Raw genomic sequence first — 214,125 nt, forward strand, 5'->3', positions numbered from 1 at the left:
GTGCTCGACAACATCAGCCTGGAGGTGGCGGAGGGGGAATTCATCTGTGTGATCGGCCATTCCGGTTGCGGCAAATCCACCCTGCTCGATCTGGTGTCCGGCTTCGGCCAGCCCACCCGCGGAGAGGTGAGGCTGGAGTCGGTGCCGATCCGCGAACCCGGTCCCGACCGGATGGTGGTGTTTCAGAACTATTCGCTGCTGCCCTGGATGTCGGCAGCGGAGAACGTCGCCCTGGCCGTGAACAACGTGTTCCCACATCTCAAGCGCAACGGCGGTGCCCGCACCATCGTCGACAGCCACCTGGCCATGGTGGGGCTCAGTGAGGCGGCCGATAAGAAACCGGGCAGTCTGTCGGGGGGAATGAAGCAACGGGTCTCGATCGCCCGGGCCCTGGCCCTGCAGCCCAAGGTGCTGATCCTCGATGAGCCCTTCGGGGCCCTTGATCCGATCACCAAGGAGGAGCTGCAGGAAGAGCTGCTCAAGATCTGGCAGGAGCACAAGGTGACCGTGCTGATGATCACCCACTCGATCGATGAGGCCCTGTTCCTTGCTGACCGGGTCGTGATGATGACCAACGGCCCGGCGGCGACGATCGGCGAGATCCTCGAGCTGCCCTTCCCCCGGCCCCGGCAGCGGTCCCAGCTGATGGAGATGCCGGAGTACTACGACTACCGCAACCGCGCCCTGGACTTCCTTTACCGCCGTTTCGCCCATGATGACCAGTGAGGCTGGAACGCCATGACGGGCTGACCATCGCCGAAGGCCACACCCTGCTGCTGGAACCTGCCCATCAGGATGGGGCCCGTTGTTTCCTGATCGAGCAAGGGCTGCTGAAGGTGTCGTTATCCGCGACCGACGGCCAGCCCATCACCCTGGGATTCCTCCAGGCCGGTGATCAGCTGCCCCTGGAGTTTCAGCGGAGAGCCACCATGCACCTGGAAGCCATCACCTCCGTTCTGCTGAGCGATTGCGGCGCGGAAGCCCCCCAGCCAGGGCAGCACAGCCTCAACGACTGGGCCGTGGATCTGCTGCTGATCCGCCGTCTGACCACGGCAGAGCAACGACTCACGGCCCTGCTGCGATTGCTGGCCGAACGCATCGGCCGTCGGCAGAAGGACTGGTATGTGCTGCCCATCCAGCTCACCCACGCCCAGATCGCCGATCTGATCGGACACACAAGAGTGACGGTCACACAGCAGTTTTCAAATCTCCGCCGTGCCCGGTTGATCGAAACCTGCCGTGGCCCCACCGGTGACCTGCGGTTGGCGCCGGGACTGGTGGAGCCGATAGCCACCGACTTAGTGGCTGGGCTGGGGCCGATCGGCTGAGGGGTCACTGGCGGCCGACGGCTGCGCCATTGAAGACGCCGCCACCGTCGAAGACCCCACGATCGGCTTCAGCGTCACGGCGGCGGCCTTGAGTTCCGGTTGCTGGGAGATCGGGCAGCCCAGTTCATGCATCAGTCGGTTGGCCTCACAGGCCTGTTCCTGGGCCGCTCCCCAGTGCATCGGCAGAAACACCGTGCCCTGCCGGATGCGGTCGGTGATTCGCACTTTTGCCGTCACGGCCCCCCGGCGGGAGCGCACCTCCGCCCTGCCGCCATCGACCAATCCATGCCGCCGGGCGTCAGCGGGGTTCACCTCCAGCAGCGGCTCGGGATGGGGCCGCAGCAACCGCTCGACGTGGGCGGTGCGGGTCATGGTGTGCCACTGCTCCAGGTAGCGGCCGACGGTGAGCACCAGGGGGTAGTCGCCATCGGGGGGTTCGCCCAGGCCCATGGGCTGCTCGCTGATCAACCGGGCCCGACCGGAGGCTGTGGGGAAACGGCCGGAGGTGTGCAGGCGCGGGGCACCCCCACCCGGGCAGGTGCCAGTGGAGAACGGCCATTGCTGGGGGCCGTGCTCCTGAAGCAGGCCATGGCTCAGCCCACTCAGATCGCACACCCGGTCCCTGGTGATGGCGACGAACTCGGCAAACACGTCCGCCGAGGAGCCATAGCTGAACTGGTCCTGGAAGCCCAGGCGCCGGCCCAGCTCGGCGAAGATCGCCCAGTCGGGTCGGGCCTCCCCAGGGGGCGCACGAAAGGCCGGGCAGTACGTGACGCGGCGCTCGGAATTGGTCATCACCCCGGCCTTCTCACTCCACTGCGCCGCCGGCAACACCAGGTGGGCGATGGCGGCCGTCTCGGTGCCGGCGTAGGCCTCGTTGAGCACCACCATCGGGCAGCGGGCCACGGCGGCCCGCACCCGATCGAGCCAGGGCAGGCTCACCAGCGGATTGGTGGCCGCCACCCACCAGAGCCCCAGGGCATCCCGCTCCATCGCCTCGATCTGCTCCCACACGGTGAGCCCCGATTCCGGTGCAATGGCCCCGGGGGCCAGGCCCCAGTGCTGTTCCAGCTCGGCGCGGTGCCCGGCATCGGTGACATAGCGGTAGCCCGGCAGCAGCCGGGCCAGGCCACCGGCTTCCCGGCCCCCCATGGCATTGGGCTGGCCGGTGAGCGAAAAGGGCCCCGCACCGGGCCGGCCGATCTGGCCGCTGACCAGATGCAGGTTGATGATCCCGGCCACGGTGGCGGTGCCCTCCACGCTCTGGTTCACCCCCATCGACCAGAGACTGAGGACCGCACGGCTCTCGGCCCAGCGGGCCGCGAGTTGGCGCAGCTGCTGCTCTTCGATGCCACAGAACCGGCTCACCCGCTCGGGCGTCCAGCCCGCCCAGAGCTCCTGCAGCGCCTCGAAACCCTCGGTGGACGCCTGCACATAGGTCCGGTCCACCCCGCCCCGCTCCAGCAGCAGGTGGCCGAGGCCGTGCAGCAGGGCCAGATCGGTGCCGGGACGGATCGCCAGATGCAGGTCGGCCGCGTCGCTGGTGGCCGTGGCGCGCGGATCCACCACCACGATCTGCAGGGCCTGCTTCTGCTTGCGCTTGCGCTTCAGCAGGCGCTGGAACAGCACCGGATGGCACTCGGCCGTGTTGGTGCCGATCAACAGCACCGTGTCGGCCTGATCCAGATCGTCGTAGCAACAGGGGGGGCCATCGGAGCCGAAACTGCGCACATAGCCCGACACGGCCGAACTCATGCACAGGCGCGAGTTGGCATCGAAGTTGTTGCTGCCGAGCGCCCCCTTGATCAGTTTGTTGGCGACGTAATAGTCCTCGGTCAGGAACTGCCCGGAGCCATACATCGCGAGTCCGGAGGGGCCCTTCTCGGCCAGGGTGCGGCGCACCTGGGCCTCCAGCAGCTCAAAGGCCCGATCCCAGCTGATCGGCGCGAAGGACTGGTCGGTGCGCTGCCGATAGAGGGGGGTGGTGAGCCGGTTGCGGTGCAGGGTCTCGCCCACGGTGGCCCCCTTGACGCAGACCTGCCCCAGGGAGGAGGGGTGGTGGCGGTCGCCCCGGGCCGTCCAGGTCGCCCCACCTCCCGCCGCCGCCGGGGGCTTCATCTCCAGACCGCAGCCCACACCGCAGTAGGGGCACTGGGCCCGGGCCGGGCCGTCGGAGGGGGAGGGAGACGTGGCGGGTTGGCTCAAGACGGCGTTCGGGCGTCAGCGGCGGCCGCCACCATCACCACCCTGGCTGGAATGACGAGCTTAAGTGAGCGTCACGACGTCTTCCCGTGAGAGCCCTGCCGTGACAACGCTTCAGAACGGCCCCACCGCCATCCCCACCGGCACCGCCGAGGTGGTGCTGATTCGCCACGGCGAAACGGCATGGAGCCTCTCGGGCCAGCACACCGGCAGCACCGACATCCCCCTCACCGCGCGGGGGGAGGCGGCCGCCCGCGGGCTGGCGCCGCTCCTGGCGGTGAGCCCCTTCTCCCTGGTGCTGTCCAGCCCTCTGCAACGGGCCCGCCGCACCTGCGAGCTGGCGGGCCTGGCCGGACAGGCCTGCCTGGAGCCCGATCTGGTCGAATGGAACTACGGGGCCTACGAAGGTCTGACGAACAGGGAGATTCAGCGGGATCGGCCGGGCTGGATGGTGTTCCGTGATGGCTGTCCCGACGGGGAGAGTCCCGCCCAGGTGGGGGAACGGGTCGACAGGGTGATCCGGCGCCTGCAGCAGAGCGGCGGCCGGGTGGCCCTGTTCGCCCACGGGCATCTGCTGCGGGTGTTCGTGGCCCGCTGGATCGGGCTGCCGCCCGGCCACGGCGCCCACTTCCTGCTCGACACCGCCACGCTCACGGTCCTCTCCGACTACCGCGGCCTGCCGGCCGTGAAGTGCTGGAACGCCCCCACATCCGGGCCGTGGATGTCGGATTCCTGACCCCCCCGGAGCAGAGCCGTTGATTTACCAACTTTTTAACGAGGGCAGGCGAAAGTTGAACTCACAGCCCCCTGCATGTGACGGCCATGACCATCTCGACGATGGCCCCCTTTGAGGCCCTGGCCATGACGCCGGAACTGGAGCAGGAGCTGTCCCTGATCGATGCCTGGTGGCGCGCCGCCAACTATCTGGCCGTTGGAATGATCTATCTGCGGGACAACCCGTTGCTCGCCCAGCCGCTGCGCCATGAGCACGTCAAGGCACGGCTGCTGGGGCACTGGGGCTCCTCCCCCGGCCAGGCCTTCCTCTGGGCCCATGCCAACCGGGTGATCCGCCGCCACGACCTCGACATGATCTACCTGTCGGGACCGGGGCACGGCGCCCCGGGGGTGCTTGGCCCCACCTATCTCGATGGCAGCTACAGCGAGGTGTATCCGGACAAAAGCCAGGACGCTGAAGGGATGCGGCGCTTCTTCAAGCAGTTTTCCTTCCCCGGCCACATCGGCAGCCACTGCACCCCGGAAACCCCCGGTTCGATCCACGAAGGCGGCGAACTCGGCTACGTGCTCTCGCACGCCTGCGGGGCGGTGTTCGACAACCCCAACCTGATCGCCCTGGCCTGCGTGGGTGATGGCGAAGCCGAGACCGGCCCCCTGGCCACCTCCTGGCACATCAACAAGTTCCTCAATCCGATCGGCGACGGGGCGGTGCTGCCGGTGTTGCACCTGAACGGCTACAAGATCGCCAACCCCACCCTGCTGGCCCGCATTCCCCACGAGGAACTGGCCAGCCTGATGCGCGGTTACGGCTGGGAGCCGATCTTCGTCGAGGGGCACGAGCCGATGGCCATGCACCGGGCCATGGCCGCCGCCATGGACCAGGCGACCGGGCGCATCCTGCAGATCCGCGCCGAGGCCCGCGCCAGCGGCGAGGCGGTCCGCCCTGCCTGGCCGATGATCGTGCTGCGCTCGCCCAAGGGCTGGACCGGACCGGCCTCCCTGCACGGCAAGAAGCTGGAGGGGTTCTGGCGCTCCCACCAGGTACCCCTGGCCGTGCCGAACACCGATCCGGAACAGCTGCAGCTGCTGGAGGAGTGGCTCAGGAGCTACCGGCCAGAGGAGCTGTTCGACGCGCACGGCACCCTGCGGCCTGACCTGCAGGCGCTCTCTCCGCAGGGGAACCGGCGGATGGGCTCCAACCCCCACGCCAACGGCGGCCTGCTCCGCCGCAAGCTGCAGTTCCCACCCCTGGAGGACTACGCGGTGCAGGTGGTGGCCCCCGGCGCCACGGAGGAGGAGAACACCTACCCCCTCGGCGAACTGCTGCGCGACATCATCCGCGCCAATCCCACCTCCATGCGGGTGTTCGGCCCCGACGAAACCGCCTCCAACCGTCTGCAGGCCATCTACGAGGTCAGCAAGAAGGTGTGGATGGAGGAGTTCCTCCCTGAAGACCTCAACGGCAGCGAACTGGCCCGCAGCGGACGGGTGGTGGAGATGCTCAGCGAGCACACCCTGGTGGGAATGATGGAGGGCTACCTGCTCACGGGGCGCTACGGCTTCTTCCACACCTACGAGGCCTTCGCCCATGTGATCGCCTCGATGTTCAACCAGCACGCCAAATGGTTGGAATCCTGCCTGCTGCATGCCACCTGGCGGGCCCCGATCGGCCCCTGGAACTGCCTGATCTCCTCCACGGTGTGGCGGCAGGACCACAACGGTTTCACCCACCAGGACCCCGGCTTCATCGACCTGGCCGGCAACAAGAGCGGTGACGTGGTGCGGGTGTACCTGCCGGCCGATGCCAACTGCCTGCTGGCGGTGGCGGAGGAGGCCCTGCAGGAAACCAATGTCTGCAACATCATCGTCTCCGACAAGCAGAAGCACCTGCAGTACTTCACCCTGGAGCAGGCCCGGCGCCATGTGGCCAAGGGGGTCAGCATCGTCGGCTGGGCCAGCAACGACGACTGCGGCGCCACTCCGGATGAGCCGGATGTGGTGATGGCCTGCGCCGGCGACATCCCCACCAAGGAGACGCTGGCGGCGGTGGAGATCCTGCACCGGGAGATCCCCAGCCTGCGGATCCGGGTGATCAACGTGGTCAAGCTGTTCGCCCTCACCGAGCCGAACGAACATCCCCACGGCCTCAGCGACCGGGACTTCGACACCCTGTTCACCACCGACCGGCCGGTGATCTTCAACTTCCACGGCTACCCCTGGCTGATCCACCGTCTCACCTACCGCCGCACCAACCACGCCAACATCCATGTGCGCGGGTACAAGGAGAAGGGCAACATCAACACGCCCCTGGAACTGGCGATGAACAACCAGATCGACCGCTTCAATCTGGTCATCGACGTCGTCAACCGGGTGCCCTTCCTGCGCTCCCGCGCCGCCCACGTCAAGGAACGGATGCAGGACGCGATCCTGTCCCACCGGGCCTACGCCCACACCCACGGCACCGATGCCCCGGAAGTGACCGACTGGCGCTGGAACCCGCCCGCCGCCACGCACTGATGGCGCCCCCCCCCTCCGCGGACTCGCCGGCGGCGGGGGAGGTGCTGGTGCTGAACGCCGGCAGCTCCAGCCTCAAAGTGTCGGTGCACGGGCGCGGCGGGGATCGCCTCTGGAGCGACCAGCGCAGCTGGAGCGTCGCCGCCGCCGAAGACACTGAGGCGGTGCTGGACGCCTGGCTGCCAGAAGCCCTGGCCGCGTGGGGGGATGGGCTGATCCGCGCCGGCCACCGGGTGGTCCATGGTGGCGAGCGCTTCACCGCCCCCATCCGGCTGGATGCGGCGGTGCTGGAGGTGCTGGAGGGACTGGTGCCCCTGGCTCCCTTGCACAACGGTCCGGCCCTGCGGGTGATGCGCTGGCTGAGCGGCTGGAAGCCCGCGATCGAGCAGTGGGCCTGCTTCGACACGGCCTTCCACAGCACCCTGCCGCCGGAGGCCCGCACCTACGCGATCCCGGCCCGCTGGCGCAGCGAGGGCCTGCGCCGCTTCGGTTTCCACGGCCTCAACCATCAGCACGTGGCCGAAACCGTGGCCCGCCGCGCTCAAGCCGAGGGCCGCCCCGATGCCCCCGGCGGCGAAGCCCTGCGGCTGATCAGCTGCCACCTCGGCGCCGGCTGCTCCCTCTGCGCCATCCGGGGCGGGCGCAGCATCGCCACCACGATGGGCTACACCCCAATGGAGGGCCTGGTGATGGCCACCCGCAGCGGTTCGGTGGATCCGGGGCTGTTGCTGCACCGGCTGCGCCGGGGGGCCACGGTGGAGGGGCTCGCCCAGGACCTGCAGCAGGAGAGCGGCCTGCTGGGCCTCTCGGAGCTGAGTCCGAGCATGAAGGACCTGCGCCTGGCCGCCGCCGACGGTCATGGCGGGGCCCAGCTCGCCATCGCGGTGTTCCGCCACCAGCTGCTGCAGGGGATCGGGGCCATGGCCGCCAGCCTGGGGGGGGTCGACGTGGTGGCCCTCACCGGCGGCATCGGTCAACACGATGGCGCGCTGAAGCAGGAGCTGGAGCAGGCGCTCACCTGGCTGGGGCCCTTCGAGCTGGTGCAGGTCGCGGCCGATGAGGAGGGTGTGATCGCCCGCCACTGCGCTGCGGCGGACGCCTGACGCTTCAGTTCCGCCGCCAGGATTCGCGGTGCATCCAGCTGATCCAGACAGCGGAGATCTGCTTGGGGCAGGTGGCTTCGCATTCCAGGTGGCTGCTGCAGCTGCCGAAGCCTTCGCTGACCATCTGCGCCTGCATCACCCGGGCCCGGTGCTGCCGCTCCGGCTGGCCCTGGGGCAACTGGCCCAGGTGCGCCAGCTTGGCCGCGACGAACAGGCTGGCGGAGGCGTTGCGGCAGCTGGCCACGCAGGCACCGCAGCCGATACAGGCCGCCGTGTCAAAGGCCTGGGCCGCCTGCTCGCGCCCGATCAACAGGGCGTTCGCTTCCGGCGCACTGCCGGTGTTGATCGAGCAATACCCACCGGCGGCGATGATCCGGTCCAAGGCGGAGCGGTCGACGGCCAGATCCTGCAGGATGGGAAAGGCACGGGCGCGGAAGGGTTCCAGGGTCAGCACCTCGCCGTCACGGAACTGGCGCAGATAGAGCTGGCAGACGCTGGTGGCCCGCTGGGGCCCCTGGGCCTGGCCATTGACAAGGAACCCACAGGAGCCGCAGATGCCTTCACGGCAGTCGTGCTCAAACCCCACGGGACGCACTCCGGCGGCAATCAGCCGTTCGTTGAGCAGGTCAAGGGCCTCCAGCAGGGAGAGGTCTGTGGAGACCGCGTCCAGGCGATGGACCTCAAAAGCCCCGCTGTCCTGGGAACCTGCCTGACGCCAGATCCTCAGGGTGAGCGAAACGGCGGTCATCGGTACAGCTTTGGCATGGGTGTCACCGTTGACAGGAACCGGAAGTCGCCAGGCTCGATTCGGATTCTGCCGGTCCTGAGGCGGGGATGTTGTCGTTCCGCGTCATGCACGCGCGATCACGAAGGAAAAGATGCAAGACTCAGAAAATTTTCAGTATTGCTTAGTCAACCCCATGCCCCTCCGGGTCCCTGCCGCCGCGTGAACGACCAACGCAAGCTGGTGGTGGAGCTGCGCCGGTCGATGGGGCGGCTGGAGGCAGCGCTGGGCACCATCAGCGATGCCCTCGTGATCACCTGCTCCGAGGGGCGGGTGCTCTGGTGCAACGCCAGTTACGCGCAGCTGGTGGAACGGACTCCCCCGGCGCTCCTGGGGGAATCGATCTACGACCAACTCCCCCGCGACTGCGACGGCGCCCCCCTGCTGAACCCGGAGCAGGTGCTGGCCGGCGGCGACCAGGGGGGGCAATTCACCAAGGTGCTGCATCACAACGAGCTGCGCGCCATCGAAGTTGAATGGAAGCCCATCCACAGTGAGCGGCGGCGGCCCCTGATCTTCTGCTTACGGGACGTCAGTGCCCGGTTCTCCTATGAGCAGCTGCGGGTGGAGGTCGACCGGATCGAGCGGCGGCGCCAGCAGACTGAGAATCTGAACCGGGCCCTGGAGCTGGAACGCCTGGCCCTGGCCACCAAGGTGATGGAGTGCCCGGTCACGGGCCTGCCCAACCGCCGCGGCCTCCACGTCAGCATCCGTGCCGCCCTCAAGACCCAGCGGGAGAATGGCGGCCGGATCAGCATTCTGTTCTGCGATCTCAACTCCTTCAAAGAGATCAATGACCTTCATGGACATCAGATCGGCGACGACCTGCTGATTGAGATTGGCCGGCGTCTGCAGCGATCCTTGCGATTCGGAGATATTCTGTCACGCCTCGGTGGCGACGAATTTGTGGTGCTCACAATGGGCATTTTCGATGAGGGCGATGCCCTCCAGTTAGCCATGCGCCTCAATGACGCCGTAAGCCAGACATGGTCGGTCGAAGATCATACGATCCGCCCATCCATGAGCATCGGCATCACGATCTCAGACGACCCAGAAATCTCCGTCAATGAGCTGATCCGGCGGGCAGATCTTGCCATGTACGAGGCCAAGACCAACGGCGATCAGCACATCTCTTTCTATCATTCGTCCATCGACAAGAAGGTAAGGAGGAACATCCATCTGCGACATCAACTCGAAGGCGCTCTCCAGCACAAGTCGATGTTTCTGGCTTATCAGCCGATTGTTGAGCTGGGAAATCGGATGGTCGTGGGCATGGAAGCCTTACTGCGCCTTGGGGCCATCGCAGCGCCGATTGCTACCCCGTCGGAATTCATCCCCCTTGCCGAACGCACCGCCCTGATTCTGCCGATCGGCCGCTGGGTGATCAGCCAGGCTCTCGAGCGGCTTCGTCAACTTCGCTCCGAGGGTTCGGACGTCACCATGGCGATCAATGTGAGTCCCTTGCAATTGAAGGAAACAGGCCTCAGCGACTTCTTCCTCAGCCAGGCGGAACGCTCCGGTGTGGATCCCTCCTGGACGGTGATCGAGGTGACCGAAAGTATCCTGATTGAACATCCCGACCTGGCCACATCCGAGCTGAGCCGATTACGGGAGGCCGGCGTCAAGGTGCATCTCGATGACTTCGGCACGGGGTACTCCAGCATGTCCTGGTTGGCACGATTGCCCATTGACACGATCAAAGTGGACCGAAGTTTCATCTCTGATTTTCTCCACGATCACCGCAAGGCCGTGGTCTTGGAAGCGATGATTCGCCTCTCCCGCGACCTCGGTCTGGGCCTGATCGCCGAAGGCATCGAAACCGTCGAGCAACATGCCGGCCTGCTCGCCATGGGTTGCGTCCGGGGTCAGGGCTATCTCTTCGGCCGTCCCGAACCCCTCAGCCGTAGCTGCGCGGTCCCGGCGTGATGGATCGAAAGACAAGCGGCTCGCTATGGCGGACGGGAGTGGCTCCGGGCCGGTGCTCCCAGGCCGCAATGTGGGCGAAGCGTTCGTCATCCCGCTGGGCTTCCCCAGCCGGGGTCTGATGGTCCTCGCGGAAATGGGCGCCGCAGGATTCCTCCCGTGCCAGGGCATCCCGCAGCATCAGATCCGCCAGTCCGAAGAAATCCTCCAGCCGCAGAGCCTTGGTGAGCTCAGCATCGAGAAGGCCATCCTCCTGGGGAATGCAGACCTCTCGCAGGAATTCCAGCCGTAGCGCCTCCAGTTCACCCAGCGACGATGTGAGGCGATCCGGCCGGCGGCTGATGCCGCAGGCGTCGATCATCAGGTGGCCGAGGCTCCTGTGGAAGACATCGACGGGTTGGGAGCCGCCCGTGCGGCGCAGGGCTTCGAGGCGTGCCTCCACCGACGCCAGCGCCTCGCGGCAGGCTGGGTGGTCGGCCGGCAACGCTCCAGCAGCCTGGCCCGCCAGCCAGCCCGTCACCGTCGCCGGGGCGATGAAGTAACCATCCGCCAGCGCCTGCATCAGGGCACTGGCCCCCAGCCGGTTGGCGCCATGCTCAGAGAAGTTGGCCTCCCCGAGCACGAACAGCCCCGGCACAGTGCTCATCAGGTGGTAGTCGACCCACAGCCCGCCCATCGTGTAATGCGGTGCGGGATAGATCCGCATCGGCGTTGTTCTGGGGTCGTCACCGGTGATTCGCTCGTACATCTGCAGCAGGTTTCCGTAGCGCGCCTCGATCGCTTCGGCACCGTCCCGGGTGATGGCCTCGGCCAGGTCGAGATACACCGAACGCCCCCCGGGCCCGACGCCCCGGCCCTCCAGGCACAGCTGCCGGGCCCGCCGAGAAGCAAGATCCCGCGGCACCAGGTTGCCGTAGCTGGGGTATTGCCGCTCCAGGAAGTAGTCCCGCTCCGCTTCCGGAATCGCCGCCGGCGGCCGGTCGTCGCCCGTCCGCAGCGGCAGCCAGATCCGCCCGTCGTTGCGCAGGCTTTCGCTCATCAAGGTGAGCTTGCTCTGGTGGACATCGCCGCTGGGGATGCAGGTGGGGTGGATCTGGGTGAAGCAGGGGTTGGCGAAACAGGCACCGCGCCGATGGGCCTGCCAGATCGCCGTGGCATTCGACTTCAGGGCATTGGTGGAGAGAAAGAAGACGTTCGAATAGCCGCCGGTGGCCAGCAGCACAGCATCGGCAGTGAGCACCTCCAGGGCGCCGCTGATCTGGTGCCGGCAGACCACCCCCCTGGCCACACCTTCGTGGACGATCAGATCGAGCATGTCGCGGCGGCAGAGCAGCTCGACTCGCCCAGCCGCAACCTGCCGCAGCATCGCCTGGTAGGCGCCATAGAGCAGCTGCTGGCCCGTCTGGCCCCGGGCGTAGAAGGTGCGGCTCACCAGGGCCCCGCCGAAGCTGCGGTTGGCCAGGGTGCCGCCGTACTCCCGCGCGAAGGGCACCCCCTGGGCCACGCACTGGTCGATGATCGCGCCGCTGATTTCGGCCAGCCGATGGCAGCCGGCTTCCCGGGCGCGGAAATCACCGCCCTTCACCGTGTCGCGGAACAGGCGCTCAATGCTGTCGCCGTCGTTGGCGTAATTGCGGGCCGCGTTGATGCCCCCCTGGGCCGCCACCGAGTGGGCCCGGCGCGGGCTGTCGTGGTAGGTCAGCACCTGAACCCGGTAGCCCTGTTCGGCCAGGCTGGCGGCCGCCGAGGCCCCCGCCAGGCCGCTGCCCACCACCAGGATCCGCAGCCCCTGCTTGCGGTTGGGGCTGATCAGCGGCAGGATCTCCCGGCAACGCTGCCAGGCCGTGGCCACGGGGCCCTCGGGCAGGCGGGGATCGAGCAGGTGGGGCGTAGGGCTCATCGGGCTGCCAGCAGCGGGAGCGAGGGTCGCAGCACCAGGGCGAGCGGGAGCAGTGCGAAGCCCGCCCCCAGGAGCAGGGCCAGCCCCCGCCCCCCCAGGCGCAGGGCTGCCGCATTGGCGGGCTCCAGCAACCCCAGCCGGCGCACGGCGCTTTCGGCGCCATGCAGCAGGTGCAGACCCGCCGCGGCCCCGGCGACCGCATAGAGGGCCAGGCACCAGGGCGCCTGCAACACGGCCAGGACCGCAGCGAGTTCAGCGCCGGCTGGCGGCCGGTGCCAGCGCAGCTGCGCCAGGTGGACGACAAGGAACAGCAGCAACAGTGATCCACTCCAGGGGATCAGCCGAGCCGCCAGGGCCGCCAGGGGCTCCCATGGGCCCTGGCGACGGCTGCGCAGGGGGCCGGAGGCCGGTCCCCGGGCCTGGCGATTGGCGTGGGCCCGCTGCAGCGACAGCAGGGGGTGGCCCAGGCCGGCCGCCAGCAGGGCAACCTCAAGCCAGGGCAGCCAGGCCTGCTGGTGCAGGGCTGTGGCGAAGCGTTCGAAGCCCATCGGATCGAGCAGAGCCATCCCCACGCCACCCAGGTGGACGGCCAGGAACAGCACCAGCCCAAGCCCCGTGACGGCGATCCAGAATCCGATGATCATTCAGCTGAAGGTGAACTCCCCTGGAGGCAAGGTGGCAGGAGGCAACAGGAGGATCGGGCGATGGCGACTGGATGGACGGCATCCATGAAGGAGTCCAGCCAGTCCCCTCTCGTCAGCATCATCGTACCCAACTACAACCATGCCGCCTTTCTCAGCGAACGTCTGCGATCCATTCTCAGCCAGACATTTCAGAATTTCGAGCTGATCGTCCTGGATGACGCCTCCACGGATGATTCCCTGGCGGTGATCCGGGAGCAACTGCAGGACCACCCTCACCAGGTGTTCTGTAACGCGACCAACTCAGGCCAGCCCTGCTCGCAATGGCTGAGTGGAATCAAGAAGGCTTCAGGGCGCTACATCTGGATCGCGGAGTCGGATGACAGCTGTTCGCCGAAGTTTCTCGAGCGAATGGTGTCCCATCTGGAACAAGGCAACGTACTGGCCTACTGCCGCACCACTTCCATCGACGCCGCAGGCGCACCACTCGCCGACCAAAGCTTCTGGCCAGATGCCGTTGACCCCGACCGTTGGCAGCACTCCTTCAGGATCCAGGCTGAGGACCTATGCCGTGACTTCATGGATCGGGGCAACGTCATCGCCAATGCCAGTGGCGTGGTCTTTCGCAAACCTGATGAGGCGATTCTTCAAGCACTGGGACCGCTGACAGCCCGCCGGCGCTGCACCGGTGACTGGCTCTTCTGGACACACTATCTGATGCGAATGGGTGGATCGGTGAGCTTCGACTCTGAAGCGCTGTCCTGTTTTCGTTGCCACGACCAGAGCACCCGCAGCATCGACAGTCGCCGCCGGGAAAGGCTCCGCTTCGGCGAGTACTCCTCCGCCATCGCCTCGGTTCTGAAGATCACAAGGCCATGGCCCCGCTGCCATTGGCATGCCGTGGCCACCAGTGGTGGCTGGGACTGGATTCTGTATGAATACCTCTGGCGCTACAACCCATCACGAGCCGAAAAGCTCTGCCTTTCAATCATCCATGGCCCCCTGCGCCTGGGGATCTACGCACGGCTGCTGCAGTCCCAGATTCTGCGGCGGCGTTACTGGAGCTGGCCCACCAGCTGAACCGAGCACGGTGGTGCCGGGATAGGGGCCCGATGCCGTTGGTATCGTTAGATTTGGAACAGTTGGACAGTCGTTGAGAGTCGCCTTTGCCCATTACAGCCAGGAAGGTGACATCAGCGGCGTCACCACCTGGGTTCTCGGCCTCGCCAGACGATTGTCAGCCGATGGTGTGACTGTCGCCATCCATTTCGTGGTCACGCCTGCGGAACCACGCCCTGATCCGTGTATTGAGCCACAGCTGTTTGAGGACTTACGCCGTCAGGGCATCGACGTGTTCTCCACGCCGCGCCGCGCCAGCCTCAAAGAGGATGTCCAGGACACCCTGTCCTTTCTCAACGACTGGCAACCAACGGTGTTCCTGCCCCAATGCAAACCGGCCCACTACGCGGCGGCCGCCCAGGCCGGCAAGCGGGGGCTGCCCTGGGCGCTCACCCTGCATTCGGATGATCCGGATTATTGGGCGACGGTCAGGGCCTTCGGTGGATCCCGTCAGGGAAGCTCCCTGGTCTGCGTATCCCGCCACATCCGCGACGAACTCAACCGCAGGCGCATCGATCGACCCGCCAGCGTCATTCCCTACGGGGTCTCCGTTCCGCTGACGCCGGCGGAGTTCTGCACGGAACCCTTTCGTGTGGTGTTCAGCGGCCGGATCTGGGAGCACCAGAAACGCGCCTCATTGGTGATTCAGACACTGATCAGAGCCTGCCGATCCAGCGGCTCCATTCGCGCCACCCTGATCGGCGACGGCTACGCCCGGGCCGCCTGTGAACAGCAGGTGGCCGAGGCTGGCCTTGGCGGGGCGATCAGCTTCACCGGGCCCCTGCCGCCCAGCCAGGTGCAGGCCAGGTTGCTCGAGGCCCAGGCCATCCTGTTGATGTCCGACTTTGAGGGGTTGCCGATCGCCCTGCTGGAGGCGATGGCGGCCGGGGTGGTGCCAGTGGTGCGTCGCATTCCCAGCGGCATTCCCGAGCTTGTGGATCATGAGCGCACGGGATTGCTGGTGTCGGAGGATCCGGCCGAAGCGGCCGGGGCCCTGCAGCGGCTGGCCGATGATCCCGAACTCTGGCGGCGTTGCTCAACGGCGGCCAGGGATCTCGTCGCCCAGCACTACAGCGCCGACAGCAGTTACCGGCAGTGGCGCCAGTTGCTGGGAGACCTGGATCGTCGGTTCAGCGAGGCCCCGTCCAATCCCTATCCGCTCGACAGCCACCGGATCGACAGCCTGCAGCGGATCGCACCTTCCTTTTCACAGGAGTACAAGCAACCGATGGCCGGGACCACCACGCTGCGTCAGGCCCTGCGCACCGCCATCGCCCGGGCCAAGCATCGGATCAAGCGCCTGCTGAGCAGCCACCCCTGAGCCGAGCCCCCGCCATGGGAGGGTGCCAGGGACCCCCGGCTCACCGCCGTGCGCCTGTCGCGCCCCTCCACCCTCTTCTGCGCCTTCCTGACGCTGCTCAACGACCGGCTGGGTGAGAGCATCGTGTTCCCGCTGCTGCCGTTCCTGCTGGCGGACTTCACGGCGGACGGCCGCACCCTCGGTCTGCTGGCCGGCAGCTACGCCATCGCCCAGTTCGCCTTCACCCCCCTGATCGGCGCCCTCAGTGACCGCTACGGACGCCGGCCCGTGATCACGGCCTGCGTGGCCGGTTCGGTGCTGGGCCTGGGCCTGTTCGCCTTCACCGTGATCCTGCCCTGGGGCCGCCTCTGGCCGGCGGCCGCCGCCAGCGGCCTGCCCCTGGCCCTGCTGTTCGCCGCCCGGCTGATCGACGGAGTCAGCGGCGGCACCGCCGCCACGGCGGCCGCCGTGCTGGCGGACATCTCGACACCGGAGCGGCGGGCCCGGGCCTTCGGCCTGATCGGCGTGGCCTTCGGGCTGGGGTTCATCCTCGGCCCGGCCCTCGGCGGCCTGCTGGGCCGCATCAACGTGAGCCTGCCGCTGCTGCTGGCCGTGGGCTTCGCGCTGCTGAACCTGGTGGTGGTGGTGACCCTGCTGCCGGAAACCCATCCGCCCGAGGCCCGTCTGCCCCTGCCCAGGCACTGGGAGCTGCAGCCCTTCGGCCAGTTGCAGCGGGTGTTCGCCAATCCCCGGGTGCGGCGCCTCTGCGCCGCCTTCTTCCTTTTCTTCCTGGGGTTCAGCGGTTTCACCGCCCTGCTGGTGCTCTATTTCAAGCAGGTGTTCGGCTGGGGTCCGGGCCTCTCGGCTGGCGCCTTCCTGGTGGTCGGCGTGGTGGCCACGGTGGTGCAGGGCGGACTGATCGGTCCGCTGGTGCAGCGGCTGGGGGAGTGGCGTCTCACCCAGATCGGCCTGGGCTGCGTCATGGCGGGCTTCCTGCTGGTGCCCCTGGCGGAGCGGCAGAACGCGGTACCCGTGGTGTTCACCGCCGTGGCGATCCTGGCCCTGGGCACCGGTCTGGTGACCCCCAGCCTGCGCAGCCTGGTATCGCGGCGCCTGGCCGACAGCGGCCAGGGTGCCGCCCTGGGCAGCCTGCAGGGATTGCAGAGCCTGGCCAGCTTCCTGGGGCCACCCCTGGCGGGACTGGCCTACGAGACCATCGGCCGCCGCAGCCCCTTCTGGCTGGGGATTCTGCTGATGGCTGTCGTGGTATGGCTTGTGGCGGCTGGATCCCAGCGTCAAGTGGAGGCGACACCCTGACGGCGGGATCGCCATTGCTACGTTGCCTTTTCTCAAGCTCGCGGAGCCCCGCCGTATGTCGTCGCAGCCGGTCGTCGCTCCCGATCTCTACATCAACCGCGAGCTGAGCTGGATCGACTTCAACCATCGGGTGCTCTCGTCGGCTCTCGACGAGCACACACCGCTGCTGGAACAGGCCAAATTCAGCGCCATTTTCAGCAACAACCTCGATGAGTTCTTCATGGTGCGGGTGGCTTCGCTGAAGTCCCAGCTGGAGGCTGGTGTCACCAGCCGCAGCGACGACGGCCTGACACCCCAGGAGCAGCTGGAAGCGATCCACACCAAGCTTCGTCCCCTGCTGGAGATGCAGCAGCAGCACTACCGCCACTCCCTCAAGACCCACCTGGCCGAGTACGGCGTCCAGCTGCTCGACTACCTGAGGCTCAACGAGGCCCAGAAAACCTGGGCCGACGACTACTTCCGCAAGGCGATCTTTCCGGTGCTGACGCCCCTGGCCGTCGATCCAGCCCACCCGTTCCCGTTCCTGAGCAACCTGAGCCTCAACGTGGCAGCCCTGATCCGCGACCCGGACACCGGCCGGCAGCAGTTCGCCCGGGTGAAGGTGCCCCAGAAGATCCTGCCCCGGTTCGTGCCGATTCCCACGGAGCTGAGTGGCATCGTGCCCACGCCCGGCTTCACGGCGGTGCCCCTGGAGCAGCTGGTGGCCTTCAACCTGCGCTGGCTGTTCCCCGGCATGACCATCGAGGGGCACTACTTCTTCCGGATCACCCGCGACGCTGACCTGGAGCTGCGGGACCTGGAGGCCGACGACCTGATGGAGGCCCTTCAGGAGGGCCTGCGCAAGCGCCGGGTCGGCGGCGAGGTGGTGCGGGTGGAGGTGGCCGACGAGATGCCCGAGGAGGTGGTGCAGCTGCTGATGGAGGGCACTGACGTCGAACCGCAGGACGTCTATCGCACCAACGGCCCCCTCGGCCTTGACGATCTGATGAGCCTGATGGCGATCCCCCTCAGCCAGCTGCGGGACGCGCCCCACAAGGGACGCACGGCGCCGGCCCTGGTGCGGGCCCAGCGCAGCCAGCTGGAGGACGGCTCGATCAAGCAGGAGGAGTTCGAGAGCATCTTCTCGGTGCTGCGCCGCGGCGATGTGCTGCTGCACCATCCCTTCGACCTCTTCTCCACCTCGGTGGAGGAGTTCCTCAGCCAGGCTGCCGCTGATGCCTCAGTTCTGGCCATCAAGATGACCCTCTACCGCACGTCGAAGGACTCGCCGGTGGTGGCCTCCCTGATCCGGGCTGCCGAGAACGGCAAGCAGGTGATGGCCCTGGTGGAGCTCAAGGCCCGCTTCGACGAGGACAACAACATCCAGTGGGCCCGGCAGCTGGAGCGCTCCGGGGTGCACGTGGTGTACGGGGTGCTGGGGCTCAAGACCCACACCAAAGTGCTGCTGGTGGTGCGGCGCGAGAAGGGAGCCCTGCGCAGCTATGTGCACATCGGCACCGGCAACTACAACTCCAAGACCTCTTCGCTCTATACCGACGTCGGCCTGCTCACGGCCCGGGAAGATTTCGGCCAGGACCTGGTGGAGCTGTTCAACTACCTCACGGGGTTCTCCAAGCAACAGAGTTTCCGCAAGTTGCTGGTGGCCCCCGTCACCCTGCGCAAGGGGATGGAGGGGTTGATCCGCCGGGAGATCGACCATGCCAGAGAAGGTCGCGGAGGACACATCCGGGCCAAGATGAATGCCCTCGTCGACCCGGCGATCATTGCCCTGCTGTACGAAGCCTCCACGGCCGGCGTGCGGATCGAGCTGATCATCCGCGGCATGTGCTGCCTGCGCCCGGGGGTCGAAGGGGTCAGCGAAGGCATCAGCGTGGTGAGCGTGATCGGTCGCTTCCTGGAGCATTCGCGGCTGTTCTGGTTCGGCAACGGTGGCCGGCCCGAGATGTTCTTCGGCAGCGCCGACTGGATGCCCCGCAACCTGGACCGACGTGTCGAGGCGGTGGCGCCGATCGAGGATCCACGCCTGCAGAAACAGATCGAGGCTTTGCTTGACCTTTACCTGGCCGATACGGGCGCCTGGCACATGCACAGCGATGGACACTTCTCGCAGCGTCAGCACTCCGGCGAGGCAAAACTGACGCAAATGATGCTCATGGAGCGCTGGCGCGGCGGCCTCACGACCGAAGCCAAAGCGTAGCCATCACGACATAAGCAACATTTTTCAGACAACCTACATACAATCTTCCGGCTGATACTGGTTTCATCCTTCCTGCGGTGCTACATTCCGGCCAAATTCATTCGGGAGCCTGGGGTGATGGGGACACCTCTGCATTCCGCCCTCTCTCTGCTGAAAAGCAGTGCAGACGGGGCTTCGTCCAGCAGGACGAAGTCCAGCGGCGGTTCAGTCAGTTCCAAGACAACAGCCCGCCAGGGAGGGCGCCTGAGCGCCGATTCCATTGGTTGGTATCTCAGCACAATTGGCCGTGTGCCGCTTCTCACACCGGCTGAAGAAATCGAGCTCGCCCACCATGTCCAGGCCGGCAAGAAGCTGCTGGCCCTCGTCGATGGGGAGCTCACGGCCCGTCAGAAGCGACAGCTGCGCATGGGCCAGCGGGCCCGCGACCGCATGATGGCCGCCAACCTCAGGTTGGTGGTGAGTGTGGCCAAGAAGTATCAGAACCAGGGCCTGGAATTGCTCGACCTGGTTCAGGAAGGGGCGATCGGCCTTGAGCGGGCCGTCGACAAATTCGACCCTGCCATGGGCTACAAGTTCTCCACCTACGCCTACTGGTGGATTCGCCAGGGCATGACCCGGGCCATCGATAACAGCGCCCGCACCATCCGTCTGCCGATTCACATCAGCGAGAAGCTCTCGAAGATGCGGCGCATCACCCGCGAACTATCCCATCGGTTGGGGCGCCAGCCCAACCGCCTCGAGTTGGCCCACGCCATGGGCATGCAGCCCGAAGAACTCGAGGAACTGATGACCCAGAGCGCCCCCTGCGCCTCCCTTGATGCCCATGCCCGGGGCGAGGAAGATCGCAGCACCCTGGGGGAACTGATTGCCGACCCGGCCAGCAACGAGCACTTCGATTCGATGGATCGCCATCTTCAGAAGGAGCACCTCGGTGCCTGGCTCTCCCAGCTCAACGAGCGGGAACAGAAGATCCTCAGGCTGCGCTTCGGCCTGGAGGGCGCCGAACCCCTCACCCTCGCGGAGATCGGCCGTCAGATCAACGTCTCCCGTGAACGGGTGCGGCAGCTGGAAGCCAAGGCGATCATGAAGCTGCGCTTGATGAGCAATCTCCACCAGGCCGCCTGACCCCACCTTCCCCGCTGGCGTTGGTCCTTCCGCCACAACAGGGCGGGGTTGCCCAGCTCATCGGCGTGCTGGTGGTGGCTGGCTGGCTGGCCCTGCTCAGCGGTGCTGCCCTGCTGCTGCGCCGCCGCTGGCCCGAGCAACGGGAATGGAGCCGCAAGCTGGTGCACATCGGTGCCGGGCCGGTCGTGCTGATCGCCTGGGCTTTCGGCGTGGACAAGCTGATCGCGGTGCCTGCCGCCGGCGCCATCACCCTGTTGGCGGCCCTCAATCACCGGGTGCGGGTGCTGCCGGCGATCGAGGACGTGGAACGGCGCAGCTACGGCACGATCGCCTACGGCGCCTCCATCACCCTGCTGCTGTGGCTCTGGTGGCCCGCCCATCCCGCCACGGTGGCAGCCGGCGTTCTGGTGATGGCGTTCGGTGACGGCCTGGCCGGTCTGCTGGGGCCGTTGATTGCTTCGCCCTCCTGGAACGTGTTCGGGGAGCGGCGGTCCCTGGCGGGCACCGGCGCGATGGCCCTGGCCAGCCTCACCGTGCTGCTGGCCCTGGGGCAGCTGGGCAGCGACCCCTCGCCCGCAGTGGCGGAGATTGCCCTGATCGCTCTGGTGGCCACGGGGCTGGAGCAATGGGCCCTGCTGGGGATTGATAACTTCAGCGTGCCGATGGCGGTGGCCGGCCTGTGGCAGGTGCTGAGCTGATGGGACCGATCGAGCGGATCCTCATCGGCCTGGCCCTGGTGGCGGTCCTGCTGGGCCTGCGGCTGGCCACCCGTCGCTTCCGCCTGCCGGCGCCACCCCTGCTCCTGCCCCTGGTGGCGGTGCTGCTCTGGTGCGTCCTCGGCAACATCACCCGACCGGCCGGGGTGCAATGGCTCGGCGCCGTGGACGAACTGGCCACCGCCTACGCCCTGATCGCCCTTCTTGCCTGGCTGGCCCTGGAGTGCCCGGAAGCCCTGGGCTGGTGGCGGCCCACCGCCAAGATCCTGCGCGACCTGCTCAGCCTGGGTCTGTCGGCGCTGGCCACGGTGCTGGTGCTGCAGCGCCTGGCCAACCTCAATCTGGTGGGACTGGTGACCACCTCGGCGGTGCTTACCGCCGTCATCGGCCTGGCGGCGCAGGAATCGCTCAAGGATCTGTTCGCCGGCATCGAACTGCAGCTGGACCCGCCCTTCCGGGAGGGGGACTGGATCAGCGTCGGCGAGGAGAACGGCGTGGTGGAGTCGCTGCATCTGATGAGCACCCGCCTGCGCCGCAAGGATGGCTCCACCGTGAACCTGCCCAACAACACGGTGGCGGACAACCCGATGCGGCGGTTCAGCCAACACGAACCGGTGGGGAACCGCTTCGCGATCGCCCTGGGCTATGAAATCCCCCCGGCCCGGGCCCGCCAGCTGCTGCTGCGGGTGATGGCCGACAACCCCCTGGTGCTGGTCGATCCGGCACCGGAGGTGCTGATCATCTCCTATGAGGACTCCCTCATCCGCTACGAACTGCAGGCCTCCCAGCAGGGCCCCTCGGAGGGCGATCGGATGCGGCTGCGCAGCGAACTGCTGGAGCAGATCTGGTACGCCCTGGAGCGGCAGGGCTGGGAGCTGCCCTATCCGGTGCGGGAGCTCAAGCGCCGCCAGAGCCAGCGGGATCCGGCCCACCCCACCGGCGTGGATGCTTCCCTGACGGCGGAACTGCTGCGGCGCAGCTGGCTGTTCGCCCAACTGGATCCCGAGCAGGTGCATCGGCTCGCCCCGGAGGTGCGCTGCCTGCGCTTCGGCTCAGGCGAAACGATCGTGGGAGAGGGGGAAGAGGGTGAGGCCCTGTTCCAGGTGGTGGACGGTGAGGTGGAGGTGTTCAAGGCCGATGGCTCCCCGCTGGGGCGGTCGGTGGCGGTGCTGGGCCGTGATCAGATCTTCGGGGAGATGACCGTGTGCACGGGCGAACCCCGCACGGCCACGGTGCGGGCTCGCGGCGAATGCGTGCTGTTGGAGGTGGAGCGGGACGACTTCATGCCCCTGGTGGAGGACGACGCCGGCGTGCTGGATGCCCTGGCGGCGATCGTGGGCCAACGGCGCTCGGAACTGGAGAAGCTCTCCTCGCCGGATGCGGCCCGACGCCAGACCTCAATCCTGGAGCGCATGCGGGACCTGTTCGGCATTCAGGTCGACTGAGCCGGCCGCAGGCCCTGGAGAGCTGCGGCTCAGGCCCGCAGGAGCTGTTCGCAGCGAAATTCCCAGTCGCGCTGGGTGCCGATCCCCGCCACCAGCATCCGCCCGGCCGGCTCCTCCCGCAGGCGCAGCTGCCACTGGCGGATCACATCGGCCCGCTCCATCCAGACGTCGAGCACCAGCCGCTGGATGGCCTCGCCGTCCCAGCTGCGGCCCCGGGCGGTGTCGAGGGCCCAGCCCAGCAGATCATCCAGCTGGAACGGGCGGAAGCCGCCATAGATCGGGCCGGAGACAGTGCTGCCAGAGGTGGGGCTTTCGCAGACGGGGCCGGCGGAATTCTGTTCGAGGTAAAACAACTGCAAGGGATCCGACAACCCGCAGAACTGCAGGAGATAGGACATCAGCGAACCTCGTTGATCTTGCCGATCCAAACGTACCCAGGGTGCACCAGTCAGCTGTTCATCAAGAACAGTCTGTTGCAGACGATCGAATCAGCACTCACAGCATTGGAGTGCTGATTTGCCCCTCAGGCCAGGGCAAGGGTTCGGGCCTGGGCCTGCTGGACGGCCTCGGCGAGTTCAACCAGCAGGCCCAGGGTGGTGTCCAGATCGATGCAGGCATCGGTGATGCTCTGGCCATAGGTGAGGGAGGAAAGATCGGCCGAGATCTTCTGGTTTCCTTCCACCAGATGGCTCTCCACCATCACCCCCATCACATGGACAGAACCCTGGCGCACCTGGTCTGCCACCTGCCGCAGGACCTCCCCCTGGCGGCGGTAGTCCTTGTTGGAGTTGCCGTGGCTGCAATCCACCATCAGCCGGGCCGGCAGACCGTCCTTGGCCAGCAGGGCCGCCGCGGCCTCGACCGCCTCAGCGTGGTAATTCGTACCGCTCTTGCCCCCCCGCAGCACCAGGTGGCCATCCGGGTTGCCGGTGGTGGAGACGATCGCGGCCTGGCCCTCCTTGTTGATGCCCAGGAAATGGTGCGGCCGGGCGGCCGCCTCCATGGCATTGATGGCGGTGGCGGCGCTGCCGTCGGTGCCGTTCTTGAAGCCGATCGGCATCGACAGTCCCGAGGCCATCTCACGGTGGGTCTGGCTTTCGGTGGTGCGGGCGCCGATGGCGGTCCAGCTGATCAGATCGGCGAGGTACTGGGGCACCACCGGATCGAGCACCTCGGTGGCCGCCGGCAGACCCATCTCCGCCAGGTGCAGCAGCAGTGAGCGGGCACGGCGCAGGCCCGTGTTGATGTCGTAGCTGCCGTCGAGGTGGGGATCATTGATCATTCCCTTCCAGCCCACGGTGGTGCGGGGCTTCTCGAAGTAGACCCGCATCACGATCTCCAGCTCGCTCCGGTGCCGGCGCTGGGCCTGGGCGATGGCCTCGGCGTACTCACGGGCGGCGGCCACGTCGTGGACCGAACAGGGGCCGACAATCACCAGCACCCGCTGGTCACCGGCATGCAGGATGGCCTTGATGCGTTCGCGCGCCTGCTGCACGGTGCGAGCGGCCTGCTCGGACAGGGGCAACTCCGCATGCAGCACCGCCGGCGGCACCAGCGGCCGGGTTTCCACCACGTGGAGATCGGAGGTGGGGATCATGCGCGGCGGACGGCGGGGATTGGTCAGACCCACCAGCCTACGAACTGACGTTCCAGACATCCTCCGCAACCCTGGCGCCAACGTTGCAGCGCCGACTTCTGCAGCCGTCGTCACCAGTGGGCGGCCCCGCGGGGAAGAAGAATGGGGGTCATGCCCATGCCATCCGGGGGTACGACCCGGACCCACGCCCCCATGTCCCTCTCGCCCGCCGACCTGCTGCCCACCTACCGCGAGGCCGCCGCCGCCCGCGAAGCCCTCGGCGTGCCGCCCCTGCCGCTCACCGCCCCCCAGGCCCAGGCCCTCACCCAGCTGCTGGAGCAGCCGCCCGCCGGCGAGGAGGCCTTCCTGCTGCACCTGCTGAGCGAACGCATCCCGCCTGGGGTGGATGAGGCTGCCTACGTGAAGGCCGGCTGGCTCAGCGCCGTGGCCCAGGGCAGCACAACCAGCCCCCTGGTGAGCCCCCTGGAGGCCACCCGGCTGCTGGCCACGATGATCGGCGGCTACAACGTTGGCGCCCTGATCGCGCTGCTCTCCTGCCCGGAGGCCGCCATCGCCGCCCAGGCCGCCCGGGGGCTGAGCCGCACCCTGCTGGTGTACGACGCCTTCCACGACGTGCTGGAGCTGGCCGAGACCAACCCCCTGGCCCGCCAGGTGGTGGACAGCTGGGCGGCGGCGGAATGGTTCCACGCCCGGCCGCCCCTGCCGGAGGCGATCACCGTCACGGTGTTCAAGGTGACGGGCGAGACCAACACCGACGACCTCTCGCCGGCGACCCACGCCACCACCCGCCCCGACATCCCCCTGCACGCCCAGGCGATGCTGGAGACGCGGATGCCCGAAGGACTGGCCCTGATCGCCGAACTGAAGGCCAAGGGCCACCCGCTCGCCTACGTGGGCGATGTGGTGGGCACGGGCAGTTCCCGCAAATCGGCGATCAACTCGGTGCTCTGGCACATCGGCACCGACATCCCCCACGTGCCCAACAAGCGCAGCGGCGGGGTGGTGCTGGGCAGCAAGATCGCACCGATCTTCTTCAACACCGCCGAGGATTCCGGCGCCCTGCCGATCGAGTGCGACGTGAGCGCCCTCAGCAGCGGCGACGTGATCACGATCCGGCCCCACGCTGGCACGATCGAGCGGGCCGCCGGCGAGCCGGGCGTCGGGGAGGTGCTGGCCCGCTTCGAGCTCAAGCCCAGCACCATCGCCGACGAGGTGCGGGCCGGGGGCCGCATCCCCCTGCTGATCGGCCGCTCGCTCACCGACAAGGTGCGGCTGCAGCTGGGCCTGCCCCCGTCGGAGGCCTTCATCAGGCCGGTAGCCCCCAGCGACACCGGCAAGGGCTTCACCCTGGCCCAGAAGATGGTGGGCAAGGCCTGCGGCCTGGCGGGTGTGCGCCCCGGCACGAGCTGCGAACCGCTGATGACCAGCGTCGGCAGCCAGGACACCACCGGGCCGATGACCCGCGACGAGATGAAGGAGCTGGCCTGCCTGGGCTTCTCCGCCGATCTGGTGATGCAGAGCTTCTGCCACACCGCCGCCTACCCAAAGCCGGTCGACCTCAAGACCCACGCCGAGCTGCCCGACTTCATCAGCTCCCGGGGCGGCGTCGCCCTGCGGCCCGGCGACGGCATCATCCACAGCTGGCTCAACCGCATGCTGCTGCCGGACACGGTTGGCACCGGCGGTGACAGCCACACCCGCTTCCCGCTCGGCATCTCCTTCCCGGCCGGCTCCGGCCTGGTGGCCTTCGCGGCCGCCATCGGCGCCATGCCGCTCGACATGCCCGAGTCGGTGCTGGTGCGCTTCTCCGGCTCGCTGCAGCCCGGCGTCACCCTGCGGGACGTGGTCAACGCCATTCCCTACGTGGCCATCCAGCAGGGCCTGCTGACGGTGGAGAAGGCCGGCAAGAAGAACATCTTCAGCGGCCGGATCATGGAAATCGAGGGGCTGCCGGATCTGAAGCTGGAGCAGGCGTTTGAGTTGACGGATGCGACCGCCGAGCGCTCCTGTGCCGGCAGCACGATCAAGCTCAGCGTCGAGACGGTGAGCGAATACCTGCGCAGCAATGTGGCGCTGCTCAAGAACATGATCGCCCGGGGCTACAGCGATGCCCGCACCATGGCGCGACGGATCCGGGCCATGGAGGCCTGGCTGGCCGATCCGGTGCTGATGGAGGCCGATGCCGACGCCGAGTACGCGGCGGTGATCGACATCAACCTGGACGAGCTGAGCGAACCGATCCTGGCCTGCCCCAACGACCCGGACAACGTCAAGCTGCTGAGTGAGGTGGCTGGCGACCGGATCGATGAGGTGTTCATCGGCTCCTGCATGACCAACATCGGCCACTACCGCGCCGCCGCCACGGTGATGGACGGGGCCGGGACCAGCGCCGCCCGGCTGTGGGTGTGTCCACCCACCCGCATGGACGACGAGGTGCTGCGGGCCGAGGGCTACACCGCCAAGTTCGAAACCGCCGGCGCCCGCATGGAGCTGCCCGGCTGCTCGCTGTGCATGGGCAACCAGGCCCGGGTGGAGGACAACACCACCGTGTTCTCCACCAGCACCCGCAACTTCAACAACCGACTCGGCAACGGCGCCCAGGTGTACCTGGGCAGCGCCGAACTGGCAGCGGTGTGCGCCCTGCTGGGGCGCATTCCCAGCCCGGCCGAATACCTGGAGATCGCGGCGGCCAAGATCGATCCCCTCTCCGACCAGCTCTACCGGTACCTCAACTTCGACCAGATCGATGGCTTCGAGGATTCCGGGCGGGTGGTGAGCGTGGAGGAGGAGCAGAAGGTGCTGGCGGAGGTGTAGGGGGCGACAGGGTCAGGGCTGCCTCGATCGGGGTCCCAGCGATGGCCTCCAGAGCCCAAGTTGCATGGCGCGGGCTCTCAACTCCGCCTCTCTGTAGATCTCCTGGTTGCACGGGCTCGCGGCCAGGGGATCCAGCGCCGCCAAGCCGACTTGCACCAGGCTCAGGTTGATCGGCACCGTCGAACCAACGGGAATGATCTCCGCCAGCTCGACACCGTCAGCGGCCTTGCTGCGCGTCGACAGCGTCACCCAGGCGCCGGGTTGGAGTAGGGCCTCCAGGGCTGCCTTGGCGGCGAGGGCAGAACTGCCCTGCTGGAGTTCCGGGGCCCGGATGCAGGCCAGCCGCACCTTGAACGGGTCGCCGTAGGGGGTGACGACGATCGTGTGGCCATCCAGCACCTTCACCACCCGGACGTCGTCAGCGGGGGGCGGGGGAATGGCGAGAACCGGAGCCCCTGTCATCGTAAGGAGCAGGGCGGACAGACCAACCAACGGGTGATTCACGGTGCCATCCCTCCCCACAGCCTGCGACCTCAGCCTCCCACCACCAGGGCGTCGACAATCTCGTAGCGCTCGACGTTCTCCCGAAGCAGCAGCACCGACACATCTCCGCGCCGCTGCACCGAGAGCTTCTCGGGCTGGTTGGACGCGACGGCCTTGCCCTTCACGAACAGGAACTGGCGTTTCTGGCCCTCGGGGTTCATCACCAACACCGTGGCGCTGTTGCCGGACCCACAGGGCACATCCGCGGAGGCGTGGTACGGCGTGCCTGGGATCAGCGCGTCGCGGGACGCGGGCACGGGGGCCAGGGGAGCACCACTGATACCCACTTTCAAGCTGAAGGTGCTCGTTTCGGTGCGGCGCGTCGCCGGACGCATCAGATACACCCTCACCCTGACGTCCCCATCGCTTGGCAAGGGCCCACGGAAGCGGTTTCCTGAGCTGCTGCCGATGAACAGGGCGGTGTCGGTCCCGGCCGCCATCACATTGAAGTAGCTCTGCGCGTTGGAACACTTGAGTTCCACGGTCAGGGCCTGACCGGCGCCGGCCCGCAGCTTGTAGTCGACGGTCAGGTCGCCCTTGAGCAGGGTGGAATCAGCTCCAGCTCGAAACGTGACCCTTTGACTCTCGATCGCGGTCGCCATTCCAACCCCAGCTGGGAGGCTGATGGCCAGAAGGCCAACGACTGCTAAGGCGAGTGGCGTACGCATCGGTCCTTTGCTCGGGGCCAAAGCAAACACTACCGCGCTTGCCCTGGCGAGCGTATCTGATTATCTATGGAAACACGGGATGGGCTAATTCAAAATTGTAAAGAATAGTCGATTGGGCTCTCGAGGTAACCCTGCTATTCACCTCCCGTAGAGACTCGACAATATGCAGGCAACATCTTTTCGATCGGCTGCCTGGGCATGCCGTGAGGATGGCAGTTACCCGACCAAGGTATGCCATCTAGACGTGTAAGCCCTACAAGTCCGCATTAGCATCTCTTGATACTGAGAGTCGATGTTAATTCCAAACACATTTTCTCGCTCGACTCGCGGAGGGTTGATGTTGTCAACAAAGACTGGCTCGATAAGAAGATAGTCGAATCCTAGTTCGTGTGTAAAGCCTTTCTCCTTAACTGGAAGAGACCTCATCATTTCTATTGTTTTGAATGCAGCGTCTTCGGAATTTGGTTTTGCTCCAAACTCGGACCAGAGCTTCTGATCACCAGAGGAAAGGCGTGGCAACACATCACGTTCAAAGTCTACCCCCAGAATCTGGCACTTGCGCTTCACAGAATCTGGGATGTTGACGTACTGAATTCCGGTACCCACAAGAACATGTCCCAATACAATTGCTTCAGGCTTCCTGGCTTGCAGGAGATTAGCGAAATCAGATAGATCACTTTGCCTATTTCTCCTGTTCTTGCCATGTGCCGTTATAACTGACTTGTTTTCCATGCACAATCGCGCTCGATCGAGAGTAGGCGCGTCATCACTGCCATCTACTTCATAGATCATGAGATCGACTTTATGAGTTAATCCCGAAACCTCTACATTAAGTTGATACTGAACTCTGGAGTTTTCAATGTCATCAGCAAGGGAAGGGCACTGCTGCAGTAAGTCCAAAATGAAATGATTGCAAATTATATCTGAATGACGAGCAGATCTGTGGTCATGATACTTGTCCATGAGAATTCGCTCAACAACCCTATCCGCTGGAGTAATCATGCTACTTTTAGCACATCGACACTCATTAGCTGCTTCACTTGGAGAGAGCTTAGATTTCTATCGTTCTCTGTTGGCAGAATTTGAGCCAATTCTGCGGGTATCGGAAGCCGTTTAAGCACTGAACTCTGAATTCTAAAAAAGCCATTGGCAGCCCGCTGGGCATTGGCAGATATCCAAGCCTTCACTGGATCTGAATTTAGATACTCTGCTATACGATATATTTGACCAGGGTGCGTGGGAACTATATAGTAAACTGAATGTCTCGGCACCACTAACCCGTCTTTGTCTATCAAAACACAGGGTTGTCAGAAATATCTTTACAAAGAATCTTTGGACGTAGTAGTTCAGCCATCTGCGGAGCATCATGAAAAGCATGCCATGGCTTGCGCTGTGTACAAGAGCGCAGAGCGAGCTTCGATTTAATTTCAGGCCGCTTGAGGTAGTCGCCCAGCTCACCAATCTCCTCAAGACATTTTAGTCGGGACTCTGCCGAATAAGGAATCAGCATGACCGATGATGTCTTGACTTTAGATGATGTTGGCTGCAATTGACGGCCCGAGATGGTCGGCCAAGCATGTTGTTCAAGATACTCTGGCAAGTCTTCTGCATTTTTCACGAAGACACCATCAGCCCCTGTGGCGATGCCACAACTAATTCTGCGGCATATACTTTCCAAACAAAGGGAGCCAGCTACTTCGGGCGGTTTATCATTCGAAAAAAGATGCCGCCAACTCCCGCCACTCTTTGGTAGCAACACAGGGAAACTAGCACCATTGCGAGTCTGAATCTGCGTATGTTCGCCTACATTAGAAATTCTTAGCCTGGAGATAGTGGGGTAGGTAGTTCGCCCAGGAAACACGTCCTCTTCAAGAAGGGTAATATCGGTTACATCATGCGATGCAAGTAGTTTTCGAACCTCAGACCCTGCCTGGACATATGTGTACTTCTCCGGTGTGATGAAAACAAGCGTTGCCCCTTTCCGGCCAAGCGAGACTGCTCTTTCAAAAAAAAGCATATATAAATCAAATCGACCAACGGCGCACTTGTAACGTGACCGAAATCGCCGCTTTTCTTCCTCTTTAAGAGCCAAAATCGAAACATATGGTGGATTTCCAATGATGAAGTCAAACAATCCTTCAAATTCGTCAAGCAGAAAGTCACCAGTGACGATTTCAACTTGTGGGACAGCCAAAAACTTCTGCCTTGCAATATCAGCTCTTTGCTTGTCAAGTTCAATGCCTACGATTTGGGGAACTTCGGCATGGTGACGTTTGCACCACCTCAGTATTCCCTCGATAAAGGCACCAAGACCACAACCGGGATCAAGAACCCTGTCTGTAGCCTTCGGCCTGTTGTTCTTAAAGAGCATATCCACCATCTGATCAACGGTGGACTGTTGTGTGGGCACGAAGCCGCGCATGCTACGCCCTCTGATGGGGAGATCTTAGCCGGAACGACAGGTCAGTTCGATCTGCGCAGCGAGGGTGCCTCCAAATCAAACGGAGGAGTTGGAGAATCCCTTGGTTTAATTTGCCCCAACACTTCTTGGGAGGAATCATCTAAGTGTAGATCTTTCAGCCTTGGGAAGCATAAAAGCGAGCTGCTCTGAGGGCAACGCCGCCAAAGCCTTGACATGGTCTGGGTTCACCACTTTGCACTACTTAATCCCGTCGACTTAGGCAGAACCCTCGAAACACCCTGCTGCCGTGGTGGCCCAACCTGGCCATCCGTAAACACCCCATCCAAGGACTGGCTGAACCCCGGGCGCCCGCGGACTTGCCGATCAACCGAGTCCCGCCACAGCCCGCTCACATCGTTCCAGTTCGACCTCCAGCAGGGCCAGAAGCTCCGATCGCTCGGCCGGCAGTGGGAAGGGGCCTGCCTCGTAGCGGGCCTCCACGGCGAATTCCTGCAGCGCCGCCAGGCGGGGCTCCAGAACCTGTCCCGCCACAGCGGCCAGGTCGCTCAGCTCATGCACCCGTGGTGGCCGGCGATCGCTCAGCACGATCCAGGCCTTGAGCAGCTTCTCCACCACCTGCTGGGCGGTGAAGCCCCAGTCCTCCTCCGGATACGCAGGATCGAGCCCGATCCGCAAGGTCCTCAGATGGCGGCCCACGATCGCCAGCAGCAGGGCCGCGTCCTCAGCCGGCGACATAGAGCACCTTCCCCTCGCGGGCCACATCGCCGAACACGTGCCAGCGGGAGCCACTCAACCGTTCCGCGTCGGCGGCCCCGGCCACCACCAGGTCGACCCTGACGCCGAGGGGCCCGAGGGCCCCTCGAAAGCGCTGCCAGCAGGCGGCCTTCTCGGCGGGGGTGAGCTGGGCACGGCCCACGATCACCGCCAGATCAAGATCGGAATCGGGGCGCGCCTCGCCCCGGGCCCGCGAGCCGAACGCCAGCACCGCCTTCACCTCGGCGTCGGCACAAAGCCGTGCCAGGGCAAGGCGACAGGCCTCCGGATCCAGCCCGGGGCCGAGATCCGGCAGCGCCGCCAGCCCCCGGGGCTCACGCCAGGGAATCGCGGGCGGTACGAACGGCTGTGCGGAGGCGGAGACCATGGCCAAACGCTACCGCCGCTGAACGCAAGGGCCTATCGGCGCGACCACGCCAAGCCAGGCCTGCCGTCCTTCTATTCGCCGCCCTGAACGGCCAGCAGCTTGCGCTGCTGCTTCCAGCGCAGCACCTGCCAGACCAGGAACACCATCAGCAGGGGCAGCACCGCCACCAACACCACGAACCGGAAGGTGTTGTCGACGATCTCACCGCCGGCGGTGGCGGCCAGGACCTGCTCCACCAGATAGAGACCGTAAAGACCCAGCAGCAGCCAGCCCTCGAGGCGGCTGATCGTCCCGTTGCTCCAGAAGATCGGCAGGCAGGCCAGGGTGGTGGCCACCATGATCGGCAGGTCGCGGCTCACCATCACCGGATCCACCGCCAGCCCCTTGCCGCCGGACACCACGGCGCAGAGGCCCAGGATCACCACCTGGTTGAGCAGGTTGCTGCCCACCACGTTGCCGATGGCCAGGTCGGCCTTGCCCCGGTAGGCGGCCACCACGGAGGTGACCAGCTCGGGCATGGAAGTGCCGGCCGCCACGATCGTCAGGCCGATCACCGTCTGGCTCACCCCCAGGGCCACGGCAGCCGTGGTGGCCCCCCGCACCAGCAGCTGGGAGCCGATCACCAGCAGCGCCAGACCGGCGGCCAGCTTGAAGGCGGCCACCAGCGGGGTGGCACGTTCCGCCTCGTTGTCCTCGTCGTCCTCGGAATCTTCCGAGGCGGTGCGGATTTCCCAGACGAGATTGGCCACCATCGCGAACAGAAGGGCCACTCCCGCCTGCCAGGTGAGCCGGCCCCCCGAGGCCATGCCCCACACGGCCATCGAGATGCCCAGCAGCAGGGGCACGTCCCGGCGCACCAGACGACTCTTGACGCGCAGAGGAACGATGGCCGCGCTGGCACCCAGCACCACGAGGATGTTGAAGATGTTGCTGCCCACCACATTGCTGACGGCCAGGTCGGCATCGCCATTGAATGAAGAGATCAGGCTCACGAACAGTTCCGGGGTGCTGGTGCCCAGGGACACCACCGTCAGGCCGATCACCAGCTGGGGGATCCCCAGCAGCAGCGACAGGGCGACGGAACCGGCCACGAACAGCTCCCCACCGCCGAACAGCACCAGGATGCCGAGGATGATCTCGACGAAACTGGGCAGGGTGGGCATGGCGGCTTGTCGGAAAGCGCATGAGTTTAGGGAGACGCCAGCCCGTCCCTGGAAGTGACACGCTGGATCTCCCCTTCCCGCCGCCCCCTCTGAATCAGGAAACCCTGCTGTTCGAGCCGGCCCAACCGGTCGCCGATGCCCTGCGCACCGTGCTGGCCTTCCCCAGCAGCTATTCGGTGGGGATCACCAGCCTGGGCTACCAGGTGGTGTGGGCCAGCCTGGCGCGCCGCAGCGACCTCGACGTGCGTCGGCTGTTCACCGACCAGGGGGACCCCCCACACCGCCACTGCGATCTGTTCGGTCTGTCGCTCAGCTGGGAGCTGGACGGCCCCGTCCTGCTCGACCTGCTGGAGCGCCAGGGGATTCCCCTGTGGAGTCACCAGCGGGGGGAGGACGACCCGATTGTGTTCGGCGGCGGCCCGGTGCTCACCGCCAACCCCGAACCGCTGGCCCCCTTCTTCGACGTGGTGCTGCTTGGCGACGGCGAGCTGCTGTTGCCCGCCTTCATCGACGCCCTCCAGGCCAGCCGCACCCTGTCCCGGTCCGAACGCCTGCGGCAACTGGCCCGGGTTCCCGGGGTCTACGTGCCGGCGCTGTATGCCCCCCGCTACGACAGTGAGGGAGCCTTGCTGGCGGTGGAGCCCACCGTCGCCGACCTGCCGGCGACCGTCGCCAAGCAGACCTGGCGCGGCAACACCCTGAGCCATTCCACGGTGATCACACCGGAGGCGGCCTGGCCGTCGATCCACATGGTGGAGGTGGCCCGCAGCTGCCCGGAGCTGTGCCGCTTCTGCCTGGCCAGCTACCTGACCCTGCCGTTCCGCACCGCCTCCCTCGACGACGGGCTGATCCCGGCGGTGGAGACGGGACTGGCGGTGACGCAGCGGCTGGGCCTGCTGGGGGCCTCGGTGACCCAGCACCCCCAGTTCGCCGACCTGCTCAGCTGGTTGGATCAGGACCGTTTCGAGGGCACGCGGGTCAGCGTCAGCTCGGTGCGGGCCGCCACCGTGACCCCGCAGCTGGGGCGGATCCTGGCCCGGCGGGGGAGCAAGTCACTCACGATCGCGATTGAAAGCGGCAGCGAACGCCTGCGCCGGGTGGTGAACAAGAAGCTGAGCGGCGAGGAAATCTTCGCCGCGGCCCGCTACGCCAAAGAGGGTGGCCTCAGCGGCCTGAAGCTCTATGGCATGGCCGGGCTGCCCAGCGAAGACGACGCCGACATCGAGGCCACCGCCGACCTGCTGCTGGCCCTGAAGAAAGCCACCCCGGGCCTGCGGCTCAGCCTGGGGGTGAGCACCTTCGTGCCCAAGGCCCACACCCCCTTCCAGTGGCAGGGGGTGCGCCCGGAGGCCGAAAAGCGCCTGCAACGGCTGGCGCGGCGCCTGCAGCCGAAGGGCATCGAGCTGCGACCGGAGAGCTATGGCTGGAGCGTCATCCAGGCCCTGCTCTCCCGCAGTGACCGCCGCCTGGCACCGGTGATCGCCGCGGCGCGGGGCCAGCACGACAGCCAGGGCGGCTGGAAGAAGGCCTACCGGGCGGCCCGGGCCGGCGAGGTGGCCGCACCGGCGGATCTGCCATTTCCCCTGCCGCTGCCGCCCCCCTGGGAGGAGGTGGTCCATGCCACCTGGAACGAGGAGCGGGTGCTGCCCTGGAGCCATCTGGAGGGGCCCCTACCCCCGGCCACCCTGCTCAGGCACCGGCAGGAGGCGCTGGCTGGCGATAGCAACGCAGACCCGCCAAAAGCACCCAGCCCGCCACATTGACGCGGCTGTCGTAGAGGGGAATGTCGGTGGCGTGGAGGGCCACCAGCACCAGGGTCGCCGCCCACCAGGCCCGATCGAACAGGCTGCCGCCGGCCATGCCCAGCCAGCCGGCCCGGCCCAGCAGCCACAGCACCAGCCCCACCACGAGCACGGCGACCGGAACCCCGTGGCTCAAGGCCAGATCGATCGGCAGGTTGTGGGGGTGGCCATGCCAGAAGCCGGTTCGCATCGGGTAAATGATGCTGAAGGCGGCCGCCCCCCAACCCAGCCAGGGCCGTTCGGCGATCAGCCCCACGGCCACCTGCCACTGGGCCAGGCGGGTGATCGCCAGCGGCCGCTGACCGCCGGAGTCCAGGTCGATCAGCCGGCCCCAGATCGCCTCGGGCACCAGCTGGCGAGCCAGCTCCTGCGGGGCGGCCGGCACCCAGGGCAGGGTGGCCAGGCCGATCACCGCCAGCACCACCAGCAGCACCGGCAGCAGCCACACCCAGCTGCCCGGCCCCGCCACCAGGGGCACCGCCAGCATCAGGGCCCCCCAGGCATTGCGGGAATCGGTGAGAAACACCGCCGCCACCAGGCTGGCGGCGATCACCAGCACCACCCCCCGGCGCCGCCAGCCCTGGCGGGCGTCCAGCAGGGCCGCCAGGGTGAAGGGCCAGGCCAGGACCATCCAGGCCCCGGCGATGTTGGCGTAATCGAACAGGCCCGCCAGCCGCTGCGGCGGATTGCCACCCGCCTTGATGTGCCAGATGATCAGGCCCCCCAGCCACTGGAACGGTCCGCTCCAGCCCCACCAGAGCTGGCCCAGGCCGGTGAGGATCACCGGCACCGTGCCGGCCACCAGGGCCAGGGCCACCCGGCGGCGGGCGGCGGGGGTGCCGAGATACACCTGGAAGCCCCAGAAGCCCCAGAAGAAGGGCAGCCAGTTGCCCATCCCCAGCCAGGCCAGTTCGTTGCTGGCGGCCCGGAAGCAGCCCAGCACCATCAGCACCGCCGTTGCCAGAAGCACACCATTGGCGCGGTCCTCCAGGACGGGGCGACGGCCGCGGCTGCCCAGGATCAGGGCCAGCAGCAGGGCCAGGCCACCCAGAAAGGCACTGCTGGCCAGCAGGAACATCCCCAGCTGGAAACAGCGCCAGCCCAGGGGGGTGGCGGCGGCGGGCCGATGCGCCAGCAGGCGGTCATCGAGGGCGGAAAAACGGATCACCGGGGCGGCGGCGGCAACGGGGGACCGGCGGCGGGTCCCGGGGGAAGGCTCAATCAAACACAGCGGTTCGGCCGCGATAGACCATCACCTGTCGCCGCAGAAACAGGCGCACCGCCCGGGCCAGGGCCAGCCGTTCGGTGTCCCGACCTTTGCGGATCAGGTCCTCCACCTCGTCCCGGTGACCCACGTGCATGGTGGCCTGCTCGATGATCGGGCCCCCGTCCAGCTCCTCGGTGACGAAGTGGGCGGTGGCGCCGATCAGCTTGACGCCGCGCTCCCAGGCGCGGTGGTACGGCTGGGCCCCCTGGAAGGCGGGCAGGAAGGAGTGGTGGATGTTGATCACCTGGGAAAAGCGGGCCAGGAACGCCGGGCTGAGCACCTGCATGTATTTGGCCAGCACCACCAGCTCGATCCCCTCCTCCGCCAGCAGGTCCAGCTGGGCCTGCTCCACCTCCGCCCGGGAGGCCGCCGTGATCGGCAGATGCACGAAGCGGGCACCGAAATCAGCCGCCAGCGACGCCAGGTCCGGGTGGTTGGAGACCACCAGGGGAACCAGCATCGGCAGTTCCCCGGAGCGGGTGCGCCAGAGCAGGTCCACCAGGCAGTGGTCCTGGCGGCTGGCGAAGATCGCCACCCGGGGCAGGGCATCGGAGAAATGCACCTGACCCTCACCGCCGAGGCGCCCCGCCAGGGCCGCCACCGCCGGCACGATCGCCTCGCGCGGCAGGCCGAAGCCCTCCAGGGCCCATTCGATCCGGCTCAGGAACAGCCCCGCCCCCGCATCGGTGTGGTGATCGGCATGCACGATGTTGCCGCCGTTGGCGGCCACCCAGCCCGAGAGTTCGCTCACCAGCCCTGGCCGATCGGGGCAGATCAGCTGCAGGATCGCCGTGGGAGAACGCATCGATGATTCCGGAATGGAGCGTTGTCGGGACCGTCATGGTGGCGCAGTCGGGCCGGTAAAGTCACGGCGCCAGCCACGTCACAGCACCGTCCCATGGCCGTCGCGTCGATCCCCGCCCCCATCTCCCTGATGGCAGGCCTGCGCCGCCTCGGCCTGCTCGCCGTGGCCTTGCTGCTCAGCCTTTCGCTGGTGGCCTGCTCGGGTGACCAGACCCGCAAGCCCCCGACGATCAGCCCCGCCGACATGAACCTGATCGCCCGTCAGGCCGAAGGGTTCCTGGCCTCCAAGGAGCGCCTGCCCGAACTGGCCGATCTGGTCAACGACCGCAACTGGGTCTTCACCCGCAACCTGATCCATGGTCCGATGCAGGATCTGGGTCGCCAGATGCTCTACATCAACCAGCGCCTGCTTCCAGCCGACAGGGCCGAGGCCGGCAAGCGGGCCACCAAGCTCAAGTCCTCCCTGGCCAAGCTTGATGAGGCCGCCCGTCTGCAGGACGGCGAGAACCTGCGCAAGGACTACATCAAGGTGGCCACCGGCTTCAGTGCCTATGCCGAGGTGATCCCGGCCGAGGCCGTCGCCATGGCCGAAGCCTTCGCCGCCGAGGCGAAGGTGTCCAATGCCGTGCCCCCGGCCCCCTCGGCCTCCACCCCCGCTCCCCAGCCCGTCTCGGTGAGCGACGACGCCTGAGGCCAGGCCCCGGAACGATCCGCCAGCCGGCGGCGCCTCCACCACGGTGATCGTGGTGGGGGCCGGCATCGTGGGCCTGGCCTGCGCCTGGTGGCTCCAGGGCCGGGGCCACAAGGTGTTGCTGCTGGATCCGGTCCTTTCCGGTGATCCCCCGGGCGTTCGCGATGCCGGCGGCGAGTGGCGCAGCGGCAGCCGGGCCGCCCTCGGCGTGCTGATGGCCGACAGCTTCCACCGCGACCGGGGCCGGGCCTGGGACCTGCGTCAGCGCAGCCAGGAGCTCTGGGGCCAGTGGCGCCGCGAGCTGGCGCAACGGGGACATCCGATCCCCTACCGGGCAGGGGTGCTGCTGCTGGCCGCCGATGGCGCCGAGGCGGAACGCCTGGCGGCGCTGGGGGCGCGCAAACGGGCCCTGGGCCTGCCCATGGAACCCTGGGACCGGCGGCGGCTGGAGCCGCTCCAGCCCACCCTGCCCCAGCCGTCCCTGGCGGGGCTCCACTGCGGCCGCGATGGCCAGCTCGATCCCTGCACCGCCCTGGCCGCCCTGGCGGCGGACGGCCGGCAACGGGGCCTGAGCCTGCGGGGAGAGGCGGCCGTGGCCCTCCAGCCCGATCAGGGCGGCTGGCGGGTGGATCTGGCCGGCGGCGGAGCGGAGCGGGCGGCCTGGGTGGTGCTGGCGGCCGGGACCACCGCCGGCGCCTTGCTGGCAGGCGTTTCTGGCATCGCAGGCGATCGCTGGACGCTGGAGCCGGTGCTGGGCCAGGCCCTGGAGCTGGAACTCGAGGCCCCCCTGCCCACCCACTGGCCCGGGACGGTGGTGTGGCGCGGCGTCAATCTGGTGCCCCGTCCCGACCTGGAGGGCGGCCGGCGGCTGTGGCTGGGGGCGACCCTGGAACCGGGCGACAGGGCCGACCCGGCCCAGCTCGTCCAGCTGCGCCAGCTGGGCGGTGCGGCGCCGGAGTGGTTGCGGGAGGCACAGGTGGTGCGCCATTGGCAGGGCCTGCGGCCGCGGCCCGTGGGCCAGCCGGCCCCGCTGCTGGAGCATCCGGCACCGGGGCTGCTGCTGGCGGCGGGCCACTACCGCAACGGCGTGCTGCTGGCACCGGCCAGCGCCGCCTGGGTGGCCGACCGGATCGAGGCCGGCCGCCACGGCGCCTGAAAGACACAGCAGCCCATGAAAAAGCCCCCCGAGGGGGGCTTGGTGCAGATGGATCCGGGCCGGGCGGCCCAGGGATCACTTGCTCTCGGTGAACTCGGCGTCGATGACGTCATCGGCGGCGGCGGCGGTGCCGTTGCCATTGCCGCCAGGAGCGGCGCCGGCGGCAGCACCCTCGGCCCCGGCCTGCTGGTACACGGAGGCACCGGCGGCATAGAGGGCCTGCTGGAGCTGCTCGAGGCTGGCCTTGATGGCCGGGCTGTCGTCCTTCTCAAGGGCTTCCTTGAGGTCGGCGGAGAAGCCTTCCACCTTGGCCTTGTCCTCGGCACCAACCTTGTCGCCCAGTTCGCCGAGCTGCTTCTCGGACTGGTAGATGAGGGTCTCGGCCTGGTTCTTCAGGTCGATCTTCTCGCGCTTCTCCTTATCGGCGCTGGCGTTGGCCTCCGCGTCCTTCACCATCTTGTCGACTTCGTTGTCGCTGAGGGTGGAGGCCCCGGTGATCGAGATGCTCTGTTCCTTGCCGCTGCCCTTGTCCTTGGCGGTGACACTCAGGATGCCGTTGGCGTCGATGTCGAAGGTGACTTCGATCTGGGGCACGCCGCGGGGGGCCGGGGGGATGCCGTCGAGACGGAAGGTGCCCAGCGACTTGTTGTCGGAGGCCATCTCGCGCTCGCCCTGGAGCACGTGGATCTCCACGTTGGTCTGGCCGTCGACGGCGGTGGAATACACCTCCGACTTCTTGGTGGGAATGGTGGTGTTGCGGGTGATCATCTTGGTCATCACGCCACCGAGGGTTTCCACGCCCAGGGAGAGCGGGGTGACGTCGAGCAGCAGGATGTCCTTGACCTCGCCGGCGAGCACACCGCCCTGGATGGCGGCACCCACGGCCACCACTTCATCGGGGTTCACCGTCTGGTTGGGGGTCTTGTTGGTGATCCTCTTGACCAGCTCCAGCACCGCGGGGATGCGGGTGGAACCGCCCACCATGACGATCTCGTCGAGCTCGCTGGTGGAGAGCTTGGCGTCCTTGAGGGCCTGCTCCACCGGCACCCGGCAGCGGTCGATCAGCTTGGAGGCGAGCTCCTCGAACTTGGCCCGGGTGAGGGTGAGGTCGAGGTGCTTGGGGCCTTCGGGAGTGGCGGTGATGAAGGGCAGATTGATCTCGGCCTGGGTGGCGCTGGAGAGTTCGATCTTGGCCTTTTCGGCCGCCTCGGTGAGGCGCTGCAGGGCCTGTTTGTCCTGGCGCAGGTCGATGCCTTCGTTGGCCTTGAAGTTGTCGGCCAGGTGATCAACGATCACCTTGTCGAAGTCGTCGCCGCCCAGGTGGGTATCACCGCTTGTGGAGAGCACCTCGAAGACGCCGTCGCCCACTTCCAGCACGGAGACGTCAAAGGTGCCGCCGCCGAGGTCGAAGACGAGGATGCGCTCGTTGCTCTTGCGATCCAGGCCATAGGCGAGGGCTGCGGCGGTGGGCTCGTTGATGATCCGCAGCACTTCGAGGCCGGCGATCTTGCCGGCGTCCTTGGTGGCCTGGCGCTGGGAGTCGTTGAAGTAGGCGGGGACGGTGATCACCGCCTGGGTGACGGTTTCACCCAGATACTTACCGGCGTCCTCGGCCAGCTTGCGCAGCACTTCGGCCGAGATCTCCTCGGGGGCGAACTGCTTGCTGAGAACCGGGCACTTGATCTTGACGTTGGAGCCGGCCTTCTCGACGCCGTAGCTGACTTCCTTTGACTCCTCGTTCACCTCATCGACCCGGCGGCCGATGAAACGCTTGACGGAATAGAAGGTGTTCTCCGGGTTCATGACCGCCTGGCGCTTGGCGATCTGTCCGACCAGCTTGTCCTGGTTCTTTGTGTAGGCGACCACGGAAGGCGTCGTACGGAAGCCCTCGGCGTTGGCGATCACCGTGGGCTTGCCGCCCTCCATCACGGCGACGCAACTGTTCGTGGTGCCGAGGTCAATACCGACGACCTTGCCCATGGATGACCGACTCCTGTTGTGAATGAATTTCTGGCTTCCGCCATCTTCCGCATCCGGGGTTGACCCAGGCGAGGGGTGGTTCCCGAACCGGTGCCGTACCGGGACGGGGCCGGCGGCCTGTCGGAGCCTGGGATCCGGCGGATCTACGGTCGGGCGGCAGCTGCCCGCGCGAGCCCATGGCGACCCCCCCGACAGCACCGACGATCGGTGGCGGCACCGCCCTGGTGGGGGTGCTGGGGGATCCGGTGCGCCATTCCCTTTCGCCGGCGATGCACAACGCCGCCATCGCCGAGCTGGGCCTCGACTGGGCCTACCTGGCCCTGCCGGTGGCGGCCTCCGACCTCGCCGTGGTGCTGCGGGCCCTGGCGGCGATCGACTGCCGCGGCCTGAACGTCACCCTGCCCCACAAGCAGGCCGCCGCCGAACTGGCGGACGCGCTGACACCGCTGGCCCAGCGGCTGGGGGTCGTGAACACCCTGGTGCGTCGCGAAGGCGGCGGCTGGCTCGGCACCAACACCGATGTGGAGGGTTTTCTGGCGCCGCTGCGGCCCCTGGCCGCCCGTGAAGCGCTGGTGCTGGGCTGCGGTGGCAGTGCCCGGGCGGTGGTGGCGGGCCTGGTGGACCTGGGCCTGGACTGCATCCGGGTGGCGGGCCGCGACGCCGCGCGCCTGGAGCCGTTCATCCGCTCCTGCGCCGACTGGGCCCCCGGCCTGGTGCCCCTGGTCTGGGAACCGGACAGCACCGGCTCAGCGGACCCCCTGGGCGCGGCGTTGGCGAGCGCCGATCTGGTCGTCAACACCACCCCGGTGGGGATGGCCTCCACGGGCGATCCCGCCGCCGCGGAGCGCTCGCCCCTGCGCGCCGACCAGATCGCGGCCCTGTCACCGGCGACCACGGTCTACGACCTCATCTACACACCCAGACCCACGGCCCTGTTGCGCCTGGCCCGCCAGCAGGGCTGCCGCAGCATCGACGGCCTGGAGATGCTGGTGCAGCAAGGGGCCGCCTCCCTGCGGCTCTGGAGCGGACGGCAGGAGATGCCGGTCGTCGCCATGCGGGCCGCCGCTCTGGCCCGGCTGGAGGCCCCCTAGCCTGCGTTCACTGTCCTGCCTTTGCCCAGAGCCCCCATGGAAGGTCCTCCGATCTGGCAGCGGCTGCTGGGAGCCCTGGCCTACCTGCTGCCCCTGAGCGACGCCCTGCGCTTTGGCCAGGCCCTGTTCGACATGTTCCCGCTGCTGCAGTGGGTCGCCGTGCCGGCCCTGCCCCTGGTGGTGCTGGAGCAGGCCATCCCCTTCGGCGGGCTGGTGCTGTTCCTGCTCCTGTTCCTGCTGGTGGTACGCAACCCCAGGGTGCCCTACCCGATCCGCTTCAACGTGCTGCAGGCGATCCTGATCGACATCGTGCTGGTGCTGCTCACCCTCGCCTTCGACACACTGCTGGCCCCCCTCGGCGCCGGCTTCGCCATCCGCACCCTCTCCAACACGATCTTCCTCGGCACCCTGCTGCTGGTGCTGTTCTCGGTGATCCAGAGCCTGCGGGGCAAGGAAGCCGACATCCCCACCGTCTCCGAAGCCGTGCGGATGCAGCTGTTCTGAACGTTCCTGGAGGAGCGGCGACGACGCTGCGATAGGTTCCTAGATCCGTCGCTGAAGGGCTCCGTGCCCATCAGCCCCTCCACAGGCGACCATGACGCAGCCCTATTACGAGACCATGTACATCCTCCGGCCGGACATTCCGGAAGAGGAAGTCGAAACCCACGTCGCCAAGTACCGCGACCTCGTGATCGAGGCCGGCGCCGAAGTTCTCGACACGCAGATGCGCGGCAAGCGCCGGCTGGCCTACCCGATCGCCAAGCACCGGGAAGGCATCTACGTGCAGCTCAACCACAGCGGCGACGGCCAGCAGGTGGCCGTACTCGAGCGGGCCATGCGGCTTTCTGAAGACGTGATCCGCTACCTGACCGTGATCCAGGACGGCCCCATGCCTCCCCCCCGCAGCGTCCCCGGCGCCGCCGTCGAGGTGGCCCCCACCGAACCGGCGGCGGTCTGATCCCGGTTGTTCATCCCTGAGCACTGGGCCTAAAGTCCGCCCAATGGGTGCTAGGCGATGACAGCTTCGGACAAGGAGGACGCCTATCCGGAGGGAACCCTCCCATCCCGTGTGGTGCCGGCCCAGCCGGCCTACACCCCTTCTGGTTGGCCCGCCAATCAGGCACCGCCGGCTCCGAGCGTGCTGACCCCCGGCCAGCCGGTGGCCCCTCTGGCGCCGCCACAGCCGGCCAGCTTCAGCTTTGGCGAGGTGCCTGCCGCCGGCGCCGACACGGCGGCCATCCCCCGCGAGCCGATCGACGCCGAGCCGATCCTGCTGGACCCAATCGCGCCACCGGCTGCGGCCAAGGCCCCCCAGGCGGCAGCGGCGGGCTCGAGCCTCGCCATCACCACCACCGGCCCGGATGCCCACCAGCTCGAAATGGAGCTGGCAGCCGCCCGCGATGAGCTCAAGGCGCTGCACGAAATGCTCGAAGACCTTCCCGAGATCTTCGAGCGCAAGTTTCAGCAGCGCCTGGCCACAGTGATGGAGCACCAGAAGCATCTGCTCGACGACAACCAGGCCCTGCGGGAGCGGCTGTACAGCCTCAATCCGGCTGCCGCCGACGGTCCACCGCCTGGCTCAGGCCGCCCCCAGCCCCTGCTGCTGTCCACGGTGGTCAGGAAGGAAGGCTGGGGTCAGGCCCTGAAGCGGGCCCTGCGGCTGGGCGGCCCGGACGCCAATGGGCGTACGGGCGAGGGGACACACCAGAAGATCAGTCGCCACGACGACGGGCGGCCCATAACCGCGTAGGCATCCCCCAGACGTAGATGAAGCCCTCGGCGGCGCGGTGATCGAACAGATCCTCGGCGCCATAGGTGGCCATGTCGGGCACATAGAGGCTGTCGCTGGCGCTGGAGCGCCCCACCACGGTGGCGCTGCCCTTCTGGAGCCGGATCCGCACCAGGCCGTTCACCGTGGCCTGGGTGCGGTCGAGGAAGCCGTCAAGGGCGTCCTTGAGGGGGCCGAACCAGAGGCCCTGATACACCAGATCCGCCCAGCTCATCTCGATCTGGCGCTTGTAGCGGAGCACGTCGGCGGCCAGGGTGAGGCTCTCCAGCTCCTGGTGGGCGCGGATCAGCAGCAGCAGGCCAGGGGTTTCGTAGATCTCCCGGCTCTTGATGCCCACCACCCGGTTCTCGATCATGTCGAGGCGGCCGAAGCCATGGGTCCCCGCCAGGGCATTGGCCCGCCGGATCAGGGCCACCGGGTCGAGACGCTCACCGTCGATCGCCACCGGATTGCCCTGCTCGAAGGCGATCTCCACCACCTGCCCCTCGGTCGGGGCATCCGCCACCGAGCGGGTCATGGCAAAGACCTCCTCCGGCGGCTCCACCATCGGGTCCTCCAGGGGGCCAGCCTCGATGCTGCGGCCCAGCAGGTTGAGGTCGATCGAATAGGGGGATTTCTTGCTCACCGGCGCCGGAATGTCAAAGCGCTCGCCGTAGGCGATCGTCTCTTCCCGGCTCATGCCCCATTCCCGCGCCGGAGCCAGCACCTTGAGGTCGGGGGCCAGGGCACCGATCGCGACATCGAAGCGCACCTGATCGTTGCCTTTGCCGGTGCAGCCGTGGGCCACCGCATCGGCACCCACCTCGCGGGCCACCTCGACGAGGCGACGGGCGATCAGGGGGCGGGCCAGGGCCGTTGACAGGGGATAGCGGCCCTCATAGAGGGCATTGGCCCGGATGGCGGGGAAGGCGAACTCGCGGATGAAGGGATCGATCAGGTCGTCGACCAGGGAGCGGCTGGCGCCGGCCGCCAGGGCCTTGAGCCGGATCGGCTCGAGTTCATCGCCCTGGCCCAGGTCGGCGGCGAAGGTGATCACCTCCTTCACCCCCCACTCCCGCATCAGGTAGGGGATGCAGACGCTGGTGTCGACACCACCGGAATAGGCGAGCACGACCCGCTCGGCACGCGGCGTTCCTGTCTGCGGTGCACCACCCGCCACCTGCTGCCCCAACTCCGCCATCAGTGACGCTCCTGCTCAGTGGCGACCGATTCTGTCGCCTGGGGCCATTCTCCCCCCTGGTCCGCCGCCGGCAGGCGCCAGCGAAGCAGAACCACCAGGGCCAGCAGCAGGGGCGGCCCGAGCACCAGGGCCGCCACCACCGCCGGCACGATCGGCAGGGGCTGGGGCCAGCGGATGGCGGCCGCGGCCAGCAGGGTGCTGAGGATGAGGGCCGCCGACCAGAGACGGCCCACTTCCAGAATCTTGGCGGTGTTCATGGGCGGCGCGGTAGGGTGATGAGTCGGTCCTTGACGACCCAGCCTGACGGCATGAGCATTCTCGACACGATCAACCCCTCCCTGACCCGCTACCGGCGCAACGAGCCGGCGCCGGTGCTGCCATTGCGGGATGAGCCCGATCTGCTGAGCCTGCTGGAGGCCAGCGGCCGCCTGGTGGCCGATGAGGAAACGGCCAGCACCGATGTGAGCACGGTGGAAGAGGAGGAGCTGTCGGCGCTGATGGGCGAGAAAGAGGATTACAGCCCGGCCGACGAGCCCTCGGAGGAAGACTGGGAGGACTGACGGTCCGATCCGTCACCACCCTGCAGCCCCTCCGATGGCTTCCCGCGACGGCCGCACGCCTGCGGCCCTGCTCGGCCTGATCCTGCTGGCCGCCTGCCTGGCCAGCGACGCCCTGGTGGCCAATTCCATGCTGACCCTGCCGCTGGTGGTGGCGGCCCTGGTCAGCGCTGGTGTGGCGGCCCTCGGGGTGCCCCGCCTGCGCGCCCTGAAACTGGGCCAGGTGATCCGCCATGAGGGCCCCCAGGCCCACCACAGCAAGGCGGGCACGCCGACGATGGGGGGGCTGCTGGTGGTGCCCGTGGGGGTGCTGGTGGGGGGGCTGATCAGCCCGCAGGATCCCCGTCTGCTGGCGGTGGCGGCCGTCACCCTGGCCTACATGGCCATCGGTGCCGTCGACGACTGGCGCAGCCTCACCCGCCGCACCAACACGGGCTTGAGCCCCCGGGGCAAGCTGCTGCTGCAGGCCCTGGCTGCGGTGGGCTTCCTGCTCTGGGCCCACCAGGGCGGCTGGCTGGGGGGCGGCGTGCCCGGCGACCTGGGTCTGCCCTTCGGCCGGGTGCTCACCCTCGGACTGCTGATCTGGCCGCTGGCCCTGTTCGTCTTCCTGGCCGAAAGCAATGCCACCAACCTCACCGACGGGCTCGATGGCCTGGCCGCCGGCTGCGGCGCCATCGTGTTCACCGGCATGGGACTGCAGCTGATGCTGCGGGGGCATGGGGGGGATCCGGTGCTGGCCGCCTTCTGCACGGCGATGGCGGGCTGCTGGCTCGGTTTCCTCAGCCAGAACCGCCACCCCGCCCGGGTGTTCATGGGCGACACGGGCTCCCTGGCCATGGGGGCCGCCCTCTCCTCGGTGGCCCTGCTGACCGACAGCCTCTGGCCCCTGCTGCTGATGGGGGGGGTGTTCCTGGCCGAATCCCTCTCGGTGATCCTGCAGGTGGGCGTGTTCAAGGCCACCAAGGGCGCCGACGGCCAGGGGCGACGCCTGTTCCGCATGGCCCCGCTGCACCACCATTTCGAACTGGGGGGACTGCCGGAGCAGCGCGTGGTGCTCGGTCTGTGGGGCGCCAGCCTGATACTGGTGCTGGTGGGGTTGGTGCTGCTGCCCTGAGCAGCCGCTCCCTGTCGTCGATCGCGGCGACCCCGCCCATCGCTCCGTCGCACCCGGGCCCATGGCGTTTTTCACCTGGAAGGAAACGGGCCTCACCGCCGACTGCGCCAGCCTGGAGGCCATGGCGGCACGGTTTGAGGAGGCGGCGGCCCTGATGCGCCGCATGGCCGGCGAGGGCTTCAAGGTGGAGCGCCATCCGGATGGTCAGCGCATCACCCACCCCGATCCCGCCGTGTTCGGGGCCTATGGATTCGTGAGCGAGGAATCGGCCGAAAGCCAGCTCACGCTGCTGGACGAGCCCAGCGCCTGAGCGCCGTCAGTTGGGTGGGGGGCCTGGACGCTCAGCGGCGCAGGTAGCCCACCAGCCAGACCACCACGAAAGCCAGGGACGAGACGCCCAGGTAGATCAGCGTCCACTTCTGGAAGCCGGCCACATCCCAGCCGAAGGGCAGCACCCCGTTGGCCGCATCGCCGACGGTGCTGAAGGCGAAAGGGCCAGCGCCGGTGGGCAGGGGGAGGAGGGCCAGAAGCATCGCGGCACGTTAGGGGAAAGGGCGCTCGCCGCGTCAGGATCGCCCGATCCGCTCCCCCTCCATGGCACCAGGCCCCTCCCCCTTCCCGCGGACGGTGATGCTGCTGGGCAGCGGCGAACTCGGCAAGGAGGTGGCCATCGCCGCCCAGCGGCTCGGCTGCCGCGTGATCGCCGTCGACCGCTACGCCGAGGCCCCCGCGATGGCGGTGGCGCAGGTGAGCGAGGTGGTGGCCATGGCCGACCCTGACGCCCTCAAGGCGGTGGTGCGGCGCCATCGCCCCGACGTGGTGATCCCGGAGATCGAAGCCCTGGCGGTGGACGCCCTGGCGGAACTGGAGGCGGAAGGCCTCACGGTGATTCCCACCGCACGGGCCACGGCGGTGACCATGAACCGTGACCGCATCCGTGACCTGGCCGCCAGGGATCTGGGGCTGCGCACCGCCCGTTTCGCCTATGCCGAAAGCGCCGCGGAACTGGCGGCGGCGGCGGCCCCCCTGGGCTGGCCCGTGGTGGTGAAACCGGTGATGAGTTCCTCCGGCAAGGGGCAGAGCGTGGTGCACGGCCCCGAGGCGATCGAAGCCGCCTGGGAGGCGGCCATGGCCGGGGCCCGGGGGGAGGGGGCGCGGGTGATCGTGGAGGAGTTCCTGCGTTTCAGCCTCGAGATCACCCTGCTGACGGTGCGCCAATGGCAGGGGCCCACGCTGTTCTGCCCGCCGATCGGCCACATCCAGGAGCGGGGCGATTACCAGTGCAGCTGGCAGCCTGCCCGGCTGGGGGAGACCCAGCTGGCGGCGGCCCAGGCGATGGCCAAGGCCGTCACCGACAACCTGGGCGGCGCCGGCCTGTTTGGGGTGGAGTTCTTCCTCTGCGGCGAGCCCGGCGCCGAGGAGGTGGTGTTCTCCGAGCTCTCGCCCCGGCCCCACGACACGGGCCTGGTGACGCTGGTGGGCCAGAACCTGAACGAATTCGAGCTGCACCTGCGGGCGGTGCTGGGGCTGCCGATCCCCGAGATCCGCAGCCTCGGAGCGGCGGCCTCCCGGGTGATCCTGGCCGGAGCGGACGTCCCCCAGGGAGCCGGAGCCCCCACCTACCTGGGGCTGGAGCAGGCCCTGGCGGTGCCGGACACCCAGGTGCTCATTTTCGGCAAACCCGACATCCGGCCCTGGCGGCGGATGGGGGTGGCCCTGGCCCGTGGCACCGATGAGGCGGACGCCCGCGGACGCGCTGATGGGGCCGCCGCGTTCGTGGAGGTGCAGACCAGCCGATAAACCGTCGCCACCACTGGTTTTTCAGCACTTTGAGACTTAAGGTGCGGCCCTGCGGGTAGCACAATGACTCAGGCCCATTCACCCTCGAGGCTTTCTCGCTCCCGGAAGGCACGCCAGAGGCGAGAACTGGGGGCCGTGGCACTCCCTGAGAAAACCAGTACCAGGCAGGATCCGAAGCACCGCCCTCCGGCCCAGCACCGCTCCCGGCGCCGTCCCCTGATCACCTTCGGGCTCGGTATCGCGGTGGGTGCGCTCCTGGCCGGTCCCCTGCCAGCCCGCATCGCCCCGTTTCTGGCCGGCCTGATTCCAACCTCCCGCGGCATCGGGGCGGTTCTGAATCCACTCACGATCGAAAACCGTCAGATTCTGGTGCTCGGACGCGACGTTGTCGGCGAGAACACCGACGTGATGTTCACCGTGCGGCTCGACGGCGACATCACCCACATCACCCAGGTGCCGCGGGACACCTTCATCGAGTCCCCCCAGCTGGGGGTGGTGAAGGCCAATTCCCTGTTCGCCCTCGGTGGTATTCAGACCACCAAGGACGAGGTGGGCAGCCTGCTGTCGGCTCCCATCGACCGCTACTTGAAGGTGAACCTGGACGCGGTCAGCAAGCTGGCCGAGGCCCTCGGTGGCGTCGAAGTGGACGTGCCCAAGCGGATGTACTACGTCGACAACGCCCAGGGGCTCTACATCGATCTCTACCCTGGGAAACAACTGCTGCAGGGCAAGAGCCTTGAGGGTTTCCTGCGCTTCCGCCACGACGAACAGGGCGACCTGGGCCGCATGGAGCGCCAGCGGCTGGTGATGGCCCAGGTGTTCCGCAAGCTGGCGGAACCAGCCACGATCGCCAAGCTGCCGGCCCTGCTGGAGATCGCCGGCAATGACATGGTCACCGACCTGTCGCCGATCGAGATGACCCAGCTGATGTCCGCCCTCGGCAGAACCAAGCTGAGCACCCAGCGGGTGCCAGGCCGGCTCTACTGGCACAACGACCTCAGCTACTGGATGCCCAACAGCAACCAGGTCCACCCCAGCGGCAGCGGCGAGGTCCCCTTGCCCTGAGGATTCAGGCGGGGCCCCGGCCGTCGTCGGGGCTGCGCCAGCCGGCGGTGAGTTCGGCCAGCAGCTGGGCCAGACCCTCCTTCCTGGGCAGGTCGGCTTCGGCGGCCCACTCGATCTCCTCGATCTTGCCGTCTCCGAGGGCGAGCAGCTCCACCAGATGGCGGTAGGCCACCCGTTCCTGGGCGTTGATGCTGGGCTCCGCCGGTGAGCGCCGCCCCACCCGCACCATCATGTAGCTGAGCTTCAGGGCCAGCTGGCGGGCATCGCTGCCGCTGAGCTGGGCCACCAGAGCATCGAGGCCGGCAACGGGCAGCCGCTCGGCCAGAAAGGCCTCCAGCTGGGCTTCACCGAGGCCACTGGGGCTGTCACCGTGCAGATGGGTGGCCACCTGTTCGGCGAGCAACTCCCGCTCGGCGGTGGAACATTCGCCGTCGGCCCAGGCGACGGTGCAGACGATGCGCAGCAGGGCCGCTTGCTCCTGGGAGAGGACCGCGGCGGGGGTGAGTTCAGCCATGGGTCAGGCCGCGAGGGGAATGGGGGGATGCTGCTCCAGCACGTGCCGCAGGTAGCGGCCGGTGTGGCTGGCGGCATTCTCGGCCACGGACTCGGGGGTGCCGATGGCGACGATGTGACCACCCTTGTCGCCGCCCTCCGGGCCCAGGTCGATCAGCCAGTCGGCGCAGCGGATCACATCGAGGTTGTGCTCGATCACCAGGATCGAATTGCCCTTGTCGACCAGGCGCTGCATCACGTCCATCAGCTTGTGGACGTCGTAGAAGCTGAGGCCCGTGGTGGGCTCGTCGATCAGGTAGAGGGTCTTGCCGGTGGCGCGGCGGGAGAGCTCGGTGGCCAGCTTCACCCGCTGGGCCTCACCGCCGGAGAGGGTGGGCGCCGGCTGGCCCAGCTTGATGTAGCCGAGCCCCACGTCCACCAGGGTGCTGAGACGCTCGCCGGCCTGGGGGATGGCGGCGAACACCTCGGCGGCCTGCTCCACCGTCATCTCCAGCACATCGGCGATGGTGTGGCCCCGGAAGGTGACCTGCAGGGTCTCGCGGTTGTAGCGGGCCCCCTTGCAGACATCGCACTGGACATAGACGTCGGGGAGGAAGTTCATCTCGATCACGTTCACCCCCTGGCCACTGCAGGCCTCGCAGCGGCCGCCCTTGACGTTGAAGCTGAACTGGCCCACCTGGTAGCCGCGGGCCTTGGCCTCCACCGTGGCGGCGAACACTTGGCGGATCGGATCGAAGGCGCCGGTGTAAGTGGCGGGGTTGGAGCGGGGGGTACGGCCGATCGGCGACTGGTCGATGACGATCACCTTGTCGATCGCCTTGATGCCCCGCAGTTCCTCGAGCCCTGAGGGAAAAGGCACCTTGAGTCCGAGGCGGTTCTCGAGGGCCGGGTGCAGCAGCTCGTTCACCAGGGTGCTCTTGCCGCTGCCGCTCACCCCGGTGACGCACACCAGCCGGCCGAGCGGGATCTCCACGTCGATGCCCTGGAGGTTGTTGCGGGTGCAGTTGGACAGGGTGAGCCGGCGGCTGCCGGCATCGCGGCGTTCGGCGGGGGTGGGAATGGAGCGGCGGCCGCTCAGGTAGGCCCCGGTGAGCGAGTCCTCGGCATTGAGCAGGTCGTCGAGGGAGCCCTCGGCCACAATGTGGCCGCCATGGACGCCGGCACCGGGACCGATGTCGACGAGATAGTCGGCGGCGCGGATCGTGTCCTCGTCGTGCTCCACCACGATCAGGGTGTTGCCCAGGTCGCGCAGCTTGGTGAGGGTGGCGAGCAGGCGGTCGTTGTCGCGCTGGTGCAGACCGATGCTGGGCTCGTCGAGCACATAGAGCACGCCGGTGAGGCCGGCGCCGATCTGGGTGGCGAGGCGGATCCGCTGGGCCTCCCCGCCGGAGAGGGTCATGGCGGGCCGATCCAGGCTCAGGTAATCGAGGCCCACATCGAGCAGGAAGCGCAGGCGCATGCGGATCTCCCGCAGCACCAGATCGCCGATCTGGATCTGGCGGCTGCTGAGCAGGGGCTCGGCCCCTTCGCTGGCCCCGACGCCCATCAGGGCCTCGATGCGCTCCAGGGTGACGGCCACACTCACGGAGGTGAGCTCGTGGATGGCGTAAGGCCCCACCCGCACCGCCAGGGCTTCGGGCCGCAGCCGCAGGCCATGGCAGCTTTCGCAGGGCACCAGCTCCAGGTACTTCTCCAGCTTCTGACGCACGGATTCGCCACTGGCGTCGCGCAGCTGGCGCTCCAGGATCGGCAGGATCCCCTCGAAGGGCCGCACATAGCCCTCGCTCTTGCGGTAGCGGCTGTCGGCCTTGATGGCGATCGGCTCCTGGCTGCCCTGCAGCAGCACCTGGCGCTGCTCCTCGGTGAGCTGGTTCCAGGGGGTCTTGAGCTCGAAGCCGAAGGCCTCACCAACGCTGAACAGCAGCGAGAAGTAGTAGCTGTTCTCCTTATCGCTCCAGGGGGCGATGGCGGCATAGACCGGCAGGGAGGGATCGGGCACCACCCGCTCCACCGTGAACTTGCGCAGGTGACCGATGCCGTGGCAGTCGGGGCAGGCGCCGTAGGGGCTGTTGAAGGAGAACAGGCGGGGGGAGAGCTCCTCCATCACCGCGCCATGCACCGGGCAGGCGAAGTTTTCTGAATAGAGGCGCTCGCGTTCCACGCCCTCGGGCAGGGGCTCGTTGGCCTTGGGCACCACCTCCACCAGGGCCAGGCCCTCGCCACGCTTCAGGGCCGTGCGCAGGGAATCGGTGAGCCGTTCGTTGATACCCTCACGGGCCACAAGCCGGTCAACCACCACCTCGATGTGGTGGGCGTGGTTCTTGTCGAGCTCGATGTTGTCGGCCAGCTCGCGCACCTCGCCGTTGATCCGCACCCGGGCGAAGCCCTCGGCCACCAGTCCCGCCAGCAGCTTCACGTGGGTGCCCTTCTTGCCCCGCACCACGGGGGCGAGCAGCTGGTAGCGGGTACCTTCGGGCAGGGTGAGGATCTGGTCCACCATCTCGTCGATGGACTGGGGCCGGATCGAGCGGCTGCACTGGGGGCAGTGGGGTTCGCCGGCGCGGCCGTAGAGGAGGCGCAGGTAGTCCTGGATCTCCGTCACCGTGCCGACGGTGGAGCGGGGGTTGTGGCTGGTGGACTTCTGGTCGATCGAGATCGCGGGAGACAGCCCCTCGATCGCATCCACATCCGGCTTGTCCACCTGGCCGAGGAACTGGCGGGCGTAGGCGGAGAGGCTCTCCACATAGCGCCGCTGACCCTCGGCGAAGATCGTGTCGAAGGCGAGGGAGCTCTTGCCGCTGCCGCTCACCCCGGTGAACACCACCATGCGGTTGCGCGGGATGGTGAGATCGACGTTGCGCAGGTTGTGCTGGCGGGCGCCCCGGACCCGGATCACATCCTCGAGGCTGCCGCCGTTCAGGGTGCGCAGGGCGGCTTCCGGGGGCTCGCCGGAGGTGCCGTTTCCAGGGGCCGCGCTCTTGCTGGTGGATCCGGCGCGGGCGCGGGGCATAAAGGATGATCGGCAGCCGATGAGTCTACGGGGGTCAGCCCTGGGACAGGCTCAGGCCAGGGCCGGCAGCGGGGCGGCTTTGGCGCAGAGCTCCTGGCTCACATCCCAGAGGCGCCGGCACTGGTCGGCGTCGAGGGCGGCCGGGGCGATGCGCACTTCGGTGGGCCAGCCCCGCATGCCGCCCCACTGGTCGGGGCCGTAGTGGCCACCGGGTTTGGCCCCAGGGGCAGTGGCGGCGAACAGCTGGGGCAGGGCCCCCATGGCGGCGCTCTGGAAGAGGGGATCCATCAGCCGGTAGGCAAGGGGCTCGAGGCGGGAGCCGGTGGCGGCGATGGAGGCGGGCTGGAGGTTGGTGCGGGCGACGCCGGGGTGGGCGGCAAGGGAGAGGACCGGGCTGCCCTGCTCAGCCAGGCGGCGCTGCAGCTCCAGGGCGAACATCACGTTGGCCAGCTTGCTCTGGCCGTAGGCGCCCCAGCGGTCGTAGCGGCGCTCACCCTGGAGGTCGTCGAAGGCGATGCGGCCGAAGTACTGGGCCCCGGAGGTGACGGTGACCACCCGGGCGCCGGGCCTGTCACGCAGCAGGGGCAGCAGGGCGAGGCTGAGGGCGAAGTGGCCCAGGTGGTTGGTGCCGAACTGGAGTTCGAAACCCTGGCGGGTGAGGCGGCGGGGCGGCGCCATCACGCCGGCGTTGTTGATCAGCAGATCGAGTCGCCCATAGCGCTCAGAGACGGTCGCAGCGACGGCCGCCACGCTGGCCAGGTCGGCCAGGTCGAGGTGCAGCACGTCGAGGGCGCCGGTGGAGGACGCTGCGGTGAGCAGCTCCTCACGGGCCTGCTCCGCCTTCGCCAGCGAACGGCAGGCCAGCAGCACGGTGGCGCCCCTGGCGGCCAGGGCCCGGGCCGTTTCCAGGCCGAGTCCGCTGTTGGCGCCGGTGACCAGGGCGATCCGTCCGGACTGGTCAGGGATGTCGGCGGCAGTCCAGCGCATGGTGATCAGCAGAAGGGCAGAACGTTGCGGAGAAAGCCATCACCCGGAGCGGGCCTCCCTCAGGAAATCGTAACGGAATGTGACGGATCCGGTCCTTCGCGGCGCAGCAGGAAGAAGAACGGCGTCTCCATGCCCTTGAAGTCCATCACCCCCAGCACGCTGTCATCGTCCAGCCGGCGGAAGACGTCGTTGATGGGGAGATGGTCGTAAACCATGGTGGCGCTGACCACGCCGCGGTAGCTGGTCATCCGCAGCCGGGCGCTGGAGTCGGCGGTGCTGAGCAGGGGCATCAGCAACTGGAAGAGGCGGCCGGCCAGGGCTGATTTGGGGACGGGGAAACGGTCGCTCAGCCGCAGCCCGGGCCCCAGCGCCTTCGGCTCCAGGCAGGTCAGGCCGCCGCCGAGGGTGGTGAACACCAGGGGGTACACCGCCTCCGCACTGTCGAAGCGCTTGCCATGCCAGTGGAAGGCCTCCAGGGCGCCGTCGAGGGGATGGCCGGTGGGGACGCTCTCCCCCGTCCACGCCCCAAGCATGAACGGAATCTCCACGGGCGGGAGCCCGTCGAAGCGGGCGAAGGCCTCGGCAGTGGTGGCAATGGGAAGGGGAGAACCCACGGCGGGGTCGCGCGTCAGAGATCCATTGTCCGTCGCTGGCACGTGCGGCGTGGGGATTCGCCCCAGCAGTGGCCATCGTCCGCCACGGTGGCGCCGCAGGCCAGCAGTCCGGCGGCCCGCATCAGTTCGGCGACGCTTTGGTGGTCGTGGTCGGCCGCCTGGAGGAGCTGCCGCAAGCGGCCAAGGCGCAGGCGCTTCGCCTCCGCCATCGGTGTGCGACCCAGCTCCTCCCGGAAGCCGTACTGAAGGGTCCGAACGGAGATCCCCATGGCCAGACCCAGCTCCTCAAGGCTGAAGCGGCGGCAGAGGTGGCCCTCCATCCAGCGACAGGCGGTGAGGCGTTCCCGGAGCCGACCAGGATCGGGAAGATGGCCCCACTGCTACAACGCCTCCTCCAGGTCCGCGGCAGCATGCTCGGAACCTTGGGGTTTCCAGGCCGCGGCCATGGCCAGCTGCAGACCAGCCGCGATCAGCCGGCGCTGGACAGGCCCCTGGTCGAGTAGGGGGGAGCGAGGGGACGCACCCTGCAGGCAGGCCCCGGGGATCAGGATCGAGAGGCCGGTGATGGCGTCGCTGGTGACCCCCCGCATGGCATCGCCGGGCCTGAACAGCAGGGCCATACCCGGTTCCGCCACCCGCTCGACCCCGTTGACCCATTCCTGCGTCAGCCCCTGGAGCGGCAGCCAGAGCACCCCGTGGTCCGCCTGTTCCCGCTGCAGTTCCACCCGCCCATGGCCGTGGAGCAGCAGCACCTCAAATTCCGCAACAGCCCCCCAACGGATATGGGCCCTTAAGGGGGGTGAACCCGGCAACAGACGGCTGCGGTGATGGCTGAGCCTGCCGGCGATGAGGCTGTCCCAGGCGCCGAAATCATCGCTGCGCAGAACCGTGCGCAGGCCCGGCGCCTCCAGCAACGGCAGCGGCGTGAGGACGGCCAGGGCACGGGTGCGTCTGGTTCCGTTGTAAAGCGGCAGGACAACCGCCACTGCACGGGCGGTGCGCAAGATCCTGGCTCCTAGCCAGAATTCGCCAGGTGAACGCCGTTGCGATCGATGACCCTCCACGAAAAGCCGGCGACCGGATACTCCCTGGAGGACGACATCTACTCCTCTTCCGATCTATCGGTCACCCTGCCGAAGAGCCATTTTCCCAGCAAGGAGCACAATCCCCGCGCCGTCTTCGCCGCCATCCGCGACGAGTTGATGCTGGATGGCAATTCCCGCCAGAACCTGGCCACGTTCTGCCAGACCTGGGTCGAGGACGAAGTGCGCGCCCTGATGGATCTGTGCATCGACAAGAACATCGAGGACAAGGACGAATATCCCCAGACCGCTGAGATCGAAGCCCGCTGCGCCCGGATGGTGGCCGACCTGTGGCACGCTCCCGCGATCGAGGGGGCCATCGGCTGCTCCACCACCGGCTCCAGCGAGGCGGCGATGCTCGGGGGTCTGGCGATGAAGCGCCGCTGGGAGGCTCGGCGCCATGGGCAGGGGAAACCCATCGACCGGCCCAACCTGGTGACCGGGCCGGTGCAGATCTGCTGGCACAAGTTCTGCAGCTACTGGGACATCGAGCACCGTGAAATCCCGATGCAGCCGGATCATCTGCTGCTGACCCCCGAGGCGGCCCTCGAGCTCTGCGACGAGAACACCATCGGCGTGGTGCCCACCCTGGGGGTCACCTTCACCGGTCAGTACGAACCGGTGCAGGCGCTGGCGGCCGCCCTTGATGGCCTGGAGGCCCGCACCGGCCTCGACATTCCCATCCATGTGGACGCCGCCAGCGGCGGCTTCCTGGCGCCATTCTGCGCCCCCGATCTGGTGTGGGATTTCCGCCTGCCGCGGGTGCGCTCGATCAATGCCTCCGGCCACAAGTTCGGCCTGGCGCCCCTGGGGGTGGGCTGGGTGCTGTGGCGCCAGACCACCGATCTGCCCGAGGAGATGGTGTTCTGGGTGAATTACCTGGGCGGCAACATGCGTGACCTCACCCTCAACTTTTCCCGGCCGGGGGGCCAGGTGATCTGCCAGTACTACAACTTTCTGCGCCTGGGCCGGGAGGGCTATCGCAAGGTGCATGCCGCCTGTTACGCCACGGCCCAGTACCTGGCTCGGGAGATCGCCAGGCTGGGACCGTTCGAGATGCTCTACAGCGGCGATGATCAATCGGGCATTCCCGCCCTGTGCTGGAAGATCCGGGAGGGAAGCGAGGTGAACTTCAACCTCTATGCCCTCGCCGACCGGCTGCGGGTGCGGGGTTGGCAGGTGCCGGCCTACACCCTTCCCGCCCACTGCCAGGACATCACGGTGCAACGCATCCTGGTGCGCCATGGCGTCAGCCGGGACCTGGCCAATCTGCTGCTGGAGAACATCCGCCAGTCGCTCGATGGCTTCGCGAGCCACCCCGGGCACAGCGCCCTCAACGGCCCGCAGCTCTCGGGGTTTCACCACTGATTGCCGTCCAGGCCGCCAGCACCTGGGCCACCGACCAGGCCTGGGCGATGCAGCCGCGCGGGGCATGGGGGGCGTCGCCGTCGAAGATCTCGCTGAGGCTGCCCAGTCCCGCCGCACCCAGGTGATCGGCCATGGGCTCCAGGAACGACAGCGCCAGGGCCGCATCGCCGTGCAGCCGGAAATGGGCCAGGGCGAAGGGCCCCAGCCACCAGGCCCACACCGTGCCCTGGTGGTAGGCCCGATCCCGCCGCTGGGCGTCACCGCCGTAGTGGCCGCGGTAGTCGGGATCGGCCGGATCCAGGCTGCGCAGCCCGTGGCGCGTCAGCAGCCGCCGGCCGCAGAGTGCCAGCACGCTGGCGGCCTGGGCCGGGCTGAGCAGGGGCTCCGGCAGCGACAGGGCGAGCAGCTGGTTGGGCCGCAGCCGCCCATCAGAGCAGCCGGAGGGGCCATCGATGACATCGAAGCAGCAGCCCATCCGGGGGTTCCAGAAACGCTGGAAGCCCGCCGCGGCCCGGTCCGCCAGGGCCTGCCAGCGGCCCGGATCAGCCCCGGTGACCCGCGAGAAGCCGGCCATGGAGCGCAGGGCGTTGATCCACAGGGCATTCACCTCCACCGCCTTGCCGTGGCGGGGGGTGATGGCCCGGTCGCTGGGTTTGGCATCCATCCAGGTGAGCTGGGTTTCCCCCTCCCCGGCGGCCAGCAGTCCATCGGCCGGATCCATGCGGATCCCGAACCAGGTGCCGGCGACGTGGTGCTCCACGATCCCCTCCAGCTGGGGAAAGAGGTCCCGCACCAGGGCGTCGCTGCCACTGGCCTGCCGGTGCTCCGCCAGCGCCTGGAAGAACCAGAGCGTGGCGTCCACCGTGTTGTACGCGCGCTGATCCAGGGGTTGGTCGGCCCGGTCGGGGAAACTGTTGGGGATCAGCCCGTGGCTGCTATGGGCTGCGTAGGTGCGCAAGATGCGCTCGGCCCGCTCGCAGCGGCCCGTCGCCAGGGTGAGCCCCGCCAGGCTGATCATCGTGTCGCGACCCCAGTCGTTGAACCAGGGGTAGCCGGCGATCAGCGAGGCGCCCTCCGGGGCGCGTTCGACCACGAAGGCATCGGCCGCCAGCACCAGCTGGCGAATCCAGGCGGGTGCGGCCGGCGCCAGGGCGGGCTGGGCGGCGACCCAGGAGCGCAGCAGCCCGTCCTCGTGGTCGCGGCGCTCAGCCAGCGCCCGGTCACCGTCGGTGCAGGCGTCCCGGCGGGTGCTGGCCACGACGGTGACGCCCGGGTGTGGATCGCCAAGGGTGACGGTGAGGGTGGCCGCCCTCAGGTGCTCGGCCGTGCTCGCCAGCCCCCGCTCGGCCTCCGCCACCAGGGGCACGCCTTCCACCCAGAGCGGGGGCTCCTCCAGGCACCAGTGGCCCCGGTCGCTGAGCAACACGAACGGCGCCGCCGCCAGCGGACGCACCTCCACCCCCCTGGCCAGGGACGCCAGGGTCAGCCAGGGACGCTCGCCGCCGTGGGGCGAGCGGTGCTGCACCCAGGCCGTCAGGCTGAGTTGGATCGGGCCACCGCGCACCAGCCGGTAGCTCACATGGGTGGTGTTGGCCCCCTGGGCCATCCAGATTCGCTTCTCCAGCAGGGTCTCCCCCCAGGCGAAGCGCCAGCGGGGCACGGTGCCCTCCAGGGCAAAGGACACGATCCGCAGGGGTCCGCAGCCGTCCGGATCCCCATCCACCGACTCCTGCAGCTGGCTCAGCAGCAGGGTGCGCTCCACCGGCGGCGCCAGGGCCGCGATCAGCAGGCCGTGGTAGCTGCGGCTCGGCGCCCCTGACACCGTGCCCATGGCGTAACCGCCGAGGCCGTTGGTGACCAGCCACTCCCGCTCGGCGGCCAGGCGGGGATCGCCGCAGATCTCGCTGCCGAAACGCACCACGGCCACCCGCGGCGACATGGGCGTTGAGGTTGGTGTCATTGGCTCTCCGGTGGGGGCGGACGGCTCAGCTTGGGAAAGAACGCAACGACGCAAGCCGATGTCCTGGCTCGAGCCCACCAATCTGCTGCTGCTGGCCTGCGCCCTCCTCTACGGCCTGATGGGGGAATGGATCGATGCGGCGATCCTGCTGGCGTTCGTACTGGGCATCAGCCTGCTCGATGCCGTCCAGCAGCAACGCAGCAGCCACGCCCTGGCGGAACTGGCCCGCCTGTCGGCACCCCGGGCCCATGTGCGCCGCGATGGCCAGGACCTGGAGCTCGCGACCGATCAGGTGCGCCTGGGCGATCTGCTGCGCCTGGAGGAGGGGGATCGGGTGGCGGCCGATGCCGCGATCACCGAGGCGGTGGGGCTGTGGCTGGATGAGTCCCTGCTGACGGGGGAATCCCTGCCAGTGGCCCGCACGGAACCCGGCGAACAGGTGCTGGCGGGGTCGCTGGTGGCGGGAGGACGGGGCTGGGCCACGGTGGTGGCCGTGGCCGAAGCCACGGAGCTGGGCCGACTCGGCAAGAGCCTGGTCACGGTCAAGCCGCCTCTCACCCGGCTGCAGCGCCAGACCCGGCAGCTGACCACCCGGCTCTCGCTGGCGGCCCTGGCCCTCTGCGCCGCGCTGGCCGTGATCCAGGGCGCATCGAGCGGCGACTGGCCCCGAGCGCTGCTGGCCGCCCTGGCCCTGGCCCTGGCGGTGCTGCCCAACGAGATTCCCGTGGTGCTGGCCCTGTTCCTGGCCCTCGGCGCCCTGCGCCTGGCCCGGATCGGCGTGCTGGCCCGCTGGCCGGCGGCGGTGGAGAGCCTCGGCAGCGCCACGGTGCTGGCCGTCGACAAGACCGGCACCCTCACCGAGAACCGCATGGGGGTGCAGCAGCTGCTCACCTGGCCGGATCTGAAGAACTGGCAGGCCGGCACGCCCCTGGAGGAGTCTCACCACCAACTGATGGAGCTGGCGGTGCTGGCCAGCCGTGGCGATCCGGTGGATGCCATGGAACAGGCGATTCAGCGCCTGGCCGCCGACCAGCTGGATGACACCGAACACCTGCATCCCGATTGGCCCCTGGAACGGGAGTACCCGTTGCAGAGCAATCTGCTGGTGTTCTCGCGCCTCTGGCGCGACGGCGATGGGGACCTGCAGCTGGCGGCCAAGGGGGCACCCGAGGCGATCGCCGATCTCTGCCACCTGGACGGCGAGCGGAGCGCCGCCCTGCTGGCCGCCGCCGATGGACTCGCCGCCCGGGGGCTGAGGGTGCTGGCGGTGGCCCGCGGGCTCGATGGTGTGCCGGTGCACGGGGGGCAGGCGTCCAGCAGCGGTGCTGGCCTGCCCGAGGACGTGCACGACTACCCCTTCGAGCCGGTGGGCTTCCTGGCCCTGGCGGACCCGCTGCGGGCGGAGGTGCCGGCGGCGATCGCCACGGCCCGGGGCGCAGGGGTGCGCGTCGTGATGATCACGGGCGACAGCCCGGTGACGGCCCGCTCAATCGCCGACCAGGCGGGCCTGCCGCCGGGACCGGTGCTCACCGGCCCCGAGCTGGAGGCCCTCACCCCGCAGGCGCTGGCGGCCGGCATCGGCGCGGTGTCGGTGTTCGCCCGGGTGATGCCCCAGCAGAAGCTCCAGCTGGTGCGCGCCCTGCAGGCCGCCGGTGAGGTGGTGGCCATGACCGGGGATGGGGTCAACGACGCCCCCGCCCTCAAGGCCGCCGACATCGGCGTGGCGATGGGCAAGCGTGGCAGCGCCGTGGCGCGGGAATCGGCCGACCTGGTGCTGCTCCAGGACACCTTCAGCGATCTGGTGCAGGCCCTGGAACTGGGCCGTCGGGTTGATGCCAACCTGCACCGGGCCCTGGGCTACACGCTGGCGATCCACCTGCCGATCGCCGCCCTCGGCCTGGTGCCGCTCCTGCTGCCGGGCCAGGCCCTGATCCTGCTGCCCATGCACATCGCCCTGCTGCATCTGGTGATCGATCCGGCCTGCACGGTGGTGTTCGAGGCGCTGCCGGCCTCACCGGGCCTGATGCGGCAGCCGCCCCGCCCGCCGGAGGCGCCCCTGTTCGGCCCCGACACCTGGCGCCATTCCCTCAGCCAGGGGGCCGTGGTGATGGTGGCCGCCCTGGTGCTGGCCTTCTGGCCCGACACGGACACCGAATCACGCCGCAGCCTGGTGTTCTCGCTGCTGCTGCTCGCCGGCGGCGGGCTCGTGTGGCTGAACGGGGATCCCCACAGCCGCATCACCGCCGCCGGCGCCGGCATCGGCCTGGGCTTGTGGCTGCTGCTGATGGCCACTCCCCGGTTGCAACGGCTGCTGAGCCTGGCATCCCTGCAGGCTTCCCAGATCGTCACGCTGCTGATCACCACCGCAGTGGCCCTTCTGCTGGCGGCGGTGGCGGATCGCTGCAGGTTGAGGCCGTCAATCTCCAAGTTAGCGAATCCTTCTGAAAAGCCTTGAAGTCACCAAACGAATGATCCAAAAAACGCAATCAATACATCTTGGCCATCTTCAAAGCACTCCGCAATCGACAGCAGCTGAGATCCCGCCATCGAGTGGGTTCCGTCGGCTGCTCCTGGCCCTGGCAGGATGCCTGGGCTTCGGCTGGAATGGGAAACCGCGCTTTCCGTGCTAGGAAGGATTTTAGCTGGTTAAATTCTGCTGATACTCAGCGCCAGCCATGGATACCCAAGCTTGAACGTTCTGCTCGTCTACCCAGAGTTTCCGAAAACATTCTGGAGCTACGAAAAGATCCTTGAATTAGTGAACCGAAAGGTTCTGCTGCCACCACTCGGCCTGATCACTGTCGCCGCCATTCTGCCCCAGGACTGGAACTTCAAGCTGGCGGACGTCAATATCAGGCCAGTCTCGGAGCAGGAGTGGCAGTGGGCTGATCTCGTGATCATGTCGGCAATGATCGTCCAGAAGGACGACATCATTCGCCAGATCAATCTGGCCAGGCACCACGGCAAGCCGGTGGCTGTCGGGGGACCCTACCCAAGCTCCACCCCGGAAGAACTCGTGGCCGCTGGGGCCGATTACCTGATCCTCGATGAAGGGGAGATCACCCTGCCGCTATTCGTCGAGGCCTGGAATCGGGGCGACAAAGGCGGCCGTTTCAGCTCCGAGGGCGTGAAACCGGATGTCACCGCCACACCCATCCCCCGCTACGACCTGCTCGAGCTCAGTGCTTACGACTCGATGAGCGTGCAATTTTCGCGCGGCTGTCCCTTCCAATGCGAATTCTGCGACATCATCGTGCTTTATGGCCGCAAACCCCGCACCAAGACGCCGGAGCAACTGATCTGCGAACTCAACCGCCTCTACGCCATCGGCTGGCGTGGTGGCGTGTTCATGGTGGATGACAACTTCATCGGCAACAAGCGCAACGTCAAGATCATGCTCACGGCCCTTGAGCAATGGCAGAGGGACCGTGGGTATCCGTTCCGCTTCGATACGGAGGCCTCCCTTGATCTGGCTGATGACCAGGAGCTCATTGATCAGATGCTGGCCTGCAACTTTGCGGCCGTCTTCATGGGCATCGAGACACCGGACACGGACAGCCTGGCCGCCACGATGAAGTTCCAGAACACGCGCTCACCCCTGCTCGAATCCGTCGACAAGGTGACTCGCTCAGGCCTGCGGGTGATCGCGGGATTCATCATCGGCTTCGATGGCGAAAAGGAGGGCGCTGGCCAGCGGATCGTCGCCTTCTCGGAAGCTGCGGGGATCCCCACGACCACTTTCGCCATGCTGCAGGCGCTGCCCCATACGGCCCTTTGGCACAGGCTGGAGAAGGAAGGGCGCCTGATCGACAAGGTCGGCAACATCAACCAGACCACCCTGATGAACTTCGTGCCGACCCGGCCGGTGGAAGGCATTGCCCAGGAGTATGTGGAGGCGTTCTGCCAGCTCTACGAACCCCACAGGTATCTCGATCGGATCCATCGCTACTTCCTGAAACTCGGCCCCCCCAGGGTGAAGAGCACCTTCAAGCTTCCCGAGCTGGCGGTGCTCCGGGCACTGCTGATCGTCTGCTGGCGCCAGGGTCTCAAACGCTCCACCCGTTGGGCCTTCTGGCACCACCTGTTCCACATTCTCTGGGCCAACCCCAAGGTGGCGGAGCAATACCTCGCTGTCTGCGCCCACAACGAGCATTTCATGGAGTATCGAGACATCGTGCGGCTGCAGATCGAAACGCAATTGGCCGCCTATGGCCATGAACAGGAGCTGACTCGCCAGGCGCTGTTGGAGCGTCCACTGATGGAGATCGCCACGGGCACATCGCCGTAAGGATCTGAACGGTGGCATGCCCTGAGGGGCCCATGGAGGAGTGGCTCAGGGGTGGGGGGCTCAAGCCGCCCGGTTCACTTTGTTGGGATCGTTCATGCCCTCAACGCCCAGCAGACTGGCGGCGTAGCTGTGGGCCTCGCCGGAATCGCCGCCGGCCAGTTCCGCCAGTTCCACTTGGCGCTCGTGAGTGTCCCGCAGGTGGGACACCCGGGTGTGGGTGAGGCCGGCCTCGACGCTCTTGCTCACCCGGAAGTGGTGCTGGGCCGCCGCCGCCACCAGGGGCTGGTGGGTGATGCAGAACACCTGGCGCTGCTCGGCGAGGCGCCGCAGCAGCTGGGCCATGGCGCCGCTGACGCGGCCGCTCACACCCGCATCGATCTCATCGAAGAGCAACGTGACGTGGGGGTCGGCCGCGGCCAGGCAGGTTTTCAGCGCCAGCAGGAAGCGGCTCATTTCACCGCCGGAGGCCACCTCCGCCAGGGGTGCCGGCGGCTGGCCCGGATTGGCGGAGAACAGGAACTGCACCGCATCGGCCCCCTCCTCGCCGGGCTCGGCAGCGGCCAGGGCCACGGTGAAGCGCACATTGGCCAGTCCCATCGGCCGCAGGGCCGCCATCAGCTGGTCCTCGAGGTCGCGGGCGGCGGTGGTGCGGGCACGGGTGAGCACGGCATTGGCCCGATCACGCCCCTGGCGGGCGGCGGCTTCGGCGGCCTCCAGGCCCGCCAGGGCGGCCGCGGCGTCCGCGCCGGCCAGCTGCTCGCGCAGCTCGTCGCGCCGGGCAATCAGTTCGGGCAGGGTCTGGCCGTGGCGGCGCTCCAGGGCCTTGAGCTGGGCCATGCGTTCCTGCAACAGGGCCAGGCTCTCCGGGTCGCTCTCCAGCAGGGAGCCGTAGCGGTCGAGGTCGCGGGCCAGATCCTGCAGCCCGGCCAGGGCGTCGGCGCAGGCTCCGTGCAGGGCCACCACGCCGGCGTCGAGGGCGGCCATGGTCTGCAGCTCCTGGTCGCAGGCCGCCAGATGGTCCAGCACCGACGGAGCGGCCTCGGCCCCCTCCACCAGCCGGCCGATCAGGGCCATCACGCCCTCCTGCAGCCGCACGGCGTGGGCCAGCCGGTCCTGTTCGCCCTGGAGCCGCTGGCGCTCGGCAGGATCCTCCAGCGCCGCGGCCTCCAGCTCCGCCAGCAGTTCCTCCTGGCGGTCCCGCTCCAGGGCGAAGCGCTCCCGGTCGGCGCGGGCCCGCGCCAGGGCGTCGGCCTCCCCTTTCCATTGCAGCCAGGCGGAGCGGGTGGCTTCGAGGGCCTCGGCCAGGCCCTCACCGGCGAAGCGATCCAGCCAGCGGCGCTGCTGGCCGGGGCGGCCCAGCTGCTGGGTCTGGCCCTGCACGGTGAGATCGAGCAGCAGAGGGCGCAGCTCCAGCACCTGGCTGCGGCTCACCACCACCCCGTTGAGGCGATGGCGGCTGGTGAGCCGGTCGTCCTGAAGGCGCCAGTCCCGGCTGAGCAGCAGCTCGCCCTCCTCGGCCTCCAGCTCCTGGCGCTCCAGCCAGTCGCGCACCGGGGGAGAGAGGCTGAAGCTGGCCTCGATGCGGCCCCGCTCGGCGCCGCGCCGCAGCAGCCGGGCCCCCTGGCTGCCCTGGGCACCGCCGAGCAGGGCATCGAGGGCATCGAGCAGGATCGACTTGCCGGCGCCGGTCTCGCCGGTGAGCACGGTGAACCCGGTGGAGAACGCCAGCTCCAGCCGCTCGATCAGGGCGATGTTCTCGAGGCGCAGACCCGTGAGCACCCAGGCCTCCGGCGAGCGATCGGTACGTGGCCCGACCGTAGCGGCTGTGACTTTCGTTTAGAAGGGGGGTTCCGCCTGCCGGCGCCGCGGCGGTGCCCCCCAGCCATGGTTTCCTCCCCCCCAGCCCCCGCCGCGACCCCCGAGCGCCTGACCGCCGAGGTCGAGATGGGTGATTTCCTGGAGGCGGCGGGCCTGCTCAGCTACGACCCGGCCGCCATCACCCGCATCTACGCCGGCCACCCGATGCGCCTGGTGCGGCGGGTCTGGCAGACGCTCGTGCCGATCGGTCTCTATCTGCTGGGGGTGGGCGTCGACAAGGTCACCGGCCAGCTGGCCAACCCCGGCCGGGCGCGGCAGCGGGCCCGGGAGTGCGCCGAACTGCTGGTGGCCCTCGGCCCCGCCTTCATCAAGGCCGGCCAGGCCCTCTCCACCCGTCCGGACATCATTCCGCCGGTGCTGCTGGAGGAGCTGGCCCAGCTGCAGGACCAGCTGCCGGGCTTCGACAGTTCCCTGGCCATGGCCTGCATCGAGGAGGACCTGCAGGCGCCGGTTGAAACGATCTTCGCTTCGCTGGAGAAGGAACCGATTTCTGCCGCCTCCCTCGGCCAGGTGCACCGGGGCGTGCTGATGAGCGGCGAGCGGGTGGCGGTGAAGGTGCAGCGGCCGGGACTACGGGAGCAGATCACCCTCGACCTCTACATCGTCCGCAACATCGCCGCCTGGCTGAACCGGAATGTCGGCCTGATCAAGAGCGATCTGGTGGGTCTGATCGATGAACTCGGCAAGCGGGTCTTCGAGGAGATGGACTACATCAACGAGGCCAGCAACGCCGAAACCTTCGCCCGCCTGCACAGCCACAATCCCCGCATCGCCGTCCCTGCCATCTACCGCCAGGCCACCAGTCGCCGGGTGCTGACGATGGAGTGGATCGACGGCGTCAAGCTCACCAACCTGGACGCGGTGCGCGCCCTCGGGGTCGACCCCGACCACATGGTGGAGGTGGGGGTGAACTGCAGCCTGCAGCAGTTGCTGGAGCATGGGTTCTTCCACGCCGATCCCCACCCCGGCAACCTGCTGGCCCTTCCGGACGGGCGCCTCGCCTACCTGGATTTCGGCATGATGAGTGAGGTGTCGCGGGAGGCGCGCACCGGCTTGATCCAGGCGGTGGTGCACCTGGTGAACCGCAATTTCGGGGCCCTCTCGAAGGACTTCGTGCAGCTCGGCTTCCTGGGCGAGGCGGTGGATCTCGAACCGATCGTGCCGGCTTTCGAATCCGTGTTCGGCCAGGCCCTGGAGATGGGCGTCAGCCGCATGGATTTCAAGGCGGTCACCGACGACCTCTCCGGGGTGATGTACCGCTTCCCCTTCCAGGTTCCTCCCTATTACGCCCTGATCATCCGCTCGCTGGTGACCCTGGAAGGCATCGCCCTGAGTGTCGACCCGGACTTCAAGATCCTCGGCGCCGCCTACCCCTACTTCGCCCGCCGGCTGATGGAGGATCCCGACCCAGAGCTGCGCCGCAGCCTGCGGGAGATGCTCTACGACGGCGACGAGTTCCGCTGGCAGCGGCTGGAGAGCCTGGTGGCCAGCGCCTCGCTCCAGGAGCAGCTCGACCTCGACGGCCTGCTCGACCAGGTGCTCGATTTCCTCTTCTCCCCCACCGGTGGCCTGCTGCGCCAGCAGCTCGTCGACGCGTTGGTGCTGCAGATGGATGCCCTGGCCTGGAACACCACCCTGCGGCTCGGCCGGCGGCTGCCGAGCCGCTTCCTGCCGCCGGGGCTGCGGGCCCTGCCCCCCGCCCCGGCGTCAACACCGCTGCTGGATCTCGAACCGATCCAGGAGCTGCTGGCGATCCTGCGCGACCTGCCGGGCTTTGAGCCATCCCTGTTGCTGAAGCGCCTGCCGCGGGTGCTGGGGGAACCGGATCTGCGCCGCATGGGGCTGCAGGTGGCCAAGGGTCTGGCCGAGCGGGGCGTGGTGCATCTTCTGCGGGATGTGCTGGTGACACCGGCGGTGCGCCAGGCCGCCGGTGTCACCGGTGCCTGAGATCCGTAGAGTCGGCTCAATCCAAGGGAGACATCTGTGAACAAGCGGCGAAGGCTTGTAGCCGCTGTCCTGGGTCTGGGGCTGTGCTGGTCGACGCCCGCGGCCTTCGCCACCGAGAACCTGGTGTTCACCAGCGGTGCCTTCCGCCGCTCCATTCCCGTGGCGGATCTGGAGCATCTGGCCACCACCGGTGAAGCCCGGGGCCTTCTGGCTGATGTGCTGCGCCTCGGCCGCCAGAACCCCAAGGACGTCAGCAAGCTGCTGAACGAGTCGGTGCAGCTGCCGATCGTGCTGATGAGCCGCCTGCTCAACACCCGCATCGGTGAGGCGATCCTGGCCCGCCTGGCCCGGATCCTGTTCCCCCTGAGGGCCCCGGAGGCCGGCGTGCCCGCCCTGCGCTCCGCCATGGTGCTGGGCACCTACGAGGGCAAGGGGTCGCTCTCGGCGATCAGCTTCCTGCGGGCCTACCCGACCCGGGAGCTGGAAGTCAGCATTCCGGCCCTGATGGCGCTGGCGTCCAAGGCCTCCTCGATCAGCGAGCTGGTGCGTTTCTTCTCCGAATCACCCCTCGACGGCCTGCGGGGCAACGAACCCCAGGCGGCCCCCAAGGCACCCGCCACCCCGGCGGCACCCACACCCGCCCCCTGACGCCCCAGACCGGAGACCTACATTGACGTCAGCCTCGCCGCTGTCCCCCGTGCCCCTGCTACGAGCCCTGCGACGCCTGGGCCGGCAGCCCACCATGCAGGACTGGCCAGGGCTGATCGAGGCCTACCGCTCCTGGTTGCCCGTCAGTGATGCCACGCCGGTGGTGACCCTGCGGGAGGGAGCAACGCCCCTGATTCCGGCGCCGGTGATCGCCGAACGGGTGGGACGGGGCGTGAAGGTGTTCCTCAAGTACGACGGCCTCAACCCCACCGGCTCCTTCAAGGACCGGGGCATGACGATGGCCATCAGCAAGGCGAAGGAGGCGGGCTCGGAGGCGGTGATCTGCGCCAGCACCGGCAACACCTCGGCGGCGGCGGCGGCCTATGCGCGCCGGGGCGGCATGCGGGCCTTCGTGTTGATCCCGGACGGCTACGTGGCCCAGGGGAAGCTGGCCCAGGCCCTGCTCTACGGCGCCGAGGTGCTGGCGGTGCAGGGCAACTTCGACCGGGCCCTGGCGATCGTCCGGGACGTGGCCGACCGCTACCCGGTAACCCTGGTGAACTCGCTCAACCCCTACCGGCTGCAGGGGCAGAAGACGGCCGCCTTCGAGGTGATCGATGCCCTCGGCGAGGCCCCCGACTGGCTGTGCATCCCTGTGGGCAACGCCGGCAACATCAGCGCCTACTGGATGGGCTTCAAGGAGTACCGCCAGGCGGGCCACAGCACGGTCCTGCCGCGAATGATGGGCTTCCAGGCCGCCGGTGCGGCCCCGATGGTGCTTGGTCACACGGTGGAGCAGCCGGACACCATCGCCACGGCGATCCGCATCGGCAATCCGGTGAACAAGGAGAACGCCCTCAATGTACGCAAGGAAAGCAACGGCGATTTCATGGCCGTCACCGACGCCGAGATCATCGACGCCTACAAGCTGCTGGGCCAGGGGGAGGGGATCTTCTGCGAGCCAGCCAGCGCCGCCTCGGTGGCGGGCCTGCTGAAGCGCCGGGAGGAGGTGCCTGCCGGCGCCACGGTCGTGTGCGTGCTCACCGGCAACGGCCTCAAGGACCCGACGACGGCCATCGAGAACAACGACGCCACCTTCCACACGGGCATCGCCCCGGAAACCGAGACCGTGGCCAAGGTGATGGGCTTCTGAGCCAGCGCCCCTGGAGCGCCTGCCGCTGGCCCAACCGTCTGGGGAAATCCTGGGAGTTTCTCCCCTTTCGGACTGGAGAGTCCGGGGAGGGGATACCCCCTTGGTCGGTGGACGTATTCCCCAGGCCAGGGATTCGGGGGAAAACGGCTCAAAAGGGCTCACTTGTTCAGCCCTTTCCCCAGCCCTGACCCCGGCAAAAGACAGTGAGGCCAGGGAAAGACAACCTGTTTACCCGTTTTCCCCCGCCCCTACGACGACGGGCTGTTTGTCTTCTCTTCAAACCTTGATTGATCCGTTGAACAGTCGGGAGACCACCCGTTGCGCTTTGCCGCGCCCTGTGAAACCGTGGTGCCTCTAGATCGCCGTTCTGCCGTCGCCGGCACCCGCCATGAAGCTGGTCTGCTCCCAGGCTGAACTCAACGCCAGCCTCCAGCTGGTCAGCCGGGCGGTGGCGACGCGGCCCACCCACCCGGTGCTGGCCAACGTGCTGCTCACCGCCGATGCGGGCACCGGCCGCCTCAGCCTCACGGGCTTCGATCTCAGCCTCGGCATCCAGACGAGCCTGCCCGCCGCCGTCGAGACCAGCGGTGCCATCACCCTGCCGGCGAAGATGTTCGGCGAGATCGTGGCCCGCCTGGCCACCGACAGCCCCATCAGCCTCAGCTGCCCGGAAGGCGAGGAGCAGCTGGAGCTGACCAACCTTTCCGGCAGCTACCGGATGCGGGGGATGCCTGCCGACGACTACCCGGATCTGCCACTGGCCCAGAGCGGCACGCCGATCCGCTTCCACGCCGAGTCCCTGGTGAAGGGGCTGCGGGCCACCCTGTTCGCCAGCAGCCCGGATGAGAACAAGCAACTGCTGACCGGCGTGCACCTGCGCCTGGATGGCGAGGGTCTGGAGTGCGCCGCCACCGATGGCCACCGGCTGGCCGTGCAGCGCCTCTCCCATGCGGTGGAGGCCGGTGGCGCCGAGGGTGCGGATTTTGCCGTCACGGTGCCGGCCCGCTCGCTGCGGGAGCTGGAGCGGATCCTCTCGGGTCGCGGCTCGCAGGAGCCCCTGAGCCTGTTCTGCGAGCGCGGCCAGGTGGTGGTGCTCTCCGCCGACCAGGTGCTCACCAGCCGCAGCCTCGATGGCACCTACCCCAACTACCGCCAGCTGATTCCCCCCGCGTTCCAGCGCCGGCTGGTGCTCGACCGGCGCGCCTTCATCGCCGCCCTGGAGCGGGTGGCCGTGCTGGCCGACCAGCACAACAACGTGGTCAAGATCAGCGCCGACCCTGCCGCCGGCACGGCCACGATCCGGGCCGACGCCCAGGACGTGGGCAGCGGCTCGGAATCGCTGGCGGCCACGATCGAGGGGGAGGCGATCGAGATAGCCTTCAACGTCCGCTACCTGCTCGATGGCCTCAAGGCCATGGCCTCCGACCAGGTTGTGCTGCAGTGCAATGCCGCCACCACCCCGGCCGTGCTGGCGCCGGTGGGGGCCGACGAGGCCTTCACCTACCTGGTGATGCCGGTCCAGATCCGCACCAGCTGAGCGCGTGAGTCTTCCCGAGCAGCTGCTGCTGAGCGATCTGTTGCGGCGGCAGGTGCGTTGTGATCAGGGCCTTGAGCGCGGCGCGGGGGTGCTGGCCTGGATGCATCCACCGGTGCATCGGCTGCTGGGCTGGGCCAGCCGGCCCTCGGCCTTCGCCCAGAAGCGGCTGGTCTGGCGGCTCGACCAGCTGCGGGGGCTGGGGGAGCAGGAGGTGTTCGTGAAGGGGGAGCCGGCGGAAACGGACGCGGCCACCCTCGAGCGGCTGCCGACCCTGATCGATGCGGCCCTCACAGGTGCCGATGATGTGCCCCTGGGGCTGGTGGCCGACGCTGCCGTGGAACTGCGCAGTGGCCGCATCCTGCACTACCTGGTGGCCCGCAGCGATCCGCGGCTGCCGGGCTCCAGTCGCTGGCGCCTGAGCCCCGACCGGATCGTCGACCAGCAGCCCGGCCGGGTGTTCACCGCCCTGCGGGGGCTGGATGATCTGCCCGTGGCCCGCGCCAGCGTGCGCCAGAAGCTGCTGCGCCGATCCCAACGCTGGAAGGAGCAGGTGCAGCAGGTGGGCGGCCGCGTCGAGGAGCGGCTGGAGGGCTGGCTGGAGGAGCCTCCCTGGCCGGAGGCCTTGCGCGAGGAGATCCCCTGGCCCGAGCGTGAGCGGGACCCCGAGCCGGACCCCCGCGACCGCTACGACCGCGACCCCTATCCGGACCAGCGCTACACCGACGACCGCGACGAGCCGGACCCGCTCGAGGATTGGCCCGAGGAGGAGGAACCGGAGGAGCTGCCCGAACCGCCCCGCCAGCCGCCGCCGGAGGAGCCGGCGCCCCGCCGTGATCGCTACCGGGGCCGGGAGCCCCGCGAAGCCGACGACCCCTGGATCTGATACTGGAGGGCCGTTGCCGCGCCCCCCGGTGGTTCCTGCCTCGACCCCGTCCTTCTCGGTGCCCGAGGCCCTGCGCAAGGAGGGCCTGAGCCAGGGCGATTACGACGAGATCGTGCGTCGTCTCGGCCGGCCCCCCAACAGGGCCGAACTGGGCATGTTCGGGGTGATGTGGTCGGAACACTGCTGCTACCGCAACTCCCGCCCCCTGCTGGGCCAGTTCCCCACCAGCGGCCCCCGCATCCTGGTGGGACCGGGCGAGAACGCCGGCGTGGTGGACCTGGGCGAGGGCCAGCGGCTGGCCTTCAAGATCGAGAGCCACAACCACCCCTCGGCCGTGGAGCCCTTCCAGGGGGCGGCCACCGGGGTGGGGGGCATCCTGCGGGACATCTTCACCATGGGGGCGCGCCCGATCGGCCTGCTCAACGCCCTGCGCTTCGGGCCGCTGGAGGACGAGCGCAACGTGGGCCTGATGGAGGGGGTGGTGGCCGGCATCGCCCACTACGGCAACTGCGTCGGCGTGCCGACGGTGGGCGGTGAGGTGGCCTTCGACCCCAGCTACGGCGGCAACCCGCTGGTGAACGCCATGGCCCTGGGCCTGATGGAGACCGACGACATCGTCTGCTCAGGGGCGGTGGGTGTGGGCAATCCGGTGGTCTACGTGGGCAGCACCACGGGCCGCGACGGCATGGGCGGCGCCAGTTTCGCCAGCGCCGAGCTCACCGAGGCCTCCCTCGACGACCGGCCCGCCGTGCAGGTGGGTGATCCGTTCCTGGAAAAGGGGCTGATCGAGGCCTGCCTGGAGGCCTTCCAGAGCGGCGATGTGGTGGCGGCCCAGGACATGGGCGCCGCCGGCCTCACCTGCAGCTGCTCGGAGATGGCCGCCAAGGGGGGCCTGGGCATCGAGCTCGACCTCGACCGGGTGCCGGCGCGGGAGAGCGGCATGACGGCCTACGAATTCCTGCTGAGCGAATCCCAGGAGCGGATGCTGTTCGTGGTGGCGGCCGGCCGGGAGGAGCCCCTGATGGAGCGATTCCGCCGCTGGGGCCTGCAGGCGGCGGTGGTGGGCCGGGTGCTGCAGGAGAACGTGGTGCGGGTGCTGCAGCACGGCGAGGTGGCGGCCGAGGTGCCCGCCAGTGCCCTGGCGGACGACACGCCGATCAACCACCACGAGCTGCTGGCCGAACCCCCGGCCGACCTCCAGGCCCACTGGACCTGGAGCGAAGCCGAGCTGCCGCCGGCCTCGAATGCCGGCGGCCTGGAGATGGCCGCTGGCCCGCTGGGCTGGGGTGACGCCCTGCTGCGCCTGCTCGATGACCCCACCATCGCCAGCAAGCGCTGGGTGTACCGCCAGTACGACCACCAGGTGCAGGCCAACACCGTGGTGCTGCCCGGCGGTGCCGATGCGGCCGTGATCCGACTGCGGCCCCAGCAGGGGGAGGGGGCGATGGCGGCGGCGACGCGCGGCGTGGCGGCGACGGTGGACTGCCCCAACCGCTGGGTGGCCCTCGATCCGGAGCGGGGTGCCATGGCGGCGGTGGCCGAGGCGGCCCGCAACCTTTCCTGCACGGGCGCCGAGCCCCTGGCCGTCACCGACAACCTCAATTTCCCCTCGCCCGACACCGCCACCGGCTACTGGCAGCTGGCGATGGCCTGCCGGGGCCTGTCGGCGGCCTGCAGCGCCCTGGCCGCGCCGGTCACCGGCGGCAATGTCTCGCTGTACAACGAGACCCGCCTGCCCGATGGCCGCATGCAGCCGATCCACCCCACCCCGGTGGTGGGCATGGTGGGGCTGGTGCACGACCTGACCCACGTGACGGGGCTGGCCTGGCTCCAGGCCGGTGATGCCATCTGGCTGCTGGGGGTGCCGCTGGAGGAAAACGGCGACGACCGCCTTGGGCTGGGGGCCAGCAGCTACCTGGAGGTGGTGCACGGCCGGCTCACGGGCCGCCCGCCTCAGGTGGATCTGGCCCTGGAGGGGCGGGTGCAGGGTTTCCTGCGCCAGGCGATCGCGGCGGGCCTGGTGCGCTCCGCCCACGACCTCTCCGATGGTGGCCTGGCGGTGGCGCTTGCGGAGGCCTGCATCGCCTCCGGCCTGGGCGCCCGCCTGGAGCTGCCCGCTGGTGCGTCGCGGCCCGACCGGCTGCTGTTCGCCGAGGGCGGGGCGCGGCTGCTGGTGAGTGTGGCCCCCGCGCAGGAGGCGGCCTGGCAGGCCGCCCTGGCAGAGGCTGGTGCGTCGGTGCCGGCCCAGCTCCTGGGCACCGTGACGGCGGAATCCCGCCTGGTGGTGGCGAGGGGCGGCCAGCCGCTGCTGGAGCTGGCGGTGGAGCAGCTGCGCGACACCTACGAGCAGGCGATCCCCAGCCGGTTGCGGAAAGCCGGGCCCCCACCCGACAGGTAATGGGCGAAGATGAACCTTCCCCCATCGTGAGACGCCCCGTGCCCTGCGCCGATCAACGCGATGCGCAGAACACGGCAATCACCGAGAGCGAACGCCCCGACAAGCCGGAGGAGGCCTGCGGTGTGTTCGCCGTACTGGCGCCGGGTCAGGCGGTGGCCAACCTCACCTACTTCGGGCTGTATGCCCTGCAGCACCGGGGACAGGAGTCGGCCGGCATCGCCGTCTTCGATGACGTGAAGGTGCGGCTGCACAAGGACATGGGCCTGGTGAGCCAGGTGTTCGATCAGGATGTGCTGGAGCGGATGCCGGGCCAGCTGGCGGTCGGCCATAACCGCTATTCCACCACCGGCAGCAGCAAGGTCTGCAACGCCCAGCCGGTGGTGCTGATGACGCGCCTGGGGCCGCTGGCCCTGGCCCACAACGGCAACCTGGTGAATGCGGCGGAGCTGCGGGCCTCGCTCGATCACATGGCCGGGGAGTTCACCTCCACCACCGACTCGGAGCTGATCGCCTTCGCGCTGCAGGAGGCGGTGGATTCCGGCCTGGGCTGGAACGCGGCGATCCGGGCGGCGGCGGCCCGCTGCCGTGGCGCCTTCAGCCTGGTGATCGGCACCCCGGACGGCCTGTTCGCCCTGCGGGACGGCCACGGCATCCGGCCCCTGGTGTTCGGGATGCTGGGCGAACCGGAGCAGGGCCAGTGGGTGGCCAGCAGCGAGAGCTGCGGCCTCGACATCATCGGCGCCACGTTCGTTGACGATGTCCAGCCCGGCGAGCTGATCCATTTCCGCCAGGCCGATCCGATTCCCGAGCGGCAGCGCTGGTGTGAGGAGCCCAGCAAGCTGTGCGTCTTCGAGATGATCTACTTCGCCCGGCCCGACAGCCGCTTCTTCGGCGAATCGCTCTACAGCTATCGGGTGCGGATCGGTGAGGTCCTGGCCCGGGAGAACCCGGTGGCGGCCGACATCGTCATCGGTGTGCCCGATTCGGGCATTCCGGCGGCGATCGGCTATTCACACACCAGCGGCATCCCCTTCGCCGATGGCCTGATCAAGAACCGCTATGTGGGCCGCACCTTCATCCAGCCCACCCAGGCGATGCGGGAGGCGGGCATCCGGGTGAAGCTCAACCCCCTGCCGGATGTGCTCTCCGGCAAACGGGTGGTGGTGATCGACGACTCGATCGTGCGCGGCACCACCAGCCGCAAGCTGGTGGCGGCCCTGCGGGATGCCGGTGCCACCGAAGTGCACATGCGGATCAGCTCTCCCCCCGTCACCCACCCCTGCTTCTACGGCATCGACACCGACACCCAGGACCACCTGATCGCCGCCCGGCTGACGCTGGAGGAGATCGAGCGGCACCTGGGCGTCGACTCGCTCAGCTATCTGAGCAAGGAGGGCATGGTGGAGGCGGCCCAGGCCAACTCCAGCCATTTCTGCACCGCCTGCTTCGACGGCAACTACCCGATCGAGATGGATGAGGAGGTGCGCAACAGCAAGCTGATGCTCGAGCCCACCGGCCTGGCGGCGCGGGTGTAGGCCGGGCGGCCGCCCGCACCATGCGTATCGCCTTTCTCGATTCCTGGCTGCAGGACGTGGCCGAGGGCAGCGGCACGGCGGCGGCCATCGGTGGCCTGGCCGGGGCCCTGATCGCCCGGGGCCACACGGTGGAGCGGCTGGTGCCCGAGGGGGCCTGGCCCCGCAACCTGCTGCTGCGCCGGCTCTGGTTCAACCTCACCCTGCCCCGGCGCCTGGCCGCCGCCGAGGGCCGCTACGACCTGGTGGTGGGCTTCGACATCGACGGCTTCCGGGTGGCGCACCGCTGCCCGGTGCCCTACGTGTGCTGCATCAAGGGGGTGCTGGCGGAGGAGTCGCGCTGCGAGAGCGGCTGGCCGCGGCTGATGCTCTGGGGACTGTCGCGGCTGGAGCGGCTCAACGCCCGCCGGGCGCCGCGGGTGCTCTCCACCAGCGGCTACTGCTGCGAGCGCATCGAGGCGCACTACGGGGTGCCGGCCGAGCGGCTGCGACTGGTGCCGGAGGGGATCGACACCCGTCTCTGGAACCCGGCGGGCGGGGACGTCGCCGCTCTGGCCGTCATCGACGGAGCCCGCGAGCCCCAGACAGTGCTGTGCGTGGCGCGCCAGTACCCGCGCAAGCGGGTGGCCGATCTGATCACCGCGTTCCGGAGCGTGCACGAGCGGCTGCCGGGTGCCCGGCTGGTGGTGATCGGCGATGGCCCGGAGCACGTGGCGCTGCGGGAGCTGGTGGAACGGCTGGGGCTGGTGGAGGTGGTGCAGCTGCTGGGAGCCCTAGCCGACGACGGTGCCGTACGGGACTGGTACCGCCGCAGTGCGGTGTTCTGCCTGCCGTCGATCCAGGAGGGGTTCGGCATCGTGTTCCTCGAGGCGATGGCCAGCGGACTGCCGGTGGTGAGCACCACGGCCACGGCGATCCCTGAGGTGGTGCCCCACGGACGGGCCGGGCTGCTGGTGCCGCCGCGGAATCCGGCGGCGCTGGCCGAGGCCCTTGTGACGTTGCTCACCGATCCTGCGCTGCAGGCACGGCAGCGGGCCTACGGCCGCCAGCACGTGGGGCCGTTCAGCTGGGACCGGGTGGCGGAACGCTTCCTGGAGGCGGTGTCGTCCCCGGAGCCCGCCGGATCGTGACCAGGCCGCGGCTGCGTCCCGAAGTGCGATCAAGGCTGCGGATCGCGGCCCAGAGGTCAGCCACGGGCACCCACACCGAGGGGTAGCGGTAGCGGGCCACATCGAGGATCAGCACCCGGTCGCTGGTGGCGTGGAAGGCTGCTACAGGGGCGATGTGGCCGCCGCCGGCCTGGCCGAGGGAGGGCCGGTCGTAGTTGGCGAGAAGGCGGTCGCCGGGCTGGCTGAGGTTGGTCCGCAGCAGGGCGCGGAACTGCTCCAGGCTCAGCTGGTCGCCGTGGATCGCTTCGGCTTTCACCCCGTGGGCCGCCAGCAGGCCGGCCAGCTCGGCCAGGGTCATGCCCTGGCGCCGTACCACCTCGGCGCTCACCACCTGGCTGCTGGCCGGCACCTGGAAGACATTCTCCTGGGTCCAGAAGCGGTAACGGCCGTAGCCCGGCACGGCCGGGGCGGGCACGGCCAGGCTGTTCAGCACCATGGCGGCGCTCGCCACACCGCAGTAGGCGAGGTTGGCCTGGGTGAGGAACTGCTCGGCCAGGGGGCCGTAGTCGGCCCGGGCGCCACTGCCCACCAGCAGCTCCATGCCGGCGGGCTCCATCAGGGGGATCGGGGCGGCCCTGAGGTGCCCGGCCGTGAGCGGTGCCGCCAGGGCCAGCGACAACAGCACCAGGCCGGGGAACGGGGATGGGGGGCGCGTCATCACGGCGGCTGCGGGCGCTGGGGTGGGGCGGCTCTGGTTGGAAGGTAGGGGAGCCTTCGCTGGGGTGGGTGGGGGCCGCCGGAGTGCACCGCCCGTGATCAGCCGAGCTCCAGGCAGGCCAGGCCGTAGACGTCCGCCAGCGACACCGCCGGCGGGGCGCCCCGGTACATGCGCAGGGTGCGGGAGACAGGCGCGAACCCCAGCGACGCCAGCAGCGGGGCGGCGGCGGCATTGGCGCCGGGGGCATCGATCAGCACCGTGCCGGGGTGGCGCTGCAGCAGGCCCTCCAGCAGGGCCCGGGCGGCGGCGGCGCCATCGGCCACCAGGGGCCCGACGCGCCAGCCTTCGCCAGCGGCCAGCAGGCAGGGCCGCACCCGGCCGAAGCCGTGGCAGGCGCCGCTGCGGTCCACCAGGGCCAGCACCGTGCCGGCCGGATGGCGCAGCCACTGGCGCAGGAAGTGGGGGCGGGGCGAGGGTTCCCGCTCGGCATCGAAGCGCTGCACGGCGTCCGCCGGGATGGCGCCACCCTCCAGCAGGCACCAGGGGGGCTCCGGCGCGACGGACACCGGTGCCGGGTTGCCGGCGGCGGCGAGCCGCTGCCAGCGGGTGGTGGGGGAGGCGGGCGCAAAGCCCCAGCCGGCGTAGTCGTCGATACGGTCGGGGGCGGCCTCCAGGCCGATGCAGGGCACGTCAGCCAGGTGCTGGAGGGCGTGGCGCCACAGCTGCAGGCCGTAGCCCCGGCCCCGCTGGGCCGGCACCACCAGGAACAGGCCGATGAAGCCGTAGGAGGCGTTGTAGCGGACCCCGGCGATGCACCCCACCGGCTTATCGCCGAACCAGCCCACCCAGAGGCCCTGGCGGTCGGTCTGGCGGTAGATGGCTACATCGCCCACGCCCGGCGCGAAGCCCTCCTGGCGGGCCCAGGCGGTGATGGTGGGGATGTCGGCGCTCTGCAGGGGGCGGATCGTGAGGGGGGAGGGGCTGCTCCGGTCGGGCGCGCTCACCAGATCGTCTCCAGCTCCGGAATGGCGTGGAGCTTTTCGTCGGCGCTGATCAGGGGCCGGCGACCCTGCAGGGCCGTGGCGCCGATGAGACGGTCGACCGGGTCGCCATGGCGGAACTGGGGGCCCCTGGAGAGCAGGGCGATCTCGGCGGTGATCGGCAGCACCTCCAGCCGCAGGGCTTCGAGCAAGCGGCGCAGGTAGAGGGCCGGGGGCACGGTTTCCGGCAGGCTCAGTCGTCCGCGTTCGTGCAGCAGGGCCAGTTCCCAGAGGCTGATGTCGGCGATGGCCAGCTGGCCCTGGGCGCGCCCCTGCTCCAGAGCTGCTGCGGCGCGCCGGGACAGCCGGGCCGGCGCATGGGCCCAGAACAGCAGGACATGGGTGTCACAGATGGTCAGCATCACCGGTGCCTTCGAGATCGGCGTCGCCAGCGGCGATCGAGGTGATGACATCCCCCAGCGTGACGCTGCCGCCCAGCCCTTCCAGCCAGAGGCGGGCCTCTTCGGCCGGGTCCTGTTCCGGCTCGATGCGGGCAATCACCCGGCCGTGGGAGGTGACTTGAATGGCTTCCCCGGCCTGAACCCGCTTGAGCCAGGCCGGCAGGTTCTGGCGCAGGTGGGTTACCGAGACGCGCGCCATGGAGAGCGTCTGTACATGAGATCTGTACAGATTAGGGCTTCTGTGGATGGGGATTGGGTCCGGGGTGGGAACTCTCAAGAGTCCCCACCACACTCTCGAGGCCATGGTCGACGCCTGCCGCTCCCCCGGTCTGATCCAGCGCTTTCGCTAGCAGCTGCAGGTGCGCCATGACGCCCGCCGCACCGTGAACACCTAGGAGCAGTGACTGCGGCGCTTCCTGCGGTTTCACGGCAGATGCCACCCCCGCGAGATGGGCAGCGCTGCTGTTTCTGTACCGGGAGCTGCTGGAGCGGGACCTGGAGCTGGAGGGGGTGGTGCGGGCACGGACACGGCGCCGGCTGCCGGTCGTGCTCAGCGAAGTGGAGGTGCGGGCGGTGCGCCAACGACTGGAGGGAGAGGCGGCCCTGGTGGTGGGGTTGCTGTGCGGAAGCGGGCTCAGGCTGATGGAGGCGCTTCGACTCCGGGTCAAGGATCTCGATGTTCAGCGGTGTGAGCTCACGGTGCGCGACGGCAAGGGCGGCAAGGACCGGCTGACGGTGCTGCCCCAGAGCCCGGTGCCTCAACTGCAGGAGCATCTGCTGAAGGTGCGCCAGTTGCATCAGGGTGATCTGGCGGCGGGCTTGGGCGGGTGGTGATGCCCTATGCCCTGGCGAGGATGTATCCGAGGGCGGCTCGGGAGTGGGCCTGGCAGTGGGTGTTTCCCCAACAGAACCGCTGGCAAGACCGGGCCTCAGGAACCCAGGGCCGCCATTACTCCGATCCGAGCGTGGTGCAGAATATGGTGAAGCGGGCAGTGGCCAAGGCGGGCCTTACGAAGGCGGCCAGTTGCCATATCTTCCGCCACTCGTTCGCGACCCGCCTGCTGGAAAGGAGGCAGGACATCCGCATGATCCAGGAATTTCTGGGACATCGGGACGTGAGTACTACCATGATCTACACCCATGTGTTGAACCGTGTGCTGATCGGTGTTTGCAGCCCAGCGGACATGATGTAGCCATGGCTACATGTGGTTATCGGACCCGTGAACCGCTGCCCACGACTTGGCCTTCTAACTAAGATCGCTGTGCAGGAAAGGATTCTCGTCCGATGTTTCACAAGTGCCAGCTGTGGTTCACAGAATGGAGCGGAATAAGGTCCGTGGTTCACGGAACTTCCCAAATATGGAGTTCGAAGAATCGCGCCATCGTTCATGAGAGTCTGAACAGATGAGTTACGCGATCTTACCCGATGCGCTACCTTGCGTAATGGTCGAAATCCGTGAAATGGAGCTGTCTTCTCTTTGGTTTGATCGCCGTAATCTAGCGCCGCGAGCGCAGATTCAAGCATGGATTGACGTCTAACAAGTATATAACGTCTGCTGGGTTGATCGGTACTCAAGTCTGTTCACGCCGCCTCATTCCCGCCCCGGCAGGTTGCGCGGGTCCAGCAACGCTGCAATCATTTTCCAATAGGGTGATTGCCAAGATTGCAAATTTCTATGGTACTATGGCGAGTATCATGCATGAAAAACAGTGGCGCACGAGCAGCAACTCTATTTTGTTTCTTGTGTACAAAAGAGCTTTCCTCAGTTCTTTGCGGATGCTAAAGTTCTTGAAATTGGATCCCTGGATATTTGTGGATCTGTGCGCAAATTCTTCAGTAACTGTTCCTATATTGGTGTCGATGTAGCCCCAGGCGAAGGGGTTGACGTGGTATGTCAAGGTCAAGACTATGATGCCCAAGATGGCAGCTTTGATCATGTTATATCTTGCGAAGCCATGGAACACAACCCTATGTGGAAAGAAACTTTTATAAACATGGTTCGTCTTGTCAAGCCTGGAGGTCTCCTTACAATGACCTGCGCATCTTACTGCCGCCCAGAACACGGAACCACTAGAACATCATCGGTCGAATCATCACCGTTGTCAGTCTCAATTGGATGGGAGTATTACCGCAACCTAGGCATCGCGGATTTTAAATCCGTAATCGACTTCGACTCCCGCTTCAGCTTTTATAGATTCTGGACCAACTGGAAGAGCAAGGATCTCTATCTAGTGGCCATTCGCAGGAATGGACCTAACAATATGCAAATTGAAAAAACTTTCAGCGAGGTTGACCGATGGATAGCCATTGAGGCCCAAGCCGTTATCTACAGATTTGCTTCACTCGCAGCATCCCTTGCAGGCGAGAGAGGTGCGAATATTGTTCTGCGGAAACCTCTATCTAGCATTATTTGGCAAGTAGAAGCATCATATTACAAAGCTCTGGGTTGGGCATCTAGACTGATTAAGGGTTCATAATTGCTGGCCTAGCATGGTTGCTGCAACAGCCTATCTAGAGGTTTGAATCAAGGAGTCTGATGGTGATGCTGTATTCATCGCCAAAGCACGTGGTGAAATCGCTTGGGCGAAGGAGATAACAATGGATGCGCGGGATACGGGTCTATCAAGGGAAAGCATGTACAATGCTCTTCTGGAGACAGAAGCCTGAGTTTAGGCAGTATCCTGAAACTAGCCCGCTCTTGGTATGAGGTTGAGCGTTCATGTGAGGCAAGAGCCGGAGATTATATGGATTCTGATATTGATGCATAGCTCCGCGCACGTTGTCTGTTGCGAGGCGACACCTCGAACAAGCTCCTCGAGTGGACAGGCCCAGCCCCTTCTGGTATCAGATACTCTTTGCCTGCTACTCAGGGGCAGTGTTAGGCTGAAAGTTAGCTAAAGTACAGTCAGCACAAAATCAATCTGACTTCTTTCAGTTGGAATCAATGTTGAGGCGAATATGGCTAACTCTCTAGAGAATATCATACCATTGTTGAGTTGTGTGACTCGTACATCGTTAGGAACTGTTTGCATTTCTTCGGGAATTCGTGACGACTGCCGAACTGGAGAAGGCGAAGTTTATCCGCTTGTCGATCTTGCTACGATGGTTAGACACGCTATTGGTCATGTAATTGTCCTCGGTCTGAACCGCCATCAGACCTTTCTTCTCCGAGTTCCATGGCCAGCACGGCCCTGCATGACAAGATTCAGAGGCTCAGGCGAGCCAGTATCTTTGCCTCAACTCCCGACAATGTGTTGACCGCTGTGGCTGATGCTGTGGAAGAAGTGCAGCTTGCGCCCAACCAGCAACTGTTAGCCAAAGGAGATCTCGGCACCTCAATGTACGTGATCGTTTCCGGATTGGTGCGGGTACATATTGGCGACTAGACCATAGTCGAACTTACGGACGGTGAGATCGTGGGTGAGCTCGCCGCTCTCGACCCAGAACCTCGCTCTGCCTCGGTGAGCACGATCGATCCGAGTACTCTCTACAAGATTGAGCAGTCGACCCTACAGATCTTAATGGCCGAACACCCCGAGATCGTGCAAGGGATAATCAAGGAGCTGGCCCACCGCTTGCGTGTAACCACCGCTCCCTACGGATTCAGCTTCTGAATGTCCTACAGGCAATGGTTACTGTGTAGCGATGGTCTGGTAAATATGAAGATACAGAAGCCGTGATCAATGCGTAGGTATTCATCAGTACAAAGGCGTGATCGCTTCTGATCTTGGGCGTTAGTCTTCTTGAACTCCTGTTATCCCAAGCTCAATTTTTTTAGGGAGAATCTTCTACATAAAAAAGACGCGTTTTATTGCATTCTACGAACATGATCGCAGGGTGTTTTAGACGCCAGCAGAAACTTCAGAAATCTACCCTCGATGACCATCGAATTGCGGGCCCCGCTCGTTTTAATGGTGCTGATCGCTAGCACTAGTTGCGGCACGCTGTTGCCCCCCTGTAGTTGATGTAAGTACCAGTTCGTCCGCGCCTGGAAAGGATTGTTTTGTTCCTTGGCAGCTGGCCGCGTTCTATCTGCTGTTGGGAATTACGTTGCTACTTAGAGCCTCGATGCTGCTCGACACGTTGCAGGAGGCGGGACATACACAACCACTGAGGATCGCTTAGCTGGCCGTCGGTATCGGACTGATGGCTCTCGGTCTACGAATGGAGCCTTGGAGGAAAGTGGGCAAGGAGCGTCGCGGCATTCGCCGACCGGAACATTGGTCCGCACCGGCCCAAGCCTCCTTGTGCGGATGCTGCGGCATGTGATTGATGCGTCGGCCCCCGTCGGCGCCGTCATCGAATTCGCGTTGCCGACGTGCGATCGACGCTTTAACCGCATCGGAGTTGTCACTACTGGGGCGCAGTATGGTGCTCTTCGGTTATTGTCTGATGATGATCACAATAGCGCTATTGCTTCTGTTGGCGCGGCTTTTGCTACCTTGTTATGTTTAGCCTGTCTTGACAAAGCTGGAGGTGCTTCTGTCCCGTAGTGGCAACGAGGCGATGGCCAGAGTGTTTCTTTTGATTGGCCAGGGCCTGTGACCGTCAACTGATCTACCTATTCATTCAAACGGACGTCCGTCCCGTACGAAGAGTAAACTGGCGTTGTCAGCGGCGGCTGCTGCTGCGATCAAACGCTTGGCGACCTTAAGCTTGGGATAGGAGACAGGATGAGCAAACAGGATAGTCACGCGAAACTGGATGCGATCTTCCAAGCGCATCTCCAAGCCGAATTGGCTGGCGACCTCGATGAGACGCTGGCGACCATGTCGCCAGATCCCCATCTCGTGAATGTGCCGACCATGGTGGGCGGTCAAGGTCCGCAGAGTGTTCGTAGGTTCTATTCCAAACGGCTCATTGGTCAGTTTTTCCCGCCCGATGTCATTTTTGAAACGGTTTCGCGAACGTATGGCGAGGAACGCCTCGTGGATGAACTGATCATCTCGTTCACGCATACGATCAAGATGGACCACATCCTGCCCGGGATTGAACCCACGGGCCGGAAGGTTGAAGCTGTGTTTGTTGTGATCGTTGGAATCGAAAACGATAAGGTCGCCTATGAACACATCCTCTGGGATCAGGCGAGTGTTCTGGTGCAGTTGGGTTTGCTCGATCCGAAGGGTCTCCCCGTCGTTGGCGCGGGTGCTGCAGCAAAGTTGAGAAATCCGGCGCTGCCGGATCCCTTCTTCCATGAGGGCTAACTGCCGTGACCTGCACCTACCCTCACCAAGCAGCTGACAGCGCAGCGCGCTGCAGCTGATCTTGAGTGTTAGGCCGGGAGTGCAGGGTCGGCATGACACGACGCAATGCCATGAAGGCCACTCCTGGTGTGCTGGCTGATTGCTGTCGCCATCGACTTGGTCCTGGCGGTGGTCTTCGTCCTGATCGCGCACCGGCGCGGTTGGGGTGATCTGCCTGCCCTACTCGAGCCGATGGTGCCCGTCTCCCGTGGTTCCCGTCACCTGTAGAGAACGAGTTAGGCTGATTTGGTGAGTGAATCATTCAACAGTCAAGCCCCCTTCTGCATTCCAACTGGCGATAGAAGATGGAATATGAAATTCTGAAGCAGGCACTTCAAGGCATTTCCAGCAAGGATCTTGAACAGATAAAGAGTTGGTACTCCCCCGCCGCCGAGGCCTATCACTCCACGAGGCCCCGATACCCTGCCGAACTGATTGACAAGGTTGTCAACGCAGCCCAGTTGTCTTGGTCATTCAGACTTCTTGAAGTTGGTTGTGGCCCGGGAACCGCAACCGTTTCATTGGCAGAACTCGGCTAGCCGGATGGTCTGCATCGAACCGAACCCAGACTTTTATGAGATGGCCCTGGCGAATTGCACATCCTATCCATTGGTAGAAGTGATCAATAAGTCCTTTGAAGAATGGGATCTGGAGCCTGAATCCTTTGATGCCGTTGTGGCGGCAAGCTCCATGCATTGGATTCCTGCCGAGATTGGCTATGCCAAAGCCAGCAGTGCACTGAAAAGGGATGGCTATCTAATTCTTTTGTGGAACAAAGAATTGCAGCCCAGCAAGTCCATGCAGGATGCGCTTTCTGATGTCTATCGACGAGAGGCTCCATCTCTTGGCAGATACGAAGACAGGGCAACACAGCAGGGCATTCTGAACGGCCTCGGCCAGATGATGCTTGACTCTGGACTGTTCCGAAACCTTGTGACGGCAACGGTTGAAACCTCGTTGACCTATGCGGCTGACCACTACCTATCCCTGCTCACGACGGACTCCTCGTACCTGCAGTTTGATCACCGCACGGGGCAGGCCTTGTTGGCTGGGCTAAGGCAATGCATCATGGAGAAGGGAGGTGGTGACATTCAACTCTCCTATCTCTCCGCCTATCACATTGCCCAGAAGATCTAGAACATGTTGGCAATTAAGTTCACCGAAGGACGTCAACGCATGCCGACCAGCCTCCCCCTGCCACTAGGTTCATCCCAGCCATCGGTGATGGTTGAACCAGCGATCGACATCAGCCCAGATCTTATCTCCGTTCAATTCTGTGAAAATCAGAAACGCTGCAAGCAGTTTGATGTCTCAGTCAACAACTGGGGACCTGTCGGAGACACGGGTGCCATGGGTTATCTGTATGTCGGAGTCCAACAGGGAAGCGACAGGATCGCATTGGGTGCCATGGCAAGTCTGCAGTTCGGTGGCATCCTCTTGTCGTCCGGAAAAATTATCAAACTGGCCCCATCCTTTCCCAGCGGCGACAACCCCATCCTGAGCATCACTGTTCGCGGAGCCCAGCCTCGTCTGGAGATGCCTTCTCCCAGTCTCTCCCTGTCCTATGGCGCTGAGCTTCGTGAATTTCACCCCCAGCTCGCTCTAGGCAGGAACCGGATTCTTGCGAGCGGTAGCGTGGATGGATCCCCGCTCCTCAGAGCAGGGGTCAGATTGCTGATCTCTGGCGTGGGTATCACCTTTGATGGCCATTATGCGGTTACCGAAACAACGCATCAATATGATCTTTCTGGATATCGCACTAGCTTCCTCTGTGAGAAGCGCATCCCTTAGCCGCCGCCTCGGGCTGCTGCGGACAGGCAGGAGTCCTTCTCCTTGTCAGACTGGACTCACAGGATCGATGGAAGGAGTTGTTGATCATGCGTCTGGCTATCGTGGGTGCGGGCCGACTGGGCGGCTATTTCGGTGCCCGTCTATGCAGGGGCGGAGCCGATGTGCTCTTCATCGCCTGCGGAGCACACCTTCAGGCCATGAAGACCGATGGCCTGCGGATCGAGTGCCCCGATCCGTTCCACATCGCCTCAGTCGGGGCGAGGACGATCCGCGTGTCGTCGGCATCGTCGATGTCGTGATGCTCTGGGACACCGTGGCCGCGCCACAACAGATCTGACCATTGGTCGGGCCGAGCACTGCGATCCTTTCGCCCCAGAATGGTGTTCTGAAGGACTAGGACCTGCAGGCGGCCCTCGGCCCATCGCAGATCGTGGACGGCGTCAGTTAGATCGCCGCGACCCTTGACAGGCCTGGCGTCATTCGCCGGGCAGGTCCCCTGCAGAAGCTGGTGTTCGGTGAGTTCTATGGGTCCCGATCCTCTCGAGGTGAGGCACTGCTGCAGGCCTGCCTCGCTGGTGGCATCGAGGCCGAGCTCTCCGGCGACATCCTGCACGACACGTGGCGGAAGTTCGTGTTTCTGGTGAGGCTCTCGGGCACCACCACCACGATCTGCAAGACCATCGTTGTGATTCGTGGCAATCCGCGGACCCGTACCTACCTGCTGGATGTCTTGCGCGAAGTGGTGGCGGTCGGCCGTGTCCACGGAGTGGATCCGGCTGAGCACGAAGCGGAGGAGGCCCTGCAACGAACGCGCCGCCATTGACTACATGCTCAACGCGTGTAGCAGCCAACCACGAGATTTTCTGTAACCACGCCTGCTGTGGATGCCGGGGTTGTTGCCGTCGTGCCAGAAGCTCTGAGCAGTCTCGGAGGAGATAGCTTTCTGGACGCCGTGTCCCGTGCACTGGATTCCACGCGAGTCTGAGTTGTGTCGCTTGCCATGAAGTTCGGCTACACGATCATCTACGTCCCGGATGTGGCCCAGTCGCTTGCCTTCTTCGAAGCCGCCTTCGGTCTGAGGCGCCGGTTTCTGCATGAATCGGGCACCTATGGCGAGCTGGACACGGGGGAGACGACCCTGGCCTTCGCCGACCACGCCCTCGGGGATGCGAATGTCCCCGGCGGCCTTGTCCGAGCCGATGGATCCCAGCAACCCCTGGGTGTCGAGATCGCCCTGGTGACGGAGGATGTGGCGGCCGCGCACCTCCAGGCTCTGCAGGAGGGCGCAACGGAGCTCGCTGCTCCCCTGATCAAGCCCTGGGGCCAGACGGTCTCCTACGTCCGGGCCCCTGACGGCACCCTCATCGAACTCTGCACCCCGGTGGCAGGCTGAGGGCGCCCTGCTTTGCCGAAACCCGTAGCGGTGGTCCCTGATCACGGATGTGTGCCACGTTGGCAGGCGCTGTGGTGAGCTTCCGTGAACGCACCGCCCCTGACAGTGCGCCGAGCGACGCACGCCGACCTGACGGTGCTGGCCCGCTTCGGCTTCGCCCTTGGTCAGCTGCATGTCGGTTTTGATGGGGCTCGCTTCGCCGTGCCGCCCGGTGCGGTGGCGAGGGCGCCTGTGCGGCGTTCTTCCGGGCGGAGCTCCAGCGTCCGGAGGTCGTGCTGCTGATCGCCCAGGCGGGTTCCCAACCCGTGGGTTATGCCTTCGTGCGGATGGAGCCGATGAGCTTGGTGGAGCTGCGCGGCGCTGGAGCCTGGCTTCACGACATCTACGTGGATCCCCAGGCCAGGAGCGGCGGCATCGGCCGCCGGCTGCTCGAGGCGGCCAAGGAGGTGGCCCTCGCCCTGGGCTCCACCAGCCTGATGCTCAGTGCGTCGACGCACAATGCCGCCGCCCGTCAACTGTTCGAGCGCTCCGGACTCCGCCCGACCATGGTCGAGATGCGGATCGAACTGGGGGCGTGAAGCGGGAGCTCCCCCTTGAGGACGCCGCCGAGATCGAACGCCTTGTCCGCGATTTCGAAGCCCTGTCGCTTCCGCGAGCCAACTGGACGCACCGCGCCCATCTTGCTGTCGGCGTTCACTACGTTCGCCACTGGGGCCTGGATGGCGCCCTGCAGCGGATGCGGGAGCGCCTCCAGGCCTACAACCTGGCCTGCGGCGACCCCGTCGGTTACAGCGAGACGATCACAGCTGCCTATCTCGCCAGCATCGCTGCTGAAATCAGCAGCGACGGCCGTGCTGTGAGCATGGCCGACCAGGTCGCTCGGCTGGAGAAGCGTGTGCTGACCGTCCGCTGACCGGCCTACGGCCCGCCGATCAAGGGCACCAGTTGCTGCACCGCATCGCCGGGCTTCAGCGCCAGCAAGGTGCCTGAGCCGCCGCAGTCTTCCGGTGCCAGCTGGGGGGCCTTCAGCCGCAGGCTGCGGCCCTCGCTGCCCTCCAGCGTCACGCCGATCACAGGGGCGTCGCCGGCCTGCAGGTCCACCAGGACATCCTCGCGCTCCAGGAAGCGCAGGCCGATCTGGCCCATGGCGCCCCGCTGGCAGGGCCGCAGGCTCTCGAGCTGCAGCCGTTTCACCTGGCCGCGGCGGCTGGCCAGCAGCACGTCGCCGCCGGCGGCCGCCCGCGCCGCCCCCACGATCCGTTCGCCCGGCAGCAGGCGCAGCAGCATCGGCCCCTGGGCGGTGCGGCCCAGCACCGGCAGGTTGGGGTCGTTGATCGCCAGCCGCAGCACCCGCCCCGTGCTGGTGGCCACCACCAGATCCTCCCCCTCCAGGCAGGGCACCACCCGCTGCAGCGCCACGCCTTCCTTGAGCTTCAGCACGGTGGCAGGCCGGCCCGAAAGCTCCAGGAAATCCTCGATCGGCAGCCGCTTGAAGCGTCCATCGGTGCTCAGCAGCCCCAGGCTGCCGCTGGCGGGCTGCGGCAGAGGCAGCACCTGCACCACCTGCTCCCCCTGCAGGCTGTCGGGCAGGAAGCGCTCCAGCTTGCCGGGGTGCTGGCCGGCGAATTCCCAGCGCAGCAACGCCACCTTGCCGCCGGCACTGAAAGCCAGCAGGGCCGGCTGCTCGGCCACCGGCAGGATCAGTCGCGCCGGCGGCGGCAGCTCGCCCAGCTCGGCGGCGTCATCGAGGTGCAGCCGCCCCAGCACCTGGGGCGTCACGATCCGCACGGCGCCGTCGGTCTGGATCAGGAGCCGGCCATCGCTGGCCAGGGCCTCGAAGGCCTGCTGCCGCTGCAGTTCGGTGTTGGGCCGCACCGCCGCCGCCCGCTGGGCCACCAGGGCATCGCCGCCCTCCACCAGGCGGGTGCGGCGGGGCGTCGCATAGCGCTTCTTGAGCCCCTTGAGCTCGCTCACCATCGTGTCGAGCAGGGTGTCGCGGTCGTCGAGCAGGTGCCGCAGCCGGGTGCGTTCCTGCTCCAGTTCCGCCGCCTCCTTGCGCAGCCCCTCCTGCTCCAGGCCCGTGAGCCGCCGCAGCGGCATGGCCAGCACCGCATCGGCCTGGCGTTCGCTCAGGTCCAGGTGCACCTGCAGGCTGGCCCGCGCCGTGGCGGCATCCCGTGCCTCGCTGATCATCTCGATCACCCGCTTCAGGTCGTCGAGGGCCTTGATCAGCCCCTGCACCACCTCCAGTCGGTCTTCGCAGCGTTTCAGCGCATGGTTGGTGCGCCGCAGGATCGTCAGCTCCCTGTACTCCAGGAACCGCAGCAGCAGCTGGCGCAGGTTCAGCTGCTGGGGCTGGCCGTTCACCAGCGTCAGCAGGATGGCGCCGAAATTGCTCTGCAGGGCCGTGCGGCGCTGCAGTTCCTCCAGCACCTTCTGGGGTTCGGCATCGCGCCGCAGTTCGATCACCACCCGCATCCCGTCGCGGTCGCTCTCGTCGCGGATGTCGGCGATGCCGCCGATCTTGCCGTCGTTGACCTGCTCGGCCAGCTTCTCGATCCAGCCCGCCTTGCTCAACTGGTACGGCAGCTCCGTCACCACCACGGCACCGCGGCGGTGGCGCCCCTTGCCCGGTTGCACTTCCTCGATGTGGGCCACACCCCGCATCGGGATGCTGCCCCGCCCCGTGGCGTAGGTGTCGCGCACGCCGCTGCCCAGCAGCACCTCGCCGCCGGTGGGGAAGTCCGGGCCCGGCACCATCGCCAGCAGCTTCTCCTCGGGCAGGTCGGGCTTGCGGATCAGGGCGATCAGCGCATCCACCACCTCGCCCAGGTTGTGGGGGGGGATGCTGGTGGCCATGCCCACGGCGATGCCGGTGCAGCCGTTCAGCAGCAGGAAGGGCAGCTGGGCCGGCAGCACCGTCGGCTCCTGCTGGGAGCCATCGAAGTTGGGGGCGAAATCGACCGTGTCGCTGCCGATCTCATCGAGCATCGCCTCGTTGGCGATCGGCGCCAGCCGGGTTTCCGTGTACCGCATCGCCGCCGGCGGATCGTCGTCCACCGAGCCGAAGTTGCCGTGGCCGTCCAGCAGCGGGTGGCGGCTGGCGAAGGTCTGCACCAGTCGCACCAGGGCGTCGTAGACGGCCTGGTCACCGTGGGGGTGGTACTTGCCCAGCACGTCGCCCACCACCCGGGCGCACTTGCGGTACGGCCGGTCGGGGGTCAGCCCCAGCTCGTGCATCGCGAACAGGATGCGGCGCTGCACCGGCTTGAGCCCGTCGCGCACGTCCGGCAGGGCCCGTCCCACGATCACGCTCATCGCGTACTCGAGGTAGGAGCGCTGCATCTCCTGATGCAGGGCGATCGGTTGGACGCGCTCGTCCGGCATCCGGTCCTGGGGGTCTGCGGCTCAGGGCGCTCAGCCTACAGATGGTGCCCGTGGCAACCAGATCAGGAGTCGTCGCTGCTGCCACCGTTGCCGTCACCGGCGGTGGCATTGGCCTGGGCCCGCTCCACCGCGGCCTTCAGCTCCGGCAGGGCCAGCAGCTGGGCGGTCACCGCCCGCAGCCGCGGCCCCCACAGCTGCTCCTTCTGGAAGCTGTCCTTCACGTAGTTGGGCTCCTCAGCCAGGGCGGTTTCGGCCAGCTTCAGGGCCTGGGCCCGCTCCGCCGGTCCGCGCTCAAACAGGGCCGCCGCCAGGGCCAGGGAGGTTTCGGCGATGTCCGGCTTGATCTTCAGCACCCGCTGCCAGCGGCCGATGGCGTCGGCGGTGCGGCCGCTCTCGAACAGCACCAGGCCCTGGTTGTTGATCGCTTCCCAGAAGTCCTTGCGCAGCCCCGCAGCCTTCTCGAACGAGCCCAGGGCCGCGTCGGTGTTGCCCAGCAGGATCTGGGCATTGCCCAGATCGAAGTAGGCACCGGCGTTCTTGCCGTCCAGTTCAATGCCTTTGCGCAGCAGGCCGATGGCGTCCTGGGGCTTGCCATTGCGCAGGGCCAGGGAGCCTTCGGCGAACCAGATGCCGGCATTGTTGGGATCCAGCTGCTTGGCCCGGGCCAGGGCCACCACCGCCTTCTCCATCTGGTTGCTGCGCAGTTCCGCCTCCGCCAGCAGCACCCAGCCGCGGGGGTCGTCCGGCAGCAGCCGCACGGTCAGTTCCGCCAGCCGGGCGGCGTCCTCCGCCTGGCCGAGCCGCAGCAACCGTGCCGCCGCCTGGGCGATGCCCAGCCCCGCCCCCTCCAGTTCCTTTTCCTGGGGCAGGTACACGAAAGGCACCAGTGCCTTGGCCGGAGCGGGAAGCACCGTCAGTGGCAAGGCCAGGCAGAGGGAGGAAAACAGTCGCCAGAACCGCCGGCCCACGGAATCACCCCGAATCCTCCCAGCCTAGGGAGCCGTCCCCCGTTGTCCCCCACCGCCCGCCAGCGCCGCCCGGATGTTGCGCCGCCACATGGCCGGCCGGATCCGCCGCAGGGCCGAAGCCCGCAGCCGCTCGTCCCAGTCGGCGTCGCTCCAGTCCAGGGCCTCCTCGCCCCGCAGATCCAGCAGCCACGGGCGCGGCTGCACGTCCACGTCGCCGGCGATGGGCAGGGCCTGGTGGTTCCAGGGGCAGACCTCCTGGCAGATGTCGCAGCCGGCCACCCAGCCCTGCAGGCGCCCGGCGATCGGCGCCGGCAGGGCTTCGTCCCGGTTCTCGATTGTGTGATACGCCAGGCAGCGGCGGGCATCGACCACGAAGGGCTCGTCGATGGCGCCGGTGGGGCAGGCGTCGATGCAGGCGGTGCAGGCGCCGCACAGGGGTTCGGCCGGGTGGTCGGGCGGCAGGTCGAGGCTGGTGAGCAGGTGGCCCAGCAGCATCCAGGAGCCGCGGCGGCGATCGATCAGGTTGCCGTTCTTGCCGATCCAGCCCAGGCCCGCCTCCTCCGCCCAGGCCTTGTCGAGCAGGGGCGCACTGTCGACGCAGGCCCGCCAGGTGGTGCCCGGCGCGGCCTCCTCCAGCCAGCGCCCCAGCTGTCGCAGGCGCCCATCGATCACCCGGTGGTAGTCGCGCCCCCAGCCGTAGCGGGCCACCCGCAGGCTGCCCGGTGCCTGCTCCCGGGCCACGTGGTAGTTCCAGCCCACGGCCAGCACGCTGCGCACCCCCGGCAGCAGCGCCTCGATCCGCTGGCGGCGCGGGTCGTTCATCCAGCCCATCCCCGCCTGGTGACCCGCCGCCAGCCAGCGCTCCAGGGCGGCGTTGCGCAGGGGCAGCCGGCCCCCCCCCGGCACCGCCGCCAGGCCCACAGGCGCGAAGCCCAGTGCCTCGGCCCGGGCCCGCAGTGCCGCCGCTAGCGCGCTGGGGGAGCCGGGAACGTTCAAGGGCTGCCGGTAGAGTCCCACGAATCCGACCCTCCCTGAGTGGCTGCCGTTTCCTCCTCCCGTTTCAGCCCGCTGTTGCGCTGGATGGGCCTCACCCTGGTGGTGCTGCTTGTCCTGCAGCTGGTCGCCGTCCTCAGCCTCTGGGACTGGGAAGAGGAGGCGTTCCGCCAGCTGGTGGTGGAGCGGCTGATCAGCCAGGCCCCCATGGGTCTGATCGGTCTGCTGCTCATGTACCTCTCCTCCCGCCTGGAAGACCAGTCGGAGGGGCGCACGCCCGTCCTCTGGACGGTCTGCATCATCAGTGGTCTGCTGGCTGTTCTGCTGACCGCCTCGCTGCCGATCACGTTCGGTGGTGACCAGCAGATGCAGCAGCAGAACGACCAGCAGATCGCCGCCAAGCGCGGCCAGCTGGAGATGGCCCGCCAGCAGAGCAAGGATCCCGCCCTGCTGCAGCAGCTGATCCGCCAGGCCGAAGCCACCGGCCAGGTGCCCCCCGGCGCCACCGAGGCCCAGAAGACCCAGTCGGCCCGGGCCTTCATCGATCGCCAGCTCGACCAGCTCGAAACCCAGTTCAAGCAGACCGAGCAGACCGGCAAGGTCACCCTCAGCCAGCGCCGCTATGGCGGATCGCTTGGCGCGGTGGTGCTGATCATCGCGTTCACCATCCTTTGCCTCGGCAGTGTCCTGTAAGACCCCCGTGGATCGTTACCGTTAGGGTTTCGCCCCTACGGACCCCTTCTTCCATTGGTCCCATCCAGTAGTCCCAGTTCCGACCAGCCCCTGGGCAACCGGCTGCAGCAGGATCTCAAGAACGATCTGATCGCCGGCCTGCTGGTGGTCATTCCGTTGGCCACCACGATCTGGCTCGCCACCACGGTGAGCCGCTTCGTGCTGGCCTTCCTCACCTCGATTCCCAAGCAGTTCAACCCGTTCAACACCCTCAACCCCCTCCTCCAGGACCTGATCAACCTGGGGGTGGGGCTGCTGGTGCCCCTGCTGGGCATCCTGTTGATCGGCCTGATGGCCCGCAACATCGTCGGCCGCTGGCTGCTGGAGTTCGGTGAGGGCACCCTGCTGCGCATCCCCCTGGCGGGCTCCGTCTACAAGACCCTCAAGCAGCTGCTGGAAACCTTCCTGCAGGGCAACTCCAGCCGCTTCCGGCGGGTGGTGCTGGTGGAGTATCCCCGCGAAGGGCTCTACGCCGTGGGCTTCGTCACCGGAGTGATCGGCACCGCCATCCAGTCCGATTTCGGCGAGAAGATGCTCAGCGTCTTCATTCCCACCGCCCCCAACCCCACCACCGGTTGGTACGCGGTGGTGCCCGAGCGCCTGGTGAAGGATCTGGAGCTGAGCGTGGAGGATGCCTTCCGCACGATCATCTCCGCCGGCATCGTCAGCCCGGACGAGCGGGAACCCAACTCCAACCGCAGCTTTGCCAGCCTCCTGGCCCAGCTGCGCGCCCCCCAAACCTCCTGATGCAGAGTCGCACCCTTGCCCGTGAACTGGCCCTGCTGATGCTGGGTCAGGTGAGCGATCGCGGCAGTGGGGCCGAAGCCCCCACCGGCTCTTTTGATGTTCTGTTGCAGCAGGCCGTCACCACCCTCAGCCAGCACGTGCGCGAGGCCCTCGACCGCTCCGCCGAGGATCTGCAGCAGGCCCAGCAGCGGCTGCTCGACAGCGAGCTGCAGGACCAGGGCGAGAAGCAGCTGCCCACGGTGCGGCGCCACCTGCAGGACGGCCTCACCCATGCCGAGCAGGCCCTCAATCGCCTCTCGGCCAGCCTGGAGCTGCCGCGTCTGCTGCTCCTGGCCGACCAGGACGCCGTGCGGCTTGATGCCATCGCCCGCGCCAAGGCGGTGCTGCGCGACCGTGAAAGCCTCGATCGCCGTATCGACGCGGTGATGGAAGGCTGGCGGCTCACCCGCCTGCCCCGGGTCGACCGCGACATCCTGCGACTGGCGGTGGTGGACCTCGAGGATTTCGCCACGCCCGCCGCCGTGGCCTGCAACGAAGCGGTGGAACTGGCCAACCGCTACAGCGACGACCAGGGGCGACGCATGATCAACGGTGTGCTGCGGCGCTTCACCGCCGCCAGGGTTTAGGCAGGAACGCGATGGTCTTCGATTGGTTCAAACGGACGCTGGCCCAGCCCGCCCCGGAGCCCGAACCGCAGCCCGCTCCCGAGGCCGAGCCGGAGCCCGCAGCGGCGGCGCCTGCTGAGCCCCCGGTGGAACCCTCTGAGCCCGTGGGGGCTCCCACGCCAGCCCCAGCCGCTCCGGCCGGCGCCGGCGTCGACGAGGACGCCCTGGCCTGGGCGCGCCAGGCCTACGCCCGCCTCAAGGCCCAGCAGGAGGCGGCCAGCCCGGTGATGGCGGCGCCCGAGCCCGCCCCTCCGGCCGCCATCGAGCCGCCGTCAACCCCTGAGCCGGCGCCAGCGCCCGAGCCCGCACACCCTGCTGCTCCGCCCGTGGCCACGGGCCTGTCCCTGCTGGAGCAGGCCGCCGCCCAGCGCCAGCAGCGCCTCCAGGAGATCACCGCCCCCGCCGAGCCCGAGCCGGCCGCGGCGCCTGCCGCCGCAGCGACTCCCTTGGCCGCAGAGGCCGATGCCGCCGACCCCAGCCTCGGGGCCTTTGATGCCACCTTCACCTGGTCGGCCGAGGTGCTGGCGGCCCAGGGACGGCGCGTCGAGGAGGTGTCCCTGGAGGAGATCGACTGGCTGGGCCGGTTGCGCCGCGGCCTGGAGAAGACCCGCAAGGGCTTCGTCACCCAGCTGCTGGAGAACCTCGGCGACGATCCCCTCACCCCGGCGGTGCTCGACGATCTCGAGTCCACCCTGCTGCGCGCCGATGTGGGCGTGAAGGCCACCGACCAGGTGCTCGAAGCCCTGCGCCGCCGCCTCAACGAGGAGGTGGTGGATCCGGCCGAAGGCCTGCGCTTCCTCAAGGAGCAGCTGCGCGGCCTGCTGGACGCCCCCATCCGGGCCGGTGACACTGTCGTGCTGGCCCCCCAGCGCGAGCGGCTCAACGTCTGGCTGCTGGTCGGGGTGAACGGGGTCGGCAAGACCACCACCCTTGGCAAGCTGGCCAACCTGGCGGTGCGCAGCGGCTACACCTGCCTGATCGCTGCCGCCGACACCTTCCGGGCTGCAGCGGTGCAGCAGGTGAGCGTCTGGGGCGAGCGCAGCGGTGTGGCGGTGGTGGCCAACCCCAGCGCCAATGCCGATCCGGCGGCCGTCGTCTACGACGCCATCGGCGCCGCCCGCTCCAAGGGCACCGAGCTGGTGCTGGTGGACACGGCTGGCCGGCTGCAGACCAAGCACAACCTGATGGAGGAACTGGGCAAGGTGCGGCGCACCATCACCAAGCTGGCGCCGGAAGCGGTGGTGGAGTCGTTGCTGGTGCTCGATGCCAGCCAGGGCCAGAACGGACTGCGACAGGCCATGGCCTTCGCCAGCGCCGCCGGCCTCACCGGGGTGGTGCTCACCAAGCTCGATGGCAGCGCCCGCGGCGGCGTTGCCCTGGCGGTGGCCTCCGAGGCGGGGCTGCCGATCCGCTTCATCGGGGCCGGGGAGGGCATCCGCGACCTGCGGCCTTTCAACAGCTTCGAGTTCGTCGAGGCGCTGCTGGCCTCCTGAGTTCCGCCAGCCGCTGCTACCTTGCGTGTCCTTTGCGGCCGCTCGGTGAGCAGCCAGCCGCCCCCGCAGCCCCTCTCCACCTCCGCACCGTCCCCGTCACCCGATCGGGGGGCGTCGCTCACGGCCTCGCTGCGCCAGCTGCTCGACAGCCTCGGCCGGGAACAGCGCCGCAACCAGGAGCTGCTGGCGTCGCTGGCGTTCGCCCTGCGCAGCTACACCAACCTCAAGCGTTTCCTTGAGCTGGTGCCCCTGGTGGCCGCCCGGCTGGTGGAGGCCGAAGGCAGCCTGCTGGTGGTGTTCCATGCCGATGGCCGGCTCTGGCGCGAGCAGCTCCAGGCCACCGCCGGTGAGCGCAGTGCCGAGGTGCTGCGCCAGCTGGCCGCCCTGCCCGATGGCCAGCTCCAGAACCAGGAGGGTGATGAGGCCGTCGCGGTGCTGCTCGACCCCCTGGTCCAGCGCCTGCTCGGCGCCCAGCAGGTCTTCGCCACTTCCGTGGTGGCCCGCAGTCGCCAGCGGGGCCGGCTGTACGTGTTCAGCGGCCGGCGCGGCTACAGCTGGAGCGACGTGCGCCGCCGCCACCTCCAGCTGGTGGCCGACCTCACCGGCGTGGCCCTCGAGAACGAGGTGCTGCAGCAGGACCGGCGCCGCCATGAACGGCTCGACCGCCAGCTGAGCATTGGCGCCGAAGTCCAGTCCCAGCTGCTCCCTGACCACTGCCCGGTGATCGATGGCGTCGAGCTGGCGGCCCTCTGCCGTCCGGCCTTCCAGGTGGGCGGCGACTACTACGACTTCATCCCCACCCAGCCCCAGCTCACCGGCCACCGGCGCGAGCAGGCCCCCTGGGCGCTGGTGATGGGAGATGTGATGGGCAAGGGGGTGCCGGCCGGCCTGCTGATGACCCTGCTGCGGGGCATGCTGCGGGCCGAGGTGCTCAGCGGCCTGCCCCCGGATCGCATCCTCCACGACCTCAACCAGCTGGCCCAGGAGGACCTGGCCCATTCGCACCGCTTCGTCACCCTCTTCTATTCCGACTACGACCCCCGCACCCGTCTGTTGCGTTACGCCAACGCCGCCCACAACCCGCCGCTGGTGTGGCGGCGCCAGATGGGCCGGGTGGAGCGGCTCGACACCCCCGGCCTGCTGATCGGTCTGCAGAGCGAGGCGGAATACGGCTGCGGCGAACTGCAGCTGGAGCCGGGTGATGTGATCCTGTACTACACGGATGGCGTCACCGAAGCCAGTGGCTTCAGCGGTGAGCGCTTCGATGAGGAGCGGCTGGTGCGGGCCTTCCATGGCGCCTGCCGGGCGGCCCATGAGGCCCAGACGATCCTGGACCGGCTGTTCGAGCGCCTCGACCGTTTCGTCGGCAGCGACCGCCGCCTCGAGGACGATGCCTCGATGGTGGTGCTGAAGGTGCGAGACGGGGTGGTGCTGCCCTCCCTGCCCCCGACCTGAGACGAATGGCAAGCTGAAGGGCTGCCCGGAACCCCGTGATGGCTGCTGACCCCTCCCCCACCACCTGGAGCGATCGCTTTGAGCAGGGTCTGCATCCGGCGATCGAGCGGTTCAACGCCTCGATCGGTTTCGACATCGCCTTGCTGCAGGAGGATCTCGACGGCTCCATCGCCCATGCCCGCATGCTGGGCCGCTGTGGCGTCATCACCGCCCAGGAAGCCGAGCGCCTGATCGAGGGGCTCGAGGCGATCCGGGCCGAGGCGGCCGCCGGCAGCTTCACGCCGGGCCTCGAGGCGGAGGACGTGCATTTCGCCGTGGAGCGGCGGCTGATCGAACGGCTCGGCTCCCTCGGCAAGAAGCTGCACACGGGCCGCAGCCGCAACGACCAGGTGGGCACCGACCTGCGCCTGTGGCTGCGGCGCCGCATCGACCACATCGATGCCGCCCTGGTGCGCTTCGAGCGGGCCCTGCTGGCCCAGGCCGACGCCCACCCCGACACCCTCATCCCCGGCTACACGCACCTGCAGCGGGCCCAGCCGGTCTGCCTGGCCCACCACCTGCTGGCCTACGTCGAGATGGCCGAACGTGACCGCCAGCGTCTGGCCGACGTGCGTCGCCGCGTCAACATCTGCCCCCTCGGGGCGGCGGCCCTGGCGGGGACCTCGGTGCCGATCGATCGCCGCCAGACCGCCGCCGAGCTGGGCTTCGAGGCGATCTACGCCAACAGCCTCGATGCGGTGAGTGATCGCGACTTCACCGTCGAGACAATGGCGGCCCTGTCTCTGGTGATGGCCCACCTCAGCCGCCTGGCGGAGGAGGTGATCCTCTGGGCCAGCGAGGAATTCGGCTTCGTGGGGCTCACCGACCGCTGCGCCACCGGCAGCAGCCTGATGCCCCAGAAAAAGAACCCCGATGTGCCCGAACTGGTGCGCGGCAAGAGCGGCCGCGTCTTCGGCCATCTGATGGGGCTTCTCACGATGATCAAGGGTCTGCCCCTCGCCTACAACAAGGACTTCCAGGAAGACAAGGAAGCCCTGTTCGATGGGGTGCGCACCTGCCTTGATTGTCTTGAGGCGATGGCCGTGCTGTTCGAGGAAGGGCTCGCGTTCCGCCCCGCCCGGCTGGAGGCCGCCGTGGCCGCCGATTATTCCAACGCCACCGACGTCGCCGACTATCTGGTGGCCCGCGGGGTGCCCTTTCGGGAGGCTTATCAGCTGGTCGGAGGGCTGGTGAAGGCCTGCCTGGCGGAACAGCGGCTGCTGGCCGATCTGCCCCTGGAGCGCTGGCAGGAGCTGCATCCCTCCTTCGAGGCGGACATCCATGCCGTGATCGCGCCGCGGCAGGTGGTGGCCGCACGGCGCAGCGAAGGTGGCACGGGCTTCGAGCGGGTGGCCGAGCAGCTGCGGCACGCCCGGGAGCGGCTGGATTCGACCCCCTGAGGCGCGCCCCCCATCCTCCCCTGGCCCCCTGGCGCTGGCTGGGCGGGCAGGCGTTGGAATCGCGCGTCTCCGTCTAACCTTGGCGGGTCTCAGGCGCCTGCGCGCGCCATCGGTTCCCCCTCATCGGTCAGTGAGTATTTTCGTCGGCAATCTTCCCTTCCGCGCTGAGCAGGAGGACGTGGCTGAGTTGTTCGCTCCCTTTGGAGCCGTGGTCAACTGCTCCCTGCCGCTGGAGCGTGACACCGGCCGCAAGCGCGGCTTCGCCTTCGTCGAGATGGCCGACGCTGAGACCGAGACCCGGGCCATTGATGCCCTCCAGGGCGCTGAGCTGATGGGCCGTCCCCTGCGCATCAACAAGGCCGAACCCCGTAGTGGTGGCGGTGGTGGTGGCGGTGGCGCCCCGCGCCGGGGTGGCGGTGGCTACGGCGGTGGTGGTGGCGGTTATGGCGGCGGCGGTTACGGCGGTGGTGGCGATCGGGGTTCCGGTGCCAAGGGCTGGGAAGACCGCAGCTACGGCGGTGGCGGCGGTGCTGCAGGCGCTGGCGGTGCCGCCCCCGACGCCTTTGAAGCGGGTCGTTCGCGCCGGCGCCGCACCGGTGGCAGTGGTGGTGAGTATGGCGGTGGCGGCGATTACGGCGGCGCCGAGGGCTGAAGCGAGCGGGAACCCAGGCTGATCGGCGTCACAGGCCCCGTTCCTCCAGCTGCCTGGCGGCGGCCTCCAGCACCTCTGGGCCGGCGCCGGCCTTCGCGGCCTCCCGGGTCAGCCAGCCGCGCCAGCCGCGCGCCCCGCTGACCCCTTCCACCACCTGCACCAGGTGCCGGGCGATCGGCCACAGCCGTCCGCCCGCGACGCACCAGCGCTCCGTGTGGGGCAGCACCCCCCGGAGCACCGTCGAGGCCCGGGCCTCCTCGGCGCCCCCATCCCCGAAGATCTGCCGGTCCACACCCGCCCAGCGCAGGGGGTGGGCGTAGGCGGCCCTTCCCACCATCACCCCATCCACCCAGGCCAGCTGCTCCCGGCAGGGTGCAAGCTCCTCAAGGCCGCCGTTCAGTTCGATCCGCAGCGCCGGCCGCTCCTGTTTGAGGCGGTGCACCAGATCCCAGCGCAGGGGAGGCACGGTGCGGTTCTGCTTCGGATCGAGGCCGTTCAGCCAGGCCTTGCGGGCATGGACGGCGAAGCGGGCGGCGCCGGCCGCGGCCAGGGTGTCCACGAAGGCCAGCAGTTCGGCGTAGGAATCCCGCTCGTCGATGCCGATGCGGTGCTTCACCGTCACCGGCAGGGGCGTGGCTGCCGCCATCGCCGCCACGCAGCGGGCCACCCGCTCCGGCTCCGCCATCAGGCAGGCCCCGAAGCGGCCCTGCTGCACCTTTTCGCTGGGGCAGCCCAGGTTCAGGTTGATTTCGTCATAGCCCCAGGCGGCCCCCATCCGGGCGGCCTCCGCCAGCAGCTCCGGGTCGTCGCCCCCCAGCTGCAGCACCAGCGGGTGCTCGATCGGATCGAACCCCAGCAGCCGCTCCAGCCGCTGCTGCCGCTCCCCCATCCGGGAGGCGGAACCGTCTCGGGCGATGTGGTGCAGCGCCCGGGCCACCACCATCTCGGAATAGAGCAGGCAGTGCCGGCTGACCTGCCGCATCAGCACCCGGAAGTGCCGATCGGTGCAGTCCAGCATGGGCGCCACACTGAAGCGGTAGTTGTGCTCCATCGCCCCATGCTGCCCAGCCGTGCCTCCGTGGTGGTGGTGGGAGGTGGTCCGGCAGGCTTCATGGCCGCCATTGCGGCGGCCGAAGCGGCCGGTGGCCGCTTCCCCGGGGGCGTGCTGCTGCTGGAGTCCACCCCCGAACCGCTGCACAAGGTGCTGATCAGCGGCGGTGGTCGCTGCAACGTCACCCACGCCTGCTGGGATCCGCGGCTGCTGGTGGATCACTATCCCCGTGGCGGCAAGGCCCTGCGGGGGCCCTTCTCGCGTTTCGCCACCGGCGACACGGTGGCCTGGTTCCAGGCCCACGGCCTTGAGCTGGTGGAGGAGCCCGACGGCCGCCTGTTTCCCCGCTCCAACCGCTCTAGCTCGGTGGTTGAGACCCTGCGCCGGGCGGCGATCGCCACCGGGGTGGTGCTGCACACGGCCCAGGCGGGCCAGACGGCCCAGGCCCTCCCCGGCGGGGGCTTCCGGCTGCGGTTGCGCTCGGGGGCCGAGCTGGAGGCCGAGCACCTGGTGCTGGCCACGGGCAGCCACCCCAGCGGCCTCCGCATCGCCGCCTCCCTGGGCCATGGCCTGGTGGCGCCGGTGCCCTCCCTGTTCACCCTCACCCTGGCCGATCACCCCCTGGTGGACCTGGCCGGGGTGGCCATGGACCCGGTGCAGCTGGAGCTGCTGCTCACGCCCCTGCCGGGAATCGCCGCCACCGCCACCAAGCCCCAGCGGCAACGGGGGCCGGTGCTGATCACCCACTGGGGTCTCAGCGGTCCGGCCACCCTGCGGCTCACGGCCTTCGCCGCCCGCGCCCTGCGGGAACGCCGCTACCGGGCCGGGCTCCGGGTCGACTGGACCGGTGGCCGCAAGCCGGCGGAGCTGGAGGGGTGGTTCGCCGATGCCCGCCTTGAACAGGCCCGCCGTCAGCTTGGCAACTGGCGCCCGTGGCCCGACCTCAGCCGCCGCCTCTGGCTGCACCTGCTGGCCCTGGTAGGCGTCGACGCCAGCCTGCGCTGGGCCGATCTGCCCCGCCGCAGCGAGCAGGCCCTGATCACCGCCCTGCGGGACAGCCGCTACCAGATCTCAGGCCGGGGACCCTTCGGCGAGGAGTTCGTGACCGCCGGGGGTATCCCCCTGTCGGAAGTCAACCTGGCCACGATGGAGAGCCGGGTTCAGCCGGGGCTGTTCCTGGTGGGGGAGCTGCTGGATGTGGACGGGGTGACAGGTGGCTTCAATTTCCAGCACTGCTGGAGTTCGGGCTGGCTGGCGGGGCAGGCGCTGGCGGCTCAGCGCACGTGCTCGTAGATCGAGAACATCGGCAGGTACATCGCCAGCAACACCGATCCGACGATGATGCCCACCAGCACGATCATGGCTGGCTCAAGCATGGACGTCATGGCTTTCACCATGGTGGTCACCTCGTCTTCGTAGAAGTCGGCCACCTTGGAGAGCATGGCGTCCATCTCGCCGGTTTCTTCACCGATAGCGAGCATGTTGACGCACATCTCTGGGAACACGTTCTTCAACCGCAGGGCGGCGCTGAGTGGCATGCCTTCGCTCACCTCATTCTTGCAGGAAATGATGGCATCGGAAATCACGGAATTGGTGGCCGTTTCCCTCACGATCTCCAGGGAAAGAAGAATCGGAACACCAGCCTTGGAGAGGGAGCTCAGGGTGCGGCAGAACTGGGCACTCGCCGTTTTTACGAGCAGCTCCCCGAACAGAGGCAGCTTCAGCATCAGACCATCAATCTGACGTCGCCCGATCGGCGTTTTGTAGGTGGCCACCACCCAGAAGGCAAAGCCCACCAGACCCCCGAGCAGGATCAGGGCCTTCCAGGAGCGCAGAAACTCACTGAGGTTCAGCATCATCTGGGTGAACAGGGGCAACTCTGCCCCCAGCTGATCGAAGACGCTGGAAAAGGTCGGGATCAGGAAGATGGTCATGCCCAGGAACACCGCGATCGCGATCACCAGCACGGTGACTGGATAGCTCATGGCTCCCTTGATCTGATTCTGGAGCTTGGCGTTGTCCTCCAGCAGCTTGGCCAGGCGCTTGAGGGTGTCGTCAAGGACGCCGCCGGCTTCCCCCGCTTCCACCAGGGCGATGCTGAGGTTGTCGAACACCTTCGGCCAGCGGCGCATCGAATTGCCCAGGCTGTCCCCCTGGTTCACGTCCTGGGTCATGCCTGCCAGGGCCATGCGCATCTTTTTCGAGCGCTGCTGCATCCGCATCAGGTCGAGGCTGCGCAGGATGGGCACGCCTGCGTCCACCAGGGCAGAGAGCTTGTTGGCGAACAGGGCCTTGTCCCGGATCGTCACCGGGCCCTCCAGCAGGTCAGCCAGGCCGCTGAAGGAGGAGGTCGCTTTCTTGGCGCCCCCCTGGGGAATCTTCGGCGCCTCCTTGCGCACCAGGGTGTTCGGCAGGATGCCGCGGCGGCGAAGCTCCCGCCGGGCCACCGAAGGGTTGTCCGCCGTGAGCGTCATTTCCCGGCGCTGGCCGGACTTGGTGGTGTAGGTGACGACGAAGGCGGTCATGGCGGCGCTCGGGTGAAACGGGGATCGGCGTCCGGGGCAGGGGATCAGGGGACCATCATCGGTCGAGAAGCCTGACCAGCTCATCCGGTTTGGTGGTTTTCAGCAGGGCCTCGTCGCGGCTGACTTTGCCGTCTTCCACCAGATTGGCGAGGGCGCGTTCAAGCGTCTGCATGCCCTGGTTGGCGCCGGTCTGGATCTGGGAATAGAGCTGGGAGCTCTTGCCTTCCCGGATCAGGTTGGCGATGGCTGGGGTGTTGATCATGATCTCCTGGGCCATCACCCGGCCGAAGGCCCCATTGCTGGTGGGCTCGGCGCTTTTGCAGAGGGTCTGGGAGAAGACCGCCAGCAGGCTGCCGCTGAGCTGCACCCGGATCTGGGTCTGCTGGCCGGCGGGGAACACGTCCACCATCCGGTCCACGGTCTGGGAGGCGGAACTGGTGTGCAGGGTGCCGAAGACGAGGTGGCCGGTTTCGGCAGCGGTGATGGCCAGCTGGATCGTTTCCAGGTCGCGCAGTTCGCCCACAAGGATCACATCGGGATCTTCACGCAGGGCCGCCCGCAGGGCATTGGAGAAACTGCGGGTGTCCTCGTTGAGCTCCCTCTGGTGAATGATCGACTTGACGTTCTTGTAGGTGAATTCGATCGGATCCTCGATCGTGAGGATGTGTTCCGAACGGGTGGCGTTGATGTGCTCGATCAGCGCGGCCAGGGTGGTGGTCTTGCCGGAACCGGTGGGACCGGTGACCAGGACGAGACCCTTGGGTTTGTTGCTGATCTCCTCGACGATCGGCGGCAGCCCGAGTTTCTCCAGGCTGGGGATCGAGTTGCCGAGGGCCCGCAGGCAGGCGGCATAGGTGCCCCGCTGGCGGTAGACGTTGATGCGGAAACGGGCGACACCCTTGAGGCCGTAGGAGCAGTCCAGTTCCCAGTTCTGCTCGAGGTTCTTGCGCTGGGCGTTGTTGAGCAGGGAGAAGATCAGTCGGTTGCAGCTCTCCTCGCTGAGGTTCGTGTCCTGGACGATGGGCCTCAGCTGACCGCTGAAGCGGCCATAGGGTGGATTCCCCGCGGACAGGTGCAGGTCGCTGCCTCCGGCCTTCACCAGTTCCTGCATCAGGTCCTCGATCAGAAGGTCCATTCCGCTCAGCTCCGAACGCTCAGACAGTAGGGACATTCCAACCATTCGTCCTCCAGCCCGGCTCCGCAGCTGCGGCAGGTGAGGGTGCTCAGGGCCCGGGCCCGCCGTTCCGATTCCAGGCCGGTGTCGGTGAGCAGCATCCGTTCCACCTCCTCGAGGGTGGTCAGCCCCTGCCGCACCAGGTCGAGGCCGTAGCCCAGGAGGGTTTTCATGCCGCTTTCCAGGGCCAGACGCCGCAGCTCCTCGGTCGTCGCCCGCTTGGCCACGGCGGCGGAGAGCGTCTCATTCATGCGCAGGATCTCGTAGACCCCCACCCGGCCTTTGTAGCCCCGTCCCTGGCAGGCGCTGCAGCAACCCTCCGAGCCGGGCGACACCGTGTTGGCGTGATAAAACGAAATCTCGCTTTCATCGGACGCCACCAGGCCGAAGCGAGCCAGCTCGACGTGGTTGGGGTGGTAAGAGACGCGGCACTCTCCGCACAGGCGCCGCAGCAATCGCTGCGACACCACCCCCAGCAGCGAAGCGCTGACCAGGAAGGGCTCCATGCCCATCTCATCGAGCCGCGCGAAGGCGCTGGCGGCGTCGTTGCAGTGCAGGGTGGTGAGCACCAGGTGGCCCGTCAGGGCCGCCTCGATGGCGGTGCGCGCGGTTTCCAGGTCGCGCGTCTCCCCCACCAGCAGCACGTCCGGGTCCTGCCGCATGAAGGCCCGCAGGGCTGAGCTGAAGTCGTAACCCTTTTCCCGGTTCACCTGCGTCTGGGTGATGCCCTGGAGGGTGTACTCGATCGGATCCTCCACGGTGGAGATGTTGATCGTGGGGTCGTTGCGCTCCGAGAGCAGGGCGTAGAGGGTGGTCGATTTGCCGGAACCGGTCGGTCCGGTGACCAGAATCATGCCGAACGGCTTGGAGCCGATGTCCCGCAGGGTCCTCCTGGCTTCGTCGTCGGTGATCAGGCTGTCCAGGCCCAGCTGGGTGGCGCCACTGTCGAGCAGCCGCAGCACCACCTTCTCGCCATAGCGACCCGGCAGGGTGCTGACACGGAAATCCATGGTGCGGCCGCGGAAGTTGCGGCGGATTCTTCCGTCCTGGGGCATCCGTCGCTCGGCGATGTCCAGGTCGGCCATGATCTTGAAGCGAGAGGTCACCGCCGGGATCAGGGTGCGGGGCAGCTTGTCGATGCTGCGCAGGACGCCGTCCTGGCGGAACCGGACCAGCAGGCCATCCTCCTGGGGCTCGACGTGGATGTCACTGGCACCGGTGGTGAGCGACTCGATCAGAATGCGGTCCACCAGGCTCATCACCGGGGAGATGCCCTCGCCAGAGCTGCTGGCTTCGAGGTCCTCGGTTTCCGGAGTCAGTTGTCCCTGGGGAGTGGCGGCCTGACCCAGATCGAGACCGCGGAACAGAGAGGTGTGCTCCGCTCCGGTGACCTGCGGACGTTGGGTGAGACCTTCTGATGGCATCGAGGGAAGGATCGGGTGCGAAGCCTGGATCCGAGGTGCGGGCTTCCACCGCTTGTGGAGAGGGCTCCTCGGCATTCAACATAACTGGATCTGACATCCCTGCCAGAACGCATGACCGGCGACATCACTCCCCCCCATGAGGAACGGATCGATCCCCGGGAGGGCGCGGTCGACGCGGCCCGGGTGGAAGCCCTCCTCGAGACCCTGCAGGCGACCGCCGATGGCGAGGCCGACGCCACCACGGCTGATCCAGGCCCCCAGGTGACCCCATCCGAAGCGGAACCCGTCGATCGCCTTGGCCAGCTCGAGGCTGAACTGGCCAGCCTGCGCAGCGAAAACGAGTCGCTGCGCGGCCAGTACATGCGCATCGCCGCCGACTTCGACAACTTCCGCAAGCGCCAGAGCCGCGACAAGGAGGACCAGCGCCTGCACATCACCTGCACCACCCTCACCGAGATCCTGCCGGTGGTGGACAACTTCGACCGGGCCCGCCAGCAGCTCAACCCCCAGAGCGAAGAGGCCCAGACCCTGCACCGCAGTTACCAGAACCTCTATAAGCAGCTGGTTGACGTGTTCAAGCAGCTGGGGGTTTCGCCGATGCGGGTGGAAGGGGAACCCTTCGACCCCAGCCTTCACGAAGCCGTGCTGCGCGAACCCAGTGAAGACCATCCGGAGGATGTGGTGATCGAGGAGCTGCAGCGGGGCTACCACCTGGACGGCCGCGTGCTCAGGCACGCCCTGGTGAAGGTGTCCATGGGCCCCGGTCCTGCCGGTGGGTCCAGCCCTGCCGAAGCCTCGGCCCCCCCCAGTGAGGGGCAATCCGACTGATGGCCGATTACTACGAGCTGCTCGGTGTCAGCCGGGACGTGGACGCCGACAGCCTCAAGAAGGCCTATCGGCGCCTGGCCCGCCAGTACCACCCGGATGTCAACAAGGATCCGGCCGCAGAGGACCGCTTCAAGGAGATTGGCCGGGCCTACGAGGTGCTCAGTGATCCCCAGGCCCGGGCCCGCTACGACCAGTTCGGCGAGGCCGGCCTGGGTGGGGGCGGTGGCATGCCCGACATGGGCGACATGGGTGGCTTCGCCGACCTGTTCGAAACCTTTTTCAGCGGTTTCGGTGGGGCCGGCGGCGGTGCCGCCGGTGGCGCACGCCGCCGGGGGCCTCGCCAGGGCGACGACCTGCGCCTCGATCTCACCATCAGCTTCAGCGAGGCCGTTTTCGGCAGTGAGAAGGACGTCCAGATCCGCCACCTCGAAACCTGCTCCACCTGCAGCGGCTCGGGGGCCAAGGCGGGCAGCGGCCCCACCACCTGCGGCACCTGCGGCGGCGCCGGCCAGGTGCGACGGGCCACCCGCACCCCCTTCGGCAACTTCACCCAGGTGGCGCCCTGCCCCACCTGCGAAGGCAGCGGCCAGGTGATTGCCGATCCCTGCTCCGCCTGCGGCGGCCAGGGCCTGCAGCAGGTGCGCAAGAAGCTGCGCATCAACATTCCCGCCGGTGTCGACTCGGGCACCCGGCTGCGGGTCGGCCAGGAGGGCAACGCCGGCCAGCGGGGTGGACCCGCGGGTGATCTCTATGTGTTCCTTACGGTCCAGGCCCACCCGCACCTGCGCCGGGATGGGGTCACGGTGCTGTCGGAGGTGTCGCTCAATTACCTCCAGGCGATCCTCGGCGACACGATCGAAGTGGAGACCGTCGATGGTCATGAGCCCCTGGAGATCCCCCCCGGCACCCAGCCAGGGGCCGTGATCACCTTGCAGGGCAAGGGGATTCCCCGCCTGGGCAATCCGGTGGCCCGCGGCAATCACCAGTTCACCATCAAGGTGCAGCTGCCCACCAAGCTCAATGGTGAGGAGCGGCAACTGCTCGAGCAGCTGGCCGGACACCACACCAGCAAGGGCCAGCGCCACCACCACAAGAGCGGCCTGTTCGGCGGCCTGTTCGGTTGAACGACCCGGTCGCCCTCGATCTGCGGGGCACCGCCTGCCCGGTGAACTTCATCCGGGCCCGTCTGGCGCTCGAAACGCTGCCACCGGGAGGTTGGCTCCAGATCGACCTGGACGGGGGCGAACCGGAGCAGATGGTGGCTGAGGGTCTGCGCTCCGAGGGTCACGCCGTGGAGCTGGTCGTCCCTTCGCCGTTCGCCCCAGGGGACGGGGTGCGGCTACGGGTGCAACGGGATGGGGACTGATCCGCTGCCGGGTCGGGTGGTGGCCTTGCAGGCCAACTACTGCCTGGTGGATCTCGATGGGCCCTCCGAGCTCGGCACCGATGGCTCCGAGCCGGGCAGGGGCGGCCGCCTGCTGTGCACCCGCCGCACCCGCCTCGACAAGAGCGGCCTGCAGGTGTGTGTCGGTGATCGGGTCACGGTGGCGTCCGTTGACTGGCGGGCGCGACGGGGTTCGGTGGTGGGCCTCGAACCCCGCCACAACCTGCTGCAGCGGCCGGCGGTCGCCAACGTCAGCCGGGTGGTGGTGGTGGTGGCCCTGGCCGAGCCGGGCCTCGATCCCCTGCAACTCACCCGCTTCCTGATCACCGCGGAGGCCACCGGCCAGCCTGTGCAGGTGGTGCTGAGCAAGGCCGACCTGTTGCCGGCGGCCGCGGTGGAGGCGTGGTGCCGGCGGCTGCAGGGCTGGGGCTACGCCACGTTGGCCGTTTCCACCCGCACCGGGGCAGGCCTGGCGGCGTTGCGGAGTGATCTGGAGCAGCCGGGCATCGCCGTGCTCTGCGGCCCCTCCGGCGTCGGCAAGAGCAGCCTGCTCAATGCCCTGGCCCCCGCCCTGGAGCTCCGTATCGCCGCCGTGTCCGGACGGCTGCGGCGGGGACGCCACACGACGCGGCATGTCGAACTGTTTCCCCTGGCTCCGGGGGCCCTGGTGGCCGATTCACCGGGCTTCAACACCCCCGCCCTGCCGGGCGATCCCCAGACCCTTGCCGCCGCTTTCCCGGAGCTGCTGGCCCGGCTCAGGGCGTCCCCCTGCCGGTTCGCCAACTGCCGCCACCAGGGGGATCCCGGCTGTGCCATGGGAGGCACCTGGGACCGTCATGGCATCTATGGCCGCTGTCTGGAGGAGGTGGAGGCCCTGGTTGGGGCCCGCTCCCGTGGCGGTCAGGGGCGCCAGGGGGAAGGGGGGATGCGTCGGCGGGGTGATCGCCTTGAGCCCCTGCTCGATCCCCAGCTGCGCCGCTCCTCCCGCAGCACCCTGCGTCAGGCGCTGGAAGGGGAGCTCAGTTCCCCAGACCGGGAAGATTGAGATCCAGGCCACCGGTGAGGGTTTCCATCCGCTCGCGCATGGTGGTGGTGGAGAGCTCGTAGGCGTTGCAAAGGGCCGCCAGCACCGCAGCTTCCACGGTTTCGGCCGGTTCGCCGAGCAGCTCGGGGCTCAGCGTGACCCGCAGCGGCTGCTGGTTGCCGGTGAGCCAGACGCTGGCCCGGCCCTCGGGATCGCTGCCCTGCAGCTCCATCGCATCAAGCTCCTCCTGGAGCTTCTGGGCGTCCTGCTGAATCTGCTGGGCCTTGCGGAAGGCCTCGGTCAGCTGTCCGAAGTTGGGAAGTCCGAAGCCGGCCATGCCAGGTGGTCAACGTTGCCAGCAGGCTAGAACCCCAAGCGTTTGACCTCCGGGTGCAGTTGCACGCCGCGGCCTTCCAGAACCCTTTGCTGAACCAGCCGGATCAGGGCGTCAATGTCGGCGGCGGTGGCGGAACCGGTGTTGACGATGAAATTGGCGTGGATCGGTGACACCTGGGCATCGCCGACGCTCAGCCCCTTGAGGCCGAGGGATTCGATCAGCTGGCCCGCCTTGAGCGGTTCTGGGTTGCGGAAGACGCTGCCGCAGCTGGGTTGCTGGTAGGGCTGGGTGCTGGTGCGGCTGTGCAGGTTGGCGCTGGTGCGGGCCGTGAGGGTGGCAGGGTCATGCCCTGGTTCCAGGCGGAACCGGGCCGAGAGCACCAGGAGCGGTTCGTCCTGCAGACGGCTGTGGCGGTAGGCGAAGGCCAGATCGGCGGCCTCCAGACGGAAGGGGGCCTCGGGCCGGCGGGGATCCAGCACCCACACCGAGTCCAGCCACTCCGCCGTGCAGCCCCCCTGGGCGCCGGCGTTCATCACCACGGCCCCACCCACTGTGCCGGGGATGCCCACGGCCCACTCCAGCCCCCGCAGGCCGCTCCGGGCGGCCTTGCGAGCCAGGGTGGGGATCGGTTCCCCCGCCTCCGCCTCCACCCAGCCCTCGGCCAGGTCCAGGCGGCTGCCCTGCAGGCGGCGGTTGCAGAGGGTGAGGCCGTCGAGGCCGCCATCGGCGATCAGCAGGTTGGAGCCGGCGCCGATGCAGCGGAAGGCAAGGCCTGCGGCCGCCGCCCAGGCGGCGTGGGCGATCAGGGCCTCCTGGTCGGCGGGTTCGGCGAACCAGGCGGCGGGCCCGCCCACCTTCCAGCTGGTGAACTCCCTTAGGGAGACCGAGGGGCGGGGCTGGCTGGACGGGGCCGCGACCATCCGCTCAGGCCACCAGTGCTGAAGGTCGTTCGTGCCCGTCCAGGGCCCCCAGGCGCTCCCAGAGGCTGTTGATGTCGCCGGCCCCCATGGCCAGCACCAGGTCGCCTGGGCCGGTGCCGCTGGCCACCAGCTGCGCCAGCGCCTCCATGCTGGCCGCCACCGCCACCGGCAGGTCGGGGGCGAGGGTCCGCACGGCTTCGGCCAGGGCCGGGCTGGAGATCCCCGCCATCGGTGCCTCTCCGGCGGCGTACAGCGGCGCCAGCAGCACCGCGTCGGCCTGGGTCAGGGCGGCGGCGAAGTCGTCCAGAAACTGGGCGGTGCGGGTGTAGCGATGGGGCTGGAACACCGCCACCAGCCGGAGGGGCACCAACGGCAGTGGGCTGCGGCCGCTCTCCACCATCAGCCGGGCCATGGCCAGGGTGGCGGCCACTTCGCTGGGGTGGTGGGCGTAGTCGTCGACGATGGCCCGCTCCTGCCAGAGGCCGCGGCAGTCGAAGCGGCGCCCGGGGGGGCGCAGGCCCGCCACCGCCAGTCGCAGGGCCTCGAAGGGCACGCCCTCGAGACGACAGGCCGCCATCGCCGCCACGGTGTTGCTCAGGTTGTGGCGGCCGGGCAGGGGCACCTCCAGGGTGCCGAGGGCCACCCCCTGCTCGTACCAGGTGGCCAGGGTGCCGTCACCCCGCTCCTCCAGGGGAATGGCGGCGAAATCCGCCGCCTCGCTGCTGCCGGTGGACCACCAGCTGGTGGCCTTGAAGTGCTCCCGCAGCACCGGGCAGTCCCCGTTGGCCAGCAGGGTCGTGCAGCCACTCGCGAAGCGCTGCAGGGTGGCCACCAGGGAGGCCAGGTCCGGGTAGTGGTCGGTGTGGTCAAGTTCGACGTTGGTGAGCAGCCCGAGCCGGGGTGTGAACTTCACCAGGGAGCCGTCCGATTCGTCGGCTTCCGCCACCAGCAACCGCCCCTGGCCATGGCGGCCGTTGCTGCCGAAGGCCGGCACGATGCCGCCGATCACGGCGGTGGGGTCTTCGCCGACGGCCTCCAGCAGGGTGGCGATCAACGTGCTGGTGGTGGTTTTGCCGTGACTGCCGGCCACGGCGATCGAGGCTTGGTCATTGATCAGGGCCGCCAGCACGTCCGAGCGGTGCACCACCGACAGCCCGCGCCGCCTGGCCTCGGCCAGCTCCTCGTTGGTGGCGGGCACTGCCGAGCTGATCACCACCATGGGGGCGCCTTCGGCCGCCATCACCGCGGCGATGGTGGCGGCGGTCTGCTCCTGAAACACCCGTACCCCAGCGGACCGCAGCCTCTCCAGCACTGGATTCGGGCGGGGATCGGAGCCGCTGACCAGGAAGCCCCGTTCCGCCAGGATCCCCGCCAGGGCAGACATGCCGATGCCACCGGCTCCGATGAAATGGAGCGGTTGACGGCGATCGAGCTTTGGGATCAAGGGGGACTCCTGGCCTTGCCGAAAATAACGTCAGGTCCGCCCTCCCCCCTTTGCGGGATACTGCGCTTTGCCGACCGTCCGATCCGGGGCCTGTGGCTGCGGGAAAGAGCAGGACCCCATTTCTGTATGATCGGCAGCCAAAATCCCCTCTTGCTAGCGGGTTCCACCGCTTTCTGCCATGACCTTGCGCGTTGCGATCAATGGATTTGGCCGAATCGGTCGGAATTTCATGCGCTGCTGGCTCAGCCGTGGTGAGAACACCGGCATCGAAGTGGTCGGTCTGAACGACACGTCCGATCCGAAGACCAACGCTCACCTGCTCCAGTACGACACGATGCTCGGCCACATCCGCAACGCGGAAGTGAGCTACACCGACGACACCATTGTCGTCAATGGCAAGCCGATCAAATGCTTCTCCGATCGCAATCCCCTCAACCTCCCCTGGAAGGAGTGGGGCGTGGATCTGGTGATCGAAGCCACCGGTGTTTTCATTGATCAGAAAGGGGCCGGTAAGCACATCGAAGCCGGCGCCAGCAAGGTGCTGATCACGGCTCCGGGCAAGGGCGAAGGTGTCGGCACCTTCGTGATTGGCGTGAATGCCGACCAGTACCGGCACGAGGATTACGACATCATCAGCAACGCCAGCTGCACCACCAACTGCATGGCGCCGCTCGTCAAGGTTCTCGACCAGAGCTTTGGGATCGTCAAGGGGATGATGACCACCACCCACAGCTACACCGGTGACCAGCGCATCCTCGATGCCAGCCATCGCGACCTGCGCCGTGCCCGTGCCGCTGCGGTCAACATCGTTCCCACCTCCACCGGTGCCGCCACGGCCGTGGCGCTCGTCTACCCGCCGATGAAGGGCAAGCTCAACGGCATCGCTTTGCGCGTTCCCACCCCCAACGTTTCGGTGGTCGACCTCGTCCTCGAAGTCAGCCGCGGCACCACCAAGGAGGAGGTCAATTCTGTTCTTCAGGAAGCCTCCAAGAACGGGATGAAAGGGATCATCAAGTACTGCGATCTTCCTCTGGTTTCCACCGACCACGCCGGCACCGATGAATCCACGATCGTGGATGCCGACCTCACCCTGGTGATGGGCGAGAACATGGTCAAAGTGATTGCCTGGTATGACAACGAGTGGGGCTACAGCCAGCGCGTCGTCGATCTGGCCGAAGTGGTCGCCCGCAACTGGAAGTGAGCTGCAGGCCCGATTCAGCCGAAGTGCTGGAAGCTGGCTGACGGGGCGGGGATCGCTTCCCCCCCGTCCGACCAGACCAGGGGGCCCTCCGGTAGGGGGCTCTCCATGTGGCCGATGCAACGGGTTCCTGGCAGCTGCTCCACCAGCGCTGCCGCCCAGGTCGGCTCCAGTGCCAGCACCAGCTCGAAATCCTCGCCCCCCCAGAGGCACCAGTCTTCGGCGGCGGCCAGGCCCTCCAGCTCCGGGGCCAGGGGAAGGGTTTGGCGCTTGATCAGGGCTGTGCAGCCACTGGCCAGCGCCAGGCAGCTCGCCGCCGCCGCCAGACCGTCGCTGCTGTCGCAGCCAGCCACGCGCCAGGGCAGCCCCACGGGCCGGCTGACGCCCAGGGCCACCACAGCATCGAAGCGGGGCACGGGCCGCCGGTGGGCACGAATGGCCCGCTCCTGCACGGCCGGCGCCAAAGCCGGTAGGGCCTCGCCCCGCAGCACCGCCAGGCCCAGGCGGCTCAGACCATGGGCGCCGGTGCACACCAGCTGATCGCCCGGTTGGGCGTCGCGGCGGCGGATCGGCCCGCCGTGGTCGACCGGGAGCCTGCCGATCGCGGTGATCGCCAGTAGCCGCTGGCGGCCGCCGCTGCAGTCGCCCCCCAGCAGCACGCCCCCATGGGCGCCCAGCAGCTGCGTCAGGCCGGCGTAGGCCTCCTCCACCCACTGCCAGGGGGTGTCCCCCGGGGCCACCAGACCCACGGTGAGCCCCACGGCATCACGGCAGCCCATGGCCGCCAGGTCGGAGAGGTTGGCGGCGGCGGCCCGCCAGCCCACATCCCAGGCGCCCATCGTGGCGGCGCTGAAATGGACGTCCTCCACCAGCACGTCCGTGTTCAGCACCAGCTGAAGATCCCCCCCGCCGGTCGGGCCGAGCAGGGCCGGACCCAGCAGGGCGGCATCGTCGCCGAACTGGCCCAGGGGGGCGAAGGCGCCGAGGCACCGGATCAGCTCCGTTTCTCCCAGCTCCGCCAGGGTTGGCCCCTCAGGCATGGGGGCGCAGGTTGTCGGCTCCTTCGATCACCGTCGCCTTGACGATGCCGTCATCGGCGGTGAGCTCCTCGAGCACATCCAGACCATCCACCACGTAGCCGAAGGCGGCATAGCGCCCATCGATCAGGTTGAGGCCGGCGGGTGTGAGTTCCGGCTCAAACAGGAACAGGAAGAACTGGGAGGAGCCGTCGCCCAGGGCTTCGTCGGAGTGGGCCCATCCCAGGGTCCCCTTGCTGGCGAAGGGCAGCACCGGTTCGGCCTTGAACATCCCCAGGTCCTCGAAGGTCTGGTTGTAGAAGGGGGCTTCTTCGCCGGGCACCTTGATCTCCAGGGGCACCTGGCGTTCCTGCTTGGTGGCCGGATCCACGTAGCCCGTCAGCGGGCCGGCGGGATCACCGGTCTGCAGCACGTAAAAGTCTTCGGCGCGGTTGAAGGGCAGGCCGTCGTAGAAGCCGCGCTGGGCCAGATCGACGAAGGCGCCGGCGGTGAGGGGCGCGTTGTAACCGTCCACGACGGTGATCAGGTCGCCTTTGGTGGTGGTCAGCCGCACGCTGGCGCGGCCGAGCAGCCGCGGCAGTGCATCGAACTCAGACGGGATGGCGAAGGGGAACTCCCCCACCAGCAGACCTTCGGCGCGGCCGATGGCGGCCAGGGCTTCCCGGCGGGCCGCCAGGAACCCGTCCCGGTCCTGGGCTTCGCCGGCGGCGGCCAGATCCTGCAGATGGGTGGCGGCGTCGGTGAGCAGGGCCTCGGCGGTGGCCCGGTCGGCGGGCTCGAAGCTGGCCAGGATCCGCTCCCGGCTGTTGCCCAGCTGGGACTCGGCCCGGCGCACGGAGCCGGTGAGGCTGGTCCAGCGCTTGGCCCGCAGGTCGTCGCTGGTGTCCTCCAGCCGGTGCTGCAGCTTCTGAAGATCGCCCTGGTCGATGGGCAGGGCGTTACGCAGCAGGGCGGTGGGGTCGCTGACGGCGTTGCCCTGGGGCAGGTAGGCCCAGGCGGCGGGGACCGCCAGCAGCAGGGTGAGCAGGAGGGCCAGGCTGGCCCCCAGCGTGGTGGTGAACCCGATGGGCCTGCGTCGCCGGTCCATGCTTCCCTTGTGACTGCCTGGACTTTGGCACAAACGGCCCTGGCCTCCCCTGCCACGGCTCGCAGGCGTGCCTGTAGCCAGACGTACAATCCCCCGATCCGATCCGCCGGAATGATCTCCAGCAACGACTTTCGTACCGGCACAACCATCGAACTGGATGGCCAGGTCTGGCGCGTTGTCGAGTTCCTGCACGTCAAGCCCGGCAAGGGCTCGGCCTTCGTGCGCACCAAGCTCAAGGGCGTGCAGAGCGGCAACGTGGTGGAGAAGACCTTCCGCGCCGGGGAGACCATGCCCCAGGCCCAGCTGGAGAAGGCGACGCTCCAGCACACTTACATGGAAGGCGACGATTACGTCTTCATGGACATGGCCTCCTACGAGGAGACCCGTCTGACCGCCAAGCAGATCGGTGACGGACGCAAATACCTCAAGGAAGGCATGGAGGTGAGCGTGGTCTCCTGGAACGGCAAGCCCCTTGAGGTGGAGCTGCCCAATTCGGTGGTGCTCGAAGTCACCCAGACCGATCCCGGCGTCAAGGGCGACACCGCCACCGGCGGCACCAAGCCCGCCATTGTCGAGACCGGCGCCCAGGTGATGGTGCCCCTGTTCATCACCATCGGCGAGAAGATCAAGGTCGACACCCGTACCGACAGTTATCTGGGCCGGGAGTCCTGATCGCCATGCAGCTCGATCACGACCAACTGCGCCAGTTGCTGGCCCTGCTCGGGGACAGCGACATCCAGGAGCTCAAGCTCGAAGGCGACGATTTCCGACTGGAGGTGCGCCGCAACCTGCCGTCGCCGGCACCGGCGACGGTCACCATGGTGCAGGCCCCGGCCGGGCCGGCTCCGCTCGCCCCCATGCCCGTCGCCCCGGTGGGTGCCGCCCCCGGTCCCTCGGCGCCACCGCCACCGGCCGCCTCGGTGAGGAGCGACCTTCAGGCCGTCACCGCCCCGATGGTGGGCACGTTCTACCGCTCCTCGGCACCGGGTGAGGCCCCCTTTGTGGAGGTTGGCAGCCGCATCAGCGCCGGCCAGCCGGTCTGCATCCTCGAAGCCATGAAGCTGATGAACGAGCTGGAGTGTGAGTTCAGCGGCGAAGTGGTGGAGATCCTGGTGGAGAACGGCACCCCGGTGGAATTCGGTCAGGTGCTGATGCGGATCAAGGCGGCCTAGCCCAGCTCCCAGGCGGTGCGGATCGCCGCCGCCATGCTGTCGGCCCGGGCCACGCCCCGGCCGGCGATTCCGAAGGCGGTGCCGTGGTCGGGGGAGGTGCGCAGGAAGGGCAGCCCCAGGGTGGTGTTGACGGCGGCGTCGAAGGCCAGCAGCTTCACGGGGATCAGACCCTGATCGTGATAGAGCGCCAGATAGCCGTCCGCCCCGGCGCCTTCTCCTTTCCAGGCCGCTGCCGCCTCCAACCAGCAGGTGTCCGGCGGCACGGGCCCCTCCAGCCGCACCTCCGGATGCAGGCTCTGCCACCGCTGCAGGGTGGCGATCAGCCAGTCCTGCTCCTCCCGGCCCAGATGCCCCCCTTCGCCGGCATGGGGGTTGAGGCCGGCCACCACCAGCCGTGGCTGGCCCTCGAACCGACGGCAGAAGGCCAGCAGGGCCTCCAATCGCCGGCTCACCAGCTCCGGAGTGAGCCGGCCGCTCACCTCGGCCAGGGGGATGTGGGTGGTGGCCAGCAGGGTGTTGAGCCGCCAGCCGCCGCCGGGCGCCAGGGCGGTGAACAGCATGCCGGCGTCGGTGCTGCCGGTGAGTTCCGCCAGCCGCTCCGTCTGGCCGGGATAGGCATGGCCGGCTGCCTGCCAGCTGGCCTTGGCGATCGGGGCGGTCACCAGGGTCCGGCCGCCGCCGGCCGCCACCAGCGCCACGGCCCGGGTCAGCCAGGCGAAACTCGCGGCGCCGGCGGCAGCGCTGCTGACCCCCGGGACGACCGGCTGCTCCAGCGGCACGTCCTCCAGGCTGAAGTCGTCGGGGTCGGCCAGGGGCGTGTTGCTGCACGCCAGCAATCGACGGTGGCAGTCGCGCAGCCAGCGGCCGCAGCCCACCAGCACCACCTCCTGGCCGGCGGGGCGCGGCTGGGCGAGGGCCTTGAGGGTCACCTCGGCGCCGATGCCGGCGGGATCCCCCAGGGCGATGACAAGGCGATCCGCTGTAGTTTTCATGCGATCGGGGGTTGTCGGGGTCGGTCCATGGTCCGCTTGCTGCTACTGGGTGCGCTGCTGCTGGGGGGAGGGGTCGCTTTCCGCAACGAATGGGTCGTGGTGGACTGGCAGAAGATGGGCAAGGACACGGGAATCTCCAAGCTGATCGACCCCTCGATCTTCGGCGCTCAGAAGAAGTCCTCTGAACAAGACGACAAGCCCTCCCGGTAGGTGGGATAGAGCAGGCGGTAGCCGAGATCCTCCCGGAGCCTTCGGCTGCTGGTGCGTCGATTCTCGCTCCAGAAGCTGCGGGCCATCGGTCCCATGCTGGGCGCCACGTCGGCGTAGCGCTGCACGTCCGGCAGCTTGCAGCCCAGCAGGTGGGCGGCCAGGCCCAGGATCTCGCTGGAGGGGCACGGGAAGGTGTCCGCCAGGATCAGGGTGTCGGGTCTGGCCTGGGGCGGCAGGGCGATGGTGTGCAGCACAGCCCCGACGATGTCGTCGACATGTACCCGGGAGAACACCTGGCCGGGCTTGTGGATCAGCCGCGCCGTGCCGTTGCGCAGGTTCAGCATCGGATTGCGGCCGGGGCCGTAGATGGCCGGCAGGCGCAGCAGCTGCACCGGCAGGCCGCTGCGGCGCCAGGCCTGCTCACAGGCCAGCCGGGCCTGGCTGCGCTCCAGCAGCGGCCGGGTGGGACTCGTCTCGTCCACCCAGGCACCATCGGTGTCGCCGTAGACCCCGGTGGTGGAGAGGTAGCCCACCCAGGCGGGATCGAGGCGCCGCAACTGGGCCTCCAGCGACTCGAGCACCGGATCCCGGCCGCCGGCATTGGGCGGGATCGTCACCAGCACATGGCTCACCCCGGCCAGGTCCGCCGGGGTGGGCAGTGCCCCCTGGTCGGGATCGAAGTGCAGCCAGCCCGGCTCGTTGGCGCTTGGGGAGGGCTGGCGGTGGGTGAGCAGCACCGGCACGCCGGCCGCCTCCAGCGCCTGGGCCACACGCCGCCCGGTGTAGCCCCCGCCGAGCACCAGCAGCCGGCCGATGGCAGCGGCGGCAGCGGCAAGGGCCGGGTGGTCGATCCGATCGGTAACGGCCACCGGGTTGACAGATTCCATCGACATCAGTACATCTGTATCACTGTCTGATCCCCATCCCGTGACCACCTCCTCGTTCCAGGCCAGTCTCCCTGTCGGCCTCGCACCGGCGCCTACCACGGGCCGTCCCCACAGCCGCCCCCTCCCCAGTGGCGGCGGCAACCGCCTGGGCTCGATGCCCCGGGCCCGGACCACCACGCCCCTGCTGCTGGCGGTTGGGCTGGTGCTCGGGGCCGTGCTGCTGGCGCCGGAGCAGCCCCGCGATCAGGAGGCTATCTGCCACCGCCACAACGGCGTGGAGGCCTGCCGGGTCTGGTGAGTCACTTCGGCCTCGGCCGCCGTGGCTGTCTCCGCTTCAACGGGCGCCACCCATTGCAGCAGCCGCAGTGCCAGGCGCAGGTCACCATCGGTCCAGGCCCGCAGGGCCATCGCCCGGCGCGGGTCGTAGAAGGGCTGGCTTCGGTACCAGGTGAAGGCATCGCTGTCGCCCTTGCGGCCGTTGCAGCCCAGGCAGGCCGGCACACAGTTTTCGGTGATGCTCTGGCCGCCGCGGCTCAGCGGATGCACGTGGTCGATGGATTCGGAGGCCTCGCCGCAATAGAGGCACCGACGGCCGGTCATCCGGTGCAGCGACTGTCGCCATCGTCGCGCTCGCAGCTTGGGGCAGAGATCTTCGAGAAAGACTCCATCCCTGGCCTGCATCAGCGCGCCTCGGTTGGCGGAAGTTTGCCCTCAGCGCCCCGGCTGTCAATGTGTTCTTGATTGCTTTTTGCCGCATTGGCCACCCCCCTGGTGCAGATGCGCCTGGGCGCCTCGGGTCTGATCGAAGTTGTCAGTCCCTTCGATGCGGTGACCCAGGCGCACCTGCGGGCGATCCGCCCCCGCGGGCAGTGGCTCAGCCGACGCGGCTGCTGGCAGTTTCCCCTCGAGGCGGCCGCCGCGTTGCAGCAGCAGTGCGCCGGCCGCTTTCCGGTCACACCGGAGTTGGAGCAGTGGTTCGCCTGGCTGTCGCAGCCCCTGCCGCCCCTGCCCCCGCACCGGGCCCTGGTGGCGGCGGCCGCCGCCGAGGAGGACATGCCCGATGGCCGCCGGTTGTTCCGCCATCAGCGGCAGGCGGTGCGCTGGTTGCTGGCCCGGCGCGGGGCTGTGCTGGCCGATGCGATGGGCCTCGGCAAGACCCTCAGTGCCCTGGTGGCCGGCCGTGCCCTGGTGCGCCTGGCCGACTGCCGGCTGGTGGTGGTGGCCCCGGCGGGGCTGCATCATCACTGGCGGCAGGAGGCGGCGGGGCTGGGTCTGCGGCTGGAGCTGCACAGCTGGGCCCGGTTGCCTGCCGAGCTGCCGGACGCCGGCACGGTGTTGATCGCCGATGAGGCCCACTTCGCCCAGACGATCCACGCCGCCCGCACCCAGGCGTTCCTGCGGCTGGCCCGCCATCCACGCCTGCGGGCGATCTGGCTGCTCACCGGTACGCCGATGAAGAATGGCCGGCCGGTCCAGCTGTTTCCCCTGCTGGCGGCCATCGGCCACCCCCTGGGAGCCGACCAGCGCCACTTTGAGGAGCGCTACTGCCAGGGGCACTGGCGCGAGCAGGGGGGGCGGCGGATCTGGCAGGCCAGCGGCGCCAGCCAGCTGGAGGAGCTGCAGCGGTTGGTGCGGCCCCTGGTGCTGCATCGGCGTAAGGGGCAGTGCCTCGACCTGCCGCCCAAGCAGCGGCTGGAGCGGCCCGTGAGCCTCGACGCCGCCGAGGCCGTGGCCTTCGAGCGGGCCCTGCAGGAGCGGATCGACGACTACCGCCGCCGGGCCTGGGCCGGTGAGGTGCGCCGCGATGCCGAAGCCCTGGCCGTGTTCACGGCCCTGCGCCAGATCGCTTCGCGCCACAAGCTGGCCGCCACCTCCGAACTGGTCGCCGACCTGCGGGACCGTGGCGAAGCGGTGGTGGTGTTCACGGCCTTCGTGGCCACCGCCCTGGCCCTGCACCGGCAGATCGGCCACGGTGACGACGGGGGGCCCCTGGTCGGCGCCGTGCCCCCGGCCCAGCGGCAGAGGCTGGTGGATGCCTTTCAGTCGGGGCGCAGCCCCGTGCTGATCGCCACTTACGGCACCGGGGGCCTGGGGTTCACCCTGCACCGGGCCAGGCACGTGGTGCTGGTCGAACGGCCCTGGACCCCGGGCGACGCCGAGCAGGCCGAAGACCGCTGCCACCGGATCGGCATGGGCGCCGCGCTCACCAGCCACTGGCTGCAACTGGGCGTCGCCGATCGACTGGTGGACGACCTGATCGCCAGCAAGGCCGAACGGATTTCCCTGCTGCTGCAGCGCCAGCGGGCCCTGCCGGCGCTGGTGCGCCAGTGGCTCGACAGCGTCTAGGGCGGCGTGACTCAGCCCCCCGCCTTGGCGGGTTCCTCCTCGGTGCAGCTGCGCTGCCGCACCTCCAGGTCCTGGCGCAGGATCGGATCCAGCTTGCCCTTGGGCGCCGCGGCGGCCAGGGTGGTGGCCTGGGCGATGTCCCGGCAGGCGGCGGCGGTGTTCCCGGCCAGGGTGTGCAGCAGGAAGCGTTCGTTCAGGGGGCCGGGATCCTTCGGGAAGGCCGCCACCACCTTGTCGCACTGCTGCAGCGCGCTGGGCAGGTCCTCCAGCTTCACGGTGCGCAGGCAGTCCTCGCGGGTGATCGGTCGCTGGGGAAGGGGCTGCTCGACGCAGCCGCCGAGCACCAGGGCCAGCAGCAGCACAAGGGGCGGTCGCCGCTGGCGCGCGGTGGGGGCGTGCACGCCGGCCCGCTCAGTTGTAACGCTCACTCCGGGTCATGCCGCTGCCACCAGCCTTACCACCGCCGACGACCGAGATGGCGGTGGGGCTGGGTTCGGGGCTGGTCGCGGAGCTGCTGGGGGTGCGCGGCGCATACAGATCGCCCAGGAACCGGCCGCAATCGGGGAAGGTGCCGGGGTTCTGAACCACGGCCTCGGTGATCATCACCGCGGCATGTTCAGGGGAGGTCTTGAACAGACCGGCGCTCTGGCGCTTGATCAGGGCATAGGAGGCCGTCCAGCTGACTTCGTGGACGTTGCCGTTGTTGCGCATGAAGCAGTACACCTGGGCGCCCTTGCCCCCGGGCCCCTCGATGTCATTGCCGGCGCGGGCGCTCTGTGCTGTGCCGGCGGTGGCGAGCAGGCCGGCTGCCGCCGCCAGGACGAGGGGGCCCAGTCGGCGAAGGAGAAAGTGGCGTGTGGCCATCGGACCGCAAGGGAAGAACGAGGTGGCCCAACGTATCGACCCCTGCGCGGCTGTCCAGGGTGGTCAGCCGCCCGGCGGGGCGGCGGCGGCGGGGAGCACCAGCTTCACCACCAGCGGCAGGATCACCAGCACGGTGATCAGCCGCACCGCATGCAGGCTGGCCACGGCCGCCCCGACGCCGAACTCCGCCCCGACCAGGCTCATGCCGCTGATGCCCCCCGGGGCCGCCCCCAGCAGGGCCACCACCGGGTCGACGCCCATCAGGCGGCTGCAGCCAAAGCCCACCACCAGACCGGTGACCACCAGGGTGACCGTGATCAGCAGCGCGGGCCGCCACAGCTGGCGCAGCTCCAGCAGGGCCGTGCCGGTGAGGCCCGTGCCGATCACCGTGCCGATGCCGATTTCCAGCAGGGTGCGGGACCCGACCGGCCACTGGGCCACCTCGAGCCGTCCGGTCACGCTGACCAGGGCGGCCCCCAGCAGGGCCCCGGCCAGCGGCGCCGCCGGGATGCCGGTGCGCAGGGCCAGCAGGCCGCCGGTGAGTCCCGCCATCAGATACAGCAACAGATGCCAGGGCTGGTGCATCGTCATGGAGCCCGATCAACAGGGCCCACTCTGGGAGATCGCTGCCGCTGATGCTTGAGGCGGCCGTCCGGGTGTGTTGTCATGCGGCACAGCCCCGTTGCTTTCCCCGCCATGGCCCCCGCCTCGGTGTCGTTCCGCATCAGCCGCAATGCTGAAGATCTCGCCGAAACCATCCATGCCCTTTCCCAGCGCCTGGTGACCCTGGAGCAGCGTCTGGCGGCGATGGAACTTCAGGCGTCGAACCAGGCCCGCCCGGAGCCGGAAGAACTGGCCAGCCTCGACAACGTCGAGCGTCTGCTGCAGGACTGCCGCCATCTGCTGGAGATCGGCGTCAGCTCCGAGGCACCCCCTGTGGTCGCCAGCATCGACGACGTTCCCTACCCTTCCGCCGCCTGAGGCCGCGCATCCCCCTGGTCAGGGGTGTCAAAATGAAAAGAAAGGTGGTCATGGCCTTCCCCACTTCCCCTTACCAGTCTTCTTCCAACAACCTGCATGGGCAAGGTGCCGCCTCTCGCGCGGCCATCCCTGCCCCCCACTGCCAGTTACGCCGCCACTCCCAGGAGGAAGGTGATCACCAGCTCGAGAAGCTGGAGTTCGCCCTCGCCGTTGCCCTCACCCGCGGCGATCAGCAGCGCTCCGACCAGCTGCGCTCCCAGATCGCAGCCCTGGGTGGGAATCAGGAAGAACCGGGCACCTGAACAGCCCGGGCGACAACCATGGGGGGGAGATCATTCAAAACCTCCCCAATCATTTCTTTTTTGTGCCAGAGGCCTCCTGATGGCTCTGGACCATATGTTGTGCAGTAAGATCCCAAAACGAAGGGGACTGTTGGATGCCAACGGACCCGTTGTGAATGTCTTTGATAGTGCGACATCCTCGCCGGCCATGATTGTCTTCAACCCGACTGCCCCCGTCACCTTGACGCTGGACCCTCCACTGCGTGCAAGGTCCAGCGTCTCGCCGCTGTCCGATCCCACCGCTCGCCAGCGCCTGCTGCTCCAGGCGGCCACCCTCAACGAACAGGCGCGTGCGGCGGCCACCGGAGGTGATCTGGAAGGCTCGGCGCGGGCGATCCTGGAGGCCCTTGATTGTGAGCGGCGTGCCGGTGGCCTTGGTCTGCAGGTGCTCCAGCTGATCAAGCCTCGCGCCTGAGCGCGCTTGTTCAGCCCCTTGGAGGCATCGCTCTTGCCCACGTTGTCGGGCGGGAGAACCACCTGTGCATCCGTTGGCGCCGCCACACCACCACAAGGGCCGGCCGTTTTGCCCCGGTACCGCCAATGGAGCTGAATGGGGCTCCTGAGCAACATCGACGCGAGTTTCAATCGATTGGAGTGCAAGCAGAGACAGGGCCTTAATCGGTGTCACAGCGACGTCTTGGCTCGTGCTGCTTGATGCAGACCATGAGGAAAGTCCGCAAGCTCGCTGCTTTTCAAGTCTTCTTTTTGTTAAGGCTTTGCCAAGCGGGTGACCGGATTCGAACCGGCGACGTTCAGCTTGGGAAGCTGACATTCTACCACTGAATTACACCCGCATTTGATCACACTAGCAAGGCTCTGGGCGGCTTTCGGGCGCCCAGAGCCACTGCACCGCCTGTCAGGGCTTGCTGGGGGCCGCTGGAGCCGGCTCCTCGCACTGCACCGCCGCGGAGAGCGCCCTGCGGGCGGCAATCACGGCCAGGGCCTTGGGCTTCAGCTCATTGGCGGCCTGTTCAAGCGTCTGTGTCTTGTTGGCGGAGGCTGTGGCCACCTCCCCACGGAAGCCTTCAAGCACCTTGCGGAAGGCCTCCACCCGCAGTTTCTGCAGCTGGTTCTCCGAGGTCTGCAGGGCCGCGATCGACTGCTCCAGCTTCTGCTGGGCCGCCTTGGCTTCACCCACGGTGGAGGTGGGTGTCAGGGCGGCCACCTGCTCCAGGGCCTGATTCACCGTGGTCAGCTCGGTGCAGATCCTGGCTTCGGTCTTCTTGGTCTGCTGGGAAAGGTCGGCGCGCTGGCAACCGGCCGTCGCCAGACCCAGGCAGAGGGCGGCAGCAAGGGGAAGGTGCCTGTGGGCAGCAAGGTTCATGGCGTCAAAAGCGTCCACCATGAACCTAATTCGGCCCTCGCCACCCCGCCGTCTGGGCGTTCAGCCGGCCAGGGCCGCCGCCGCCGCCGCCACGCCAGCTCCGGTGGGCACCTTGGCCAGGCCCAGGTCCTGCAGGGTGGCCTCGATGGCCGCCACGGCGGTGAGCACGTCGCGGTCGCAGACGAAGCCCAGGTGGCCGATGCGGAACACCTTGCCCTTGAGGTGGTCCTGGCCGCCGGCCAGCAGGATGTCGAAACGCTCCTTGACGTGCTTGCGCAGGACCTCGGCATCGATGCCTTCCGGGGCCACCGCCGTGATCGCCGGGCTGCCATGGCCCTCGGCCGCGTAGAGCGGCAGGCCGATCGCCTTCATCGCCGCCTGGGTGGCGCGCCGATGGCGATCGTGGCGGGCGAAGATCGCCTGCAGGCCCTCCTTCTGCATCATCCCCAGGGCGGCCTCAAGGGCGAAGTAGAGATTGATCGCCGGAGTGAACGGGTTGCTGTCGTCGTCGGCGGCTTTGCGGTACTTGCCCAGATCCAGATAGAACTTGGGCAGATCGGAGCGCTCGTAGGCCGTCCAGGCCCGCTCGCTCATGGCCACGAAGCTCAGGCCGGGCGGCATCATGTAGCCCTTCTGGGAGCCGGAGCCCACCACGTCCACGCCCCAGGCGTCCATGGGCACGTCGCAGGCCCCCAGGCTGGTGACGCAGTCGGCGATCGTGAGCGCCGTGCCGTGGGCTTTCACATGGCCGGCGATGGCCTGCAGGTCGTTGATCACCCCGGTGGAGGTTTCCGAGTGGGTGAGGATCACGCCCCGGATCTCCTTGGCGGTGTCGGCCTCAAGGGCGGCGCGGAAGGCCTCCGGATCGAGGGGCTGGCCCCATTCCGCCTTGATCACCTCGACGCGCAGCCCGTAGGCCTTCGCCACCTTCACCCAGCGTTCGCCGAACTTGCCGTTGTCGCCGCAGAGCACCTTGTCGCCGCGGCTGAGGGTGTTCACGATCGCCGCCTCCATCGCCGCGGTGCCGCTGCCGGTGAGCACCAGCACGTGGCCCTTGGTCTGGTGCAGCCACTGCAGCTGCTCGGTGGTACGCCGCACGATCTTCTGGAAATCGCCGCTGCGGTGGCCGATCGGATGGCGGGCCATGGCCTGCAGGACGGTCTCCGGCACCGGGGTGGGGCCGGGGATCATCAGAGTGAGCTTGTCCTGCATGAGCGGTGGGGAATGAAGGAGCGCGGGCCCGGCGAAGGCAAGGCGATCGACCACCATAAAAAACAGCGTTCCCGCCGGCCATCGATTCCCTGCGCCCCCCCTCCGCGCCCCCGCGGGGATTCACCCTGCCGGTGTGGCTGGCGGCGGCGGCCCGCGCCGCCCTCGGGGCTTTGCAAGGGGAGCCCTTCAACGCCGCCGTGCCCCTGGAACTCCTGCAGCCGCAGGGGGTGGTAGCGATCCCGGTGCGGGCCGCCGCGCCGCTGGGGGATGGTCTGGCCCTGGGGGAGAGCTGCTGTGATCCGGGCGAGGGGCTGGACCTCACCCGTGGGCTGGTGGTCTGGGTGCTGGCCCGCTGGCTCCCCGGCGACGGGCCCTGGCTCCAGCTGGAGCCAGGCGAGGGGGTGGGGGTCCACGCGGCGACCGGGGAGGCCTGCCTCTCTGCCTATGCCCAGCAGCTGCTGGAGGCGAACCTGCGACCCCTGCTGCCGGCCGGCCGCCGACTGGGGCTCACCCTGGTGCTCCCCGACGGCCGCCGTCTGGCGGAGCGCACCAGCAATGCGGCTTTCGGGGTGGTGGAGGGGCTGGCCCTGATCGGCACCCAGGCCGAGGTGCAGGCGGGCGCCGATCCGGACCAGCTCAGCCGCACCCTGGCCGAGCTGGCCGGGCGGGTGGCCGCGCCGGGATTCGACGGCGACCTGGTGCTGGTGATCGGCGAGAACGGTCTCGATCTGGCCCCGCGGCTGGGACTGCCGCCGCAGCTGCTGCTCAAGGCGGGCAACTGGCTCGGGCCGGTGCTGGTGGCGGCCGCCGAAGCGGGGGTGCAACGGCTGCTGCTGTTCGGCTACCAGGGCAAGCTGATCAAGCTGGCCGGCGGCATCTTCCACACCCACCACCACCTGGCCGATGGCCGCGCCGAGGTGCTCACCGCCCTGGCCGCCCTGGAGGGGGCCACCGGATCCACGCTCGAAGCCCTGCATGGGGCCGCCACGGTGGAGGCCGCCCTGGCTGGCCTGGAGCAGCACGATCCCGACCTGGCCGCGCGCCTGCGGGCGCGCATCGCCGCCAGCATCGAAAGTCGTTGCCAGGCCTACCTGGCCAGCCATGGCGCCCCGCCGGTCGCGGTGGGGGCTGCCCTGTTCGACCGCGGCCGCCAGGTGAGGGTCTGCGGTCCGGTGGGGGTGGAGCTGATGGAGCGTTTCAGGGGCGCGACCTAGGGTGCAGGCACCGATACCGGGCCCTGGCCCTGCCCGCCTTCGAGCCGATGTCCCAAACGCCGCAGACCGCTCCATCGGGTTCGGATCGGGACCATGCCAGCGGTTCCAGCCGTCCCCCGGCCATCGTCATCCTGGATTTCGGTTCCCAGTACTCCGAGTTGATTGCCCGCCGGGTGCGGGAAACGGAGGTGTTCTCCCTGGTGATGGGCTACGCCACCACCGCCGCGGAACTCAAGGCCCTGGCTCCGAAAGGGATCATCCTCAGCGGGGGGCCGAGCTCTGTGTACGAAGAGGGTGCGCCCTCCTGCGACCCGGGCCTCTGGGAGCTGGGTATCCCTGTGTTGGGGGTCTGCTACGGCATGCAGCTGATGGTGCAGCAACTGGGCGGATCGGTGGTCGCGGCCGGCCGGGCTGAATACGGCAAGGCGCCGCTCCATGTCGACGACCCGGTCGATCTGCTCACCAACGTCGCCAGTGGCTCGACGATGTGGATGAGCCATGGTGATTCGGTGGAGGCGCTGCCGGACGGCTTCGTGCGCCTCGCCCACACCGACAACACCCCCGAGGCTGCGGTGGCCGACCATGCCCGCCGCCTGTACGGGGTGCAGTTCCATCCCGAGGTGGTGCATTCCACCTGCGGCATGGTGATGATCCGCAACTTCGTTTATCACATCTGCGGCTGCATCCCCGACTGGACCACGGCCGCCTTCATCGACGAGGCCATCGGCGAGGTGCGCGCCCAGGTGGGCGAGAAGCGGGTGCTGCTGGCCCTCTCGGGCGGGGTCGATTCCTCCACCCTGGCCTTCCTGCTGCACCAGGCAATCGGTGATCGCCTCACCTGCATGTTCATCGACCAGGGCTTCATGCGCAAAGGCGAGCCGGAGTTCCTGATGGAGTTCTTCGATCACCAGTTCCACATCAACGTGGAATACATCAATGCCCGTGAACGCTTCATCTCCAAGCTCGCCGGCATCACCGACCCGGAAGAGAAGCGCAAAATCATCGGCACCGAGTTCATCCGGGTGTTCGAGGAGGAAAGCCGCCGCCTCGGCCCCTTCGACTATCTGGCCCAGGGCACGCTGTATCCGGATGTGATCGAATCGGCCGGCACCAACGTCGACCCCAAGACCGGCGAACGGGTGGCGGTGAAGATCAAGAGCCACCACAACGTGGGCGGCCTGCCCAAGGATCTGCAGTTCAAGCTGGTGGAACCGCTGCGCCGCCTGTTCAAGGATGAGGTGCGCAAGGTGGGCCGCAGCCTGGGGCTGCCCCAGGAGATCGTCGGGCGCCACCCGTTCCCGGGCCCCGGCCTGGCGATCCGCATCCTGGGGGAGGTCACCGACGACAAGCTCGACATCCTGCGGGACGCCGATCTGATCGTGCGCGAGGAGGTGCGAGACGCCGGCCTTTACGACGAGATCTGGCAAGCCTTCGCCGTGCTGCTGCCGGTGCGCAGCGTCGGGGTGATGGGTGACAAGCGCACCTACGCCTATCCGATCGTGCTGCGCTGCGTTTCCTCCGAGGACGGCATGACCGCCGACTGGTCGCGCCTGCCCTACGACCTGCTGGAGCTGATCTCCAACCGCATCGTCAACGAGGTGCGGGGGGTGAACCGGGTGGTGCTCGACATCACCAGCAAGCCCCCCGGCACGATCGAGTGGGAGTAGGCGGGTCCCCAGGCTGGCCCCAGGGGGCCAACTTCGATAACGTCGGCGCCCGGCCTTTGCTCCGTGCCTTCCGTCTCCCCCGTCGTCGCTGGCAGCCCTGCCGGGGCTGAGCACGACCCCCAGCTGCACCGCCGTCTGCAGCAGGACAGCATCCTGCTGGCCGGCAAGACCGTTTTCCTCAATCCCTTCCTTTACTGGCGTCGGTTCGATGCCAACACCGACCGCTGGCTGCGGGAGCCCGGCCAGCTGCCGGAGGAGCAGATCCTCAGCAACCGCCTGCGCTTCTATCCCGAACTCGACTGGGAGGGGCTGGATCCTGCTGACCTGGCGGTGAAGGAGGGGGCGGTGGAGATGTTTCTCAAGAGCCTGGAGCTGATCAGCACCTTCAACCCCGACCTCAGCGCCGGCCACCTGCTGGAGGTGGAGCGCAAGATGGCCGTCACCAAGAAGAAGGCCTTCGAGCGCTGGGTGGCACGGGCCCTCGACCGGCGCGGCAAGGAAAGCCTGCGGGAGCGGCGCCGCTTCGACCGTGACCGCCTGCTGCGGGGCTGGATGGAGTGGCTCTCCCTCGAGGGCACCCGCCAGGCGCTGCTGCCCTTCAGCGTCCTGCTGGTGCTGGCCGTCGCCGGTGGCTGGTGGCTCGGCAGCACCCGCTTCTGCAGCCAGGTGATCGTCGATCCCGGGGTGCAGCGTCCCGCACCCTGAAGCGAGCCGTTCGGCACGTCAGACTGACAGGGCTGGTCCCGTTGGCGACGTCATGGCTGCCGATCCTCTCGATTCCCTGCGTCTGGCCCTGATGCAGGACGTGCTGCCGTTGGGATTGGCGGTGGTGGAGCGGGCCCGTAAGGGGGGACCGGCCGAAGTGCTTGCCGCCTTCAACGGCACCAGTGCCGATCCCCTCGCCCAGCTGCGCCAGGAGGGTGAACCCGCGGCCAGCCAGGTGCGGGAGAACCTCGACCGCTTCCAGCCCGGTCTGGGCAACCCGGTGATGAAGGTGGAGGTGCGCGACGTCGCCGCCGAGGACGCCCAGGTCGTCAGCGGGCCCGAGGCGGCCCCTCCCGCCTGGGACATCCCAGCCCCGCCCACCCCCGCCGACCCGGCCGAACTGCTGGCCGCCCTGGGGCGCATCGAGGAGCGGCTGGCCCTGCTCCAGAGCCGGATCGCCTGATGGTCCGCGCTGTCGGCGGCGGGGTCGGCCCTTCCACCACCCGCCACACCGGGACGGGGCACCAGGCCGCCCTCCTGCTCTCGGTCATGCTGCTGATCCTGGCGGCGATCCTCGGCCGGCTGGCCTGGCTGCAGCTGCTGCATGGGGCTGAGAACCGGGCCATGGCCGACGAGAACCGGATCCGGCTGCTGCCGCGCAACCCCGTGCGGGGGCGCCTGCTGGATCGCAAGGGCCGGGTGCTGGCCACCAATCGCCTCACCTACAACCTGTACCTTCAGCCCCTCCAGGTCGACGACCGCCGCTGGCCCGAGCTGCGCGACCGGCTCGCTGGCCTGCTGGGGATCCCCGCCGACCGGCTGGAGGCCCAGCGCCGGAGCGGCGCCAACGCCGAGGGCTTCCGCATCCCGCTGGCGCTCTCGCTCACGCCCGTGCAGGTGCTGCGCTTCCGGGAGCAGGCCGGCCGCCTGCAGGGGGCGGAGGTGTCCGAGGACGTGCTGCGGGCCTACCCCGACGGCAGCCTGGGGGCCCATGTGATGGGCTACACCAGCAGCATCACCGAGGAGGAGTACGCCGCCCTCAAGGATCACGGCTACCGCATCAGCGACCGCATCGGCCGCAGCGGGCTGGAGAAGGTCTACGAAACCCACCTGCGTGGCGAGTGGGGCGGACAGCAGCTGGAGGTGAATGCCGAGGGCCAGGTGCAGCGCGTGCTGGGGGACAAGCCCGCCAAGGCCGGCAAGGATCTGCGCCTCACCCTCGATCTCGACCTGCAGCGGGCCGCCGAGAAGGCCCTCGACGGGGTGCGCAAGGGGGCGATCGTGGCGATGGACCCCCAGACCGGGGCCGTGCGGGCCATGGCCAGCCGGCCCAACTTCGATCCCAACATCTTCTCCGACGGCCCCACCACCGCCCAGTGGAACAGCCTCAACCGGCCGGAGGCGCCGATGCTGAACCGGGCCTTCCAGGGCTTCCCTCCGGCCAGCACCTTCAAGATCGTCACCACCATCGCCGGCATCGAGTCCGGCAAGCTCAACGAGAACTCCACCGTGCCGACGGTGGGCTCCTTCTGCTACTACGGCCAGTGCTACGCCGACCATGGCTCCTTCGGCAGCATCGGCTTCCCCTTCGCCCTCGGGGTGAGCAGCAACAGCTTCTTCTACAAGGTGGGGCTGATGGTCGGTCCGGACGAGCTGTTCAAGGCCGCCCGCCGCCTGGGCTACGGCAGCCGCACCGGCAGTGAGCTGGCGGCCGAGGAATCCCCTGGACTGCTGGGGGATCCGGCCTGGAAGAAGGAGGTGCTGGGCGAACCCTGGACCCCGGTCGATACGATCACCTCCTCCATCGGCCAGGGCGCGGTGACCGTCACCCCGCTGCAGATGGCCCGCCTCTACGCGGCCGTGGCCAATGGCGGCTGGCTGGTGACGCCCCACCTGGTGGAGCGCGACTACCCCCGCAAGTGGCTGGGGCTAAAGCCGGCCACCCTGCGGGTGCTGCATGCCGGCCTGCGCCAGGCGGTCACCACCGGCACGGCCACCATCCTCAACGACCCCAGCCTGCCGCCGGTGGCCGGCAAGACCGGCACCGCCGAGGACCCCCCCCGTCCCGACCACGCCTGGTTCGGCGGCTATGCCCCGGCCACCGCCAAGCCCACCCTGGTGATCGTCGCCTTCGGCGAGAACTCCGGTGGGTACGGCGGCACTGTGGCGGCGCCGATGGTGAAGGCGCTGATGACCGTCTGGTTCCGGGGGGTGAAGCCGCCGGCGCCGCTCAAGGCGGGCTGATCGGCTTCTGGTGCAGCTTTAGGCGACCTGCTGCAGCCGGCCCCGGTTGAGCACCTGGCGGTAGTAGCCCTGGAGCTGGGCGGTGGCGCTGGGCCAGCCCCAGCGTTCGGCCTCTTCGCGGGCGGCCAGGCGCAGCTGGCGGCGGGCGGCCGGGTCGCCCAGCAGCCGTTCGACGGCCGTCGGCAGGCTGGCGGGCTGGTCGGGGTCGTACAGGCAGCCGTTGACGCCATCACTGACGATGTCGGGGATGCCGCCCCGGTTGGCCCCCACCACCGGACAGCCGGCGGCCATGGCCTCGAGCAGCACCAGGCCGAGGGTTTCCGTGCTGGAGGGGAACAGGAAGGCATCACCGCTGGCATAGGCCGAGGCCAGCTCTTCGCCGGCCAGGTAGCCCACGAAGGTGGTGGCGGTGCCCTCGAAATGGCGCTCCAGCTGCTGGCGGTGGGGACCGTCCCCCACCAGGGCCAGGCGGGTCTGGGGCATCGCTTCCAGCACCGGCCGGATCCGGTCGATCTGCTTCTCCGCCGAGAGCCGGCCGATGTACAGCAGCAGGTGGCCGGTGTCGTCATGGCCGCCGTGCAGCCGCTGGCGCATGGCGGCGGAGGCCAGTTCGGGGCGGAACAGGTCGGTGTCCACGCCGCGCTGCCAGAGGGCCGTGTGCTGGATGCCCCGGGAGGCCAGCTCCTCCACCATGGCGGTGGAAGTGCAGAGATTGAGCTGGGCCTGGTTGTGGGCGGCCTTGAGCAGTTCCCACAACAGGGGCTCCAGCATCCCCATGCCGTAGTGCTCCAGGTACTTGGGCAGGTGGGTGTGGTAGCTGGCCACCAGCGGCAGGCCGCGGCTGCGGGCCAGCCAGATGCCCCCCAGGCCGAGCACGGCGGGGTTGACCACGTGGACCAGATCGGGACCGAAGCGATCCAGGGCTTCGGAGACCGCCGGCCGCGGCAGGGCCAGTTTCAGCTCGGGGTAGAGGGGCAGCGGCAGCGCCGGCACCCCCACCACCCGGGCGCCCATGTAGGTGTCGGGAGCCCCCTCGGGGCAGAAGATCAGCACCTCATCGCCGGCCGCCACCAGTTGCTGCACCGTCTTGGTGAGCCGCGTGACGATGCCATCCACCTTCGGAAGGAAGGTTTCCGTGAAAAAGGCGATCTTCACAGGCGGGTGATCAGGCGAAGGCCTTGATCGCTTCGGCCTGGCGCTGGGTCCAGGCCGAGACGCAGGGGATCTTGGAGCGGTCGCAGCGGTCGGCCCAGCGGCGGGCCACGTCCACCACCTCCGCCAGAAGGCCGTCATCGAGGGTCGTGGGCTTGAGGCCCAGCTCGATGAAGCAGCGGTTGTCGACGATCAGATCGTTCTCGATCGCCTCCTTGCGGGGGTTGGGCAGGTAGTTGATCTCGGCGTCGGTGAGGGCCGCCACCTTGCGGGCCAGTTCGCCCACCTGGTGGCTCTCGGTCATCTGGTTGAAGATCTTCACCTTCTCGCCGGGCTCGGGGGGGTGCTCCAGGGCCAGCTGGACGCAGCGCACCGAATCGCGGATGTGGATGAAGGCCCGCGTCTGGCCGCCGGTGCCGTGCACGGTGAGGGGGTAGCCGATCGCGGCCTGCATCAGGAAGCGATTCAGCACCGTGCCGTAGTCGCCGTCGTAGTCGAAGCGGTTGGTGAGCCGCGGATCCCGTTGGGTGAGGTCGGTGTTGGTGCCCCAGACGATGCCCTGGTGCAGGTCGGTGACCCGGATCGCGTCGTTCTTGTTGTAGTAGAAGAACAGCAGCTGATCCAGCGTCTTGGTCATGTGATAGACGCTGCCCGGATCCGTGGGGTGCAGGATCTTCTCGGTGAAGCAGGTGCCGTCGGGCTGGGGCACCTCCACCGTGAGGTAGCCCTCCGGAATCGTGGCGCCGCGGTGCGATCCGTAGCCGTAGACGCCCATGGTGCCGAGGTGCACGATGTGGACATCAAGGCCGCTGTCGACAATGGCCGCCAGCAGGTTGTGGGTGCCGTTGACGTTGTTATCGACGGTGTAGCGCTTGGTGGCGCTGCTCTTCATCGAGTAAGGGGCGGCCCGCTGCTCGGCGAAGTGGACGATGGCCGAGGGGCGCTCGCTGCGCAGCAACTCCACCAGCCGGTCGTACTCCCGGGCGATGTCGAGGTGCACGAAGGTCATCGTGCGGCCGCCCACCTGGTCCCAGGCCCGCAGGCGGTCCTGGATGGTGGAGATCGGCGTCAGCGACTCGACGCCCAGGTCGATGTCGATCTTGCGCCGACTGAGGTTGTCGACGATGACAACGTCATGTCCGGCTTCGGCCAGGTTCACGGCACAGGGCCAACCACAGAAGCCGTCGCCGCCGAGAACGAGAACCTTCACCCCAGACTCCTGAACGAGCGGTTGCTCAGACGGGCAAGCTACTACAGGCCTCAGATGGCCCTCCGGTCTCAGCTGATGCCGGCCGCCACTGCCACCATCACGGCCACCAGCACCAGGCCGCCGATCAGCAGCATCCGGTTGGCGCCGCTGGTCTCCCCCTGCTCCTGGAGCACCATGCGGGGCTCCTTGGCAAAGGCATTCAGCTTGCCGCCGTCTTCTTCGGTGACTTGCATGGCTGGGGAATCGGTGTGCGGCAAACCCTATGGAGGGCTGCCTGGATCAGTTGGATCGTCAATGGTTCGTCACACGACCCTCCAGCGGTGAACTGGCCCTGGCGTCGGCCCGCTGGGGCAGTCGGCCCGCCAGCAGGGCGGTGCGGCCGGCTTCGGTGGCCAGGGCCATCGCCCGTGCCATCGCCGCCGGATCTCCCGCCAGGGCGATGGCGCTGTTGATCAACAGGGCGTCGGCGCCCATCTCCATCGCCTGGGCGGCTTCGCTGGGCACCCCGAGGCCCGCATCCACCACCACCGGGATGCTGGCGCTTTCGATGATCAGGGCGATGTTGGCGGCGTTGCGGATGCCCTGGCCCGAACCGATCGGCGATCCCAGCGGCATCACCGTGGCGCACCCTGCCTCCTCCAGCCGCTTGGCCAGCAGGGGATCGGCGTTGATGTAGGGCAACACGGCAAAACCCTCCTTCACCAGCTGTTCGGCGGCCTCGAGGGTGCCGAAGGGGTCGGGCAGCAGGTGGCGGGAATCGGGGATCACCTCCAGCTTCACGAAGTTGTTGTCCTCCTGGCCCGCGAGCCGTGCCAGCTCCCGGCCCAGCCGGGCCACCCGCACCGCCTCCTCGGCGGTGGCGCAGCCGGCCGTGTTGGGCAGCATCCAGATCCGGCTCCAGTCGATCGCCTCCATCAGCCCGCCGTGGCCCGGGGCACCGCTCTGGACCCGCCGGACTGCCACGGTGACGATCTCGCAGCCGCTGGCCTCCAGGCTGGCCTGCATGGCCTCCAGGCTTGGGTACTTGCCGGTGCCGGTCATCAGACGGCTGCGGAAGCGGCGGCCGGCGATCACCAGATCGTCGTGGGAGGCAGGGGGGACGATGGCGGTCAAGGTCGGAAGCCGGCGGCGGACGGGCGCATCCCGATTAGTCTGCCCTTTGCCCACGAGACCCACGTCATGCCGGTGCCTCTGGCCGCCCTGCCCCTGCTGCTCGCCGCCAGCCCGGTGCTTGCCGCCAGCCCCCTGCCGGCCAACGGGTTTGTGCCGTTCACCCCCCCCGAGATCCAGGCGACCGTCCAGGACGGCGGAGCCAGCGGCGAGGTCGAGACCTTCGATCCGATCGCCCGGGCCCGCCTGATCGCCGAACAGCTGCCCCGTCGCTGGAGCGGCCGGTACCAGTCGTTCAGTGGTGGTCCTGCCGTGCCCGTCCAGCTGCGCATCGACGGGGCCACGCCGATGGGCCAGATGGTCGATCTGCGTGGTGCGATCGCCATCGGCGGGGTCGAGTCACCCGTGCAGGGCAACCTCAATGCGAAGTCGGACCAGCTGGATCTGCTGCTGCTGGGGGATCCCCTCGGCGGCGCCCTGGAGCCCGGTGGCGCCTTTCAGAGCGTGCAGGGCCTGTCCCTGAGTGGCTGGCGCGCGCCGCGCCTCACGACCCCGGGAGGACGCCTGCAGCTGATTCCGGAAACCACGGCTACCCGCCCTGCCGGCCCAGCGGCGAGTGAATCACCGGTGCGCGGCCTCTGGTGAGCCTTGCTTCAGGGCTTCAGGAGGCTTTGCCGCCGGCCTCCTGGCCGCTGCGGCGTTCGAGGATCGAGAGCCGTTTGCGGGCCGTCTTGTTGGTGGCTTCCAACTGCAGCACCCGCTCATAGAGGGTCCTGGCTTCGTCAGGCTTCGACTGCTTCTCCAAGGCGAAGGCCAGGTTGTTGATCGCCACCGGATAGTCAGCCTTGGCCCTGAGGGCGGCCCGGTAGTGCCGCACGGCCGCGGCGTAATTGTTCTGGGCCGCGAGGGTGAAGCCGAGGGCGTTCTCCATCAGGGCCCTGGCTTCGGCAGGGGCGTTTTCGGCGTCCGCCAGCTTCAGCGCTTGCTTGAGGTTCACCTGCGCCTCGGCATAGAGGCGCTTGCGCAGCTGTACGGACGCCAGCTCGTACAGGGTCGTGACATCCCTGGGGGTGCCGCCGGCCTTGTCGTTGCCCCCCAGCCGGGCCATGGCGAGTTCGTCTTGGCGAACCCGCAGGATCTGGCGGGCGACCACGACGGCCGCCACGCCCAGAAGGGCGATCAGTCCCAGCAGGTAGGCCTGGGGCAGCAGGTCGTTCATCGGGGCCGGCCGGACGGTCGGAGCGGGGGGGACGGCGTCAGTGGCCTGCCGCGGTGGCCACGGCGGTGAAGCTGGTGGGATCGGCGACAGCCAGCTGGGCCAGCATCTTGCGGTTGAGGCGCACGTCGGCCCGCTTGAGGCCGCCGATCAGCTTGCTGTAGCTGAGGCCGTTCATGCGGGCGGCGGCGTTGATCCTGGCGATCCAGAGGCGGCGGAAGTCACGCTTGCGGCGGCGACGGTCGCGGTAGGCGTTGCAGAGGGCCTTCATGACCCGCTGGTTGGCGGTGCGGAACAGGCTGCCGTTGCTCCCCTGGAAGCCGCGGGCGAGACGAAGGATCTTGTTGCGGCGTTTGCGGGCGACGTTGCCCCTCTTGACGCGGGCCATGGGAGGTGAGCTTGGGGTGGAAGACGGGGTGGAAAATAAGGACGGCGGCAACTCCGGAAGGAGCTCAACCGGACTCAGCCGGCGTAGGGCAGCATCCGGGCCACGTTGTCGTGGTCGCGATCGTCAACCACCGCCATCGTCCCCAGATAGCGCTTGCGCTTGGGGCTCTTGTGGTCGAGAAGGTGGTTGAGGAAGGCACGCCGGCGCATGAACTTGCCGGTGCCGGTGGCCTTGAACCGCTTCGCGGCCGCTTTGCGGGTCTTGAGCTTCGGCATCTCGGTAGGCGCAGGCACAAAGAAGCACACTACGACGCGGGTGCACCCTCCTCCAACACCTGCCGTGCCGATGTCGCTGCGTCCCCGTGTTCTACCCAGGCTGCTGCTGGCGATGGCGCTGCTGTTCCCGGCCGGCTGCCGCGCCGACCAGGGGCCGCTCGCCCCGCCTCCCCCCCCCTCTGCAGACGCGCCTGCCCCGGAGTCCTCCACCCCGATGCACTGGCCGGTGCCCCGCCCCGCCCCGTTGACGGCGGCGAACCCGGTGCTGTGGGTGGCCCTGGCGGCACGGCTGGGCCCGGCGCCGGCGGACGTCCAGACGGCTCAGCCCTTGCGGCTGCGCAGCAGCAGCGGCCTGCTCACCCTGATCGATGCCAGTGGTCAGCGCTTCCAGTCCCCCGAGCTGGTGCTGCACTGGCGGCGCGAGGTGCTGCCCCAGCCCACGACGCTGCGGCGCCGTGTCCTGGGGCCGTTCGCCAGCTTTGAGAGCGCTGAGCAGGCGGCCGGGCTCTGGCGCGCCGTTGGGGTGGAGGCCGCGATCGCCAAGCCCCGGGACTGGGAGGTGTGGGCCCCGGCCGGGGCGCCGGATCCCGCCCCCCTTCCCGACGGCGTGCGGCTGACGGGCTTCCAGCGGACGGTTGCCGAGCGGGTCGGGCTGGAGCTGCGCCGGGCCCAGGGGGTGGTGCCCTTGGCGTCTCCGATCCGGATCGAGGCCCCTGGGGGCCTGCTCTGGAAGCAGGGGGCCTACGCCGGCCCCTTCCGGCTGCTGGCCGATGCGCACGGCGGTTGGAGTCTGGTGGAGCAGGTGCCGCTGGAGCGTTATCTGGAAGGCGTGGTGCCCCACGAGATCGGTGCCGGGGTGCCAGCCGCGGCCCTTGAGGCCCAGGCGGTGCTGGCCCGCACCTGGGCGGTGCGCAACCAGCACCGCTTCGTGGTGGATGGCTACCACCTCTGCGCCGACACCCAGTGCCAGGTGTACAGCGACCCGCGCCATGCCGGCGCCGCCGTGCGCCAGGCGATCGCCGCCACCCGGCTGGCCGTGCTGATGGGCGCCGATGGACCCATCCACGCCGTTTATCACGCCAGCAACGGTGGCGTCAGCGCCGCCTATCCGGAGGCCTGGAACGGCGCGCCGGTTCCCTACCTGACCCCCTTCCCCGACGGGCCCGCCCCCTTCCAGGCGCGGTTCCCCGTGCCCATGGCCGCCACGGCCCTGCCAACGCTGCTGCGGGACGGGCGGGCGGCCTGGGGGGCCGACCATCCCGTCTTCCGCTGGCAGCGGCAGCTCACGGCCGCCCAGATCGCCGCCGCCCTCGGGCCGGAGCGGGCGGTGGGGCGGCCCACGGCCCTGAAGGTGCTGGCCCGCGGCCCCAGCGGCCGGGTGCTGGCCCTGGAGGTGCAGGGAACCGAAGGCCGCACCGTGCTGCGTCTGGATGCCATCCGCCGCACCCTGCGCAGCCTGCCTAGCACCCTGTTCACCCTGCAGCCGGCGGGAGCGGGGGTCTGGCAGCTGGTCGGTGGGGGGTTCGGCCACGGGGCCGGTCTCTCCCAGGCCGGAGCGATCGATCTGGCCGGCCGTGGCTGGAGCACGCGCCGGATCCTGGCGCACTATTACCCCGGCACCACGTTGCAACCCCTCGGTGCGGGCGGCGATTCCCCTTAGAGTCACGGCCTGGATGAGGATCACCATGGCTGCCGGCGGCAGTGACAGCGATCGCCGCCGTGCCAAGGCGGCCCTGTTCCTCGCCTGCTGTGGCCTGGTAGGGATCGCCCCCCACTGGCTGCCCCCCGGCCGCAGCCTCGTACCGGCGATCACCCTGGCCACCCTGCTGGGGGGCTACAGCCTGCGCACCGTGCTGCTGCAGGCCTTCCGCCGCAATGGCCGTGAAACGCCCCCTCCGGCCCTTGCGCCCGCAGCACCCCCGTCGGCCATCGACGTGGTGGTGGCCGCCCGCGACGAGCAGGCCGTGATTGCCCGCCTGGTGGAGCGGATCGCTGCCCTGCGCTGGCCTGAGGGCCAGCTCACCCTGTGGGTCGTGGATGACGGCAGTGACGACCGCACCCCCGAGCTGCTGGCCGAGCTCCAGGGGCGCCATCCTTTTCTGAGGGTGTTGCGCCGCCCCCGGGATGCGGGGGGCGGTAAGTCAGGGGCCCTGAACCTGGTGCTGCAGCAGCTGGGCGGCCGCTGGATGCTGGTCCTCGATGCAGATGCCGATCTGCAGTCCGATGTGCTTGAGCGCCTCGTGCCCTGGGCCGAGGCCGGCGGCTGGGCGGCGGTGCAGCTGCGCAAGGCGGTGGCCAATGCCCAGACCAACCTGCTCACCAGCGCCCAGGCGATGGAGATGGCCTTCGACGCCATGATCCAGGAGGGGCGCCTGGCCAACGGCGGGGTGGCCGAGTTGCGGGGCAATGGCCAGTTGTTGTCCAGGGAGGCGCTCCTCAAGGTCGGGGGCTTCAACGAGGACACCGTGACCGACGATCTCGACCTCAGCTTCCGCTTCCTGCTCGAAGGCCTGCCGATCGGCGTGCTCTGGGATCCCCCCGTGCAGGAGGAGGCGGTGCTGACGTTGCCGGCCCTGTGGCGCCAGCGCCAACGCTGGGCCGAGGGCGGCCTGCAGCGTTTCTTCGACTACGGCCCCGGTCTGGTTTCCGACCGACTCACGTTCAGCCAGAAGCTTGATCTCACCTGCTTCTTCCTGCTGCAGTACGTTCTGCCGGTGGTGGCCAGTGCCGACCTGATCGGCACGGTGCTCACCCGCACGGCCCCCACGATGTGGCCATTCTCGATCGTGGCCCTGGCCCTCTCGGGCCTGGCGATCGCCACGGGCTGCCGCCGCCCGTCCGAGGGGCCGTCCCTGCCGGCGATGAACCCCTTCAGCGCGGGACTGGGCATCCTCTATCTGGTCCACTGGTTCGTGGTGATTCCCTGGGTGACGTTGAAGATGGCCCTGCTGCCCAAGAAGCTGGTGTGGGTCAAGACGCTTCACCTGGGACAGGAGCACGGCGATCCCTCACCAGCGGGCGACGTCGACGTCGCCATGGAGTCCGATCCCGAACTGGCCTCCGAAGCCAGCCACGTCTGAACGGGGCGTTCCTGCCCTCCGCCCCTGGTCTTCAGTCGGGTTCCGTGCCCTGTGGCATCAGTTCCCTTCGGGATCTGCGTGGAGTCCGCTGATCACCTCGCCGTTGAAGAACTCAGCCAGGCGGCCGGCCTGCGTATCGATGGCCGAAGCCATGGCCGGCAGCGTCGGCTTGGCCTCACTGGGGCGTTCCTCGACAACCAGCGGGGGCGCTGGAGACGGGGTTGGCGCCGCAGGGCTCTCGGGGGGTGGCGCCGGGGGTCTGGCGGCAGCCACGGGCGGCTCGGGGCGGTGGGCGGTTCGGGCCGGCGGTGGGGGCTCCATGGCTGGCCGTGCCGCAGGGGTGTCCCCCCCGGCCTCCAGGGTCAGCTGGCGCGGGCTGCCCAGGGCACTGGCCACCGCTTTCTCCAGCAGCGGCAGGCGGCTCTGAACCATGGCCATCCAGGTTCCGGCCACGCGCACCACCGCCCGGCGATCGTCAAGCCGCAGCAGCTGGGCCTGCTGGGAGAGCAGCATCCGGGTGGAGGGCAGCTCCAGGCCCGCCAGGATCTGCTGCCACAGCTCCGCCAGGTTGTCGTTGGCCGGTGCCGCAACCTCCGCATCGGCTTCCGGGATCACCGCAGGGATCACCGCCGCGACCGGGGCCACCCTGCTGATCGGCCGTTGGACCTCGGCACTGGTCTGGACGGGCCCGGCGGGGGCTGGGGCGACGGCGGCCGGCTCGGCGAGCAGGCCCAGCAGCAGCACCTCCAGCCACAGCCTCGGTTGGACGCTGTGGCGCAGCTGCTGCTCGCTGCCCTTGAGCTGCGACTGCCACCGCAGCAGGCGAGCCTTGCCGATCTGGCGCGCCACCTCGGGCAGCTGCGGCCGCAGCTCCGGCGACACGCTGGTGAGCTCCAGCCGATCCGGCGCCACCCCCGCCAGCAGCAGGTCGCGCAGCAGGCTGACCAGCCCCTGGAGCACGGCGGCAGGTTCCCGCCCCCGATCCAGCAGTTCGCGGCAGCCCTCCACCACCTGCAGGGGATCGGCCGCGGCCATGGCGACGGCCAGCCGCAGCAGTTCCTGGTCGGGCACCGCCCCCAGCAGGTCCCAGACCGCGTCGGCGACGATCGGCGCCGGCAGCAGGCTCAGCTGGTCGAGCAGGCTTTCGGCGTCCCGCAGGCCTCCCTGGGAGCGTTGGGCCACCAGGTGCAGGGCCTCCGGGGTGATGCCGATGGACTCCTCAGCGGCGATCCAGTGCAGATGACCCTCCAGGGCCTCCAGGGGGATGCGCCGGAAATCGAAGCGCTGGCAGCGGCTCAGGATCGTGGGCAGCACCCGCTGGGGATCGGTGGTGGCCAGCACGAACACCACCCGTGGCGGTGGTTCCTCCAGGGTCTTGAGCAGGGCGTTGAAGGCGGCCGTGGAGAGCATGTGGCACTCGTCCACCACGTAGACCTTCCAGCGGGCCTGGACCGGGGCGAACCGGGACCGTTCGATCAGTTCGCGGATGTTGTCGACGCCGGTGTTGGAGGCGGCGTCGATCTCGATCACATCAAGGGCGTTGCCGCTGGCGATGTCCGTGCACAGCTGGCAGCGTCCGCAGGGCTCAGGCGTCGGGCCCGGGCTGGCCAGACAGTTCAGCGAACGCGCCAGGATCCGTGCGCTGGAGGTCTTTCCCGTTCCCCGGGGGCCGCTGAACAGATAGGCCGGGGCGATGCGGTTCTGGAGCAGGGCCTGGCTGAGGGTGTCGGCGACCGCCTTCTGGCCCACCAGCTGGTCGAAACGCTGGGGCCTGTACTTGTGATGAAGGGGCTCGTAGGCCTGGACCATCCACCCTGCCCTGACCGGATGGAGAGCCTAAGGCGGGCTGCCGTCGGCCGGATCATCGGTGGGCCGCGTTGAGGGCGCCTGGGATTCGGTGGCGGCCTTGCCAGGCTCGAGCAATCGCTGCAGCCTGTCCTCCATCTCCTCCACGGCGGCCAGCTGGTCGGCCAGGCTCTGCCCGGCGAGGCGCAGGCGATCGAAGCCGTCGGGACCGGTGCCGATCGCCCCATTCCCTTCCCCCCAGCGCCGTTCGGCCCGGGCCAGCTCCTCCTCCAGGCGCTGCTGCAGCCATTGGCGCAGGCTGTCGAGCTGCTCAAGGCTGCGCCGGGCGAGGTCCCGGCCCCGGTCCAGCTGCTCGGGATCGAGGGCCGTGGCCAGGGTCTCGGCGAGGGACTGGCCCTGGCGCAGCAGCACCCGTGCCCCGGTCAGCACGGCGGCCGGCACGAACTGGCCCAGGGCCAGGGCGCCGAGGCTGCCGGTGTGCAGCCAGTCCTCCACCTGGGCGCTGCGGTGCCGACCGGTTTTGCACCAGTGGGCGAAGTGCTCGCAGTTGTTGAACAGCAGGTTGTAACGCTGCTCGCCGATGCGGCCCATGGCCCGGCGCAGGGTGACCCCCACCGCTGAACAGCTCCCTTCGGGATAGTCGACGGTGCTGATCAGTTCGCCGCGGCTGAAGTCAGCCCGCGGGCTTCGCAGGATCTCCCTTCCCTCCAGGTAGTGGGCCACCGTCCCGTCTCCCAGGTCGATGCCGTGGTGCAGGAACAGGCCGTGCTGGCGGCGGGCCTGCAGGTGATCGGCGGCGGCCAAGGCGTGGCAACAACGGATCCTTCAGCTTCGCGCCGTGGCGACGCTCCTCCGGGATGGCGCCGGGTACGGATGGCCGCTCGGTGGCACCTCAGCAGGTGGTGCCCTCAGGCCGTGGCCTGTTCGCCCCGGTGGCCGTCGAGGTCGGCGGCGGCACTGATCGGCAGCACCTTGGCCTTGCTGCGTTGCTCCACCAGCTCCCGGGTGATGGTGAAGGTCTGAACGTCGCGGCGGGAGGGCAGGTCGTACATGACGTCGAGCATCAGTTCCTCGACGATGCCCCGCAGGGCCCGGGCGCCGGTTTTGCGGCGATGGGCTTCGGCGGCGATGGCTTCGACGGCGCCCGGCTCGAACTCGAGCCGCACGTTGTCCATGCTGAGCAGGGTCTGGAACTGCTTGACCAGGGCGTCGCGCGGTTCGGTGAGGATCGCCTCCAGGGCGCTGGTGTCGAGCGGTTCGAGCACGGCGCTCACCGGCAGCCGGCCGATGAACTCGGGAATCAGGCCATAGCGGACCAGATCTTCCGGTTCGAGGTGGCGCATCACTTCGCTCGACTGCTTGTCCTTGCCGGATCGCACCCGGCTGCGGCCATCGGCGGGTAGGAAGCCGATGGCGTTGCGGCCCATGCGCTTCTGGACCAGGTCGTCCAGACCCACGAAGGCGCCACCGCAGATGAACAGCACCTGGCTGGTGTCGATCTGGATGCAGTCCTGATAGGGGTGTTTGCGGCCGCCCTGGGGGGGCACGTTGGCGACGGTGCCCTCCAGCATCTTGAGCAGGGCCTGCTGCACCCCTTCACCGGAGACATCGCGGGTGATCGAGGGGTTTTCGCTCTTGCGGGCGATCTTGTCGATCTCGTCGATGTAGATGATGCCCCGCTGGGCCTGTTCGACGTCGAGGTCGGCCTTCTGGAGCAGGCGCAGCAGGATGTTCTCCACGTCTTCGCCCACGTAGCCGGCTTCGGTGAGCGTGGTGGCATCGGCCACCGCGAAGGGCACGTCGAGCATCTCCGCCAGGGACTGGGCCAGGAGGGTCTTGCCGCAGCCGGTGGGGCCGATCAGCAGGATGTTCGATTTGTGCAGGCGGGTGGCGGTCTGGTCCGTCTCGCCCTTGCCGTCCCCCTGCCAGGCCAGGCGCTTGTAGTGGTTGTAGACGGCCACGGCCAGCACCTTCTTGGCCTCCTCCTGGCCCACGACCTGCTGGTCGAGGAAGGTCTTGATCTCCTGGGGCCTGGGGATGGTGGCGAGGGTGGGGGCGGGTTTGGCCGATTTCTTCGCCGGGGCCTTGCGGCCGCCATCGGCGGCGGGCCTGCCCTGGGGGCCATGGCCATGGTGCTCGACGAGTTCCTCGTCGAGGATCTCGTTGCAGAGATCAATGCATTCGTCGCAGATGTAGACGCCAGGCCCGGCGATCAGCTTGCGCACCTGTTCCTGGGACTTGCCGCAGAAGGAGCACTTCAGATGGGCGTCGAACTTGGCCATCGGCGAGGAGGCGGCGGGAGCGGCGTTGGTCGCCCGGGGAGGGGTTGGGTGGAAGCCCAGTCCTCAGGATCGACCCCAGCCGTCGTTTTGTCAGTCGTTCCTGAGGTTCGGACCGGTGGTGGAGGGGCGCTGGAGGGGCGTTGGGGCAGCGACGACCTAGGGGACGACAGGGGCTGGGGCGTCATCGACCACCCGGTCGATGAGTCCGTATTCAACCGCTTCCGCCGGGGAAAGGAAGTAGTCCCGGTCGGTATCTTCAGCGATCTTGTCGAGCGGCTGGCCGGTGTGCTCGGCCATCAGCCCGTTGAGCGTGTCCTTCAGGTAGAGGATCTCCCTGGCCTGGATTTCGATATCCACGGCCTGTCCCTGGGCGCCGCCGAGGGGTTGGTGGATCATGATCCGGGCATTGGGCAGGGCCATCCGTTTTCCGGGGGCGCCGCCCGTGAGCAGGAAGGCCCCCATGCTGGCGGCAAGCCCGTAACAGATGGTCACCACATCCGGCGCCACCTGCTGCATGGTGTCGTAGATCGCCAGGCCGGAGGTGACCGAACCGCCCGGGGAGTTGATGTAGATCTGAATGTCCTTCTCAGGATCCTCGGCTTCGAGGAACAGCAACTGGGCCACCAGGGAATCGGCCACCTGGTCGTCGATGCCGGTGCCAAGAAAGATGATGCGCTCCCGCAGCAGCCGGGAATAGATGTCAAAGGCCCGGTCGCCGCGGCCGGACTGCTCCACCACCGTGGGCAGCACTCCGGGGGCGGCGGAGGGGCTTGGGGTGGCCACCCCGTTCCAGGGCAGTGGCCCCTGCCAGAGGTTGCTCACGGGGTGGGGCCGTGTCCCCGATGGGCTGGCCAGGGCGGCTGGCAACCAGTCGGGGATCAGGGGCGAGGGGGCGTCGATCACGCGGATTCGCTGGCGGACGGGGGGAGTGGCTTCAATCTATGGCTGGGCACCTTCCTCCTGAGCCTTGCTGTCCCCGGCAGCGGCGGCTGCCTTCTTCGCTTTGGCCGCGGCCTTCGTGGTTTTGGGCTGCGCTTCGCTGGCGGAGTCCTCGGGGGTGTCGCTGGCGTCTGTGGCCTCTTCAGCGGCCGGGGCCTTGTCGGTGATCGTGCTGTTGGTCTCCAGCCACTCCAGCAACTTCTCCTTCAGTAAGTCCTCGGCGACGGCCAGCCGCAGCCGCTCCTGGTCGATGGCGGCGCTGTCGCTCAGGCCCTGGCGGATCTCGGTCAGCTTGGCCTCCAGGTCGGCGGCAGCCACCTCGATCTTCTCGGCGGCGGCCAGCGCCTTGAGCGCCAGGGTGCGCCGCAGCCGCTGCTCGGCCTCGGGCCGGGAGGTGTCCATCAGGCTGCGCACCAGATCGGGGGTGAACAGCTTTTTGACATCCATGCCCTGCTGGGAGATCTGGCCGGCGGTCTGCTCGATCAGGTTGCGCACCTCCTGCTGGATCAGGGTTTCGGGCAGCTCCACCTCCAGCTGTTCCACCAGCACGGTGAGCAGGGCCTCATGGCGGTTGGCCCGATGGCGACGCTCGGCGTCCTCCCGCAGGCGCTGCTCCAGGTCGGCGCGGAGTTCGGCCAGGGTCGGCTTGTCGCTGGCCTGCTGGGCGAAGGCATCGTCGAGGGCGGGGAGCTCCCGGGTCTTGAGCTCCAGCAGGGTGATGGCAAACAGGGCCTCCCGGCCGGCGGCCTGCTCCTGGGGGTAGCTGTCGGGGAAGCGGCAGGTCACATCGCGGCTGTCGCCCACCGCCATGCCGACGATGCCGGCCACGAAGCCGGGGATCATGCGGCCCTCCTCCAGCTCCACTTCCATGCCTTCGCTGCTGCCGCCCTCGATGGCCTCGCCGTTGTCGACGAAGCTGCCGCTGAAGGCGATCTGGGCCACGTCACCGTCGGCGGCGGCCCGATCCTCCACCGGCACCAGGGTGGCCAGCTGGCGTCGCGACTGCTCGATCAGTTCGTCGACCCGGGCGGGGTCGAAGGGCACAGGTTCGGCCTCGGCCGTGAAGCCCTTGGTGCTGCGCAGGGTGGGGATGGGCTCGACGTCCATCTCCAGGGTGATGGTGAGCTCCTCGCCAGGGGTGAAGCGCTGCAGGACCAGCTCGAAGGCCTCGTTCAGTTCGGGCCGGCCGATCGCCTCGATGGCCTCCTGCTGCATCGCCTCCCGTACGACCGCATCCACCAGGTCCTCGAGGGCAGTGGCGCGGATGCGCAGCGGTCCGATCTGCTGCAGCAGCACCGGCCGGGGCACCCGTCCCTTGCGGAATCCGGGCAGCTTGACGCTGCGGCTCAGCTTCTCCAGGGCGGCGTCGTAGCTCTTCTGGCTGCGCCCCGCAGGCACGGCCACCTCCACGGCCAGGCGGCTTCCGGGACGGGGGGAGGTTGTGACCCGGAGGTTGGTTTCGGTGCTGGCGGCAGGGCTCATGAAACGGGTTCGCTCGGGGCAGCCCCCCATCCTAGAAACTGGCCGTTTCGGGCCTCTGCGACGTATTGTGCGATCGACGCAACGGCGCGCCCATATCCCCAACTGAACACACCTTTCCGGCCTCGGGCCGGTGGTTTTGTTTCAGGGTCCCGTTTCCGCAGTCCCCTTCCCGACCCTTCCCGCCACCTGTTCCTTTCTCCCCGTTGACCGTCTCAGCGACCCTGTCCTCCCCTCCGTGCCACCTGCCCTCAAGGCCGCTGCGCATCGCCATCCTCGGCGCCACCGGAGCCGTGGGCCAGGAGCTTCTGGCCTTGCTGCAGGAACGTGGCTTCCCGGTGGCGGAACTGGTGCCTCTGGCCTCCCCCCGCTCTGCCGGCCAGGACCTCGACTGGCGGGGTGAGCGGATCCAGGTGCGGCCCGTTGGCCCCGGGGCCTTCGAGGGCGTCGACCTGGTGCTGGCCTCCGCCGGTGGTTCTGTCTCCAGGCAGTGGGCCCCGGTGGCGGTGGCGGCCGGAGCCGTGGTGATTGACAACTCCAGCGCCTTTCGCATGGATCCGGCGGTGCCCCTGGTGGTGCCTGAGGTGAATCCCCAGGCCGCCTTCGCCCATGGCGGGATCATCGCCAATCCCAACTGCACCACGATTCTGCTGACCCTGGCCCTGGCGCCCCTGGCGGCCCGGCGCCCGATCCGCCGAGTCGTGATCAGCACGTACCAGTCGGCCAGCGGCGCCGGCGCCCGCGCCATGGAGGAACTGCGCCAGCTGAGCCGCACCGTGCTGGATGGCGGCGAGCCGGTGAGTGAAGTGCTGCCCCATTCGCTGGCCTTCAACCTCTTCCTGCACAACTCACCCCTGCAGCCCAGCGGCTACTGCGAGGAGGAGCTCAAGATGCTGCACGAAACCCGCAAGATCATGGGGCTGCCGCAGCTGCGCCTGACAGCCACCTGTGTGCGGGTGCCGGTTCTGCGGGCCCATTCCGAGGCCGTCAACATCGAATTCGAGGAGCCCTTTCCCGTGGAGGAGGCCCGCGCCCTGCTGGCGGCTGCCCCCGGGGTTGAGCTGATCGAGAACTTCGAGACCAACCGCTTCCCCATGCCCACCGATGTCACCGGCCGGGATGCGGTGGCCGTGGGCCGCATCCGCCAGGACCTCAGTGATCCCCACGCCCTGGAGCTGTGGCTCTGCGGCGACCAGATCCGCAAGGGGGCGGCCCTCAACGCCATCCAGATCGCCGAACTGCTGCGCGAGCCCGCCGCGGCGACTCCGGGCCCAGGAGGTGCCGTTTGAGCACGGCCTCCCTGCTGGCGCCAAGCACGGCCCCCTCGCCTGAGGCCCCCTTCGGGCGGGTGCTCACCGCCATGGTGACCCCCTTCCGGCCCGATGGTGCCGTCGATCTTGAGCTGGCGGCGCGGCTGGCGGACCATCTGGTCAGCCATGGATCCGATGGCCTGGTGCTGTGTGGCACCACCGGCGAATCCCCCACCCTCACCTGGCAGGAGCAGCACGCGCTGTTCGCCGCCGTGAAGGGGGCGGTGGGGAGCCGCGCCACCCTGCTAGCGGGCAGTGGCAGCAACTGCACGGCCGAGGCGGTGGAAGCCACCGGCGAGGCGGCCGCCCTCGGCGCCGACGGTGCTTTGGTGGTGGTGCCCTACTACAACAAACCACCCCAGGAGGGGCTGGAAGCCCATTTCCGGGCCGTGGCCCAGGCCGCACCGGAGCTGCCGCTGATGCTTTACAACATCCCGGGCCGCACCGGCTGCAGCCTGGCGCCGGACACCACCGCCCGCCTGCTGGATCAGGCCAACGTGGTGGGATTCAAGGCCGCCAGCGGCACCACCGAGGAGGTCAGCCGGCTGCGGGAGCTCTGCGGCGACCGCCTGGCGATCTACAGCGGCGATGACGCCCTCACCCTGCCGATGCTGGCCGTGGGCGCCGTGGGTGTGGTGAGCGTGGCCAGCCATCTGGTCGGCCCCAGGATCCGGGCCATGCTCCAGGCCTTCCTGAGCGGCGACGTCACCGCCGCCCTCGACGTGCACCAGCAGCTGCTGCCCCTGTGCCGGGCCCTGTTCTGCACCACCAATCCCATCCCCGTCAAAGCCGCCCTGGAGATCAGCGGCTGGCCGGTGGGTTCCCCCCGACTTCCCCTTCTTTCCGCCGATACCGACGTGCGCCAACGCCTTTCCTCGATCCTGGCCGCCCTGCGTCCCACCTGACGCCAAGGCTGATTTCCAGAGTCACCTCTGCTTCCGCTTCCCGTTCCTTCCCACCGCCAACCCTTCCTTTCCTACATGTCCAGTCAGAACGTCAATCCCATCGTCCGCTCCGGCAACGGCGCCAAAGCCAAGCATCAGGGCCTGCGGGTCATCCCCCTGGGCGGCCTGCACGAGATCGGCAAGAACACCTGCGTCTTCGAATACGGCGATGAGCTGATGCTCGTCGATGCCGGCCTCGCGTTTCCCAGTGATGGCATGCACGGCGTCAACGTGGTGATGCCCGACACCAGCTATCTGCGCGAGAACCAGAAGCGCATTCGCGGCATGGTGGTCACCCACGGCCACGAAGATCACATCGGCGGCATTCCCCACCACCTCAAGAACTTCAACATCCCGATCATCTACGGCCCCCGGCTGGCGATGTCGATGCTGCAGGGGAAGATGGAGGAGGCGGGCGTCACCGACCGCACCACGATCCAGACGGTCGGTCCGCGGGATGTGGTGCATGTCGGCCAGCACTTCAAGGTGGAGTTCATCCGTAACACCCACTCGATGGCCGACAGCTTCACGCTGGCCATCACCACCCCCGTTGGCGTGATCATCTTCACCGGCGACTTCAAGTTCGACCACACCCCCGTGGATGGGGAGGCCTTCGACCTGCAGCGCCTGGCCCACTACGGCGAGCAGGGGGTCCTGTGCCTGTTCAGCGATTCCACCAACGCCGAGATCCCCGGTTTCACACCGCCGGAGCGGGCCGTGTTCCCGAATCTGGATCGCCACATCAGCCAGGCAGACGGCCGGGTGATCATCACCACCTTCGCCAGCTCGATTCATCGCGTTTCGATGATCCTCGAACTGGCGATGAAGAACGGCCGCAAGGTGGGCCTGCTGGGCCGCTCGATGCTCAACGTGATCGCCAAGGCCCGCGAGCTCGGCTACATGCGTGCCCCCGATGATCTGTTCGTTCCCATCAAGCAGATCCGCGACCTGCCCGACCGTGAAACCCTGCTGCTGATGACCGGCAGCCAGGGCGAACCTCTGGCGGCCCTCAGCCGCATCTCCCGCGGTGAACATCCCCAGGTGCAGGTGAAGTCCACCGACACGATCATCTTTTCTGCCAGCCCGATCCCCGGCAACACCATCTCGGTGGTGAACACCATCGACCGACTGATGATGATGGGGGCCAAGGTTGTCTACGGCAAGGGCGAGGGCATCCACGTCTCCGGCCACGGCTGCCAGGAGGACCACAAGCTGATGCTGGCGCTGGCCAAGCCGAAATTCTTCGTGCCCGTGCATGGCGAGCACCGCATGCTCGTCTGCCATTCCAAAACAGCCCAGTCAATGGGTGTGCCGGCCGACCACATCCTGATCATCGACAACGGCGACGTGGTGGAACTCACCCCCGACACCATCAACAAGGGCGAGCCGGTCAAGGCCGGCATTGAGCTGCTGGATGCCTCGCGCAACGGCATCGTCGATGCCCGGGTGCTCAAGGAGCGCCAGCAGCTGGCCGAGGACGGTGTCATCACCCTGCTGGCGGTGATCACCACCGACGGCGTGATGGCGGCGCCGCCGCGGGTGAATCTGCGCGGTGTGGTCACCGCCGCCGATGCCCGCAAGCTCTCGGTCTGGGCGGAACGGGAGATCACCTGGGTGCTGGAGAACCGCTGGAACCAGCTCGCCCGCAACACCGGTGGCAAGGCTCCAGACGTTGACTGGGTGGGCGTGCAGCGGGAAGTGGAGGTGGGCCTGCAGCGCCGCCTGCGCCGCGAGCTCCAGGTGGACCCGTTGATCATCTGCCTGGTGCAGCCTGCCCCGGCCGGCACCCCGGCCTACAAGGGTCGGGCCGATGCCGAACCCGACACCCGGCCGGCGCCCCGCGGCGGCCGCAGGGATGGGGGTGGCCGCCAGGCGGCCGCCGCCGTGCCCCAGCGCCAGCTGGTGACGGCCGCGGCTGCGGCTCCAGCGGCCACCATGGCAGCGCCGGCCCCGGCCCCCGCAGCGGTTGTCACCAAGGCCCCCCCTGAGGAACCGGAACCCACCGGTCGGGTCCGCCGCCGGCGCTCCGCCGCCGCAGGCTGAGCGCCGTACGTCCTTCGGCTGGGCCCCGCCTGGGGCCTCAGATGAAGGGTCTGGGACTCAGCTGATCCGGACCAGCATCAGGCCGCTGACCAGGTCCCCATCTTCCATGTCCACGGCCGCCGAGGCTGGGGCCGGTTCCTTCCAGTCGAGCTCCACGTCCTCGGAGAGGGCCGGATCAGCCTGGTGCAATTCGATCAGTTCAGGCTCTTCGACCACCTCCGGAATCAACGAAGGCTCGCTCCATGGGGCGGCCGGCGTCGAAGCCCCAGGTTCCACGGCGGGCTGGGTCTCGACCTCCACGATCGGGGTAGGCGTCGACGGCTCAGTCGCCAATGCTGCGGTGGTAGCAGTGGCTGTGGTTGCAGCGGCGGTGAGCCAGGGGGCCGCCGGGCCTGGCCCGGCGCTGCTGGGGGTGACGACAGGCGCCACGGCCTCTTTCGGGGCCTCTGCCTGGACTGGCTCGGCGTGCGCTTCTTCGATGGCGCACTGTTTCAGTCCCTGCGCCGCGATCTTGGTGAGGGCGGCTTCATTGCTCTTGGCCGCCACGGCTCCGTAGTACACGGCGGCGGCGGTCTTGTTGGTGTAGCCGTAGAGCTGGGTGTGGCCCAGAAGCAGCTGCAACCGCATCTGCAGCCCAAGGAGCTGGACATTGTCCGACTGCCGCAGCAGCAGCAGCAGGTCTTCGCCGTTCTGCAGCACGGCGGCCCAGTTCTCCTTCGAATAGGCCTGCTCGATCACCGCGTAGCGCTGGGCGGCTTCGTTGGCGGTGGTCTCAGCCATGGAGCGCGTCGGGCGTTCGGACCCACAGTGTGCTGCGATCCCAGTGCAGTTGCCATCCTCCGGCCAGATCGAGACGGCCAGGATCCCCCCCCTGGCCCAGCCGGGTCACCAGTGTCTCGAGGTTTCGAGCACCAGGGTCGCTGCCCAGGTGCCGGCGCAGCCAGTGCTGCAACAGCCGCCGCTGGCTGGCCGGGGCCAGGCTGGCCAGACGCCGGCGTTGCAACCGCCCGGGAGCCCCTTTGGCCTCCAGGGCCCCCAGGGCCAGCTCCAGCAGTTCCGTTTCCGCCCCAAACTGCTGCTCCAGCCGCTCCGCCTGGGCGCTGATCCGGCGGCAGGCGCCGGGGTGGAGGTCCTCCAGCACCGGCATCACCTCAGCGCGCAGCCGGTTGCGGGCGAAGCGCCGATCGGCGTTGCTGCTGTCCTCCCAGACGGGCAGGCTGCGTTCCCGGCAGAGGCGGCCCGTGTCGGCGCGATCGAACACGAGCAGGGGGCGGACCAGCCGCAGGCTGTCTGCCTCCCGGCCCAGGGGGCGGCTGGCCCCCTGGCTGGCCAGGCCCCGCAGGTGGCTGCCGCGGGCCAGGTTGAGCAGGATCGTTTCGGCCCGGTCGCTGGCGGTGTGACCCGTGACCACATGGGTGCATGGCAGCTGGAGCGCCGCCTCGGCCAGGGCGCCGTAGCGCCAGTCCCGGGCCTCGGCTTCGCTGAGCGGAACGGGGTCGGCCCGATCGAGCCACAGGGGCAGTCCCTGGCTCCGGGCCCACTGGAGCAGTTCCTCGGCCTGGCGTGCGGCGTCGGGGCGCCAGCCGTGGTCCCCGTGCCACAGCTGCAGACACCAGCCATGCAAGTGCTGCAGGTCGCGCAGGAGGGTGGTCAGGGCCATCGAATCCTGCCCGCCGGACACGGCCAGCAGCAGGGACCCCCCCGCCGGCAGCAGGCAGGGGTGCCGCAGCAGATGGCGGTGCAGGCGTGCCTGGTCGCTTCCCCAGGGCCGCCGCGGCTGACTTGGGTCGGGTGGGAGAATCACGTCACGCTTCCGTTCGTCCGCCGATGTCCCGTCTCTCCAGCCTGCCCACCGCCCTGCAGCAGTCGATCCGCCAGGGGCGCACGCTGAAGGTCATCGCCGGACTGGACAACTTCGACGCGGCCCGCGTGCGGCAGGTGGTCAGGGCCGCGGCCGCCGGTGGCGCCGATCTGGTGGATCTGGCCTGTGAGCCTGCCCTGGTGCGCCTGGCCCAGGAGCTGGCACCGCAGCTGCCGGTCTGCGTCTCGGCGGTGGATCCGGCCCTGTTCCCCCCTGCCGTCGACGCAGGCGCGGCCATGGTGGAGATCGGCAACTACGACAGCTTCTATCCCCAGGGGCGCGTTTTCGGTGCCGAAGAAGTGCTGGCGCTCACCCGCCGCACCCGTGAGCTGCTGCCCCAGACGGTGCTGTCCGTCACCGTGCCCCACACCCTGCCCCTCGACGGCCAGGAACGGCTGGCGGTGGAGCTGGTGGCTGCTGGTGCCGATCTGATCCAGACCGAGGGCGGAACCAGCGCCCGTCCCCTCAGTGCCGGCGCCCTGGGCCTGATCGAAAAAGCCGCCCCGACCCTGGCGGCCGCCCATGCCATCAGCCGGGCGGTGGCCGTACCGGTGCTGTGCGCTTCCGGTCTGTCGGCCGTCACGGTGCCGATGGCCCTGGCCGCCGGCGCTGCTGGTGTGGGGGTCGGCTCTGCCGTTAACCGCCTCAACGACGACCTCGCCATGGTGGCGGTGGTGCGTGCTCTGCGGGAAGCGATGCCGTTGGCAGCGGTGGTTCAAGGCGAACGGCCTCAGTAAGCTGATCGGGTTGTTGCTTCGCCTCCCATGGGCTCGCTTGTCTGGCTTCTGCAATGGCCGATCCGAGCTCTGATTCTGCTCCTGGTGGCACGGCTGCCCCTGGGAGTGGAAATGGCGAGCTTCCCGGTCGCCCTGCTCTCGGCCGTCGTCATCGGCCTGCTGGGCACGCTGCTGATCTGGCCGCTGAAGCTGATTCTCGGGCCGATCTGGGCTGTCACCTCCCTGGGCGGCATCATCAGCCCGGTGTCGTTCCTGTTCAACTGGCTGATCACGATCATCCTGTTCGGCCTGGCCGCCTGGCTGATCCAGGGCTTCCGGCTCAAGAACGGTCTGGTCAGCGCCATTCTCGGGGCCTTGGTCTACAGCGTTTTGAGCACTGTCGTGCTGCGCTGGCTCGGCCTGGAGATTCCCTTCACCCGGGCGATGGCGGCCACCACGGGTCTGGGCTGATCGGTTTTCCCCGCCGAGCCGTTCACCGGGGGTGAACGCCAGAATGGTCCGATGCCATTCCAGCTTCACGCCCCCTACGTGCCGAAGGGTGACCAACCCACCGCCATCGAAGCGATGGTGAAGGGCGTTGACGCCGGCGAACGCTTCCAGACCCTGCTGGGGGCCACCGGCACCGGCAAGACGTTCTCGATCGCCAATGTGATTGCCCGCACCGGTCGTCCCACCCTGGTGCTGGCCCACAACAAGACGCTGGCGGCGCAGCTCTGCAACGAGCTGCGGGAATTCTTCCCCAACAACGCCGTCGAATACTTCATCTCCTATTACGACTACTACCAGCCCGAGGCTTACGTTCCCGTCTCGGATACCTACATTGCCAAGACCGCCTCGATCAACGAGGAGATCGACATGCTGCGGCACTCGGCCACCCGTTCGCTGTTTGAGCGGCGGGATGTGATCGTGGTGGCCTCGATCAGCTGCATCTACGGCCTGGGCATCCCCTCGGAATACCTCAAGGCCGCCGTCAAGTTCGAGGTGGGCGACAAGCTCGATCTGCGCGGTTCGCTACGGGATCTGGTCAACAACCAGTACTCCCGCAACGACATCGAGATCAGCCGCGGGCGCTTCCGGGTGCGGGGTGATGTGCTGGAGATCGGACCCGCCTACGAAGACCGGCTGGTGCGGATCGAGCTGTTCGGCGATGAGGTGGAAGCGATCCGCTACGTGGATCCCACCACCGGCGAAATCCTCCAGAGCCTGGAGACGATCAACATCTACCCGGCCAAGCACTTCGTGACGCCCAAGGAGCGGCTGCAGGGGGCGATTCAGGCGATCCGCGCCGAGCTGCGCGAACGGCTCGATGTGCTCAACGGCCAGGGGCGGCTGTTGGAGGCCCAGCGCCTGGAGCAGCGCACCACCTACGACCTGGAGATGCTGGAGCAGGTGGGCTACTGCAACGGGGTCGAGAACTACGCCCGGCATCTGGCGGGCCGGGAGGCCGGTACGCCGCCCGAGTGCCTGATTGATTACTTCCCCGACGACTGGCTGCTGGTGGTGGATGAAAGCCACGTGACCTGCTCCCAGCTGCAGGCCATGTACAACGGCGACCAGAGCCGCAAGCAGGTGCTGATCGAGCACGGCTTCCGCCTGCCCAGCGCCGCCGACAACCGGCCCCTCAAGGGGGATGAGTTCTGGGAGAAGGCGCGGCAGACCATCTTCGTCTCGGCGACCCCCGGCGCCTGGGAGCTGGCCCAGAGCAAGGAGCAGGTGGTGGAGCAGGTGATCCGCCCCACCGGCGTTCTCGACCCGATCGTGGAGGTGCGCCCCTCCGAGGGTCAGATCGATGACCTGCTCGGTGAGATCCGTGTGCGTGCCGATCGCCAGGAGCGGGTGCTGGTCACCACCCTCACCAAGCGCATGGCGGAGGACCTCACCGACTACCTGGCTGAGAACGGCGTGCGGGTGCGCTATCTGCACTCGGAGATCCATTCGATCGAACGGATCGAGATCATTCAGGACCTGCGCAATGGCGCCTACGACGTGCTCGTGGGGGTCAACCTGCTGCGGGAGGGCCTTGATCTGCCCGAGGTGTCTCTGGTGGCGATTCTCGACGCCGACAAGGAGGGCTTCCTGCGGGCGGAACGCTCCCTGATCCAGACCATCGGCCGGGCGGCACGCCACATCGATGGGGTGGCGCTTCTCTATGCCGACAACCTCACCGATTCGATGGCCAGGGCGATCTCCGAGACGGAACGGCGTCGGGTGATCCAGCACGCCTACAACGAGCGCCATGGCATCACGCCCACCCCCGCCGGCAAGCGGGCGGGCAATTCGATCCTCAGCTTCCTTGAACTCTCACGTCGGCTCACCGACGATCAGCTGGAGGTGGCGGCCGACCAGGCCGAGCACAACGAGGTGTCCCTTGATGCATTGCCCGAACTGATCAGGCAGCTGGAGGAGAAGATGAAGGTGGCGGCGAAGGGCCTGGAATTCGAGGAGGCCGCCAACCTGCGTGATCGCATCAAGCACCTGCGCCAGAAGCTGGTGGGCCGGCCGGCGGCTTAAAGGGCGCGCCGATCCAGGGCTTCGGCCAGGCGGTTGGCGGCGGCGGCCAGTTCGGCTTGGGGATCGGGCCCGGCATCGGCGGCCTTGATCTCCTCCTGGCGTTTCATCGCTTCGATGGCCCGCACGATCAGGAACACCACGAAGGCGATCACCAGGAAGTTGATCAGGGCCACGATCACCGCCCCGGCGGGCCAGGCGCTGATCGAATTGACCTGCGCCGCCTTCAGGGCCGGCTCCAGCAGGCTCGTCATCACCAGGCTGACGATTGCATCGACCACCTTGCCGAAGGCACCGCCGATCACCACGGCCACCGCCAGATCGACCACGTTGCCTTTGTTGATGAAATCCTTGAAGTCGCTCAGAAAGGAAGACGTGCTGCGCCGGGCCATGGGAATCACTTGTGAATACAGTCCTTTCCTAGGTCATGGCCAGTGGGCCAATCGCGGTCAGATGGGTTCAAGCCGGAGCAGCTGGCCATCGCCGGCCCCATCGGTGAGCACATACAGGAAACCGTCCGGTCCCTGGCGCACGTCCCTCACCCTGGCGCCGATGGAAATCTCCTCCTGTGGTGTCGCGGATCCCTGCGGAGTGAGGCGCAGGCGATGCACCTGCTGCGACACCAGCCCGCCGGCGAAGAGATCACCGCGCCAGCCTGGATAGCGATCGCCGTCGTAGAGCGTCAGGCCGGAGGGGGCGATGGCGGGCGTCCAGACCAGGGCCGGATCCCGCAGGCCCGGTGCACTGCTGGTCGGTGCGATGGCGGGGCCGAAGTACTCGCGGCTGTGGGTCACCTTCGGCCAGCCGTAGTTCACCCCGGCCTCGATCCGGTTGAGCTCGTCGCCATCCCTGGCGCCGTGTTCGCTGGCCCAGACCCGGCCCGTGCGGCGATCGAGGGCCAGGCCCTGGATGTTGCGATGCCCGAGGCTCCAGAGCCCCGGCAGGGTGCCGGGCCTGCCGGCGAAGGGGCTGCCCCTGGCGGGGCTGCCGTCGTCGTTGAGGCGCAGCACCTTGCCCAGGGCGCTGCCTGGGTTCTGGGCCTGGGTGCGGATCAGCTGCCCCTCCAGCTGGAGCGGAGGATTGCCCCCGTCACCGATGGCCAGCAGCAGGGTGCGATCGGGCAGCCAGAGCAGGCGCGAGCCGAAGTGCTGGCTGCCGGCTTTGCGTTGCGGCACGGCGAACAGCACCTGCAGGTCGCTGAGGCCACGGCCGTCGAAGCGGGCCCGGGCCAGCCGGGTGTGGTTGGCCGCGGCGCTGCCGGCCGCATAGGTGAGATAGATCCAGCGGTTGGTGGCGAAGTCGGGATGCACGGCCACGTCCAGCAGGCCCCCCTGGCCGGCGGCCAGCACCTTCGGCACACCACCGATCGGCTCCGGTTGCAGCACACCGCCCCGCACCAGGCGCAACCGGCCCGGCCGCTCCGTGATCAGCAGATCGCCGCCTGGCAGCCAGGCCACGGCCCAGGGGTGCTCCAGGCCGCCCACCACTGGCACGCTGCGCACCGCGGCGGCACTGGGCGCCGGCTGGCAGCCCCCCAGGAGGGCGGGAACCAGCAGGGCCGCCGCCAGCCGGTTCAGGATCCCGGAACGGTGGCCGGACATGGCGTGGGGGAGATCTCCAGCAGCACCAGGTCGCGCAGGTCGTGGAGCAGGGCCAGCTCGGTGCTGCTGAGCTGGCGCGGCCGGTTGTCGATCAGACAAAGGGTGCCCAGGCAGGTGCCGTCGTCGAGGGTCAGGGGCGAGCCGGCGTAGAAGCGGATGCGCGGCTCCCCCAGCACCAGCGGGTTGTCCGCGAAGCGGTCGTCGAGCCAGGTGTCCGCCACCAGCAGATCCGACTTCTGCGCGACCGCATGGGCGCAGAAGGCCAGATCGCGGGAGGTCTGGCAGGTGGCCAGGCCGTGGCACGACTTGAACCACTGCCGCTCCGCGTCGATCAGGCTGATCAGGGCGATCGGCACGTCGAAGGCGGCGGCGGCGATCCGGGTCAGGCGGTCAAAGCGTTCCTCCCGCTCCGTGTCCAGCAGGCCGAGCTCGCCCAGGCGCCGCAGGCGGCGCGGCTCGTCCCCCGGTGGCCGGGCCCGCTGCCAGCGGCAGGGGCTGCCCAGGCTCCAGGCCCGAAGCCTGGCACGCAGGAAGCTTTCGGAGATGGGCTGCACCAGCCACTCGCTGACCAGGGGGTCGTCCCTCCGGGCCAGGCTCTCCTCGGCGGCCAGCATCAGAACAGGGGTAGCGGCCGCCGACGTGCCCAGGACCTGCCGCAGGTGGTGGGTCAGTCCAGGGCCTTCCGGGCCTGGCGCTTGCTCCAGCAGCAGCACCGAGGCCCCCTGCTGCTCGAGGGCCTGCAGCAGGTCCGCTTCATCGGGGGCCACCCGGCAGGGCAAGCCTTCCAGGCGCAGGGCCGTGCTGAGGCCCGCCTCCAGGTCCCTGTCCGCCACCCAGACCAGGGCCGGAGGGCCGCCGGGCATCTCCGCCTGGCCACCACACGCGGCACCGGTCTCCGCGACGGCGCCCCGGGTGGGTGAGGTGCGCAGCACCAGTCCCTCCGAGGCCGCCATCACCTCCAGGGGGGAGCCCCGGTCGGCCAGATCGGCGCGCACCCGGGCCAGGATCAGGTCGATGGCTGCATCGTTGCGCAGGGGATCGTGGTGGGTGAGCACCAGCCGGGCCACCCCGGCCTCCTCGCAGAGGCGCACGGCGTACTCCACCGAGCTGTGGCCCCAGCCGAGCTTGGCCGGGAACTCCAGGGCCGTGTACTGGGCATCGTGGATCACCAGGTCGGCCCCCTCGATGAACTCGGCGTAGTGCAGGTCCTGGCCCGATAGCGGTCCGATGCCGCTGGCCAGCTCGGCGGCGTGGGGTTCGTGGTCGCAGCAGTAGACGACCGTGGCCCCATCGGCCTGGAGCCGGTAGGCCAGGGTGAGGGCGGGGTGGTTGAGGTAGTGGGTCGTCACCGTCACGTCGCCGATGCGGAAGGTGCCTTCGCCCAGGTCGTGGTAGTGGATCGCGGCGGCGAACTGGTCGAGGGTGACCGGGAAGTAGGCGTGCTGCATCTGGCCCGAGAGCACGCTGCGCAGGCTGCCCGAGAGGCCGCTGGGTCCGTAGACGTCCCAGGCGTGGCCGGGGGCGAAGAAGGGGGCGAAGAAAGGAAAGCCCTGGATGTGGTCCCAGTGGGTGTGGCTGATCAGCAGCGACCCCTCCATGCCGTCGGGGCTCTCCTGCATCAGGGCCTGTCCCAGGCCGTGGGCGCCGGTGCCGCAGTCGATCACCAGCAGGGTGCCTGCTCCGGAGCGGACCTCCACACAGGAGGTGTTGCCGCCGAAGCGGAAGGTGTCGGGGCCGGGTTTGGCGATCGAACCGCGGGTTCCCCAGAACCGAACCAGCATGCCGCCACCCTGTTGCCGGACCAACCCTAGGAAGGGCAGGCGCTTTCAGCTGCGGGGGCTTCCGTTCCCTCAGCGGCGTGGCGGGTCGTGCCGCCGAGGCCGAAGGCCTGGTGCACCGCCTGCAGGGCCCGCACCCCATCGGCTTCCGCCACCACACAGCTGGTGCGGATCTCGCTGGTGGCGATCAGGGAGATGTTGATGCCCGCATCGGCCAGGGAGCGGAACATCCGCGCCGCCGTGCCGGCGGTGCAGGCCATCCCGGCCCCCACGGCGCTGACCCTGGCGATGGCGGGCCCCTCCTCGAAGCAGGCACCGTCCCACTGGCGCAGGATCGGTGCCAGGGCCCGTTCGGCCCCCGGCCGGTCGTCGCGCCGCAGGGTGAAGCTCATGTCCCGCCGCCGGTCCTCGGGGCCGCCGTGGGTGCGCTCCGACTGCACGATGGCGTCCAGGCTGATGCCGGCATCGGCCAGGGCCCGGCAGATGGCCGCGGCGGCCCCCGGCCGATCGGGCACCCGTCGCACCGACACCTGCACCTGATCGCGGTCGAGGGCCACCCCCCGCACCGCCGGATCGCCCAGGTGGCAGGGGGGTGGATCGTGGCGCAGCTGCTGGTCGGCCAGCTCGAAGGCCTCCCCGGCGGCCCGCAGCGCCCGGGCCCCCAGCTGCCCATCCACCACGCAGCTCACCTTCACCTCGCTGGTGGCGATCAGGCGCAGGTTGATGCCGAGGCGGGCCATCGTGTCGAACAGGCGGGCCGCCACACCGGGGCGGCCCAGGATGCCGGCGCCGGCGATGCTCAGCTTGGCCATGCCCGCTTCGGCCGAGAGCTGGGCCCCATCGGCCCCCATGGCGGCCAGCACCTCCTGGCACACCCGTCGGGCCGATTCCATTTCGGACGCCGTCAGGGTGAAGGCGATGTCGTTGCTGGACCCCTCGTGGATCGCCTGCACGATCAGGTCCACGTTCAGCCCGGCGGCGCCGAGGGCTTCGAACAGGGTGGCGGCCACGCCCGGCCTGTCGGGCACGTGGGACAGGGCCAGCACCGCCTGGTCGGCCTCCAGTTCGGCCCCATCCACGGGCCGGCCCAGTTCCAGCCCTTCACTGCCGATCGGCCGGGCAGGACCGCTGGTGAGACGGGTGCCGGGGGCCTGGCTCCAGCTGGAGCGCACCGTCAGGGGCACGCCGTAGTTGCGGGCGATCTCCACGGCCCTGGGGTGGAGTACCGCGGCCCCGAGGCTGGCCAGCTCCAGCATCTCGTCGCAGCTGACACTCGCCATCAGCTGGGCGTCGCTCACCTTGCGGGGATCGGTGGTCAGCACCCCGGGCACGTCGGTGTAGATCTCGCAGCCGTCGGCGCCGAGGGCCGCCGCCAGTGCCACCGCCGAGGTGTCGGAGCCACCCCGCCCCAGGGTGGTGATCTCCGGGGTGCCGGCCTGGCCACTGCTGGTGCCCTGGAACCCGGCCACGACCACCACGTGGCCGTCCTCCAGCAGGCGGCGCAGCCGTTCGGTGCGCACCTCCAGGATGCGGGCCCGGCCGTGGGCCGATTCGGTGATGATCCCTGCCTGGGTGCCGGTCATCGAGACGGCAGGGACGCCTTCGGCATGGAGGGCCATGGCCAGCAGGGCGATCGACACCTGCTCGCCCGTGGCCAGCAGCATGTCCATCTCCCGCCGTGGCGGGTCGCTGCAGAGGCTGGCGGCCATGCCCGTGAGCTGGTCGGTGGTGTGCCCCATGGCCGACACCACGATCACCAGCTCGTGGCCCTCCTCGCGGCTGGCGGCGATGCGGCGGGCCACCGCCCGGATCCGCTCGGTGTCGGCCACCGACGTCCCCCCGAACTTCTGTATCAGCAGGCCCATGGGCTCGTCGCCGGCGCGTCGGGCTCGATTATCAACGCGGGGCGCTGCCGGGCTCTGCCAGGGCGGCCAGCAGGAAGCCGTCCCGGAAGGCGTCGCCCGGGTCGGCGCCGCGCTTGAGGGCGGCCTCAACGTCGAGCAGGCGGCGCAGCAGGGTCAGCAGCTGCTCGGGGCTGCGGCCGCGGATCTGTTTGCGCATCACATAGATCCGCTTGGGATTGCCGATCCCCGCGGCTTTGGCGATCACGGCCACGTCCTGCTCGCCGCTGCGCTCCAGCAGGCACACCCACAGCCAGCCCCGGATCTGGCTGGCCAGGGCCGCCACGATGCGCAGGGCGGGTTCGTTGGCCTCCAGCAGGGCCTCCACCAGGGCGATCGCCTCGGCGGGGCGCTGGGCCAGCAGGGCATCCCCCACGGCCAGGCTGCTGGTGACCTGGCCGCCGATCAGGGCGGCCACCGCCTCGGCCGTGATGGGGCCGGCGGCGCTGCCGGCGTGGAGCGCCAGCTTCTCCAGCTCGCTGGCGAGCCGCAGGCCATCGCTGCCGATCGCCTCGGCCAGGGCTTCAGCCGCCCCGGGGGCCAGGGCCAGGCCCCGGTCCCGGGCGGCGCTCTCCACCCGCTCGATCTGGCCGGCCCCGTCCCAGATGGGGGGCAGGGGGAAGGACCGCTCCTCCGCCACGGCCCGCAGCCGCTTGGTGGTGCGCAACCGGGCGTCGGGCTTGCCTTCGCTCACCAGGAACAGGTGGCCATCGGCGGGGATCAGCTCGAGGGCGGCCTCCAGCTGGGCGGCCAGCTCCGCCGGGCAGGCCTGGCAGAAGGGACTGCGCTGCAGCACCACCACCCGGGCTCCGGCGCCGAAGGGGGCCGTGCGGGCCTCCTCCAGGGCTTGGGCCGCCTGACCGGGATCGGCACCGTCGAGGCGGCTGAGGTTGATCGAGGCCCAGGCCGGATCCACCAGGGCCTCGATCTGGGCCGCCAGGGCCCGCTGGCGGGCGGCTTCATCGTCGCCCCAGTAGAGGTGAATCGGCATTCAGTGCAGGGGCGCCGGCTGGGGCAGGGCGGCGAGCAGGCGGGGGTCCCGGCTGATCATCGCCGTGGCGCCACCCTGCAGGGCCGAGGCCAGCTCCAGGGCCACCTCGGGCGCCATTGCGGCGTGGATGCCTGGCCGCTGCAGGCGCGCTGCCGCCAGGGCGACCTGGGGCGTGAGGCTCACCAGGGTCCAGGCCGCCGGGTCGCTGAACACCGCTTCGTAGCGGGCCGCCAGGGCTTCATCCCCCAGGCGCAGGGGCCCCTCCATCAGCGTCATCAAGGTGGCCATGCTCAGCACGCCCCGCCAGCGGCCGGCGGCGATCGCGGCGATCAGGGGCTCTGCGTGGCGGCTGGAGGCGTCGCCGCGCAGGAAGGGGATCAACACCGTGGCGTCGACGGCCACAGCCGAACCGAGGGTCAGGCTGGCGCTGCTCTCCAGGGGTTGGACCGGCCAAGGTTGGCTCGGCGGGAGCGGGTCCGGCCAGCAGGCGAGGCCGCTGCCCTTGAGGGCGATCAGGGCCTGCCGCTGGGGACGGTGGCGACGCCAGAGCGGCACCAGGGCCGCCACCGGGTGGCCGTGGCGTGAGATCAGGGTCTCCTCGCCCCCGTGGGCTCGATCGAGCAGCTCGGGGAAGCGCTTCCTGGCCTCCAGGACGCCGAGGGTGTCCATGGTGTTGGCGGCCGCAATCGAGTTCTGTACACAATGTACAGGTTTGGATTTTGCTCGGCAGAGGCCCCTGCCCACCCGGAGCACGGCCAGGGTGCATCCCGTAGCCTCGCCGCTTCCCGTCCCGGTGCCCCCATGCCGCGCCAGGCGATCAACAGCTTCGAGGCCTCGCTCGATCACCCGATCTTCCAGGAGAGCGTGCGGCGCATCCGCGCCTGGCTCGGGCCCACCGGCCTGGTGGGGGTCGAGCAGGAGGTCCTGGAGCGCCTGGTGCACAGCAGCGGCGACCTGGCCCTGGCGCCGGATCTGCGTATCGGGCCAGGGGCCTGCGCTGCCGGCCTCAAAGCCCTGGCGGCCGGCGCGCCGATTCTCACCGACACGGCGATGGCCGCGGCGGCCGTGGCCCCCATGGCCCGGCGCACCTTCGCCAATCCGGTGCATTCGGTGCTGGCCTGGGCGCCGGCCGTGGCGCCGGCTGGTGGCACGCGGGCGGCGGCGGGCATGGAGCGGGCGCTGGCGGAGCACCCGGGGGCGGTGGTGCTGGTGGGCAGCGCCCCCACGGCCCTGGAGCGGCTGATCGAGCTGGTCGAGGCCGGAACCATCGCCGCCCCGGCCCTGGTGATCGGCATGCCGGTGGGGTTCGTGGGGGTGGCCGAGAGCAAGCGCCACCTGGCCGCCAGCGATCTGGTCCAGATCCGCCTGGAGGGCAGCAAGGGCGGGGCCGGCCTGGTGGGTGCCGCCGCCAATGCCCTGCTGCGGCGGGCCTGGCTGGATCAGGCGCCCCAGGATCAGGCGGCCCTGGATCCCCCCTGAAGACCCACCGCCACATGGCTGTTGGCCTCGATGCGGCCCAGCACCTGGCGGGCCCGCAGCACCACCGAGGCGGGAACCCCGGCCAGCCTGGCCGCCTCGATGCCGTAGCTGCGGCTGGCGCCACCCCGGCAGACCCGGTGCAGGAACACCAGGTCATTGCCGGTCTCCTCCACCAGCACCTGGGCGTTGCCCACGTTGGGCAGCAGCTCGGCCAGCTCGTTGAGCTCGTGGTAGTGGGTGGCGAAGATGGTGCGGGCGCCGATGCCGTCGGCCAGGTGCTCCGCCACGGCCCAGGCGATCGAGAGGCCATCGAAGGTGGCCGTGCCCCGGCCGATCTCGTCGAGCAGCACCAGGGAGCGGGGGCTGGCGTGGTGAAGGATGTTGGCGGTTTCGGCCATCTCCACCATGAAGGTGGACTGGCCGCTGGCCAGGTCGTCCACGGCCCCCACCCGGGTGAAGATGCGGTCGGCGATGCCGAGGCGGGCGGAGCGGGCGGGGATCCAGCTGCCGATCTGGGCCATCAGCTGCAACAGGCCGCTCTGGCGCAGGTAGCAGCTCTTGCCGCTGGCATTCGGCCCGGTGAGCACGATCAAATCCGGTGAAGGGGCGCCCAGCTGCAGGTCGTTGGGGGTGAAGGCCGTGTCGACCAGCAGCTGCTCCACCACCGGATGGCGCCCCGCCTCGATCACCAGCTCGCGGCCCTCGCTGAGCTCGGGCCGGCAGTAGCCAGAGGTGGCCGCCACCTCGGCCAGGGAGGCCAGGGCATCGAGTTCCGCCACCCGCCGGGCGGCGGCCCGCACCGGTCCTGCCGCTTCGCCAACGCGGCGGCGCAGCTCGCAGAACAGGTCGTACTCCCGCTGGCAAACCCTCGACCGCAACTGCAGGATCCGGCCTTCGCGGCCCTTGAGCTCGGGGGTGACGAAGCGTTCCTCGTTGGCCAGGGTCTGGCGGCGGATCCAGTGGTCCGGAACGGCGGCGGCCCGGGCGCGGCTCACCGCCAGGAAGTAGCCGAAGCTGCGGTGGTACTGGAGGCGCAGGTTGGGGTTGCCGCTGGCCCGCCGTTCGACCGCCTCCTGACGGGAGAGCCAGGCCTCCTGGTCGTCGAGCTGGTTGCGCAGGCCGTCGAGCACCGGATCGACGCCGTCATGGAGCAGCCCGCCCTCGCTCAGCGACAGAGGCGGCGTCTCCACCAGGTGGTGGCGCACCTGCTCGGCCAGGGCGGCCAGCTCGGGCCAGGGACCCTTGAGGGCCGCCAGGGGGCCGCTGCGGCACTGGGTCACCAGGGCCGCCAGGCGGGGCAGGCGCTCGAGGCCATCGGCCAGGGCCACCAGATCGCGGGCCGAGGCGCTGCCGGCGCCGGCCCGGCCCGCCAGGCGCTCCAGATCCCCCATGGGCCGCAGCAGCCGGCGCAGACCCAGCCGCAAGGGCCGCTGCTCCACCAGCTCGCTGACCGCCTCCTGGCGCTCCAGGATCGCCGGCAGGTCCACCAGGGGGGCCTCGATCCAGCGCCGCAGGCAGCGGCCGCCCATGGCGGTGGCGGTGCGGTCGAGGGCCCAGAGCAGGGAGCCCTGCAGGGCGCCGCCCAGCTGGGTGCGGGTGAGCTCCAGGTTGCGGCGGGTCTGGGCGTCGAGCACCAGCTGGTCGCCGGCGTGCCACAGCCGGGGCATCTCCAGGGGGATCGACGCGGCCCTCTCGGCCGCCGCTGCCTGGGTGGTGTCCAGGTAGGCCAGCAGGCCCCCGGCGGCCCGCAGCGCCAGGGGGGCTTCCCCCAGCCCGAGGCCATCGAGGCTGGCCAGCCGGAAGCGGCGGCGCAGCAGGGCGGCGGCTTCGGTGGCTTCGAAGGGGGTGCGGGCCAGGGGGGTGAGCCGCAGGCCCTCGGGGCACCAGGCGGGGGCTTCCCCCTGGCCGGGCCACACCACCTCAGCGGGCTCCAGCTGCAGCAGCTCCTGGTGCAGGCTGCCGCTGCCGTCCCGTTCGCTGACGCGGAATTCACCGGTGCTGACGTCGGCGACGGCCAGACCCCAGCGGCCCGCTGCGCTGCCGTCCCCGTCGAGGACCACAGCGCAGAGCCAGTTGTTGCGGCGGGCCGCCAGCATGCCCTCCTCCAGCACCGTGCCGGGGGTCAGCACCCGGGTGATGCCGCGGCGCAGCAGGGCCCCCTTGGCGGGGGTGGCCTCCAGCTGGTCGCAGAGGGCGACGCTGAGGCCGCGGCGCACCAGGTCGGCGCAGTAGCGCTCGGCGGCGTGGTGGGGGATGCCCGCCATCGGCACCCGGCCCAGGGCCTTGCCGGCGTCCTTGCCGGTGAGGGTGAGCTCCAGCAGGCGCGAGAGCAGGATCGCGTCCTCGAAGAAGAACTCAAAGAAGTCGCCGAGGCGATAGAGCAGCACCCGATCCGGATGGGCCGCCTTCAGCTCCACGTAGTGGCGCAGCACCGGCGTGAGCGTCGCCGGGTCCACCAGGGAATGGTGGTGCCAGCGGGGCAGGTCGTCCTCAGGCTCCGGGCTCTCGCTCTTGGCAGGCTCCGGCTTCGGCATGGAGGGCCGCCGCCGCGCACGCGGCCTGGCGCTGGCATCCGCCAGCAGCGTCTGCTCATCAAAGCCGCCGTCGGGCTCCGGTGCCGGCGCCACGTCAACCCCGAACAGGTCGCCCTGCAGTCCGGAGTCGTCCGCAAGCGGGAGCTGCTGCTGCACTTCCCTGGCCATGGGCCCGCCGCCTGGAGCGCCCCGATCGTAGGGGGCCTGCCGGGGAGATCCCACTCGAGACGCCCCGGCGCTGGCGGAGGAGGCCCGGATGCTGCTCAACTGGGTCGTGAGCTTCTGCGTGGTCTGATCCCTTGACGGTTTTCGAAGGCCGCTTCACCGATGTCGCCGATCTGCGGATCGGCCTGGTGATCGCCCGTTTCAACGATCTGGTGACCGGCAAGCTGCTGAGCGGCTGCCTAGATGCCCTCTCCCGCCACGGCATTGATGTGGGCCCCGAGAGTAGCCAGCTCGACGTGGCCTGGGTGCCGGGCAGCTTCGAGATCCCCCTGGTGGCCCAGCGACTCGCCGCCACCGGCCGCTACCAGGTGGTGATCACCCTGGGGGCGGTGATCCGCGGCGACACGCCCCACTTCGATGTGGTGGTGGCCGAGGTGAGCAAGGGGGTGGCCGCCGTGGCCCGCGACACCGGCGTGCCGGTGATCTTCGGGGTTCTCACCACCGACACCCTGCAGCAGGCCCTGGAGCGGGCCGGCATCAAGAGCAACCTGGGCTGGAGCTATGGCCTCCAGGCCCTGGAGATGGGCAGCCTGATGGCCGCCCTGCCCAAGCAACAGCCATGAACCGCAAGGGACTCATCCTGGCGGGGGGCAGCGGCACGCGGCTGGCGCCCCTCACCACCGCTGTCAGCAAGCAGCTGGTGCCGGTGTACGACAAGCCGATGATCTACTACCCGCTCAGCACGCTGATGCTGGCGGGCATCCGCGAGGTGCTGGTGATCACCACCCCCACCGACCGTCCCGCCTTCGAGCGGCTGCTGGGGGATGGCGCGGCCTGGGGCATGGAGATCCGCTATGCGGTGCAGCCCAGCCCCGATGGCCTGGCCCAGGCGTTCCTGATCGGCGCCGATTTCCTTGACGGCGCCCCGGCGGCCCTGGTGCTGGGGGACAACCTGTTCCACGGCCATGACCTGATCCCCCAGCTGCAGGGGGCCAACGGCGAACGGCCGGGGGCAACGGTGTTTGCCTATCCGGTGAGCGACCCGGAGCGCTACGGGGTGGTGGAGTTCAGCGGTGACGGCCGGGTGCTGAGCATCGAGGAGAAGCCGGCCCAGCCGCGCAGCCGCTACGCCGTGACGGGCCTGTACTTCTACGACCACACGGTGGTGGAGCGGGCCCGGCAGGTGCGCCCCTCGCCGCGGGGGGAACTGGAGATCACCGACCTCAACCAGCTCTACCTTGAGGAGGGACTGCTGCGGGTGGAGCTGATGGGTCGGGGCATGGCCTGGCTGGACACGGGCACCCCTGATTCCCTGCACGAAGCCGCCAGCTACATCCGCACCCTGGAGAAGCGTCAGGGCCTCAAGGTGGGCTGCCCCGAGGAGGTGGCCTGGCGCCTCGGCTGGATCGACCACGGCCAGCTGGAGCGCCTGGCCCTGCCCCTGAAGAAATCCGGCTACGGCGACTACCTGCTGCGCCTGCTGCAGGAGGCCGCCAGCGACCACCTGGCCCTGGAGCCCCAGCGATGAACGTGCAGTTCCTGGCCATCGAAGGCCCCCTGCTGCTCACCCCGGCGGTCTATGCCGACGAGCGGGGCTGGTTCAGCGAAAGCTGGAACCGGCGCCGCTTCGCCGATGCCCTCGGCAAGGCGGACGCCGACGCCCCGGAGTTCGTGCAGGACAATCACTCCCGCTCCCTGCAGGGGGTGTTGCGGGGCCTGCATTTCCAGCGGCAGCCTCACGCCCAGGGCAAGCTCGTGCGTTGCACGCTGGGGGAGGTGTTCGATGTGGCCGTCGACCTGCGCCAGGACTCCGCCACCCTGGGCCACTGGGTGGGCGAGCGGCTCAGCGCCGAGAACCAGCACCAGCTCTGGGTGCCGGTGGGCTTCGCCCATGGCTTCCTCACCCTCAGCGCGGTGGCCGAGGTGCAGTACAAGACCGCTGGGTACTGGAGCCGGGAGTGCGAGCGCTCCCTGGCCTGGAACGACCCGGCCATCGGCATCGACTGGCCCCTGGGGGAGCTCCCAGAGCCCCACCAGCCCCTGCTGGCCCCCAAGGACGCCGCCGCCCCCGGTCTCGGGGCCCTGGCGGCCGCCGGGGATCTGTTCGCGCCCGACAACGTGTGAAGGATGGCTCCGGCGGCGGGCAGGGCCCCGCTCTGCATGGCAGGATCCCCCACGCTGCCTGATCCGGCCCCGAGCCTTCCTGCCCCATGCAGATCCTCAATACCCTCACCGTTCTGGCCCTGGTGGTGATGTCCTTCGCCCTGATCGTGGCAGTGCCGGTGCTCTACGCGAGCACCGAGGACAGCGGCCGCTCCAACCGCCTGATCCTGATCGGCGGCGCCGCCTGGGTGGCCCTGGTGCTGGTGAACTGGGGCATGAGCCTGCTGGTGGTGTGAAGCAGGGCCTCCCCGCAAGGCCGTGGCACCCTTGGGCCAACCCGGGCGTGAACCTGACGGCTGAGTTGAGTCACTGATACGACCATCCGGGTGGAGAAACGTGTTCTTGCGCAAGCCGCGCAGCGTCCTGGCTCTCTGTGCGGTCCTTGACCTGGTTGGGGTTGCTGCCGGCGCAGCCCTGATGGATGCCTGTCTGGGTACGGATCTGTTGGAGGATCCCCAGTGGCTGGTGACGTTCGGCCTTGTCTACGTCCTGTTGAGTTGGCTGTTCGGCAGTTACACCCTGCTACGCCTGCCGCGCCTGAGTGGGGCTCAGGTGTTGATGCGGCTGGGGATGGCGGCCCTGGCCAGCACGCTGCTGGTGGTGCTCGCCTACTGGGCGCTCAGCCTTCCTCCCACCTTCACCCTGGGCCACCGTCGCACCCAGGTACTGCTGTTGGCGTGGCTCAGCCTCTGGGCTCTGGCGACAAGGCTTGCCCTGCGCCGAATGGTCCGCCATCGCCAGCCCAGATTCCCAAGCCTGCTCGAGAAGATGGAATCCCAGCAGCAGCGCCTTCTGCCTGCCCTGCTGGCTGAGGAAGCCTTGACCCTGGAGGACCTGCCCTGGGCGGACGGTTTGAGTGTGCAGCGCCAGCTCAAGCGGGGCGCCGATGTTGCTGTGGCCTTGTTGCTGCTGTTGGCCGCCATGCCGCTGATGGCTCTGTCCGGGCTGCTGATCTGGCTGGAGGATCGGGGACCGGTGTTTTATGTGCAGGAGCGGAGCGGTTGGATGGGCCAAGTGTTTCGTCTCTATAAGCTGCGAACGATGCGTCTGGCCTCTCCAGATGTTCCCGCCACCTGGACCATCCAGGGGGACACGCGGATCACCCGAGTGGGATCTTTCCTGCGACGCGTGCGGCTGGATGAACTGCCCCAGCTCCTCAACGTGCTGCGGGGCGAAATGACTTTGATCGGACCGCGGCCGGAGCGTCCGGAGCTGGAGCATGACCTCGAGCAGCGGATTCCCCACTACCGCAAGCGTCACTGGATGCCGCCAGGCCTCAGCGGCTGGGCCCAGGTCTGTGCACCGTATGACGCCAGCGTGGAGGAGGCCGAACTCAAGCTCAGTTACGACCTCTACTATCTGCGGCACTGGAGCACGGGGCTTGATCTTCTGATCCTGCTGAAGACGATCAAGACGGTACTCAAGGCGAGGGGGAGGTGATGACGGCGTCACGACTTTCGCCGAAAGTCTCGTGAAAGTGGATTCTTCTACTAGAGTCATATAGTGAGCGCTTTGTGTGATTGCAGTTTCTAGCACGAAGTATTCAGTTTGAGACTTCCTGTCCCGTCGGTCAATGCAATTGACTCATTTGGCATTCCGAGATCGGAATCAGCCTGATTCTAATCACTGATAGGGCCTAATGGATACAAGCATTCGCTCATCGAAAATGCCTTGCGGCCAGTAAGGAATGGAATTGTCAAGGCGTTCAGAACAGTTAGCAAGCTTTATTTCCTAGACTCCTGAAGAATCTGTGGGGTGCTCTGGTATCAGTAGGCGTCTGGGGAGAAGCCATGGGCTGTCGTTCTTTCAGGCGGTTGAATTGCAGAAGATGTTGCTAGCAGTGGCTCTGTGTAGGGGTGTTGCCAGTGTCTAATGAGCTTCACGACATATCCTCGGTAGAACCCATTCGCCTCGCGCCACTCTCATGCGGGCAATTTCCAGATCGAGTGGATAATTAATGTCGAAGCCCTCCGCTTCAGATGTCAGAAATGGAACAATTAGATGTCCGGCGATTGAACCGGTTTCGGCATAGCAAGAAAAGCGAGCTATCTCGAGGCTGGCATTCTGTACATAAATCTCTGGCAGCGCGGCCATCTGCGAACTATGCCATGGTGTTCCATCCTGTTCAAAGGGAAGAAGCGGCGTCATGAAGGGGCCATTCATTCTCCACATCTTGCCGGGATGAAGACTGGTTTTTTCAACGGCACGGATGGAATCGGCTCGAGAGTTGTCCTGCAGAATCGCCAGGGCACGACGGATGGTGTCCGCTTGGCGGAATGGGCTGGTGGGACGCAGAATTGAAAAGTAGTCAATGGGTGCATCGACGAAGCAGGATTCGAAAAACCATCGCACCCAGCTGATGTCCGGTGAGTTGGACTGCGCTGTTGATGTGGGGCGCAGTTCAGCTACGGTGCCGCCATAGGAACGGGCGATGTCAGCATAGGTTGCGCTGTCGGTGATGCAGTGAACAGCATCGAAACAGCCGCTCTCGAGTGCCGCGGAGATGCTGTAGGACAACAGGGGATGCCCGGCCAGCTCAGCCACGTTCTTATCCGGCAGTCGGGTGGAGCCGCTGCGGGCAGGGATGAGGGCAATTCGCATCATGGGGCTGGAGAACTAGCCGACTCAATGGCGTCGCCGATGAGATCGCAGATCTCGCGGACGGCCCCCTGGCCCCCAGGGCGATCGGTGATGATCGCGGCATGCTTAAAGACGGAGGGGTACGCATCAGCAACGGTGAAAGCGATGCCGACAGATCTCATGGCATCAATGTCGTTGATGTCGTTGCCGACGAAGGCGGCGTGCTCTAAAGCGATACCATGCTCGCCACACACCTTGGCAACGACTTCAGCCTTGTCTCCAACGGACTGATGCACAGGAAGTTGAAGTTTCTCGGCCCGGCGGCTCACAACTGGATTCACCTCAGTGGAGATGATGAACTGGATCAGCCCCAGCGAGCGAAGTCTAGAGATGCCGAATCCATCAAATCTGGAGCAACGAACGTACTCCACTCCATTGGAATCGACCAGAACATGATTATCAGTGAATACCCCGTCAAAGTCGTAGAAAATGATTTGAATGTTTCTGAGGTCAGGGTAGGAGACCATGTTGTAGGAGCCAGGAACGACGAGGAGCGACAGACTCGGGCAACCAAAGTATCGAAACTGGACTGCTTAGCCAGGGCCGGATAACTGCTCATAGCGAATGGGCATGCCCTGATCAATTGAAGCGATGGCTTTCTGACCGAGAATGGAGTTGCTTTCGCGCACAGGAATGTACGTCGTCTCGAAGATCTTGCCGGTGAGCTTGTCAAGCGTAATGACATCACCGGGGCTGAGTGGCACTCGCGCGGCCAATGATTTCCCCAGCTTTTTGAACACAGGCTCGGTGCCCAGGCTTTCAGTTGGCTTGGGTGGCATCATTTCGGGAATGCGCTTGATGTCACGGGCGAATCGCCGGAAGCCATCGGGTTCCAGCGCAAAGCTATGGTCTGTTCCCTTCCACGAACGGTTGAGAGTCACGTGCTTCTCAAACACCCGTGCACCACACATGTATCCAACAGGACCACTAACGATTCCGTTAAAGTGGTCGGACAGTCCAATCGTGATCGTTGGGTAATCATTCAGAAAGCGCTCGATACGTTGCAATCCCAAATGATTGTGGTCGCAGGGATACTCTGACACGCAATGCAGGAGAGCGATTTCGTCGTGGTAACGCAGAATGGTGTCAACACTGTTTCGAATCTGCTCATCGTTTGCTCCCCCAGTGCTTACCACGACGGGTATGCCGGTTTGGGCGATACGATCGATAAAAGGAAGATTCCCGATGTCGAAGGAGGCAATCTTCAGCAGGTCGATCTGCAGGTCAACCAGCAGCTCAAGGCTGTACTCGTCAAACGGTGTCGACATGAACAGAGCCCCAGCTTCGCGGCACTTTGCGCGTAGAATTCGTTTCTCATCGGGAGTCAGTTCAAGTTGCTCGCGATGCTCGCCGTAGGTGGGGCCGAACGCATTTTCACTATCGTATGGTTTATTGTAGGCGTCTTCAGAAAAAAGATAGCGATTGTTTCTGGTCTGGAACTTAATGACATCAGCTCCGGCTGAGGCGAAGCGGTGAATGTATTCGAGCGCATTTTCAAGTTTGCCTTGGTGATTCTGTCCCACCTCGGCGATAATCAGAGACTGATGGGAAGACCTCAGATGTTTTAGCATCATGAAATATCGTTCAAATCCACTCTAACATGTGAAACTCTGCCATTGGCTCAGCTGTTTGGAGAGTCTCTGCAGTTCGCTTCGGTTGGTTTGATGCATCCTCTCAAACACGGCCAGACGGCTTCTCCCATCTTCGGGCAGGGGCCAATCCCGACACAGATCAGACACGGAGCTCGTGTCCATCGGATCCACATAGCAGGCGGCATCATCCAGAATCTCCCGAAAGACAGGTATGTCGCTGCAGATGATGCGGCAGTTCTCACTCAACGCCTCAATCAGTGGCAGTCCGAATCCTTCCACGAAAGACAATTGCCAGTAGTAAAGATTCATACGGTAGAGATTCACTAGCTCATCCTCTGAGAGCCTTTCCAGCACCTGTACTCCATGACTCAAGGGCCGAGCCAGTTCCTGTACAGCATTTGCATTGTCGGTAACGATGGTCAGCCGCCACCTGGAGTCTGTCTTCAAAAGCTTTCCAAAGGCAGCGAGGACTCCTGGTAGATTCTTGTTGGCGGTGTTGGCTGCAACGGTCAGGATCGAAAAATCAGAACGCTTCGCAAATTCGTCTTTCTCAATCTGGGAGTCTTCAACAATCTCCAGACGCTTTGAGGTTCCCTTTAGAAGATAGTAGAGGACGAAACTAGTGGCGGTGGGTCTGTTGCGAAGCTGGTCGACTCGATTTTTGTTGGTATAGGTGGTGACGAGCAATAAGTCTGCCCAGCGCAGGTTGGCAGCGACGATGAGCTTATAGTAAAGATATTGACTGAAGCGGTAAACAGTTGGCATGTCTTGCCAGTAGAGGTCATTGATGACCACAACATTGTGGGTACTACCGAAGACTCCGCAGGAACCGACAGAGATCACAATGTTGTCTGTTCTGCCGTTCCGCAGGAAATAGATCTGTCTGCTCAAGTAGCGACGCCAGAGCATCTGAGGCAGTTGTATGGAGCGAATGCTGACGTCACAGTCAGAGAGGCGCATGCGGAGATACGCAGCGTTGGAAGGCCCGCTGACCACGCACTCAATTGGAAACGGGAGGACTTGCAGGCTTAGGGACTTGGCCAGTTCAATGCCATACTGGAACGTCCCTTTCAGGTACCCGCCATCTTTGGCGTAGCTGAAATCAATGATCAGGTGCTGCATGAAAGGGTGTCCCAATTGCAATGCCGTCCAAAATAGCCTTTTCGCCATTGCTGGCTTCGGATGCCGTGAGAAGTTCCCACTCGATCATGCGTCGCCTGAATAGGTGGAACGCATACCGTTCAGCACGTTCTTGATAGGGAAGAGTTCGATGCTCCAGCATGTCCTGCACCACCGTGGGCAGATCTTCGCCTCGTTGCAGATCACGACCCACCTTTTTTCCCCGTAGGCAGGATTCACCGCAGATGAGTACGGGCTTGCCCAGATACGCGGCCTCCACAGCCGTCTTTGTGGCATACACCACCACCAGATCACTGGCTTCCAGCAGTTGATAGGTACTGATGGGTTCGTCGGCCTCAATGATCGAGAGATTGGCGCAGCGGTGGGCGGTCTCCCGGAGAACTTCTGCAGATGTCGTTGCCGCTATCCTTCGGCCGGTTACTTCGGCGGGATGGATCCTCACCACGAACCGTGTACCAGGAAGTTTCTCTGCGCAACGACCGATGTCACGCAGCCAGCTTTGCATATCGGTGTAAGTGTTGGCGTTGAAGTGAGCCTGTGCGTCCCAGTCCACGTTCGTGAGGACGGAGACAAGCGGGCTACCTTGGTCGCCGGAAAACACAGGCGACTTTGACTCGGCGCCCCTGTGTACAAAGCTCACCCAGTCCTGAGTACCTGTCCGGCGTGATGTCATGTAGTTCTTCAGCCAGACGCGATCAGCAGCGCTGAGCACATGATTCTCCCATGTAGCGTTCGGTTCTTCAATGAGTTGGCGGTGATAGGTATCGCCGTGGCTCAAGAGAAGCGTATGACGACGATATCCCTTGTGCCAGGTGACAACTCGGACTCCGTGAGCATGGGCAGTGGCTACGATGACCCCCTGAGGGACATAGAGACCATGATTGACAACAATAACTTCTGGGGTGTAGGTCTCCAGTATGGATTCCACTCGCAGAACGGTTTGGCAAGCGGCTTCCGCAAATCGACGAACGACTGAGGTGGGCACTTGGCTGGGTTCGACAACCTTGCCATAGAAACGAATCAAGCCCGAGCGTACGTGTTCGCTGATTGGCACGCCGCGGAAGCTGGCCTCTTGCCCATGTAGAAATCCCTGAATCCACCCATCCATGTCTGCTTTATCCGCCTCATGCACATGTGCATATGTAAAGACTTGGAAATGGTGGCGGATATAGGCATTGAAGGATCCGGAACAGTAGGTGCAGGTGTGTCCTGGTCCCTTCTGAGCAAACTCCCGATCGCTAAGGAACCGCTCGCTCTCACATAGGGAACAGGCAGTCAGGCTACCCTCACATATAAGAAAAGCGACGGATGCTCCTTGTTTTTGAAGTCGAATACCCAGACATATATCTAGACTGGAGATATCTACGTTTCCAAGGGTCGAACAGGCAATCAGAATTCGCTTCTGCCCATAACTGCTGGAACCAGGCCTTTTTTCAGCCTTTGAGAAAAGAGTCAGGGCCCTGTGTGCACGACGTCTCAGGCGAACCGGCAAAACCGTGCGACTCCATATGCTGCCGAACGCCGGCAATCGCTTGATCCGCTTCCGGATGCTAAACTTCATTTGAAAAAACTAGCCATGCTTTAGAAGTTGAGATCACCACATCACCAAGACTCGCTGGAATCATCGCGGCTGACCGTGCTGGCTGATGTCACGGTGAAGATTCAACACTGATGAGTCTACTCCTTGGCTTAACCTTGTGCGGCATCTAGGTTTGCCTCGGTAGTCTTGTTTGCTATGTATCGATCTCTACCGATCAGTTCGACCATCGTTACCTATCGACGTGGTGGAGACTCTGCCTATGGGGCGCGGCTGGCTGATTGCATTATGGGTTTGCTTTCCTCCGGATTTGCTGGGCCTCTTTACATCGTTGACAATAGTCGCGAATCCAGTTTAGAAGCAGTTCTACCCAGCGATCCACGAATTCACTACTTGCATTTGGGTGGCCGAAATCTTGGATTTGGTGCAGCTCATAATCTTGTAAGGAATCTTGAGCTGGGAACCTTTCATCTGATTCTAAATCCCGACATTGTGTTCCCAGAACCTACCGTTCTGCAGCGCCTGGTAGCGGTACTTGACGAGAACCCTTCAATTTCAATGATACAGCCATTGATCTGTGATGTGCTTCCACCTCACCATGTGCAGCGATTATGCAAGCGTGATCCCACCTTGCTTGCCCAGATCGGCAGAGCCGTGCTTGGTCCGATCTACCACCGGGCTTTGCGTCGGTACAACGAATGGTATGAAATGCAAAGCGAGGCCTACGGCAGTTCGCTGGTTTTATCCACGTATCTTTCAGGAGCGTTCATGCTATGTCGTACGGATAAGCTACACAGAGCTGGCTGGTTTGATCCAGCTTTCTTTCTCTATCTGGAAGATGCTGATCTGACCCGCCGCCTCGCGGCTTATGGTCCGTGTGTGCATTGTCCTTGGGTGCTCGTCTATCACCATTGGGCTCGCTTCAATCGTACCCGTCTGATCCCTTTCCTTTCTGCTGCTTGGTCCTTTGTAATCTATTCCCGAAAGTGGGGGCTGGTAGGCTGGTAATGATGTGCTGCCTGCACTGATCATGACGGAACCCCTGCCAACACCAGAATTCTTTGCACCCAGGGACATGGGCCCACGATCCTGGGGGACAGAGACCTTGGTTGCCCTTTCTCCTGGGAAGTATTCCCTCAAGCATCTTTTCGTAAAGGCGGGTTCACGCGGTGGCTTGCAGTATCACCATTTCAAGGATGAGAGCGCCTTTCTTGTCAGCGGTACGATGCGCCTTCGATACGACGATGGAAGCGGCAAACTTGTTGAGAAACTGGTTGGTCCTGGCGCAAGTTTTCGTTTCCCGCCAGGTTCGGTCCACCAGGAAGAAGCCATCACTGACTGTGTGCTGATTGAGGCTTCTACTCCTCACGCCAATGACAGGGTTCGTATGGAAGCCGTCTACGGCATTGATGCAGGTGATGATAACCCTCTCCCTTCCACTCGCCCTGATGAAGTGATCCTCATCACGTAAGCCGTCGCTAGTGATTCAGCTCCGCGAGAAGGCCGCCGGCCCCTCCGCTTAGCAGCACCGTATCGGTGGTCACTGCAATGAACTGAAAGCCCTCTTCCCGCCGGCGTCGAATGGACTCTCGTTCCAGTGCGATCACACCGGCGGCGACACCAGCTCTTTGGGCGGCCACTAGAACACGTCCTGCTGCTGACACGACACTTGGATGGTCTACCTGCCCAAGGAGCCCCATACTTGCGGAAAGGTCATACATGCCCACAAACACGAGATCAAGGCCGGGGACGGAGACAATCTCATCAATGGCGTCAACGGCCGCTATATGTTCAATTTGGGCGATGGCTAGAATTTCGTTATCTGCCACTTTCGCGTAGGTGCCGGCTCCATTCACCCCCCAGCGCGCTGGGGCCATGGCTGGACCGAACCCTCTGACTCCTTGGGGTGGATATCTCACAGCAGCCACTGCTTGATAGGCCTCCTTGGCGGAATTGACCATCGGGGTGATGATTCCCATGGCCCCGGCATCCAGATGTGCTTTGGCGAGCCACGGCAAATTCTCTGCAATTCGCACAAGTGGTACGGCGTCTGTTCCCTGGCTGGCCTGGATCATCAGCTGGGCTGTTTCCACTGAGATCGCACCATGCTCGGTGTCGACCCAGATCCAGTCGAATCCTTGAGCGGCCATCAGTGCCGCTACCGTCGGGCAGGCCAACTGCAGGATGACTCCGTAGGAGGGTTCTCCTGCTCTGAGTCTTCCCTTGAGCTGTAGAAGCGCATTCATTCTGTTCATCAATTGACAGCCTGTTCATGGCACTCCAATTATCCTTGGAATTCCTGGTATTCACTAGTCGGACGATCTTGCCTCATTACATGTAACGTATGGACACAGCCCAGACCTCTTCTGCTAGAGGACCTGCTGGTTGTTCACGTTGTGCCCAGTGTCATCACGATGAGGCCCGCAGCCTGGCCTTCCAGAAATCCTGGATCATCAGACCTGGCAAGGAGCTCAGCCCCTGCATTTCCTGGCAGCATTTTCCTAAGTCATCTACTCATCCCACACTGCCTTGGGCATTGTTTTGCGATCGCGCTGCCGACATCCATGGCCTTGAACGGCCACTACCAACGGATCGCTGCATGTAATCAAAATCTGGCTAGCGAATTTCTCGCCTTCCTTCTCATCAGAGTCCTTCAGTGCGTATGAGGGTTGAGTTCGCAAGCCTGGGCATTAAAAACGGCAGACTGCCACCATCCTGACAGCCTTAATGCGGCGCTTGTTGTGTCCTGGAGTTGATGACGCAGCAGCTGGACTCAACATCTTTGTGTTAGGGTGACCGGTGAATCACGGTTGGGTCATTATGGGTAAAGCCTCTTCGTTGAACCCGTTGAAGAAGTGCTTTGCCATGGCTCTCCTGTTAGTCTTTTTTGTTGTTATAGCCTCTGTTAAATTTGGACATGTGGTGAGTTATTCGCAATCTCAGGGGCGTTTGTCCATCCCCCCAAGGCCAGATGACATCGGCTATCAATTGCAGGCAATAAAGGATGCCAATGAGCTTCGTGCGAGAGGCTGGAGTCTTGGCTCTGTTGAGTATATATTTCACCATCGTCATTCTCCCCTGCTGAATGCCATTGGCACCTCTAGTTACCTCGTCTCTCCGCCCCGATACGTTCATGGATCGAAGGACTGGTCAAGCTTTTACCTGCCTAGCAAGGTGGCGGGTTTCTCTATGTTGTTGGCCATTCCGCTCCTTTTCTGGTGCCTGTTCAGGTTCCAGGCATTTGGCCTGCCGATCTTTGTTGGAACTTTCGCCACTTATAGCTTCGCTTGGACGGGTGGTTTGATCACCGAGTTCAGGCCTGACCTGATCAGTGGCCTGTTGCTGGGTGCTGGCGTGTTAGCGCTATGCCAGCGAGCTTTCAATGAACGGGTGCCACTGATTGTTGCGCCTCTTTTTATCTTTGCCTCCCTCTATGCTAAGCCAACAACATTTCTTCCTTTGTTCATAACTGCGGGTGCGACGATTCTGCTTGTCTACCTTTGCTATGCGCGACGGGGCCTCGGGATGGCTCCATTAAGGAAGTCATCCATTTCTCTTGCTATTTCCGTAAGCGTTGCGCTTCTGCTCCCTTTCTTGTTGATTAATCTGGCTCCCATCTCTTCGTATCTCTACAAGGCGTTCGTGACGGATTCACGCATTTGGGGTGGGCCGTTTGAGGGCCAAAGTCTGATTGAGCGACTGTCCTGGTACTTGCAACCTTCTGGCGGAGGCGCCATCAGTCTTCCCCTGAATAATCTGATCTTAATTGTATCTATTGTCTTTTTTCTTGTTGTGCGTCTTGCGCTATGCCGGCGACTGGGAAGCGAACTTTCTCACGGCTATTACAAGGGATTTGCATTGGCACTGCTCTGTGGCGCTCCCTATTTTCTTATGGCGAGCGTATCGAATAATAAGAGTTACTTTCTTGGGGCCTTCATCGGTATCTTCATGTCGCTTCTGCTTGCGGGCATCCTCGCGACTTTAGTGCTGGAGCTGAGCTTATCTGGAAGACGACTCTTGCATTCCTTGGCTTTGCTGCTAGTCGCTTGTATGGGCGTTCTGGCTATGGCGGCACCGCCGCCGGAAGCCTTTTTGTGGTCGGCAGGTAATTCACTGCAAGCACGCATGTTGCATCGGGATACTGTCGACCAGGCGCTGGCGCTCTTGAGTCAGTCGCCTGCTTTGTCGCGAGCGAATAGTCGGGTATTTGTGGCCGCTACGGAGTCGCTTCACGGAGATCTTGTTGAGGCCTATCTCCAGATACAGTCGCCACGGGGCAAGTCATTCCATGTAACTGACGGCGAGAATGTCACTGGTCAGCAGGAACTCATCCGTGAAATTGACAGTGCGGATATCATTGTCTTTGAGTCCGGTGAGATAGCTCCACCTTCCTATGCCTTTGACCTTTACATGCCATCCGTGCAAAGTCACTTGCAACAGATGGCTAAGGGCGGAAAGGACTTGCAAGTTCTTGAAACCAAAGCCCGTGTCCGTATGAAGAACGGACGAAGCCAGGGGGTTCTGATCATGTCCAGGCTTTGATAAGTCCAGCGACCACACTTCTTGCTTGAAACATTGGATGTAGAGTCTTCATCTTGCTGCTCCATTGCAGGTTCATAAAATGATCTTTGCTTTGCAGTGATCTTTCTGGTCCATGCGACTAGCTTTCGTCGCTAAGCTATGCGCTTTCATTCGTTTCTCTGTTCTTCGGAGATCCTTCTGCAGTGAGCGCTGACGCTTCTATATCCCGTCCACTGCTACCACCAGTGGGCCTGCTGGAATTGATCGTTGATTTCTTCCCGCCAGTCCGCCCAGGATGCCAAATCTCAGCCGCCGCAGGCGATGATTGAGCAGATCGCTGCGGAGAAGTGTCACCAGCAGGCCAGCGCCAGGTCAGCCGCCTGATGCAGGACCTGCGTCGTAAGGACAAGGCCCTGGCGGAGGCGCCGGCACTGCTGTAGCCGCAGGCAGCTTCGATGCATTTCGCCTCAACGATGAACCAGGCTGTCAGGGCAGGGTAGGGGGGAATTGATCTCTCCTTTTTAATCATTGGAGAGCACCGGAGATGCTCCATGCAGGTACTGCGGCAGCGTTGCGGAGGCGGCGTCAGTTTTGGGCTGATGGGGAGAGTCTGGATGGCCGTTTGGGCAGCCACTGCCCTGGTTCTCATTGCTCCATCGATGAGAAGCTCAAACGGATCCTGCTCCCCTGTAGCCCGCCGGAATCCGCCGGTCCGCCGCCTGGACAGAGCGATCCAGCACTTGCGGACCGTCCCTGTCCATCTCCTTGGTGGATGCCTGCGGCTACGCTTACGCTCGCAGCGAAGTTAGGGTGCTGCATGCCCACGTCCAGGCTCACCAGCGTCCGTGGTGACATCGGTAACACCATAAGGGTGTTCACCCTTGAGGCATGCCTGGATGAGTTGGCTGTGCTCCAATCCTTTCCCCATCCCACAGGTCAGCATCGACACCCCCTGCTAGGAATCGCAGCAGTCTGGCTGCGCGCATCAGCAGGGCCGCCAGCGTCATCGCTGCTGCTGGCTGTGGCCGGAGATGCTCGTGTTCAATTCAACGCCCCCAGAAACATCGTCTATCGGCCTAAGTTGGCAATGTGCGCCGGATAAGCGCCAGGAACTTCATCTTTGTGCGCTGTCACCGAGCCACTCCTTGTGAAGCTGGTTTCTGTCCACCATCATGTGACGTTCAGCTGTGCTGGTGATCCATGCACCTCTGGCTCCTAAGATGGATGAAATTATCGGGACAGCGGGAGCCAGAGCCAGTGCCAATGATCTCTGTGGTCTCTCCTGTGTACCAAGCTGCAGAGGCGCTCCCGCATCTGGTCAGGGAACTATCCAATACACTCCAGAATCTGACTGATCGCTACGAAATCATCCTTGTCGATGATAGAAGTAAGGATCAGTCTTGGCAGTCAATTGAAGTTGAGTGCCGCAAGTCCAGTCATGTGATTGGTCTCAGGCTTAGTCGAAACTTTGGACAGCACTCTGCAATTACTGCTGGACTGAGCCATGCAACAGGAGACTGGATTGTCGTCATGGACTGTGATCTTCAGGACAGACCTGATCAAATTCCTGCTCTTTATCGCAAGGCAACCGAAGGATATGATGTCGTCACAGCAAGGAGACTGATTAGGCAAGACTCCATATTGAAGAGATTTTATTCACGCTGTTTCTATTCCTTTTTTAGCTACCTTACAGGCACAACCCAAGATGCCTCAATTGCCAACTTTGGTATTTACCGTAAGAAGGTTATTCGGGCAATCCTTAGCATGGAGGACAACATTCGATACTTTCCGGCCATGGTCCAATGGGTTGGATTTTATTCGACGTCTGTTGACGTCGCCCACGCTTCACGAGTGCATGGAAGATCTACCTATAACTTGCAGAAAATGCTTCGGCTTGCGATTGACGTCATTATTTCCTTTTCGGACAAGCCCTTGAGGCTAGTCGCTCAAGGAGGGTTAGCCCTTTCTTGCCTGTCTATGCTTATTGGCTTTATTTATTTGGGGGGTTATGCGCTTGGTGTTATCAAGGTCGCTGGCTATGCAAGTATCATTATATCCATTTGGCTTACTGCGGGCTTTAACATATTTGTTTTGGGTCTCGTTGGAATTTATGTGGGTAAGGCCTTTGAAAAAATCAAGGGTCGTCCAGTCTTCATTGTTGATGAGGTTCTGAGTCTTGATTGAGTATCTTGACTGGGATACGAAGTTCTTCGAGCTTAAGGTTGGAAGGTGCACTGTTGACTCTGACTTGTCGTGGAGTACAGCACAGGTGCAAGCAGGTGATGGAGACTTCAAGCTGGTGTATATCTACTCTGGCTACGAACTATCAGGTTCGTCGAATGATTGCTTCCATCTGCTTGATGTCGGAGGACAGATTGAATTTGACAAGACTCCTTTGGCTCATCCTGAGGACCAAGAGACCGGCAGGAATATCTCTTCCTATCGAAGCCTGCCCCTGTCTCCCGCTATCTGCCATCTTGCTTATACTAGTGGGCGACTGTCTAGGTTTAGGATTGATCCACACATCCCGAGGACTAAATATGAATCGCTTTATGCTACTTGGGTCGCCAATACCCTGCAACGCCATCCATTCGGATCCGTCTTTGTTTATCAGATGGACGGTCACCCTGTTGGGCTTATCACGTTTGAGTGGGATCGTTCAGTTTGCACGATCGGCCTGCTAGCAGTTCTTGACTCAGCCCAGGGTAGGGGAATCGCTACAAAGCTGATCAGGCATGTTGAGAGCTTCTGCATGCGAAGACGGATAGGAAAGCTACGAGTCAAAACTCAACTCTCTAACCTCAGTGCACGATCTCTGTATCTAAAATGTGGCTTCGTTGTGCGGGAACGCTCATATCTTTATCACGCCCGTGCGTCGTCACTTGGAGATAAGTCAGTCAGCCTCCTTTGACTCTCAAGTTACTTGCATGTCTGCATGAATCAACATCTCGAGCTCCGTAGCCAACTCTTCAAATACTTACTTGTTGGTGTCACTTCCAATGGTGCCGCCTATGGCTTCTACCTTCTCATTACGTCATTTGGCCTAAGTCCAGTTCTCGGCATGTCGATCGTCTACGTCATGGCGGCCGGCATTAATTATTTCTTGAACAGATCCTGGACATTCTCTTCGAATGCTCCCGTGCGCAGATCTTTGTTTAGATATGTCGTGGTTCAGTGCGTTGGTTATGCCACGAATCTTGTTCTGTTAGCCGTGCTTCATTATGCTCTTGGTGTGCCTCACTATCTTGCGCAGCTAGCTGGTGTTACGATAGTGGCTGGTGAGCTATTTCTTCTGAGCCGCTTTTTTGTTTTTGTATAGCTCAAGCCTATGAAAGCAACCCTTCCCTCTTCCCCGTTCCCTCCACAAGCCTTTATCGATCTTGCTGATGCGGAAGATCAGCATTGGTGGTTTCGGGCGAGAAGTCAGATTCTCATTTGGATTCTGAAGACAAGAGTCTATGGGCTGAGCAACTTTCTCGAAGTCGGTTGCGGCACTGGTTATGTTCTAAGAAGCATTTCAGACGCACTCCCGTGTGTAGGCCTGGAAGCCACTGAATACTTTCAGGATGGCATGTTGATTGCCATGCAGCGGGTTCCAAATTGTCATTTTAGACAACTCGATGCCACTGAGATGGCCGAAGCAGATGTCTATGACTGCATTGGATCTTTTGACGTTTTGGAGCATATTCAGGCTGATGAGCGCGTGCTTCTTAACTTTCATCGTGCTCTGCGTTCAGGCGGGTTTCTTGTGCTGACTGTTCCGCAGCACGCCTGGCTTTGGTCAGGGGCGGACGAATTCGCTCACCATGTGCGCCGCTACTCACGATCTGAACTTCGAGAGAAGGTTCTTCGTGCAGGTTTCCACATTCAGGAGTGCACTTCTTTCGTCAGTATCCTTTTGCCAGTCATGGCTCTCCAGAGACTTACGGCAAGTCGAAAGACCTATCGCCTGGCTGATGAGCTAAGGATCAATCCCATTGTGAATTCCATGCTGTATTTTGTCATGCAGCTTGAGATCGTTCTGTTGCGCGCTGGACTACGCTTTCCTGCCGGTGGTTCTCTTCTCCTGCTGGCGCGTAAGCCATGATTCCATTCAACAAACCTTATCTTACCGGGCGAGAACTTCATCACATCTCTGAAGCCCATGCTCGAGGTCAGCTTGCAGGCGATGGCCACTTCACCAAGAAGTGCAATACTTGGCTTGAGGAGCGAACAGGCTGTCATAAAGCACTGTTGACCCATTCATGCACTGCGGCTCTTGAGATGGCGGCGATTCTCGCTGACATCCAGCCTGGTGATGAGATCATCATGCCCTCATACACTTTCGTGTCTACGGCTAATGCTTTTGTGCTTCGAGGTGGTGTCCCTGTCTTTGTTGATATTCGCGAAGACACTCTCAACATTGATGAACGCCTGATTGAGCCCGCTATAACCTCCCGCACCAAGGCCATTGTTCCAGTTCATTATGCTGGTGTCGGCTGTGAAATGGATACGATTATGGCGATTGCCAGCAGGCATAACCTGCTGGTTATTGAGGATGCGGCCCAAGCTGTGATGGCCACCTATAAGGGGCGTCTGCTTGGCTCGATCGGTGACCTCGGCTGCTACTCCTTCCACGAAACAAAGAACATTATATCTGGTGAGGGAGGTGCGCTCCTCATCAACAACCCTGCATTTGCTGAGCGTGCCGAAATCATTCGTGAGAAGGGTACCAACCGCACCCAGTTCTTTCGTGGACAGGTGGACAAATATACCTGGGTTGATATTGGATCCTCCTATCTTCCTGGTGAATTGATCGCAGCTTTCCTCTGGGCCCAAATGGAGGAGTCCGACTTGATCACTGCCAGTCGTCTAAAGATATGGAATGACTACCATGAGTCCTTCCAGGTTCTTGAGGAGGCAGGGCGTCTCCGTAGACCTGTCATCGCTGATGACTGTGTTCACAACGCCCATATGTACTACCTGCTCCTGGCTGACTTGGCAGAAAGGAGCGCATTTATTTCTTGCATGCTGAAGCGGGATATCAGGTGCGTGTTTCACTATGTTCCGCTCCACAATGCGAAGATGATGATTGCATCCCATCTGCCACCGGCCTTGCTCCCTGTGACAGAGTCGGTAGCAGCATGTCTTGTGAGGTTGCCTTTGTGGATTGGTCTCAATCATGATCTAGTTATTGAAGCAGTCCTTGATGTTTCCAATATATCGGGCTGACTTCTTTCGTGAACAGTGCATTCATGGGTTGACTTGGTCCAGGCATTACTCTGTTTTCTTTTAGTACCCTTTTCATCATGGTAGAGAGAGCCACTGTTTGCATGCATTTCTGTTGTCGTCCTGACGCCACCCGGATTTTCGCCAGAGTCCTTGCCAGGGACATTTGAGTCTGCCCTTGCCGCGAGCTCGACATGGTTGATGTCTGCGGGTGGATTTGCTCTCCCCACCTTTTCATCAACAGATTGAGGTGGAGTGTGGTGCTAGGAGTTTGTTGCCCATAGAGCAGAAGCCCGCCTGTCACGGCGAATGCCGGCCCTGAGCGAACGCTGTGGCTCTGTTCTTCAGCTGAACGTGCCCATTGAGGCGGTCCTCCATCAGCTCTGGCCAGGGCGGCTGCCTGCCCTTCATCCCGTTGCGGTGACTACCAGGAAAGATGCCCCCTCTGCCAGGAAAGATGACGCCCCTGCCGCTGATCAAGCGGCCATGACCAACTTAGCTGGATCAATGGCGTTTTCTGGAAGCGGTTGATTGATCCAGACCACCCCCGGCTGACGCCAGCAGCGATTACCGCGGCTCCAGCGGCGGGGGTGTCGCTGGCGGGCCTGCTCGTAGACACGGGCGCGGTGACGACAGAGTTCAATGGCCTGACCGCTCTGGCGCTGATCAGGCGTCACGAAACGGATGGAACTGTGGCGGTGCCTGTGGTTGTACCAGTCCACGAATGCACACGCCCAGCTGCAGGCCTCTTCCTGGCTGCGGAAGGGTCGCCTGGGGTAGTCCGGTCGGTACTTGACCGTGCGGAACAGCGACTCCGAGGAGGCATTGTCGTTGCTGACCCGTGGCCTGGAGAAGGATCTGAGGACCCCCAGCTCCTCCAGCCGGCTCTCCAGCGTGGCTGCCCGCATGGCATTGCCGTTGTCGGCATGGAGGATCAGCGGCTGGCGGCGGTCCTTGCAGATCCGCTCCCGCAGGCAGGCCCTGCCCACCAGATCAGCGGCGATCTGTGCGTCTTCCCGATCCGCCACGTCCCAGGCCACGATCTTGTGGCTCCAGACGTCGATCACCAGGTACAGGTACAGCCACACCCCCCGAATGCTGGTGGGCAGGTAGGTGATGTCCCAGCTCCAGAGCTGATTCGGCCCCATGGCCTGCAGCCGTGGCACCGGTCTTGGCGCCTGGGGCGGACGCGCCCTCCCGCGGCGGTGGGCCTGGCCGTGGGTGCCCGGTGTCAACTACGTAGGCGGCCGCCTACTAATTGTCGCCGGACACCGCGGGCATGAAGCACCCGGTAGAAGCTCCGCTCCGAGCCGATGTAGAGCACCCGATCCGCCAGGACCGGCACGATCTGGCCCGGTGGCAACGCCGCAAATTCCGGCTGGTTGCAGGTCAGCAGGATCCGCTGGCGCTCATCATCGGAAAGCCGGTGAGACACCAGACTTGGACTCCCTTTACGGCGATCCAGTCCGTCCCCTACACCGGCGAACTGCTGCCGCCAGCGCTGCAGCGTGGTGAGCCCCACGCCAAGCAGAGCGGCGAGTGCACGGGCCCGTGCACCGGCAGCCATCGCCGCATCGAGGATCTCCAGGGCCTTGCGGCGATCGGCAGGAGATGTCAATCCCCCGCGTCCTCTCCCCAGTAGGCCTGGATCTTTTTTGAGGCGATCAGCAGCGCCGCGCCTCTGCCAGGGCCTTGTCCTTTCGGCGGAGCTCCTGTTGCAGCCGCTTGATCTCTCGCTGATCGGCCTGGTGGCGCCTCTCGAGGTCCTTCTGCTCGGCCATCGTCAGCAGCGGCTGTGCATTGGCATCCTGGGCCGCCTGCCGCCAACGGTCCACCTGCTTGGGGAACAGGCCCCGCTCCCGGCAGTAGGAACCCAGTTCGGTGCTGTTCAGGCCGGCGGTCTCCAGCACCACCGTGAACTTGTCGGCCGGGCCCCAACCCTCAGGGTCCTTCTGAGTGGCGGGCACCACCTCCCCCTGCAGCCGCCAGGCCTTCCTCCACTTGTAGAGGGTGATCACGTGGATGCCCAGCTCTTGGGCAATCTCCGCCATGCTCTGGCGGTGAGGCGGGCTCATCCGCCGGCGGACATCAGCCTTGACGGCCTCGCTGTAGGGACGCATTGATCGATTCCATCAGGCCCCCTGGTGGTCGGAATGGTCGGGATGGAGAGCCTTCAACGTTCCTGGCAGAGGGGGACCTTGTTCTCAGTCGAACTAGCCAGGTCGCACGAATGAGTGAAGCCGTCAATGTGGGCAAACTCCCGTCTGTGCTTGCGCTCATTGCTCAGCTGCTTGGAGGTCAAGAACTTGGTCGGCTAGACTGTTAGCCAATGCACTTCGACCCGCTTGATTCAGGTGCTCTGTTGGATCATTGTCATGAAAAAAGTAATCAGAAGTTAAGAGAGTGCTGTAATCGAGAAGTCTGGTGCTATCGAGACTGGTGTGTTGGTCAATGCAGTTGGTGATGACCCTGATATTTTCGCGTACGATCGCTTCAAACTCGCTGCCGACATGCCTTAAGCCTGCACAGTAGTTTATGGGTGTAATGTAGAGCAAGATCTTGATTCCCATGTCGGCGAGTTGATTGATTATCTCAGTCAGTACTCCTAGTTTAGGATGGCTGCAATCAAGGGGATGTGTATAATGAAAAATGTAGATATGTCGCCACCTGCAATTCTTTTCTGTTTCGTCCTGAGGGTTGGACGCTATGACCTCGCGGAACTGGCCAATTTGGCTGAACTCACTTAGTGGGTACTCCACAACTCTGTTGGCATAGGAGTCGATTGCATCTACAAGCTTGTTCTGATCCGCTTTTTCTAAGACTGGAGACCCTCTGTGAGGTTCTGCAAGGTACGACTTGATGGCGGCTATCTCGGGCTCTAGTCTCCAGAGGGGATTCAGATCCCACTGTGGTGAAAAACTTCTCAGGTTGATTGGCAAAACTAGCATCTTCGGTTGTAGCCGAAGGGTGCTTAGAATCTGCACAAATCCAAGGAATACTTGCATGTGATAGGCAGATCCTGAAATTGACGCTACAGATAGCTTGTCGTGCAAGCAGTCTGCAAGCATCTTGCCGAGGGTTCTTGCATCTGAATCATGCTTGGAGGTCCGCTCAACTACTGAATCCCCGAGATAGAGTACATTCGGTGCAGTCTCTTCTGAGCTGAACAGTTCAAGAAGCCTGGTAAGATCGGTATAGCGGGACTCTTCTTTGGCTGTGACAGGCAAGTCGACATCTCTGGGCCGAGCGTCGATTGCTGGCCTATTCCTGAATTTGGCGAATGCAGCCTTGAGGAGATTTTGGGCAACACGCCTAATCGACATCATGACGCCTCATCTGCCATTCAGGCCAGCTCCTTGCGTTTGTTGCGGTATAGGCATTGGAACCAGTGTGATGCCTGGTGTGGCGACGTTGCATCGGTGCTTAAGGACCATTCTCGAACTTGACTTGGAATTGCCGCGCAACTGTTAGGTGTCCTTTACGTGCCTCTACTTATCCTGTGATCATGCCATCCAGCCAGCACTGATCGAACTCTAAGTGATACTACTCTGGGCTTTCTCCGGTTCCGTGGACAGGTCGCTAAGGGGCAACCGATGGCCACCCCCACCAAGGTTAGACGCTGGATTCCTCTCCAGCAGAGGCAGCGGGCTGTTCACCTTCGCCTGCAGGAGGGGCTGAACTGCAACACCGTGGCTAAGTGTTTGGGCCCGCCTTTCAGCTGCATGCTCCTCTGGGTATAGTAGCCCCACGTTGATCATGCTCAGGATGTGCTCAGTGCAGCTGAGCTTGGGTCCTGAACCCTCTTAACAATGTCAGCAGGAATTGAGGAAGGAGAAGGCATCTTTATGGCTGATGGCACCCCTCGTTGCCACAGAGCCTCGCAATGGTTTCGCCTGATCGATGAGCGTCGATGCCGTCACTTCGTCTCCTCAATCTTCCAGCAGCTGTGCTGGCGCCTCAGTGGCTTCGACGCCTTTGGGCAGTGCCAGGATTCTCCCGTACGGCGGGTGATCCAGATCGGTTCTGATCCGCGCTGAGATCCAGCGGGGTTCAAGCAGCAGCGTGGCTTCCATGGCGGTCCGCGTGTGACCCTTGGCCGGGGGAGCTCAGCCCAGAAGCTTGGTCGTCACCGTGTCGCCTGGCCCTTCCAGTGTGCTCAGCACAGTGGCAGAACCTGCAAGCCATTGCGGACCTGTACTCGGCTCCAATGATGCCCGGCGCTACCTGGCCGATTGGATCAACCTGTTCAGTTTGAGTGTTGTCGGTTGGATGCAGTATCGAGCCATGGCTGCTTCTCTGCTGATCGAGGCTCCTAGCCGATCCCTCGTTCACCGCCAGGTCCATCCGGATCATCTGGGGAGTCAATACTTATCGACTGACTCTCGCCAGCTACTGGTGGAGAACAAGGTCAGCTGCAGCTTGAACTTGCTTTCTGGACCGAGTGCTACGACACGCGCCAGTGGCAGCACTCGACCATGGTCACTGCACTAGGCAAGTGAATGGCATGTCCAACTCTTACTTGTTCGACTACTTTGCCGAGTAGCTACGTCGATTCCATGTGGGATGGTCCGACCGTATAAAGATCATGTGAAATTGCCAAAATGCTAAGTCCCCAGGTCGGAACAAGAGATCGCACATGTCAATGCAGCGAAAGCCAATTGACTTCATGTGCAGTGACATCTCGTCGAATGTTAGGTTCTTGCCATCGACAAAGTTTAATTTAAAATTGTAGCACTCCATCATGATTAAGTTGGTTTGTTTCAGCGTCTCGGTGGCACCCTTCAGCACATCAAGCTCAACTCCATGGGTGTCAAACTTGAGGAAATATGGGCCTGGCATTGCGAACTCATTGACCAGTGTGTCGATTCTGCGAATGGGAGTTCGGTGGGTGTTTGCGCCGCTGCCGTCGCCAGTTCCAAGGGCTCCACCAGTATCGTTGCTCTTCTGAAACATGCCTTCGATGTCCTCACTCCCGGCGCCACAAACAACATGCTTAATACCGGGATAGCTTTTGGAGAGTTCCTTCCAAGTGGGTTCAAACCTTTCATCCATATCAATTAGCAAGGCCACGAGATGGCTCCAATGATTTCTGAAGAAACCTATGTCATCACCCTTCCCAGCACCAATATTGATCAGGCTATTGACCTCGATTTGACGGGCGTCCATTCGCTTGAATGCTGCCCCTATGTCCGAGCTTCTGTAAAGCTGATTGTCCGTCATCCTTGCATACCGATTGAGATCCTTGTCGAGTAGCCCAAGCATCATCCTAACTCTTGAAATGTGGGTCGTGTACTTTGCTGATCTGAGAGGCTGAACTGGGCTTAACATGTTTCAACATGTTAAGCGAACATTCGCTGTAGCTGCACTTTTTCGCTATCTGAAAGTGAGCGTTTCGCTACATATCGATAAAGTAACCGAAATGAACTTGTGGCCTGTTCCCAAGAAAAGTCCTTTGCTCGTTGTTTGCCCCATTGAGCCAGTTCTCGTCTTAGGTTTTCATCTAACCAGATTGATGTTAACTTAGCGGCTATGTCGTCGACTGAGTATGGATCGAACATCAACGCAGCCTTTCCGACTACTTCGGGGATGCAGGAGACGTTTGAGCAGGTGATGGGCACCCCCCGATCCATGGCTTCCAGCAATGGAATCCCCAGCCCCTCAAAAAGGGATGGGAAAAGTAGAAGCCGTGCACTGGACAGATAGAGTTGGATCTCTGACTCTGATAGATATCCAATACAGTAGATCTGATCACTGATATCATAGTGTTGAGCAAGAGCTTCAAGGTGGCCTTCTCGGCCTTTCACCGCTCGCCCAGTGCAGACGACTGGAATGCGAAGCCCAGAATCCTTTTTGATCTTTGCCAAGGCAGCGAAGAGTCGCTCATGGTTTTTGTGTGGCCATGGTTTGGCAGGATAGATGGCATAGCTCCCTGCTTCTATGGGCATCTTCTCTGCTTGTGAAACTTTCTGATTCCAGGCTACTGGCGTTTCGCAGGGTGGTTCAACTCCACGATAGATGACAGCGATCTTGGAGGCAGGGATTTGGAAATAGCGTGCAATATCATACTTTGTACTCCTTGTTGCCGTCACGACCACTGCTGCTTTCTTACAGGCTTCCGAATAGTGCCTGTTTCTGAACAAGATCTCCTCTTTTGCAAACAGCTCCGGCAAGTGGATGTGTTGAAGATCCCAAGGCTCAAAGATAAATGGTAAGGACGTTGGATAGAAACGTTGGTAAGGGAAATGTATCAGTTCAATCCCGTTTAACCTGAATATCTTATCAAGTCCCGTGACGCCAGTGTGATCTTTCGCAGAAGCCATGCGCAAGGATTGCTTAACATCCCGCAGATATCGAAGCAGTTGATGAGGCCATCCGAAAATAGAACCAGAGGCGTACCGTATCGGACGCCAAGCAACTATCGACTGGGACGATGATATATGTGACTCTAACCATGCCGATTCTCCGCCAGGACCAATTAGGAACTGGGAGTCCCCTGGTTCATTCTGCAATGCAAGGCCACGAATCAACTGAAGCAGATTGGTTTCGATCCCTCCCGCACTTCCTTCAAGAAGCTGTGCGTTGATTGCAACTCTTACCCCTGCTGTTGGAATCGTCTTGATGGCGAGATTCTGTGCTTGCACATCTTCCGGATCACTCTCAAGTTTCTTCGTAGGCATACTCACAGACGATCCAAGTATAGTCTGCCTTTGCAAGGATTGTCGTAAATGGTATGCTTTGCCAGTACAAAGTATTGGATCGTAGGGACTGATGTAGTGGCAGGTAAGAATGTTGTTGATATCTCTCAGCAGGCCTTTTAGTCCTTGGTTGTTTCGCATGCCAGGAGCATGCTTGAGCAGCCGCCCTACATTGCGATACAGTCGCTTGAGGCGACGACTTTTGGGTTTTGTTTGATTCTTCGCAAAGGTCTTGCTATAGAGACTCTGGTAATCTTCTTGCTTTTGTAGCTGCCTTTCTAGTTGCGTGTCTGTTCCCCAATCGCGCCAATGTTGGAGTGCGATGTTGCGTGTATAGACAATATCTCGACCGCTGAAGAGCATCCTCGCCGTAAGGTCAGGATCAATTCCATAGTCCATGAAAGCTTCGCTGAATCCTCCGAGCTCTTGTAGAAGCTTTGTACGAAGAAGACCTTGGTTTACATTGAGAATCCCGCAGGTCGAAATGCCACCGATATATGGTTCACTGGCGAACGGGCCTTGCATATCACGGACCTTGAGGCCAACCATTCCAATCTTGGTGTCTTGCTCAAGGATGTTGACTGCAGTGGCGAGACCGTCGTTGACAACGATATTATCGTCGCTCAGCCAACATGTGTATGGAGTTGTGATCTTCGAAAAAATTTCATTGTAGGCTTTGGCTTGGCCAATCTTCTGCGGATGAAAGATGCACGTAACTTCCTGCGGATTCAGGCTCTGAAGATATTCAACCGTTCCGTCCTCTGATCCAGCATCCGAAATATAAATCCGAGTACTGATAGACGACTCGCGGATTGACTGAATACACGCATGAAGAAGTGATAGTCGGTTGTAGGAACCAATGACGACGGATAGCAAGGCTGTCTGGTTTGAAATCGGCATCCTTTGATCAGATCCGTCTGTAGATGGTTTCAATCATGTGTGGATGTCCGTTTATGCTGCATATCGTGTCCTCAAGTTTTCTTGAAAGTCGGAAGCCAGACTGTTCAAGCGTTTGGTGGATGGCATCATAGGTGTTGTCTTCATCTGAATCCGTGTCAAGCCTCTTTTGCAAGCTTACGAACTGAACTGTGGGACTTTTCAGGCTTGCAATCAAGCTGCTCCGATCATCCTGGATGTCTACGAAAAGAATAGCTGGCCCACTTCCCAAAGCTTCCGACAGGATTCCCTCATGCATCTGATCGACAATCTGGATTTGTAGTCGGTCTTTGGATCTAAACCTCTGGGCTAGACCTTCCGCTCGTTTCTGAGACCTTTCATTCAGAATGATCAGTTTCTGAACTCCTAGGCTTTGAAGCCGTGTCTCCATGCTCTTTGCTCTTTCTGGACGACGAATCCAACGATTCAACTTTGCTGACTTCCGGCGCCACGAAGACAGCACTCGCTGCCGGCGAAGGACATAGTCTTCTGCAGGATAGATAAACTCTTTACCTTGTGTGATGCCATCACAGATGATGTCAAGGCCGATGTCCACGCCAGGTAGTAATCCCTTCAATGAGCGGACGGCGGGCTTATAGGGAGGCCATGCTCCAGTCTTCCCCATGCATCGAAGAGGAATCATTCTCCGGTAGAAGAAGTGAAAGGCATACTTTAGTGCCCGTTTCTGAGTTGTTTCATCGAGCCGTTGGCGTAATGGAAGACTTGCCAGAATCTGCAGGTAGTCTTCTACAGAGCTGGCATCACGGGTTACTTTCTTGTTGCGTATCCAGGCTTCACCTGCCACGACCACCGGAATCCCAACACTCGTCAGCTCCACGCCTGTCTTGGTTCCGTATATGATCACTGAGTCGCATTTATCCATCACAGCGTAGGTGCTGATCTGACTCTCTGGTCCGATCACTTTGATATTTTCTGGCAGAGTGGGCCATTGTTTGTTAATCTCAGCGAGCAAGGGTTGCCTCGAGGGTAGGGTACCTCGGACTTCCGCTGGGTGAATCCGAATCACAAGCTGTAGCTCAGTACGTCCAGAAAAGTATTTGATAGTCTCGAAGACCCAACTCAGCATGTCAGGGAATGCATTCGCCTCGTAGTGCAGCTGTGCATCCCACATCACATTGGTCAGCATGCCAATGATTGGCTTGGTAAGGTCCAGTCCAAGAGTCTTGTTTATTTCTTTGAAGTCCTCTTGCGGTTTTTCGTGAAACCATATCCAGTCCCTACTGCCATTGAGACGACTCTGTAGGTACGACAAAACCTGTTTTTGAGCCGGCTCATCAAACTCGATGTCTTCCCAGTTTGCATTTGGCTCATTTAGCAAGGTGTGGTGATAAGTATCGTCATGGCTAAAGATGAAGCACTTTTTCCGATAGGCAATGTTCCATGTACTGACTTTGACCCCTTTTGATCTTAATACTTCTCCTATAACGCCATGAGGGCAGTAGATACCATGGTTGAAACAAGATGACTGATAGTGGTAGCGATTGGCGAGTTCACTGACAGCATTCATGGTCACGATAGATGCCTCAAGATAACATCTAAGTACTGCTTCCCCCATTTCCTGGTCATCAAGATTTCCGCTGGCAAAGTAGCGCAATGTCCCTGCATAGGCATGTTCGCCGACTGGGATGTCTGAAACCTTCAAGCTGGAAATCTCTGAGAATGCAACTTCCTGACTCTTTAACTTGGCGTTTTCTCGTTGCTCACTGGTGACGAGCTCGCTCAGCCGATGGATGTGGATACCTAGGGCAGAAAACAGATACTCTCCTGTTGCTTGGCATGTCTTGCAGATGATCGACTGAAACTCTGACGAGATGATGTCCTTTGGATCCTTGATCGTTGTGTGCTCAACACGTAGGCACGCTGGCAAGGCGGCATCACATAGAAGCACATGCACCTCAAACCCACGCAGCGTCAGGGATACTGCAAGGAGACTTTCCATGGAGCTCAGCGCTGCCATCCCTCCAACAGTTGTAGGCAGCAAGATCTTTGGGGCCCCAACGCATCGTTTCAACCGTTCTTCCCAGAATGAACGCTCACTCCCAAGCAGCCTTGCCCAATCTGGCAGGTAATCCACATTCTCAACTTTATTTCGAGGTATTCCCTGCACTGTGAGTCCTTGGTCTCTCCTGTTTACCAGTGTTGATAACGGACTGCTCTTCAGGAGATTGCGAATCCTATCTTTCATGACTGATCGCCTTGTGTCGACTTGTCCAAAGTCTTAGTGACTTCCATTGACTGACTTTCTTGGCAAGCAGCCTTTTGCTCCTGTGCCTGATCACTGGTTAATTCTGTTGATTCTTGGCCTTTTATCGTTCGGTTGCGATACTCGCGAAAGCAATGCTCAGCTTGCTGACTTGCATCTTTGAATTCACAGTATACCTTTCCCATGTTCTTCTTAATCCTTGTCACCTGAGTGTGGTACTTCCACTTCGAGCGGTACCGCTCGGCGTCTTCCATCTGAGTACGGTTATTTTGTACTCTAACAAGCTCACCGTTGTCCATGTAGTGCTCAATGTAGCAACTGTCTGCCTCAAGTATCTTGTATCCTCGTTCCCAGATCTTTAGGCAGAGGTCTCCATCTGCTTTGTAAAACTTGTAATAGTCTTCCTCTGCCCATCCGACATCCTCTAGGGCACGACGCAGAAATAGTCCATGATTAACCATGAGCTTTCCGCCTAACGTCCTCTGCACGTAGTAGTTTTCTTCATCAGGCCAGTTTCGGAAGTAGAAAGCGAGTCCTCCAATCCTGGCTTTTCGACTTAGTCTTTCGAACTGTTCTGTGCCTCTTCTGAGAGACCCCGGCAGGAGTATGCAATCATCACTCACCATCAAAACATATTTTCCTTGAGCAATCTTGAAACCTAAGTTCATGAAATATCCCCAGCTGCGACGAGGACCTGGTGATTCTGGATCCCGGCCTCGGTTGTGTTGAATGATTGTCACGATGTCTGTCTGGCTGCTCAGCCATTCAATGGATCCATCAGTTGATCCACCATCAATGACAATCAGTTCGCTGTTGAGTTCACGGCTCTCCGTTCGGACATTATCAATTGTCTTTATGAGCAGCTCGAGACGGTTATAAGTGCCAAGAACAATGGATACCAATGGCGATGTCAATGTCGGAGCATCAGATGCTGCCCTGTTTGTTGCTGTGCCACCCGCTGATAGAGCTCCTTTCATTCAGTTACCTTTTCATTTTTCTGAAAGACAAGGCATGCCACTGCTCTGGCCGCTGCGGCACGATCCTCCTGAACGCGCTGATTCGTATGCGTGTCAAAATACTCGCAGTCTTTACAACTCTCAGCGTCGGCTAACTGCCAGCCCTTGTTGTCATATCGATAGTAGGAGGCCTCAATCAATGAGGCACCATGCACCTCACTGCATAGTTGTGCAATCATTTCGCCGTCAAACTGCTGCAGCCATCCGTGGAACTCCTTTCTTCCAAACGGAACGGATAGAAAGAGCTTGCCGGAAGTCTTCAGGACTCTGACCATTTCATTGACTGCAATCAGGTAACTGGCATCATCCCTTTCCTTGTACCTATCCCTGTCTGAGTAGACCAATGTGTTATCCATTCCTATATGCTCTACGGTGCTCAGGCTGACCACTGTGTCAAATACTTCGCTTTGGAAGGGATTGGCTCGTAAATCACAGAACATATAGGAGAGGCGACTTCGTTTCATCATTGTGCTTTCTGGCTCCAATGTCATTAGTACGACATCCTTATCTTTAAGAACTGTCTTTTCAATGAGATATGGATAGTTGAGCACAGAACCAGCATCCAACAAGCGTTCATCATGGCTATTCATTCTTGAGAAAAGCCAGGGATATTCAACCATCCTTTCATCGACTCCATAGCCGTAGCCTAATGGTAGTTTCTTCCCTGCTCGAAAAACCTCAAGTAGATCATTACTCTGAAGAGTCTTTTCCAATTGCTCAAGCTTGTATTGCTTATAGCCTGGCGACCAAGGGATCCGACCGTTGTCGAGATAGCTCTGAACCGCTTTTGAAACCATAGGCCCTCTCCGTTCTTGCTTCAAAAACGATAGTATATGCCTAAGACTAGCCATATTCTCTTTCCTCAAGACTTGCTAGAAGCGGTTTCCACTGATAGGTCTCAAAATCCATATTGTCAAGGTATAGGACTAGGCAAGTATTCTTTATACGCATGAGTGGTCTTTCGACAGCTAGTTCACTTAAGTATTGAACTACTCCTTCAGACTTTCCGGCAAAGTCGTGCCATACGATGGCTCCATTAGGAGCTAAAAGTTCAAACGCTTTCTGCGTATCATTCTTTACATACTCGTAGCTATGATCACCATCGATGAACACATAGTCCATCATTCTCCGATAGGGTGTCGTGTCAAAAGTCTTGGAATCAGAGAAGACCTGGTGAATACGGTGCTTGTTCGGACTCGTCTTAATGAATGATCCAATGTATTCTCCATAGCGCCCATCCTGCTCCGGTGGAAGGTTGAGAGTGTAAATCTCTGCGTCTTCACAAACATCGGCGAATCCACATGTTGTTTGGCCCCTGTAGGTGCCGATTTCGAAGATCTTCTTTGCTTCACGTAGCTTAGGGATTGCACAAACATAAACCATATCTATGTGGTTCATGTGCTGTGTTTCCTGGTGGATGACGCTTAATGGGACTCTTACCCTCGCCATGTCCCCGAAAACTTCACTCATGTACGTTGATCGGATCTGACCTTCTGTCATTGCGCTTCCCACTACCAAATCTTCCTTGAGTAACGCCAAGTGTTGCTCTAATGGAGTTGTATTGCTTGCGCCGGATTGTTTTCCGGCGAGATCAAGAGTATGATCATTCTGATTGAAGACCCAGCGTGTGAGTGTAGTGATCATATTTCTTTCTGGATCTGTACCTAGTTGCTTTAGGAGCAGCTCAAGATTTCCAGAAAACTCGTAATCGCTGATTATGATCTGTTGAATCATCTCAGTCAAGACTTTGATTCTGGTTTGCACCTTCTCTTCGAGTGGATTAATCCTGTTCATCGAATCAAGGATTAACTCTAGGAGTATCTCTAACTGACTAGCGCCTCCGCTCTGCTTTTCACTTGCAAGACTGGCCTTGATCTCAGGACCCTGCCTTGCTAACCAATGCGTAAAGGTCAGAACTAGGTCCTTCTCTTCTTTCTTGCCTAGCATGGCCAGGAGAGGCTCAAGATCTCCAGATAGCTCAGGATCATTTCTGATTATCTTGGCCAAGACGCCTGACAGAACTCTGTTCCGCAACTCTAATACTTCTTTTTTGACGGTCATCTGAGGGCTTTCCAGTCTTTAAATGAATGTAGCATGGACGAGCTTGCCTTACATTCCTACTCCTGCATATATGCTTTCCCATTTGATGTATGTTCATTCTTCTTTGCCGCGAGTTGAGACTCGAGCTTCCAGCCGAAATCAACACAGATATCACCCATCGTCTTCAATGGTAGCTTTCCTGTGCCATAGAAATCTCCATCGAGGACCTTGATTGATGATGCCATTTCTACCTTGTCTACGAGTTGATTGTTGATCAGGAGTGCTACGGAAAGACTGTAGCGGCCAGGAACAAGAGGCAGTCTATCTATCTGACATGTGAGTGTTCCTTTGTGGCCTAGCTTAGTAAGATTCACAGATAGAACTTCACTGGGAACTCCAAACACTCTTTTCCCAACCTCATTCGTAAAAATAATGCATGCAAATACGTCGTGAATGTTCGCATATTCTGAGTACACTTCGTAGCGCAAGTCTATAGTGCAGGGCTCTCCAGTGCGCATCGCTTCTGGCTGCGCTGCTTCTGGTCCGTGGCTCTTGATTTCAACGATCCTGGCGTTTCCGGTCCCCTCTCTACGACGACTATCTAAGGCCACAGATACTTTGGGATTCATTTCTTCTTCGTACTGATTAACGCCTTCTATCGAGTTCCCATCAAATCTTATCTCTCCGTGGTCAATCCAGATCACTCTCTCGCAGAACCGTGCAATATCTCCCATGCTATGGGAGACAAAGATAATTGTCCTGCCTCCATTGGCCAAGCCTTCAACACGCGATAGGCACTTTTTCTGGAAGCTTAGGTCTCCGACTGCAAGAACCTCATCCATTATAAGTATATCTGGATCCAGGTGAGCTGAGACAGCAAAGGCTAGCCGCATGTACATGCCACTTGAGTAATGCTTGACTGGAGTATCGATAAACTCACCAACTCCAGAGAACTCTACAACCTGTTGAAAGATATTCCGGATCTCATCACCCTCCATTCCGTGTATGGAGGCATTGAGGTGGATGTTGTCTCTCCCAGTGAGCTCCATGTTGAATCCAGTTCCCACTTCCAAAAGTGAGGCCACCCTGCCTGTGATTTCGACTCTGCCCTCCGTCGGGTACACAAGCCGTGACAGTATCTTCAGGAGAGTCGACTTTCCTGCACCATTTCTACCAATGATGCCAACGCGCTCACCTTCCTTGATGTTCATACTGATATTCTGCAATGCCCAGAACTCTTTGATCCCGACTCTGTACTTCTTGCCAATCCCACTGCATTGTACGGCGTAATTTCGATTCATAGTCTGTCTGCCAACTCCCTTTCGACTGAGTTGAAGGCCACGAGCCCTACCAGCAGCGATCCCACTGAAACCAAAACGGCATAGAGCCACCAAAGGAAGGGAAATTCCCCGGTGCTCCCTAGGCATGCACGGAATGACTGCAGTGTTGCGGCCATGGGATTCAACTTAATCAGTAGTGCTATGGGGCCATGAAAGAGGTTGGGAGAGAAGTATACACAAGATACAAAGAGGCCTATGTATAGCATCAATGAAAGTAGTTGCTCAAAGTCCCTGTTGCGCAGTGATATTGATGCAAACAATATGCCCATGCCCAGGGACAGAGCTCCGCACTGAGCAATCACTAGGGGCAGAAGCAGTACTGTCCAGCTTATTCTGACCCCATAGGCCATCAGCATGACCAGCAACGGTAGGAAAGCCATTCCCAGCAGGAGGAGATTTGATAGAATTGGCACGGCAGGGATGATGAGCCTCGGGAAATAGACTTTTTTGATCATTCCGGCATCTTTGCGCAAAGAGCTTGCGGATTCCTGGGTGGCATCTGTGAAGTAGTACCAGATGATCAGTCCGCTATAAATGAATATGGGATAGGGCGCTGACTCGCCTGTTGTTGCACCTGAAGCATGCTTGAATAAGCTGAAGACAGCAGTTACTGATAGGGGGCGTACCAGATTCCAAAGCACGCTCAGTTTCATATCATCGAACTTTGTCTGAATCTCCCTTCTGACCATGCGCTTGAGCATGCTCCGATACTTTAAGTACTCGTCAATATCAAGGAGCCTAACGCTCTTTCTTGGCTCAATGACTATCGTTTGCTTGGGTTTAATTCTTCCTTCACTCATGTCTTGCTCCCGGCCTTGGCTTCAGCAGACTTTCTGTCCACCCGGTCCCCCTCCGATCTCAGCCTGATCTCTTCCTGGCGTGATGCCACTGCGCAAGTGCATCCCCGCAAAGTATCCGTCCGGCGGGATTCGAACTTCTGTACACTTGTTCTATCTGATGCGCGTGGAGTGTGGTCCTTGCCCATGGGAAAATCAGAAAAGAATGTCGTTGTACATCTTGCCGATGATCTCGCGCAGGGTTGTTCTGGCGCTCCAGCCCAGCTCTTTGTTGATTCTGGATGGGTTCATCGCCGAGTATCGCAGGTCGCTGGGCCGCATCAGTGAGCCTTCTGTCTGGACGTGCTCTTCGGCCTTCAGGCCAGCCATTTCGAAGGCAGTCTGCACGAATTCTTTCAGCGACGATGTCTCGCCTGAAGCGATCAGAAAGTCTTGTGGCTTGTCCGTCTGAAGCATCATATGCATGGCTTGCACATACTCTGGAGCCCAGCCCCAATCCCTCCAGATCTCAAGATTGCCAAGCTCTAGCCTGTCCAGTTTACCCTCCTTGATCAGTCGAACTCCTCGGATGATCTTCTGCGTGACAAACCTGCTTTGTCTCAAGGGTGACTCGTGGTTGGCCAGTATTCCAGTGCATGCCCAAAGTCCATAGGCAATCCGGTAGTTGGCGATTTGCCAGTATGCCGTTGCCTTCGCGACTCCATAGGGACTTCTCGGTTGCATGGCTGCACTCTCATCAGCGGGCTTTTCGGCAGCTTCACCGAAGCATTCTGAGCTCCCCGCGTTGAACAGTCTTGTTGGCAGTTGCAGGAAGCGAATCACTTCCAGAACATTCAGGCATCCTCCAGCAATCGATTCCATGCACTCCACCGGTTGCTCGAAAGACAGGCCAACACTGGTTTGGCCTGCCAGGTTGTAGATCTCGTCTGGGGCTATCGACGACACAACCTTCAGGACACTACGAAAGTCGTTTGGTGCCAGCGAGATGATTTCCACATCCCCGTCAACCCGCAACCGTCGAAGCCGACTCAGATCGCATGCCTGAGCATCACGGCTGGTACCGACGACCCTGTAACCCTTCGTCAACAGCAGCTTTGTCAGGTAGGCACCGTCCTGTCCTGTCGCTCCAATGATCAGTGCAGTCGGGCGCACCATTGATTCACCCTTTGCCTGTGCAGCAAGCCTGTTTGGCTCGCTGGGATCTCGGCTTCCCCGGAGCTTCAGCCTGGTTTCCGCCTGACCTCACGTCCTGACCTCGTCCCAACGGCTCAGGCCGCATTTTCCCATACAGTGGACAGGTCAGTGGGGGTGGGGTTGGTCGGTTTGACAGGCAGGCCCTCCGTGGTCCATGATTTTTGGATCGGCATCCAAACGGCAGGCCTCCACAGCTGTTTACAGCCCTGGGCTCTTGCATCCAATGGTGCCGCTTTTGCGGATGTAGCTCAGTGGTAGAGCATCTCCTTGCCAAGGAGAGGGTCGAGAGTTCGAATCTCTTCATCCGCTTGACTGTTTCAGCATCAGCCTCTGGCTGTCCACCCGGCTGAAGCCCAGCCGTTCGTAGAAACCCTCGCCGGTGGTGGTCATCAGGTAGACGCGTTCGGCGGCGGCCACGGGCCGGCTGGCCAACAGTTCCTCGACGATCCGCCGCCCCAGTCCCCGTCCCTGGTGCTCCTCGGCCACCACCACATCCCAGAGAACGGCGCGGAACACGCCGTCGCTGGTGGCGCGTCCGAAGCCCACCAAGGTGCTCCCCTGCCAGGCGCTCACCACCACCTGGCTGCCGCTGAGCATCCGACTCAGCTGGGTGGGCCGGCGGCCGGTGGCCCAGAAGCTGTGGCCATCGAGCAGGGTGCGGAGGGCCGCCAGCCGCCAGCGCAGGCGCAGGCACAGGCCGCCGTGTCGGATCAGCCTGACTGAGGGGGCGGCGGCGGGGACTGGAGGCCTGGGTGTGGCGGTGCTCAACGGGCCGGGGTGGAGGTCATCAGCTGCAAATCCTGCTCGGCGGCCGGTGCCGGAGGGGCCTGCAGGTGCGGATCCCCGGCGAAAGAGAGGCCGAGAACCCTTGCAGCAGCAAGTTTCTTCGCTCTCGGCCACGGTTTTGCGATGGTAGGGTAAGCAACTACGGACAGGCTTTCTCCATGCTCAAGCTGCTGCTGGGTGACCCCAATGCCCGCAAGCTGAAGCGCTACCAGCCGCTGGTGTCCGACATCAACCTGCTGGAGGAGGAGATCGAGCCCCTCAGCGACGAGGAGCTGCGGGGCCTGACGGCAGAGTTCCGCCAGAAGCTGGAGAAGCCTGAGACGGCCGCGCGCCGCAATTCCCTGCTCGATGAGCTGCTGCCCCAGGCCTTCGCGGTGGTGCGCGAAGCGGGCAAGCGGGTGCTGGGCATGCGCCACTTCGACGTGCAGCTGATCGGCGGCATGGTGCTGCACAACGCCCAGATCGCCGAAATGAAGACCGGCGAGGGCAAGACCCTGGTGGCCACCCTGCCGGCCTACCTCAACGCCCTCACCGGCCGAGGGGTCCACGTGGTCACGGTGAACGACTACCTGGCCCGCCGCGACGCCGAGTGGATGGGCCAGATCCACCGCTTCCTGGGGCTGAGCGTCGGCCTGATCCAGCAGGACATGAGCCCGCAGGAGCGACGCCGCAACTACGCCTGCGACATCACCTACGCCACCAACTCGGAGCTGGGCTTCGACTACCTGCGCGACAACATGGCGAGCGACATCGCCGAGGTGGTGCAGCGGGAGTTCCAGTACTGCATCATCGACGAGGTCGACTCGATCCTCGTCGACGAGGCCCGCACCCCCCTGATCATTTCCGGCCAGATCGAGCGGCCCCAGGAGAAGTACATGCAGGCGGCCCGGATCGCCGGCGAGCTCCTTCGTGCGGCCGAGATGGGCAAGGACGGCATCGATCCCGAGGGCGACTACGAAGTCGACGAGAAACAGCGCAATGTCACCCTCACCGACGAGGGCTACCAGAAGGCGGAGCAGCTGCTCGGCGTCCAGGACCTGTTCAACCCCCAGGACCCCTGGGCCCACTTCATCAACAACGCCCTCAAGGCCAAGGAGTTGTTCGTCAAGGACGTCAACTACATCGTGCGCGACTCCGACGCGGTGATCGTCGATGAGTTCACCGGTCGGGTGATGCCGGGGCGCCGCTGGAGCGACGGCCTGCACCAGGCGATCGAGGCCAAGGAGGCCCTGCCGATCCAGCCCGAGACCCAGACCCTGGCCAGCATCACCTACCAGAACTTCTTCCTGCTCTACCCCCGCCTGGCCGGCATGACCGGCACCGCCAAGACCGAGGAAGTGGAGTTCGAGAAGACCTACAAGCTGGAGGTGGCCGTGGTGCCCACCAACCGCACCCGCTCCCGCGCCGACTGGCCCGATCAGGTCTACAAGACCGAAACGGCCAAATGGCAGGCGGTGGCCTCCGAGACCGCCCAGGTGCACCAGTCCGGCCGGCCCGTGCTGGTGGGCACCACCAGCGTGGAGAAATCGGAGCTGCTCTCCACCCTGCTGCAGGAGCAGGCGATCCCCCACAACCTGCTCAACGCCAAGCCGGAAAACGTGGAGCGGGAGGCTGAGATCGTTGCCCAGGCGGGCCGGGCCGGCGCCGTCACGATCGCCACCAACATGGCCGGCCGGGGCACCGACATCATCCTGGGTGGCAACAGCGACTACATGGCCCGCCTCAAGCTGCGTGAGGTGCTGTTGCCCCGGCTGGTGCGTCCCGAGGAGGGCCATCGCCCGCCGGTGCCCCTGCAGCGTTCCACCGAGGCGCCGGCCGGCTTCGGCGGCGCCGTGGCCCCCAGCTCCAGGCCCGCCATCGAGGCCCGGGCCATCGGCAACCTCTACCCCTGCAGCCTCTCCGAAGACACGGAGAAGGCGCTCTCCAGCTTCTCCCGTGAGCTGGTGGCGGCCTGGGGCGACCGCACCCTGACCGTTCTGGAACTTGAGGACCGCATCGCCCAGGCGGCGGAGAAGGCCCCCACCGACGATCCCCAGATCCAGCGCCTGCGGGAGCTGATCGCCCAGGTGCGCGCCGAGTACGACGTCGTCGTCAAGCAGGAGGAGGGGCAGGTCCGCACCGCCGGAGGCCTCCACGTGATCGGCACCGAACGCCACGAATCGCGTCGGGTCGACAACCAGCTGCGGGGCCGGGCCGGCCGCCAGGGCGACCCGGGCAGCACCCGCTTCTTCCTTTCCCTTGAGGACAATCTGCTGCGCATCTTCGGCGGCGACCGGGTGGCGGGCCTGATGAACGCCTTCCGGGTGGAGGAGGACATGCCGATCGAATCGGGCATGCTCACCCGCTCCCTGGAGGGGGCCCAGAAGAAGGTGGAAACGTACTACTACGACATGCGCAAGCAGGTGTTCGAGTACGACGAGGTGATGAACAACCAGCGCAAGGCGGTGTACACCGAGCGGCGTCGGGTGCTGGAGGGCCGGGAGCTCAAGCAGCAGGTGATCGGCTACGGCGAGCGCACCATCGACGACATCGTCGAGGCCTACGTGAACCCCGACCTGCCGCCCGAGGAGTGGGATCTCACCCGCCTGGTGGAGAAAGTCAAGGAGTTCATCTATCTGCTGGAGGATCTCACCCCCGAGCAGGTGGGCGGCCTGTCGATGGAGGAACTCAAGGCCTTCCTGCAGGAGCAGATGCGCAATGCCTACGACATCAAGGAGGGCCAGATCGAGCAGATGCGGCCCGGCCTGATGCGGGAAGCGGAGCGTTTCTTCATCCTCCAGCAGATCGACACCCTCTGGCGTGAGCACCTGCAGGCCATGGAAGCGCTGCGGGAATCGGTGGGCCTGCGGGGCTACGGCCAGAAGGACCCCCTGATCGAATACAAGAACGAGGGCTATGACATGTTCCTGGAGATGATGACCCAGATGCGCCGCAACGTGATCTACTCCATGTTCATGTTCCAGCCCCAGGTGCCGCAGGCGGTTACGGCCTGAAGGTCAGCAAGGGTAGAATCTTTTATCTCTTCTACCCTGGTGGTGCCATGGGCATGAACATCAAGGATCCTGAAGTGCATGCCATGGCACGAGAGCTGGCTGCCCGCCGGTCCACCACCGTGACCAATGCGGTGCGACAGGCCCTCAGCGCCGAGCTTGAACGCAGCCAGCACGAGGAGGAAGAGATGGCCAGTGCGGTCGCGGCTCGGCATGCACGGCTTCAGGAACTTTTGCAGCGATTTCGCCAGATTCCATGGCCGGAGGGTTTGACCAGCAAGGAGTTGCAGGACGAGCTCTATGACGACCATGGGTTGCCGGTGTGATGGTGGTGGATACCTCTGCTTTGGTGGCGATCCTCAAGGCAGAAGCGGATGCAGCGGCCCTCCTGCACTGCTTGGGCGGGAGTCGCAACAGCACCATCGCCATGCCCACCCTGCTGGAGGCTCAGATGGTGATGGTCAGCCAGGTTGGTGACGCTGGATTGGTTGACCTGGAACTGCTGCTGAGTCGAGCTGAGATCCGGCCCTTGGCCTTCGATGCGAACCATCTGCGCTGGGCCTTGCATGGTTGGGATCACTACGGCAAGGGCCGCCACCAGGCAGGCCTGAACTTCGGTGATTGCTTCAGCTATGGCCTGGCCATGGCCCTGGATCGGCCCCTGTTGTTCAAGGGCGACGACTTTTCGCGCACCGATGTGAAAGTGGCCGTGTTCTGAAGACGTTTCGCCGCTTCAATTGGGGATGTCCGGGTTGTCTCCCAGGAATTCCAGGATCTCCCGATCACGCAAGTTCTGGGCGGTGCCGCTGCAGGGCTCCTTCAGGGGCCTGCCGGCGGCCACTTCCTGTAGGCAGGCCTGCAGCCGGTTGACGTCGTTCTCCAGGCTGTCGATCCGCTCCATCAGGTTGCGGATCACCGACGCCTCCGCATCTGGCAGGGCGGAGTGGGCCAGGGGATCGATGCGGGCCCCCGCCTGGTGGATCACCCGGCCGGGAATGCCCACCACGGTGCTGTCGGCCCCCACGTTGCGCAGCAGCACCGAACCGGCACCGATGCGGGTGTTGGTGCCCACGGTGATCGCCCCCAGCACCTTGGCCCCCGCCCCCACGACCACGTTGTCCATCAGGGTGGGGTGGCGCTTGCCGTGCTCCTTGCCGGTGCCCCCCAGGGTCACGCCCTGGTAGAGGAGGCAGTTGTCACCGATGACGCTGGTCTCGCCGATCACCACGCCCATGCCGTGGTCGATGAACACCCCCCGGCCGATCCGGGCCCCGGGGTGGATCTCCACTCCGGTGAGCAGGCGACCCAGTTGGCTCAGCATCCGCGGCAGCAGGGGCAACCCCAGTCGCCACAGGCGGTGGCTGACCCGGTGCAGCTCGAGGGCGTGGAAGCCCGGGTAGCAGAGCAGGATCTCCAGGGTCCCCCTGGCCGCCGGATCCCGCTGCCGGATGATGGCCAGGTCGGCCCTGAGTGCATCGAGCATGGGTTCTGGCCCTCAGACCGCCAGGAGGCCGATCTCCTTGCGGAGCTGGTCGATGGTGGCGGCGCCAAGGTAGCTCTGCGCACAGTGCACCATCGGCAGGCGCATCAGCTGGGCGCGGTTCTGGCGCAGGGTCTGCTCCACCAGGGGCAGGCTGGGCTTGTCGCAGATCACGTGGCTGGAGGCCCGCAGCAACGCCAGCAGGCGGCTGCTGGTGTCGGGATTGGCGGTCATCACCAGCAGTTCGTTGCCCCGCATGCTGTGCAGGATCACTTCGGCGGCCCGCAGGATCCCCGGGCTGATGCTCACCAGGCCGACGCAGCTGCCGGGACGCAGTTCCTTGAGCATGCCCAGTTCGTGGCCGAAGTCGTTGAGGTCGACCGGCACGGCCCGCACCCCGTGCACCTTGGCGATCTGCTCGACCTCCTGCAGGAAGTAGCGGCTGGTGACCACCGTTCCCTTGCTGGAGGTCTCCAGCACCGATTCGAGCTCTTCGATCGGCACCACCTCCACCGGCACCTCCAGGCTGGGCTTGAGCTCCTCGGCGATCAGGATCGAGGCGCCGATGTCTTCGCGGGAGGTGCTCACCAGCACCCGGGCACCGCAGCGCAGCCGCCAGTCGATTTCCCGGGTGAGCAGTTCCCGCGCCTGCTGCAGGGTGCAACCGGCATTCAGCAGCCCATCGACGCTCTGGCGCACTTCCCGGTCGATGTCCGGCAGGGCCTTGCTGCGCAGCCCCGGCGGTGGCTTGATCTCGCGCGGGTTCTGCTGGTCGCGCACATAGATCCCCGAACCGGCCATGGCCTCCACCACGCCGTCGGTCTCGAGCTGGCGGTAGACCTTGCTGATCGTGTTGCGGTGCAGGCCGGTCTGCATGGCCAGCTGGCGCGTGCTCGGCAATCGGTGGCCCGGCGGGTAGTGCCGGGCGGCGATGGCGAAGCAGATCTGGTTGTACAGCTGGGTCGACGCCGGGATGTCGCTCTCCTGCTGGATGTGAAATCGCACGCCAGTGTGGCCAGGGGGTCTGGCCGCCACCCTAAGGAGCTTTGGGCCCCGTGACAATTCCCTCGTTGTCATACGACCATGTGCCGGTTGCCATGTGCCGGTTTGTCCGTCTCCGATTCCGTCGCCTCCTGGCTGCAGCTCGAGCCCCAGCGGCCGGAGCAGGTTCCGCTGCGCTGCTGGTGGGCCCGGCCCACTGGCACACCGCCCCGGGGAGGGGTGCTGGTGTTACCGGAGGTGTTCGGGATCAATGGCTGGATCCGCAGCGTCACGCAGCGCTTGGCCGAGGTGGGCTACGCAGCCCTGGCGGTGCCCCTCTATGCCCGCACCGCCCCTGCGCTGGAGCTGGGTTATGGCCCCGCCGACCTGGCGCTGGGCCGCCACCACAAAGAGCTCACCCGCGCCGACCAGCTGCTGAGCGACGTGGGCCTCGCCGCCGACTGGCTGCAGCAGCAGTTGCCCGTGCCCGCCGCCGGCCTGGGATGTGTGGGGTTCTGTTTCGGCGGCCACGTCGCCCTGCTGGCCGCCAGCCTGCCCCAGGTGGCTGTCACGGTCGATTTCTACGGAGCCGGCGTGGCCTCGGGCCGCCCCGGTGGTGGTCCCGCCAGCCTGGAACAGGTGCCGTCGATTGGTGGCACGCTGCTTTGCATCTGCGGCGATGGCGATCCCCTCATCCCCCCGGCGGATGTGGCCGCGATCAAGACGGCCCTGTCGGCCGCCAACGCCGCCCGGGTTCTGGCCGCGGTTCCGCCCCAGCCCCACCGGCTGGTGCTGCTGGAAGGGGGCCACGGCTTCATGTGCTCAGCTCGGCCCGACCATCGCCCCGAGGCGGCGGAGCTGGGATGGTCACTGCTGCTGGAGGCGTTCGATCAGGTGCTGGGTTCGCAAGGGGGCAGGGGCTCGGCCTGAGGGCGGGTTCAGCCGGCTGCGGCAGCGGCCGTCTTGCCGGCCGCCTGCTTGCGGGGACTGAGGAACATGATCATGTTGCGGCCTTCCCGCTTGGGGGGCTGCTGGATCTCGGCGTTCTCTTCGAGGTCCTTGGCCATGCGATACAGCAACTGCTCGGCCAGGGCCGTGTGCTGGATCTCCCGGCCCCGGAAGATCACCGTGCACTTGACCTTGTCGCCCGATTTGAGGAAGCGGACCGCCTGACCGATGCGCACCTGGTAGTCGTGCGAGTCGATCTTGTAGCGCATCTTCACCTCCTTGACCTCGGTCTGGTGCGATTTCTTCTTGGCCTCCTTGGCCTTCTTTTCCTGTTCGAACTTGTACTTGCCATAATCCATGATCCGGCAGACCGGCGGATCGGCCTTCTCGCTCACCAGGACCAGATCCAGCTCGCGGTCGCGGGCGACATCAAGGGCCGCCTCTCGGGTGATGACTCCCAGTTGACTGCCGTCCGCATCCACCACACGAAGGTTGGGGTAGCTGATGCGGTCGTTGATGTTGGGCAGCTCCCGCACGGGAGCACGGCGATCAAAACGGGGACGGGGAGGCATTCACAGGGGCGGTTAGCTGTTCACCCTAAACCGCCCGTGGCCGCTCCCATGGCCTGTTGAAGCACATCGGCCTCCGAAGCCCCGCCCATGGCCCCATCCGTCAGCCAGAGGGGCTGGTGCTGGCGCCGGAACCAGGTGCGCTGCCGTTTGGCGTACTGCCGCGTCCGCCGCTCCGTCAGGGCGATGGCGGCGTCCCGCTCCAGTTCGCCCCGCAGCAGCTGCGCCGCTTCGCCATAGCCGATCGTGGTCAGCAACGGGCAGTCGGCGCCGAAACGATCGATCAACTGGGCCGTTTCCTGCACCAGTCCGCCGCCGTAGAGCGCGGCCGTGCGGCGCCCGATGCGCTGGGGCAGGTCGGCCGGATCCAGGCCCAGCTCCAGCACGCGCCAGGGGGGAGGGCACTGGCTCTGCAGGGCCGACAGGGGCCGGCCGGTGGCATAGAGCACCTCCAGGGCCCGGATGGTGCGGACGGCGTCGGCCGGTGCGATGCGACCGGCCGCCTGTGGGTCGTTCTGCTGCAGCAGTTGGTGGCAGACAGCCTGACCGAGGTCGGCGAACTGGGCCCGCAGGGCCGGCTGGGGCGGCACCGCCGGCGGCTGCAGGCCCGCCAGCAGGGCCTTGAGATAGAGCCCGCTTCCCCCCACCAGCAGGGCCACGCCCCGGCGCTGGTGTTCCGCCGCGATCGCGGCGCCCGCCAGGGCCTTGAACTCCTGCAGGGTGAGCGGCTGGTCGGGGTCACTCAGATCCAGCAGTTCGTGGCGCACCCGGGCCCGCTGCTCAGGCGTGGGTTTGGCCGTGCCCACGTCCATATGGCGGTACATCTGGCGCGAGTCCACCGACAGCACGGCCAGATCGAGGGCCTCGGCCAGTTCGATCGCCAGGGCGGTCTTGCCGCTGGCGGTCGGGCCGAGCAGGGCGATCACCAGGGGCAGATCGGCTCCGGGGGAGGGCGCCACGGGGGTCGGGTGCGGCGGCCGCAGGCCGGGCGCGACAGGGGGATCGGGCCATCCTGCCGGAGGTGGATCGATGCGGTGATTGCACCCCTGGGGTAAATCGGTTCCCAGAGGCGTCTCTGGGGCTCTCCGGGATGGCGGTGATAGATTGGTCTTTGCGCAGCGTCCTTTGGGTGCCGCTTCGCCCCATTGCCGCCCCGCCGCCCCGGGATTCGCCGCCCTTGTCAGCCCCCTGGGGAGACCTTTTCTGAATGAGCGACGCCATCAAAGTCGAAGCGGCCTACGGCGCCGAACAGATTCAGGTGCTGGAAGGCCTGGAGCCGGTGCGCAAACGGCCGGGCATGTACATCGGCACCACCGGCCCCCGGGGTCTGCACCACCTCGTTTACGAGGTGGTCGACAACTCGGTGGACGAGGCCCTGGCCGGCCACTGCGACGCCATCGTGGTGACCTTGCACGCGGATGGCTCCGCCAGCGTCACCGATAACGGACGCGGCATCCCCACCGACATCCACCCCCGCACCGGCCGCAGCGCCCTGGAGACGGTGCTGACCGTGCTCCACGCCGGCGGCAAGTTCGGCAGTGGCGGTTACAAGGTCTCCGGTGGTCTGCACGGCGTCGGCATCTCGGTGGTGAATGCCCTCAGCGAGTGGGTGGAGGTCACCGTCCACCGCCAGGGCCAGGTCCACCGCCAGCGGTTCGAGCGCGGCCTCCCGATCGGCACCCTGGTCTCCGAGGACGCCCCTGACGCCGGCACCGGCACCGCGGTGCGCTTCCGGCCCGATCTCGAGATCTTCAGTGGCGGGATCGAGTTCGATTACCACACCCTGTCGGCGCGCCTGCGCGAGCTTGCCTACCTCAACGGCGGGGTCCGCATCGTCTTCCGCGATGAGCGGCCTGCGGCCACCAACGCCGCTGGTGAGGCCCACGAGGAGGTTTATCACTACGAAGGCGGCATCAAGGAGTACGTCGCCTACATGAATGCGGAGAAGGACCCTCTGCATGCCGAGATCATCTATGTGAATGCCACCAAGGATGGCGTCCAGGTGGAGGCGGCCCTGCAGTGGTGCGTCGATGCCTACTCCGACAGCATCCTGGGCTTCGCCAACAACATCCGCACCGTGGATGGCGGCACCCACATCGAGGGCCTCAAGACGGTGCTCACCCGCACCCTGAACACCTTCGCCAAGAAGCGCGGCAAGCGTAAGGACGCCGACACCAACCTGGCCGGTGAGAACATCCGCGAAGGACTCACGGCCGTGCTGTCGGTGAAAGTGCCGGAACCGGAATTTGAAGGTCAGACCAAGACCAAACTGGGCAACACCGAGGTGCGTGGCATCGTCGACACGACGGTGGGTGAGGCCCTGGGCGAATACCTGGAGTTCAACCCCCAGGTGATCGACCTGATCCTGGAGAAGGCGATCCAGGCCTTCAATGCTGCGGAAGCCGCCCGCCGGGCGCGGGAGCTGGTCCGGCGTAAGTCGGTGCTGGAAAGCTCCACCCTGCCCGGCAAGCTGGCCGACTGCAGCTCCCGCGACCCGAGCGAATCAGAGATCTACATCGTGGAAGGGGATTCGGCCGGTGGCTCCGCCAAACAGGGCCGCGACCGTCGCTTCCAGGCGATCCTGCCCCTGCGCGGCAAGATCCTCAATATCGAGAAAACCGACGACGCCAAGATCTACAAGAACACCGAGATCCAGGCCCTGATCACGGCGCTCGGATTGGGCATCAAAGGCGAGGAGTTCGAGGAGAAGAACCTCCGCTACCACCGCATCGTCATCATGACCGATGCGGACGTGGACGGCGCCCACATCCGCACCCTGCTGCTTACCTTCTTCTACCGCTATCAGAAGGCCCTGGTGGAGGGCGGCTACATCTACATCGCCTGCCCGCCGCTCTACAAGGTGGAGCGCGGCAAGAATCACAACTACTGCTACAACGAAAACGAGCTCAAGAAGGTGCTTTCGGGCTTCGGTGAGAAGGCCAACTACAACATCCAGCGCTTCAAGGGTCTGGGCGAAATGATGCCCAAGCAGCTCTGGGAAACCACCATGGATCCGGAGACCCGCATGATGAAGCGGGTGGAAATCGAAGATGCCCTCGAGGCCGATCGCATCTTCACGATCCTGATGGGCGACAAGGTGGCTCCGAGGCGGGAGTTCATCGAGACCCACAGCGCCGAGCTGGATTTCGCCCAGCTCGACATCTGATGACCCCACGCCATCCAATGGCAGTGCCGGCCTGGCGCTGGGCCGCCCTGCTCGGTTTCGCCCTGCTGGCGCCGGCGGCCCTGCCCGCCGGCGGCGGCGAACGGCGCTTGCCGGATGTCCGGCGCCGCGAACGCCAGGCCGAACCCCTGCTGAGCAACGGCACCGTCGGGCTCCACTGCGCCCCCCGCTGCCAGGCGCCGGTGCTGGCGCGCCTTGAAACGGGAGCCCCGCTGCGGGTGTTGCGTGAGTGGATGGAGCCCGGTGGCCGCCGCTGGCTCCAGGTGGAAACTTCCACCGCCGCCGGGCAGCCCAGCCGCGGCTGGCTGGCGGGCTGAGCAGCTGACCTTCAGGCGGCCAGCGCTTTCTCGATCGCGGCAACCAGCTCAGCCCCGTCCGGTTCCACGGCGCTCTTGAAGCGGGCCAGCACGGTGCCGTCTTTGCCGATCAGGAACTTCTCGAAGTTCCAGGCCACGTCGCCGGCCGGTTCGGCCTGGGTGAGGGTGTCGTAGGGCGCCGTCTTGGAGCCCGTGGCATGCACCTTGTCGAACAGCTCGAAGCCCACGCCGTAGGTGGTGGAGCAGAACTGCTGGATCTCCTCCAGCGTGCCCGGTTCCTGGGCGCCGAAGTCGTTGCAGGGGAAGCCGAGCACGGCGAAGCCCTGGGGTCCGAATCGGTCCTGCAGGGCCTGCAGGCCGGTGTACTGGCGGGTGAAGCCGCAGCGGCTGGCCACGTTGACGATCAGCAGCACCGTCCCTGCCCATGCGCCGAGCTGGCGCTCTTCGCCGCTGGCGCTGCGCACCACCACGTCACTCACATTCAGCGCCATGGATTTCTACAAAGGGAAGGTCGCCGCGGACCCTAGCGGCTGAGCCCATACACTCGTACCCACCGGCATGCGAGGAGCGATGGCTGAGGCCTCCGCCGTCGCCGAGGTGGTGGCCCGCCAGTTGGAGGGACTGCTGCAGGCGGGGAATTACGACGGCGCCAAACTGCTGCTGCAGCCCGTGCAGGCGGTGGATTCCGCTGAGGCGATCGGCACCCTGCCGCGCACGCTCCAGGCGCTCGCCTTCCGCCTGCTGCCCAAGAACGAGGCGATCGAGGTCTACGAGTACCTCGATGGCTCCGTGCAGCAGAGCCTGCTGGAGCGGTTGCGCTCCGGTGAGGTGCTGGAGCTGGTGGAGGAGATGTCCCCCGACGACCGGGTGCGGCTGTTCGACGAACTGCCGGCCAAGGTGGTGCGTCGGCTGCTGGCGGAGCTCAGCCCGGCAGAGCGGCGGGTCACGGCCCAGATGCTGGGCTACGAGGCCGAAACCGCCGGGCGCCTGATGACGACCGAATTCATCGACCTCAAGGAGTTCCACAGCGCCCAGCAGGCCCTCGACATCGTCCGCCGCCGCGCCCGCGACACCGAAACGATCTACAGCCTCTACGTGACCGATGCCTCGCGTCACCTCAGCGGCATGCTCTCGCTGCGGGATCTGGTGACGGCGGATCCGGAGGACCGGCTGGGGGATGTGATGACGCGGGAGGTGATGAGCGTCGCCACCGACACCGACCAGGAGGAGGTGGCCCGGGTGATCCAGCGCTACGACTTCCTGGCCGTGCCGGTGGTGGACCGGGAGCAGCGGCTGGTGGGGATCGTCACCGTGGACGACGTCATCGACGTCATCCAGCAGGAGGCCACCCGCGACCTCTACGCCGCTGGCGCCGTGCAGGCCGGCGATGAGGACGACTACTTCCGCAGCAACCTGTTCACCGTGGCCCGTCGCCGGGTGGTGTGGCTGCTGGTGCTGCTGGTGGCGAACACCGGCACCTCGGCCGTGATCGCCTCCGAGCAGCTGGTGCTCAAGCAGGTGGTGCTGCTGGCGGCCTTCATTCCGCTGTTGATCGGCACCGGCGGCAACGTCGGGGCCCAGAGCTCCACCGTGGTCATCCGGGGTCTGAGCACCCAGCGGCTCCAGTCCCTGGGCCCCTGGCGCACCATCGGCCGGGAGCTGGTCGCCGGGGCGCTGCTGGGCGGCCTGCTGGCGGTGGTGGTGGTGCCCTGGGCCTGGACCATGGGGGGCAGTGCGCTGGTGGCGACCTCAGCCGGCATCAGCCTGGTGGCGATCACCACCCTGGCCGCCACCGCGGGCGCGGCCCTGCCCCTGCTGTTCGACCGGCTCGGCCTTGACCCGGCCCTGATGTCGGCCCCGTTCATCACCACGGCCACAGACGTGGCAGGCGTTTTCATCTACCTCAAGACCGCCCAGCTGCTGCTGCCAAGGCTGGGAACGGGGTGACCCGGCGGATCGGCGCTTTCTGAGAGGAGTTCACACTTCTTGATGTTACGCTTTACAGATAGTTATGGATCGGTTCCATGGTCGTCGCCCTCGCCCTTGCCCAGCCCTCGACCTCCGACGCTGTCCGTCCCGTCTCTGTCCAGACGGTGGTTCGCCCTTCCCCGGGCCGTTCCATGCCCCCCGTCGATGGCGACCTGGTCCGCTCCTATCTGCGGGACATTGGTCGGGTGCCGCTGCTCAGCCATGAGCAGGAAATCACCCTGGGCCGCCAGGTGCAGGAGCTGATGGCCCTGGAGGAGACGCGCGAAGAGCTGAAGATGCGCTCCGGCGGCAACGATCCGAGCCAGCAGGAACTGGCAGTGGCGGTGGGCCTGCGGCCCGAGGTGCTGCGCAAGCGCCTGCACGCTGGCCGTCGCGCCAAGGAGCGGATGGTGGCGGCCAACCTGCGCCTGGTGGTGAGCGTGGCCAAGAAGTACACCAA

The 214,125-nt window shown here is 65.8% G+C and carries 206 protein-coding genes, 2 tRNA genes and 1 pseudogene (1 of these 209 running past the window's edge); 110 read left to right on the plus strand and 99 right to left on the minus strand.

Going from position 1 to position 214,125, the window contains the following annotated elements:
• A protein-coding gene (locus tag KUG43_RS05440; protein ID WP_216906908.1) for a nitrate ABC transporter ATP-binding protein crosses the window boundary here: on the plus strand, window positions 1–726 show its 3' portion. The gene continues 108 nt to the left of window position 1, outside the view; only the last 726 of its 834 coding nucleotides appear in the window; its start codon lies beyond the left edge, outside the window; its stop codon occupies window positions 724–726.
• The gene (locus KUG43_RS05445; protein ID WP_216906910.1) at window positions 723–1,328 is read left to right on the plus strand and encodes a Crp/Fnr family transcriptional regulator; all 606 of its coding nucleotides are present in this window, start codon (window positions 723–725) and stop codon (window positions 1,326–1,328) included. Before KUG43_RS05440 ends, KUG43_RS05445 begins: the two co-directional genes overlap by 4 nt.
• Here KUG43_RS05445 and KUG43_RS05450 read toward each other — a convergent pair.
• Window positions 1,299–3,533 carry a molybdopterin oxidoreductase family protein gene (locus KUG43_RS05450; RefSeq protein WP_286194425.1) on the minus strand — a complete coding sequence of 745 codons (2,235 nt, stop codon included), beginning with the start codon at window positions 3,531–3,533 and terminating at the stop codon, window positions 1,299–1,301. The genes KUG43_RS05445 and KUG43_RS05450 overlap by 30 nt on opposite strands.
• 100 nt (window positions 3,534–3,633) lie before the next feature.
• On the opposite strand from KUG43_RS05450, the gene KUG43_RS05455 reads away from it, so the two are divergent.
• The 3 genes from KUG43_RS05455 (at window position 3,634) to KUG43_RS05465 (ending at window position 7,882) form a co-directional block, all read left to right on the plus strand.
• A complete protein-coding gene (locus tag KUG43_RS05455) occupies window positions 3,634–4,266 on the plus strand; it encodes a histidine phosphatase family protein (protein WP_216906912.1) in 633 nt (210 codons plus the stop codon).
• Window positions 4,267–4,352: 86 nt separating this feature from the next.
• A complete protein-coding gene (locus KUG43_RS05460; protein WP_216906914.1) occupies window positions 4,353–6,782 on the plus strand; it encodes a phosphoketolase family protein in 2,430 nt (809 codons plus the stop codon).
• Entirely contained in the window at window positions 6,782–7,882 is a 1,101-nt protein-coding gene (locus KUG43_RS05465; RefSeq protein ID WP_216906916.1) for an acetate/propionate family kinase, read from the plus strand. Before KUG43_RS05460 ends, KUG43_RS05465 begins: the two co-directional genes overlap by 1 nt.
• Window positions 7,883–7,886: 4 nt before the next feature.
• Here KUG43_RS05465 and KUG43_RS05470 read toward each other — a convergent pair whose 3' ends face one another.
• Entirely contained in the window at window positions 7,887–8,630 is a 744-nt protein-coding gene (locus KUG43_RS05470) for a succinate dehydrogenase/fumarate reductase iron-sulfur subunit (RefSeq protein ID WP_216906918.1), read from the minus strand.
• Between KUG43_RS05470 and KUG43_RS05475 the strand changes: the two genes are divergently transcribed.
• Window positions 8,556–10,592: a putative bifunctional diguanylate cyclase/phosphodiesterase gene (locus KUG43_RS05475; RefSeq protein ID WP_216906920.1), complete on the plus strand. Its 2,037-nt coding sequence runs from the start codon at window positions 8,556–8,558 to the stop codon at window positions 10,590–10,592. The genes KUG43_RS05470 and KUG43_RS05475 overlap by 75 nt on opposite strands.
• Here the strand turns inward: KUG43_RS05475 and KUG43_RS05480 are convergent.
• Both KUG43_RS05480 and KUG43_RS05485 read right to left on the minus strand, forming a co-directional pair.
• The gene (locus tag KUG43_RS05480; RefSeq protein WP_216906922.1) at window positions 10,564–12,489 is read right to left on the minus strand and encodes a fumarate reductase/succinate dehydrogenase flavoprotein subunit; all 1,926 of its coding nucleotides are present in this window, start codon (window positions 12,487–12,489) and stop codon (window positions 10,564–10,566) included. The genes KUG43_RS05475 and KUG43_RS05480 overlap by 29 nt on opposite strands.
• Complete coding sequence (locus tag KUG43_RS05485) at window positions 12,486–13,133, minus strand: succinate dehydrogenase/fumarate reductase transmembrane subunit (protein WP_216906924.1); 648 nt, start codon at window positions 13,131–13,133, stop codon at window positions 12,486–12,488. The genes KUG43_RS05480 and KUG43_RS05485 overlap by 4 nt, the downstream gene beginning before the upstream one ends.
• Window positions 13,134–13,217: 84 nt before the next feature.
• On the opposite strand from KUG43_RS05485, the gene KUG43_RS05490 reads away from it, so the two are divergent.
• The 7 genes from KUG43_RS05490 (at window position 13,218) to KUG43_RS05520 (ending at window position 22,349) form a co-directional block, all read left to right on the plus strand.
• Complete coding sequence (locus KUG43_RS05490; RefSeq protein ID WP_216906926.1) at window positions 13,218–14,210, plus strand: glycosyltransferase; 993 nt, start codon at window positions 13,218–13,220, stop codon at window positions 14,208–14,210.
• 73 nt (window positions 14,211–14,283) lie between these two features.
• Window positions 14,284–15,570 (plus strand): glycosyltransferase family 4 protein, encoded by a 1,287-nt coding sequence (locus tag KUG43_RS05495; protein ID WP_216906928.1) that lies wholly within the window; start codon window positions 14,284–14,286, stop codon window positions 15,568–15,570.
• A gap of 48 nt (window positions 15,571–15,618) precedes the next feature.
• The gene (locus tag KUG43_RS05500; RefSeq protein ID WP_216906930.1) at window positions 15,619–16,866 is read left to right on the plus strand and encodes an MFS transporter; all 1,248 of its coding nucleotides are present in this window, start codon (window positions 15,619–15,621) and stop codon (window positions 16,864–16,866) included.
• 55 nt (window positions 16,867–16,921) lie between these two features.
• A complete protein-coding gene (ppk1, locus tag KUG43_RS05505; protein ID WP_216906932.1) occupies window positions 16,922–19,063 on the plus strand; it encodes a polyphosphate kinase 1 in 2,142 nt (713 codons plus the stop codon).
• Window positions 19,064–19,180: 117 nt separating this feature from the next.
• Complete coding sequence (locus KUG43_RS05510) at window positions 19,181–20,188, plus strand: sigma-70 family RNA polymerase sigma factor (protein WP_216906934.1); 1,008 nt, start codon at window positions 19,181–19,183, stop codon at window positions 20,186–20,188.
• A gap of 20 nt (window positions 20,189–20,208) precedes the next feature.
• Window positions 20,209–20,886: a diacylglycerol/polyprenol kinase family protein gene (locus KUG43_RS05515; RefSeq protein WP_216906936.1), complete on the plus strand. Its 678-nt coding sequence runs from the start codon at window positions 20,209–20,211 to the stop codon at window positions 20,884–20,886.
• Window positions 20,886–22,349, plus strand: coding sequence for a mechanosensitive ion channel family protein (locus KUG43_RS05520; RefSeq protein WP_216906938.1), 1,464 nt, complete (start codon window positions 20,886–20,888; stop codon window positions 22,347–22,349). Before KUG43_RS05515 ends, KUG43_RS05520 begins: the two co-directional genes overlap by 1 nt.
• Before the next feature lie 29 nt (window positions 22,350–22,378).
• Here KUG43_RS05520 and KUG43_RS05525 read toward each other — a convergent pair whose 3' ends face one another.
• The gene (locus KUG43_RS05525; protein ID WP_216906940.1) at window positions 22,379–22,747 is read right to left on the minus strand and encodes a hypothetical protein; all 369 of its coding nucleotides are present in this window, start codon (window positions 22,745–22,747) and stop codon (window positions 22,379–22,381) included.
• 125 nt (window positions 22,748–22,872) lie between these two features.
• Complete coding sequence (locus tag KUG43_RS05530) at window positions 22,873–23,946, minus strand: 3-deoxy-7-phosphoheptulonate synthase (RefSeq protein WP_216906942.1); 1,074 nt, start codon at window positions 23,944–23,946, stop codon at window positions 22,873–22,875.
• Window positions 23,947–24,138: 192 nt separating this feature from the next.
• On the opposite strand from KUG43_RS05530, the gene acnB reads away from it, so the two are divergent.
• Window positions 24,139–26,760 carry a bifunctional aconitate hydratase 2/2-methylisocitrate dehydratase gene (gene acnB, locus KUG43_RS05535; protein ID WP_216906944.1) on the plus strand — a complete coding sequence of 874 codons (2,622 nt, stop codon included), beginning with the start codon at window positions 24,139–24,141 and terminating at the stop codon, window positions 26,758–26,760.
• 12 nt (window positions 26,761–26,772) lie between these two features.
• On the opposite strand, the gene KUG43_RS05540 is transcribed toward acnB, so the two are convergent.
• The 7 genes from KUG43_RS05540 to KUG43_RS05570 all read right to left on the minus strand — a co-directional run bounded on the left by KUG43_RS05540 (window position 26,773) and on the right by KUG43_RS05570 (window position 32,697).
• On the minus strand, window positions 26,773–27,222 hold the full coding sequence (locus KUG43_RS05540) for a thermonuclease family protein (RefSeq protein ID WP_216906946.1): 450 nt from the start codon (window positions 27,220–27,222) through the stop codon (window positions 26,773–26,775).
• 71 nt (window positions 27,223–27,293) lie between these two features.
• Window positions 27,294–27,905: a hypothetical protein gene (locus tag KUG43_RS05545; protein WP_216906948.1), complete on the minus strand. Its 612-nt coding sequence runs from the start codon at window positions 27,903–27,905 to the stop codon at window positions 27,294–27,296.
• Window positions 27,906–28,187: 282 nt separating this feature from the next.
• Entirely contained in the window at window positions 28,188–28,973 is a 786-nt protein-coding gene (locus KUG43_RS05550; RefSeq protein ID WP_216906950.1) for a hypothetical protein, read from the minus strand.
• 289 nt (window positions 28,974–29,262) lie between these two features.
• Window positions 29,263–30,393 carry an Eco57I restriction-modification methylase domain-containing protein gene (locus KUG43_RS05555; protein WP_216906952.1) on the minus strand — a complete coding sequence of 377 codons (1,131 nt, stop codon included), beginning with the start codon at window positions 30,391–30,393 and terminating at the stop codon, window positions 29,263–29,265.
• A 363-nt stretch (window positions 30,394–30,756) separates the two neighbouring features.
• Window positions 30,757–31,128, minus strand: coding sequence for a HEPN domain-containing protein (locus KUG43_RS05560; RefSeq protein WP_216906954.1), 372 nt, complete (start codon window positions 31,126–31,128; stop codon window positions 30,757–30,759).
• Window positions 31,115–31,534: a nucleotidyltransferase family protein gene (locus KUG43_RS05565; RefSeq protein ID WP_216906956.1), complete on the minus strand. Its 420-nt coding sequence runs from the start codon at window positions 31,532–31,534 to the stop codon at window positions 31,115–31,117. Before KUG43_RS05565 ends, KUG43_RS05560 begins: the two co-directional genes overlap by 14 nt.
• A gap of 71 nt (window positions 31,535–31,605) precedes the next feature.
• Window positions 31,606–32,697: a calcium/sodium antiporter gene (locus KUG43_RS05570; protein WP_216906959.1), complete on the minus strand. Its 1,092-nt coding sequence runs from the start codon at window positions 32,695–32,697 to the stop codon at window positions 31,606–31,608.
• Window positions 32,698–32,846: 149 nt separating this feature from the next.
• On the opposite strand from KUG43_RS05570, the gene KUG43_RS05575 reads away from it, so the two are divergent.
• The gene (locus KUG43_RS05575) at window positions 32,847–34,460 is read left to right on the plus strand and encodes a B12-binding domain-containing radical SAM protein (protein WP_216907273.1); all 1,614 of its coding nucleotides are present in this window, start codon (window positions 32,847–32,849) and stop codon (window positions 34,458–34,460) included.
• On the opposite strand, the gene KUG43_RS05580 is transcribed toward KUG43_RS05575, so the two are convergent.
• Window positions 34,387–35,667 carry an O-antigen ligase family protein gene (locus tag KUG43_RS05580; protein ID WP_216906961.1) on the minus strand — a complete coding sequence of 427 codons (1,281 nt, stop codon included), beginning with the start codon at window positions 35,665–35,667 and terminating at the stop codon, window positions 34,387–34,389. The two genes, KUG43_RS05575 and KUG43_RS05580, sit on opposite strands and share 74 nt — an antisense overlap.
• A 49-nt stretch (window positions 35,668–35,716) precedes the next feature.
• A complete protein-coding gene (gene purU / locus KUG43_RS05585; protein ID WP_216906963.1) occupies window positions 35,717–36,571 on the minus strand; it encodes a formyltetrahydrofolate deformylase in 855 nt (284 codons plus the stop codon).
• 126 nt (window positions 36,572–36,697) lie between these two features.
• Between purU and psbQ the strand changes: the two are divergent.
• Both psbQ and KUG43_RS05595 read left to right on the plus strand, forming a co-directional pair.
• Window positions 36,698–37,153, plus strand: a pseudogene (psbQ, locus tag KUG43_RS05590) (photosystem II protein PsbQ); the annotation flags it as partial.
• A gap of 154 nt (window positions 37,154–37,307) precedes the next feature.
• Window positions 37,308–38,417 (plus strand): NAD(P)/FAD-dependent oxidoreductase, encoded by a 1,110-nt coding sequence (locus KUG43_RS05595; protein WP_216906967.1) that lies wholly within the window; start codon window positions 37,308–37,310, stop codon window positions 38,415–38,417.
• Window positions 38,418–38,492: 75 nt separating this feature from the next.
• Here the strand turns inward: KUG43_RS05595 and dnaK are convergent, their stop codons facing one another.
• A complete protein-coding gene (gene dnaK / locus KUG43_RS05600) occupies window positions 38,493–40,397 on the minus strand; it encodes a molecular chaperone DnaK (RefSeq protein ID WP_216906976.1) in 1,905 nt (634 codons plus the stop codon).
• 176 nt (window positions 40,398–40,573) lie between these two features.
• Between dnaK and KUG43_RS05605 the strand changes: the two genes are divergently transcribed.
• The 4 genes from KUG43_RS05605 (at window position 40,574) to KUG43_RS05620 (ending at window position 43,238) form a co-directional block, all read left to right on the plus strand.
• On the plus strand, window positions 40,574–41,488 hold the full coding sequence (locus tag KUG43_RS05605) for a shikimate dehydrogenase (protein WP_216906978.1): 915 nt from the start codon (window positions 40,574–40,576) through the stop codon (window positions 41,486–41,488).
• A gap of 36 nt (window positions 41,489–41,524) precedes the next feature.
• Complete coding sequence (locus tag KUG43_RS05610) at window positions 41,525–41,992, plus strand: Tic20 family protein (RefSeq protein ID WP_216906980.1); 468 nt, start codon at window positions 41,525–41,527, stop codon at window positions 41,990–41,992.
• Between the two features lie 91 nt (window positions 41,993–42,083).
• Entirely contained in the window at window positions 42,084–42,446 is a 363-nt protein-coding gene (gene rpsF, locus KUG43_RS05615) for a 30S ribosomal protein S6 (RefSeq protein WP_216906981.1), read from the plus strand.
• A 57-nt stretch (window positions 42,447–42,503) separates the two neighbouring features.
• A complete protein-coding gene (locus tag KUG43_RS05620) occupies window positions 42,504–43,238 on the plus strand; it encodes a hypothetical protein (protein WP_216906983.1) in 735 nt (244 codons plus the stop codon).
• On the opposite strand, the gene KUG43_RS05625 is transcribed toward KUG43_RS05620, so the two are convergent.
• Window positions 43,201–44,457, minus strand: coding sequence for an argininosuccinate synthase (locus tag KUG43_RS05625; protein ID WP_216906985.1), 1,257 nt, complete (start codon window positions 44,455–44,457; stop codon window positions 43,201–43,203). The genes KUG43_RS05620 and KUG43_RS05625 overlap by 38 nt on opposite strands.
• Complete coding sequence (locus KUG43_RS05630) at window positions 44,457–44,714, minus strand: hypothetical protein (RefSeq protein WP_216906987.1); 258 nt, start codon at window positions 44,712–44,714, stop codon at window positions 44,457–44,459. Before KUG43_RS05630 ends, KUG43_RS05625 begins: the two co-directional genes overlap by 1 nt.
• A gap of 51 nt (window positions 44,715–44,765) precedes the next feature.
• Here KUG43_RS05630 and KUG43_RS05635 point away from each other — a divergent pair, with 51 nt between their 5' ends.
• The 3 genes from KUG43_RS05635 (at window position 44,766) to KUG43_RS05645 (ending at window position 46,438) form a co-directional block, all read left to right on the plus strand.
• A complete protein-coding gene (locus KUG43_RS05635) occupies window positions 44,766–45,017 on the plus strand; it encodes a DUF3134 family protein (protein WP_216907275.1) in 252 nt (83 codons plus the stop codon).
• Window positions 45,018–45,051: 34 nt separating this feature from the next.
• Window positions 45,052–46,128, plus strand: coding sequence for a phospho-N-acetylmuramoyl-pentapeptide-transferase (gene mraY, locus KUG43_RS05640; protein ID WP_216906989.1), 1,077 nt, complete (start codon window positions 45,052–45,054; stop codon window positions 46,126–46,128).
• 61 nt (window positions 46,129–46,189) lie between these two features.
• Complete coding sequence (locus KUG43_RS05645; RefSeq protein WP_216906991.1) at window positions 46,190–46,438, plus strand: hypothetical protein; 249 nt, start codon at window positions 46,190–46,192, stop codon at window positions 46,436–46,438.
• Window positions 46,439–46,469: 31 nt separating this feature from the next.
• Here the strand turns inward: KUG43_RS05645 and KUG43_RS05650 are convergent, their stop codons facing one another.
• Complete coding sequence (locus KUG43_RS05650; RefSeq protein ID WP_216906993.1) at window positions 46,470–46,661, minus strand: 5'-phosphoribosylglycinamide transformylase; 192 nt, start codon at window positions 46,659–46,661, stop codon at window positions 46,470–46,472.
• A gap of 61 nt (window positions 46,662–46,722) precedes the next feature.
• Here KUG43_RS05650 and purT point away from each other — a divergent pair, with 61 nt between their 5' ends.
• Window positions 46,723–47,928, plus strand: a complete 1,206-nt coding sequence (gene purT / locus KUG43_RS05655; RefSeq protein ID WP_216906995.1) for a formate-dependent phosphoribosylglycinamide formyltransferase — start codon at window positions 46,723–46,725, stop codon at window positions 47,926–47,928.
• 135 nt (window positions 47,929–48,063) lie between these two features.
• Window positions 48,064–48,993 carry an LCP family protein gene (locus KUG43_RS05660; protein WP_353617938.1) on the plus strand — a complete coding sequence of 310 codons (930 nt, stop codon included), beginning with the start codon at window positions 48,064–48,066 and terminating at the stop codon, window positions 48,991–48,993.
• 4 nt (window positions 48,994–48,997) lie between these two features.
• Here the strand turns inward: KUG43_RS05660 and KUG43_RS05665 are convergent, their stop codons facing one another.
• Genes KUG43_RS05665 through KUG43_RS05690 form a run of 6 tightly spaced genes read right to left on the minus strand, consistent with a single transcriptional unit; the run spans window position 48,998 to window position 55,121 of the window.
• The gene (locus KUG43_RS05665; RefSeq protein ID WP_216906999.1) at window positions 48,998–49,507 is read right to left on the minus strand and encodes a tellurite resistance TerB family protein; all 510 of its coding nucleotides are present in this window, start codon (window positions 49,505–49,507) and stop codon (window positions 48,998–49,000) included.
• Window positions 49,508–49,510: 3 nt separating this feature from the next.
• A complete protein-coding gene (uvrA, locus tag KUG43_RS05670; RefSeq protein ID WP_286194427.1) occupies window positions 49,511–52,516 on the minus strand; it encodes an excinuclease ABC subunit UvrA in 3,006 nt (1,001 codons plus the stop codon).
• A 51-nt stretch (window positions 52,517–52,567) separates the two neighbouring features.
• Window positions 52,568–53,503 (minus strand): oxidoreductase, encoded by a 936-nt coding sequence (locus KUG43_RS05675; RefSeq protein WP_216907000.1) that lies wholly within the window; start codon window positions 53,501–53,503, stop codon window positions 52,568–52,570.
• 59 nt (window positions 53,504–53,562) lie between these two features.
• On the minus strand, window positions 53,563–54,117 hold the full coding sequence (locus KUG43_RS05680; RefSeq protein ID WP_353617939.1) for a DUF4334 domain-containing protein: 555 nt from the start codon (window positions 54,115–54,117) through the stop codon (window positions 53,563–53,565).
• 14 nt (window positions 54,118–54,131) lie between these two features.
• A complete protein-coding gene (locus KUG43_RS05685) occupies window positions 54,132–54,437 on the minus strand; it encodes a helix-turn-helix transcriptional regulator (protein WP_216907002.1) in 306 nt (101 codons plus the stop codon).
• A 60-nt stretch (window positions 54,438–54,497) separates the two neighbouring features.
• Window positions 54,498–55,121 (minus strand): AraC-like ligand-binding domain-containing protein, encoded by a 624-nt coding sequence (locus KUG43_RS05690; RefSeq protein WP_216907004.1) that lies wholly within the window; start codon window positions 55,119–55,121, stop codon window positions 54,498–54,500.
• A gap of 48 nt (window positions 55,122–55,169) precedes the next feature.
• Here KUG43_RS05690 and gad point away from each other — a divergent pair, with 48 nt between their 5' ends.
• The gene (gene gad, locus KUG43_RS05695; protein WP_216907006.1) at window positions 55,170–56,567 is read left to right on the plus strand and encodes a glutamate decarboxylase; all 1,398 of its coding nucleotides are present in this window, start codon (window positions 55,170–55,172) and stop codon (window positions 56,565–56,567) included.
• Here gad and KUG43_RS05700 read toward each other — a convergent pair.
• Entirely contained in the window at window positions 56,533–58,527 is a 1,995-nt protein-coding gene (locus KUG43_RS05700) for an amylo-alpha-1,6-glucosidase (protein WP_286194428.1), read from the minus strand. The two genes, gad and KUG43_RS05700, sit on opposite strands and share 35 nt — an antisense overlap.
• Window positions 58,528–58,585: 58 nt before the next feature.
• Here KUG43_RS05700 and KUG43_RS05705 point away from each other — a divergent pair, with 58 nt between their 5' ends.
• Window positions 58,586–60,982 (plus strand): cation-translocating P-type ATPase, encoded by a 2,397-nt coding sequence (locus KUG43_RS05705; protein ID WP_216907008.1) that lies wholly within the window; start codon window positions 58,586–58,588, stop codon window positions 60,980–60,982.
• A gap of 234 nt (window positions 60,983–61,216) precedes the next feature.
• On the plus strand, window positions 61,217–62,815 hold the full coding sequence (locus KUG43_RS05710) for a B12-binding domain-containing radical SAM protein (protein ID WP_216907010.1): 1,599 nt from the start codon (window positions 61,217–61,219) through the stop codon (window positions 62,813–62,815).
• Window positions 62,816–62,875: 60 nt separating this feature from the next.
• Here KUG43_RS05710 and recN read toward each other — a convergent pair whose 3' ends face one another.
• Entirely contained in the window at window positions 62,876–64,594 is a 1,719-nt protein-coding gene (recN, locus tag KUG43_RS05715) for a DNA repair protein RecN (protein WP_216907012.1), read from the minus strand.
• 105 nt (window positions 64,595–64,699) lie between these two features.
• Here recN and KUG43_RS05720 point away from each other — a divergent pair, with 105 nt between their 5' ends.
• The 8 genes from KUG43_RS05720 to KUG43_RS05755 all read left to right on the plus strand — a co-directional run bounded on the left by KUG43_RS05720 (window position 64,700) and on the right by KUG43_RS05755 (window position 75,921).
• Complete coding sequence (locus KUG43_RS05720) at window positions 64,700–66,640, plus strand: ABC1 kinase family protein (RefSeq protein ID WP_216907014.1); 1,941 nt, start codon at window positions 64,700–64,702, stop codon at window positions 66,638–66,640.
• 36 nt (window positions 66,641–66,676) lie between these two features.
• Window positions 66,677–67,288 (plus strand): alpha/beta hydrolase, encoded by a 612-nt coding sequence (locus KUG43_RS05725; protein ID WP_216907016.1) that lies wholly within the window; start codon window positions 66,677–66,679, stop codon window positions 67,286–67,288.
• Between the two features lie 94 nt (window positions 67,289–67,382).
• The gene (thrC, locus tag KUG43_RS05730) at window positions 67,383–68,441 is read left to right on the plus strand and encodes a threonine synthase (protein ID WP_216907283.1); all 1,059 of its coding nucleotides are present in this window, start codon (window positions 67,383–67,385) and stop codon (window positions 68,439–68,441) included.
• A gap of 388 nt (window positions 68,442–68,829) precedes the next feature.
• Window positions 68,830–69,978 (plus strand): DNA polymerase III subunit beta, encoded by a 1,149-nt coding sequence (gene dnaN, locus KUG43_RS05735; protein ID WP_216907018.1) that lies wholly within the window; start codon window positions 68,830–68,832, stop codon window positions 69,976–69,978.
• A 4-nt stretch (window positions 69,979–69,982) separates the two neighbouring features.
• On the plus strand, window positions 69,983–70,861 hold the full coding sequence (locus tag KUG43_RS05740; RefSeq protein ID WP_216907020.1) for an RNA methyltransferase: 879 nt from the start codon (window positions 69,983–69,985) through the stop codon (window positions 70,859–70,861).
• A 28-nt stretch (window positions 70,862–70,889) separates the two neighbouring features.
• A complete protein-coding gene (gene purL / locus KUG43_RS05745; protein WP_216907021.1) occupies window positions 70,890–73,259 on the plus strand; it encodes a phosphoribosylformylglycinamidine synthase subunit PurL in 2,370 nt (789 codons plus the stop codon).
• The gene (gene purF / locus KUG43_RS05750) at window positions 73,259–74,794 is read left to right on the plus strand and encodes an amidophosphoribosyltransferase (protein ID WP_502988579.1); all 1,536 of its coding nucleotides are present in this window, start codon (window positions 73,259–73,261) and stop codon (window positions 74,792–74,794) included. Before purL ends, purF begins: the two co-directional genes overlap by 1 nt.
• A 20-nt stretch (window positions 74,795–74,814) precedes the next feature.
• Entirely contained in the window at window positions 74,815–75,921 is a 1,107-nt protein-coding gene (locus KUG43_RS05755) for a glycosyltransferase family 4 protein (RefSeq protein WP_216907023.1), read from the plus strand.
• Here KUG43_RS05755 and KUG43_RS05760 read toward each other — a convergent pair.
• From KUG43_RS05760 to KUG43_RS05775, 4 genes are all read right to left on the minus strand, one after another.
• Entirely contained in the window at window positions 75,854–76,618 is a 765-nt protein-coding gene (locus KUG43_RS05760) for a phytochelatin synthase family protein (protein WP_286194430.1), read from the minus strand. The two genes, KUG43_RS05755 and KUG43_RS05760, sit on opposite strands and share 68 nt — an antisense overlap.
• A gap of 98 nt (window positions 76,619–76,716) precedes the next feature.
• Window positions 76,717–77,622 carry a GNAT family N-acetyltransferase gene (locus KUG43_RS05765; protein ID WP_216907025.1) on the minus strand — a complete coding sequence of 302 codons (906 nt, stop codon included), beginning with the start codon at window positions 77,620–77,622 and terminating at the stop codon, window positions 76,717–76,719.
• On the minus strand, window positions 77,619–78,020 hold the full coding sequence (locus tag KUG43_RS05770) for a type II toxin-antitoxin system VapC family toxin (protein WP_216907027.1): 402 nt from the start codon (window positions 78,018–78,020) through the stop codon (window positions 77,619–77,621). Before KUG43_RS05770 ends, KUG43_RS05765 begins: the two co-directional genes overlap by 4 nt.
• Complete coding sequence (locus KUG43_RS05775) at window positions 78,004–78,258, minus strand: type II toxin-antitoxin system Phd/YefM family antitoxin (protein WP_216907029.1); 255 nt, start codon at window positions 78,256–78,258, stop codon at window positions 78,004–78,006. Before KUG43_RS05775 ends, KUG43_RS05770 begins: the two co-directional genes overlap by 17 nt.
• 314 nt (window positions 78,259–78,572) lie before the next feature.
• Here KUG43_RS05775 and KUG43_RS16930 point away from each other — a divergent pair, with 314 nt between their 5' ends.
• From KUG43_RS16930 to KUG43_RS05840, 15 genes are all read left to right on the plus strand, one after another.
• Window positions 78,573–78,893 carry a tyrosine-type recombinase/integrase gene (locus KUG43_RS16930; RefSeq protein ID WP_353617941.1) on the plus strand — a complete coding sequence of 107 codons (321 nt, stop codon included), beginning with the start codon at window positions 78,573–78,575 and terminating at the stop codon, window positions 78,891–78,893.
• Entirely contained in the window at window positions 78,893–79,252 is a 360-nt protein-coding gene (locus KUG43_RS16935) for a tyrosine-type recombinase/integrase (protein ID WP_286194431.1), read from the plus strand. The genes KUG43_RS16930 and KUG43_RS16935 overlap by 1 nt, the downstream gene beginning before the upstream one ends.
• A 517-nt stretch (window positions 79,253–79,769) precedes the next feature.
• Complete coding sequence (locus tag KUG43_RS05785) at window positions 79,770–80,537, plus strand: class I SAM-dependent methyltransferase (RefSeq protein ID WP_216907031.1); 768 nt, start codon at window positions 79,770–79,772, stop codon at window positions 80,535–80,537.
• 46 nt (window positions 80,538–80,583) lie between these two features.
• The gene (locus KUG43_RS17250) at window positions 80,584–80,727 is read left to right on the plus strand and encodes a helix-turn-helix domain-containing protein (RefSeq protein ID WP_353617949.1); all 144 of its coding nucleotides are present in this window, start codon (window positions 80,584–80,586) and stop codon (window positions 80,725–80,727) included.
• A 509-nt stretch (window positions 80,728–81,236) separates the two neighbouring features.
• Window positions 81,237–81,446, plus strand: a complete 210-nt coding sequence (locus KUG43_RS05790; protein WP_216907033.1) for a cyclic nucleotide-binding domain-containing protein — start codon at window positions 81,237–81,239, stop codon at window positions 81,444–81,446.
• A 3-nt stretch (window positions 81,447–81,449) separates the two neighbouring features.
• The gene (locus KUG43_RS05795; RefSeq protein ID WP_353617950.1) at window positions 81,450–81,674 is read left to right on the plus strand and encodes a Crp/Fnr family transcriptional regulator; all 225 of its coding nucleotides are present in this window, start codon (window positions 81,450–81,452) and stop codon (window positions 81,672–81,674) included.
• Between the two features lie 1,059 nt (window positions 81,675–82,733).
• The gene (locus KUG43_RS05800; protein WP_216907037.1) at window positions 82,734–83,264 is read left to right on the plus strand and encodes a nuclear transport factor 2 family protein; all 531 of its coding nucleotides are present in this window, start codon (window positions 82,734–82,736) and stop codon (window positions 83,262–83,264) included.
• 534 nt (window positions 83,265–83,798) lie between these two features.
• On the plus strand, window positions 83,799–84,440 hold the full coding sequence (locus KUG43_RS05805; protein WP_353617952.1) for a class I SAM-dependent methyltransferase: 642 nt from the start codon (window positions 83,799–83,801) through the stop codon (window positions 84,438–84,440).
• Window positions 84,441–84,479: 39 nt separating this feature from the next.
• The gene (locus tag KUG43_RS05810; RefSeq protein WP_216907039.1) at window positions 84,480–85,094 is read left to right on the plus strand and encodes a hypothetical protein; all 615 of its coding nucleotides are present in this window, start codon (window positions 84,480–84,482) and stop codon (window positions 85,092–85,094) included.
• 86 nt (window positions 85,095–85,180) lie between these two features.
• Window positions 85,181–85,393 (plus strand): ketopantoate reductase family protein, encoded by a 213-nt coding sequence (locus KUG43_RS05815; protein ID WP_286194470.1) that lies wholly within the window; start codon window positions 85,181–85,183, stop codon window positions 85,391–85,393.
• Between the two features lie 209 nt (window positions 85,394–85,602).
• Window positions 85,603–85,917, plus strand: coding sequence for a ketopantoate reductase family protein (locus KUG43_RS05820; protein ID WP_216907043.1), 315 nt, complete (start codon window positions 85,603–85,605; stop codon window positions 85,915–85,917).
• A 177-nt stretch (window positions 85,918–86,094) separates the two neighbouring features.
• The gene (locus KUG43_RS05825; protein ID WP_216907045.1) at window positions 86,095–86,487 is read left to right on the plus strand and encodes a VOC family protein; all 393 of its coding nucleotides are present in this window, start codon (window positions 86,095–86,097) and stop codon (window positions 86,485–86,487) included.
• Window positions 86,488–86,571: 84 nt separating this feature from the next.
• On the plus strand, window positions 86,572–86,769 hold the full coding sequence (locus KUG43_RS05830; protein WP_216907047.1) for a hypothetical protein: 198 nt from the start codon (window positions 86,572–86,574) through the stop codon (window positions 86,767–86,769).
• A complete protein-coding gene (locus KUG43_RS05835; RefSeq protein WP_216907049.1) occupies window positions 86,760–87,065 on the plus strand; it encodes a GNAT family N-acetyltransferase in 306 nt (101 codons plus the stop codon). Before KUG43_RS05830 ends, KUG43_RS05835 begins: the two co-directional genes overlap by 10 nt.
• A complete protein-coding gene (locus KUG43_RS05840) occupies window positions 87,062–87,400 on the plus strand; it encodes a hypothetical protein (protein ID WP_216907051.1) in 339 nt (112 codons plus the stop codon). Before KUG43_RS05835 ends, KUG43_RS05840 begins: the two co-directional genes overlap by 4 nt.
• Before the next feature lie 5 nt (window positions 87,401–87,405).
• Here the strand turns inward: KUG43_RS05840 and KUG43_RS05845 are convergent, their stop codons facing one another.
• The 3 genes from KUG43_RS05845 to queG all read right to left on the minus strand — a co-directional run bounded on the left by KUG43_RS05845 (window position 87,406) and on the right by queG (window position 91,838).
• On the minus strand, window positions 87,406–89,874 hold the full coding sequence (locus tag KUG43_RS05845) for a DNA gyrase/topoisomerase IV subunit A (RefSeq protein ID WP_216907052.1): 2,469 nt from the start codon (window positions 89,872–89,874) through the stop codon (window positions 87,406–87,408).
• A 62-nt stretch (window positions 89,875–89,936) separates the two neighbouring features.
• Window positions 89,937–90,842, minus strand: a complete 906-nt coding sequence (locus KUG43_RS05850) for a tetratricopeptide repeat protein (RefSeq protein WP_216907054.1) — start codon at window positions 90,840–90,842, stop codon at window positions 89,937–89,939.
• Between the two features lie 24 nt (window positions 90,843–90,866).
• On the minus strand, window positions 90,867–91,838 hold the full coding sequence (queG, locus tag KUG43_RS05855) for a tRNA epoxyqueuosine(34) reductase QueG (RefSeq protein ID WP_216907056.1): 972 nt from the start codon (window positions 91,836–91,838) through the stop codon (window positions 90,867–90,869).
• Window positions 91,839–91,877: 39 nt separating this feature from the next.
• Here queG and KUG43_RS05860 point away from each other — a divergent pair, with 39 nt between their 5' ends.
• From KUG43_RS05860 to KUG43_RS05890, 7 genes are all read left to right on the plus strand, one after another.
• Complete coding sequence (locus KUG43_RS05860; protein ID WP_216907058.1) at window positions 91,878–92,528, plus strand: HpsJ family protein; 651 nt, start codon at window positions 91,878–91,880, stop codon at window positions 92,526–92,528.
• Window positions 92,529–92,582: 54 nt separating this feature from the next.
• Window positions 92,583–93,314, plus strand: a complete 732-nt coding sequence (locus KUG43_RS05865) for a DUF502 domain-containing protein (RefSeq protein ID WP_216907060.1) — start codon at window positions 92,583–92,585, stop codon at window positions 93,312–93,314.
• On the plus strand, window positions 93,314–93,940 hold the full coding sequence (gene nusB, locus KUG43_RS05870) for a transcription antitermination factor NusB (RefSeq protein ID WP_216907062.1): 627 nt from the start codon (window positions 93,314–93,316) through the stop codon (window positions 93,938–93,940). The genes KUG43_RS05865 and nusB overlap by 1 nt, the downstream gene beginning before the upstream one ends.
• 11 nt (window positions 93,941–93,951) lie before the next feature.
• Window positions 93,952–95,472 carry a signal recognition particle-docking protein FtsY gene (gene ftsY, locus KUG43_RS05875; protein ID WP_216907064.1) on the plus strand — a complete coding sequence of 507 codons (1,521 nt, stop codon included), beginning with the start codon at window positions 93,952–93,954 and terminating at the stop codon, window positions 95,470–95,472.
• Window positions 95,473–95,517: 45 nt separating this feature from the next.
• Window positions 95,518–96,927 (plus strand): PP2C family protein-serine/threonine phosphatase, encoded by a 1,410-nt coding sequence (locus tag KUG43_RS05880; protein ID WP_502988580.1) that lies wholly within the window; start codon window positions 95,518–95,520, stop codon window positions 96,925–96,927.
• Between the two features lie 38 nt (window positions 96,928–96,965).
• Window positions 96,966–98,366 (plus strand): argininosuccinate lyase, encoded by a 1,401-nt coding sequence (gene argH / locus KUG43_RS05885; RefSeq protein ID WP_216907066.1) that lies wholly within the window; start codon window positions 96,966–96,968, stop codon window positions 98,364–98,366.
• Between the two features lie 130 nt (window positions 98,367–98,496).
• The gene (locus tag KUG43_RS05890; RefSeq protein ID WP_216907068.1) at window positions 98,497–99,018 is read left to right on the plus strand and encodes an RNA recognition motif domain-containing protein; all 522 of its coding nucleotides are present in this window, start codon (window positions 98,497–98,499) and stop codon (window positions 99,016–99,018) included.
• Between the two features lie 28 nt (window positions 99,019–99,046).
• Here KUG43_RS05890 and dusA read toward each other — a convergent pair whose 3' ends face one another.
• Window positions 99,047–100,036 carry a tRNA dihydrouridine(20/20a) synthase DusA gene (dusA, locus tag KUG43_RS05895; protein WP_286194433.1) on the minus strand — a complete coding sequence of 330 codons (990 nt, stop codon included), beginning with the start codon at window positions 100,034–100,036 and terminating at the stop codon, window positions 99,047–99,049.
• Window positions 100,037–100,075: 39 nt separating this feature from the next.
• Between dusA and KUG43_RS05900 the strand changes: the two genes are divergently transcribed.
• On the plus strand, window positions 100,076–101,362 hold the full coding sequence (locus tag KUG43_RS05900) for a BaiN/RdsA family NAD(P)/FAD-dependent oxidoreductase (protein WP_216907072.1): 1,287 nt from the start codon (window positions 100,076–100,078) through the stop codon (window positions 101,360–101,362).
• Here KUG43_RS05900 and KUG43_RS05905 read toward each other — a convergent pair.
• Genes KUG43_RS05905 through KUG43_RS05915 form a run of 3 tightly spaced genes read right to left on the minus strand, consistent with a single transcriptional unit; the run spans window position 101,344 to window position 105,192 of the window.
• Window positions 101,344–102,594 (minus strand): type II secretion system F family protein, encoded by a 1,251-nt coding sequence (locus KUG43_RS05905; RefSeq protein ID WP_216907074.1) that lies wholly within the window; start codon window positions 102,592–102,594, stop codon window positions 101,344–101,346. The two genes, KUG43_RS05900 and KUG43_RS05905, sit on opposite strands and share 19 nt — an antisense overlap.
• Window positions 102,595–102,649: 55 nt before the next feature.
• Window positions 102,650–103,729: a type IV pilus twitching motility protein PilT gene (locus KUG43_RS05910; protein ID WP_216907076.1), complete on the minus strand. Its 1,080-nt coding sequence runs from the start codon at window positions 103,727–103,729 to the stop codon at window positions 102,650–102,652.
• A gap of 5 nt (window positions 103,730–103,734) precedes the next feature.
• Window positions 103,735–105,192, minus strand: a complete 1,458-nt coding sequence (locus KUG43_RS05915) for a GspE/PulE family protein (RefSeq protein ID WP_216907078.1) — start codon at window positions 105,190–105,192, stop codon at window positions 103,735–103,737.
• A 111-nt stretch (window positions 105,193–105,303) separates the two neighbouring features.
• On the opposite strand from KUG43_RS05915, the gene grpE reads away from it, so the two are divergent.
• From grpE to rsgA, 4 genes are read left to right on the plus strand one after another with little or no spacing between them, the layout of a single operon-like run.
• Window positions 105,304–106,020 carry a nucleotide exchange factor GrpE gene (gene grpE / locus KUG43_RS05920; RefSeq protein ID WP_216907080.1) on the plus strand — a complete coding sequence of 239 codons (717 nt, stop codon included), beginning with the start codon at window positions 105,304–105,306 and terminating at the stop codon, window positions 106,018–106,020.
• The gene (gene dnaJ / locus KUG43_RS05925; protein WP_216907082.1) at window positions 106,020–107,144 is read left to right on the plus strand and encodes a molecular chaperone DnaJ; all 1,125 of its coding nucleotides are present in this window, start codon (window positions 106,020–106,022) and stop codon (window positions 107,142–107,144) included. Before grpE ends, dnaJ begins: the two co-directional genes overlap by 1 nt.
• Entirely contained in the window at window positions 107,141–107,386 is a 246-nt protein-coding gene (locus tag KUG43_RS05930) for a sulfurtransferase TusA family protein (protein WP_216907084.1), read from the plus strand. The genes dnaJ and KUG43_RS05930 overlap by 4 nt, the downstream gene beginning before the upstream one ends.
• Window positions 107,376–108,449, plus strand: coding sequence for a ribosome small subunit-dependent GTPase A (gene rsgA / locus KUG43_RS05935; protein ID WP_216907086.1), 1,074 nt, complete (start codon window positions 107,376–107,378; stop codon window positions 108,447–108,449). Before KUG43_RS05930 ends, rsgA begins: the two co-directional genes overlap by 11 nt.
• Here rsgA and KUG43_RS05940 read toward each other — a convergent pair.
• Genes KUG43_RS05940 through murC form a run of 3 tightly spaced genes read right to left on the minus strand, consistent with a single transcriptional unit; the run spans window position 108,424 to window position 111,126 of the window.
• On the minus strand, window positions 108,424–108,765 hold the full coding sequence (locus KUG43_RS05940) for a YbaB/EbfC family nucleoid-associated protein (RefSeq protein ID WP_216907088.1): 342 nt from the start codon (window positions 108,763–108,765) through the stop codon (window positions 108,424–108,426). The two genes, rsgA and KUG43_RS05940, sit on opposite strands and share 26 nt — an antisense overlap.
• Before the next feature lie 26 nt (window positions 108,766–108,791).
• Window positions 108,792–109,685, minus strand: a complete 894-nt coding sequence (murB, locus tag KUG43_RS05945; RefSeq protein WP_216907090.1) for a UDP-N-acetylmuramate dehydrogenase — start codon at window positions 109,683–109,685, stop codon at window positions 108,792–108,794.
• 4 nt (window positions 109,686–109,689) lie between these two features.
• Complete coding sequence (gene murC, locus KUG43_RS05950) at window positions 109,690–111,126, minus strand: UDP-N-acetylmuramate--L-alanine ligase (protein WP_216907291.1); 1,437 nt, start codon at window positions 111,124–111,126, stop codon at window positions 109,690–109,692.
• A gap of 181 nt (window positions 111,127–111,307) precedes the next feature.
• On the opposite strand from murC, the gene KUG43_RS05955 reads away from it, so the two are divergent.
• Window positions 111,308–112,330 (plus strand): type I glyceraldehyde-3-phosphate dehydrogenase, encoded by a 1,023-nt coding sequence (locus KUG43_RS05955; RefSeq protein ID WP_216907092.1) that lies wholly within the window; start codon window positions 111,308–111,310, stop codon window positions 112,328–112,330.
• A 14-nt stretch (window positions 112,331–112,344) separates the two neighbouring features.
• Here the strand turns inward: KUG43_RS05955 and thiL are convergent, their stop codons facing one another.
• Both thiL and KUG43_RS05965 read right to left on the minus strand, forming a co-directional pair.
• The gene (gene thiL, locus KUG43_RS05960; protein WP_216907094.1) at window positions 112,345–113,367 is read right to left on the minus strand and encodes a thiamine-phosphate kinase; all 1,023 of its coding nucleotides are present in this window, start codon (window positions 113,365–113,367) and stop codon (window positions 112,345–112,347) included.
• A complete protein-coding gene (locus KUG43_RS05965) occupies window positions 113,360–114,451 on the minus strand; it encodes a peptidylprolyl isomerase (protein ID WP_216907096.1) in 1,092 nt (363 codons plus the stop codon). Before KUG43_RS05965 ends, thiL begins: the two co-directional genes overlap by 8 nt.
• Before the next feature lie 111 nt (window positions 114,452–114,562).
• Between KUG43_RS05965 and efp the strand changes: the two genes are divergently transcribed.
• Both efp and accB read left to right on the plus strand, forming a co-directional pair.
• The gene (gene efp, locus KUG43_RS05970; RefSeq protein ID WP_216907098.1) at window positions 114,563–115,123 is read left to right on the plus strand and encodes an elongation factor P; all 561 of its coding nucleotides are present in this window, start codon (window positions 114,563–114,565) and stop codon (window positions 115,121–115,123) included.
• A gap of 5 nt (window positions 115,124–115,128) precedes the next feature.
• The gene (gene accB, locus KUG43_RS05975) at window positions 115,129–115,623 is read left to right on the plus strand and encodes an acetyl-CoA carboxylase biotin carboxyl carrier protein (protein ID WP_216907100.1); all 495 of its coding nucleotides are present in this window, start codon (window positions 115,129–115,131) and stop codon (window positions 115,621–115,623) included.
• Here the strand turns inward: accB and pdxA are convergent.
• Window positions 115,620–116,615, minus strand: a complete 996-nt coding sequence (gene pdxA / locus KUG43_RS05980) for a 4-hydroxythreonine-4-phosphate dehydrogenase PdxA (protein WP_216907102.1) — start codon at window positions 116,613–116,615, stop codon at window positions 115,620–115,622. The genes accB and pdxA overlap by 4 nt on opposite strands.
• Window positions 116,616–116,642: 27 nt before the next feature.
• Between pdxA and KUG43_RS05985 the strand changes: the two genes are divergently transcribed.
• Window positions 116,643–116,825 (plus strand): hypothetical protein, encoded by a 183-nt coding sequence (locus KUG43_RS05985; protein ID WP_216907104.1) that lies wholly within the window; start codon window positions 116,643–116,645, stop codon window positions 116,823–116,825.
• On the opposite strand, the gene KUG43_RS05990 is transcribed toward KUG43_RS05985, so the two are convergent.
• Window positions 116,783–117,718 (minus strand): SDR family oxidoreductase, encoded by a 936-nt coding sequence (locus tag KUG43_RS05990; protein ID WP_216907106.1) that lies wholly within the window; start codon window positions 117,716–117,718, stop codon window positions 116,783–116,785. The two genes, KUG43_RS05985 and KUG43_RS05990, sit on opposite strands and share 43 nt — an antisense overlap.
• A 34-nt stretch (window positions 117,719–117,752) precedes the next feature.
• Here KUG43_RS05990 and KUG43_RS05995 point away from each other — a divergent pair, with 34 nt between their 5' ends.
• Window positions 117,753–118,010 carry a hypothetical protein gene (locus KUG43_RS05995; protein ID WP_216907314.1) on the plus strand — a complete coding sequence of 86 codons (258 nt, stop codon included), beginning with the start codon at window positions 117,753–117,755 and terminating at the stop codon, window positions 118,008–118,010.
• On the opposite strand, the gene KUG43_RS06000 is transcribed toward KUG43_RS05995, so the two are convergent.
• The gene (locus KUG43_RS06000; RefSeq protein WP_216907108.1) at window positions 117,956–118,393 is read right to left on the minus strand and encodes an HNH endonuclease; all 438 of its coding nucleotides are present in this window, start codon (window positions 118,391–118,393) and stop codon (window positions 117,956–117,958) included. The two genes, KUG43_RS05995 and KUG43_RS06000, sit on opposite strands and share 55 nt — an antisense overlap.
• Before the next feature lie 96 nt (window positions 118,394–118,489).
• Here KUG43_RS06000 and KUG43_RS06005 point away from each other — a divergent pair, with 96 nt between their 5' ends.
• Window positions 118,490–120,058 (plus strand): DEAD/DEAH box helicase, encoded by a 1,569-nt coding sequence (locus tag KUG43_RS06005; protein WP_216907293.1) that lies wholly within the window; start codon window positions 118,490–118,492, stop codon window positions 120,056–120,058.
• An 11-nt stretch (window positions 120,059–120,069) separates the two neighbouring features.
• Here KUG43_RS06005 and KUG43_RS06010 read toward each other — a convergent pair whose 3' ends face one another.
• The 3 genes from KUG43_RS06010 to KUG43_RS06020 all read right to left on the minus strand — a co-directional run bounded on the left by KUG43_RS06010 (window position 120,070) and on the right by KUG43_RS06020 (window position 121,507).
• Window positions 120,070–120,486, minus strand: coding sequence for a hypothetical protein (locus tag KUG43_RS06010; protein ID WP_216907316.1), 417 nt, complete (start codon window positions 120,484–120,486; stop codon window positions 120,070–120,072).
• Complete coding sequence (locus KUG43_RS06015; RefSeq protein WP_216907110.1) at window positions 120,470–120,922, minus strand: DUF6554 family protein; 453 nt, start codon at window positions 120,920–120,922, stop codon at window positions 120,470–120,472. The genes KUG43_RS06010 and KUG43_RS06015 overlap by 17 nt, the downstream gene beginning before the upstream one ends.
• 63 nt (window positions 120,923–120,985) lie before the next feature.
• Complete coding sequence (locus KUG43_RS06020) at window positions 120,986–121,507, minus strand: AbrB family transcriptional regulator (RefSeq protein ID WP_216907295.1); 522 nt, start codon at window positions 121,505–121,507, stop codon at window positions 120,986–120,988.
• Between the two features lie 111 nt (window positions 121,508–121,618).
• Between KUG43_RS06020 and KUG43_RS06025 the strand changes: the two genes are divergently transcribed.
• The 3 genes from KUG43_RS06025 to KUG43_RS06035 all read left to right on the plus strand — a co-directional run bounded on the left by KUG43_RS06025 (window position 121,619) and on the right by KUG43_RS06035 (window position 122,659).
• Window positions 121,619–121,903, plus strand: a complete 285-nt coding sequence (locus tag KUG43_RS06025; protein ID WP_216907112.1) for a hypothetical protein — start codon at window positions 121,619–121,621, stop codon at window positions 121,901–121,903.
• A 50-nt stretch (window positions 121,904–121,953) separates the two neighbouring features.
• The gene (locus tag KUG43_RS06030) at window positions 121,954–122,205 is read left to right on the plus strand and encodes a DUF8683 family protein (RefSeq protein ID WP_216907318.1); all 252 of its coding nucleotides are present in this window, start codon (window positions 121,954–121,956) and stop codon (window positions 122,203–122,205) included.
• A gap of 220 nt (window positions 122,206–122,425) precedes the next feature.
• Complete coding sequence (locus KUG43_RS06035; RefSeq protein ID WP_216907320.1) at window positions 122,426–122,659, plus strand: hypothetical protein; 234 nt, start codon at window positions 122,426–122,428, stop codon at window positions 122,657–122,659.
• 307 nt (window positions 122,660–122,966) lie between these two features.
• Here KUG43_RS06035 and KUG43_RS06040 read toward each other — a convergent pair.
• The 3 genes from KUG43_RS06040 to KUG43_RS06050 form a co-directional block, all read right to left on the minus strand.
• A tRNA-Gly gene (locus KUG43_RS06040) sits at window positions 122,967–123,038 on the minus strand.
• Between the two features lie 62 nt (window positions 123,039–123,100).
• Window positions 123,101–123,568: a hypothetical protein gene (locus tag KUG43_RS06045; protein ID WP_216907114.1), complete on the minus strand. Its 468-nt coding sequence runs from the start codon at window positions 123,566–123,568 to the stop codon at window positions 123,101–123,103.
• Between the two features lie 60 nt (window positions 123,569–123,628).
• Complete coding sequence (locus tag KUG43_RS06050; RefSeq protein WP_216907116.1) at window positions 123,629–124,780, minus strand: pyridoxal-phosphate-dependent aminotransferase family protein; 1,152 nt, start codon at window positions 124,778–124,780, stop codon at window positions 123,629–123,631.
• Between the two features lie 80 nt (window positions 124,781–124,860).
• On the opposite strand from KUG43_RS06050, the gene cbiD reads away from it, so the two are divergent.
• The 5 genes from cbiD to mrdA all read left to right on the plus strand — a co-directional run bounded on the left by cbiD (window position 124,861) and on the right by mrdA (window position 130,610).
• On the plus strand, window positions 124,861–125,994 hold the full coding sequence (cbiD, locus tag KUG43_RS06055; RefSeq protein ID WP_216907297.1) for a cobalt-precorrin-5B (C(1))-methyltransferase CbiD: 1,134 nt from the start codon (window positions 124,861–124,863) through the stop codon (window positions 125,992–125,994).
• Window positions 125,995–126,041: 47 nt separating this feature from the next.
• Window positions 126,042–127,661 carry a glutamine-hydrolyzing GMP synthase gene (gene guaA / locus KUG43_RS06060; RefSeq protein WP_286194435.1) on the plus strand — a complete coding sequence of 540 codons (1,620 nt, stop codon included), beginning with the start codon at window positions 126,042–126,044 and terminating at the stop codon, window positions 127,659–127,661.
• A 63-nt stretch (window positions 127,662–127,724) separates the two neighbouring features.
• Window positions 127,725–128,366: a DUF8672 family protein gene (locus KUG43_RS06065; RefSeq protein ID WP_353617942.1), complete on the plus strand. Its 642-nt coding sequence runs from the start codon at window positions 127,725–127,727 to the stop codon at window positions 128,364–128,366.
• A gap of 52 nt (window positions 128,367–128,418) precedes the next feature.
• Window positions 128,419–128,829 carry a hypothetical protein gene (locus tag KUG43_RS06070; RefSeq protein WP_216907125.1) on the plus strand — a complete coding sequence of 137 codons (411 nt, stop codon included), beginning with the start codon at window positions 128,419–128,421 and terminating at the stop codon, window positions 128,827–128,829.
• Window positions 128,829–130,610 carry a penicillin-binding protein 2 gene (mrdA, locus tag KUG43_RS06075; protein WP_216907127.1) on the plus strand — a complete coding sequence of 594 codons (1,782 nt, stop codon included), beginning with the start codon at window positions 128,829–128,831 and terminating at the stop codon, window positions 130,608–130,610. Before KUG43_RS06070 ends, mrdA begins: the two co-directional genes overlap by 1 nt.
• Before the next feature lie 18 nt (window positions 130,611–130,628).
• Here the strand turns inward: mrdA and KUG43_RS06080 are convergent, their stop codons facing one another.
• From KUG43_RS06080 to KUG43_RS06095, 4 genes are all read right to left on the minus strand, one after another.
• Window positions 130,629–131,765, minus strand: a complete 1,137-nt coding sequence (locus tag KUG43_RS06080; RefSeq protein ID WP_216907129.1) for a glycosyltransferase family 4 protein — start codon at window positions 131,763–131,765, stop codon at window positions 130,629–130,631.
• 10 nt (window positions 131,766–131,775) lie between these two features.
• Window positions 131,776–132,972: an NAD-dependent epimerase/dehydratase family protein gene (locus KUG43_RS06085; protein WP_216907131.1), complete on the minus strand. Its 1,197-nt coding sequence runs from the start codon at window positions 132,970–132,972 to the stop codon at window positions 131,776–131,778.
• A gap of 68 nt (window positions 132,973–133,040) precedes the next feature.
• Window positions 133,041–133,205, minus strand: coding sequence for a photosystem II assembly protein Psb34 (gene psb34 / locus KUG43_RS06090; RefSeq protein ID WP_015109856.1), 165 nt, complete (start codon window positions 133,203–133,205; stop codon window positions 133,041–133,043).
• 58 nt (window positions 133,206–133,263) lie between these two features.
• Complete coding sequence (locus tag KUG43_RS06095; protein ID WP_216907133.1) at window positions 133,264–134,085, minus strand: thiazole synthase; 822 nt, start codon at window positions 134,083–134,085, stop codon at window positions 133,264–133,266.
• 66 nt (window positions 134,086–134,151) lie between these two features.
• Between KUG43_RS06095 and KUG43_RS06100 the strand changes: the two genes are divergently transcribed.
• On the plus strand, window positions 134,152–134,727 hold the full coding sequence (locus KUG43_RS06100; protein ID WP_216907135.1) for a hypothetical protein: 576 nt from the start codon (window positions 134,152–134,154) through the stop codon (window positions 134,725–134,727).
• A gap of 16 nt (window positions 134,728–134,743) precedes the next feature.
• Here KUG43_RS06100 and KUG43_RS06105 read toward each other — a convergent pair whose 3' ends face one another.
• From KUG43_RS06105 to rpmI, 3 genes are all read right to left on the minus strand, one after another.
• On the minus strand, window positions 134,744–135,301 hold the full coding sequence (locus KUG43_RS06105) for a tetratricopeptide repeat protein (protein WP_216907137.1): 558 nt from the start codon (window positions 135,299–135,301) through the stop codon (window positions 134,744–134,746).
• Window positions 135,302–135,338: 37 nt separating this feature from the next.
• Window positions 135,339–135,686 (minus strand): 50S ribosomal protein L20, encoded by a 348-nt coding sequence (rplT, locus tag KUG43_RS06110; RefSeq protein ID WP_216907139.1) that lies wholly within the window; start codon window positions 135,684–135,686, stop codon window positions 135,339–135,341.
• Between the two features lie 74 nt (window positions 135,687–135,760).
• The gene (gene rpmI / locus KUG43_RS06115; RefSeq protein WP_015109851.1) at window positions 135,761–135,961 is read right to left on the minus strand and encodes a 50S ribosomal protein L35; all 201 of its coding nucleotides are present in this window, start codon (window positions 135,959–135,961) and stop codon (window positions 135,761–135,763) included.
• A gap of 70 nt (window positions 135,962–136,031) precedes the next feature.
• Between rpmI and KUG43_RS06120 the strand changes: the two genes are divergently transcribed.
• Both KUG43_RS06120 and KUG43_RS06125 read left to right on the plus strand, forming a co-directional pair.
• Entirely contained in the window at window positions 136,032–137,621 is a 1,590-nt protein-coding gene (locus tag KUG43_RS06120) for a SpoIID/LytB domain-containing protein (protein ID WP_216907141.1), read from the plus strand.
• Between the two features lie 25 nt (window positions 137,622–137,646).
• Window positions 137,647–139,041 carry a glycosyltransferase family 2 protein gene (locus KUG43_RS06125; RefSeq protein ID WP_216907143.1) on the plus strand — a complete coding sequence of 465 codons (1,395 nt, stop codon included), beginning with the start codon at window positions 137,647–137,649 and terminating at the stop codon, window positions 139,039–139,041.
• A gap of 57 nt (window positions 139,042–139,098) precedes the next feature.
• On the opposite strand, the gene KUG43_RS06130 is transcribed toward KUG43_RS06125, so the two are convergent.
• The 5 genes from KUG43_RS06130 to tig all read right to left on the minus strand — a co-directional run bounded on the left by KUG43_RS06130 (window position 139,099) and on the right by tig (window position 145,550).
• Entirely contained in the window at window positions 139,099–140,850 is a 1,752-nt protein-coding gene (locus KUG43_RS06130; protein WP_216907145.1) for a DNA polymerase III subunit gamma/tau, read from the minus strand.
• Window positions 140,851–140,877: 27 nt separating this feature from the next.
• On the minus strand, window positions 140,878–141,651 hold the full coding sequence (locus tag KUG43_RS06135; RefSeq protein WP_216907147.1) for a lecithin retinol acyltransferase family protein: 774 nt from the start codon (window positions 141,649–141,651) through the stop codon (window positions 140,878–140,880).
• 104 nt (window positions 141,652–141,755) lie between these two features.
• On the minus strand, window positions 141,756–143,129 hold the full coding sequence (clpX, locus tag KUG43_RS06140) for an ATP-dependent protease ATP-binding subunit ClpX (protein WP_216907149.1): 1,374 nt from the start codon (window positions 143,127–143,129) through the stop codon (window positions 141,756–141,758).
• A gap of 156 nt (window positions 143,130–143,285) precedes the next feature.
• Window positions 143,286–143,951 (minus strand): ATP-dependent Clp endopeptidase proteolytic subunit ClpP, encoded by a 666-nt coding sequence (gene clpP, locus KUG43_RS06145; protein ID WP_353617953.1) that lies wholly within the window; start codon window positions 143,949–143,951, stop codon window positions 143,286–143,288.
• Window positions 143,952–144,068: 117 nt separating this feature from the next.
• On the minus strand, window positions 144,069–145,550 hold the full coding sequence (tig, locus tag KUG43_RS06150) for a trigger factor (protein WP_216907151.1): 1,482 nt from the start codon (window positions 145,548–145,550) through the stop codon (window positions 144,069–144,071).
• A 203-nt stretch (window positions 145,551–145,753) separates the two neighbouring features.
• Here tig and KUG43_RS06155 point away from each other — a divergent pair, with 203 nt between their 5' ends.
• From KUG43_RS06155 to KUG43_RS06165, 3 genes are all read left to right on the plus strand, one after another.
• The gene (locus KUG43_RS06155) at window positions 145,754–146,836 is read left to right on the plus strand and encodes an aspartate-semialdehyde dehydrogenase (RefSeq protein ID WP_216907153.1); all 1,083 of its coding nucleotides are present in this window, start codon (window positions 145,754–145,756) and stop codon (window positions 146,834–146,836) included.
• Entirely contained in the window at window positions 146,833–147,762 is a 930-nt protein-coding gene (gene dapA, locus KUG43_RS06160) for a 4-hydroxy-tetrahydrodipicolinate synthase (RefSeq protein ID WP_502988581.1), read from the plus strand. Before KUG43_RS06155 ends, dapA begins: the two co-directional genes overlap by 4 nt.
• 75 nt (window positions 147,763–147,837) lie before the next feature.
• Window positions 147,838–149,844: a ribonuclease J gene (locus KUG43_RS06165; RefSeq protein WP_286194436.1), complete on the plus strand. Its 2,007-nt coding sequence runs from the start codon at window positions 147,838–147,840 to the stop codon at window positions 149,842–149,844.
• A gap of 57 nt (window positions 149,845–149,901) precedes the next feature.
• On the opposite strand, the gene KUG43_RS06170 is transcribed toward KUG43_RS06165, so the two are convergent.
• The gene (locus KUG43_RS06170) at window positions 149,902–150,624 is read right to left on the minus strand and encodes a hypothetical protein (RefSeq protein WP_216907155.1); all 723 of its coding nucleotides are present in this window, start codon (window positions 150,622–150,624) and stop codon (window positions 149,902–149,904) included.
• Window positions 150,617–151,648, minus strand: coding sequence for a tRNA lysidine(34) synthetase TilS (tilS, locus tag KUG43_RS06175; RefSeq protein ID WP_353617944.1), 1,032 nt, complete (start codon window positions 151,646–151,648; stop codon window positions 150,617–150,619). Before tilS ends, KUG43_RS06170 begins: the two co-directional genes overlap by 8 nt.
• Before the next feature lie 23 nt (window positions 151,649–151,671).
• Here tilS and KUG43_RS06180 point away from each other — a divergent pair, with 23 nt between their 5' ends.
• The 3 genes from KUG43_RS06180 to uvrB are packed head-to-tail and all read left to right on the plus strand — an operon-like array spanning window position 151,672 to window position 154,953.
• The gene (locus KUG43_RS06180; RefSeq protein WP_216907157.1) at window positions 151,672–152,442 is read left to right on the plus strand and encodes a DUF561 domain-containing protein; all 771 of its coding nucleotides are present in this window, start codon (window positions 151,672–151,674) and stop codon (window positions 152,440–152,442) included.
• A gap of 27 nt (window positions 152,443–152,469) precedes the next feature.
• Window positions 152,470–152,892 carry a phage holin family protein gene (locus tag KUG43_RS06185; protein ID WP_216907159.1) on the plus strand — a complete coding sequence of 141 codons (423 nt, stop codon included), beginning with the start codon at window positions 152,470–152,472 and terminating at the stop codon, window positions 152,890–152,892.
• 51 nt (window positions 152,893–152,943) lie between these two features.
• Window positions 152,944–154,953 carry an excinuclease ABC subunit UvrB gene (gene uvrB, locus KUG43_RS06190; protein WP_216907161.1) on the plus strand — a complete coding sequence of 670 codons (2,010 nt, stop codon included), beginning with the start codon at window positions 152,944–152,946 and terminating at the stop codon, window positions 154,951–154,953.
• Here uvrB and mscL read toward each other — a convergent pair.
• Genes mscL through KUG43_RS06220 form a run of 6 tightly spaced genes read right to left on the minus strand, consistent with a single transcriptional unit; the run spans window position 154,950 to window position 161,890 of the window.
• On the minus strand, window positions 154,950–155,351 hold the full coding sequence (gene mscL, locus KUG43_RS06195; RefSeq protein ID WP_502988582.1) for a large conductance mechanosensitive channel protein MscL: 402 nt from the start codon (window positions 155,349–155,351) through the stop codon (window positions 154,950–154,952). The two genes, uvrB and mscL, sit on opposite strands and share 4 nt — an antisense overlap.
• 48 nt (window positions 155,352–155,399) lie before the next feature.
• Window positions 155,400–156,551 (minus strand): PQQ-dependent sugar dehydrogenase, encoded by a 1,152-nt coding sequence (locus KUG43_RS06200; RefSeq protein ID WP_216907165.1) that lies wholly within the window; start codon window positions 156,549–156,551, stop codon window positions 155,400–155,402.
• Window positions 156,524–158,332, minus strand: coding sequence for an MBL fold metallo-hydrolase (locus KUG43_RS06205; protein ID WP_216907167.1), 1,809 nt, complete (start codon window positions 158,330–158,332; stop codon window positions 156,524–156,526). The genes KUG43_RS06200 and KUG43_RS06205 overlap by 28 nt, the downstream gene beginning before the upstream one ends.
• Before the next feature lie 26 nt (window positions 158,333–158,358).
• Window positions 158,359–160,194, minus strand: a complete 1,836-nt coding sequence (locus KUG43_RS06210; RefSeq protein WP_216907169.1) for an aspartate kinase — start codon at window positions 160,192–160,194, stop codon at window positions 158,359–158,361.
• Between the two features lie 31 nt (window positions 160,195–160,225).
• A complete protein-coding gene (holA, locus tag KUG43_RS06215; protein ID WP_216907171.1) occupies window positions 160,226–161,221 on the minus strand; it encodes a DNA polymerase III subunit delta in 996 nt (331 codons plus the stop codon).
• On the minus strand, window positions 161,222–161,890 hold the full coding sequence (locus KUG43_RS06220) for a type II toxin-antitoxin system prevent-host-death family antitoxin (RefSeq protein ID WP_216907173.1): 669 nt from the start codon (window positions 161,888–161,890) through the stop codon (window positions 161,222–161,224). It lies immediately after the preceding gene.
• Window positions 161,891–162,022: 132 nt separating this feature from the next.
• Between KUG43_RS06220 and KUG43_RS06225 the strand changes: the two genes are divergently transcribed.
• Window positions 162,023–162,700, plus strand: coding sequence for a precorrin-8X methylmutase (locus KUG43_RS06225; protein ID WP_216907175.1), 678 nt, complete (start codon window positions 162,023–162,025; stop codon window positions 162,698–162,700).
• Here the strand turns inward: KUG43_RS06225 and mutS are convergent.
• Entirely contained in the window at window positions 162,676–165,402 is a 2,727-nt protein-coding gene (mutS, locus tag KUG43_RS06230) for a DNA mismatch repair protein MutS (protein ID WP_216907177.1), read from the minus strand. The genes KUG43_RS06225 and mutS overlap by 25 nt on opposite strands.
• A gap of 131 nt (window positions 165,403–165,533) precedes the next feature.
• Between mutS and ribH the strand changes: the two genes are divergently transcribed.
• The 5 genes from ribH (at window position 165,534) to KUG43_RS06255 (ending at window position 169,002) form a co-directional block, all read left to right on the plus strand.
• Window positions 165,534–166,022: a 6,7-dimethyl-8-ribityllumazine synthase gene (ribH, locus tag KUG43_RS06235; protein WP_216907179.1), complete on the plus strand. Its 489-nt coding sequence runs from the start codon at window positions 165,534–165,536 to the stop codon at window positions 166,020–166,022.
• Window positions 166,019–166,927, plus strand: coding sequence for a glucose-1-phosphate thymidylyltransferase RfbA (gene rfbA / locus KUG43_RS06240; protein WP_216907181.1), 909 nt, complete (start codon window positions 166,019–166,021; stop codon window positions 166,925–166,927). The genes ribH and rfbA overlap by 4 nt, the downstream gene beginning before the upstream one ends.
• Window positions 166,924–167,523 carry a dTDP-4-dehydrorhamnose 3,5-epimerase gene (rfbC, locus tag KUG43_RS06245; RefSeq protein ID WP_216907183.1) on the plus strand — a complete coding sequence of 200 codons (600 nt, stop codon included), beginning with the start codon at window positions 166,924–166,926 and terminating at the stop codon, window positions 167,521–167,523. Before rfbA ends, rfbC begins: the two co-directional genes overlap by 4 nt.
• Before the next feature lie 86 nt (window positions 167,524–167,609).
• Window positions 167,610–167,798, plus strand: a complete 189-nt coding sequence (gene psbZ / locus KUG43_RS06250; RefSeq protein ID WP_094584244.1) for a photosystem II reaction center protein PsbZ — start codon at window positions 167,610–167,612, stop codon at window positions 167,796–167,798.
• Window positions 167,799–167,979: 181 nt separating this feature from the next.
• Window positions 167,980–169,002, plus strand: a complete 1,023-nt coding sequence (locus tag KUG43_RS06255; protein WP_216907185.1) for a sugar transferase — start codon at window positions 167,980–167,982, stop codon at window positions 169,000–169,002.
• Window positions 169,003–169,431: 429 nt separating this feature from the next.
• Here the strand turns inward: KUG43_RS06255 and KUG43_RS06260 are convergent, their stop codons facing one another.
• The 5 genes from KUG43_RS06260 to KUG43_RS06280 all read right to left on the minus strand — a co-directional run bounded on the left by KUG43_RS06260 (window position 169,432) and on the right by KUG43_RS06280 (window position 174,495).
• On the minus strand, window positions 169,432–170,166 hold the full coding sequence (locus KUG43_RS06260; RefSeq protein WP_216907187.1) for an acylneuraminate cytidylyltransferase family protein: 735 nt from the start codon (window positions 170,164–170,166) through the stop codon (window positions 169,432–169,434).
• Window positions 170,163–170,669, minus strand: coding sequence for a KdsC family phosphatase (locus KUG43_RS06265; RefSeq protein ID WP_216907188.1), 507 nt, complete (start codon window positions 170,667–170,669; stop codon window positions 170,163–170,165). Before KUG43_RS06265 ends, KUG43_RS06260 begins: the two co-directional genes overlap by 4 nt.
• A gap of 66 nt (window positions 170,670–170,735) precedes the next feature.
• On the minus strand, window positions 170,736–171,725 hold the full coding sequence (locus KUG43_RS06270; protein ID WP_216907190.1) for an N-acetylneuraminate synthase family protein: 990 nt from the start codon (window positions 171,723–171,725) through the stop codon (window positions 170,736–170,738).
• Between the two features lie 72 nt (window positions 171,726–171,797).
• A complete protein-coding gene (locus tag KUG43_RS06275; protein WP_216907192.1) occupies window positions 171,798–172,916 on the minus strand; it encodes a glycosyltransferase in 1,119 nt (372 codons plus the stop codon).
• On the minus strand, window positions 172,897–174,495 hold the full coding sequence (locus KUG43_RS06280) for a glycosyltransferase family protein (protein WP_216907194.1): 1,599 nt from the start codon (window positions 174,493–174,495) through the stop codon (window positions 172,897–172,899). The genes KUG43_RS06275 and KUG43_RS06280 overlap by 20 nt, the downstream gene beginning before the upstream one ends.
• A gap of 264 nt (window positions 174,496–174,759) precedes the next feature.
• Between KUG43_RS06280 and KUG43_RS06285 the strand changes: the two genes are divergently transcribed.
• On the plus strand, window positions 174,760–175,479 hold the full coding sequence (locus KUG43_RS06285; protein ID WP_216907196.1) for a glycosyltransferase family protein: 720 nt from the start codon (window positions 174,760–174,762) through the stop codon (window positions 175,477–175,479).
• Between the two features lie 97 nt (window positions 175,480–175,576).
• Window positions 175,577–175,942, plus strand: a complete 366-nt coding sequence (locus KUG43_RS06290) for a cupin domain-containing protein (RefSeq protein WP_216907199.1) — start codon at window positions 175,577–175,579, stop codon at window positions 175,940–175,942.
• A gap of 7 nt (window positions 175,943–175,949) precedes the next feature.
• On the opposite strand, the gene KUG43_RS06295 is transcribed toward KUG43_RS06290, so the two are convergent.
• Complete coding sequence (locus tag KUG43_RS06295) at window positions 175,950–176,726, minus strand: HpcH/HpaI aldolase family protein (protein ID WP_216907201.1); 777 nt, start codon at window positions 176,724–176,726, stop codon at window positions 175,950–175,952.
• Window positions 176,727–177,336: 610 nt separating this feature from the next.
• Between KUG43_RS06295 and KUG43_RS06300 the strand changes: the two genes are divergently transcribed.
• The 6 genes from KUG43_RS06300 (at window position 177,337) to rffA (ending at window position 184,203) form a co-directional block, all read left to right on the plus strand.
• The gene (locus KUG43_RS06300) at window positions 177,337–179,013 is read left to right on the plus strand and encodes a hypothetical protein (RefSeq protein ID WP_216907203.1); all 1,677 of its coding nucleotides are present in this window, start codon (window positions 177,337–177,339) and stop codon (window positions 179,011–179,013) included.
• Between the two features lie 1,179 nt (window positions 179,014–180,192).
• Window positions 180,193–181,176: a glycosyltransferase family 2 protein gene (locus KUG43_RS06305; RefSeq protein WP_216907205.1), complete on the plus strand. Its 984-nt coding sequence runs from the start codon at window positions 180,193–180,195 to the stop codon at window positions 181,174–181,176.
• A gap of 115 nt (window positions 181,177–181,291) precedes the next feature.
• Window positions 181,292–181,903, plus strand: a complete 612-nt coding sequence (locus tag KUG43_RS17255) for a GNAT family N-acetyltransferase (RefSeq protein ID WP_353617954.1) — start codon at window positions 181,292–181,294, stop codon at window positions 181,901–181,903.
• A gap of 24 nt (window positions 181,904–181,927) precedes the next feature.
• A complete protein-coding gene (locus KUG43_RS17260) occupies window positions 181,928–182,311 on the plus strand; it encodes a GtrA family protein (protein ID WP_216907209.1) in 384 nt (127 codons plus the stop codon).
• A gap of 9 nt (window positions 182,312–182,320) precedes the next feature.
• Window positions 182,321–183,079 carry a class I SAM-dependent methyltransferase gene (locus tag KUG43_RS06320; protein ID WP_216907211.1) on the plus strand — a complete coding sequence of 253 codons (759 nt, stop codon included), beginning with the start codon at window positions 182,321–182,323 and terminating at the stop codon, window positions 183,077–183,079.
• Window positions 183,076–184,203 (plus strand): dTDP-4-amino-4,6-dideoxygalactose transaminase, encoded by a 1,128-nt coding sequence (rffA, locus tag KUG43_RS06325; protein WP_216907213.1) that lies wholly within the window; start codon window positions 183,076–183,078, stop codon window positions 184,201–184,203. Before KUG43_RS06320 ends, rffA begins: the two co-directional genes overlap by 4 nt.
• A gap of 473 nt (window positions 184,204–184,676) precedes the next feature.
• On the opposite strand, the gene KUG43_RS16940 is transcribed toward rffA, so the two are convergent.
• From KUG43_RS16940 to KUG43_RS06385, 14 genes are all read right to left on the minus strand, one after another.
• Complete coding sequence (locus KUG43_RS16940; protein ID WP_286194439.1) at window positions 184,677–185,435, minus strand: IS3 family transposase; 759 nt, start codon at window positions 185,433–185,435, stop codon at window positions 184,677–184,679.
• Window positions 185,432–185,818 (minus strand): helix-turn-helix domain-containing protein, encoded by a 387-nt coding sequence (locus KUG43_RS16945; RefSeq protein WP_286194440.1) that lies wholly within the window; start codon window positions 185,816–185,818, stop codon window positions 185,432–185,434. Before KUG43_RS16945 ends, KUG43_RS16940 begins: the two co-directional genes overlap by 4 nt.
• 46 nt (window positions 185,819–185,864) lie before the next feature.
• On the minus strand, window positions 185,865–186,275 hold the full coding sequence (locus KUG43_RS16950) for a helix-turn-helix domain-containing protein (protein ID WP_353617946.1): 411 nt from the start codon (window positions 186,273–186,275) through the stop codon (window positions 185,865–185,867).
• 201 nt (window positions 186,276–186,476) lie between these two features.
• Window positions 186,477–187,427 (minus strand): hypothetical protein, encoded by a 951-nt coding sequence (locus KUG43_RS06335; protein ID WP_216907215.1) that lies wholly within the window; start codon window positions 187,425–187,427, stop codon window positions 186,477–186,479.
• A gap of 702 nt (window positions 187,428–188,129) precedes the next feature.
• Window positions 188,130–188,273, minus strand: coding sequence for a hypothetical protein (locus KUG43_RS06340; RefSeq protein WP_216907217.1), 144 nt, complete (start codon window positions 188,271–188,273; stop codon window positions 188,130–188,132).
• 454 nt (window positions 188,274–188,727) lie between these two features.
• Window positions 188,728–189,420 carry an FkbM family methyltransferase gene (locus KUG43_RS06345; protein ID WP_216907219.1) on the minus strand — a complete coding sequence of 231 codons (693 nt, stop codon included), beginning with the start codon at window positions 189,418–189,420 and terminating at the stop codon, window positions 188,728–188,730.
• A gap of 119 nt (window positions 189,421–189,539) precedes the next feature.
• Window positions 189,540–191,771, minus strand: coding sequence for a glycosyltransferase (locus KUG43_RS06350; protein WP_216907221.1), 2,232 nt, complete (start codon window positions 191,769–191,771; stop codon window positions 189,540–189,542).
• 31 nt (window positions 191,772–191,802) lie between these two features.
• Window positions 191,803–193,791: a hypothetical protein gene (locus KUG43_RS06355; protein WP_216907223.1), complete on the minus strand. Its 1,989-nt coding sequence runs from the start codon at window positions 193,789–193,791 to the stop codon at window positions 191,803–191,805.
• A 242-nt stretch (window positions 193,792–194,033) separates the two neighbouring features.
• A complete protein-coding gene (locus KUG43_RS06360; RefSeq protein ID WP_216907225.1) occupies window positions 194,034–194,957 on the minus strand; it encodes a glycosyltransferase in 924 nt (307 codons plus the stop codon).
• A gap of 71 nt (window positions 194,958–195,028) precedes the next feature.
• Window positions 195,029–195,868: a class I SAM-dependent methyltransferase gene (locus tag KUG43_RS06365; RefSeq protein WP_216907227.1), complete on the minus strand. Its 840-nt coding sequence runs from the start codon at window positions 195,866–195,868 to the stop codon at window positions 195,029–195,031.
• Window positions 195,869–195,914: 46 nt separating this feature from the next.
• Window positions 195,915–197,132, minus strand: a complete 1,218-nt coding sequence (locus KUG43_RS06370; RefSeq protein WP_216907229.1) for a class I SAM-dependent methyltransferase — start codon at window positions 197,130–197,132, stop codon at window positions 195,915–195,917.
• Between the two features lie 56 nt (window positions 197,133–197,188).
• Complete coding sequence (locus KUG43_RS06375) at window positions 197,189–198,412, minus strand: ABC transporter ATP-binding protein (protein ID WP_216907231.1); 1,224 nt, start codon at window positions 198,410–198,412, stop codon at window positions 197,189–197,191.
• Window positions 198,409–199,251, minus strand: coding sequence for an ABC transporter permease (locus tag KUG43_RS06380; RefSeq protein WP_216907233.1), 843 nt, complete (start codon window positions 199,249–199,251; stop codon window positions 198,409–198,411). Before KUG43_RS06380 ends, KUG43_RS06375 begins: the two co-directional genes overlap by 4 nt.
• A gap of 192 nt (window positions 199,252–199,443) precedes the next feature.
• The gene (locus KUG43_RS06385; protein ID WP_216907235.1) at window positions 199,444–200,403 is read right to left on the minus strand and encodes a GDP-mannose 4,6-dehydratase; all 960 of its coding nucleotides are present in this window, start codon (window positions 200,401–200,403) and stop codon (window positions 199,444–199,446) included.
• A gap of 276 nt (window positions 200,404–200,679) precedes the next feature.
• Between KUG43_RS06385 and KUG43_RS06390 the strand changes: the two genes are divergently transcribed.
• Window positions 200,680–200,751: transfer RNA gene (locus tag KUG43_RS06390), tRNA-Gly, on the plus strand.
• On the opposite strand, the gene KUG43_RS06395 is transcribed toward KUG43_RS06390, so the two are convergent.
• Entirely contained in the window at window positions 200,743–201,210 is a 468-nt protein-coding gene (locus KUG43_RS06395; protein ID WP_216907237.1) for a GNAT family N-acetyltransferase, read from the minus strand. The genes KUG43_RS06390 and KUG43_RS06395 overlap by 9 nt on opposite strands.
• Window positions 201,211–201,386: 176 nt before the next feature.
• Between KUG43_RS06395 and secA the strand changes: the two genes are divergently transcribed.
• From secA to KUG43_RS06410, 3 genes are read left to right on the plus strand one after another with little or no spacing between them, the layout of a single operon-like run.
• Window positions 201,387–204,221: a preprotein translocase subunit SecA gene (gene secA / locus KUG43_RS06400; protein WP_216907239.1), complete on the plus strand. Its 2,835-nt coding sequence runs from the start codon at window positions 201,387–201,389 to the stop codon at window positions 204,219–204,221.
• A 47-nt stretch (window positions 204,222–204,268) separates the two neighbouring features.
• Window positions 204,269–204,544, plus strand: a complete 276-nt coding sequence (locus KUG43_RS06405) for a type II toxin-antitoxin system VapB family antitoxin (RefSeq protein ID WP_216907241.1) — start codon at window positions 204,269–204,271, stop codon at window positions 204,542–204,544.
• Entirely contained in the window at window positions 204,544–204,936 is a 393-nt protein-coding gene (locus KUG43_RS06410; RefSeq protein WP_216907243.1) for a type II toxin-antitoxin system VapC family toxin, read from the plus strand. Before KUG43_RS06405 ends, KUG43_RS06410 begins: the two co-directional genes overlap by 1 nt.
• Window positions 204,937–204,951: 15 nt before the next feature.
• Here KUG43_RS06410 and cysE read toward each other — a convergent pair whose 3' ends face one another.
• Window positions 204,952–205,701, minus strand: a complete 750-nt coding sequence (gene cysE, locus KUG43_RS06415; protein ID WP_216907245.1) for a serine O-acetyltransferase — start codon at window positions 205,699–205,701, stop codon at window positions 204,952–204,954.
• A gap of 12 nt (window positions 205,702–205,713) precedes the next feature.
• The gene (locus KUG43_RS06420) at window positions 205,714–206,703 is read right to left on the minus strand and encodes a GntR family transcriptional regulator (RefSeq protein ID WP_216907247.1); all 990 of its coding nucleotides are present in this window, start codon (window positions 206,701–206,703) and stop codon (window positions 205,714–205,716) included.
• 102 nt (window positions 206,704–206,805) lie between these two features.
• Between KUG43_RS06420 and KUG43_RS06425 the strand changes: the two genes are divergently transcribed.
• On the plus strand, window positions 206,806–207,609 hold the full coding sequence (locus KUG43_RS06425; protein WP_286194444.1) for a dienelactone hydrolase family protein: 804 nt from the start codon (window positions 206,806–206,808) through the stop codon (window positions 207,607–207,609).
• A gap of 8 nt (window positions 207,610–207,617) precedes the next feature.
• Here KUG43_RS06425 and infC read toward each other — a convergent pair whose 3' ends face one another.
• Window positions 207,618–208,199: a translation initiation factor IF-3 gene (gene infC, locus KUG43_RS06430; RefSeq protein WP_015109796.1), complete on the minus strand. Its 582-nt coding sequence runs from the start codon at window positions 208,197–208,199 to the stop codon at window positions 207,618–207,620.
• Between the two features lie 20 nt (window positions 208,200–208,219).
• On the minus strand, window positions 208,220–209,179 hold the full coding sequence (gene miaA / locus KUG43_RS06435; RefSeq protein ID WP_502988583.1) for a tRNA (adenosine(37)-N6)-dimethylallyltransferase MiaA: 960 nt from the start codon (window positions 209,177–209,179) through the stop codon (window positions 208,220–208,222).
• A gap of 224 nt (window positions 209,180–209,403) precedes the next feature.
• Here miaA and gyrB point away from each other — a divergent pair, with 224 nt between their 5' ends.
• Entirely contained in the window at window positions 209,404–211,362 is a 1,959-nt protein-coding gene (gene gyrB / locus KUG43_RS06440) for a DNA topoisomerase (ATP-hydrolyzing) subunit B (protein ID WP_216907253.1), read from the plus strand.
• Window positions 211,362–211,697, plus strand: a complete 336-nt coding sequence (locus KUG43_RS06445; RefSeq protein WP_286194445.1) for an SH3 domain-containing protein — start codon at window positions 211,362–211,364, stop codon at window positions 211,695–211,697. Before gyrB ends, KUG43_RS06445 begins: the two co-directional genes overlap by 1 nt.
• A gap of 11 nt (window positions 211,698–211,708) precedes the next feature.
• On the opposite strand, the gene KUG43_RS06450 is transcribed toward KUG43_RS06445, so the two are convergent.
• Window positions 211,709–212,188, minus strand: coding sequence for a glutathione peroxidase (locus KUG43_RS06450; RefSeq protein ID WP_216907255.1), 480 nt, complete (start codon window positions 212,186–212,188; stop codon window positions 211,709–211,711).
• A gap of 79 nt (window positions 212,189–212,267) precedes the next feature.
• Between KUG43_RS06450 and mgtE the strand changes: the two genes are divergently transcribed.
• Both mgtE and KUG43_RS06460 read left to right on the plus strand, forming a co-directional pair.
• Complete coding sequence (gene mgtE / locus KUG43_RS06455; RefSeq protein ID WP_216907257.1) at window positions 212,268–213,644, plus strand: magnesium transporter; 1,377 nt, start codon at window positions 212,268–212,270, stop codon at window positions 213,642–213,644.
• Window positions 213,645–213,817: 173 nt separating this feature from the next.
• Window positions 213,818–214,125, plus strand: a 308-nt coding sequence (locus tag KUG43_RS06460) for a sigma-70 factor domain-containing protein (protein ID WP_286194448.1), incomplete at its 3' end; no start/stop codon positions are given.

It is taken from the genome of Synechococcus sp. CCY 0621 (assembly GCF_019038465.1).
Taxonomy (GTDB): domain Bacteria; phylum Cyanobacteriota; class Cyanobacteriia; order PCC-6307; family Cyanobiaceae; genus Cyanobium.

Bases quoted from the DNA above. Each gene is read 5' to 3' on its own strand.
- KUG43_RS05815 (WP_286194470.1), top strand. From the start codon at position 85,181: ATGCGTCTGGCTATCGTGGGTGCGGGCCGACTGGGCGGCTATTTCGGT.
- KUG43_RS05485 (WP_216906924.1), bottom strand. From the start codon at position 13,133: ATGATCATCGGATTCTGGATCGCCGTCACGGGGCTTGGGCTGGTGCTG.
- KUG43_RS05555 (WP_216906952.1), bottom strand. From the start codon at position 30,393: ATGCGCGGCTTCGTGCCCACACAACAGTCCACCGTTGATCAGATGGTG.
- KUG43_RS05755 (WP_216907023.1), top strand. From the start codon at position 74,815: ATGCGTATCGCCTTTCTCGATTCCTGGCTGCAGGACGTGGCCGAGGGC.
- rfbA (WP_216907181.1), top strand. From the start codon at position 166,019: ATGAACCGCAAGGGACTCATCCTGGCGGGGGGCAGCGGCACGCGGCTG.
- KUG43_RS05560 (WP_216906954.1), bottom strand. From the start codon at position 31,128: ATGTCGCCGGCTGAGGACGCGGCCCTGCTGCTGGCGATCGTGGGCCGC.
- KUG43_RS06340 (WP_216907217.1), bottom strand. From the start codon at position 188,273: ATGGAAGCCACGCTGCTGCTTGAACCCCGCTGGATCTCAGCGCGGATC.
- dnaJ (WP_216907082.1), top strand. From the start codon at position 106,020: ATGGCCGATTACTACGAGCTGCTCGGTGTCAGCCGGGACGTGGACGCC.
- KUG43_RS05510 (WP_216906934.1), top strand. From the start codon at position 19,181: ATGGGGACACCTCTGCATTCCGCCCTCTCTCTGCTGAAAAGCAGTGCA.
- KUG43_RS05760 (WP_286194430.1), bottom strand. From the start codon at position 76,618: ATGACGCGCCCCCCATCCCCGTTCCCCGGCCTGGTGCTGTTGTCGCTG.
- KUG43_RS06185 (WP_216907159.1), top strand. From the start codon at position 152,470: ATGGGCTCGCTTGTCTGGCTTCTGCAATGGCCGATCCGAGCTCTGATT.
- efp (WP_216907098.1), top strand. From the start codon at position 114,563: ATGATCTCCAGCAACGACTTTCGTACCGGCACAACCATCGAACTGGAT.
- rffA (WP_216907213.1), top strand. From the start codon at position 183,076: ATGATTCCATTCAACAAACCTTATCTTACCGGGCGAGAACTTCATCAC.
- KUG43_RS06265 (WP_216907188.1), bottom strand. From the start codon at position 170,669: ATGGTCTCCTACCCTGACCTCAGAAACATTCAAATCATTTTCTACGAC.
- KUG43_RS06450 (WP_216907255.1), bottom strand. From the start codon at position 212,188: ATGGCGCTGAATGTGAGTGACGTGGTGGTGCGCAGCGCCAGCGGCGAA.
- KUG43_RS05530 (WP_216906942.1), bottom strand. From the start codon at position 23,946: ATGATCCCCACCTCCGATCTCCACGTGGTGGAAACCCGGCCGCTGGTG.
- KUG43_RS05905 (WP_216907074.1), bottom strand. From the start codon at position 102,594: ATGACCGCCTTCGTCGTCACCTACACCACCAAGTCCGGCCAGCGCCGG.
- argH (WP_216907066.1), top strand. From the start codon at position 96,966: ATGGCTGCTGACCCCTCCCCCACCACCTGGAGCGATCGCTTTGAGCAG.
- KUG43_RS06050 (WP_216907116.1), bottom strand. From the start codon at position 124,780: ATGCAGGACAAGCTCACTCTGATGATCCCCGGCCCCACCCCGGTGCCG.
- KUG43_RS06120 (WP_216907141.1), top strand. From the start codon at position 136,032: ATGTCGCTGCGTCCCCGTGTTCTACCCAGGCTGCTGCTGGCGATGGCG.
- KUG43_RS05465 (WP_216906916.1), top strand. From the start codon at position 6,782: ATGGCGCCCCCCCCCTCCGCGGACTCGCCGGCGGCGGGGGAGGTGCTG.
- KUG43_RS06405 (WP_216907241.1), top strand. From the start codon at position 204,269: ATGGGCATGAACATCAAGGATCCTGAAGTGCATGCCATGGCACGAGAG.
- KUG43_RS06280 (WP_216907194.1), bottom strand. From the start codon at position 174,495: ATGAAGTTTAGCATCCGGAAGCGGATCAAGCGATTGCCGGCGTTCGGC.
- uvrA (WP_286194427.1), bottom strand. From the start codon at position 52,516: ATGCCCCGCGCCCGCGCCGGATCCACCAGCAAGAGCGCGGCCCCTGGA.
- infC (WP_015109796.1), bottom strand. From the start codon at position 208,199: ATGCCTCCCCGTCCCCGTTTTGATCGCCGTGCTCCCGTGCGGGAGCTG.
- KUG43_RS06445 (WP_286194445.1), top strand. From the start codon at position 211,362: ATGACCCCACGCCATCCAATGGCAGTGCCGGCCTGGCGCTGGGCCGCC.
- KUG43_RS16950 (WP_353617946.1), bottom strand. From the start codon at position 186,275: ATGAGCCCGCCTCACCGCCAGAGCATGGCGGAGATTGCCCAAGAGCTG.
- murB (WP_216907090.1), bottom strand. From the start codon at position 109,685: ATGGTCGCGGCCCCGTCCAGCCAGCCCCGCCCCTCGGTCTCCCTAAGG.
- KUG43_RS06200 (WP_216907165.1), bottom strand. From the start codon at position 156,551: ATGTCCGGCCACCGTTCCGGGATCCTGAACCGGCTGGCGGCGGCCCTG.
- rfbC (WP_216907183.1), top strand. From the start codon at position 166,924: ATGAACGTGCAGTTCCTGGCCATCGAAGGCCCCCTGCTGCTCACCCCG.
- KUG43_RS06225 (WP_216907175.1), top strand. From the start codon at position 162,023: ATGCCGCGCCAGGCGATCAACAGCTTCGAGGCCTCGCTCGATCACCCG.
- dusA (WP_286194433.1), bottom strand. From the start codon at position 100,036: ATGCTGGACTGCACCGATCGGCACTTCCGGGTGCTGATGCGGCAGGTC.
- KUG43_RS05550 (WP_216906950.1), bottom strand. From the start codon at position 28,973: ATGATTACTCCAGCGGATAGGGTTGTTGAGCGAATTCTCATGGACAAG.
- nusB (WP_216907062.1), top strand. From the start codon at position 93,314: ATGCAGAGTCGCACCCTTGCCCGTGAACTGGCCCTGCTGATGCTGGGT.
- KUG43_RS05800 (WP_216907037.1), top strand. From the start codon at position 82,734: ATGAGCAAACAGGATAGTCACGCGAAACTGGATGCGATCTTCCAAGCG.
- KUG43_RS06000 (WP_216907108.1), bottom strand. From the start codon at position 118,393: ATGCAGGCCAGGGATGGAGTCTTTCTCGAAGATCTCTGCCCCAAGCTG.
- secA (WP_216907239.1), top strand. From the start codon at position 201,387: ATGCTCAAGCTGCTGCTGGGTGACCCCAATGCCCGCAAGCTGAAGCGC.
- psb34 (WP_015109856.1), bottom strand. From the start codon at position 133,205: ATGCAAGTCACCGAAGAAGACGGCGGCAAGCTGAATGCCTTTGCCAAG.
- KUG43_RS06275 (WP_216907192.1), bottom strand. From the start codon at position 172,916: ATGCAGCACCTGATCATTGATTTCAGCTACGCCAAAGATGGCGGGTAC.
- mutS (WP_216907177.1), bottom strand. From the start codon at position 165,402: ATGGCCAGGGAAGTGCAGCAGCAGCTCCCGCTTGCGGACGACTCCGGA.
- KUG43_RS05990 (WP_216907106.1), bottom strand. From the start codon at position 117,718: ATGTCGATGGAATCTGTCAACCCGGTGGCCGTTACCGATCGGATCGAC.
- tig (WP_216907151.1), bottom strand. From the start codon at position 145,550: ATGAGCCCTGCCGCCAGCACCGAAACCAACCTCCGGGTCACAACCTCC.
- KUG43_RS06025 (WP_216907112.1), top strand. From the start codon at position 121,619: ATGGCCCCCGCCTCGGTGTCGTTCCGCATCAGCCGCAATGCTGAAGAT.
- KUG43_RS06205 (WP_216907167.1), bottom strand. From the start codon at position 158,332: ATGCTGGTTCGGTTCTGGGGAACCCGCGGTTCGATCGCCAAACCCGGC.
- KUG43_RS05545 (WP_216906948.1), bottom strand. From the start codon at position 27,905: ATGGCGACCGCGATCGAGAGTCAAAGGGTCACGTTTCGAGCTGGAGCT.
- KUG43_RS06130 (WP_216907145.1), bottom strand. From the start codon at position 140,850: ATGGTCCAGGCCTACGAGCCCCTTCATCACAAGTACAGGCCCCAGCGT.
- KUG43_RS06220 (WP_216907173.1), bottom strand. From the start codon at position 161,890: ATGGACACCCTCGGCGTCCTGGAGGCCAGGAAGCGCTTCCCCGAGCTG.
- ftsY (WP_216907064.1), top strand. From the start codon at position 93,952: ATGGTCTTCGATTGGTTCAAACGGACGCTGGCCCAGCCCGCCCCGGAG.
- KUG43_RS06100 (WP_216907135.1), top strand. From the start codon at position 134,152: ATGCCGGTGCCTCTGGCCGCCCTGCCCCTGCTGCTCGCCGCCAGCCCG.
- pdxA (WP_216907102.1), bottom strand. From the start codon at position 116,615: ATGAAAACTACAGCGGATCGCCTTGTCATCGCCCTGGGGGATCCCGCC.
- rplT (WP_216907139.1), bottom strand. From the start codon at position 135,686: ATGGCCCGCGTCAAGAGGGGCAACGTCGCCCGCAAACGCCGCAACAAG.
- KUG43_RS06375 (WP_216907231.1), bottom strand. From the start codon at position 198,412: ATGAATCGAAATTACGCCGTACAATGCAGTGGGATTGGCAAGAAGTAC.
- KUG43_RS05700 (WP_286194428.1), bottom strand. From the start codon at position 58,527: ATGACACCAACCTCAACGCCCATGTCGCCGCGGGTGGCCGTGGTGCGT.
- clpX (WP_216907149.1), bottom strand. From the start codon at position 143,129: ATGGCCAAGTTCGACGCCCATCTGAAGTGCTCCTTCTGCGGCAAGTCC.
- purT (WP_216906995.1), top strand. From the start codon at position 46,723: ATGGCACCAGGCCCCTCCCCCTTCCCGCGGACGGTGATGCTGCTGGGC.
- cysE (WP_216907245.1), bottom strand. From the start codon at position 205,701: ATGCTCGATGCACTCAGGGCCGACCTGGCCATCATCCGGCAGCGGGAT.
- KUG43_RS05900 (WP_216907072.1), top strand. From the start codon at position 100,076: ATGCTGCCCAGCCGTGCCTCCGTGGTGGTGGTGGGAGGTGGTCCGGCA.
- mgtE (WP_216907257.1), top strand. From the start codon at position 212,268: ATGGCTGAGGCCTCCGCCGTCGCCGAGGTGGTGGCCCGCCAGTTGGAG.
- KUG43_RS05570 (WP_216906959.1), bottom strand. From the start codon at position 32,697: ATGCCCACCCTGCCCAGTTTCGTCGAGATCATCCTCGGCATCCTGGTG.
- rsgA (WP_216907086.1), top strand. From the start codon at position 107,376: ATGGGGACTGATCCGCTGCCGGGTCGGGTGGTGGCCTTGCAGGCCAAC.
- grpE (WP_216907080.1), top strand. From the start codon at position 105,304: ATGACCGGCGACATCACTCCCCCCCATGAGGAACGGATCGATCCCCGG.
- KUG43_RS05940 (WP_216907088.1), bottom strand. From the start codon at position 108,765: ATGGCCGGCTTCGGACTTCCCAACTTCGGACAGCTGACCGAGGCCTTC.
- KUG43_RS06125 (WP_216907143.1), top strand. From the start codon at position 137,647: ATGGCTGCCGGCGGCAGTGACAGCGATCGCCGCCGTGCCAAGGCGGCC.
- KUG43_RS17260 (WP_216907209.1), top strand. From the start codon at position 181,928: ATGAATCAACATCTCGAGCTCCGTAGCCAACTCTTCAAATACTTACTT.
- KUG43_RS05985 (WP_216907104.1), top strand. From the start codon at position 116,643: ATGGTCCGCTTGCTGCTACTGGGTGCGCTGCTGCTGGGGGGAGGGGTC.
- KUG43_RS05965 (WP_216907096.1), bottom strand. From the start codon at position 114,451: ATGGACCGGCGACGCAGGCCCATCGGGTTCACCACCACGCTGGGGGCC.
- KUG43_RS05675 (WP_216907000.1), bottom strand. From the start codon at position 53,503: ATGCGCTGGACTGCCGCCGACATCCCTGACCAGTCCGGACGGATCGCC.
- holA (WP_216907171.1), bottom strand. From the start codon at position 161,221: ATGCCGATTCACCTCTACTGGGGCGACGATGAAGCCGCCCGCCAGCGG.
- KUG43_RS05910 (WP_216907076.1), bottom strand. From the start codon at position 103,729: ATGGACCTTCTGATCGAGGACCTGATGCAGGAACTGGTGAAGGCCGGA.
- KUG43_RS05480 (WP_216906922.1), bottom strand. From the start codon at position 12,489: ATGAGCCCTACGCCCCACCTGCTCGATCCCCGCCTGCCCGAGGGCCCC.
- KUG43_RS06045 (WP_216907114.1), bottom strand. From the start codon at position 123,568: ATGAACCTTGCTGCCCACAGGCACCTTCCCCTTGCTGCCGCCCTCTGC.
- dnaN (WP_216907018.1), top strand. From the start codon at position 68,830: ATGAAGCTGGTCTGCTCCCAGGCTGAACTCAACGCCAGCCTCCAGCTG.
- KUG43_RS05625 (WP_216906985.1), bottom strand. From the start codon at position 44,457: ATGGCGGAGTTGGGGCAGCAGGTGGCGGGTGGTGCACCGCAGACAGGA.
- KUG43_RS06005 (WP_216907293.1), top strand. From the start codon at position 118,490: ATGCGCCTGGGCGCCTCGGGTCTGATCGAAGTTGTCAGTCCCTTCGAT.
- KUG43_RS06305 (WP_216907205.1), top strand. From the start codon at position 180,193: ATGCACCTCTGGCTCCTAAGATGGATGAAATTATCGGGACAGCGGGAG.
- KUG43_RS06370 (WP_216907229.1), bottom strand. From the start codon at position 197,132: ATGACCGTCAAAAAAGAAGTATTAGAGTTGCGGAACAGAGTTCTGTCA.
- thrC (WP_216907283.1), top strand. From the start codon at position 67,383: ATGCAGGACTGGCCAGGGCTGATCGAGGCCTACCGCTCCTGGTTGCCC.
- KUG43_RS05790 (WP_216907033.1), top strand. From the start codon at position 81,237: ATGGCCAGCACGGCCCTGCATGACAAGATTCAGAGGCTCAGGCGAGCC.
- KUG43_RS06355 (WP_216907223.1), bottom strand. From the start codon at position 193,791: ATGGAAAGTCTCCTTGCAGTATCCCTGACGCTGCGTGGGTTTGAGGTG.
- gad (WP_216907006.1), top strand. From the start codon at position 55,170: ATGACCCTCCACGAAAAGCCGGCGACCGGATACTCCCTGGAGGACGAC.
- KUG43_RS06070 (WP_216907125.1), top strand. From the start codon at position 128,419: ATGGCTGCCGATCCTCTCGATTCCCTGCGTCTGGCCCTGATGCAGGAC.
- KUG43_RS05825 (WP_216907045.1), top strand. From the start codon at position 86,095: ATGAAGTTCGGCTACACGATCATCTACGTCCCGGATGTGGCCCAGTCG.
- accB (WP_216907100.1), top strand. From the start codon at position 115,129: ATGCAGCTCGATCACGACCAACTGCGCCAGTTGCTGGCCCTGCTCGGG.
- KUG43_RS05635 (WP_216907275.1), top strand. From the start codon at position 44,766: ATGAGCATTCTCGACACGATCAACCCCTCCCTGACCCGCTACCGGCGC.
- KUG43_RS06260 (WP_216907187.1), bottom strand. From the start codon at position 170,166: ATGATGCGAATTGCCCTCATCCCTGCCCGCAGCGGCTCCACCCGACTG.
- KUG43_RS06385 (WP_216907235.1), bottom strand. From the start codon at position 200,403: ATGGTGCGCCCGACTGCACTGATCATTGGAGCGACAGGACAGGACGGT.
- KUG43_RS05630 (WP_216906987.1), bottom strand. From the start codon at position 44,714: ATGAACACCGCCAAGATTCTGGAAGTGGGCCGTCTCTGGTCGGCGGCC.
- KUG43_RS06380 (WP_216907233.1), bottom strand. From the start codon at position 199,251: ATGAGTGAAGGAAGAATTAAACCCAAGCAAACGATAGTCATTGAGCCA.
- psbZ (WP_094584244.1), top strand. From the start codon at position 167,610: ATGCAGATCCTCAATACCCTCACCGTTCTGGCCCTGGTGGTGATGTCC.
- KUG43_RS05475 (WP_216906920.1), top strand. From the start codon at position 8,556: ATGGACCTCAAAAGCCCCGCTGTCCTGGGAACCTGCCTGACGCCAGAT.
- KUG43_RS05565 (WP_216906956.1), bottom strand. From the start codon at position 31,534: ATGGTCTCCGCCTCCGCACAGCCGTTCGTACCGCCCGCGATTCCCTGG.
- KUG43_RS05705 (WP_216907008.1), top strand. From the start codon at position 58,586: ATGTCCTGGCTCGAGCCCACCAATCTGCTGCTGCTGGCCTGCGCCCTC.
- KUG43_RS06285 (WP_216907196.1), top strand. From the start codon at position 174,760: ATGGGTTTGCTTTCCTCCGGATTTGCTGGGCCTCTTTACATCGTTGAC.
- KUG43_RS05915 (WP_216907078.1), bottom strand. From the start codon at position 105,192: ATGCCATCAGAAGGTCTCACCCAACGTCCGCAGGTCACCGGAGCGGAG.
- KUG43_RS06180 (WP_216907157.1), top strand. From the start codon at position 151,672: ATGTCCCGTCTCTCCAGCCTGCCCACCGCCCTGCAGCAGTCGATCCGC.
- KUG43_RS05775 (WP_216907029.1), bottom strand. From the start codon at position 78,258: ATGGCGCGCGTCTCGGTAACCCACCTGCGCCAGAACCTGCCGGCCTGG.
- KUG43_RS06030 (WP_216907318.1), top strand. From the start codon at position 121,954: ATGGCCTTCCCCACTTCCCCTTACCAGTCTTCTTCCAACAACCTGCAT.
- KUG43_RS06255 (WP_216907185.1), top strand. From the start codon at position 167,980: ATGGATGCCTGTCTGGGTACGGATCTGTTGGAGGATCCCCAGTGGCTG.
- KUG43_RS05770 (WP_216907027.1), bottom strand. From the start codon at position 78,020: ATGCTGACCATCTGTGACACCCATGTCCTGCTGTTCTGGGCCCATGCG.
- KUG43_RS06300 (WP_216907203.1), top strand. From the start codon at position 177,337: ATGGCTCTCCTGTTAGTCTTTTTTGTTGTTATAGCCTCTGTTAAATTT.
- KUG43_RS06105 (WP_216907137.1), bottom strand. From the start codon at position 135,301: ATGAACGACCTGCTGCCCCAGGCCTACCTGCTGGGACTGATCGCCCTT.
- KUG43_RS05650 (WP_216906993.1), bottom strand. From the start codon at position 46,661: ATGCTTCTGGCCCTCCTCCCCCTGCCCACCGGCGCTGGCCCTTTCGCC.
- KUG43_RS06365 (WP_216907227.1), bottom strand. From the start codon at position 195,868: ATGGTTTCAAAAGCGGTTCAGAGCTATCTCGACAACGGTCGGATCCCT.
- KUG43_RS05685 (WP_216907002.1), bottom strand. From the start codon at position 54,437: ATGGAGGGCCACCTCTGCCGCCGCTTCAGCCTTGAGGAGCTGGGTCTG.
- KUG43_RS05525 (WP_216906940.1), bottom strand. From the start codon at position 22,747: ATGTCCTATCTCCTGCAGTTCTGCGGGTTGTCGGATCCCTTGCAGTTG.
- KUG43_RS05665 (WP_216906999.1), bottom strand. From the start codon at position 49,507: ATGGCTGAACTCACCCCCGCCGCGGTCCTCTCCCAGGAGCAAGCGGCC.
- mrdA (WP_216907127.1), top strand. From the start codon at position 128,829: ATGGTCCGCGCTGTCGGCGGCGGGGTCGGCCCTTCCACCACCCGCCAC.
- KUG43_RS05620 (WP_216906983.1), top strand. From the start codon at position 42,504: ATGACAGCTTCGGACAAGGAGGACGCCTATCCGGAGGGAACCCTCCCA.
- KUG43_RS05955 (WP_216907092.1), top strand. From the start codon at position 111,308: ATGACCTTGCGCGTTGCGATCAATGGATTTGGCCGAATCGGTCGGAAT.
- guaA (WP_286194435.1), top strand. From the start codon at position 126,042: ATGTCCCAAACGCCGCAGACCGCTCCATCGGGTTCGGATCGGGACCAT.
- KUG43_RS06015 (WP_216907110.1), bottom strand. From the start codon at position 120,922: ATGGCCACACGCCACTTTCTCCTTCGCCGACTGGGCCCCCTCGTCCTG.
- gyrB (WP_216907253.1), top strand. From the start codon at position 209,404: ATGAGCGACGCCATCAAAGTCGAAGCGGCCTACGGCGCCGAACAGATT.
- KUG43_RS05540 (WP_216906946.1), bottom strand. From the start codon at position 27,222: ATGACAGGGGCTCCGGTTCTCGCCATTCCCCCGCCCCCCGCTGACGAC.
- uvrB (WP_216907161.1), top strand. From the start codon at position 152,944: ATGCCATTCCAGCTTCACGCCCCCTACGTGCCGAAGGGTGACCAACCC.
- acnB (WP_216906944.1), top strand. From the start codon at position 24,139: ATGTCCCTCTCGCCCGCCGACCTGCTGCCCACCTACCGCGAGGCCGCC.
- KUG43_RS05645 (WP_216906991.1), top strand. From the start codon at position 46,190: ATGGCGTTTTTCACCTGGAAGGAAACGGGCCTCACCGCCGACTGCGCC.
- KUG43_RS05845 (WP_216907052.1), bottom strand. From the start codon at position 89,874: ATGCCGGACGAGCGCGTCCAACCGATCGCCCTGCATCAGGAGATGCAG.
- KUG43_RS05470 (WP_216906918.1), bottom strand. From the start codon at position 8,630: ATGACCGCCGTTTCGCTCACCCTGAGGATCTGGCGTCAGGCAGGTTCC.
- KUG43_RS05520 (WP_216906938.1), top strand. From the start codon at position 20,886: ATGGGACCGATCGAGCGGATCCTCATCGGCCTGGCCCTGGTGGCGGTC.
- rpmI (WP_015109851.1), bottom strand. From the start codon at position 135,961: ATGCCGAAGCTCAAGACCCGCAAAGCGGCCGCGAAGCGGTTCAAGGCC.
- KUG43_RS06210 (WP_216907169.1), bottom strand. From the start codon at position 160,194: ATGGGCCTGCTGATACAGAAGTTCGGGGGGACGTCGGTGGCCGACACC.
- ppk1 (WP_216906932.1), top strand. From the start codon at position 16,922: ATGTCGTCGCAGCCGGTCGTCGCTCCCGATCTCTACATCAACCGCGAG.
- KUG43_RS05490 (WP_216906926.1), top strand. From the start codon at position 13,218: ATGAAGGAGTCCAGCCAGTCCCCTCTCGTCAGCATCATCGTACCCAAC.
- KUG43_RS06410 (WP_216907243.1), top strand. From the start codon at position 204,544: ATGGTGGTGGATACCTCTGCTTTGGTGGCGATCCTCAAGGCAGAAGCG.
- KUG43_RS05610 (WP_216906980.1), top strand. From the start codon at position 41,525: ATGGAAGGTCCTCCGATCTGGCAGCGGCTGCTGGGAGCCCTGGCCTAC.
- KUG43_RS06345 (WP_216907219.1), bottom strand. From the start codon at position 189,420: ATGACGGACAATCAGCTTTACAGAAGCTCGGACATAGGGGCAGCATTC.
- KUG43_RS05810 (WP_216907039.1), top strand. From the start codon at position 84,480: ATGCCGACCAGCCTCCCCCTGCCACTAGGTTCATCCCAGCCATCGGTG.
- KUG43_RS06020 (WP_216907295.1), bottom strand. From the start codon at position 121,507: ATGCACCAGCCCTGGCATCTGTTGCTGTATCTGATGGCGGGACTCACC.
- KUG43_RS06165 (WP_286194436.1), top strand. From the start codon at position 147,838: ATGTCCAGTCAGAACGTCAATCCCATCGTCCGCTCCGGCAACGGCGCC.
- KUG43_RS05605 (WP_216906978.1), top strand. From the start codon at position 40,574: ATGGCGACCCCCCCGACAGCACCGACGATCGGTGGCGGCACCGCCCTG.
- mraY (WP_216906989.1), top strand. From the start codon at position 45,052: ATGGCTTCCCGCGACGGCCGCACGCCTGCGGCCCTGCTCGGCCTGATC.
- KUG43_RS06295 (WP_216907201.1), bottom strand. From the start codon at position 176,726: ATGAACAGAATGAATGCGCTTCTACAGCTCAAGGGAAGACTCAGAGCA.
- KUG43_RS06320 (WP_216907211.1), top strand. From the start codon at position 182,321: ATGAAAGCAACCCTTCCCTCTTCCCCGTTCCCTCCACAAGCCTTTATC.
- thiL (WP_216907094.1), bottom strand. From the start codon at position 113,367: ATGCCTGAGGGGCCAACCCTGGCGGAGCTGGGAGAAACGGAGCTGATC.
- purF (WP_502988579.1), top strand. From the start codon at position 73,259: ATGGGCGAAGATGAACCTTCCCCCATCGTGAGACGCCCCGTGCCCTGC.
- KUG43_RS06170 (WP_216907155.1), bottom strand. From the start codon at position 150,624: ATGGCTGAGACCACCGCCAACGAAGCCGCCCAGCGCTACGCGGTGATC.
- rpsF (WP_216906981.1), top strand. From the start codon at position 42,084: ATGACGCAGCCCTATTACGAGACCATGTACATCCTCCGGCCGGACATT.
- KUG43_RS05720 (WP_216907014.1), top strand. From the start codon at position 64,700: ATGGTTTCCTCCCCCCCAGCCCCCGCCGCGACCCCCGAGCGCCTGACC.
- purU (WP_216906963.1), bottom strand. From the start codon at position 36,571: ATGCGTTCTCCCACGGCGATCCTGCAGCTGATCTGCCCCGATCGGCCA.
- dnaK (WP_216906976.1), bottom strand. From the start codon at position 40,397: ATGGGCAAGGTCGTCGGTATTGACCTCGGCACCACGAACAGTTGCGTC.
- KUG43_RS05460 (WP_216906914.1), top strand. From the start codon at position 4,353: ATGACCATCTCGACGATGGCCCCCTTTGAGGCCCTGGCCATGACGCCG.
- KUG43_RS16935 (WP_286194431.1), top strand. From the start codon at position 78,893: ATGCCCTATGCCCTGGCGAGGATGTATCCGAGGGCGGCTCGGGAGTGG.